210 protein-coding genes, 1 tRNA gene, 3 rRNA genes and 2 pseudogenes (2 of these 216 cut by a window edge) are annotated in these 224,866 nt (G+C 65.6%); 101 read left to right on the top strand and 115 right to left on the bottom strand.

What is annotated here, in order from left to right; genetic code table 11:
• Positions 1–1,541: the 3' portion of an LCP family protein gene (locus tag ACRB8A_RS05765; protein ID WP_056597952.1), read on the top strand. The gene continues 103 nt to the left of window position 1, outside the view; 1,541 of the gene's 1,644 nt are visible here — the last part of the coding sequence; its start codon lies beyond the left edge, outside the window; it ends in the stop codon at positions 1,539–1,541.
• A 40-nt stretch (positions 1,542–1,581) separates the two neighbouring features.
• Positions 1,582–2,841: a mannose-6-phosphate isomerase, class I gene (gene manA / locus ACRB8A_RS05760; protein ID WP_432245808.1), complete on the top strand. Its 1,260-nt coding sequence runs from the start codon at positions 1,582–1,584 to the stop codon at positions 2,839–2,841.
• On the opposite strand, the gene ACRB8A_RS05755 is transcribed toward manA, so the two are convergent.
• Entirely contained in the window at positions 2,838–3,890 is a 1,053-nt protein-coding gene (locus ACRB8A_RS05755) for a lipid II:glycine glycyltransferase FemX (RefSeq protein ID WP_056597948.1), read from the bottom strand. The genes manA and ACRB8A_RS05755 overlap by 4 nt on opposite strands.
• Positions 3,891–3,983: 93 nt before the next feature.
• A complete protein-coding gene (glpX, locus tag ACRB8A_RS05750) occupies positions 3,984–5,006 on the bottom strand; it encodes a class II fructose-bisphosphatase (RefSeq protein WP_197273624.1) in 1,023 nt (340 codons plus the stop codon).
• A 225-nt stretch (positions 5,007–5,231) separates the two neighbouring features.
• Between glpX and ACRB8A_RS05745 the strand changes: the two genes are divergently transcribed.
• The 5 genes from ACRB8A_RS05745 (at position 5,232) to ACRB8A_RS05725 (ending at position 10,520) form a co-directional block, all read left to right on the top strand.
• Positions 5,232–5,912, top strand: coding sequence for a DUF4245 domain-containing protein (locus tag ACRB8A_RS05745; protein ID WP_050687905.1), 681 nt, complete (start codon positions 5,232–5,234; stop codon positions 5,910–5,912).
• A gap of 9 nt (positions 5,913–5,921) precedes the next feature.
• Positions 5,922–6,536, top strand: a complete 615-nt coding sequence (locus tag ACRB8A_RS05740) for a carbonic anhydrase (RefSeq protein ID WP_050687906.1) — start codon at positions 5,922–5,924, stop codon at positions 6,534–6,536.
• A 76-nt stretch (positions 6,537–6,612) separates the two neighbouring features.
• Complete coding sequence (locus ACRB8A_RS05735; protein WP_050687907.1) at positions 6,613–8,034, top strand: class II fumarate hydratase; 1,422 nt, start codon at positions 6,613–6,615, stop codon at positions 8,032–8,034.
• Positions 8,035–8,157: 123 nt separating this feature from the next.
• The gene (locus ACRB8A_RS05730; RefSeq protein ID WP_056597946.1) at positions 8,158–8,826 is read left to right on the top strand and encodes a TetR/AcrR family transcriptional regulator; all 669 of its coding nucleotides are present in this window, start codon (positions 8,158–8,160) and stop codon (positions 8,824–8,826) included.
• Positions 8,823–10,520, top strand: coding sequence for an MDR family MFS transporter (locus ACRB8A_RS05725; protein ID WP_432245807.1), 1,698 nt, complete (start codon positions 8,823–8,825; stop codon positions 10,518–10,520). Before ACRB8A_RS05730 ends, ACRB8A_RS05725 begins: the two co-directional genes overlap by 4 nt.
• A gap of 94 nt (positions 10,521–10,614) precedes the next feature.
• Here ACRB8A_RS05725 and ACRB8A_RS05720 read toward each other — a convergent pair whose 3' ends face one another.
• Together ACRB8A_RS05720 and ACRB8A_RS05715 are read right to left on the bottom strand one after the other, a co-directional pair.
• Positions 10,615–11,085, bottom strand: coding sequence for an NUDIX hydrolase (locus ACRB8A_RS05720; RefSeq protein ID WP_056597944.1), 471 nt, complete (start codon positions 11,083–11,085; stop codon positions 10,615–10,617).
• Positions 11,086–11,116: 31 nt separating this feature from the next.
• A complete protein-coding gene (locus ACRB8A_RS05715; protein WP_050684576.1) occupies positions 11,117–11,656 on the bottom strand; it encodes a prepilin peptidase in 540 nt (179 codons plus the stop codon).
• A 59-nt stretch (positions 11,657–11,715) separates the two neighbouring features.
• Here ACRB8A_RS05715 and ACRB8A_RS05710 point away from each other — a divergent pair, with 59 nt between their 5' ends.
• Positions 11,716–12,528: a hypothetical protein gene (locus tag ACRB8A_RS05710; RefSeq protein ID WP_200933632.1), complete on the top strand. Its 813-nt coding sequence runs from the start codon at positions 11,716–11,718 to the stop codon at positions 12,526–12,528.
• Positions 12,529–12,552: 24 nt separating this feature from the next.
• A complete protein-coding gene (locus ACRB8A_RS05705) occupies positions 12,553–13,200 on the top strand; it encodes a GNAT family N-acetyltransferase (protein WP_432245806.1) in 648 nt (215 codons plus the stop codon).
• 100 nt (positions 13,201–13,300) lie between these two features.
• On the opposite strand, the gene ACRB8A_RS05700 is transcribed toward ACRB8A_RS05705, so the two are convergent.
• Complete coding sequence (locus ACRB8A_RS05700; RefSeq protein ID WP_050684578.1) at positions 13,301–14,719, bottom strand: PhoH family protein; 1,419 nt, start codon at positions 14,717–14,719, stop codon at positions 13,301–13,303.
• 236 nt (positions 14,720–14,955) lie between these two features.
• Positions 14,956–15,717, bottom strand: a complete 762-nt coding sequence (locus ACRB8A_RS05695; RefSeq protein WP_050684579.1) for an isoprenyl transferase — start codon at positions 15,715–15,717, stop codon at positions 14,956–14,958.
• Between the two features lie 255 nt (positions 15,718–15,972).
• On the opposite strand from ACRB8A_RS05695, the gene trhA reads away from it, so the two are divergent.
• Positions 15,973–16,614 carry a PAQR family membrane homeostasis protein TrhA gene (trhA, locus tag ACRB8A_RS05690; protein ID WP_432246018.1) on the top strand — a complete coding sequence of 214 codons (642 nt, stop codon included), beginning with the start codon at positions 15,973–15,975 and terminating at the stop codon, positions 16,612–16,614.
• 40 nt (positions 16,615–16,654) lie between these two features.
• Here the strand turns inward: trhA and ACRB8A_RS05685 are convergent, their stop codons facing one another.
• Entirely contained in the window at positions 16,655–16,987 is a 333-nt protein-coding gene (locus ACRB8A_RS05685) for a hypothetical protein (protein WP_050684580.1), read from the bottom strand.
• Positions 16,988–17,076: 89 nt separating this feature from the next.
• Positions 17,077–17,982 carry a mycothiol conjugate amidase Mca gene (gene mca, locus ACRB8A_RS05680; protein WP_050684581.1) on the bottom strand — a complete coding sequence of 302 codons (906 nt, stop codon included), beginning with the start codon at positions 17,980–17,982 and terminating at the stop codon, positions 17,077–17,079.
• 111 nt (positions 17,983–18,093) lie between these two features.
• Between mca and ACRB8A_RS05675 the strand changes: the two genes are divergently transcribed.
• Positions 18,094–18,546, top strand: coding sequence for a DUF4307 domain-containing protein (locus ACRB8A_RS05675; RefSeq protein ID WP_050684582.1), 453 nt, complete (start codon positions 18,094–18,096; stop codon positions 18,544–18,546).
• Between the two features lie 158 nt (positions 18,547–18,704).
• Complete coding sequence (gene greA, locus ACRB8A_RS05670) at positions 18,705–19,199, top strand: transcription elongation factor GreA (RefSeq protein ID WP_050684583.1); 495 nt, start codon at positions 18,705–18,707, stop codon at positions 19,197–19,199.
• 83 nt (positions 19,200–19,282) lie between these two features.
• Here the strand turns inward: greA and ACRB8A_RS05665 are convergent, their stop codons facing one another.
• From ACRB8A_RS05665 to ACRB8A_RS05650, 4 genes are read right to left on the bottom strand one after another with little or no spacing between them, the layout of a single operon-like run.
• Positions 19,283–19,921: a rhomboid family intramembrane serine protease gene (locus tag ACRB8A_RS05665; RefSeq protein ID WP_056597938.1), complete on the bottom strand. Its 639-nt coding sequence runs from the start codon at positions 19,919–19,921 to the stop codon at positions 19,283–19,285.
• A gap of 9 nt (positions 19,922–19,930) precedes the next feature.
• Positions 19,931–21,169: a threonine ammonia-lyase gene (ilvA, locus tag ACRB8A_RS05660; protein ID WP_050684585.1), complete on the bottom strand. Its 1,239-nt coding sequence runs from the start codon at positions 21,167–21,169 to the stop codon at positions 19,931–19,933.
• A gap of 12 nt (positions 21,170–21,181) precedes the next feature.
• Complete coding sequence (locus tag ACRB8A_RS05655; protein WP_432245805.1) at positions 21,182–22,498, bottom strand: AI-2E family transporter; 1,317 nt, start codon at positions 22,496–22,498, stop codon at positions 21,182–21,184.
• Positions 22,499–22,554: 56 nt separating this feature from the next.
• Positions 22,555–23,499, bottom strand: coding sequence for an aldose 1-epimerase family protein (locus tag ACRB8A_RS05650; RefSeq protein ID WP_432245804.1), 945 nt, complete (start codon positions 23,497–23,499; stop codon positions 22,555–22,557).
• Positions 23,500–23,597: 98 nt separating this feature from the next.
• Between ACRB8A_RS05650 and galT the strand changes: the two genes are divergently transcribed.
• Positions 23,598–24,749 carry a galactose-1-phosphate uridylyltransferase gene (gene galT, locus ACRB8A_RS05645; protein WP_050684588.1) on the top strand — a complete coding sequence of 384 codons (1,152 nt, stop codon included), beginning with the start codon at positions 23,598–23,600 and terminating at the stop codon, positions 24,747–24,749.
• Positions 24,746–25,933 (top strand): galactokinase, encoded by a 1,188-nt coding sequence (gene galK, locus ACRB8A_RS05640; protein WP_050684589.1) that lies wholly within the window; start codon positions 24,746–24,748, stop codon positions 25,931–25,933. The genes galT and galK overlap by 4 nt, the downstream gene beginning before the upstream one ends.
• A gap of 99 nt (positions 25,934–26,032) precedes the next feature.
• On the opposite strand, the gene ACRB8A_RS05635 is transcribed toward galK, so the two are convergent.
• Positions 26,033–26,896 carry a Bax inhibitor-1/YccA family protein gene (locus ACRB8A_RS05635; protein ID WP_050684590.1) on the bottom strand — a complete coding sequence of 288 codons (864 nt, stop codon included), beginning with the start codon at positions 26,894–26,896 and terminating at the stop codon, positions 26,033–26,035.
• 505 nt (positions 26,897–27,401) lie between these two features.
• Between ACRB8A_RS05635 and ACRB8A_RS05630 the strand changes: the two genes are divergently transcribed.
• The 4 genes from ACRB8A_RS05630 to ACRB8A_RS05615 are packed head-to-tail and all read left to right on the top strand — an operon-like array spanning position 27,402 to position 31,473.
• Positions 27,402–28,655 (top strand): branched-chain amino acid ABC transporter permease, encoded by a 1,254-nt coding sequence (locus ACRB8A_RS05630; protein ID WP_432246017.1) that lies wholly within the window; start codon positions 27,402–27,404, stop codon positions 28,653–28,655.
• Positions 28,656–28,667: 12 nt separating this feature from the next.
• Positions 28,668–29,636, top strand: a complete 969-nt coding sequence (locus ACRB8A_RS05625; RefSeq protein WP_050684591.1) for a branched-chain amino acid ABC transporter permease — start codon at positions 28,668–28,670, stop codon at positions 29,634–29,636.
• On the top strand, positions 29,633–30,703 hold the full coding sequence (locus ACRB8A_RS05620) for an ABC transporter ATP-binding protein (protein WP_432245803.1): 1,071 nt from the start codon (positions 29,633–29,635) through the stop codon (positions 30,701–30,703). Before ACRB8A_RS05625 ends, ACRB8A_RS05620 begins: the two co-directional genes overlap by 4 nt.
• Positions 30,700–31,473: an ABC transporter ATP-binding protein gene (locus tag ACRB8A_RS05615; RefSeq protein ID WP_432245802.1), complete on the top strand. Its 774-nt coding sequence runs from the start codon at positions 30,700–30,702 to the stop codon at positions 31,471–31,473. The genes ACRB8A_RS05620 and ACRB8A_RS05615 overlap by 4 nt, the downstream gene beginning before the upstream one ends.
• A 354-nt stretch (positions 31,474–31,827) precedes the next feature.
• Here ACRB8A_RS05615 and ACRB8A_RS05610 read toward each other — a convergent pair whose 3' ends face one another.
• From ACRB8A_RS05610 to ACRB8A_RS05495, 24 genes are all read right to left on the bottom strand, one after another.
• The gene (locus ACRB8A_RS05610; RefSeq protein ID WP_050684594.1) at positions 31,828–33,177 is read right to left on the bottom strand and encodes an ABC transporter substrate-binding protein; all 1,350 of its coding nucleotides are present in this window, start codon (positions 33,175–33,177) and stop codon (positions 31,828–31,830) included.
• Between the two features lie 243 nt (positions 33,178–33,420).
• A tRNA-Leu gene (locus ACRB8A_RS05605) sits at positions 33,421–33,494 on the bottom strand.
• A 20-nt stretch (positions 33,495–33,514) separates the two neighbouring features.
• Positions 33,515–34,459, bottom strand: a complete 945-nt coding sequence (locus ACRB8A_RS05600; protein WP_050684595.1) for an N-acetyltransferase — start codon at positions 34,457–34,459, stop codon at positions 33,515–33,517.
• A 136-nt stretch (positions 34,460–34,595) separates the two neighbouring features.
• Complete coding sequence (locus ACRB8A_RS05595) at positions 34,596–36,077, bottom strand: NAD(P)/FAD-dependent oxidoreductase (protein ID WP_432245801.1); 1,482 nt, start codon at positions 36,075–36,077, stop codon at positions 34,596–34,598.
• A gap of 59 nt (positions 36,078–36,136) precedes the next feature.
• The gene (locus tag ACRB8A_RS05590; RefSeq protein ID WP_432245800.1) at positions 36,137–37,537 is read right to left on the bottom strand and encodes a S8 family serine peptidase; all 1,401 of its coding nucleotides are present in this window, start codon (positions 37,535–37,537) and stop codon (positions 36,137–36,139) included.
• A gap of 2 nt (positions 37,538–37,539) precedes the next feature.
• Positions 37,540–38,487 carry an exopolyphosphatase gene (locus ACRB8A_RS05585; protein ID WP_432245799.1) on the bottom strand — a complete coding sequence of 316 codons (948 nt, stop codon included), beginning with the start codon at positions 38,485–38,487 and terminating at the stop codon, positions 37,540–37,542.
• On the bottom strand, positions 38,484–39,155 hold the full coding sequence (locus ACRB8A_RS05580) for a DUF501 domain-containing protein (RefSeq protein WP_432245798.1): 672 nt from the start codon (positions 39,153–39,155) through the stop codon (positions 38,484–38,486). Before ACRB8A_RS05580 ends, ACRB8A_RS05585 begins: the two co-directional genes overlap by 4 nt.
• Before the next feature lie 26 nt (positions 39,156–39,181).
• On the bottom strand, positions 39,182–39,817 hold the full coding sequence (locus ACRB8A_RS05575) for an FtsB family cell division protein (RefSeq protein WP_432245797.1): 636 nt from the start codon (positions 39,815–39,817) through the stop codon (positions 39,182–39,184).
• A 124-nt stretch (positions 39,818–39,941) separates the two neighbouring features.
• The gene (gene eno / locus ACRB8A_RS05570; RefSeq protein ID WP_285241028.1) at positions 39,942–41,222 is read right to left on the bottom strand and encodes a phosphopyruvate hydratase; all 1,281 of its coding nucleotides are present in this window, start codon (positions 41,220–41,222) and stop codon (positions 39,942–39,944) included.
• Positions 41,223–41,340: 118 nt separating this feature from the next.
• Positions 41,341–41,991: a MazG nucleotide pyrophosphohydrolase domain-containing protein gene (locus tag ACRB8A_RS05565; protein ID WP_285241029.1), complete on the bottom strand. Its 651-nt coding sequence runs from the start codon at positions 41,989–41,991 to the stop codon at positions 41,341–41,343.
• 100 nt (positions 41,992–42,091) lie between these two features.
• Positions 42,092–43,228 (bottom strand): adenosine deaminase, encoded by a 1,137-nt coding sequence (locus tag ACRB8A_RS05560; RefSeq protein WP_050684904.1) that lies wholly within the window; start codon positions 43,226–43,228, stop codon positions 42,092–42,094.
• Positions 43,229–43,267: 39 nt separating this feature from the next.
• Positions 43,268–43,966 (bottom strand): DedA family protein, encoded by a 699-nt coding sequence (locus ACRB8A_RS05555; protein ID WP_432246016.1) that lies wholly within the window; start codon positions 43,964–43,966, stop codon positions 43,268–43,270.
• Positions 43,967–44,186: 220 nt separating this feature from the next.
• Entirely contained in the window at positions 44,187–44,816 is a 630-nt protein-coding gene (locus ACRB8A_RS05550; RefSeq protein WP_432245796.1) for a DedA family protein, read from the bottom strand.
• 6 nt (positions 44,817–44,822) lie between these two features.
• Positions 44,823–46,142: a thymidine phosphorylase gene (locus tag ACRB8A_RS05545; RefSeq protein WP_432245795.1), complete on the bottom strand. Its 1,320-nt coding sequence runs from the start codon at positions 46,140–46,142 to the stop codon at positions 44,823–44,825.
• On the bottom strand, positions 46,139–46,546 hold the full coding sequence (locus tag ACRB8A_RS05540; protein WP_082178228.1) for a cytidine deaminase: 408 nt from the start codon (positions 46,544–46,546) through the stop codon (positions 46,139–46,141). Before ACRB8A_RS05540 ends, ACRB8A_RS05545 begins: the two co-directional genes overlap by 4 nt.
• A gap of 5 nt (positions 46,547–46,551) precedes the next feature.
• Positions 46,552–47,877 carry an ABC transporter permease gene (locus tag ACRB8A_RS05535; RefSeq protein ID WP_050684900.1) on the bottom strand — a complete coding sequence of 442 codons (1,326 nt, stop codon included), beginning with the start codon at positions 47,875–47,877 and terminating at the stop codon, positions 46,552–46,554.
• Positions 47,874–49,229 (bottom strand): ABC transporter permease, encoded by a 1,356-nt coding sequence (locus ACRB8A_RS05530; RefSeq protein ID WP_432245794.1) that lies wholly within the window; start codon positions 49,227–49,229, stop codon positions 47,874–47,876. Before ACRB8A_RS05530 ends, ACRB8A_RS05535 begins: the two co-directional genes overlap by 4 nt.
• Positions 49,222–50,796 carry an ABC transporter ATP-binding protein gene (locus ACRB8A_RS05525; RefSeq protein WP_432245793.1) on the bottom strand — a complete coding sequence of 525 codons (1,575 nt, stop codon included), beginning with the start codon at positions 50,794–50,796 and terminating at the stop codon, positions 49,222–49,224. The genes ACRB8A_RS05530 and ACRB8A_RS05525 overlap by 8 nt, the downstream gene beginning before the upstream one ends.
• Before the next feature lie 178 nt (positions 50,797–50,974).
• Positions 50,975–52,084, bottom strand: a complete 1,110-nt coding sequence (locus ACRB8A_RS05520; protein ID WP_050684897.1) for a BMP family lipoprotein — start codon at positions 52,082–52,084, stop codon at positions 50,975–50,977.
• A 246-nt stretch (positions 52,085–52,330) separates the two neighbouring features.
• Positions 52,331–53,362 carry an NADP-dependent oxidoreductase gene (locus ACRB8A_RS05515; RefSeq protein ID WP_432245792.1) on the bottom strand — a complete coding sequence of 344 codons (1,032 nt, stop codon included), beginning with the start codon at positions 53,360–53,362 and terminating at the stop codon, positions 52,331–52,333.
• Entirely contained in the window at positions 53,359–53,787 is a 429-nt protein-coding gene (locus ACRB8A_RS05510; protein ID WP_432245791.1) for an organic hydroperoxide resistance protein, read from the bottom strand. Before ACRB8A_RS05510 ends, ACRB8A_RS05515 begins: the two co-directional genes overlap by 4 nt.
• A 56-nt stretch (positions 53,788–53,843) precedes the next feature.
• Positions 53,844–54,278 carry a MarR family winged helix-turn-helix transcriptional regulator gene (locus ACRB8A_RS05505; protein ID WP_050684894.1) on the bottom strand — a complete coding sequence of 145 codons (435 nt, stop codon included), beginning with the start codon at positions 54,276–54,278 and terminating at the stop codon, positions 53,844–53,846.
• Positions 54,279–54,355: 77 nt separating this feature from the next.
• A complete protein-coding gene (locus tag ACRB8A_RS05500; RefSeq protein WP_050684893.1) occupies positions 54,356–55,555 on the bottom strand; it encodes an amidohydrolase in 1,200 nt (399 codons plus the stop codon).
• A gap of 138 nt (positions 55,556–55,693) precedes the next feature.
• A complete protein-coding gene (locus ACRB8A_RS05495) occupies positions 55,694–56,827 on the bottom strand; it encodes a mannose-1-phosphate guanylyltransferase (RefSeq protein WP_432245790.1) in 1,134 nt (377 codons plus the stop codon).
• 268 nt (positions 56,828–57,095) lie between these two features.
• Here ACRB8A_RS05495 and sdhC point away from each other — a divergent pair, with 268 nt between their 5' ends.
• The 5 genes from sdhC (at position 57,096) to ACRB8A_RS05470 (ending at position 61,548) form a co-directional block, all read left to right on the top strand.
• On the top strand, positions 57,096–57,476 hold the full coding sequence (gene sdhC / locus ACRB8A_RS05490; protein ID WP_082178227.1) for a succinate dehydrogenase, cytochrome b556 subunit: 381 nt from the start codon (positions 57,096–57,098) through the stop codon (positions 57,474–57,476).
• 3 nt (positions 57,477–57,479) lie between these two features.
• The gene (locus tag ACRB8A_RS05485; protein ID WP_050684890.1) at positions 57,480–57,941 is read left to right on the top strand and encodes a succinate dehydrogenase hydrophobic membrane anchor subunit; all 462 of its coding nucleotides are present in this window, start codon (positions 57,480–57,482) and stop codon (positions 57,939–57,941) included.
• 107 nt (positions 57,942–58,048) lie between these two features.
• On the top strand, positions 58,049–59,848 hold the full coding sequence (gene sdhA, locus ACRB8A_RS05480; protein WP_050684889.1) for a succinate dehydrogenase flavoprotein subunit: 1,800 nt from the start codon (positions 58,049–58,051) through the stop codon (positions 59,846–59,848).
• 1 nt (position 59,849) lies between these two features.
• Complete coding sequence (locus tag ACRB8A_RS05475) at positions 59,850–60,632, top strand: succinate dehydrogenase iron-sulfur subunit (RefSeq protein ID WP_050684888.1); 783 nt, start codon at positions 59,850–59,852, stop codon at positions 60,630–60,632.
• 151 nt (positions 60,633–60,783) lie between these two features.
• The gene (locus ACRB8A_RS05470) at positions 60,784–61,548 is read left to right on the top strand and encodes an alpha/beta hydrolase family protein (protein WP_056597906.1); all 765 of its coding nucleotides are present in this window, start codon (positions 60,784–60,786) and stop codon (positions 61,546–61,548) included.
• Here ACRB8A_RS05470 and ACRB8A_RS05465 read toward each other — a convergent pair.
• The 7 genes from ACRB8A_RS05465 to glyA form a co-directional block, all read right to left on the bottom strand.
• Entirely contained in the window at positions 61,511–62,572 is a 1,062-nt protein-coding gene (locus tag ACRB8A_RS05465) for a YihY/virulence factor BrkB family protein (RefSeq protein WP_082484149.1), read from the bottom strand. The two genes, ACRB8A_RS05470 and ACRB8A_RS05465, sit on opposite strands and share 38 nt — an antisense overlap.
• Before the next feature lie 37 nt (positions 62,573–62,609).
• Positions 62,610–63,302, bottom strand: a complete 693-nt coding sequence (locus ACRB8A_RS05460; protein ID WP_432245789.1) for a 2'-5' RNA ligase family protein — start codon at positions 63,300–63,302, stop codon at positions 62,610–62,612.
• Positions 63,303–63,306: 4 nt separating this feature from the next.
• A complete protein-coding gene (trpS, locus tag ACRB8A_RS05455) occupies positions 63,307–64,350 on the bottom strand; it encodes a tryptophan--tRNA ligase (protein WP_056597905.1) in 1,044 nt (347 codons plus the stop codon).
• Between the two features lie 16 nt (positions 64,351–64,366).
• Positions 64,367–65,200, bottom strand: a complete 834-nt coding sequence (locus tag ACRB8A_RS05450; protein WP_050684885.1) for an exodeoxyribonuclease III — start codon at positions 65,198–65,200, stop codon at positions 64,367–64,369.
• Between the two features lie 10 nt (positions 65,201–65,210).
• Positions 65,211–65,765: a hypothetical protein gene (locus ACRB8A_RS05445; protein ID WP_050684884.1), complete on the bottom strand. Its 555-nt coding sequence runs from the start codon at positions 65,763–65,765 to the stop codon at positions 65,211–65,213.
• 126 nt (positions 65,766–65,891) lie between these two features.
• A complete protein-coding gene (locus ACRB8A_RS05440; RefSeq protein WP_056597901.1) occupies positions 65,892–66,791 on the bottom strand; it encodes a bifunctional methylenetetrahydrofolate dehydrogenase/methenyltetrahydrofolate cyclohydrolase in 900 nt (299 codons plus the stop codon).
• Positions 66,792–66,794: 3 nt separating this feature from the next.
• On the bottom strand, positions 66,795–68,093 hold the full coding sequence (gene glyA, locus ACRB8A_RS05435) for a serine hydroxymethyltransferase (protein WP_050684882.1): 1,299 nt from the start codon (positions 68,091–68,093) through the stop codon (positions 66,795–66,797).
• A 277-nt stretch (positions 68,094–68,370) separates the two neighbouring features.
• Here glyA and purU point away from each other — a divergent pair, with 277 nt between their 5' ends.
• Complete coding sequence (gene purU, locus ACRB8A_RS05430; RefSeq protein ID WP_285241040.1) at positions 68,371–69,231, top strand: formyltetrahydrofolate deformylase; 861 nt, start codon at positions 68,371–68,373, stop codon at positions 69,229–69,231.
• Between the two features lie 125 nt (positions 69,232–69,356).
• A complete protein-coding gene (locus ACRB8A_RS05425; RefSeq protein ID WP_050684880.1) occupies positions 69,357–69,875 on the top strand; it encodes a gamma carbonic anhydrase family protein in 519 nt (172 codons plus the stop codon).
• Positions 69,876–69,893: 18 nt separating this feature from the next.
• Here ACRB8A_RS05425 and ACRB8A_RS05420 read toward each other — a convergent pair whose 3' ends face one another.
• Together ACRB8A_RS05420 and ACRB8A_RS05415 are read right to left on the bottom strand one after the other, a co-directional pair.
• Positions 69,894–71,615, bottom strand: coding sequence for an FAD-dependent oxidoreductase (locus tag ACRB8A_RS05420; RefSeq protein ID WP_432245788.1), 1,722 nt, complete (start codon positions 71,613–71,615; stop codon positions 69,894–69,896).
• 36 nt (positions 71,616–71,651) lie between these two features.
• Positions 71,652–73,163, bottom strand: a complete 1,512-nt coding sequence (locus ACRB8A_RS05415; protein ID WP_432245787.1) for an amino acid permease — start codon at positions 73,161–73,163, stop codon at positions 71,652–71,654.
• Between the two features lie 110 nt (positions 73,164–73,273).
• Between ACRB8A_RS05415 and ACRB8A_RS05410 the strand changes: the two genes are divergently transcribed.
• Positions 73,274–75,052, top strand: a complete 1,779-nt coding sequence (locus ACRB8A_RS05410; protein ID WP_432245786.1) for a PucR family transcriptional regulator ligand-binding domain-containing protein — start codon at positions 73,274–73,276, stop codon at positions 75,050–75,052.
• Here the strand turns inward: ACRB8A_RS05410 and ACRB8A_RS05405 are convergent.
• On the bottom strand, positions 75,046–75,840 hold the full coding sequence (locus ACRB8A_RS05405; RefSeq protein ID WP_285241044.1) for a nitrilase-related carbon-nitrogen hydrolase: 795 nt from the start codon (positions 75,838–75,840) through the stop codon (positions 75,046–75,048). The genes ACRB8A_RS05410 and ACRB8A_RS05405 overlap by 7 nt on opposite strands.
• A gap of 202 nt (positions 75,841–76,042) precedes the next feature.
• Between ACRB8A_RS05405 and ACRB8A_RS05400 the strand changes: the two genes are divergently transcribed.
• From ACRB8A_RS05400 to ACRB8A_RS05360, 9 genes are all read left to right on the top strand, one after another.
• Positions 76,043–77,233: an ROK family transcriptional regulator gene (locus tag ACRB8A_RS05400; RefSeq protein ID WP_050684876.1), complete on the top strand. Its 1,191-nt coding sequence runs from the start codon at positions 76,043–76,045 to the stop codon at positions 77,231–77,233.
• Between the two features lie 132 nt (positions 77,234–77,365).
• The gene (gene mmsA / locus ACRB8A_RS05395; RefSeq protein WP_050684875.1) at positions 77,366–78,922 is read left to right on the top strand and encodes a multiple monosaccharide ABC transporter ATP-binding protein; all 1,557 of its coding nucleotides are present in this window, start codon (positions 77,366–77,368) and stop codon (positions 78,920–78,922) included.
• Between the two features lie 45 nt (positions 78,923–78,967).
• Positions 78,968–80,251 carry a multiple monosaccharide ABC transporter permease gene (gene mmsB / locus ACRB8A_RS05390; protein WP_050684874.1) on the top strand — a complete coding sequence of 428 codons (1,284 nt, stop codon included), beginning with the start codon at positions 78,968–78,970 and terminating at the stop codon, positions 80,249–80,251.
• A gap of 48 nt (positions 80,252–80,299) precedes the next feature.
• On the top strand, positions 80,300–81,400 hold the full coding sequence (locus ACRB8A_RS05385; protein WP_050684873.1) for a substrate-binding domain-containing protein: 1,101 nt from the start codon (positions 80,300–80,302) through the stop codon (positions 81,398–81,400).
• A 179-nt stretch (positions 81,401–81,579) separates the two neighbouring features.
• Entirely contained in the window at positions 81,580–83,031 is a 1,452-nt protein-coding gene (locus tag ACRB8A_RS05380) for an ABC transporter permease (RefSeq protein WP_432245785.1), read from the top strand.
• A gap of 2 nt (positions 83,032–83,033) precedes the next feature.
• On the top strand, positions 83,034–83,738 hold the full coding sequence (locus ACRB8A_RS05375; protein ID WP_432245784.1) for an ABC transporter ATP-binding protein: 705 nt from the start codon (positions 83,034–83,036) through the stop codon (positions 83,736–83,738).
• A 99-nt stretch (positions 83,739–83,837) separates the two neighbouring features.
• On the top strand, positions 83,838–84,908 hold the full coding sequence (locus tag ACRB8A_RS05370) for a Gfo/Idh/MocA family protein (protein WP_432245783.1): 1,071 nt from the start codon (positions 83,838–83,840) through the stop codon (positions 84,906–84,908).
• Positions 84,909–85,014: 106 nt separating this feature from the next.
• The gene (locus ACRB8A_RS05365; protein ID WP_285240901.1) at positions 85,015–86,190 is read left to right on the top strand and encodes a serine/threonine-protein kinase; all 1,176 of its coding nucleotides are present in this window, start codon (positions 85,015–85,017) and stop codon (positions 86,188–86,190) included.
• A complete protein-coding gene (locus tag ACRB8A_RS05360; protein ID WP_432245782.1) occupies positions 86,187–86,774 on the top strand; it encodes a hypothetical protein in 588 nt (195 codons plus the stop codon). Before ACRB8A_RS05365 ends, ACRB8A_RS05360 begins: the two co-directional genes overlap by 4 nt.
• An 86-nt stretch (positions 86,775–86,860) precedes the next feature.
• Here ACRB8A_RS05360 and ACRB8A_RS05355 read toward each other — a convergent pair whose 3' ends face one another.
• Complete coding sequence (locus ACRB8A_RS05355; RefSeq protein ID WP_285240899.1) at positions 86,861–87,784, bottom strand: LysR family transcriptional regulator; 924 nt, start codon at positions 87,782–87,784, stop codon at positions 86,861–86,863.
• 83 nt (positions 87,785–87,867) lie between these two features.
• On the opposite strand from ACRB8A_RS05355, the gene ACRB8A_RS05350 reads away from it, so the two are divergent.
• The gene (locus tag ACRB8A_RS05350; RefSeq protein ID WP_050684866.1) at positions 87,868–88,740 is read left to right on the top strand and encodes an EamA family transporter; all 873 of its coding nucleotides are present in this window, start codon (positions 87,868–87,870) and stop codon (positions 88,738–88,740) included.
• 131 nt (positions 88,741–88,871) lie between these two features.
• Here the strand turns inward: ACRB8A_RS05350 and ACRB8A_RS05345 are convergent, their stop codons facing one another.
• Entirely contained in the window at positions 88,872–91,091 is a 2,220-nt protein-coding gene (locus ACRB8A_RS05345; protein WP_050684865.1) for an NADP-dependent isocitrate dehydrogenase, read from the bottom strand.
• A gap of 323 nt (positions 91,092–91,414) precedes the next feature.
• Between ACRB8A_RS05345 and ACRB8A_RS05340 the strand changes: the two genes are divergently transcribed.
• Complete coding sequence (locus ACRB8A_RS05340; protein WP_285240898.1) at positions 91,415–92,389, top strand: trypsin-like serine peptidase; 975 nt, start codon at positions 91,415–91,417, stop codon at positions 92,387–92,389.
• 40 nt (positions 92,390–92,429) lie between these two features.
• A complete protein-coding gene (locus tag ACRB8A_RS05335; RefSeq protein ID WP_268760268.1) occupies positions 92,430–92,558 on the top strand; it encodes a hypothetical protein in 129 nt (42 codons plus the stop codon).
• A gap of 64 nt (positions 92,559–92,622) precedes the next feature.
• Here the strand turns inward: ACRB8A_RS05335 and purH are convergent, their stop codons facing one another.
• Positions 92,623–94,308, bottom strand: coding sequence for a bifunctional phosphoribosylaminoimidazolecarboxamide formyltransferase/IMP cyclohydrolase (gene purH / locus ACRB8A_RS05330; protein WP_285240897.1), 1,686 nt, complete (start codon positions 94,306–94,308; stop codon positions 92,623–92,625).
• Positions 94,309–94,449: 141 nt separating this feature from the next.
• Here purH and ACRB8A_RS05325 point away from each other — a divergent pair, with 141 nt between their 5' ends.
• A complete protein-coding gene (locus tag ACRB8A_RS05325) occupies positions 94,450–95,802 on the top strand; it encodes an MFS transporter (RefSeq protein ID WP_056597872.1) in 1,353 nt (450 codons plus the stop codon).
• A gap of 209 nt (positions 95,803–96,011) precedes the next feature.
• Entirely contained in the window at positions 96,012–97,472 is a 1,461-nt protein-coding gene (locus ACRB8A_RS05320; protein WP_432245781.1) for an exodeoxyribonuclease VII large subunit, read from the top strand.
• Here ACRB8A_RS05320 and ACRB8A_RS05315 read toward each other — a convergent pair.
• Both ACRB8A_RS05315 and purN read right to left on the bottom strand, forming a co-directional pair.
• Positions 97,469–98,419: an endonuclease domain-containing protein gene (locus tag ACRB8A_RS05315; RefSeq protein WP_432245780.1), complete on the bottom strand. Its 951-nt coding sequence runs from the start codon at positions 98,417–98,419 to the stop codon at positions 97,469–97,471. The genes ACRB8A_RS05320 and ACRB8A_RS05315 overlap by 4 nt on opposite strands.
• A gap of 139 nt (positions 98,420–98,558) precedes the next feature.
• Entirely contained in the window at positions 98,559–99,134 is a 576-nt protein-coding gene (purN, locus tag ACRB8A_RS05310) for a phosphoribosylglycinamide formyltransferase (RefSeq protein ID WP_432245779.1), read from the bottom strand.
• 39 nt (positions 99,135–99,173) lie between these two features.
• On the opposite strand from purN, the gene ACRB8A_RS05305 reads away from it, so the two are divergent.
• A complete protein-coding gene (locus tag ACRB8A_RS05305; protein WP_050684857.1) occupies positions 99,174–99,602 on the top strand; it encodes a hypothetical protein in 429 nt (142 codons plus the stop codon).
• 53 nt (positions 99,603–99,655) lie between these two features.
• Here ACRB8A_RS05305 and ACRB8A_RS05300 read toward each other — a convergent pair whose 3' ends face one another.
• Together ACRB8A_RS05300 and ACRB8A_RS05295 are read right to left on the bottom strand one after the other, a co-directional pair.
• Positions 99,656–100,969, bottom strand: a complete 1,314-nt coding sequence (locus ACRB8A_RS05300) for a cell division protein PerM (RefSeq protein ID WP_432245778.1) — start codon at positions 100,967–100,969, stop codon at positions 99,656–99,658.
• 183 nt (positions 100,970–101,152) lie between these two features.
• A complete protein-coding gene (locus ACRB8A_RS05295; RefSeq protein ID WP_050684855.1) occupies positions 101,153–101,659 on the bottom strand; it encodes a PRC-barrel domain-containing protein in 507 nt (168 codons plus the stop codon).
• Between the two features lie 246 nt (positions 101,660–101,905).
• Between ACRB8A_RS05295 and ACRB8A_RS05290 the strand changes: the two genes are divergently transcribed.
• Positions 101,906–103,081: a glycosyltransferase family 4 protein gene (locus ACRB8A_RS05290; protein ID WP_432245777.1), complete on the top strand. Its 1,176-nt coding sequence runs from the start codon at positions 101,906–101,908 to the stop codon at positions 103,079–103,081.
• A gap of 18 nt (positions 103,082–103,099) precedes the next feature.
• Here the strand turns inward: ACRB8A_RS05290 and ACRB8A_RS05285 are convergent, their stop codons facing one another.
• Positions 103,100–103,966: an HAD hydrolase family protein gene (locus ACRB8A_RS05285; protein WP_432245776.1), complete on the bottom strand. Its 867-nt coding sequence runs from the start codon at positions 103,964–103,966 to the stop codon at positions 103,100–103,102.
• 224 nt (positions 103,967–104,190) lie between these two features.
• Between ACRB8A_RS05285 and ACRB8A_RS05280 the strand changes: the two genes are divergently transcribed.
• A complete protein-coding gene (locus ACRB8A_RS05280; protein WP_050684852.1) occupies positions 104,191–104,460 on the top strand; it encodes a GlsB/YeaQ/YmgE family stress response membrane protein in 270 nt (89 codons plus the stop codon).
• 197 nt (positions 104,461–104,657) lie between these two features.
• Positions 104,658–106,808: an EAL domain-containing protein gene (locus ACRB8A_RS05275; RefSeq protein WP_432245775.1), complete on the top strand. Its 2,151-nt coding sequence runs from the start codon at positions 104,658–104,660 to the stop codon at positions 106,806–106,808.
• A 25-nt stretch (positions 106,809–106,833) separates the two neighbouring features.
• On the opposite strand, the gene ACRB8A_RS05270 is transcribed toward ACRB8A_RS05275, so the two are convergent.
• Positions 106,834–107,316 carry a hypothetical protein gene (locus tag ACRB8A_RS05270; RefSeq protein ID WP_056597859.1) on the bottom strand — a complete coding sequence of 161 codons (483 nt, stop codon included), beginning with the start codon at positions 107,314–107,316 and terminating at the stop codon, positions 106,834–106,836.
• 232 nt (positions 107,317–107,548) lie between these two features.
• Between ACRB8A_RS05270 and ACRB8A_RS05265 the strand changes: the two genes are divergently transcribed.
• The gene (locus ACRB8A_RS05265; protein WP_050684849.1) at positions 107,549–108,097 is read left to right on the top strand and encodes a dihydrofolate reductase family protein; all 549 of its coding nucleotides are present in this window, start codon (positions 107,549–107,551) and stop codon (positions 108,095–108,097) included.
• Here ACRB8A_RS05265 and mmuM read toward each other — a convergent pair.
• From mmuM to ACRB8A_RS05245, 4 genes are all read right to left on the bottom strand, one after another.
• A complete protein-coding gene (gene mmuM / locus ACRB8A_RS05260) occupies positions 108,094–109,032 on the bottom strand; it encodes a homocysteine S-methyltransferase (protein ID WP_432245774.1) in 939 nt (312 codons plus the stop codon). The two genes, ACRB8A_RS05265 and mmuM, sit on opposite strands and share 4 nt — an antisense overlap.
• A 112-nt stretch (positions 109,033–109,144) precedes the next feature.
• Positions 109,145–110,596 (bottom strand): amino acid permease, encoded by a 1,452-nt coding sequence (locus tag ACRB8A_RS05255; RefSeq protein ID WP_432246015.1) that lies wholly within the window; start codon positions 110,594–110,596, stop codon positions 109,145–109,147.
• Positions 110,597–110,858: 262 nt separating this feature from the next.
• Positions 110,859–111,491 (bottom strand): FMN-binding negative transcriptional regulator, encoded by a 633-nt coding sequence (locus tag ACRB8A_RS05250; protein ID WP_432245773.1) that lies wholly within the window; start codon positions 111,489–111,491, stop codon positions 110,859–110,861.
• Positions 111,492–111,518: 27 nt separating this feature from the next.
• On the bottom strand, positions 111,519–112,490 hold the full coding sequence (locus tag ACRB8A_RS05245; protein ID WP_432245772.1) for a DMT family transporter: 972 nt from the start codon (positions 112,488–112,490) through the stop codon (positions 111,519–111,521).
• On the opposite strand from ACRB8A_RS05245, the gene ACRB8A_RS05240 reads away from it, so the two are divergent.
• Positions 112,489–113,901, top strand: a complete 1,413-nt coding sequence (locus tag ACRB8A_RS05240) for a PLP-dependent aminotransferase family protein (RefSeq protein ID WP_050684844.1) — start codon at positions 112,489–112,491, stop codon at positions 113,899–113,901. The two genes, ACRB8A_RS05245 and ACRB8A_RS05240, sit on opposite strands and share 2 nt — an antisense overlap.
• Before the next feature lie 109 nt (positions 113,902–114,010).
• Complete coding sequence (locus ACRB8A_RS05235; RefSeq protein WP_432245771.1) at positions 114,011–114,832, top strand: hypothetical protein; 822 nt, start codon at positions 114,011–114,013, stop codon at positions 114,830–114,832.
• Positions 114,833–114,837: 5 nt separating this feature from the next.
• Here ACRB8A_RS05235 and ACRB8A_RS05230 read toward each other — a convergent pair whose 3' ends face one another.
• The 3 genes from ACRB8A_RS05230 to ACRB8A_RS05220 all read right to left on the bottom strand — a co-directional run bounded on the left by ACRB8A_RS05230 (position 114,838) and on the right by ACRB8A_RS05220 (position 117,837).
• Positions 114,838–115,662: an SDR family NAD(P)-dependent oxidoreductase gene (locus ACRB8A_RS05230; protein ID WP_432245770.1), complete on the bottom strand. Its 825-nt coding sequence runs from the start codon at positions 115,660–115,662 to the stop codon at positions 114,838–114,840.
• 197 nt (positions 115,663–115,859) lie between these two features.
• Entirely contained in the window at positions 115,860–117,263 is a 1,404-nt protein-coding gene (locus tag ACRB8A_RS05225; protein WP_050684842.1) for a GntP family permease, read from the bottom strand.
• 43 nt (positions 117,264–117,306) lie between these two features.
• Positions 117,307–117,837 (bottom strand): gluconokinase, encoded by a 531-nt coding sequence (locus ACRB8A_RS05220; protein WP_432245769.1) that lies wholly within the window; start codon positions 117,835–117,837, stop codon positions 117,307–117,309.
• A 188-nt stretch (positions 117,838–118,025) separates the two neighbouring features.
• On the opposite strand from ACRB8A_RS05220, the gene ACRB8A_RS05215 reads away from it, so the two are divergent.
• Positions 118,026–118,760, top strand: coding sequence for a FadR/GntR family transcriptional regulator (locus tag ACRB8A_RS05215; protein ID WP_082178221.1), 735 nt, complete (start codon positions 118,026–118,028; stop codon positions 118,758–118,760).
• A 95-nt stretch (positions 118,761–118,855) separates the two neighbouring features.
• Here ACRB8A_RS05215 and ACRB8A_RS05210 read toward each other — a convergent pair whose 3' ends face one another.
• Positions 118,856–119,257, bottom strand: coding sequence for a (R)-mandelonitrile lyase (locus ACRB8A_RS05210; protein ID WP_056600630.1), 402 nt, complete (start codon positions 119,255–119,257; stop codon positions 118,856–118,858).
• A gap of 167 nt (positions 119,258–119,424) precedes the next feature.
• The gene (locus ACRB8A_RS05205) at positions 119,425–119,628 is read right to left on the bottom strand and encodes a cold-shock protein (RefSeq protein ID WP_009372930.1); all 204 of its coding nucleotides are present in this window, start codon (positions 119,626–119,628) and stop codon (positions 119,425–119,427) included.
• 316 nt (positions 119,629–119,944) lie between these two features.
• Here ACRB8A_RS05205 and ACRB8A_RS05200 point away from each other — a divergent pair, with 316 nt between their 5' ends.
• Positions 119,945–121,234 (top strand): diguanylate cyclase domain-containing protein, encoded by a 1,290-nt coding sequence (locus ACRB8A_RS05200; RefSeq protein ID WP_432245768.1) that lies wholly within the window; start codon positions 119,945–119,947, stop codon positions 121,232–121,234.
• Here ACRB8A_RS05200 and ACRB8A_RS05195 read toward each other — a convergent pair.
• Complete coding sequence (locus tag ACRB8A_RS05195; protein ID WP_285240882.1) at positions 121,231–121,833, bottom strand: hypothetical protein; 603 nt, start codon at positions 121,831–121,833, stop codon at positions 121,231–121,233. The two genes, ACRB8A_RS05200 and ACRB8A_RS05195, sit on opposite strands and share 4 nt — an antisense overlap.
• A 263-nt stretch (positions 121,834–122,096) precedes the next feature.
• Between ACRB8A_RS05195 and ACRB8A_RS05190 the strand changes: the two genes are divergently transcribed.
• From ACRB8A_RS05190 to ACRB8A_RS05175, 4 genes are all read left to right on the top strand, one after another.
• A complete protein-coding gene (locus ACRB8A_RS05190; protein ID WP_432245767.1) occupies positions 122,097–122,639 on the top strand; it encodes an NUDIX hydrolase in 543 nt (180 codons plus the stop codon).
• Between the two features lie 101 nt (positions 122,640–122,740).
• The gene (locus tag ACRB8A_RS05185; protein WP_432245766.1) at positions 122,741–123,115 is read left to right on the top strand and encodes a TfoX/Sxy family protein; all 375 of its coding nucleotides are present in this window, start codon (positions 122,741–122,743) and stop codon (positions 123,113–123,115) included.
• 2 nt (positions 123,116–123,117) lie between these two features.
• Positions 123,118–124,380 carry a flavin-containing monooxygenase gene (locus tag ACRB8A_RS05180; protein WP_432245765.1) on the top strand — a complete coding sequence of 421 codons (1,263 nt, stop codon included), beginning with the start codon at positions 123,118–123,120 and terminating at the stop codon, positions 124,378–124,380.
• A gap of 94 nt (positions 124,381–124,474) precedes the next feature.
• A complete protein-coding gene (locus ACRB8A_RS05175) occupies positions 124,475–125,245 on the top strand; it encodes an SDR family NAD(P)-dependent oxidoreductase (protein WP_432245764.1) in 771 nt (256 codons plus the stop codon).
• A gap of 42 nt (positions 125,246–125,287) precedes the next feature.
• Here ACRB8A_RS05175 and ACRB8A_RS05170 read toward each other — a convergent pair whose 3' ends face one another.
• From ACRB8A_RS05170 to ACRB8A_RS05110, 13 genes are all read right to left on the bottom strand, one after another.
• Positions 125,288–125,425: an excalibur calcium-binding domain-containing protein gene (locus ACRB8A_RS05170; protein WP_432246014.1), complete on the bottom strand. Its 138-nt coding sequence runs from the start codon at positions 125,423–125,425 to the stop codon at positions 125,288–125,290.
• An 88-nt stretch (positions 125,426–125,513) separates the two neighbouring features.
• Positions 125,514–127,316, bottom strand: a complete 1,803-nt coding sequence (locus ACRB8A_RS05165; RefSeq protein WP_432245763.1) for a gamma-glutamyltransferase family protein — start codon at positions 127,314–127,316, stop codon at positions 125,514–125,516.
• 108 nt (positions 127,317–127,424) lie between these two features.
• Positions 127,425–128,258, bottom strand: coding sequence for a class I SAM-dependent methyltransferase (locus ACRB8A_RS05160; RefSeq protein WP_285240877.1), 834 nt, complete (start codon positions 128,256–128,258; stop codon positions 127,425–127,427).
• 155 nt (positions 128,259–128,413) lie between these two features.
• The gene (locus ACRB8A_RS05155; RefSeq protein ID WP_056600649.1) at positions 128,414–129,217 is read right to left on the bottom strand and encodes an IclR family transcriptional regulator; all 804 of its coding nucleotides are present in this window, start codon (positions 129,215–129,217) and stop codon (positions 128,414–128,416) included.
• Between the two features lie 83 nt (positions 129,218–129,300).
• Complete coding sequence (locus ACRB8A_RS05150) at positions 129,301–130,554, bottom strand: aminopeptidase P family protein (protein WP_432245762.1); 1,254 nt, start codon at positions 130,552–130,554, stop codon at positions 129,301–129,303.
• A gap of 58 nt (positions 130,555–130,612) precedes the next feature.
• Positions 130,613–132,001 carry an MFS transporter gene (locus ACRB8A_RS05145; protein ID WP_432245761.1) on the bottom strand — a complete coding sequence of 463 codons (1,389 nt, stop codon included), beginning with the start codon at positions 131,999–132,001 and terminating at the stop codon, positions 130,613–130,615.
• Positions 132,002–132,419: 418 nt separating this feature from the next.
• Positions 132,420–133,181 carry an HpcH/HpaI aldolase family protein gene (locus ACRB8A_RS05140; RefSeq protein ID WP_285240873.1) on the bottom strand — a complete coding sequence of 254 codons (762 nt, stop codon included), beginning with the start codon at positions 133,179–133,181 and terminating at the stop codon, positions 132,420–132,422.
• 44 nt (positions 133,182–133,225) lie between these two features.
• Positions 133,226–134,203, bottom strand: a complete 978-nt coding sequence (locus ACRB8A_RS05135; RefSeq protein ID WP_432245760.1) for an aldo/keto reductase — start codon at positions 134,201–134,203, stop codon at positions 133,226–133,228.
• A complete protein-coding gene (locus ACRB8A_RS05130) occupies positions 134,203–135,102 on the bottom strand; it encodes an ATP-binding cassette domain-containing protein (protein ID WP_432245759.1) in 900 nt (299 codons plus the stop codon). The genes ACRB8A_RS05135 and ACRB8A_RS05130 overlap by 1 nt, the downstream gene beginning before the upstream one ends.
• Entirely contained in the window at positions 135,099–135,959 is an 861-nt protein-coding gene (locus ACRB8A_RS05125) for an ABC transporter ATP-binding protein (RefSeq protein WP_432245758.1), read from the bottom strand. Before ACRB8A_RS05125 ends, ACRB8A_RS05130 begins: the two co-directional genes overlap by 4 nt.
• Positions 135,956–136,876, bottom strand: a complete 921-nt coding sequence (locus tag ACRB8A_RS05120; RefSeq protein WP_432245757.1) for an ABC transporter permease — start codon at positions 136,874–136,876, stop codon at positions 135,956–135,958. Before ACRB8A_RS05120 ends, ACRB8A_RS05125 begins: the two co-directional genes overlap by 4 nt.
• Positions 136,873–137,808: an ABC transporter permease gene (locus tag ACRB8A_RS05115; RefSeq protein WP_050685394.1), complete on the bottom strand. Its 936-nt coding sequence runs from the start codon at positions 137,806–137,808 to the stop codon at positions 136,873–136,875. The genes ACRB8A_RS05120 and ACRB8A_RS05115 overlap by 4 nt, the downstream gene beginning before the upstream one ends.
• Before the next feature lie 4 nt (positions 137,809–137,812).
• A complete protein-coding gene (locus ACRB8A_RS05110) occupies positions 137,813–139,438 on the bottom strand; it encodes an ABC transporter substrate-binding protein (protein WP_432245756.1) in 1,626 nt (541 codons plus the stop codon).
• 192 nt (positions 139,439–139,630) lie between these two features.
• On the opposite strand from ACRB8A_RS05110, the gene pdxA reads away from it, so the two are divergent.
• Positions 139,631–142,030, top strand: a complete 2,400-nt coding sequence (pdxA, locus tag ACRB8A_RS05105) for a 4-hydroxythreonine-4-phosphate dehydrogenase PdxA (protein ID WP_432245755.1) — start codon at positions 139,631–139,633, stop codon at positions 142,028–142,030.
• 63 nt (positions 142,031–142,093) lie between these two features.
• Positions 142,094–142,861 carry a DeoR/GlpR family DNA-binding transcription regulator gene (locus ACRB8A_RS05100; protein ID WP_432245754.1) on the top strand — a complete coding sequence of 256 codons (768 nt, stop codon included), beginning with the start codon at positions 142,094–142,096 and terminating at the stop codon, positions 142,859–142,861.
• A gap of 56 nt (positions 142,862–142,917) precedes the next feature.
• On the opposite strand, the gene ACRB8A_RS05095 is transcribed toward ACRB8A_RS05100, so the two are convergent.
• Entirely contained in the window at positions 142,918–143,373 is a 456-nt protein-coding gene (locus ACRB8A_RS05095; protein ID WP_432245753.1) for a hypothetical protein, read from the bottom strand.
• A 65-nt stretch (positions 143,374–143,438) separates the two neighbouring features.
• On the bottom strand, positions 143,439–143,918 hold the full coding sequence (locus tag ACRB8A_RS05090) for a nucleoside deaminase (RefSeq protein ID WP_056600592.1): 480 nt from the start codon (positions 143,916–143,918) through the stop codon (positions 143,439–143,441).
• A 206-nt stretch (positions 143,919–144,124) separates the two neighbouring features.
• On the opposite strand from ACRB8A_RS05090, the gene ACRB8A_RS05085 reads away from it, so the two are divergent.
• Both ACRB8A_RS05085 and ACRB8A_RS05080 read left to right on the top strand, forming a co-directional pair.
• Positions 144,125–144,850, top strand: a complete 726-nt coding sequence (locus tag ACRB8A_RS05085) for a hemerythrin domain-containing protein (protein ID WP_432245752.1) — start codon at positions 144,125–144,127, stop codon at positions 144,848–144,850.
• Positions 144,851–144,940: 90 nt separating this feature from the next.
• Entirely contained in the window at positions 144,941–146,527 is a 1,587-nt protein-coding gene (locus ACRB8A_RS05080) for an alkaline phosphatase D family protein (protein WP_432245751.1), read from the top strand.
• Positions 146,528–146,583: 56 nt separating this feature from the next.
• Here the strand turns inward: ACRB8A_RS05080 and ACRB8A_RS05075 are convergent, their stop codons facing one another.
• Positions 146,584–147,621, bottom strand: a complete 1,038-nt coding sequence (locus ACRB8A_RS05075) for a bile acid:sodium symporter family protein (protein ID WP_432245750.1) — start codon at positions 147,619–147,621, stop codon at positions 146,584–146,586.
• Between the two features lie 131 nt (positions 147,622–147,752).
• On the opposite strand from ACRB8A_RS05075, the gene ACRB8A_RS05070 reads away from it, so the two are divergent.
• The 7 genes from ACRB8A_RS05070 to ACRB8A_RS05040 all read left to right on the top strand — a co-directional run bounded on the left by ACRB8A_RS05070 (position 147,753) and on the right by ACRB8A_RS05040 (position 154,052).
• Positions 147,753–148,424 carry a GntR family transcriptional regulator gene (locus tag ACRB8A_RS05070; RefSeq protein WP_432245749.1) on the top strand — a complete coding sequence of 224 codons (672 nt, stop codon included), beginning with the start codon at positions 147,753–147,755 and terminating at the stop codon, positions 148,422–148,424.
• Entirely contained in the window at positions 148,421–149,839 is a 1,419-nt protein-coding gene (locus tag ACRB8A_RS05065) for an amidase (protein WP_432245748.1), read from the top strand. The genes ACRB8A_RS05070 and ACRB8A_RS05065 overlap by 4 nt, the downstream gene beginning before the upstream one ends.
• A gap of 165 nt (positions 149,840–150,004) precedes the next feature.
• A complete protein-coding gene (locus ACRB8A_RS05060) occupies positions 150,005–150,805 on the top strand; it encodes a transporter substrate-binding domain-containing protein (protein WP_432245747.1) in 801 nt (266 codons plus the stop codon).
• A gap of 6 nt (positions 150,806–150,811) precedes the next feature.
• Positions 150,812–151,513 (top strand): amino acid ABC transporter permease, encoded by a 702-nt coding sequence (locus ACRB8A_RS05055; protein ID WP_050685376.1) that lies wholly within the window; start codon positions 150,812–150,814, stop codon positions 151,511–151,513.
• Complete coding sequence (locus tag ACRB8A_RS05050; protein WP_432245746.1) at positions 151,510–152,259, top strand: amino acid ABC transporter ATP-binding protein; 750 nt, start codon at positions 151,510–151,512, stop codon at positions 152,257–152,259. The genes ACRB8A_RS05055 and ACRB8A_RS05050 overlap by 4 nt, the downstream gene beginning before the upstream one ends.
• Positions 152,260–153,051 carry a fumarylacetoacetate hydrolase family protein gene (locus tag ACRB8A_RS05045; RefSeq protein WP_432245745.1) on the top strand — a complete coding sequence of 264 codons (792 nt, stop codon included), beginning with the start codon at positions 152,260–152,262 and terminating at the stop codon, positions 153,049–153,051. It abuts the gene before it with no gap.
• Positions 153,048–154,052 carry a DUF4862 family protein gene (locus tag ACRB8A_RS05040; protein ID WP_432245744.1) on the top strand — a complete coding sequence of 335 codons (1,005 nt, stop codon included), beginning with the start codon at positions 153,048–153,050 and terminating at the stop codon, positions 154,050–154,052. Before ACRB8A_RS05045 ends, ACRB8A_RS05040 begins: the two co-directional genes overlap by 4 nt.
• Here ACRB8A_RS05040 and ACRB8A_RS05035 read toward each other — a convergent pair.
• Complete coding sequence (locus tag ACRB8A_RS05035) at positions 154,021–154,209, bottom strand: BBE domain-containing protein (RefSeq protein WP_432245743.1); 189 nt, start codon at positions 154,207–154,209, stop codon at positions 154,021–154,023. The two genes, ACRB8A_RS05040 and ACRB8A_RS05035, sit on opposite strands and share 32 nt — an antisense overlap.
• 42 nt (positions 154,210–154,251) lie before the next feature.
• Here ACRB8A_RS05035 and ACRB8A_RS05030 point away from each other — a divergent pair.
• The 3 genes and pseudogenes from ACRB8A_RS05030 to ACRB8A_RS05020 form a co-directional block, all read left to right on the top strand.
• A pseudogene (locus tag ACRB8A_RS05030) lies at positions 154,252–154,420 on the top strand (DeoR/GlpR family DNA-binding transcription regulator); the annotation flags it as partial.
• A gap of 318 nt (positions 154,421–154,738) precedes the next feature.
• Entirely contained in the window at positions 154,739–155,926 is a 1,188-nt protein-coding gene (locus ACRB8A_RS05025; protein ID WP_432245742.1) for a DUF262 domain-containing protein, read from the top strand.
• Between the two features lie 3 nt (positions 155,927–155,929).
• Positions 155,930–156,451, top strand: coding sequence for a HEPN domain-containing protein (locus ACRB8A_RS05020; RefSeq protein WP_432245741.1), 522 nt, complete (start codon positions 155,930–155,932; stop codon positions 156,449–156,451).
• A 585-nt stretch (positions 156,452–157,036) separates the two neighbouring features.
• On the opposite strand, the gene ACRB8A_RS05015 is transcribed toward ACRB8A_RS05020, so the two are convergent.
• The 3 genes from ACRB8A_RS05015 to ACRB8A_RS05005 all read right to left on the bottom strand — a co-directional run bounded on the left by ACRB8A_RS05015 (position 157,037) and on the right by ACRB8A_RS05005 (position 160,421).
• Complete coding sequence (locus ACRB8A_RS05015; protein ID WP_432245740.1) at positions 157,037–158,008, bottom strand: hypothetical protein; 972 nt, start codon at positions 158,006–158,008, stop codon at positions 157,037–157,039.
• 11 nt (positions 158,009–158,019) lie between these two features.
• Positions 158,020–159,336, bottom strand: coding sequence for a DNA cytosine methyltransferase (locus ACRB8A_RS05010; protein ID WP_432245739.1), 1,317 nt, complete (start codon positions 159,334–159,336; stop codon positions 158,020–158,022).
• A 167-nt stretch (positions 159,337–159,503) separates the two neighbouring features.
• Entirely contained in the window at positions 159,504–160,421 is a 918-nt protein-coding gene (locus ACRB8A_RS05005) for a NaeI family type II restriction endonuclease (protein ID WP_432245738.1), read from the bottom strand.
• Between the two features lie 1,809 nt (positions 160,422–162,230).
• Between ACRB8A_RS05005 and ACRB8A_RS05000 the strand changes: the two genes are divergently transcribed.
• The 7 genes from ACRB8A_RS05000 to ACRB8A_RS04970 all read left to right on the top strand — a co-directional run bounded on the left by ACRB8A_RS05000 (position 162,231) and on the right by ACRB8A_RS04970 (position 169,452).
• Positions 162,231–162,563 (top strand): hypothetical protein, encoded by a 333-nt coding sequence (locus ACRB8A_RS05000; RefSeq protein WP_432245737.1) that lies wholly within the window; start codon positions 162,231–162,233, stop codon positions 162,561–162,563.
• A 113-nt stretch (positions 162,564–162,676) separates the two neighbouring features.
• Positions 162,677–163,336, top strand: a complete 660-nt coding sequence (locus ACRB8A_RS04995; RefSeq protein ID WP_432245736.1) for a hypothetical protein — start codon at positions 162,677–162,679, stop codon at positions 163,334–163,336.
• A gap of 67 nt (positions 163,337–163,403) precedes the next feature.
• Complete coding sequence (locus ACRB8A_RS04990) at positions 163,404–164,072, top strand: helicase associated domain-containing protein (protein ID WP_432245735.1); 669 nt, start codon at positions 163,404–163,406, stop codon at positions 164,070–164,072.
• 56 nt (positions 164,073–164,128) lie between these two features.
• Positions 164,129–165,079 (top strand): GIY-YIG nuclease family protein, encoded by a 951-nt coding sequence (locus ACRB8A_RS04985; protein ID WP_432245734.1) that lies wholly within the window; start codon positions 164,129–164,131, stop codon positions 165,077–165,079.
• 83 nt (positions 165,080–165,162) lie between these two features.
• Positions 165,163–165,366, top strand: coding sequence for a hypothetical protein (locus ACRB8A_RS04980; protein WP_432245733.1), 204 nt, complete (start codon positions 165,163–165,165; stop codon positions 165,364–165,366).
• A 597-nt stretch (positions 165,367–165,963) separates the two neighbouring features.
• Positions 165,964–166,530, top strand: a complete 567-nt coding sequence (locus ACRB8A_RS04975) for a GNAT family N-acetyltransferase (RefSeq protein WP_432245732.1) — start codon at positions 165,964–165,966, stop codon at positions 166,528–166,530.
• Between the two features lie 1,923 nt (positions 166,531–168,453).
• Positions 168,454–169,452: a hypothetical protein gene (locus tag ACRB8A_RS04970; RefSeq protein WP_432246079.1), complete on the top strand. Its 999-nt coding sequence runs from the start codon at positions 168,454–168,456 to the stop codon at positions 169,450–169,452.
• 165 nt (positions 169,453–169,617) lie between these two features.
• Here the strand turns inward: ACRB8A_RS04970 and ACRB8A_RS04965 are convergent.
• Positions 169,618–169,734, bottom strand: a pseudogene (locus ACRB8A_RS04965) (aminotransferase); the annotation flags it as partial.
• A 265-nt stretch (positions 169,735–169,999) separates the two neighbouring features.
• Here ACRB8A_RS04965 and ACRB8A_RS04960 point away from each other — a divergent pair.
• From ACRB8A_RS04960 to ACRB8A_RS04945, 4 genes are all read left to right on the top strand, one after another.
• Positions 170,000–170,503 carry an Lrp/AsnC family transcriptional regulator gene (locus tag ACRB8A_RS04960; protein WP_432245731.1) on the top strand — a complete coding sequence of 168 codons (504 nt, stop codon included), beginning with the start codon at positions 170,000–170,002 and terminating at the stop codon, positions 170,501–170,503.
• Between the two features lie 119 nt (positions 170,504–170,622).
• On the top strand, positions 170,623–172,281 hold the full coding sequence (locus tag ACRB8A_RS04955) for a thiamine pyrophosphate-binding protein (RefSeq protein ID WP_432245730.1): 1,659 nt from the start codon (positions 170,623–170,625) through the stop codon (positions 172,279–172,281).
• Between the two features lie 55 nt (positions 172,282–172,336).
• Positions 172,337–173,086 (top strand): SDR family oxidoreductase, encoded by a 750-nt coding sequence (locus ACRB8A_RS04950; protein WP_432245729.1) that lies wholly within the window; start codon positions 172,337–172,339, stop codon positions 173,084–173,086.
• 127 nt (positions 173,087–173,213) lie between these two features.
• Positions 173,214–174,134, top strand: coding sequence for an NADP-dependent oxidoreductase (locus tag ACRB8A_RS04945; protein ID WP_432245728.1), 921 nt, complete (start codon positions 173,214–173,216; stop codon positions 174,132–174,134).
• 82 nt (positions 174,135–174,216) lie between these two features.
• Here ACRB8A_RS04945 and ACRB8A_RS04940 read toward each other — a convergent pair whose 3' ends face one another.
• Positions 174,217–174,360, bottom strand: a complete 144-nt coding sequence (locus ACRB8A_RS04940; protein ID WP_164468852.1) for an MFS transporter small subunit — start codon at positions 174,358–174,360, stop codon at positions 174,217–174,219.
• A gap of 1 nt (position 174,361) precedes the next feature.
• The gene (locus tag ACRB8A_RS04935; RefSeq protein WP_432246013.1) at positions 174,362–175,753 is read right to left on the bottom strand and encodes an OFA family MFS transporter; all 1,392 of its coding nucleotides are present in this window, start codon (positions 175,751–175,753) and stop codon (positions 174,362–174,364) included.
• 257 nt (positions 175,754–176,010) lie between these two features.
• Here ACRB8A_RS04935 and ACRB8A_RS04930 point away from each other — a divergent pair, with 257 nt between their 5' ends.
• From ACRB8A_RS04930 to ACRB8A_RS04915, 4 genes are all read left to right on the top strand, one after another.
• Positions 176,011–176,766 (top strand): hypothetical protein, encoded by a 756-nt coding sequence (locus ACRB8A_RS04930; protein ID WP_432245727.1) that lies wholly within the window; start codon positions 176,011–176,013, stop codon positions 176,764–176,766.
• 53 nt (positions 176,767–176,819) lie between these two features.
• Complete coding sequence (locus ACRB8A_RS04925) at positions 176,820–178,364, top strand: HD domain-containing phosphohydrolase (protein WP_432245726.1); 1,545 nt, start codon at positions 176,820–176,822, stop codon at positions 178,362–178,364.
• A gap of 52 nt (positions 178,365–178,416) precedes the next feature.
• Positions 178,417–179,373 carry a lipid kinase gene (locus ACRB8A_RS04920; protein WP_432245725.1) on the top strand — a complete coding sequence of 319 codons (957 nt, stop codon included), beginning with the start codon at positions 178,417–178,419 and terminating at the stop codon, positions 179,371–179,373.
• A gap of 119 nt (positions 179,374–179,492) precedes the next feature.
• Positions 179,493–180,062 (top strand): DM13 domain-containing protein, encoded by a 570-nt coding sequence (locus ACRB8A_RS04915; RefSeq protein ID WP_432245724.1) that lies wholly within the window; start codon positions 179,493–179,495, stop codon positions 180,060–180,062.
• Positions 180,063–180,088: 26 nt separating this feature from the next.
• Here ACRB8A_RS04915 and ACRB8A_RS04910 read toward each other — a convergent pair whose 3' ends face one another.
• The 3 genes from ACRB8A_RS04910 to ACRB8A_RS04900 all read right to left on the bottom strand — a co-directional run bounded on the left by ACRB8A_RS04910 (position 180,089) and on the right by ACRB8A_RS04900 (position 182,834).
• Positions 180,089–180,694: an SOUL family heme-binding protein gene (locus ACRB8A_RS04910; protein ID WP_432245723.1), complete on the bottom strand. Its 606-nt coding sequence runs from the start codon at positions 180,692–180,694 to the stop codon at positions 180,089–180,091.
• Between the two features lie 55 nt (positions 180,695–180,749).
• On the bottom strand, positions 180,750–181,850 hold the full coding sequence (locus tag ACRB8A_RS04905) for a methyltransferase (RefSeq protein ID WP_432245722.1): 1,101 nt from the start codon (positions 181,848–181,850) through the stop codon (positions 180,750–180,752).
• A 207-nt stretch (positions 181,851–182,057) separates the two neighbouring features.
• Complete coding sequence (locus ACRB8A_RS04900) at positions 182,058–182,834, bottom strand: type 1 glutamine amidotransferase domain-containing protein (protein ID WP_285240833.1); 777 nt, start codon at positions 182,832–182,834, stop codon at positions 182,058–182,060.
• A gap of 168 nt (positions 182,835–183,002) precedes the next feature.
• Here ACRB8A_RS04900 and ACRB8A_RS04895 point away from each other — a divergent pair, with 168 nt between their 5' ends.
• Positions 183,003–183,254 (top strand): hypothetical protein, encoded by a 252-nt coding sequence (locus ACRB8A_RS04895; RefSeq protein WP_432245721.1) that lies wholly within the window; start codon positions 183,003–183,005, stop codon positions 183,252–183,254.
• Positions 183,255–183,312: 58 nt separating this feature from the next.
• Here the strand turns inward: ACRB8A_RS04895 and ACRB8A_RS04890 are convergent, their stop codons facing one another.
• Together ACRB8A_RS04890 and ACRB8A_RS04885 are read right to left on the bottom strand one after the other, a co-directional pair.
• A complete protein-coding gene (locus tag ACRB8A_RS04890; protein WP_432245720.1) occupies positions 183,313–185,556 on the bottom strand; it encodes an Ig-like domain-containing protein in 2,244 nt (747 codons plus the stop codon).
• A 247-nt stretch (positions 185,557–185,803) separates the two neighbouring features.
• Positions 185,804–186,202 (bottom strand): hypothetical protein, encoded by a 399-nt coding sequence (locus ACRB8A_RS04885; protein WP_157371076.1) that lies wholly within the window; start codon positions 186,200–186,202, stop codon positions 185,804–185,806.
• Here ACRB8A_RS04885 and ACRB8A_RS04880 point away from each other — a divergent pair.
• Positions 186,164–187,357 (top strand): IS30 family transposase, encoded by a 1,194-nt coding sequence (locus tag ACRB8A_RS04880; RefSeq protein ID WP_235504790.1) that lies wholly within the window; start codon positions 186,164–186,166, stop codon positions 187,355–187,357. The two genes, ACRB8A_RS04885 and ACRB8A_RS04880, sit on opposite strands and share 39 nt — an antisense overlap.
• 83 nt (positions 187,358–187,440) lie before the next feature.
• Here the strand turns inward: ACRB8A_RS04880 and ACRB8A_RS04875 are convergent, their stop codons facing one another.
• Positions 187,441–188,517, bottom strand: coding sequence for a TerC family protein (locus tag ACRB8A_RS04875; protein WP_432245719.1), 1,077 nt, complete (start codon positions 188,515–188,517; stop codon positions 187,441–187,443).
• Between the two features lie 258 nt (positions 188,518–188,775).
• On the opposite strand from ACRB8A_RS04875, the gene ACRB8A_RS04870 reads away from it, so the two are divergent.
• Positions 188,776–188,973 carry a hypothetical protein gene (locus tag ACRB8A_RS04870; RefSeq protein ID WP_432245718.1) on the top strand — a complete coding sequence of 66 codons (198 nt, stop codon included), beginning with the start codon at positions 188,776–188,778 and terminating at the stop codon, positions 188,971–188,973.
• A 62-nt stretch (positions 188,974–189,035) separates the two neighbouring features.
• On the opposite strand, the gene ACRB8A_RS04865 is transcribed toward ACRB8A_RS04870, so the two are convergent.
• The 8 genes from ACRB8A_RS04865 to ACRB8A_RS04830 form a co-directional block, all read right to left on the bottom strand.
• On the bottom strand, positions 189,036–189,539 hold the full coding sequence (locus tag ACRB8A_RS04865; protein WP_432245717.1) for a mycothiol transferase: 504 nt from the start codon (positions 189,537–189,539) through the stop codon (positions 189,036–189,038).
• A 158-nt stretch (positions 189,540–189,697) separates the two neighbouring features.
• A 5S ribosomal RNA gene (gene rrf, locus ACRB8A_RS04860) occupies positions 189,698–189,814 on the bottom strand.
• Between the two features lie 227 nt (positions 189,815–190,041).
• Positions 190,042–193,184, bottom strand: a 23S ribosomal RNA gene (locus tag ACRB8A_RS04855).
• Positions 193,185–193,736: 552 nt separating this feature from the next.
• Positions 193,737–195,262 (bottom strand): 16S ribosomal RNA (locus tag ACRB8A_RS04850).
• Together the 16S, 23S and 5S rRNA genes form the textbook arrangement of a ribosomal RNA operon.
• Before the next feature lie 634 nt (positions 195,263–195,896).
• Positions 195,897–197,999 (bottom strand): beta-galactosidase, encoded by a 2,103-nt coding sequence (locus tag ACRB8A_RS04845; protein ID WP_432245716.1) that lies wholly within the window; start codon positions 197,997–197,999, stop codon positions 195,897–195,899.
• Between the two features lie 46 nt (positions 198,000–198,045).
• On the bottom strand, positions 198,046–199,086 hold the full coding sequence (locus ACRB8A_RS04840) for a LacI family DNA-binding transcriptional regulator (protein ID WP_432245715.1): 1,041 nt from the start codon (positions 199,084–199,086) through the stop codon (positions 198,046–198,048).
• Positions 199,087–199,290: 204 nt separating this feature from the next.
• Entirely contained in the window at positions 199,291–199,695 is a 405-nt protein-coding gene (locus ACRB8A_RS04835) for a hypothetical protein (RefSeq protein ID WP_432245714.1), read from the bottom strand.
• 165 nt (positions 199,696–199,860) lie between these two features.
• Positions 199,861–200,730 carry a DUF1295 domain-containing protein gene (locus ACRB8A_RS04830; RefSeq protein WP_432245713.1) on the bottom strand — a complete coding sequence of 290 codons (870 nt, stop codon included), beginning with the start codon at positions 200,728–200,730 and terminating at the stop codon, positions 199,861–199,863.
• 113 nt (positions 200,731–200,843) lie between these two features.
• Between ACRB8A_RS04830 and ACRB8A_RS04825 the strand changes: the two genes are divergently transcribed.
• The 3 genes from ACRB8A_RS04825 to ACRB8A_RS04815 are packed head-to-tail and all read left to right on the top strand — an operon-like array spanning position 200,844 to position 203,622.
• Positions 200,844–201,326: a MarR family winged helix-turn-helix transcriptional regulator gene (locus tag ACRB8A_RS04825; protein ID WP_432245712.1), complete on the top strand. Its 483-nt coding sequence runs from the start codon at positions 200,844–200,846 to the stop codon at positions 201,324–201,326.
• Complete coding sequence (locus ACRB8A_RS04820; RefSeq protein ID WP_432245711.1) at positions 201,323–203,191, top strand: AMP-dependent synthetase/ligase; 1,869 nt, start codon at positions 201,323–201,325, stop codon at positions 203,189–203,191. The genes ACRB8A_RS04825 and ACRB8A_RS04820 overlap by 4 nt, the downstream gene beginning before the upstream one ends.
• Positions 203,188–203,622, top strand: coding sequence for a DUF2177 family protein (locus ACRB8A_RS04815; protein ID WP_432245710.1), 435 nt, complete (start codon positions 203,188–203,190; stop codon positions 203,620–203,622). Before ACRB8A_RS04820 ends, ACRB8A_RS04815 begins: the two co-directional genes overlap by 4 nt.
• Positions 203,623–203,674: 52 nt before the next feature.
• On the opposite strand, the gene ACRB8A_RS04810 is transcribed toward ACRB8A_RS04815, so the two are convergent.
• From ACRB8A_RS04810 to ACRB8A_RS04800, 3 genes are all read right to left on the bottom strand, one after another.
• Positions 203,675–204,178: a GNAT family N-acetyltransferase gene (locus ACRB8A_RS04810; protein ID WP_050687723.1), complete on the bottom strand. Its 504-nt coding sequence runs from the start codon at positions 204,176–204,178 to the stop codon at positions 203,675–203,677.
• 34 nt (positions 204,179–204,212) lie between these two features.
• A complete protein-coding gene (locus ACRB8A_RS04805) occupies positions 204,213–205,199 on the bottom strand; it encodes an ornithine cyclodeaminase family protein (RefSeq protein WP_432245709.1) in 987 nt (328 codons plus the stop codon).
• 150 nt (positions 205,200–205,349) lie between these two features.
• A complete protein-coding gene (locus ACRB8A_RS04800) occupies positions 205,350–206,054 on the bottom strand; it encodes a GntR family transcriptional regulator (RefSeq protein WP_432245708.1) in 705 nt (234 codons plus the stop codon).
• Between the two features lie 227 nt (positions 206,055–206,281).
• Here ACRB8A_RS04800 and ACRB8A_RS04795 point away from each other — a divergent pair, with 227 nt between their 5' ends.
• The 6 genes from ACRB8A_RS04795 to ACRB8A_RS04770 all read left to right on the top strand — a co-directional run bounded on the left by ACRB8A_RS04795 (position 206,282) and on the right by ACRB8A_RS04770 (position 213,040).
• Positions 206,282–207,199 carry an ABC transporter permease gene (locus ACRB8A_RS04795; protein WP_432245707.1) on the top strand — a complete coding sequence of 306 codons (918 nt, stop codon included), beginning with the start codon at positions 206,282–206,284 and terminating at the stop codon, positions 207,197–207,199.
• Entirely contained in the window at positions 207,196–208,137 is a 942-nt protein-coding gene (locus tag ACRB8A_RS04790; RefSeq protein ID WP_432245706.1) for an ABC transporter permease, read from the top strand. The genes ACRB8A_RS04795 and ACRB8A_RS04790 overlap by 4 nt, the downstream gene beginning before the upstream one ends.
• On the top strand, positions 208,134–209,204 hold the full coding sequence (locus tag ACRB8A_RS04785) for an ABC transporter ATP-binding protein (RefSeq protein ID WP_432245705.1): 1,071 nt from the start codon (positions 208,134–208,136) through the stop codon (positions 209,202–209,204). The genes ACRB8A_RS04790 and ACRB8A_RS04785 overlap by 4 nt, the downstream gene beginning before the upstream one ends.
• A complete protein-coding gene (locus tag ACRB8A_RS04780) occupies positions 209,201–210,211 on the top strand; it encodes an ABC transporter ATP-binding protein (protein ID WP_432245704.1) in 1,011 nt (336 codons plus the stop codon). Before ACRB8A_RS04785 ends, ACRB8A_RS04780 begins: the two co-directional genes overlap by 4 nt.
• 61 nt (positions 210,212–210,272) lie before the next feature.
• Positions 210,273–211,838: an ABC transporter substrate-binding protein gene (locus tag ACRB8A_RS04775; RefSeq protein ID WP_432245703.1), complete on the top strand. Its 1,566-nt coding sequence runs from the start codon at positions 210,273–210,275 to the stop codon at positions 211,836–211,838.
• The gene (locus ACRB8A_RS04770; RefSeq protein WP_432245702.1) at positions 211,835–213,040 is read left to right on the top strand and encodes an amidohydrolase; all 1,206 of its coding nucleotides are present in this window, start codon (positions 211,835–211,837) and stop codon (positions 213,038–213,040) included. The genes ACRB8A_RS04775 and ACRB8A_RS04770 overlap by 4 nt, the downstream gene beginning before the upstream one ends.
• 65 nt (positions 213,041–213,105) lie before the next feature.
• Here the strand turns inward: ACRB8A_RS04770 and ACRB8A_RS04765 are convergent, their stop codons facing one another.
• The 3 genes from ACRB8A_RS04765 to ACRB8A_RS04755 form a co-directional block, all read right to left on the bottom strand.
• Positions 213,106–214,101 (bottom strand): squalene cyclase, encoded by a 996-nt coding sequence (locus ACRB8A_RS04765; protein ID WP_432245701.1) that lies wholly within the window; start codon positions 214,099–214,101, stop codon positions 213,106–213,108.
• Between the two features lie 90 nt (positions 214,102–214,191).
• Entirely contained in the window at positions 214,192–214,983 is a 792-nt protein-coding gene (locus ACRB8A_RS04760; RefSeq protein ID WP_432245700.1) for a TIM barrel protein, read from the bottom strand.
• Complete coding sequence (locus ACRB8A_RS04755) at positions 214,980–216,101, bottom strand: Gfo/Idh/MocA family oxidoreductase (RefSeq protein ID WP_432245699.1); 1,122 nt, start codon at positions 216,099–216,101, stop codon at positions 214,980–214,982. Before ACRB8A_RS04755 ends, ACRB8A_RS04760 begins: the two co-directional genes overlap by 4 nt.
• 103 nt (positions 216,102–216,204) lie before the next feature.
• Here ACRB8A_RS04755 and ACRB8A_RS04750 point away from each other — a divergent pair, with 103 nt between their 5' ends.
• On the top strand, positions 216,205–217,206 hold the full coding sequence (locus tag ACRB8A_RS04750; protein ID WP_050683873.1) for a LacI family DNA-binding transcriptional regulator: 1,002 nt from the start codon (positions 216,205–216,207) through the stop codon (positions 217,204–217,206).
• 12 nt (positions 217,207–217,218) lie between these two features.
• On the opposite strand, the gene ACRB8A_RS04745 is transcribed toward ACRB8A_RS04750, so the two are convergent.
• Positions 217,219–217,485: a hypothetical protein gene (locus ACRB8A_RS04745; protein ID WP_050683975.1), complete on the bottom strand. Its 267-nt coding sequence runs from the start codon at positions 217,483–217,485 to the stop codon at positions 217,219–217,221.
• A gap of 152 nt (positions 217,486–217,637) precedes the next feature.
• Between ACRB8A_RS04745 and ACRB8A_RS04740 the strand changes: the two genes are divergently transcribed.
• From ACRB8A_RS04740 to ACRB8A_RS04730, 3 genes are all read left to right on the top strand, one after another.
• Positions 217,638–218,378, top strand: a complete 741-nt coding sequence (locus ACRB8A_RS04740) for a YoaK family protein (RefSeq protein ID WP_432245698.1) — start codon at positions 217,638–217,640, stop codon at positions 218,376–218,378.
• 77 nt (positions 218,379–218,455) lie between these two features.
• Positions 218,456–218,590, top strand: coding sequence for a hypothetical protein (locus tag ACRB8A_RS04735; protein WP_432245697.1), 135 nt, complete (start codon positions 218,456–218,458; stop codon positions 218,588–218,590).
• 75 nt (positions 218,591–218,665) lie between these two features.
• A complete protein-coding gene (locus ACRB8A_RS04730; RefSeq protein WP_432245696.1) occupies positions 218,666–219,055 on the top strand; it encodes a hypothetical protein in 390 nt (129 codons plus the stop codon).
• Positions 219,056–219,186: 131 nt separating this feature from the next.
• On the opposite strand, the gene ACRB8A_RS04725 is transcribed toward ACRB8A_RS04730, so the two are convergent.
• Positions 219,187–219,564, bottom strand: coding sequence for a hypothetical protein (locus tag ACRB8A_RS04725; RefSeq protein ID WP_050683876.1), 378 nt, complete (start codon positions 219,562–219,564; stop codon positions 219,187–219,189).
• A gap of 30 nt (positions 219,565–219,594) precedes the next feature.
• Positions 219,595–220,278, bottom strand: a complete 684-nt coding sequence (locus tag ACRB8A_RS04720) for a DUF4166 domain-containing protein (protein ID WP_432245695.1) — start codon at positions 220,276–220,278, stop codon at positions 219,595–219,597.
• An 841-nt stretch (positions 220,279–221,119) separates the two neighbouring features.
• Here ACRB8A_RS04720 and ACRB8A_RS04715 point away from each other — a divergent pair.
• Positions 221,120–221,647: a DUF3995 domain-containing protein gene (locus tag ACRB8A_RS04715; protein WP_432245694.1), complete on the top strand. Its 528-nt coding sequence runs from the start codon at positions 221,120–221,122 to the stop codon at positions 221,645–221,647.
• A gap of 40 nt (positions 221,648–221,687) precedes the next feature.
• Here ACRB8A_RS04715 and ACRB8A_RS04710 read toward each other — a convergent pair whose 3' ends face one another.
• Positions 221,688–222,272: a GNAT family N-acetyltransferase gene (locus ACRB8A_RS04710; RefSeq protein ID WP_162242786.1), complete on the bottom strand. Its 585-nt coding sequence runs from the start codon at positions 222,270–222,272 to the stop codon at positions 221,688–221,690.
• A gap of 92 nt (positions 222,273–222,364) precedes the next feature.
• On the opposite strand from ACRB8A_RS04710, the gene ACRB8A_RS04705 reads away from it, so the two are divergent.
• Positions 222,365–222,802, top strand: coding sequence for a polyketide cyclase (locus ACRB8A_RS04705; RefSeq protein ID WP_050683880.1), 438 nt, complete (start codon positions 222,365–222,367; stop codon positions 222,800–222,802).
• Between the two features lie 15 nt (positions 222,803–222,817).
• Here the strand turns inward: ACRB8A_RS04705 and ACRB8A_RS04700 are convergent, their stop codons facing one another.
• Positions 222,818–223,297, bottom strand: coding sequence for a hypothetical protein (locus ACRB8A_RS04700; protein ID WP_050683881.1), 480 nt, complete (start codon positions 223,295–223,297; stop codon positions 222,818–222,820).
• Positions 223,298–223,442: 145 nt separating this feature from the next.
• On the opposite strand from ACRB8A_RS04700, the gene ACRB8A_RS04695 reads away from it, so the two are divergent.
• Positions 223,443–223,970 (top strand): hypothetical protein, encoded by a 528-nt coding sequence (locus ACRB8A_RS04695; RefSeq protein ID WP_197273497.1) that lies wholly within the window; start codon positions 223,443–223,445, stop codon positions 223,968–223,970.
• On the opposite strand, the gene ACRB8A_RS04690 is transcribed toward ACRB8A_RS04695, so the two are convergent.
• Positions 223,922–224,866 carry the 3' portion of a GmrSD restriction endonuclease domain-containing protein gene (locus ACRB8A_RS04690; RefSeq protein ID WP_285241393.1) on the bottom strand. The gene runs 162 nt beyond the window's last position, so only the last 945 of its 1,107 coding nucleotides appear in the window; the start codon falls outside the window, past its right edge; its stop codon occupies positions 223,922–223,924. The two genes, ACRB8A_RS04695 and ACRB8A_RS04690, sit on opposite strands and share 49 nt — an antisense overlap.

Genomic DNA, 224,866 nt, shown 5'->3' with positions numbered 1-224,866 from the left:
TTGTCCTGGTGCTGCTGACCCTCCTGGTTCCGGGCAGTGCGCAATTGGTGGCCGGCGACCGCAAACTGGGCCGCACGGCCCTGCGGGTCACCCTGTGCGCCTGGGGGCTCGTGGCCATTGCCCTGCTCCTTGCCGTGTTCAACAGGAGCCTGCTGATCAACATCCTGGCCAACCAGTTCGGTTCACTGCTGGTGGTCATCCTGCTCGTCGCCCTGGCTGCCGGCTGGGCGGTCCTGTTTGTCAACACCCTGCGCCTGATCCGCCCGGTCCTGCTGGCGCCCAAGGCGCGTCCCGGCGTCGCCATTGCCCTGGTCCTGTCGCTGGTCCTGGGCAGCGGTACCCTCGCCTACAGCGCCTACCTGCTCAACGTGAGCCGCAACGCGATCGGCAGTATCTTCTCTGCCGGCCCCGCCATCGAACCGGTGGACGGCAGGTACAACTTCCTGATGATGGGCGGTGACGCGGGCGATGACCGCACCGGCCGCCGCCCGGACAGCCTTTCCGTCCTGAGCGTGGATGCCAAAACGGGCCAGACGGCCATCATCTCGGTGCCCAGGAACTTCCAGAACGCACAGTTCAGCGAAGGGTCGCCGATGCGGGACATCTACCCGGACGGTTACAACTGCGGCGACGAGTGCCTGATCAACGCGATCAACACCGAGGTCACCAACAAATACGCGGATCTGTACCCCGGCGTCGCTGATCCAGGGGCGCAGGCCACCATGGAAGCCGTTTCCGGCACCCTGGGCCTCACGGTCCAGGCCTATGTCCTGGTGGACATGGAAGGTTTCGCCAAACTCATCGACGCCATGGGTGGAATCAAAATCAAGGCCGGTGGCTGGGTGCCGCTGAGCGGTGAGGTCATCGATGAGGCGAACGGAATCCACGGCATGCCCATGGGCTGGATTCCGGCCGGCGAACACCGCCTGAACGGCGACCTGGCGCTCTGGTACGGCCGGTCCCGCGAATTTGTGGACGACTACGCCAGAATCCAGCGCCAGCAGTGCATCCAGCAGGCCATGCTCAAACAGCTCGACCCGGGCACGCTGCTGGCCAAGTTCGAGGAAATCGCCAATGCCGGAACCCAGGTGGCGGACTCCAACATCTCGTCCAACCAGCTGGGCAGCTTCGTGGACCTCGCCGTAAAAGCAAAGGGACTTGACATCAAGCGGATGACTATCGGTCCGCCGGACTTCGACGCCTCCTTCTCCACGGTGCCGGACTTCGGTGAACTCCACTCCCGCGTGGACCAGCTGCTGGCGTCGGCCGGGCCGCAGGCTGCCGGGACGGCCGACGACGCCATGGCAGTTCCCGCCGCCGGTACCGGCCAGGTGCAGGCCGCCGGAGTTCCTGCCGCCCTTTACGCGGCCGGCGCCCTTCCCCGCCAGCAGTCACCGTCGCCGTCGGACTTCGTCCCGGTGACCACCACGCCGGACGGCGAGCCGATTACCGAGGCCATGCTGAACGAACTCAAGCGCCAGGGCAACGAGCAGGCCATCCGGGACCTCGTGGCCAGTAACGGCAACTGCGCGCCGCTTTAGGCAGCGCAGCCAAACCAGAACCAAGTGATCGGAACGGGCTTTGTACGAAATTGAGAACGTCCTCCGGGATTATGCCTGGGGTTCGACCACCGCCATCGCCGCCCTGCTGGGGCGGCCCGAATCGGGCGGCCCCGAGGCCGAACTCTGGATCGGCGCGCACGCGGACTCCCCGTCGGTGGCCCGGTCTGGCAGGAATGGAACACCGACGCCGCTCAACGAGCTGATCGACGCCGACCCTGCGCACCACCTCGGTGCAGGTTCCGTGGCTCGCTTCGGTCCCCGGCTGCCGTTCCTTGCCAAGATCCTGGCCGCCGCCCAGCCGCTGTCCCTTCAGGTGCATCCGAGCCTCGAGCAGGCGCGGGCAGGTTTTGCCCGGGAGAACGACGCCGGCGTGCCGGCCAACGCAGCCAACCGCAACTACCGCGACGATAACCACAAGCCGGAAATGATCCTGGCGCTGACGCCGTTCGAGGCCCTGTGCGGATTCCGGCCTCCGAAACAGACCCGGCAGCTCCTGCAGCATGTGGCAGGCCGTTTTGACCAGGCCGGGCGCACTGCTCCCGCCTTGCTGGGCACCCTGCTCGCGGACCTGGCCGGACCGGACGAGGGACAGGCCCTCCGGACGGCCTTTGAAAGGCTGATTTCCGGTGGCGGAGAGGTAGCGGAGGCCACGGCAGTGGTGGCAGCTGCCCTCATCTCGGGCGCGCCGCTGGAGCCCTACCGCCCTGAACTGGCCACAGTGGTCAGCCTGAACGAAAAATACCCGGGCGACCCCGGCGTCCTGATCTCCCTGCTGCTGAACCGGATTTCGCTGCAGCCCGGCGAAGCCGTCTACCTTCCGGCAGGCAACGTCCACGCCTACCTGCACGGCCTGGGTGTGGAGGTCATGGCATCATCGGACAACGTCCTCCGTGGGGGGCTGACGCCCAAGTTCGTGGATGTCCCCGAACTGCTGCGGACCATCGATTTCCAGCCCGTCGCGGTGCCCATGCTGGCGGCCACCAGGAACGGCTTGGACCAGGAAATCTTCAGCCCGCCGTTCGCGGAGTTCTCCCTGCAGCGCATCGCTTTGGGTCCGGACGCGGGTCCGGTGCCTATAGCCCAGTCGGGAGCGGCAGTGGTGGTTGTGGTGGCCGGCGACATCTACCTGGACTCCCCGAAGGGCGACCTGCACCTGTCGCGCGGCGGCAGCGCGTTCCTGCCGGCCGCCGAGGCGCCGGTGAATGTCCACCGCGCCGCGGGCAGCACCGAAGAAGTCCTCGCCTTCGCGGTGACCACCGGCCTTCCGGCCGGGGACTAGCGCTTCAGCAGGCGGGCCGCTGCCGGCCGGACCCGGCCAGCAGCGGCCTTCACCGCGCGCCGGGCGCCCTGCAGGCCGCGCCTGGCCAGCGGCATGGCTTTGGCGTAGGCAGGGTACAACGGCGACAAGGGCTTGTCCCAGGTGCCCAGGAGCAGGTTCTCGTGCTTGGCGAACTGCTTCTTGAAATCGGAGATGCCGTCGTTGAGCAGGCCGTTGAAGTCATACCGCGAGCAGCCGTCCGCTCGCATTGCCTGCAGGGCTGCCCACTTCACGCCGTAGTTGACCCGCTGCTTCTGCCCTTCGGCGGACACCCCGCCGTAGAGTTCGAAGGCCGTGGCACCGCTGCGGGCGAGCCAGACAAAGGCCAGGACCCGGCTGCCGTCAAACGCGGCGATGATCGGGGAACCCTCGCCCAGGTTGGCAAAGATGTCCCGGTAGTACTGGTCCTCATGGATGCCGAACCCGGCCCGTTCGGCCGTTTCGTGGTAGATCGCCAGGACCTGTTCCAGCTCGTCCGCGCTGGCGACCTTCCGGAACTCCACCTCGCTGCGCATTGACTTGCGGATGTTGGCGCGGGTGGACTTGGACATGTCCGCCATCAGCTCATCGTCGGTCCGGCCAAGGTCCAGGATGAGGGTCCGCGGGATCAGGACCGTGTTTTCGGTTTTGCGGAACCCGGCGGCAGCCACCGCGCCGGCGAAGTCCGAGTCGGCGTCCCAGTCAGGTTCGATGCTGAGCGCCACTCCCCCGTGACGGGTTGCGGCATGCGCCGCCAGGCTGTCCAGCACTGCGGGGGCATCGGCCGCTGAGCACATGGGCCCGCGGGGAATGTAGACCAGGGCCTTGAAGGGAAAGGGCAGTCTGCGGATCAGCAGCTGCGCGCAGCCAACTGTGGTGCCGCCGGCCACCAGGAGCACCCGGTCAACGGACCAACCGTGCGCGGCCTTGGTCTGCCCCCAACCCCACAGCTGCTGCGGATGCCCCTGGAACCGGTCAACATGCTCATCCCACAGGGTGCGGTCAGTACAGGGCACAACAGCGACAATCATGGCTTAAACCCTATACCAACGCGTTAACGCCGAAGCCCCGGGGCGCGCTGGGCACTCCGGGGCTTCGGGACGGGCCGGCTACGGCCGGCAGGCTCAGCTCTTGCGGGCGTAGCCTTCCCACTTGCTGGCCTGGTGCTCGCCGTCCACAAAGCGGATGGTGCCGGACTTGGACCGCATCACGATTGACTGGGTCAGGACCTTGTCCTTGGAGTAGCGGACACCCTTGAGCAGGTCTCCGTCCGTGATGCCGGTGGCTGCGAAGTAGCAGTTGTCGCTTGAGACGAGGTCGTTGGTGGAGAGGACGCGGTCAAGGTCATGGCCGGCGTCGATCGCCTTCTGCTTCTCGTCGTCGCTGGTTGGCCACAGGCGGCCCTGGATGACGCCGCCCAGGGACTTGATGGCGCAGGCCGCGACGATGCCCTCGGGGGTGCCGCCGATGCCCATCAGGGCGTCCACGCCGGTGCCGGACCGGGCCGCCGCAATGGCGCCGGCAACGTCGCCGTCCATGATGAACTTGGTGCGGGCACCGGCTTCGCGGATCTCTTCGACCAGCGGGCGGTGGCGGTCACGGTCCAGGATCATCACGTTGAGCTGGTTGACCTTAACGCCCTTGGCCTTCGCGATGAGGTGCAGGTTCTGCTTGACGGGCAGGCGGAGGTCCACCATGTCGGCAGCCTCGGGGCCGGTGACCAGCTTCTCCATGTAGAAAACGGCTGAGGGGTCGAACATGGAGCCGCGCTCAGCCACGGCGAGCACGGCCAGGGCGTTGTTGATGCCCAGGGCGGTCAGGCGGGTGCCGTCGATGGGGTCGACGGCAACGTCGCACTCAGGGCCGGTGCCGTCGCCGACGCGTTCGCCGTTGAACAGCATGGGGGCTTCGTCTTTTTCGCCTTCGCCGATGACCACAACGCCGTTGAAGTGGACGGTCTGCAGGAAGGAACGCATGGCGTCAACGGCAGCGCCGTCCGCCGTATTCTTGTCGCCGAAACCTACCCAGTGTCCGCCGGCGATGGCCGCGGCCTCGGTGACGCGGACCAGTTCAAGGGCCAGGTTGCGGTCAGGCTCGTCGTTGCCTACTGCCAGGGACGGTGAGATCGTGGAGTATTTCTGGGTCATGGACGCTGGTGACACGTGAACCTCTTCTTCGAGTGGCGATCATTAAACCCGCAACGCCGGTGCGGCGGTGCGGTGATTCCTCTGCTTCCGATCATAGTCGCGGCATCGGGCACGGGGCATCGGATGACGCGCCCCCGCAATGTGCCGGGATTGGCCGGAGCCGGACCGAGGGGGTCCCGAATAGCAGAGGGTGCCTCTATAGGCGACTATGGAGGGGTGAATGAAATGCAGGAAAAGCCCAGCCCCAGCCCCGAACCCAGCGAAACCCGCGGCCGGGAGTCTGCCGCCGGGCAGGACGGCGGCAGCCAGGTTTTGCCCGTCATTCCGGCCGCGGCGGCCAAGCGGGCCAACGCTTCGGTGATCGGCATGATCATCGCCCTGGTGGTCAGCATTGCGGCGTTCCTGCCGGTAATCCTGATGAACCCGCTGCCCAAGAGTGATGGCTACCGCCCGGACATCGACGTGGCCGCAATAGCCGGCCGGGCCGCGGATGTGGCAGGATTCACACCTGCCGCGCCGGACACCGGCGGTGCGTTCAGGGCCAATTACGCCCGCTGGGAGGCAGGCACGTCCAGCGGGGTCCCCACCTGGGAAGTGGGCTACCTGACGCCCAAGGGCTCCTTCATCGGCATGGTCCAGACCATCAAGGCCAACCCCACCTGGCTGCTCCAGGAAACCCGCAACGCCCCCGTTACCGGCTCCCGCAGCGCAGGCGGCCAGGAATGGGAACTCCGGGACACCGGCAAGGGCGAGAAGTCAATGGTGCTGGAATATGGCGGCACCACCGTCATCCTGACCGGCGCCGCCCAACTGGAAGAATTCGGCACGCTGGCGGGCGCCGTGGTGAAGTCCATTGAGGCCAACCCGGCCGTAACAGTTTCACCGTCCGCCACCGCAGCGCCGTAACGTAGTCGCGTGGCTACCTACCTGACCCCCGCACTCGCCTGGCGCCGCCTGCGCGAAGGAAACGAACGCTTCGTCAACGCCGAAACGTCCCACCCCAACCAGGATGCGTCCCGCCGCTCCTCCCTGGTGGAGAACCAGCACCCGTTTGCGGTGATCTTCGGCTGCTCGGATTCCCGGCTCGCCGCCGAAATCATCTTCGACGTCGGCCTTGGCGACGTTTTTGTGGTCCGCACCGCCGGCCAGGTCATCGACGACGCCGTCCTGGGCTCCCTCGAATACAGCATCGGCGTGCTGGGGGTGCCCCTGATCGTGGTCCTCGGCCACGACAACTGCGGCGCCGTCAGCGCCACCAAGGCCGCCGTCGAGACCGGACAGATGCCTGCCGGTTTCATCCGGGACCTGGTGGAGCGGATCACGCCCTCGGTGCTGACCTCGCTGCGGAACGACCAGACAGAGGTCAACGACATGGTGGTGGAGCACGTCAAGCAGACCGCCCAGCGGCTGGCGGACAGCTCCCGTGTGATTTCCGACGCAATCGAAAGCGGCCGCGCCGCCGTCGTTGGCCTGTCCTACAGCCTGGCGGAAGGCCGGGCGGACGTTGTTTCGGGCATCGGGGACCTCTAGCGGCACCGGGCGGGCCGCTGCGTCGCAGCCCCTTCACGGTTTTCGATGGTGCGCCCGCTCGTCCTAAGCTAGCCCCATGACTTCCACTGAAGAATTCCGCATTGAACACGACACGATGGGCGAAGTCCGCGTCCCCGTGAACGCCCTGTACCGTGCACAGACGCAGCGTGCAGTTGAGAACTTCCCCATCTCCGGAAAAACCCTGGAACGCGCCCACATCGAGGCGCTGGCCCGGGTCAAGAAGGCTGCGGCGCAGGCCAACGCGGAACTTGGGGTGCTCGACGGCGAGCTGGCCAAGGCGATCGCCGACGCTGCCGATGAGGTGGCGGCGGGCAAGTACGACGGCGACTTCCCCATCGACGTTTTCCAGACCGGCTCCGGCACCTCCTCGAACATGAACACCAATGAGGTGCTGGCCGAACTCGCATCACGCGCCCTGAAGGCAGCCGGCAGCGACAAGGTGGTCCACCCCAACGACCACGTCAACGCCTCGCAGTCCTCCAACGACGTCTTTCCCACCTCGGTCCACGTGGCAGCCACCTCGGCCCTGATCAACGACCTCATTCCTGCGCTTGGCTACCTGGCAGAGTCGCTGGAACGCAAGGCCGTGGAGTTCAAGGACGTCGTGAAATCCGGCCGCACCCACCTCATGGACGCCACCCCGGTGACGCTGGGCCAGGAGTTCGGTGGCTACGCAGCGCAGGTCCGCTACGGCATCGAACGCATCAACGCAGCACTCCCCCGCGTCGCTGAGGTTCCGTTGGGCGGCACGGCCGTGGGCACGGGCATCAACACCCCGGCCGGCTTCCCCGAACGTGTCATCGAACTGCTCGCCACGGACACCGGCCTGCCGCTGACCGAAGCCCGCGACCACTTCGAGGCCCAGGCCAACCGCGACGGCCTGATCGAAGCGTCCAGCCAGCTGCGCAACATCGCGATCTCCTTTATGAAGATCAACAACGACCTGCGCTGGATGGGCTCCGGCCCCAACACGGGCCTGGGCGAAATCGCGATCCCCGACCTGCAGCCGGGTTCCTCGATCATGCCGGGCAAGGTCAACCCCGTCATCTGCGAGGCCTCCATCATGGTGTGCGCGCAGGTCATCGGCAACGACACCGCCATCGCCTGGTCCGGCACCAACGGCGCCTTCGAGCTGAACGTCGGCATCCCCGTGATGGCCGCCAACCTGCTTGAGTCCGTGCGCCTGCTGGCCAACACCAGCCGCGTGATGGCGGACAAGATGATCGACGGCATCACCGCGAACGTGGAGCGCGCCCGCTTCCTGGCCGAGGCCTCACCGTCCATCGTCACCCCGCTGAACAAGTACATCGGGTACGAGAACGCGGCGAAGATCGCCAAGAAGGCCGTGGCCGAAGGCCTCACCATCCGTGAAACCGTCATCGCCATGGGCTTCCTGGAGCGCGGCGAGGTCACCGAGGAACAACTGGACACCGCCCTGGACGTTATGTCCATGACGCGCCCGCCGCACAAGGCCTAGTTCCCCCGGCTTTCCTGCAGTACAACGGCGGCCGCCACCTTCCCAGCGAAGGCGGCGGCCGTCGTCGTACGCATTTCCCAGATTAAGTTGCACTAATTCCGACTTAGTGCAAAACTTTACTCTGTGACTCAGAGTGCAACTTTAGAAAATGGCCTCCGTGAGCGGAAACGGGCCGCAACGCGGCAGGCCATCACCAACGCCGCCCGGACCCTGACGGCCGAACGCGGGCTGAACGGCTACACCGTGGAAGAGGTCTGCGAAGCCGCCGGAATCTCGCGCCGCACCTTCTTCAACTACTTCCCGGCCAAGGAAGACGCCATCATCGGCCACGTGGACGACGACGTCCCCGAGGACATCCTTGCCGAGTTCATTGCGGGCGGCGCAGCCTCCCCTGCCGGCGAAATTTCCCCCACCCTTTTCCAGGACCTCATCCGGTTCTCCCTCCGGCTTTCCGAAAAGATGACCGCCTCCGAGGAGGAAACCCGGCAGCTGATCGCCGTGGTCCATAAGGAACCGCAGCTGATCCTGCGCATCATCGGGGTCACTGACCGGCGCGAGAAGCAGTTCGCCAGGGACCTGGCCCGCCGCGAAGGCGTGGGCGAGGACCATCCCGTGGTGCAGATGGCCGTGGTCCTGTTGGGCACCATCGCCCGCAAAAGCAGCATGGCCTACTTCTCGGACGGCAACACCCGCCCCTACCGCGAGCTGCTGATGGAAAACATCAGCGCCGCCAGCAGCCTTTTCTCCCAGCCTTTCGACCCCACCACCGCAGCAGCAGAAGGACACTCATGAGCACCACCACCAAGCCACCGGCAGGGCCCCTGCTGTTGACGCAAAAACGCATCTGGATCATCTTCTCGGCGCTCATCGCCGGCATGCTGCTCTCCAGCCTGGACCAGACAATCGTCTCCACGGCCATGCCCACCATCGTGGGCAAGCTCGGCGGCGTCGAACACCAGGCCTGGATCACCACCGCCTACCTGCTGGCCACCACCATCGTGATGCCCATCTACGGCAAGTTCGGTGACATCCTGGGCCGGCGGAACCTGTTCCTCGTGGCCATCGCGCTGTTCACGCTCGCCTCGGTCGGCTGCGCCCTTGCGACCGATTTCTGGGGCTTTGTCATCTTCCGTGCCATCCAGGGCCTGGGCGGCGGCGGCCTGATGATCCTGTCCCAGGCCATCATCGCCGACATCGTCCCCGCCAAGGACCGCGGCAAGTACATGGGCCCGCTGGGCGCCATCTTCGGACTCTCCGCCGTGGCCGGCCCCCTCCTGGGCGGGTTCTTCGTGGACCACCTCACCTGGGAATGGGCCTTCTACATCAACATTCCCATCGGCATCGCCGCCTTCGCCTTCGCCTGGTTCACCCTGACGCTGCCGAACAAAAAGGCAGAAAAGCGCATTGACATCCTCGGGGTCCTCCTCCTCTCCACCGCCACCACCTGCCTGATCTTCTTCACGGACTTCGGCGGCAAAAAGGACGAAGGCTGGGATTCTCCGCTGACCTGGGCCTTCGGTGCCGGCCTTGTCCTGTCGGCCGCAGCCTTTGTTATGGTGGAGCGCCGCGCCGAGGACCCCATCATTCCGCTGAGCCTGTTCCGCAACCGGATCTTCGTCAACGCCACGGCCATCGGCTTCACGCTGGGCCTGGGCATGTTCTCCGCCATCGCCTTTGTGCCCACTTTCCTGCAGATGTCCTCCGGCACGTCCGCCGCCGAATCCGGCCTGCTGATGCTGCCCATGATGGTGGGCCTGATGGGCACCTCCATCTACTCCGGCATCCGGATCTCCAAAACCGGCAAGTACAAGATGTTCCCCATCCTGGGCGCTGCTTTCACCATGGCTGCCATGCTGTGGATGACCACCCTGGCCGCCACAACACCCATCTGGGTTATCTGCGTGCAGCTGTTTGTGTTCGGTGCAGGCCTGGGCCTGATCATGCAGGTGGTGGTCCTGGTGGTCCAGAACTCCGTACCGGCAGAGCAGATCGGCACCGCCACCAGCACCAACAACTACTTCCGCGAAGTGGGTGCCGCCATGGGCGTCGCAGTGTTTGGTGCCATCTTCACCAACCGGCTCTCCGAATCGCTGACCACCGCCTTCACGGGGGCCGGCGCATCGGCTGACCAGGCCGCGCAGTCCACCAGCACCCTGGACCCGGCAGCGCTCAGCCAGCTCCCGGAGCAGCTGCGGGACGCCATCGTGAACGCTTACGCCGACTCGCTGGCGCCGGTGTTCTGGTACCTGCTGCCCTTCATTGCCGTGGCCCTGCTCCTGGCCATCACGCTCAAGCAGATCCCGTTGTCGGATACGGCCGGCATGGTGGCCCGCGGCGAGGCAGTGGGCGGCGAGGAAGCCACCCGGCTCGAGGCCGAGCAGCGGGCAGCAGCCGCCGGCGAAGCGCCCGCCAGGCAGGACGACCCTGCGAACAACGGCCGGGATGCCGCGGACGACGACGGCGGGCTGGTTTCCCAGCGACGCTGACGCGGGCTGCCACCACGGTCCGTCGGATCACGACAAGCAGGGACGCCGCAATCTTGGGGGTTGCGGCGTCCCTGCCTGGTTCTAAGCCGTCGGCTCAGGCCTCGAAATGCGCTGTCCCCGCCGGCGCGAGGGCACGACGGATGCTGGTGAGGTGGCCGGCCATCAATTCCGGCAGGTCCGTCGGGGCGAACCAGCCCACGGCAAGGGATTCGTCGTCGTTGATCCGGGCGGTCCCGGACACGTACCGGCACTTAAAAACAATGTCCAGGAATTCACAAACATCGCCGTTCGGGTAGGTGAACGGACCCACGGCGCCAACAGAGACCACGTGCTCCACCTCTGCCACCACGGCTGTTTCCTCAAAAATCTCCCGCACCAGGCCGCGGGCGGGCTGCTCCCCCGGCTCCAGGATGCCGCTGACCAGGGCCCACTGCCCGTTATCGGCCCGCCGGGCCAACAGGATCCGGCCTTCCCCGTCCACCACCACACCCCGGACGCCGGGAAGCCACAGCAGGTCGTTGCCGACCTTCTTACGCAGGTTCAGGATGAAGTCAGGTGCAGGCATAAGCCAAGCCTATGCCTGCGGCGCACCGCCCTCAGGCCGGCAGGAGCAGGGCCAGGAAAGCACCGGCCAGCATAAACGGGCCGAACGGGATAGCTGTCTTCAACGTGCCGCGGCGTGCCACCAACAGGATTACGGACCAGGATCCGCCCAGCAGGAACGCCAGGAACGTGCCCGCGAACAGGTGGCCCCAGCCCAGGAAGCCCAGGTACAGGCCCAACACTCCCGCCAGCTTCACATCGCCGAACCCCATGCCCGGCGGGTACAACCGCCGCAGCACGTAGTAGAACAGCCACAGCAGCCCCGCTCCCGCCAGCACCCGGAAAGTCTCCGTGGCGGCAAGCCCGCCGTCGTGGAGGGTACCGGAGCCGGCATCACCCAGCGCCGCGGCGGCCACCAGAAGCAGGCCGACAATGGCGTAGGAAGGGAAAATGATCCGGTTGGGCAGCAGGTGATGCCGGACATCGATGACTGTGAGGCGCACGGCCATGACCACAAAATAGGCGCACGCGGCCAGCACCAGCCAGAAGGCCACAGGGTTGCCGGCCCAAAGGCCGCCGAGTCGTCCCATCACCCCTCGGATGCTACTGGAATCGGGCCGGGCCCAGAACCGCGCCCGCGTAATATGTGGATATGGCCACATGGGACGCCCGGCACCGCCCGGATCCGGAGCACGGCGCCGGCCCGGCGGACACGGCAGCAATGTTCCGGAACCTCTGCCGGTCCTCGCCGTGGAAATGGCAGGCCCTGCAGTTCGAGTACTGGGATGAGCCCTTCACCGATGCCCCTGCCCCGGCGGCGCCGCTGGTGCGGGCGTCGCTGCGCCGGCCCGGCGCGCTCCGGTTGGAAAGCCCCGACGGACTGGTCCTCCACAGCACACCCGGAATCAACGACTCCCGCGACGGGTTTTACGTCACCTCGACACGGAAGTCCTGGCTGCTGCCGCCGCACCTTGTTACCCCGGTCTATGACGGCTCCGGCCTGGTCCGCCGCAGGCCCGAGGCCGCGTACGGGGATCCCGGGTTCGGCAACGGCCGTCTTTCGGCGGCCCTGGACCCGGTGGAACTGGCGGGCAATGCCCCGGTGCCCCTGGAATTCCCTGGCAGCAATGCAGTGCTGGTCCACGGCGTCCGGCGGCTGGACCACGAGGGCCGGCCCGCGCTCGAGGCCGAGGTGTCGCCTACGGCGGCGTACCACGCCGGCGATCCCGCAGCCCCGCTGTGCCTGCCTGGCAGGTCACTGGTCCGGGTGGACCTGCGGACCGGTGTCTGCGTGGCCAGCCGCTCCCTGGAACCGGAGAAGGACCAGTACGGCCACTGGCTGCGGATCCTCGCGGTGGACGGATACATGCCTGATGATCTGTTCCTGGCCAGCCCTGCAGCTCCGGCGGATGTCCGCCGATACATCAGCTGGAACCTCCCGGCCCAGGTGTGGCCCGAACCCTAGGTGCCGCTGGGCTAGGCTGGCCCGATGACTGCGATAACCCACCTGTGGCCCCTCGACGGCCTGGTCCTGAAGACACCGCGCCTGGAACTGCGGACCGTGACGGACCAGGACCTGCCGGCGCTGGTCGATGCTGCGGCGGGCGGCATCCACGAACCCGGCAGAAACCCGTTCAGCACGGCCTGGGCCGAGGCGCCCCGCGCCGAGCTCGGACCCCGGATGGCGCAGTGGCACTGGCGGAACCGGGCGGAGTGCGGACCGGAGTCCTGGACCATCCTGCTGGGCATCTGGCGCGAGGGGGCGCTCGTTGGCTGCCAGGACGTTGGCGCCAAGAAATTCGCGGCCCTCAAGACCGTCAGCACCGGCTCCTGGCTGCAGCGCTCCGCGCACGGCATCGGCCTGGGCAAGGAGATGCGGGCCGCCGTTGTGCTGTGGGCGTTTGACTGGTTGGGTGCCGAAGTCGCCGAGTCCGAGGCCGCCGCGTGGAACGAATCCTCGCTGGGCGTCTCCCGTTCCCTGGGCTACGAACCCAACGGGGTGCACAGGACCCAGTGGGGCACCGAGGTGGAAACGGTCCAACAAGTCCGGCTCACCCCCGAATCGTTCAAACGCCCCGACTGGGAGTTGCAGGTGGCAGGCCATAACGCCGCGGCTGAGTTCCTGGCGATCTCCTGAGCCAAGGAGGATTTGGTGTCCGGGCGCGCCTTCCGGCAGCGTGCGTCAAAGGCGAGGAACGAGCCAGCACGCAGAGGAAGGGGCACCCGGGCACCTCCGCTTACCCTTCGAGCAACTCCGTCACCAGTGCTGCGATGGGTGAGCGTTCGCTGCGGGTGAGCGTGATGTGGCCGAAAAGCGGGTGTCCTTTCAGGGTTTCGACGACCGCGGCGATGCCGTCGTGCCGGCCGACGCGGAGGTTGTCGCGCTGGGCGACGTCGTGGGTGAGCACAATCTTGGAGTTCTGGCCCATGCGGCTCATGACCGTCAGCAGGACGTTTTTCTCCAGGGACTGCGCTTCGTCCACAATCACGAAGGCATCGTGCAGGGACCGGCCACGGATGTGGGTCAGGGGCATCACCTCAAGCATGCCCCGGTCCATGACTTCCTCCACCACTTCCTGGCTGACCAGCGCGCCCAGGGTATCGAAGACTGCCTGGGCCCACGGGTTCATTTTTTCGGACTCGGAGCCCGGCAGGTAGCCCAACTCCTGGCCGCCCACGGCGTACAGCGGGCGGAACACGATGACCTTGCGGTGTTCGCGGCGTTCCAGGACCGCTTCCAGGCCTGCACAGAGCGCCAGTGCGGACTTGCCAGTGCCGGCGCGGCCGCCGATCGAGACGATTCCCACGGCGGGATCCATCAGCATGTCGATGGCCAGCCGCTGCTCAGCGGACCTGCCATGCAGGCCGAAGACATCGCGGTCGCCCTTGACCAGGCGGACCTGTTTGTCGGCGCCCACCCGGCCCAGCGCGGAGCCCCTGTTGGACAGCAGCACCAGGCCGGTGTTGACCGGCAGTTCCGCGGCAGCCGGGATAAAAACGGGTTCGTGGCCGTACAGGGTGGAGATTTCCTGTTCGTTGGCCTCCACCTCGGCCACGCCTGTCCAGCCGGAGTCCTTGACCAGTTCGTTCCGGTACTCGTCGGCAGTGAGGCCCATGGCCGAGGCCTTGACGCGCATGGGCAGGTCCTTGGACACCACCGTGACGTTTTTGCCTTCGTTGGCCAGGTTTTTGGCGACGGCGAGGATGCGGCTGTCGTTGTCGCCGCTCCGGAACCCCAACGGGAGCACCTCCGTGGAAATATGGTTGAGCTCCACAGTCAGGGTGCCGCCGTCGTCTCCGATGGGGATGGGCCGGTTCAGGCCGCCGTGCTGGACCCTGAGGTCGTCCATCAGCCGGAGTGCTTTCCGGGCGAAGTATCCCAGTTCCGGGTCGTGGCGTTTGGCCTCAAGCTCGGTGATGACCACCACCGGGATCACCACCTCGTGTTCGGCGAAGCGCAGCAGTGCCAATGGGTCCGAGAGCAGGACCGAGGTGTCGATCACAAAGGTGTTGATGGCTGGTTCCCTTCCGGAGACGGCAAAACCGGTGTCAGCATCTGGTGCTGCACCGGTTTGAGTGGTGGCTCGCGTGGCGCGAGAGGTAGCTTTCACTTCCTGGTCGGAAACGACCTCGGGCAGTGTTTCAGAAGTAGCCACATCGACTCCAGCCCCGGGCGCCAGCCCGGATTTCTTAATGGTGAGGCGGTTCGGCCACGAGGCCGGATCCGGCCTCCCATACATCCGGTGCGATGTTCCGCTCCATGTACTGGCCTCCCCGATCAGCCGGCGGTTTGCCTGCTGATGGATATAACGTAATTCCGCCGCGGGTAATTTCCGCAACCATTACGCGGCGATTCCTGTTGCCGCTGCGTGAACTTGGAGTTAACGGACCCTCAGGAACCGAAGCGGCGCTGCCTGCCGGCGTAGTCGCGCAGGGCGCGCAGGAAGTCCACCTTGCGGAACGCCGGCCAGAGGGCCTCGCAGAAGTAGAACTCGCTGTAGGCGCTTTGCCACATCAGGAAGCCGGAGAGCCGCTGTTCGCCCGAGGTGCGGATCACCAGGTCCGGGTCGGGCTGGCCCCTGGTGTAAAGGAACCGGGAGATGTCATCCACGCTCAGCGCGTCGGCGAGCCTGCCGATGTCCTCGCCCTTGGCCACGGCGTCGTGCAGGAGTTCCCTGACGGCGTCCACGATTTCCCGCCGGCCGCCGTACCCCACGGCCACGTTGACGTGGATCTTCTCGCGCAGGGTGGTCCGGGCGGTCAGGTTGTTGAGCCGCTCGGCCAGGTAGTCCGGCAGGAGTTCCGGGGCTCCCATGGCGTGCACGGAGATGTTGGCATCCTCATCCAGGCGGTCAAGGGTATTGGCGATGATGCCCATCAGCAGGTCAAGCTCCTCGCTGGACCGGTTCATGTTGTCCGTGGACAGCATGTACAGGGTGACCACCTTGACGCCGAGTTCCTGGCACCAGCCCAGGAACTCGTGGATCTTGTCCGCGCCGGCCTGGTGGCCCTGGCTGGTGGGGGCGTTGAACTGCTTGGCCCAGCGCCGGTTGCCGTCCACCATCACGCCGATGTGCCGGGGAATGCGGTCCCGTGCGAGGCCACGCAGGAGCCTGCGCTCATAGAAGCCGTAGAGGAACCCGGGCAACTCCACGCCTCCACTCACCTGACTTCCTTGCTGGACGTTCCTTGCACATCCTAGGCTACCGTCCGGCTTTGCTTCCGCCGTCCCACGCCGCTCCGCCGTGCCGCCGCCAGGTCCTACTCATGGGTAACTTACCGGATCGTAAGTTATTCTGGGACCATGAACAGCGAGATGCCGGAGGCACCCCGGACCCCGCAACCGGAGGACGGATCCACCACAGCAGGCGCCCCCAAGGGCACCGCCCTGGATGACGCGGCGGTGCGGCTGGCGGAGCTGCTGATGATCAAACCGAAGTGGCGGGGCTGGATCCACACCGTGGCGGCTCCGATGGCCCTGGCCGCCGGCATAGTGCTGGTGGTCCTCGCCCCGACGCCTGACCGGAAAATCACCTCGGCCATCTACGCTTTCACCGGCGTGCTGCTGTTCGGGATCAGCGCCATCTACCACCGCGGCAACTGGTCGCCGGGGGCAAAACGGGTGTTGAAGCGGCTGGACCACACCAACATCATGCTGGTCATCGCCGGCAGCTATACCCCGCTGGCCTGGAGCCTGCTGGAACGGCCGCAGGCGGTCCTGCTGCTGTGGGTGATCTGGTCCGGCGCCATCCTGGGCGTGCTTTTCCGGCTGTTATGGACGGACGCGCCGCGCTGGCTCTACGTCCCCATCTACATTGCGCTGGGCTGCGGGGCGCTATTTTACCTGCCGCAGTTCTTCCAGGCCAACATCGCCTCGGCGGTCCTGATTTGCGTGGGCGGCGCGCTGTACATCACCGGCGCCGTGTTTTACGCCCTGAAGAAGCCCAACTTCAGCTACCACCATTTCGGGTTCCACGAACTTTTCCATGCCCTGACGGTCTTTGCCTTTGCGGCGCACTTCATCGCAATCGCCATGGCAGTGCTGGGCTGAGCAGGTACACGCGGGCCTGGGCCGGCCCCCTGAGCGGGGCTCAGTCGCGGGGCCGGTGGTCCAAGGCGTTGGATCCGGTACCTTCGGGGCCAACGGGGCCGGGAGCTGCCAGGCCGTCGTGCTCGTCTGCGGCGTCGACGTCGGCCGCGGCGGCCGCAGCAAGCCGGTCCTCCTCCACCTGTGCCCGGTAGCGGACCCTGCGGATACGCCGCACCATGTCGATAATCAGCAGCGTGGTGGCCACCACAAAAAATGCCGTCATGATGAATCCCCACAGGCCAGGGGTCACCTGGTCCTCGGAGAGCCCGTCCCGGAGCCCCGGCGTGGGCATCGGCGACGGGGTGGTGGCCAGGCTAAGGAGCAGATGATGCACTGTTAAAACCTTCTGTGGAACGGCGGCAGCAGGCGCCGGCCGGCCTCCCGGCCGGTTCTTCTACGCGGCATAGAAATTGCCTGCTGGTTCTATCTTAGCCCGGCGAAGAGATCCTTTTCGGGGAGCTCCGAGGGAACCCGGGACTTGATCAGGCAGTAGTCCTCCCACGGCCATGCTTTTCGCTGCATCTCCGTGGAGACGGCGAAGAAGAAACCCAGCGGGTCGATCTGGGTCCGGTGGGCGCGCAACGCGTCATCCCGGGCTTCGAAGAAATCGCCGCAGTCCACCTGGGTGGTGGTGGCGTGCACCGTGACCGGCGGGGTGTGGCCCTCGGCGTCGGTTTCCAGCCAGGCTGCAAGCCGCTCGGCATACGGGGACTGCAGGCCTGCCTCCTCCAGGGCGAAGTGCAGGGCCCGGAACCGGTCGGGGCTGAACGCTCGGTCGTAGTACAGCTTGCTGGGCTCCCAAGCCGGTCCGGCCTCCGGGTAGCGGTTGGGGTCCCCGGCAGCCTCGAAGGCTTCAACGGCCACCTTGTGGGCCATGATGTGGTCCGGGTGGGGGTAGCCGCCGTTTTCGTCGTAACTGAGGATGACGTGCGGTTTGAAGGAACGCACCAGTCGGACCAGGGGGGCGGCGGCATGGTGCAGCGGCAGCGTGGCGAAGGATCCGGCAGGAAGCGGTGGCAGCGGGTCCCCTTCCGGCAGCCCGGAGTCCACGAAGCCAAGCCATTGCTGGCGGATGCCCAGGACTGCTGCGGCGTTCGCCATCTCGAGGCGGCGCGCGCCGGCCATGTCGCGCTTGGGGTGCGGTGCGTCGGCCATGGCGGGGTTCTGGATGTCGCCGCGGGAGCCGTCCGTGCAGGTGGCCACCATAACGTCCACGCCGGATGCTGCGTACATGGCCATCGTGGCAGCACCCTTGCTGGATTCGTCGTCCGGGTGGGCGTGGACTGCGAGCAGCCGCAGCGGTGCCGGGGAGTTGCTGGGCGCTGTCATTGAAGGACCGCTCCTCTTTCTTCTGTACTTAGGCTGGATGGAACAAAGCGGGCTGCAGTGGTGCGCTGCCGGCCGGAAAAGCCACCGGCGGAAAGGCACTAAACTGGTCAGGTGACTTCCCCGGACCAGCCGGCCCCCTCCGCGCCCGCAGACACCAGCCTAGCCAATCGCTATGGTGCAAAAAAACAGGGGCTTACCCCTCGCGCCAAACGCATCATTGCCGGTGCCGCGCTGGCTGTGGGCATTGGCTTTATGGCCTGGGTTTCCACGTCCAACGCCTTGGGTGGGGTGACGTTCAAGGACATCGGCTACAGCACTCCCGACGGCACGCTCGCAGAAGTTGATTTCCAGGTCACCCGCGAGCCCGGCACCGAGGTCAAATGCGCCGTCAAGGCGCTGGACTCGAAGTACGCGGTGGTGGGCTGGAAGGTTGTGGATATTCCCGCGGAGGCCACGGAGGACTCGTCCGACGGCGGCAGGACACTCGCGCAGCGGGTCTCCGTCCGGACCGAATCATTGTCAGTCTCCGGTGTGGTGGACAGTTGCTGGGTGCCCAAGGCGTAGCTTCCGTTGCTGTGACCTGCATCGCTCCGGCTTTGGGATAAACCTGCCGGACTGACTACACTGGTCCAATACCTTTACCCCGCTGAGCTGGTTGCCGCTCCACAAGTGGCCACCATGGCGGGGTCTTTTGCATGTAGGACCATATAGAGGAGAAGTCCGTGTCTACCACCAACAGCGCAGCTGCAGCCTGGCTTACCCAGGAAGCTTTTGACCGCCTGAAGGCAGAGCTGGACCACCTTTCCGGCCCCGGCCGGGCGGATATCGTCCAGAAGATCGAGGCCGCCCGGCAGGAAGGTGACCTCAAGGAGAACGGCGGGTACCACGCCGCCAAAGAGGAACAGGGAAAGATCGAGGCGCGTATCCGCCAGTTGACCGCCCTGCTCCGGGACGCCCACGTGGGCGAAGCACCCGCTGATGACGGCATCGTGGAGCCCGGCATGCTGGTGGTGGCCCGGATTGCCGGCGACGAGGAGACGTTCCTGCTCGGTTCCCGCGAAATTGCCGGCGACTCCGACCTGGACGTCTTCAGCGAGAAGTCCCCGCTGGGTGCCGCCATCCTGGGCCACAAGGAAGGCGACTCACTGAGCTACGTGGCGCCCAACGGCAAGGACATCACGGTGGAGATCCTTTCCGCCAAGCCGTACTCCGCCTGACCCTCAGCACAGCAAAGCGCCGCCGGGCCCCGAAGGGACCGGCGGCGCTTTGGTTTTAAGCCCGGTAACCGGGGTTGAACATGTCAGATGCCGGACCGGTTCCCGGGCGCCAGGGTTGCCGTCCGGTTCCGTGGCCGCAGCAGCAGGGCTGCGGCCACACCGCCCGCGGCACCGCCCAGGTGCGCCTGCCAGGAGACGAACCCGGCAACGGTGGGCAGGAGCCCGAAGAGGATGCTGCCGTACAGCATAAAGAGAACCACTGCCAGCAGGATCTGCTTCCAGCTGGAATTGAAGAACCCCCGCACCAGGAGGAACGCGAACAAACCAAAAACCAGCCCGGAGGCACCTACGGTGACCCCGGGGTCACCGATCAGCCAGACCGTCAGCCCCGATCCCAGCCAGCTGAAGCCAAGGGCGGTGAGGAACACCCGGATCCCGGACAGGAACACCAGGAAGCCGAAAATGATCAGCGGCAGGGCGTTGGAGAGCAGGTGGTTGAGGTTTGCGTGCAGCAGCGGGAAGGTCAGGATGTCCAGCAGGCCGTCAGCGCTCCGCGGCCGCAGTCCGAACGTCCTGTTCAGCGAGCGCGTCAGCAGGAAGTTGATCACCTCAATGACAAACAAAACCGCCACAAAGCCACCCAGGACCAGCAGCCCGCCTTTGGCACGCGCGGCGATGCCCTGCCGCTCCCCCGCGGACCTGTCCCCCAACATTTTGGCCATGGTGTGCTCCTAGTGCACCACGATGGGCTGGAAACCCTCGGCGCGCAGTGCGCTGAGGACCTGTTCGCCATGTTCGTGGCCCTTGGTTTCCAGGTTGACCGTGATGGACACGTCCCCCATGCTGATCGCGCCGCCCACCCTGGTGTGGTCCAGGCCGGTGACGTTGGCGTCGTTCTCGGCGATGATCCTGGCGATGGTGGCCAGCGAGCCGGGCCGGTCATCCAGCATCATCCGCACGGTCATGTAGCGTCCCGCAGCCGACAGCCCGCGCTGGATGACCTTGAGCATCAGCATGGGGTCGATGTTGCCACCGGACAAAACCACCGCCGTGGTGCCCGGGTTTTCGATCTTGCCGTCCATCAGGGCGGCGACGCCCACGGCACCGGCAGGTTCCACCACCATCTTGGCCCGTTCCAGCAGGAAAATCAGGGCCCGCGCCAGGGAGTCTTCACTGACGGTGACCACATCATCCACCAGTTCCCGGATGATGCTGAACGGCAGCTGGCCCGGGCGGCCCACTGCGATGCCGTCAGCCATGGTCGAAACCTTGGTCAGCGGCACCAGGGCGTCGGCTGCCAGCGACGGCGGGTACGCGGCAGCGTTTTCCGCCTGCACGCCGATGATCCTGATTTCGCGGCCCAGTTCCCGGGCGCGGGCCTTGATGGCCACTGCCACTCCGGCCAGGAGCCCACCGCCACCAACACCCATCAGGATGGTGTCCACGTGGGGGATCTGTTCCAGGATCTCAAGGCCCAGCGTGCCCTGGCCGGCCACAACGTCCACGTTGTCGAAGGGGTGGACAAATACGGTGCCGGTCTCGTCGCTGTAGCGCTGCGCTTCCGCGAGCGCCTCGTCCACGTTGTGCCCGTGCAGGATGACCTCGGCGCCATGGCTGCGCGTGGCGGCAAGCTTGGGCAGGGCCACTCCCAGCGGCATGTAGATGCGGGCCTTGATGCCCAGGCTCTTGGCGGCGACCGCCACGCCCTGGGCGTGGTTGCCGGCGGATGCCGCGACGACACCGCGCTTCTTCTCCTCCGGGGAGAGCCGGGCCATCCGGACATAGGCGCCGCGGACCTTGAAGGACCCAGCCCGCTGGAGGTTTTCGCATTTGAAGTAGACCTCGCCGCCTACCAGCGCACCGAGCGCGCGCGACGATTCCACCGGTGTGCGCGCAATAATCCCGTCCAGGAGCTTCTGCGCCTCAAGGACATCGTCCAGGGTGACGGGAAGGGTTTCCAGGATATTCACGTACTGCTCTCCTTAGGATTCGTCCCCTGAGCCGTGCTCCGTGGCGGTGCGGGCATCAGGATCTGCTGCTGTGGTGCCGGGGGCGGCCTTCCTGCCGCGGCGAAGCGCAGCCGGACGTTCAACGTCCTTGAACGTGGTGTCCGCTCCGGCGCCTGCCATCAGGAGCGTCGCCGGCACGTCTTCATGTTCCCACGTTCTGGCGGCGATGTAGCGAATGGACGAGTTTGCGACGGCGAGGATGGGCACCGAGAACAGGGCGCCGGGGATCCCGGCCAGGTAGGAGCCCGCGGCGACGGCAAGGATGACGGCCACAGGGTGCAGTGACACGGCTTTGCCCATGACCAGGGGCTGGAGGATGTGGCTTTCGAGCTGCTGGACCGCCAGTACGATGGCCAGCATGATCAGGGCGTTGATGGGGCCGTTGGCCACCAGGGCCAGGAGCACGGCGATGGCGCCGGTCACCAGGGCACCCACCACGGGGATAAAGGAGCCGATGAAGACCAGGACGCTGAGCGGCAGGGCCAGGGGAACGCCGATGATTGAGGCTCCCACGCCGATGCCCACGGCATCCACAAACGCCACAAACAGCTGGATACGTGCGTAGCTGACCATCGATGTCCAGCCCTTGCGGCCGGCGCCGAACGTGGCCGCGCGCGCTTTCCTGGGCAGGAGGCGGACCATAAAGGCCCAGATCCGGCCGCCTTCAAGGAGGAAGAAGATCAGGATGAACAGGGCCAGCACCAGGCCCGCGGCGAAATGCCCCGCCGTGCTGCCGAAGGACAACGCACCACTGACGATGCTGCTGCTGTTGTCCTGAAGCGCGGTGGTTGCTTCCTTGAGGTACTGGTCAATCTGGTCCGCTGTCAGGTGCAGGGGCCCATCGGCCAGCCAGTCCTGGACCTGTTTCACCCCGGTCAGCGCCTCGGACCAAAGTTCGCCGAAGCCGGAGAACAGTTGCCGTCCCACCAGCGCCAAGGCCCCGGCAATAAGCCCGATGAAGCCCAGCACGGTGACGGCCACAGCCAGCCCGCCGGGGGTTCCGTGCCGTTTCAGCCAGGCCACGATTGGGCTCAGCAGCCCGGCCAGCAGTGCCGCCACCATAACGGGGATCAGCAGGAAACTGATGCGGGCCAGCAGCCAGATCAGGGTGCCGCCCACCAGCAGGATGAGCCCCAGCCGCCACGCCCACGACGCAGCGATCCGGATGCCGTAGGGAATGTCCTGGTCCAGCTCCCGGTCCGTGCGGACCCTTAGCGGCGGCACGGCGGCGGATCCGGGCTGCCCGGGGGATGGACTGCTGGAGTTTACGGCGTCCTCGGTTGGCGTCATAGCCTAATAATTCACCAGCCACGGCCGTATGGGAAACTGCGGGCCGGGCCCGGCTGCTAGGCGCCGGCGCTGTAGTCGATGCCCCACTCGATGGTGAAGGACTCCCCCGGCCGGAGCCAGCGGAGGCCCTCACCTGAGTTGAAGGCATTGGCGGGCCCGGTCATGGGTTCCACGGCCACGGCCCGGCTGCGGCCGGGGTACTCGGTGCTGACGAACACGTGCACGTACGCGCAGGACTCGTCCTGCCAAAGGCTCACGTGCCGGCCGTCCGGAGCGGAGAGGGTGTGCCGGGCTTTGCCGGCGGTGTACTTCAGGTCAGTCAGGGCAACATCGACGCTGAGCGCTGCCACCTTCTTGCCGGACCGGAAATCGGTGTCTCCCGCCACGGGCGCCGCGCTGCGGGGTATCAGGCGTTCATCGGCCACAAGCTGGGTCTGTGCGGCGACGGTCAGGACCAGGCCGTCGATGGGCGCATCACCCAGCCGCAGGTACGGGTGGGCCCCCAGGACAAACGGCGCCGGCGAGTCCGACAGGTTGGAGAGCGTCTGGCGGACCACCAGCCCCAGGTTCTCCGCCACTTCGTACTGGACCCGGTGGCGGACCAGGAACGGATACCCATGCTGCGGAAAGATCGTGGCTTCCAGTGATACGGAATATTCGGTTTCGTCCACGAGGGCGTACGAGGCGTTGCGCAGCAGTCCGTGGCTGGCGTTGTTCCGCGAAACTTCCGTGATGTCCAGCTGCTGTTTTTTGCCGTCCAGGAACCAGACCCCGTCCTCGACGCGGTTGGCCCAGGGGGCCAGCGTAATGCCGGTGGCCCCGGGCGGAATCCGGTCGTCCGCGTACGTTTCGGTCAGCAGAACGCCATCGCGGCTGTAGGAGCGCAGTCCTGCGGCGAGTTCGGTAACCACTGCCATGGCGTCACCCCGGCGGAGTTCGTATTGCCGGCCGGTGGCGTACGCGCGGGCCCCGCCATGGGTGGCCTCCAAAGGAAAAGTCATGGGACATACGGTACCCCGTCTGCCGCCGTCGGACGCCCCTGCTTGTTCTGTTTTGTTGTTAACTATTCTTTTTTGATCGAATATGCGAAAATTTGAAGATGACAGCCATCACCAGCACCACCCTCTCCGACGGCCGGGAACTGATCTATTTTGACGACGCCGGCACCACCACGTCCCGCGAAGCGAGCCTGACCACTGACCACCGTGGCCTCCCGCCGCGGGGCGAGCCGGGCGAGGTCCGCTACGACGCGCTGACGGATGAATGGGTGGCTGTGGCGGCACACCGGCAGGCCCGCACCCACCTTCCACCGGCGGACCAGTGCCCCATCTGCCCCACCACCGCCGCCAACCCCTCCGAAATTCCGGCAGCGGACTACGACGTTGTGGTGTTTGAGAACCGTTTCCCCTCCCTGGGCCCTGCGGTGGGCTCCATTCCGGCGCAGCCGGCCTGGGGTACCACCGGCCCTGCCTACGGCCGCTGCGAAGTGGTGTCCTTCACACCCGACCACACCGGGTCCTTCAGCGGACTGGGCAGCACCCGGGCCCGGACCGTCATCGAAGCGTGGGCCCACCGCACCGAAGCCCTGAGCGCACTGCCGGGCATCAAGCAGGTTTTTCCCTTCGAAAACCGGGGAGCGGACATCGGCGTCACGCTGCACCACCCACACGGCCAGATCTACGCCTACCCGTACGTCACACCCCGCGCCGGCACCATTGGCACGGCGGCGCGGAAGCACTTCGACGCGCACGACGGCCGCAGCACCCTGACCGGGTCACTGCTGCGTTCCGAACGGGAGGACGGCAGCCGCATGGTCCTCGAAGGAACCAACTTCAGCGCCTACGTTCCGTTTGCCGCCCGCTGGCCCCTGGAAATCCATCTGGTGCCGCACCGGCAGGTGCCGGACCTGGCCGCGCTCAGTGGTGAGGAGAAGGACGAACTGGCAGTGGTCTACCTTGACCTGCTGCAGCGCCTCGACGCTCTGTACCCCACGCCCACCCCGTACATCGCCGCCTGGCACCAGGCGCCGCTGGACGCCCTTCTCCGGCCTGCAGGGTACCTGCACCTTCAGCTCACCTCGCCCCGCCGGGCCGCGGATAAGCTGAAGTACCTGGCCGGGTCGGAAGCTGCAATGGGCGCATTCATCAACGACACCACGCCGGAGAGTGTGGCCGAACGCCTCCGCGCGGTTGCCGTCCCGCCCGCCACCACCCCCGCCCTGGAACCGACGCCCGAAGGAGCCTCCGCTTGAACGCCGCCCCCGCCCCCAAAACTTCCCCCGGCCCTGCCGGGTCCGCTGACCTGGCCGCCCGCTTCACCCAGGCCTTCGGTGCCGTTCCGGATGGAACCTGGCAGGCGCCGGGCCGGGTCAACCTGATCGGCGAACATACCGACTACAACGAAGGTTTTGTCCTCCCGTTTGCGATCGACCGAACAGCCCGGGTTGCCATCGGCGTCCGCCCGGACACCACCGTCCGCCTGCTGTCCACCTATGGTGACCAGGGTGTGGTCACCACCACGCTGGATGCGCTCGAACCTGGATCGGCCAAGGGCTGGACCAAGTACCCGCTGGGTGTCATGTGGGCGCTGCGCCAGCGCGGAATCGATGTTCCCGGCCTCGACCTGCTGCTGGACTCGGACGTCCCGCTGGGCGCCGGACTGTCCTCCTCGCACGCCATCGAGTGCGCCGTTGTGTCGGCGCTGAATGAACTAACGGGCGCCGGGCTGACCGCCCAGGACATGGTGCTGGCAACCCAGCAGGCCGAAAACGACTTCGTTGGTGCGCCTACGGGCATCATGGACCAGTCCGCGTCACTGCGCGGCTCCAAGGGCCACGCGGTGTTCCTTGATTGCCGGGACCAGAATGCCAGCCTCGTCCCGTTTGAAACCGGGCCTGCGGGCCTGATCATGCTGGTGATCGACACCAAGGTGTCGCACTCGCATGCGGACGGCGGCTACGCCTCACGCCGCGCCTCCTGCGAGCTGGGGGCGGAGGTCCTTGGGGTCAGGGCCCTGCGCGATGTCCAGGTGGCGGACCTGGAGGAGGCCAGCGGCCTGCTGGACGAACTGACGTTCCGCCGGGTGCGGCACGTGGTCACCGAGAACGACAGGGTCCTGCAGACGGTGGAGCTGCTGGCGGCCCAGGGCCCGGCCGCCATCGGCGCACTGCTGGACGCCAGCCACGTTTCCATGCGTGATGATTTCGAAATCTCCTGCCCCGAACTGGACGTCGCGGTGGACACCGCGCGCGCCAACGGCGCCATTGGGGCCCGGATGACCGGCGGCGGCTTCGGCGGCGCGGCGATCGCCCTCACCCCGGTGGGCGACGAACAAAAGGTGCGGGACGCCGTCGTCAAGGCTTTTGCGGACGCCGGGTTTACTGCCCCGGACATCTTCACGGTGTCCCCCGCCGCGGGCGCCATGCGCATCTCATAAGGCGCCACGGGCAACCAGGCTGTAACAACAAAGCAGGCCCCACCATTTGGTGGGGCCTGCTTTGTGCTTGCGTACGACGGCGGTGTGCCGGCTGGGGCGTCAGTCGTCCCCGCGCAGGATGGCCAGAAGGCGGATGATCTCCACGTAGAGCCACACCAGGGTGACGGTCAGGCCGAAGGCAGCCGTCCAGGAGAAGCGCTGCGGGGCGCCGCTGCGGACGCCGGCTTCAATGCTGGTGAAGTCCATGATCAGCGAGAAGGCAGCGAGGCCGATGGCCAGGATGCCGATCACCACACCCATAACGCCGCTGCGCATGCCGAACGGCTCCTGCGTAACGCCGGTCAGCATCATTACCAGGTTCACGATGGAAAACAGTGCGTACCCGGCCATGGCGATCATAAAGAAGCGCATGGCCTTGGGGGTGGCGCGGACCTTGCCGCTCTTGAAGAGCAGCAGTGTGACGGCGAAGACGGACAGCGTGCCCACCACTGCCTGCAGGCCAACGCCCGGGAACTGGGCATCCAGGATCCGGGTCAGGCCGCCGAGGAAGAGGCCTTCCAGGCCGGCGTACGCCAGGATCAGCGCCGGTGAGGGCTGCTTTTTGAAGGTGTTGACCAGCGCCAGGACAAATCCGCCCAGGGCGCCGACGATCATCAGCAGCGAGGCCAGGCCCATGCCAACCGTCAGGGTAATGGCGGCGCCCACAATGACTGCGCCGAGGCAGGCTGCCGTCTTCATGATGACGTCGTCGAACGTCATCCGGCCGGTGTCGGCCGGGCCCGCGGCAGGCTGGTTGTACAGGTCCTGGAGCTGTTCGTTGGACATGCCCGGCTGCTGGGTTTGGGTGTTCCAGCCCTGCTGGCCGTAAGGGGCCTGTCCGTAGGCAGCCTGCGGAACAGGCGGTGCCTGGGTGGCTCCACGGAAGTTCTTTCCGTTGAAGATCGGGTTGCCGCCAAGTGCCATTGCGGTATTCCTCCATGTGCGTGGGTGACTGTGAACCTTAAAGTTCACGCTACCAATTCCCACGCGGCAGCGCGCGGGAAAGTTCCCCGTACCCTGCTGGTGCAACCCAACCGTGACCCTGTGACGGTTGGGCCCGGTGGACCCGGCCAAACCGATTGTTAAGAAATACCGGGACTCAACAAATGTTTCTTTAGCATTCCTACGGTGTTGAAACAATTTGGCTACACAGTTGTTATCCGATCGCGACCATGGCGGCCTGAGCAGCAGCAATATCGGCGCGGTTGGCGCTGTAGCATAAGCCAAGCAGGGTGACGGAACTCACACCCGTGAAGGTGTCAGGCGAGTCTGCACCCCCAGCCCTGCGTCCGTTCGCAACGGTTGCAAAGGCGCAGCCTGGACCGTCCCCAAGTGGAGGTTTTTCAATTTGAGAAGTTCAACCCAAGGCCTCCGGGCCGGAGGTCGCCACAGGTTGCTGAAACTGATCGGAGCCATCAGCGCTTCCATCATGGCGATCCTCCTCGTGGCAGCACCGGCATCCCTGGCTGCTTCCCCGTCACCGACACCATCCCCGTCGACCGCCTCCCCTTTCAGCATCAGCGGCTTCCTCCGTAACGCGGGCGCGCCAATTGCTGACGTCAAGATCAACGTGTCCGGTGGAGGTTTTGAAGGCTCCACCACGTCCGGACAAAACGGTTCCTGGGCTGTTGGTGTCCCCGAAAAGGGCACCTACAAGGTGGAATTGGACGAATCCACCCTTCCCGAAGGAATCAAGCTGGCGGATGGGCAGGAGAACCCCCGTGACGTTGTCTTCGGCGGAACCACCACCCAGGGCACCGTCTTCGCGTTCGGCGAGGGCATCGTGGTCCAGCAGGGCAACTTCGGCCAGGACCTGATCAACCGCCTGGTGGCGGGCCTGAGCTTCGGCCTCCTCCTGGCCCTGGCCTCCGTGGGCCTTTCCCTGATCTTCGGCACCACGGGCCTGACCAACTTCGCGCACGGCGAGATGGTCACGCTGGGCGCGGTCCTCGTCTTCGCCTTCAACGCCATCGGCCTGCCCTTCTGGCTGGCCATTGTCCTGGCACTGTTGGGCGGCGGACTGTCCGGCTACATCCAGGACGCCGGCCTGTGGCGTCCGCTGCGAAAACGCGGGACCGGCCTGGTCCCCATGATGATTGTCAGCATCGGCCTGGCACTGGCGGTCCGCTACATCATCCAGTTCTACTTCGGCGGCGCCACCCAGCAGCTGCCCTACGCACAAAGCGCCGAAATCCAGCTCGGGCCGATCTCCATCTCCCCGAACAACCTGGCATCCCTGGTCATCAGCGCCGTGGTCATTGTGATCGTAGGCCTGGTCCTGATGAAGTCGCGGCTCGGCAAGGCCACCAGGGCCGTGGCTGACAACCCCGCACTGGCAGCAGCGTCAGGAATCGACGTGGACCGGGTCATCCGGATTGTCTGGATCACCGGCGGCATGCTGGCCGCCCTGGGCGGAATCCTCTGGGCGTACTACCGTCCCGGCGTGACCTTCAACATGGGCTCGCAGATCCTGCTGCTCATCTTCGCCGGCGTGACCCTGGGCGGCCTGGGCACAGTGTTCGGCGCCCTGATCGGCTCCATCATCGTAGGCCTCTTCACCGAACTGACCACTGTGTTCGGTGCACCGGCAGACCTCAAATACGTCATTCCCCTCGGGATCATGATCATTGTGCTGCTTATCCGCCCTCAAGGCATCTTGGGCCGGCGCGAGCGAGTGGGATAGGAAAACAACACCATGGACTTTTCAAGCATCCTTTCCAACGCGATGGGCGAGATCATCAGCCCAACAACCGCCGCCTACGCCCTGGCGGCGCTGGGCCTGGCCGTGCACTTCGGCTACTCCGGCCTGCTGAACTTCGGGCAGGCAGGTTTTATGGCAGTGGGCGCCTACGGGTTTGCCATTTCCACGCTGACCTTCGGGGCGCCTTTCTTCGTGGCGATGCTGATCGCCGTGCTGTGCTCAGCTTTGTTCGCGCTGCTGCTGGGCATCCCCACGTTGCGGCTCCGGGCTGACTACCTGGCCATCGTCACCATTGCCTCCGCCGAAATCATCCGCTACCTGGTGACCACCAACGGCTGGACCGCCGTGACCGGCTCGGCCAACGGCCTCGCCGCCTTCGAAGGTGGCTTCTACGCCATGAACCCCTTCCCTGAAGGCTCCTACATGGGGATGAGCAGCAGGGACTTCTTTATCCGCCTGGTGGCCTGGATCCTGGTGGCCGCCTGCGCGGTCCTGGTGTTCCTGCTGATGCGCAGCCCTTGGGGCCGGGTGCTTAAGGGTATCCGCGAGGACGAAAACGCTGTCCGGTCCCTGGGCAAAAACGTTTACGCCTACAAAATGCAGGCCCTCATCATCGGTGGTGTCCTGGGCGGGCTTGCGGGGATGATCTTCACGCTCCCCCGGGGCGCCGTGCAGCCGACCAACTATGGAACGGAACTGACGTTCTTCCTCTGGACCTGCCTGCTGCTGGGCGGAATGGCCACCGTCCTGGGACCCGTGATTGGCGCCATGATGTTCTGGGTGGTGCTGTCCCTGACCCAGGGCATCCTGACAGGGCTCATCGATTCAGGCGTGGTCAGCTGGCTGACCACAACCCAGGCCGGTCAACTCCGGTACATCCTGGTGGGCGTCGCCCTGATGCTGCTGATGATATTCAGGCCCCAGGGCGTGTTTGGAAACAAGAAGGAGCTGGCGTTCGCATGAGCCTGCACAGCGAAGAACCCACAGCCGCCACCGGCGAGCCGGACTACATGACGGACACCCGGCCCATTGCGGCCGGCGAAACGGGGCCCGGCTGCAAAAAACGCGATCCCATCGTGGTGGCCGAGAACGTGACCCGGACCTTCGGCGGCATCAACGCCGTGGACGTCGACTACCTCGAGATCCCCCGCCACAAGATCACAGCGCTGATCGGACCGAACGGCGCCGGGAAAACCACACTGTTTAACCTGCTCACGGGATTTGATACGCCCAACAGCGGCAAATGGCAGTTCGAGGGACATAGCCTGGCCGGCGTTTCGCCCTACAAGGTGGCCAGGATGGGCATGGTGCGCACCTTCCAGCTCACCAAGGTCATGGGCAAGCTGACGGTGATGGAAAACATGCGCCTGGGAGCTGCTAACCAGCCCGGGGAACGGCTGTCAAAGGCCCTCTTCAAGGGCATGTGGGGTGGCCGGGAAAAGCAGATCACCGCCGAAGCGGACGTCCTGCTGGCCAAGTTCAAACTGGATGCCAAAAAGGACGACTACGCTGCGTCCCTGTCCGGTGGCCAGCGCAAGCTCCTGGAGATGGCCCGGTCCCTCATGGTGCGGCCCAAGCTGGTCATGCTGGATGAGCCCATGGCAGGTGTGAACCCGGCACTGACCCAGTCGCTGCTGGACCACATCAAAAACCTGAAGGCCGAAGGCATGACCGTTTTGTTCGTCGAGCATGACATGCACATGGTCCGGCACATCGCGGACTGGGTAGTGGTCATGGCCGAAGGAAAAGTGGTGGCCGAAGGCCCTCCGGGTGAAGTCATGAAGAACCCGGCGGTCATCGACGCCTACCTGGGCGCCCACCACGATGTTGACCTCGGTGATTCCGAGGGCATCAAGGAGCTTGCAGCGGAACTGGTGGCGGACGACGAATCAATCGTTGGCACCGAAAACGCAGGCATCATCTCCCTGGATGTGGTGGCGGCCGAAGACGGGCCCGTGGAACCGGGCAACAGGCGTCCCCGACCCCACGGCAGCAGGGACACCGACCGGACCGATAGGAACAGCCAATGAGCAGCACCAGCGCGGCACCCACCGCCCAGCCCGTCAGCGACGGCGACCCGGTGGTCAAAGTCACCGACCTTGTGGCCGGCTACCTGCCGGGCGTGAACATCCTCAACGGCTGCAGCATCGAGGCCCGCAAAGGCGAACTCATCGGCATTATCGGGCCCAACGGTGCCGGGAAGTCGACGCTCCTGAAGGCCATGTTCGGGTTGGTGAAAGTACACTCCGGCACGGTGGTGGTACGCGGCGAGGACCTGACGGGGCTCAAGGCCAACAAGCTGGTGACGCGGGGCGTGGGCTTTGTGCCGCAGACCAACAACGTCTTTGCTGCCCTGACCATCGAGGAAAACCTGCAGATGGGGATGTTCCAGCGGCCCAAGGACTTTGCCCAGCGGTTCGACTTTGTCACCGGCTTGTTTCCGGAGCTGGGCAAGCGCCGCGCCCAGCGCGCCGGTTCGCTCTCCGGCGGCGAGCGGCAGATGGTGGCGATGGGCCGCGCTTTGATGATGGACCCGGCAGTCCTGCTCCTGGACGAACCCTCGGCAGGCCTCTCCCCCGTCAAACAGGATGAGACCTTCCTCCGGGTCCACGAGATCAACAGGGCCGGGGTGTCCGTGATCATGGTGGAGCAGAACGCCCGCCGCTGCCTGCAGATCTGTGACCGCGGCTACGTTTTGGACCAGGGCCGGGACGCCTACACCGGTACCGGCAGGGAGCTTATGAAGGACCCGAAGGTCATCCAGCTGTACCTTGGCACGTTGGCGGACACTGTCGAATAGGCCTGCCTCTTTAGGAGCAACCACCCCGTGTGGGCTGTCTCCCGGAAAGTGGACCCGGATTCCGGGGTCACTTTCCGGGAGGCAGCCCACACCTGCTTTAACTCTCTGGTCCGCACTGCGGGAACGGTGCCGTAGCCCGGCGGCCGCATCCGGCACCCCGCCGGGGCTGAGGTTGGCGGTGCGTGCCGCCGTCGTGAGCTTCATCGGAGTCGGAGGGACCTCCATAACCCAGGTATGCCAGCACCTTACGACAATTCCCCGACCCGGTTCCGGGCACAAGAGAGGGCCTGAGCCCGGTGCTATACCGTTCTCAGGCCCTCCCGCTGCAGGCTCTTAGGGAGCCGGCGTTACTGCTTAGAGCTTGCCGAATTCTTCCTTGACGAGCTTGTACTTGTTGTCGGCGCTGTATTCGTAGACACCGATGGTTGCCTCGGAGGGGTCACCGCTGTCGGCGAAGGTCACCGGGCCGGACTGGCCGTCGTAGTCGATGTCCTTGCCTTCGCGGATCAGCGTGACGCACTGGCCGAAGCTGTAGCACTTCTCGCCGTCCTTGGACACGGCCTGCAGCTGGGCTGCAATGTCCACACCCTTGGTGCTCTTGGCAGCTTCCGCAGCCAGCGCCACCAGGTTGGTGGCGTCCCAGCTCTCGCCTGCGTAGGAGTAGTCCGTCAGCGCCGGATCGACCGCCAGCAGCTTCTTCTTGAAGTCATCGCCGGCACTGGTGCCCGGAAGGGTGCCGTGGGCGCCCGTCATGGTGCCTGCCGCGAAGTCCTTGCTGTAGTCCTTGAGGTTGCCATCAACCAGGAACAGCTGCTCCGGCTTGATGCCCTTGCCCAGGAGCAGCGGGATGATGCTCTTGCCTTCGTCGAAGGTGATCACGCCGATGGCGTCCGGCTTGGCCGCAACAATGGCATCCACCTGGGTGTTGAACTGGGTGTCGCCGGTATTGAAGAGCTGCTCGGCGACGATCTTGCCGCCTGCGCCCTCAAACGAGGACTTGACGGTCTTGGCCAGGCCGGTGCCGTAGGAGTCGTTGAGGACGATCATGCCCATGGTCTGGGCACCGCAGGAAACGGCGTAGTTGCCCAGCACGGAGCCCTGGAGCAGGTCGGACGGGGCGGTGCGCCAGTAGAGGCCCTTGTCATCCCAGGTGGTGAAGTCGAGGGACGTGTTGGCGGGCGAGAACTGGACCACGCCGGCACCGGTGATCTGGTTGATGACCGTCTTGGAAACGCCTGAGGATGCCGCACCGATGATGGCACTGACGCCCTGGCCCAGGAGGTTGGTGACGGACTGGGTGGCGACGTCGGTGGTGGTGTCACCGGAGTCGAGGTGTGAGACCTCCACAGGCTTGCCCAGGACGCCGCCGGCGTCGTTGATGTCCTTGATCGCCAGGTTGACGCCGGCGATTTCGGGCGGGCCCAGGAAGGCCAGCGAACCGGTGGACGGCAGCAGCGAACCGATCTTAAGCGGCGTCTCGGTAGTGGTGGTCGAGGCGGGCACTGTGCCGGCCGCAGGGATTTCAGGTGCAGGAGCGCCTGCTGCGGGAGCAGGACAGGCTATGGCGCCGGATGCGGCGGCCGTGGTGGTTTCCGTCGAGCTGGGGGTGGAGGTGCCACCGCAAGCCGTAGCCAGAAAGGCAACGCCGACGCCAAGCGCTGTGAGCTTGGCAATTCGGGGCGCCACCGGGGAACGTGGAATCATTGAGAATCTCCTGGATCGAAAGGTGCGAACGGCCTTTGATGCGCATGGTCAGGTGTTCCTGATTAGGCTTCAAGCTAATGCAAATACCGGCCGAAGATAAGTGACTGAGGTCACATCCTTATAACAGTCGTTGCCTATGCGGAATTAAGCGGACATCCGGCGCCCGCCGCGGGCTGTCCCGGGCACAGGAAAAGCCGCCCGCGTCGCGGACGGCTTCCCGATTTTCGGCTGATGCCGGGCCTGTACCCCAGGTGGGACTCGAACCCACAACACGCAGATTTTAAGTCTGCTGCCTCTGCCAATTGGGCTACTGGGGCAACTGCTCAATGGTATCCCGTCAGGCGAGGCTGAATGGCTCCGCGTACCGGAAGGTACCGTGCACTCCCCCGGGCCAGAGCGCCAGGGGCAGCAGCTGGAAATAGTCACCCCAGGCCTCGTCCGGAGCCAGGACCCCGAAGTTGGCCGCGGGCACAAAGCCGAACCGGGGGTAGTACTCGGGGCTACCCAGCAGCGCGATGCCTCGCTCCCCCGCAGCATTGGCCCTGGCGATGCTCTCCTGCACCAGCGCCGACCCCACACCGTGCCGCTGCAGCCGCGGCGTGACGGCCAGGGGGCCCAGGCCCAGGAGTTCGTGGTCCCCCACCCATCCGCGCGTGCTGATGACATGGCCCACCACTTCCCCGGCCAGGACGGCCACGACGCTGAGGTCCGGCAGGTACTCCTCCGCCTCGAACAGCCCCCGCAGCACGGCCACCTCCGCAGGTTCGCCCACCGCAGGAAGGCCAGTGGCCGGCGAGATGGCAAAGGCGTCGGCAACCAGGGCATAGATGGCGTCCCGGTCAGCCTCGGTTTCGCTCCGGAGCTCAAGGGTGGGACGCTCCTGCTGGCGGCTTTCCGCCGACAGTTCTGCCAGGACCTCCAGGGCCCGCGGCGCATCGGGCGCGGGGACCAGCAGGTGGTCGTGGTGCAGTCCCGCCAGGACGTTGCAGCTGATGTGCGCGTCCGCCAGCGCCTTGCCGAAGGCCGCCGTGAGTCCCACCGCGTCCAGCGCCGAATGGACCTCCAGGGTGATCCAAGCGGCCACGAAGCTGTACGCCAGCCCCTCACTGTCCGCTGCTGCCCTGGGCAGCACCACCGTCAGGCCTTCGGCCTCCCGCACGGCCGCTTCGGCTCCGGCCGGCAACGGGCGGCCGTCCGGCCACTGCACAAAAACGTATTCACCCTCCCGGAGTGTGGGCGCCATAGTGGCCAACAGGGTCTGTAGATCTTTTTCGGCACTCATCCGGCCAGTCTAGGAGCCAGGCACCGCCGGTGCGGGAGGAACCGGCGGTGCGTCAGGCAGAGCCGTTAAACGAACGACGGCGGCCATCCCCGTGATGGGAACAGCCGCCGTCGTGCGTTATGGGAAAGCCGTGGCGCTATTTGGCGTTCGCCGTGACAGCTTCCTTGGGGTCAACCTTGGTCTTTTCCGCGGAACCCGGGGCGCCGGCCACGGGGGTGGCGTCAGCGGCGGGTGCGGCCGCAGGCTTGGGTGCCGGGGTGGCTGCTGCCACAAAGGCGCCGCGGGGGTTGTCCAGGTCCAGCAGCTGGGTGGTGTCGCGCCCGGCGAAGAACGCGATGACCCAGTTGAGGACCACGCGGAACTTGCGCTCGAACGTGGGCATCGCCATGCCGTGGTAGCCGCGGTGTGCGAGCCAGGCCAGCGGGCCCTTCAGGCCGATGCGGCCCAGGAGGTTGATGTTGGCAACGCCCTTCCACTCGCCGAAGCCGGCCACAGCACCGAGGTTCTTGTGCTTGTAGTCCTTGAGCTGCTTGTCCCAGCGGGAGGCCCACAGGTTCTTGGCGAGGCGCTTGGCCTGGCGAAGGGCGTGCTGGGCGTTGGGGACGCAGGTGCCGTCGGGCAGGCCCTTGCCGGTGAGGTCCGGTACAGCGGCGATGTCGCCGGCGGCCCAGGCGTTGTCAACAATGCCTTCGTCGCCGCCGATCCGCAGGTCCGGCAGGACGCGGACACGGCCGCGGGGCTCCAGCGGGAAGTCGGTGGAGCGGACCATCGGGTTGGCCTGCACGCCTGCAGTCCACACCAGGGTGTCGGCTTCGAAATCCTGGGCCAGGGACTTGTCCGGCAGGTTGATCAGCTTGAGGCTGCCTTCGGCGTTGTCCAGGGAGGTGTTCAGCAGGACCTCGATGCCGCGGCTGCGGAGGTGCTCCACCACCCATTCGGCCTGGCTGGCCGTGACCTCGGGCATGATGCGGCCCATGGCTTCAACCAGCACAAAGCGGATTTCCTCCTGCTTGACGCGGGGGTTGTTGCGGACCGCGGCGCGGGCCAGGTCCTCCATCTCGGTGATGCACTCGATGCCGGCGAATCCGCCACCCACCACCACGAAGGTGAGGGCGCGGGCGCGTTCGGCCGGGTCCGTCATGGTGGAGGCAACTTCAATGCGCTCCAGGAGCTTGTTGCGCAGGGCAACGGCTTCCTCGATGGTCTTCAGGCCGATGCCCTTGTCCGCGAGGCCCTTGATGGGGAAGGTGCGCGTGATGGCACCTGCCGCGAGGACAACATCGAAGTACGGGACCTCGATGTTGGCTCCGCCGTCGGCCGGAGCCACAACAGCGGTGCGGTTCGCATGGTCGATCGACGTGACGCGGCCCTGGATGAGCTCGGTCTGCTTGAGGTGCTGGCGGTGGGAGACCACTGCGTGGCGCGCCTCGATGTTGCCGCCGGCCACCTCGGGGAGGAAGGGCTGGTAAGTCATGTAGGGCAGTGGATCCACGAGGGTGACGATGCCACCGGCATTCGCGATCTTCTTCTGCAGTTTGAGTGCTACGTACAGGCCGACGTACCCGCCGCCGACGACGAGTACCCTGGGACGGTCCTGGAGCTCTGTGGTGGTTGCCATGATTTAAGGATACAGCAGTTTGTGAAAATCTTCACTAACTACGTTGTCCGCCGGAAATGCTACGTTTTCCGGCCCGTATCAACCCGTTCCATGGTGCCCGTGTCAGGTTCCTCCCGCAGCAGGGCGGGATTCCTGGCCGTCCTGCGCAGTTGGATGACGGCGGCAGCAATGATGAACAATATGAGCAGGGCAAACCCGATCACGACGGCGGCGCCAATGGCGGTGTCCCGCTGCGAGGGCGCCACGGCTGCGGGTACTTTCGCTTCGGGCAGCGTGGGTGCCGCGCTGGGCACCTCCGAGGTGGCCACGGGGGCCGGGGTGGCGGGGATCCCGCGCCGGTGGACCCTGATCCATTCGGCGATGGAGCCCAGCGGGTTGCTGCTGGCTTCCGGAACCGTGTCCTTCAGCGCAGCCTCCGCGTTGAGGATGCCGTAGCCGTACAGCGGGTCCTTGCCGGGCGCGCCTGCATCCTTGGCCGTGGTGATGATGCGGTTGATGACCTGCTTGGCGGTCATGGCGGGCCACTTGGAGCGGATCAGGGCAGCAACGCCGGCCACGATCGGTGTGGAGCCGGACGTGCCGGCCCATTCGGTGTAGCCGCCGCCGGGCAGGCCGCCCAGCAGGTCCTCGGCCGGGGCTGCCACGCCGATGCTGATGCCCTGGGAGGAGGCATCCACGCTGGCCACGCCGTCCCGGTCCAGCCCGGCAACTGTGAGGATGCCGGGGATCGTGGCAGGCGCACCCACCTGGGTGTTGCCGCCCACGCGGTTACCGGCGGCCGCCACGATCACCACGTCCTTTTGTTCGGCGTAGAGGAACGCCGCGTCCCAGCTCTGGGGCCACTGCGGGGTGGTGCTGCCCAGGGAGATGTTGATGACCTTGGCGCCGTTGTCCACCGCCCAGCGGACGGCTTCGGGGATCTGGTCCTGGTCGCTCTTACCCGAGGGGTTGGCGGATCCCAGCCAAGTGGAAACGGACAGGATCTGGGCTTCGGGGGCCACGCCGATGATCCCGTCCGGGGCAGGGTTCGCCGGGGTGGGACTGGGTGACGGGCTGGGGCTGGCGCTGGGGTCCACCGGCGGCTGGTGGCCGCGGCCTGCCAGCATGGTGGCCACCAGGGTGCCATGCTCCGGTTTGGCGCCGACGCTCTTCTGCCCGTTGGCGGCGCCGGACCCGGACGCGTCATACCCGCCCGCCAGCGCACCCTTAAGGTCCGGGTGCTGGCCATCGATGCCGCTGTCGATCACCGCGATCTTGACGCCGGCGCCTTTGGAAACCTCCCAAGCCTTGGTGATGCCCGATTCGGCGAGCCAAAATTGCTTGTCGCGCCAGTCGTCGGCCCGGGCAGGCCCGGCGGTGGCCAGTCCGGCGCAGAGGAAGCAGGCCGCGAGGCCTACGGCGAGGACAGCGGACGTGGCTTTTCGGAGCGGGGCGCCCGCCCGGAGCAAAGATGAATGCATGCTCAGCCGATGCTCAGCGCAATGCCGTCGAGGATATCGTGCTCGCTGGCAGTGGCGGTGGTGATCCGGCCGCCGCTCAGCTCAGCCACGCGTTCCAGGATCCGCGCCCACACCAGTCCCCCGGCGCCGATCACGTCCACGCGGCCCGGGTGCATGTAGGGCAGCGCGGCGCGTTCGGCGCGGGTGAGCTGCAGCAGGTCGCCGGCGGCGCTGCGGACGGTGGCCAGGGGCAGTTCCGCCCCGTGGATGGCGTCCGGCGAGTATTCGTCCAGGCGGAGGGCATGGGCGGTGATGGTGGTCACTGACCCGGCAACGCCCACGACGGCGGTGGCGCGTTCCAGCGGAACGTCCCGGCCCGCGAGGGCGATTGCGTTGTCCACGTCGGCCTGGGCGGCGGCGATCTGGCCGGCGGTGGGCGGGTCGGCGCGCAGGTGGCGTTCGGTGAGGCGGACGCAGCCGATGTCCACAGACTTGGCAGCCGTCACGCCGGCTGCGGTGCCCAGGACGAATTCGGTGCTGCCGCCGCCCAGGTCCACCACCAGGACTTCCTGGCCGTCGAGGACGGGCAGCACGCTGCTGGCCCCGGCGAAGGACAGGGCAGCTTCCTCGTCGCCGGAAATGACTTCGGGTTCGACGCCCAGCAGGTCCCTGATGCCGGCCACAAAGACGTCCCTGTTGCTGGCGTCCCGGCTGGCCGAGGTGGCAACAAACCGGACAGCGGCGGGACCGTGCCCGGCAATCAGCCGGGCATAGTCGGCGGTGGCGGCAAAAGTACGGTCCAGGGCGGCCTGTGACAGTTCGCCGGTGGCATCGACGCCTTCACCGAGCCGGACCACCCGCATCTCGCGCACCACGTCGGTCAGGGTGGTGGTGCCGTTGGTCCGGTCGATGTCGGCGATGAGGAGCCGGATGGAGTTGGTGCCGCAGTCAATGGCAGCAACGCGGCTCATGCGGTCTCCCCCGGCTGCTGCGCTGTCTTCCGGATGGGGGCCGGTCGGCCCACGATGTCCGGCAAACCCTGCGGACCGTGCCGGCTCAGGTCCTTCGAAGGTGCCAGGCCGGAGGTGTCCCAGGCGCCGTCGCAGTAGCACCTCTCAACAGTCCACCATTCGGCGATCTGTTCCAGTGCGGCGTCGCCCAGCGGATTGGTTCCGGGACCGGCGGCCAGCGAGTGACCCACCAGGACGTGGAGGCATTTGACGCGGGTGGGCATGCCGCCGGCAGAGATTCCGTCGATCTCCGGGACGGAGCCGATGCCGGACCGCTGGCCGATGGCGTCACGGGCCGCCAGGTACTGTTCGTGCGCGCCCCGGTAGGCGCTGGCCAGTCCCGGATCTGCGGCGAGGAGTTCGTTCATGTCATTCATCACGCCGTTGGCTTCGAGGCGCGACACGGCGGATGTGATCACCGGGTGGGTGAGGTAAAAGGTGGTGGGGAAAGGGGTCCCGTTGCCCAGCCGCGGTGCCGTGGCGGCCACCAGCGGGTTGCCGCAGACGCAGCGGGCAGGAATTTCCACAACATCGCGGACGGGGCGGCCCAATTGCCTGCTCAGTACGTCAAGGTCGTGGGCTGATGGTTGGCGGGTTTCATCCCGGGCGGCTGCCGTGTGGTATTCCATGCGCGGGCCGTCCTTCCTGTTGCGGTTCAGTCTGTGGCCGCGCGCGTGATGGACCCCCACAGGGAATCCACCCACGGCAGATCGGCGGGGTCTGGTGTTGCTGCACCGGGTTCGCTGCTGCTTTCGCCGGCCGGCTCATCGCCGCCGAACACCCAGTAGCCGGTTTCGCCCGGCATAACCATGTTAATGCGGTCGCGGGCCTGCTGCTTCACGTAGTTGGGGTCCTGCCAGCGTGAGACCTGCTGGCGCAGCGCTTTTCCTTCGGCCTGACGTGCGGCGATGTCGGCGTTCAGGGCATCCAGTTCGGCTTTTTTATCGAAGAAGATCTTCACCGTTGGCGCGAGGAGGATGGTGATGGCCACCATCACCACGGCCAGGGCCAGCATCCTGCCGGAGAACGCTTTGGCCGGGACTGGCTGGTGGTCCGCGTCCCGGTCTGCTGATGTGGCGGCGGCTGCGCGGCTGCTTGCCGGAGCTTTACTGCCCGGCGTCTTACCCGCGGGGCCGGGCCTGCCGGGCTGTATCTTGCTGCTGCCGGCCGGTGCTTTAGTGGCGGCCTGCGCGGGCCGGGTGCCGGACGCGGTGTTGTCTGCGCCGTCGGGGGTTTCCGGGGCTGGGCGGGAGGGGGTGACCTTGGGAACTTTGGGACGGCGGGTGGCCATGACACTCCTGGAACGCGCAGCCTGCCGGGGCCGCCGCTGGCTGGGCTGGGACGGGTGCTGCTGAAACAACAACGGTGGCTATGGTCTTTCAACCATAGCCACCGGTTATTGGTTTACGCGGCTACTAGCCTTTGAAACGCGGGAACGCGCTGCGGCCGGCGTAGCGTGCGGCGTCGTCGAGTTCCTCTTCGATGCGAAGCAGCTGGTTGTACTTGGCAACCCGCTCGGACCGTGCCGGGGCACCGGTCTTGATCTGGCCGGCGTTGGTGGCCACCGCGATGTCGGCGATGGTGGTGTCCTCGGTCTCGCCGGAGCGGTGCGAGGTGATGGTGGTGTAACCGGCGCGCTGGGCCAGGCTGACGGCGTCCAGCGTTTCGGTCAGGGAACCGATCTGGTTGACCTTGACCAGCAGCGAGTTGGCGGTGCCGGTGTCGATGCCGCGCTGCAGGATGGCGGGGTTGGTGACGAACAGGTCATCGCCCACCAGCTGGACCTTGTCGCCGATGGCGTCGGTGAGGGTCTTCCAGCCGTCCCAGTCGTTCTCGTCCAGCGGGTCTTCGATGGATACCAGCGGGTAGTCGGCCACGAGCTCGGCGTAGTAGGCGCTCATCTCGGCGGAGGTCAGGGCCTTGCCTTCGAACTGGTAGGCGCCATCAATGAAGAACTCGGAGGAGGCCACGTCGAGGGCCAGGGCGATGTCCTTGCCCGGAGTGTAGCCGGCGTTCTGGATGGCTTCCTGGATCAGGTCCAGGGCGGCCCGGTTGGACGGCAGGTTCGGCGCGAAGCCGCCCTCGTCGCCCAGGCCGGTGGCCAGGCCCTTTTCCTTCAGGACGGACTTGAGGGCGTGGTAGACCTCAACGCCCCAGCGGAGGCCTTCGGAGAAGGTCTCGGCGCCGAGCGGGACAACCATAAATTCCTGGATGTCGACGTCGGAGTCGGCGTGTGAGCCACCGTTGAGGATGTTCATCAGCGGGACGGGCAGGACGTGGGCGTTGGGGCCGCCCAGGTACTTGTAGAGCGGCAGGTCAGCGGAGGCTGCGGCGGCGTTGGCCACGGCCAGGGAGACGCCCAGGATGGCGTTGGCGCCGAGCTTGCCCTTGTTCGGGGTGCCGTCCAGGTCCAGCATGGCCTGGTCGATGCTGCGCTGGTCGGTGGCGTCGAAGCCGGTCAGGGCCGGGGCGATCTGGTCGATGATGGCGTCGACGGCCTTCTGGACGCCCTTGCCAAGGTAACGGCCCTTGTCGCCGTCACGCAGTTCAACGGCTTCGTGCTCGCCGGTGGAGGCGCCGGAAGGAACTGCTGCGCGGCCGATCTGGCCGTCGGAGAGCAGGACTTCAACTTCTACTGTCGGGTTGCCGCGGGAATCGAGGATTTCGCGGGCGTGGATGGCATCGATAAGCGCCATGAATTTGCTCCTTATGGGCGATTAACGGGGGATGTTGCAGAAAATGTTGACGTCCTCGTCACGGACAAGCGTAGTCCAGAGTGGCCCAGGTTACGGAAACCTATCCAGCCCCCGGACGTCACGGCAGGGGTGTGGCGGCGGGCCGGGGTTCCGGGGCGTCCTGTTGCTGGTAGCGCCTGATGGCACCGCGCAGGGCGCGTTCGGCGTCCAGGCCACCGGCGGCGGCGGAACGGACGACGCCGAACAGCAGGTCCCCGAGCTCGTCCTCCGTCTGCGGGGCAGGCCCCGCCGGCGGCAGCGCGAGTCCGGCGCGGGCCGCGCGGTCCAGGGACTTCTGCGCCCTCGCCAGGGCGGGAAGGGCCTGCGGGATGCCCTCGAACGGGCTGGCCCGGCCGGGCCGTTCGGTGCGTTTTACGGCGTCCCAGGTCTGGACGATTTCCTCGATCGAGGCCGGGAAACTGTCCTGCAGCGAACCGTCGGGACGGAACACGTGCGGGTTGCGGCGGACCATTTTGGCAGCCAGGCCGCGAGCCACGTCGTCGAACGCAAAAGCGCCGCGCTCCTCCGCGAGCCGGGCATGCAGGACCACCTGCAAAAGGACGTCGCCCAGTTCACCGCAGAGTTCGGCGTCGTCAATCCCCGCAGCGTGATCCGCGCCGTCCGCGACCTGGCCCGAAGCTGCCGGGGTACCCGCCTCGATGGTCTCGGCGAGTTCGTACGCCTCCTCGAGGAGGTATTCCACCAGGGAGGCGTGCGTCAGGGCGCCCATCCAGGGGCAGTGCTCCCGAAGCGCGGCGATTATCCCAACTAATTCCTGCCCAGCCAGCAGCTCCCCCGCAGGGGAGCCGCCGGGCGTTGCAGCGTGCTGGTCAGCCAAGGTTGGCGTAGGCGTCGTTGATGTACTCCACCAGCGCTTCCTTCTCTTCGAGGGGCAGGAAGGAGGCCTCGGCCGCGTTGAGCGTCAGTTCCAGCAGGTCATCGAGGTCGTAGTCGAACGTCTCCACCAGGAGGTCGAACTCGTCGGTGAGCGTAACGCCGCTCATAAGCCGGTTGTCGGTGTTGATGGTGACGTTGAAGCCCAGCTGGTACAGCATGTCCAGCGGGTGGCTCTCGATGCCCTCGCCGAAGCCGGAGATGGCGCCGGTCTGCAGGTTGGAGGACGGGCAGATTTCCAGGGCGATGCCGCGGTCGCGGACCCAGCTGGAGAGGTCGCCCAGGGTCACCATTCCGATGGTGTCCCCGGCGTCGTCGTCCTCGTCGAATTCCACGGTGATGTCTTCGGCGATCCGCACGCCGTGGCCCAGCCGGAGGGCCCGGCCGTCCACCAGTGCCGACTGGATGCTCTCCAGGCCGGCGGCTTCGCCGGCGTGCACGGTGGCGGGGAAGTTGTGCTGGGCAAGGTAGGTGAAGGCGTCCTTGAAGCGTGCGGGCAGGAAGCCGTCCTCGGCGCCGGCGATGTCGAAGCCCACGGCGCCCTGGTTGCGGTGCCTGACGGCGAGCTCGGCGATCTCCTGGCCGCGGTCAGCGTGGCGCATCGCGGTGATCAGCTGGCCTACCTGGATCTCCCGGCCCGTTTCGCTGACTGCTTCGACGCCGGCTTCCAGGCCTTCCTGGACGGCTTCCACTGCTTCGTCCAGGGACAGTCCCTGCTGCAGGTGCTGTTCGGGGGCCCAGCGGACTTCGCCGTACACCACACCGTCGTCCGCGAGGTCTTCGACGAATTCCTTGGCGACCCGGAACAGGCCTTCGGCGGTCTGCATCACGGCCACCGTGTGGTCGAACGTTTCCAGGTAGCGGACCAGGGAGCCGGAGTCGGCCGACTCGCGGAACCACTCACCCAGGGCCACAGGATCGGTGGAAGGAAGGGTGTGGCCGGCGGCCTGCGCCAGCTCGATGATGGTGGCCGGACGGAGTCCTCCGTCCAGGTGGTCATGCAGGGAAACCTTGGGCAGGCTCTTCAGGTCAAAATCGAGGGCAGGGGCAGCGTCAAGAATAGGCTCAGTCACGTTCCAACCATAGGGTGGCCGGAGATGCAAAGCCAGCCGCTACTTGGCCGCGCCGTCCCCCGGGGTGGGTGCCAGGATGCCGGCGGATCCGCCGGCGGACTCCGGGGCGCCGGCGCCGCGGCCATCGGTTCCAGCGTCGGCACCGTGGGCGTCGTTGCGGGCCAGGTGCTTGTGCCACCAGCGGAGCACGTGGTCGATCACGATGCCCAGCAGGACGGCGAAGACCACGGCGATGCCAACGCCGAGGAGCGGGTTGTGGTGGACCCACTGGCCCGCGAGCAGCCCGATGCCGATCGAGTAGCCCACCCAGGTGACGCAGGCGAAGGCATCGAGCCAGAAGAAGGTGCGGTGCCGGAAACCTGTCTGTCCCGCCACATAGTTCACTGCCACCCGGCCCCAGGGAATGTAGCGGGCGGTGAAGATCAGCACGGCGCCGCGTTTATCCAGCTCATACTGGGCCCAGCCAAACATCTTTTTCACCTTGGGCCGGCGCATCCATCTCCAGCGGTCCAGGCCGATCTTTTTGCCCAGCATGTACGCCATGTTGTCCCCGGCCATGGCGCCCACGAGGGCCGTGGCCCCAAGGATCCACAGGTTGGGCTGCCCGGTGTGGAGCGACAGCGCCGAAAGGCCAACAATGGCGGTTTCGCTGGGCAGGATGGTGGCGAAGCCGTCAACAAAAAAGAAGACCAGGAGCACAGGATAAATCCACGGCTGCTCGGCTGCTGACTCGAGCATTTGGTTCAGGAAATCCACGCGGACTTGCTCCTCAGGGACAGTCGCCGAAAACGTCGGCAGAAATCGCAATAAGTGTCCCACGGCCGGGACGTCGTTCGCTACGCCCCGGCCCCGGAACACCTGTTCCAACGGTATCCCGGCCTGCCCCGCGGCGGCGTCGTCCCAGCGGGTGATATCCGGGGTCCGAGCTCCTCCACCCAGGGGCTGATCCGCGCGGGGCCTACGCCTCCGGTTCGCGCATCCGTTCCACCATGGGGGCCTTGCGCCGGACCTTGTTGATCACCAGGTCCACCACCACACCCAGGGCCACGGCGCAGACGATTGCGATGGCCGCCCCCAGCAGGTGGTTGTCCTCGAACCACTGGCCAAAAAACAGGCCGATGCCCACGGAGTAGCCGGCCCACAGCGTGGCCGACAGCGCGGTCAGGCCCACGAACCGCCGGTGGTGGTAGTGGGTGGCTCCGGCGGTGAGGTTCACGGCAACCCTGCCGATGGGGACAAACCTGGCCACCAGCACCAGCGAGGCCGGGCGTTTGCGAAGCTCACGGCCGGCCCACCGGAACGCGTTCTGCATGCGGGGTCTGCGCATCCAGGCCCAGCGCTGCACGCCCACCTTCCGCCCCAGCAGGTAGGCGATATTGTCCCCCGCAAACGCCCCGAAGCCCGCCACCAGGACCAGGAGCCAGGGGTTGGGCACGTCCGCGGTGGCAGCCACCGCGGCCAGGCCCACCACCACGGACTCGCTGGGGATGGGCGGGAAGAAGCCATCGATGATGCAGCACGCCAGGACCAGCGCCAGGACCCACGGTTGTCCGGCGGCGGCGAGGATGAAATCGTTGATGGCCTGCATGGGTCCCTACGCGATGCGGTCGATGATCAGCTGCTGCGCGGGCCGGGAGCGCTCCGGGGCGATGACCACCGCGTGTTCCAGTGCTTCCCTGGCCCGGGCAAACCGCTCCGGAGTGTCGGTGAGCAACGTCATCAGCGGCTCCCCCGCACGCACCAGGGCGCCGGGTTTGGCGTGCAGCCGCACCCCGGCTCCGGCCTGGACCACGTCCTCCTTGCGGGCGCGGCCGGCACCGAGGCGCCAGGCAGCGACGCCGACGGACAGGGCATCCAGTTCCACCAGCACACCGTCTGCGGGGGCGTAGATGACATCGGACTCCCTGGCTTCCGGCAGCCTGGCGGCGGGATCGCCGCCCTGGGCCCGGATCATCCGGTTCCACACGTCCATGGCCCGGCCGTCCTTGAGGGCGGCTGCCGGGTCGGCGTTGTGGACGCCGGCGCAGGCCAGCATTTCCTCCGCCAGGCGGACCGTCAGCTCCACCACGTCGGCGGGGCCGCCGCCGGCCAGCACCTCCACGGACTCGGCCACCTCGATGGCGTTGCCGGCGGTCAGCCCCAGCGGGGTGTTCATGTTGGTGAGCAGGGCCACCGTGTTGACTCCGGCGTCCTTGCCCAGCGCCACCATGGTCTCGGCGAGTTCGCGGGCGGTGGCCTCGTCCTTCATAAACGCGCCGCTGCCCACCTTGACGTCCAGGACCAGGGACCCGGTGCCCTCGGCGATTTTTTTGCTCATGATCGAGGAGGCGATCAGCGGAATCGCCTCCACGGTACCCGTCACATCCCGTAGGGCGTAGAGCTTTTTGTCGGCGGGGGCCAGGCCGGCGCCCGCAGCGCAGATCACTGCCCCCACGTCCTGCAGCTGGGCCAGCATCTCCGCGTTGCTCAGGTCCGCCCGCCAACCCGGAATCGCCTCCAGCTTGTCCAGGGTGCCGCCGGTGTGTCCCAGGCCGCGGCCGGAGAGCTGCGGGACAGCCACGCCGAAAACGGCCACCAGTGGTGCCAGCGGAAGGGTGATCTTGTCCCCCACACCGCCGGTGGAGTGCTTGTCGGTGGTGTACTTAAGGCCGCCGTCGGGCCGCCGGAGGCTGGAGAAGTCCATCCGCTCGCCGGAGGCGATCATGGCCGCCGTCCAGCGGGCAATTTCGGTCCGGTCCATGCCGTTGAGCAGGATGGCCATGTTCAAGGCGGCCATCTGCTCATCGGCGATGGCGCCCCGGGTATAGGCGTCGATGGTCCAGTCGATCTGTTCGGGACTCAGGGTCCCTTTGTCCCGTTTGACGCGGATGATGTCAACGGCGTCGAAAGCTTCGGATGTACGGTTCGCTGTCACCGGGTTTCCTCCAGGTGTTCGGGACCGAAGGCGTCTGGCAGCACCTGGTCCATGGTTTTGATGCCGTGGGTGGTCATAAGCTCCATGTCCGGGGCGCGGAACTCGTACAGCAGTTGCCGGCAGCGGCCGCAGGGCATCAGCACATTGCCGGCGCCGTCCACGCAATAGAACGCCCGGAGCCGGCCGCCGCCGCTCATGTGCAGGTTGCCCACCAGCGCGCACTCGGCGCAGAGGGTCAGGCCGTAGCTGGCGTTCTCCACGTTGCAGCCGCTGACAATCCGGCCGTCCGCGGTGAGCGCCGCGGCGCCCACCGGGAACTTCGAATACGGGGCGTAGGCGTTGCCCATGGCCGCCACCGCTGCCTGTTCCAGGGCGGCCCAGTCCACCGCCGTTCCGTTGTCCACGGCCGTCAACCCTTAACGTACGGGATGCCGCTGGCCGCCGGCCCCCTGGATTTGCCCACCAGGCCGGCGACGGCGAGGACGGTGACCAGGTAGGGCAGCATGGCCATGAACTGGCTCGGCACCGGGGTGCCGATGATGGTCACGATGCTTTGCAGGTTGTCGGCGAAGCCGAACAGCAGCGCTGCGAAGAACGCCCCGATGGGGTTCCAGCGGCCGAAGATCAGCGCGGCCAGGGCGATGAAGCCGCGTCCGCCGGAGATTTCCTTGGTGAAGCTGTCGATGGCCACCAGGGTGAAGAACGAGCCGCCGATGCCTGCCACGGCACCGCCGAGGGTGACGTTCCAGAACCGGGTGGCGTTGACGTTGATGCCCAGGGTGTCGGCGGCCTGCGGGTGCTCGCCCACGGCCCGGACGCGCAGGCCCCAGCGGGTCTTGAACAGGCCCACCCACACCACCAGGACGGCGGCATACATCAGGTAGCCCACCAGGGACTGGCGGAACAGGATGGGCCCGATGATCGGGATGCCGGACAGCAGCGGAATTTCGATGATGTCCAGTCCCGGCGGGGAGTTGAACTGTGCCTTGTTGGCCTGCATGACGGTGCTGAACAGGAAGCCGGTGACGCCGGAGACCAGGACGTTCAGCACCACACCCACGATGATCTGGTTGACCACGTACTTGATGCTGAAGACGGCGAGCACCATGGACACCACGGCGCCGGCGGCAGCCGCGGCGATGAGCCCGATGAACGGGTTCTGGGTGATGGTGGCCACGATGGCGGCGGTGAAGGCGCCGCCCAGCAGCTGGCCTTCGATGGCGATGTTAACCACACCCACCCGTTCACACAGCACGCCGGAAAGGGAACCGAAGACCAGGGGCACGGCCAGCGTCACGGAACCGGCGATGAGGCCGGCCAGGGAGATGGCCGGGGTGCGGGCACCGCCCACCACCCAGATCAGGAAGGCTGCGACGAAAAGGACAATAAAGGCCACGTTGAGCCAGCCGGGGGAAGGCCGGTCCTGGGTCTTGAGGTAGACGGCATAGCCGGCCAGGGCCAGCAGCACAATGGACAGCACCAGCCCGCCGGCGAAGGCGTTGATCTCCAATGCCGGCAGCTGGAAGAAGTCGCTGCCCGTGGAGATGCCGAAGCTGGCCGTTTGGTTGGGACCCATGAGCCCGAAAAACACCAGGGCGATCAGGGCGAAGGCGGCGAGGATGACGGGCGTGCGCCAGCCCACGGGTTTGGCGGAGACCGCGGCTGCCCGCTCCCCCGGTCCGGCGTTTACCGGCCGCGGGGTACCCGGGTTGGGTGAGGAAACTGTTGTGCTCATGCGGCACCTCCGGTGGTGGCTGCGCGGCGGGACTTGGCGGCGCGGGCGGGTTTCTTCCGCCGCGGGTTCAGTCCGAAGACGGCGCGGACCAGGGGCGGTGCCGCGATGAAGAGGACGATCAGGGACTGGACCACCAGGACGATGTCAATAGGGGTGCCGGTCTGGATCTGCATCTGGACGGCCCCGGCGCGGAAGGCGCCGAACAGCAGGCCGGCCGCGAAGGTTCCCCACGGCGTCGAGCGCCCCAGCAGCGCCACGGTGATGGCGTCGAACCCGTAGGTGGCGGCGACGCCGTCGGTGAGGACCTTCTCGGTGCCGGCCACCTGGGCCACGCCGGAGAGGCCGGCGAGGCCACCGGCGATGGCCATCACCAGGATGGTGGCGCGGGAGACGTTGATGCCGGCGGTCTGGGCAGCCTTGGGGTTGGCGCCCACGGCCCGGAACTCAAAGCCCACGGTGGAGCGGTTGAGGAGCCACCACACCAGGACGGTGGCGGCGATGGCCAGGACAAAGCCCAGGTGGAGGCGGAACTGGCCGCCCAGGATCTGCGGGTACACGGCGCTGGCTTCGAGGATGGGTGAGATGGGGTTGGTCTCCCCCGGCCGCTGGAACGCGGGGGTGTTCAGCAGGTAGCGCAGGAAGTACAGGGCGATGTAGTTGAACATGATGGTGAGGATCACCTCATGTGCGCCGGTGCGGGCCTTGAGCAGGCCCACCAGTCCGCCCCACACCGCGCCGCCGATGATGCCTGCCACAAGGACCAGCAGCAGGTGCAGGCCCAGCGGCAGGTCCAGGGCGAAACCCACCCAGGCGGCCAGGATGCCGGCCATGATGATCTGGCCCTGCGCGCCGATGTTGAACAGCCCGGCCCGGAAGGCCAGGGCCACGCCCAGGCCCGCCGTGATGAGCGGCGTGGCGATGGTCAGGGTTTCGGTAAACGGCGCGAACTGGGCCGCGGCGGTGTTACCGCGCGGGTTGAACACCGAGCCCTGGAACAGTGCGATGTAGGACCGGGTGGCCGCGTTCCATACCGCAGCCACGAAGTCGGCGGGCCGGGCGAACAGGTACGTCGACGTGGCGGCGACCTGTTTGTCGGTGCTGGCGATCAGCAGGCCGCCAATGACCAGTGCCAGGAGGACGGCCAGGACGGAGACCATCCCGCTGCCGGTGAAGATTTTCCGGAGCACGGTGTCCGGGCCGCCGGGAAGCTGCCCGCTTTGGGCGGTGGCGGGGACTGCAGACGGTTCCATGGCACCGCCGGCGGTGTCCACGGCGGCCGCGGCTGCGGTCTGCTCCGGAGCGGTTTCCGGCGTCTCGCCGGCTCCGTGTTGGGGTTTGGGATTCTCAGGCATGGTCGCCTCCCTCGGTGTCGGCGGTGGCGGCGGGCTGGGTGCCCGTGGACGGGCTGGCGGTGTGTTCGCCGGGGGCGATGCCTGCCATCATGAGGCCAAGGACGTCCCTGCCGGTGCCGGCCGGGACGATGCCCACCAGCTTGCCCTTGTAGAGCACCGCGATGCGGTCGGCGAGTTCCATCACCTCGTCCAGCTCGGTGGAGACGATCATCACCGGGGTGCCCTGGTCCCGTTCGGCCACGATGCGGCGGTGCAGGAATTCGATGGAGCCCACGTCCACGCCGCGGGTGGGCTGGGAGGCGATAAAGAGGCGCAGCGGCCGGGACAGCTCCCGGGCCATCACCACTTTCTGCTGGTTGCCGCCGGAAAGGGTGCCGGCGGCGGCAGCGGCGGAGGGGGTGCGGACGTCGAATTCGCCGATCCGTGCCTTGGCGTTTTCCATGATCTTTGCCGGGCTCATGCTGATGCCCTTGGCGTAGGGGGGCTTGTCGTAAAGGTCGAGGACCAGGTTTTCCGCCACGGAGAAGGTACCGACGAGGCCGTCCACTTTGCGGTCCTCCGGGACAAACCCGACGCCGGCGCCGAGGACGTCCTTCACGGACCGGCCCAGGAGTTCCTTGCCGTCAAGGGTGACGGATCCCGAAACCCTGTCCTGCAGGCCCAGGATTGCCTCGGTCAGTTCGGTCTGGCCGTTGCCCTGGACTCCGGCGACGGCGAGGATCTCGCCGCGGGCGATGTCGAAGCTGAGCTCGTCCACCATGTGCTGGCCGTTGGGGGCGATCACCGTCAGGTCCCGGACCTCGAAGGTGGTTTCCTGCGGTGTGGCCGGCTCCTTGTCCAGGGTCAGGCTCACCGCACGTCCCACCATCATGGAGGCGAGTTCGGTGGTGGAGGCTGCGGGATCCGCTGTGCCCACCACTTTTCCGCGCCGGATCACGGTGATGGTATCGGAGACGGCCTTCACTTCGCGCAGCTTGTGGCTGATGAAGACGATGGAGGTGCCGCCGGCCTTGAGCTGGCGCATGATGTCCAGGAGCTCGTCCGTTTCCTGGGGTGTCAGGACGGCAGTGGGCTCATCGAGGATCAGGACGCTGGCGTTGCGTACCAGGGCCTTGATGATTTCCACCCGCTGCTGGACGCCGACGGGCAGGTCTTCCACCAGGGCGTCCGGGTCCACGTCGAAACCGTACTGGTCCGAGATTTCCCGGATCCTGCGCCGGGTCTCGTCCAGGTTCAGGAAGCCGGCCGCCTTGGTGGGCTCGGCACCCAGGGCCACGTTTTCGGCAACGGTGAAGACGGGCACCAGCATAAAGTGCTGGTGCACCATGCCGATGCCCGCAGCCATGGCATCACCCGGGCCGCGGAAGGAGACGGGTTTGTCGTCGACGAGGATCTCGCCTTCGCTGGGCTCGTAGAGCCCGTACAGGACGTTCATCAGGGTGGATTTGCCGGCACCGTTTTCGCCGAGCAGACAGTGGATCTGACCGGACTCAACCACCACGTCGATGTGGTCGTTGGCAATCAGGGTGCCGAAGCGTTTGGTGATCCCTCTGAGTTCAAGTTTCAAAACTCTGACCAATCTCGAAGCGTCCGGTGATCGACCGGACGGGATATGTGGCTGCAGGACCAGCCTAGTGGGTGCGGTCCTGGGATGGGCGGGGGTGTGCCCGGTGGCGCGGCCAGCAAAAAGCGCCACCGCCCGGCGGGTCAGTGACCAACCGGGCGGTGGCGCTTACAGGCAGTGCTCAGACCTTCGGGCTGGACTCGGACACAACCTTCAGTTTGCCGTCCACGATGTCCTTGCTGATCTGGTCCAGCTCGGCCTTCAGTTCGGCCGGGACCTGGGAATCGAAGTCGTGGAACGGTGCCAGCTTCACACCCTCGTTGGCCAGCGTGCCAACGTACGGGGTGTTGCTGAACTTTCCGTCCTTGTCTTCCTTGACCACCGTCTCCACGGCGTCGCCCATCTCCTTCATCACGGAGGAGAGCATGATGTCCTTGTAATCGGGTGCCGTGAGGTATCCGTCGGAGTCAACCCAGATGAGCTTGACGTCCTTTCCGGCGGCCTTGGCTTCCTTCAGCGCCGCGCCGGCGCCCTTGCCCACGGGGCCGGCCACGGGCATCACAATGTCGGCACCCGAGTCCAGGAAGTTCTGCGTGAGCTGCTTGCCGACGTCCTGCTTTTCGAAGTCGCCGGTGAAGCTGCCGTCTTTCGCTTCCTTGTTCCAGCCAAGGAGCTTGACGTCCTTGCCCTTCTGCTCGTTGTAGTACTTGACGCCGTCCGCGTAGCCGTCCATAAAGATGGTGACGGTGGGGATCTTGATGCCGCCGAACGTGGCGACCGTTCCGGTCTTGGTGGACCCGGCAGCAAGGTAGCCGGCCATAAACGCAGCCTGGGCCGTGTCGTAGATGATGGGCTTGACGTTGCTGATGGGGGTTTCATAGCCGAAGTCAATGATGGCGAAGTGGCTGTCCGGGTTCGCCGTTGCCTGTGCCTTGGTGGCGTCGCCCAGCAGGTAGCCCACCGTGACGGTGAGGTCGCAGCCGGCGCTGACCATGGCCCGCAGGTTGGGGTCGAAGTCGTTGTTGGTTTTGGATTCAACCTGGTTGACCTTGATGCCCAGGTCGGTTTCGGCCTTCTTCAGGCCCTCGTAGGAGGACTGGTTGAAGGACTGGTCGTCAAACCCGCCGGAGTCGGAGACGATGCACCCGGTGTAGTCCGTGGCGCCGGCGCTTGGGCCGCTGCCTGCCTCGGGTGCCGCGCCGCAGGCGCTGAGCAGGAGTGCGGACGCGCTGATGGTGGCCAGCCCTGCCAGTGAACCGCGCTTGAAGGGTGCACGCAGTGATGTCTTCAATTTTCCTCCAGGATGAAGAGAGTGGCGCTACGGCTGGAATTCAATGAGTGTCCGTTTCTACACTGAAATTCTGTTTTCACTGAGGGCCCGCAGCACTGCGCCGGAGCGCACTGATGCCATTACTTTAGTGGCCTGCGCCACTCCCCTGTAGCACAGGGGCACCCGTTCCCGGAGATTGTTTACAAGTTGTTACCAACCAGTAGGCGTGCCGCGCGGTGGCGGCACGCCTACTGGCTGCGGAGGCGTTTAGCCCTGGGGCTGGATCCGCACCAGCATCTTGCCGGTGTTGGCGCCGTCCAGCAGGTCCATAAAGGCCTGCGGGGCGTTTTCGAGTCCGTCCACGATGGTTTCGTCGTAGCTGATGGAGCCGTCTGCAAGCCACGCTGCGGCCTTCTCCATAAACTCGTCCTTCAGGTGCCAGTAGCCACCCACCAGGAATCCGCGCAGGGTGAGCTGCTTGCCGATGGCCAGCATCAGGTTCCGCGGCGCCGGCGTGGGCTCGGTGGAGTTGTACTGGGCGATGGCGCCGCACATGGCAACGCGGCCACCCACGTTCAGTACGGACAGTGCTGCCTCGAGGTGCTCGCCGCCGACGTTGTCGAAGTAGACGTCGATGCCGTTGGGGCCTGCGGCTTTTTCGAGCTGGTCCCGGACAGGTCCGTCGTTGTAGTTGAAGGCGGCGTCGAAGCCGAGCTCCAGCAGGCGGGCCACTTTTTCCGGAGTACCGGCGGAACCGATGACCCGGGAGGCGCCCATGGCCTTGGCGATCTGGCCCACCAGCGAGCCCACGGCCCCTGCTGCGCCGGAGACGAAGACGGCGTCGCCGGCCTTGAATTCGGCCACCTTGAGCAGGCCGGCGTAGGCGGTCAGGCCCGTCATGCCGAGGGCGCCGAGGAAGGCGGACTCCGGGGCAAGCTCGGGGCGCACCACGGCGCTGGTGGCGGCGTCGACAACGGCGTACTCACGCCAGCCCAGCGAGTGCACCACCGTCTCCCCCACGGCCCGGTCAGCTGACCGGGACGCGATGACCTCGCCCACGGCGCCGCCGTCGAGCGCCTGGTCCACGGCGAACGGCGCCGAGTAGGACTTGACGTCGTTCATGCGGCCCCGCATGTAGGGGTCCACCGACATAAAGGTGTTGCGGACCAGGATCTGGCCCTCCTGCAGCTCCGGCAGGCCCGACTCGGCGAGGCGGAAGTTCTCCGGCGCCGGCCGGCCTACGGGGCGGGAGGCGAGCTGGATTTCGCGGGTGCTGGCGGGAAGTGTTGTGACGCTCATGCTGCAAACTCCAATACCTTGATGTCCACCGGGATGTTGCCGCGGGTGGCGTTTGAATAGGGGCAGACCTGGTGGGCTTTGGCGACCAGGTCTTCTGCGGTGCCCAGGTCGAGGGCGGGCAGTGCGATTTCGAGGTCGACGGCGAGGCCGAAGCCGCCGTCGGGAAGCTGACCCAGGTGCACCTTGGCGGCGACGGCGGAGTCCGCGAGGTCGGCGCGTTCCTTGCGGCCCACAAGGCGCAGGGCGGAGTGGAAACAGGCAGCGTAGCCGGCGGCGAAAAGCTGCTCGGGGTTGGTGCCTTCGCCGCTGCCGCCGAGTTCAACGGGGCTGGCCAGGTCAACTTCGAGTTTTCCGTCATTGGTGCGTGCGGTGCCGTCGCGGCCTTCGCCGGAGGCCAGTGCCTCGGCTGTGTAAAGGGTCTTCACAGGAACAGTTCCGTTCTGTAGGTGATTGCTTGAAAAATGGGGGGTCCTGCCGCGGGTCAGACGGCAGAGTGCAGGGCTGCGGTGAGCTTGCCCAGTGTGGTGCGGAGCTGCTCCAGCTCATCGGCTGAGAGGCCGGCAGCATCTGCGAGCCGCTGCGGGATGGCACTGGCCCGGACGCTGAGTTCCCGGCCTGCGGCGGTGAGGTGGACGGCCACCCGGCGTTCGTCCTCTCCCGACCGGCGGCGCTCCACAAAGCCCAGGGCTTCGAGCCGCTTGAGCAGGGGCGACAGAGTGCCGGAGTCCAGGCCAAGTTCCTCGCCCAGTTCCTTGACGCCCCGGGGGTCGTTCTCCCAGAGGACCAGCAGTACCAGGTACTGCGGGTAGGTAAGGCCGAGGTCTTCCAGGACGGGCCGGTAAACGGCGGTGGCTGCCCGGGATGCGGAGTACAGCGCAAAGCACACTTGACGGTCCAGCCTGGGGGTTTCGCTCATGCATCTACCGTAGCCCACAATTGAATTGTGCACAACTTAGATTGGGGCGCACAGCAGCGCTCCCCCACCGGCCGCGTCTACAGGTCGCGGATGGTCCGCAGTGCCGCAGCGGTCAGGACCCGGATGCCCAGTCCCAGGGCGCGTTCGTCCAGGATGTAGTCGCCGCGGTGCAGGTCGTACTCCTCGCCGCCCGGGGTCTTGGTGCCCAGCCGCATCATGGCGCCGGGAAGTTCCGCCAGGAACCAGGCGAAATCCTCCCCGCCCATGGACTGCGGGGTCAGCACCACGGCGCTTTCGCCGATTTCAGCGCGGGCGGACGCTTCGATGATTGCCGTTTCATGCTCGGAGTTGACCACCGGCGGCACGCCGCGGGTGTGTTCCAGCCGGACATCAACGCCGTAGGGGGCGGCCACCTGGTGGACCACCTCGTCCAGCAGTTCGCCGGCAGCGTGCCAGGCGTCACGGTCCAGGCAGCGCATGGTGCCCGCCATGTACCCGGTGCCGGGAATGGCGTTGGGGGCGGACCCCGCTGAAATCTGGCCCCACACCACGGACACGCCGCTGCGGACGTCCACGCGGCGGGAGAGGACTGCGGGGACGTTGACGGCGATCTGCGCCAGCGCAAAAACCAAGTCCTCGGTGAGGTGCGGGCGGGAGGTGTGGCCGCCGCGGCCCGAAAGTTCGATCCGGATGGTGTCCGACGCCGAGGTGATGGCGCCGATGCGGGTGCCGATCTTGCCCACCTCGATCCGCGGATCGCAGTGCAGGGCGAGGATCCGCGGAACACCTTCCAGGACGCCCTGTTCAATGCAGGAGTGCGCGCCGCCGGGCATGGTTTCCTCGGCCGGCTGGAAGATGAGGCGGACGGTGGCGCCCAGCGGGGTGGCCTGGTGCATTTTCTGCAGGACCAGGGCGATGCCCAGCATGGTGGTGGTGTGGACATCATGGCCGCAGGCGTGGGTGACGCCGTGGTTCTTTGAGGCGAACGGCAGGCCGGTTTCCTCAATGATGGGCAGGGCATCGATGTCCCCGCGCAGGGCCGTGGCGATGGGGCCCTCCCCTACGTCCACCGTGAGCCCGGTGCCTTCGAGGCGGCGCGGGCTGAGCCCGGCTGCCTCCAGCCGCTCGGCCAGCTTGTCGGTGGTGCGGAACTCCTTGAAGGACAATTCCGGATGTGCGTGCAGGTCCCTGCGGAAATCGATCAGTTCCGGCAGGAGCGGCTCCAGCCATGGAGCCACCAAAGCGGTGGGTTCGGCTTCAGTAGTGTAATTGCGCACTGGTTCACTCTAGCGAGCGCCGCCGCTTTACGGGCATCACGGCCGCCGCGTTACTTCCCGCGGCCTCCCGCCGTCGTCGGGTTGACGACGGCGGGAGGTTGGCGAGGGCGGGAAGTTGACGACGGCGGGCGGCCGGTTTCAGAGGACGTCGGTGTCGCCGCTGGCCTTCAGGGCGTCCACGGCGGCTTTAACGCGCTGCGAGTTCGCCATGGTGGTCACCAGCAGGGCGTCGGGCGTGTCGACAATGACCACGTCCTGGATCCCGATCAGCGCGATGACGCGCTTGGTGTCAGTGACCACCACGCCGCTGGAGTTTTCGGTGAAGACGCGGGCGCCCTCACCGAGCACCGTGACGTCGTCAACTTCCCTGGCGGAGTTCAGCCGGCCCACCGAGGCGAAGTCGCCCACGTCGTCCCAGCGGAAGGAACCCGGGACCACTGCGACGTCGCCGGCTTCCGCGGCGGGCTCCGCCACGGCGTAGTCAATGGCGATCTTGGGCAGGGTGGGCCAGACCCTGGCCGTAACCTCGTCGCGGTCCGGGGTGTCCCAGGCGCGGGCGATTTCCTGCAGGCCGTTAAAGAGGCCGGGCTGGTTGGCTTCGAGGTGCTTGAGCATCAGGGCCACGGGCGCCACGAACATCCCGGCGTTCCAGGAGTATTCGCCGCTGTCCACATACTGCTGGGCAACTTCCTCGTCCGGCTTCTCGACGAACTCCACAACGTCCAGCGCGCTGGGCGCGCCGTCGATGTTCAACGCCTTACCGGAACGGATGTAGCCGAACCCTGTGGAGGGGTGCGTGGGCTTAATGCCGATGGTGACGATCTTTCCGGCGGCAGCGGCGTGGATCGCTTCGCGGACCGCTTCCTGGAAGAGGTTGTCCGGGCTGATCACCTGGTCTGCTGCGAAGGAACCCATGATGGTGTCCGGGTCCCGTTCGTGCAGGATGGCTGCGGCCAGCCCGATCGCGGCACCGGAATCCTTGGGCTCGGATTCGAGGACCAGGTCCGAATCCTCCAGCTCCGGGAGCTGGCGGCACACAGCCTCGCGGTGGGCCTGGCCGGTGACCACCAGGACCCGGCTGCCGGCCAAAGGCTGCAGCCGGTCAAAGGTGGCGCGCAGCAGTGTGCTGCCCGAACCGGTGAGGTCGTGAAGGAACTTGGGAGCTGCGGCTCGTGACAGGGGCCAGAGGCGGGTCCCCACTCCGCCGGCCGGAATCACCGCAATAAAGCGGTCAAGGGGTGATACCGGGCTTGTCACTGTGTCTGTACTCATCAGGGCCTACTTTAGCCGAACCGGCACCGCTGCCCCGGTAAAGTGCCCCCGGCACGACACATCAGGGCCCGGCCGCGCAACCCACTGTGGCGTTTGTCTCACAAAATCCACCGAACCCGCGCCGCTGCTGGTCACTAAGTGGCTCCTAAATTGAATAAGCTGTAAGCGGAGCCTAGATTTAGGCTCGAGCTACGAGTGCTCTCGCAGCAGGCGTTCCCCCCGCGTGGATCTCATGCCAGCGCCGCTGTGTTGCAGGGAGGTTTATTCAGTGCCGACAAAACCAGCTGGCACCTTGTACCGCGGCCGTGAAGGCATGTGGTCCTGGGTAGGACACCGGATTACCGGTGTAGTGATCTTTTTCTTCTTGTTGGTCCACGTCCTGGACACCTCCTTGGTGCGGGTTTCGCCTGAGGCGTATACCGCCGTCATTGGCGCCTACAAGAATCCCCTTATGGCGCTGGGCGAGACCGGCCTTGTTGCCGCCATCGTGTTCCACGCCTTCAACGGCCTGCGGATCATCGCCGTCGACTTCTGGAAGAAGGGCGCCAAGTACCAGCGCCAGATGCTCTGGGTTGTCCTGGGCCTCTGGGTAGTGACAATGGTTGCCTTCTCCATCCGCCACCTGTCCCTCGCCCTCGGAGGTCACTAAGCCATGACTGCAACAATCGACAGTCCGCGCAGCGGCCGGATCGCACCGCAGTACCGCCGCAACGGCGGCAGCCGCGGCAACTTCGAGATGGTGGCCTGGCTGTTTATGCGCCTCTCCGGCGTGGTGCTGGTGGTGCTGATCTTCGGCCACCTCTTTGTGAACCTCCTGGTGGGCGAAGGCATCCACGCGATCGACTTCGGCTTTGTGGCCGGCAAGTGGGCCGACCCGTTCTGGCAGTTCTGGGACCTGGCCATGCTGTGGCTGGCCATGCTGCACGGCACCAACGGCGTGCGAACCATCATTAACGACTACGCCGAGAAGGACTCAACCCGCCGCTGGTTGAAGACGGTCCTCTACAGCGCAACCGTTGTCATCATCGTCCTGGGCACCCTGGTGATCTTCACCTTCAACCCGTGCCCCGTCGTCGACGGCGTTCCCCTGCCGGGCGGTTTCTGCCCTGCCTAGCAGCAGCACTTTCCAGGGCCCGCGGGCATAACCGCGGGCCCTGTTGTGCGGGGCAGCCAACGCCGCCCCGTTGTTTTACAGGAAATTTGAGAGAAAGAGCGTCTGGTATGCAGGTCCATAAGTACGACGTCGTCATCGTCGGTGCCGGTGGCGCTGGCATGCGCGCCGCGATCGAATCCGGTCAGCGCGCCCGCACAGCAGTACTGACCAAGCTCTACCCCACCCGTTCACACACGGGCGCGGCGCAGGGCGGTATGTGCGCGGCCCTTGCCAACGTCGAAGAGGACAACTGGGAATGGCACACGTTCGACACCGTCAAGGGCGGCGACTACCTGGTTGACCAGGACGCCGCCGAAGTCATGGCGAAAGAAGCCATCGACGCCGTGCTGGACCTGGAAAAGATGGGCCTGCCGTTCAACCGCACGCCCGAGGGCCGCATTGACCAGCGCCGCTTCGGTGGCCACACCCGCGACCACGGCAAGGCTCCCGTCCGCCGGGCCTGCTACGCCGCTGACCGCACGGGCCACATGATCCTGCAGACCCTGTACCAGAACTGCGTCAAGCACAACGTCGAGTTCTACAACGAGTACTACGTCCTGGACCTCCTGACGGTCGAAGAGGACGCGGTCCGCGAGGACGGCACCCCGTACAAGCAGAAGCGTGTTGCCGGCGTCGTCTCCTACGACCTGGCCTCCGGCGAACTGCACGTGTTCCAGGCCAAGTCGGTGGTCTTCGCCTCCGGCGGCGCCGGCAAGGTCTTCAAGACCACCTCCAACGCCCACACCCTCACCGGTGACGGCATGGGCATCGCGTTCCGTAAGGGAATCCCCCTCGAGGACATGGAATTCTTCCAGTTCCACCCGACAGGCCTGGCCGGCCTGGGCATCCTGCTTTCCGAGGCCGCCCGCGGCGAAGGCGCGATCCTGCGCAACTCCGAGGGCGAGCGGTTCATGGAGCGCTACGCCCCCACCATCAAGGACCTGGCGCCCCGCGACATCGTGGCCCGCTCCATGGCCAACGAGGTCCGCGAAGGCCGCGGCTGCGGCCCGAACAAGGACTACGTCCTTTTGGACCTCACCCACCTGGAGCCGGCGCACATTGACGCCAAGCTGCCGGATATCACCGAGTTCGCCCGCACCTACCTTGGTGTGGAGCCCTACACGGAACCCGTCCCGGTGTTCCCCACGGCGCACTACGCCATGGGCGGCATCCCGACGAACATCACCACCGAGGTCCTGCAGGACAACGACACCATCATCCCGGGCCTGTACGCCGCCGGTGAGGTGGCCTGCGTGTCCGTGCACGGCTCCAACCGGCTGGGCACCAACTCGCTGCTGGACATCAACGTGTTCGGCAAGCGCGCCGGTGTGGCCGCGGCCGAGTACGCCAAGACCGCCGACTACGTGGAGCTGCCGGAGAACCCGCTGGCTTACACCACGGAACTGCTGGACATCGCCCGCAACGGCGAAGGCGACGAAAAGGTGGCCCTGATCCGCAAGGAACTCCAGGACACCATGGACGCCAACATGCAGGTGTTCCGCACCGCGGACACGCTGAACCAGGTCCTGGCCGACATCGCCTCCTTCGAGGAGCGGTACACGCGGATCAACGTCCAGGACAAGGGTAAGCGCTTCAACCTGGACCTGCTGGAGGCCGTGGAACTGGGCTTCCTGCTGGAGCTGGCCAAGGTCATGACCGTGGCGGCCCTGCACCGCGAGGAATCCCGCGGCGGACACTTCCGCGAGGACTTCCCGGACCGCAACGACGAGAAATTTATGAAGCACTCCATGGCGTACAAGGATGACCACGCCCCGGCAGACGGATCGGCTGAAGCAATCGCCGGCATCCGCCTGGCCACGAAGCCGGTTGTCTTTACCCGCTACGAGCCGATGGTGAGGAAGTACTAAGATGACCGCTGAACTCGCTGAGCCAGCCTCAAAGATCGAACTGCCCGCAGGTGTGGGCGGCGGCGGGGAAATCCCCACGTTCGACGTCCACCTGCGTGTGCGCCGGTACAACCCGGAAGTCTCGGAAGAGGCCACCTGGGATGACTTCCACCTGACCATGTACGGCACGGACCGTGTCCTGGATGCCCTGCACAAGGTCAAATGGGAGACGGACGGCAGCCTGTCGTTCCGCCGGTCCTGCGCCCACGGCGTCTGCGGTTCCGATGCCATGCGCATCAACGGCCGCAACCGCCTCGCCTGCAAAACGCTCCTGAAGGACCTGGACACGTCCAAGCCCATCACCGTGGAACCCATCAAGGGCCTGCCGGTGGAGAAGGACCTGATCGTGGACATGGAACCGTTCTTCCAGTCCTACCGCGAGGTTATGCCCTTCCTGATCAACAAGGGCCACGAGCCCACCAAGGAACGCCTGCAGTCCGCCGAGGACCGCGAACGCTTTGATGACACCACCAAGTGCATCCTCTGCGCCGCGTGCACCTCGTCCTGCCCGGTGTTCTGGACGGACGGCCAGTACTTCGGTCCCGCCGCAATCGTCAACGCCCACCGCTTCATCTTCGATTCACGCGATGACGCCGGCGACATGCGCCTGGAAATCCTGAACGACAAGGAAGGTGTGTGGCGCTGCCGCACCACCTTCAACTGCTCCGAAGCATGCCCCCGCGGAATCCAGGTCACCCAGGCCATCGCCGAGGTCAAGCAGGCAATCCTCTCGCGCAAGATCTAAGGATCCAACGCTGACGACGGCGTCCCCCACCCCATGTGGTGAGGGGCGCCGTCGAACTTTTAAGATGCCCTATCACCTATGGTCCCCAAAACCCCCTTTTAGGGACCATAGGTGATAGCGCAAGCCGTCCGCACAAACGAAAGGGGACACCGTGTCCCGCTCCGAAAAGGTCTCCTTCACCGGCTCCACCGGCGAGGTGCTCTCCGGCATCATCGATGTCCCCGAGGGCCCGGTGAAGGGCTGGGGCGTGTTTTCGCACGGCTTCACCCTGGGCAAGGATGCGCCGTCCGCGTCCCGGATGTGCAAGGCGCTGGCTGACAGCGGCGTGGGCATGCTCCGCTTCGACAACCTGGGCCTGGGCGGCTCCGCCGGCGAATGGTCCGCCGGGTCCTTCAGCCACAAGGTGGCGGACACGGTCAAGGCGGCAGAGTACATGCGCAGCGTCGGCAGGGAGATCTCCCTGCTGGTGGGCCACTCGTTCGGTGGAGCCGCCGTGCTGGCAGCTGCCAAGGAGATTCCGGAGCTCGACGCCGTTGCCACAGTCGGGGCGCCCTTCTCACCCAAGCATGTGGCGCACGTCTTTGACGCTGCCCTGGACCGGATCCTTTCCGAAGGCAGCGCCGAGGTGGATCTGGGCGGAAAACGCGTGGAGATCCGCCGGCACTTCGTGGAGGACCTGGAGAACGCGGACCTGACCGACTGCATCCGGCAGCTCCACAAGCCGCTGATGGTGCTGCACTCCCCCACAGACAACACCGTCGGGATCGAGAACGCCAGCACCATCTTCCAAACGGCCCGTCATCCGCGGAACTTTGTGTCCCTGGAGGGCAGCGACCACCTGCTCACGGGCAAGGGCCAGGCGGCACGCGCCGCCCGGATCATCGCTGCCTGGGCCGACCAGTACCTCGACGCCTGACGCTGCCCGCGACGGCCCTGCCGGGAACCGGCGTGGTGGCCACCGGGACCTTGCCCGGCTGGACCTGCCGGGCGCCCCAGGCGGCCTTCTCGCCGTTCGCGGCGCCTGCGGCCAGGTCACCTTCGCGGATGGTGGCCCAGGACCCGGAGAGCAGGTAGACCTGGCTGACCAGGTTGAACCAGATCAGCAGGCCGATGATGATGGCGAACGGGGCCAGCAGCGGGTTCCGGCCGGCGCCGGCCAGCAGCTCGGTGCTGAACAGCTGCAGGACCGTGGTGCCCACGGCGGCGATGATGGTGCCTTCCAGGAGGGCCCGGCGGGAGAATTTGAGCCTGGCTGCCAGGCGGAACATGATCACGGCCGTGACCCAGCCCAGCACCAGTGGCACGGCGATTTTGACGATGGTGGTCAGCGGGCCGGCCACGGCGTCGCTGAGGCCCAGGAAGTCGGTGACCCACCCCGCAGCGGTGCCGAACACCAGCGATGCGCCGGAGCTGACCACCAGGGCCACGCCGAGGAGCACCAGCGTGCCGGCGTCGCCCGCTTTGAGCAGCACCGGGCTGATGACCAGCGGCGGCAGCTGGTTGACGCCCCGCAGGCCTTCCCGGACGCCGTTGATCCAGTTCAGCGCCGTGATGATGGTGACGACGGCGGCGATGACCGCGGTCCAGCCCAGCCCGCTGGGGTTCAGCAGGTCCTGCGGGTCCACCAGGCCCTCTCCGCCGTTGACCTTGAGCAGGCCCGGCGCGCTTTGCGCCACGCTGCCCACAACGGTGTCGAGGAGCTGCGGCTGGCCGCGGAGGACCAGCCCGGCAATGGAGAAGCCGGTGGCCAGCAGGCCCGTGATGGAGAAGAACATCACAAAGCCGATCCCGGCGGCCATCAGCGGGCCGTGCTGCCGGTTGTAATGCGCGAAGGCGCGCATGGGCAGCAGCGAGTTCAGCCGGGCCAGGAACAGCATAAGCATGGCCAGCGGGACGGCGAACGGGCCGCCGCCGGAACGGCGCGCCTTGCTCAGCTCCACCCGTTTGTGGCTGACCTCCAGCCGCAGGCCGGCCAGGTCAGTGGGAAGCGGCGGCGTCCCCGGCGTCCCTTGCTGAGTTTTTATGCCGGGTGCCGGCGTTGTTGTCTGTTTCGGTCCCAAAGTCCAGCTCTTCCCGTAGCTGCCAGATGCCATCGGCACCGTGCTCGTAAAGTCCCATGCTAGCCACCGGGAAGCTTGCCCTGTAGCTCTTCAGCACCGTTTCGGCTTCGTCGAGGCTTTCCGGGGCCACATCGTGGGCGATGGTGACGTGCGGGTGGTAGGCGAACGGCAGGTCGCGGTGCAGCGGCCCCTGCTGGAGCTTGCCGTGCAGGTCCACGCACTCGGCGAACCCGTCCTCCACCTTGATGAACACCACCGGGGAGACCGGCCGGAACGTCCCGGTCCCGGAAATCGTGACCCGGAAGGGGCGCTGGCCCCGGGCCACGCTGCGCACGTGCGCCAGGGTGGCGTCCCAGTCCGTGGTGGGGGTGGTGGTGACCAGGGTGATGTGGGCAGGCACCACCTCCGCCAGGGGGTCCCCAAATGAGGCCCGCCAGCTTTGCAGTTCGCTGGCAACCTCAGCCGGGAAGCCCAGGATCACGCCAACGCTGATGTCTTCCTGGCGGGAACCGTCCCCGCCGCCGGCAGGGCCGCCGTGCGGGGTGGGCGCGGCTTCCAGCGAGCCTGGGCCCCGGGTTCCTTCCCGTGCGGTGACGTTGCTGGCAGACATGGCTCTAGCGGACTCCGGCGAGGCTCAGTGACGGCAGGAACCCCATGCGCTCGTACACGTTGCCCAGGGTGACCGAGGCGATCTCCCGTGCCCGTGCAGCCCCTGAGGCCAGCAGCCGGTCCAGTTCGGCCGGGTCCGTCATCAGTTCATTGGTCCGGTCCCGCAGGGGTGTCACAAAATCAACCACCACATCGGCAAGGTCCACCTTGAGGTGGCCGTACATTTTGCCTTCGTATTCGGCTTCGAGACTGGCCACTGTTTTGCCGGTCAGGGCCGAGTAGATGGTGAGCAGGTTGGAGATGCCCGGTTTTTCCCCGGTGTCGAAGCGGATCTCCGTGCCGGCGTCGGTCACTGCAGACTTGATCCGCTTGGCGGCGACCTTGGGGTCCTCCAGCAACTGAATGGCACCGTTGGGCGACTCGCCGGTTTTGGACATCTTGGCGCCGGGGTTCTGCAGGTCGTAGATCTTGGCGCTTTCCTTGACGATAGTGGCCTCGGGGACGGTGAACGTGTCCCCGAACCGGGTATTGAACCGCTGGGCCAGGTTCCGGGTCAGTTCCAGGTGCTGGCGCTGGTCCTCGCCCACCGGAACCAGGTCCGTCTGGTACAGCAGAATATCGGCTGCCATCAGCGTGGGGTAGGCGAAGAGGCCCAGCGTGGCGGAGTCGGCGCCGGACTTCTGCGATTTGTCCTTGAACTGGGTCATCCGGGAAGCCTCACCGAAACCCGTGATGCAGTTCAGGGCCCAGGCCAGCTGGGCGTGCTCAGGCACGTGGGACTGGACAAAGAAGATGCTGCGGTCCGGGTCGATGCCGGCGGCGATGTACTGCGCCGCGACGGTCCGGGTGCGCTTGGCGAGCTCCGCGGGGTCGAAGTCCACGGTGATGGCGTGCAGGTCAGGGATGAAGAAGACAGCGTCGTACTCCTCCTGCATGTCCACCCAGTTGCGCACGGCACCGATGTAGTTGCCCAGGTGCAGCGAATCGGCGGTGGGTTTGGCGCCGGAGAGAATGCGCTTTTTAGCGGCCGGAGAGGTCAGGCTAGTCATGGTGGAACTTTCGGGCTTAGAGCTGGTAGTCCACTACCAGCGGTGCATGGTCAGAGAAGCGGGTGTCCCACGACGGCGCGCGGTCCACTACTGCCGAGAAGGCAGCATCGGCCAGGGCCGGGGTGGCCAAGTGGTAGTCGATCCGCCAACCGGTGTCGTTGTCGAACGCCTTGCCGCGCTGGGACCACCACGTGTACGGGCCGTCCACCGGGCCGGACAGGTTGCGGTGGACGTCCTGCCAGCCGATGTCCCCGCCGAGGTACTTGTCGAAGTAGGCGCGCTCTTCGGGCAGGAAGCCGGCCTTTTTGACATTGGCTTTGGCGTTGCGGATGTCCAGCGGCGTGTGGGCCACGTTGAGGTCCCCCACCACCAGGGCGTGGTCGCTGTGCTTGGCCAGCTCGGGCAGCCGGGTGGACATGATGTCCAGGAAACGGAACTTGTCGTCCTGCTTGGGGGTGCCCACCTCGCCCGAGTGGACGTAGGCGCTGGCCACGGTGAGCTGGACCGGGTTGCCGGCGGCGTCGCGGAGCCGGAAGTCGGCTTCGACCCAGCGTCCCGCCGTCGCGAAGTATTCGTCGCCGATGCCGATGCGGGTGGCCAGTGGTTCCTCGCGGGAGGCGATGGCCACGCCGGCGCGGCCCTTCGCCTCGGCTTCGGCGTGCAGGATGTGCCAGCCCGCACCGAGGAGCTGGTGAACAATCGCATCCGGGGCGCGGACCTCCTGCAGGCAGAGGATGTCCACCTCACGCGGTTCCAGCCAGGCTGCCATACCGTTCCTGTAGGCGGCGCGGAGGCCGTTGACGTTGACGGATGCGATGCGAAGGTGGTCCTTCTTCAATGCCGAGCTCACCCGCTCCACTCTAGTCGATGATGGTTCCGCTGACCGGCTCGCCGGAGCCGCCGGAGGACTTCATCATGTCGCGGGCGTTGGTGGCGGTGATCTCGATGGTTTCCAGGGCGCGGTGGATGGTGTCCTGGTTGGCGGCGGCGCCCTTGGCACGCTCTTCCTCCACCACCCGGACCTGCACCTGGACGATCTTGAAGGAGTGGTCCAGCTTGAGGTCGCGGACCTCATCGGCTTCGCTGCGCTCGTACACCACGCTGGTACCGCCGTGGTTCGCTGCCGTGGGCGAGGGGGCCCGGCCGGCTGCGGTGTTGAAGGCGTTCTGGGCCTCGGTCAGCTTGGCGCCCGCCTTCTTGGCGGCACGCTGGATGCTGACCACCACGAAGGTGGCCAGGACCAGCCAGAAGAGGGCGATGATGGCCACTACCCAGCCCACCACATCGTTCTGGTTGGCGGCGAAGATGACGGCCACCACAAACGCGGTCACCAGGACCATCAGCCCCGGCCCGCTGATGCGGAACATGGAGAAACGGGGTTTGGCTGATGAGTTGGAACTGCCCACTGATTGCATGGAGATATTCTCTCAAATCCCGGCGCCGATCCGGCACGCTTCCACCGGCGGCGAACACAACAACGGCGGCCCCGCACCTTTCCGGGAAGGTGCGGGGCCGCCGTCGCGCGTTTTAACCCACGTGGGCTAGGCGATGCCGGCCTGGCGTTCCGCCGCTTCAACCACATTGGTCATCAGCAGCGCCACGGTCATGGGGCCAACGCCGCCGGGATTGGGCGAAATCCAGCCGGCCACCTGGGCGGCGGCGGGATCGATGTCTCCGTGGACGCGGCTCTTACCTGTTTCCGGATCGGTTTCCCGGGTAACCCCCACGTCAAGCAGGGCAGCGCCCGGCTTCACGTCCGAGGCCTTGACAATGTGCTTGACTCCGGCGGCGCCCACAATGACGTCCGCCTGCTTGAGCAGCTCCGACAGGTTTTTGGTGCCGGTATGCGTCAGCGTGACCGTCGCATTGATGGCCCGCCTGGTGAGCAGCAGGCCGATGGTCCGGCCGATCGTGACGCCACGGCCAACCACCACCACGTGCTTGCCGGCAAGGCTGTACCCATTGCGCTCGAGGAGCTCGATGACGCCGCGGGGTGTACACGGCAGAGGAGTGGTGATCTCCGAGTTGACGTTGAGCACCAACCGGCCGAGATTGGTCGGGTGGAGTCCGTCGGCGTCCTTGGCGGGGTCGATCCGCTCAAGGATGGCGTCGGTATCCAGGTGCTTGGGCAACGGCAGCTGCACGATGTACCCGTGGCAGTCGGGATCCGCATTGAGTTCATCAATGAGGGCCTCGACGTCGGCCTGGGTGGCGTCAGCCGGCAGTTCGCGCTGGATCGAGTTCATCCCGATCTGTTCGGACTGCTTGTGTTTCATGGAGACGTACAGCTGCGAGGCGGGGTCGGCGCCCACCAGCACAGTTGCGATGCCGGGGGTGACGCCCTTCGCACGGAGCGTGGCCACGCGTCCGGTCAGCTCGGCCTTGATGGCAGCGGCGGTGGCCTTGCCGTCAAGGATTTGTGCAGTTGCGGTATCAGTCATTGGTTACCACTGCTCGTGCTGCGGGTACAGCGGGAAATCGGCGGCGAGCTTGTCCACGCGGGACTGGAGCGCCTCGACGTCGGTGGCGGTGCCGGCCTTCAGCGCGCTGGCGATGATCTCTGCGACCTCGGTGAACTCGGCGGCGCCGAAGCCGCGGGTGGCCAGGGCCGGGGTGCCGATGCGCAGGCCGGAGGTGACCATGGGCGGGCGGGGGTCGAACGGAACGGCGTTGCGGTTCACGGTGATGCCCACGGAGTGCAGGAGGTCCTCGGCCTGCTGGCCGTCCAGCTGGGAGTTGCGCAGGTCCACCAGGACCAGGTGCACGTCGGTGCCGCCGGTGAGGACGGAAACGCCGGCCTCGGCAACGTCAGCCTGGTTGAGGCGGTCGGCGATGATTTTGGCGCCTTCGAGGACGCGCTCCTGGCGTTCCTTGAACTCCTGGGTGCCGGCGATCTTGAAGGCCACGGCCTTGGCGGCGATGACGTGCATCAGCGGACCGCCCTGCTGGCCGGGGAACACGTTGGAGTTGAGCTTCTTGGCCCACTCCTGCTTGCCCAGGATCACCCCTGATCGGGGACCGGCGAGGGTCTTGTGCACGGTGGAGGTGACAACGTCGGAGTACGGGACGGGGCTGGGGTGCAGGCCCGCTGCCACCAGTCCGGCGAAGTGCGCCATGTCCGTCCAGAGGAGGGCGCCCACCTCATCGGCGATGGAACGGAACGCAGCGAAGTCGAGGTGGCGCGGATAGGCGGACCAGCCGGCGATGATGACCTGCGGCTTTTCGGCGATGGCCTGCTCGCGGAGCTTGTCCATGTCCACGCGGAAGGAATCTTCCTCCACCTGGTAGGCGGCCACGTTGTAGAGCTTGCCGGAGAAGTTCAGCTTCATGCCGTGGGTGAGGTGTCCGCCGTGCGCCAGGGACAGGCCCAGGATCTTGTCGCCGGGGGTGATCATGGCGGACAGGGCGGCGGCGTTGGCCTGGGCCCCGGAGTGTGGCTGGACGTTGGCGTACTCGGCGCCGAACAGGTCCTTGACCCTGTCGATGGCAAGCTGCTCGGCGATGTCCACGTATTCGCAGCCGCCGTAGTACCGGCGGCCGGGGTAGCCCTCGGCGTACTTGTTGGTCAGGACGGAGCCCTGGGCTTCCATCACGGCGCGGGGCGCGAAGTTTTCGGAGGCAATCATTTCCAGGGTGCCGCGCTGGCGGCCAAGCTCCTGGTTGAGGACTGCAGCGATTTCGGGGTCAAGCTCGGCCAGCGACTGGTTGCTGACGGCTGATGTTGTGGTGGCTGTGGTAGTCACAAAGAACTCCTGGCTCGGGATTCGGGCACTGCTTAGGTCAGGCTACCGGCTGGCACGCCTCACCGCCGTGTTGGTTACTGGCATCAGGCGGGTGGCACGGGACGCGGCTGCGCACAGGCAACTGGTGCCCCGTTTCCGGCAAAACATGACCCTCGGCCCAGGCGTACGATCCGTGGTCTTCGTGATTGCCGCTCCCTGGTGGTTAGCCACCCAACGCCAGTTGCGACCCGACCAGCCTACCAAAAGCACACCCTGGCGCGCGGGTAGGCTTGACTGCGTGAAAGATGAGCAACTCAACGATGCATACGTAGTCACCCTGTCCTGCCCGGACACCCAGGGAATCGTCCACGCTGTGGCTGGCGCCCTGCTGGTGGCGGGGTGCAACATTACGGACTCCCAGCAGTACGGCAGCCCCGCCACGGGAACGTTTTTTATGCGCGTGGAGGTGACCACGACCGCCACGCAGTCAGAGCTCCGCGCGGCCCTGCAGCCCGTGGCTGACGCGTTCGGCATGCAGTGGAGCCTGAACCCCGCGGGCCGGAAGGTCCGGACCCTGGTCCTGGCCAGCACGTCGGCACACTGCCTCAACGACCTGCTGTTCCAGCAGCGCAGCGGCACCCTGCCCATCGACATCCCGGCCATTGTCTCCAACCACAAGGACCTGGCCGGGCTGGCCGAGTTCTACGGCATCCCGTTCCACCACATCCCGGTCACCGCGGACACCAAGGTCCAGGCGGAGGACAGGCTGCGCGCCATCATGGCGGAGCACAACATCGAGCTGACCGTCCTGGCCCGCTACATGCAGATCCTCTCGGATGAGCTGTGCACCGACCTCACGGGCAAGGCCATCAACATCCACCACTCGTTCCTGCCCTCCTTCAAGGGCGCCAAGCCCTACCACCAGGCCCACACCCGCGGCGTGAAGCTGATCGGCGCCACCGCCCACTACGTGACGGCCGCCCTGGACGAGGGTCCGATCATCGAGCAGGAAGTCATCCGCGTGGACCACAGCCGCACGGCGCAGCAGCTGGTCCAGATGGGCCGCGACGTGGAGGGCCGCACGCTGGTCCAGGCGGTGCAGTGGCACGCCGAGCACCGGGTGCTGCTGGACGGGAACCGCACGGTGGTCTTCAACTGACTCGCAGTTGTTGTCGTTTTGAGCCCTCAAAACGACAACAACTGCGAGTCAGTTGGGTGGGGCGCGCAGGCCTGTCACATCCGCACCGGAAACCGGCCACGCGCAGGCGTCGCTAGAGTGAACCCATGGCTCCCTTGTACCCCTTCGCCGGGAACACCCCGGCCGTCCACGAGACAGCATTCGTCGCCCCCACGGCCACGATCATCGGCAATGCCAGCCTGGCGGCGGACGCCAGCGCGTTTTACGGCGCCACGGTCCGGGCCGACACCGCCAAGATCAGCGTCGGCGCCGGCAGCAACCTCCAGGACAACGTGGTGCTGCATGCGGACCCGGGCTTCCCCTGCACGGTGGGTGAGCGGGTCAGCGTGGGGCACGCCGCCGTCGTCCATGGTTCAACTGTGGAGGACGACTGCCTGATCGGCATGGGCGCCACCGTCCTGAACGGCGCGGTGATCGGCGCGGGCTCGCTGGTGGCGGCCGGCGCCGTGGTCCTCGAGGGCACGGTGGTGCCGCCGCGGTCACTGGTGGCAGGCGTCCCGGCCAAAGTCCGGCGGCCCCTTACCGACGAGGAGTTCGACGGCGTCCGGGCCAACGCCGAACGCTACGTCGAGCTCGCCAGGGCGCACCGCGCCCTGCACGGCTGACCCCACTCCCCCAAAGAATCAGTCCAGGCTGACCGGCCCGATCGAGTCGAGCAGCTCGCCGGGACCGGGGTTGCCCGGCGCCGCCGACCCGCCCAGGTGGTTCACCACGCCCCACACCGCGTTCAGGCCGGTGGTCACGGCGCCCTCGGCCCAGCCGGCAGTGAAGGAAACGTCGTCGCCGGCCAGGAAGATGCCGCGCTGGTAGTCGGGCAGCGAGTCCTGCTTGAAGTGCGTAAACAGCCGCTGCTGGTAGCGGTAGTGCCCGGGCAGGTTGGCCTTGAACGCGCCCATGAAGTTGGGGTCCGCTTCCCAGGACACGGTGATGGGCTGGCCCACGATGTGGCTGGCGATGTCCACCGTGGGGTAGATCTGCTCGAGCGAGTGCAGCATCAGCTCCACGCGTTCGTCGGCGTCGAGCGCCAGCCACTTCAGCGCGTCGTCGTTCCAGGTGTAGGAAAGCAGGATGACCGCGGGCTGGTCCGGGCCGTTGTCCAGGAGGTAGGTGGCGCGGTTCAGCCGGTCCGTGAGGGTCATGGACAACACCTCGTGGCCCGTGGCCGGATCAATGTCCTTCCAGAACGGCCGGTCCACCATCACGAAGGTCTTGGACGACTGCATGTAGTGCGAACGCTCGATCGCCGTCCACAGCTCCGCCGGGAAGAGCGCCTCTTCGGTATGGATGCGGGTGGACAGCAGCCAGGACTGGCACGTGGTGACCACTGCCGGGTAGGTGGCTTCGCGGCCCCAGCGTTCGCGGATCCGCAGGTTGCCGTCCGGGTCGCGGCTGATTTTGCCCACGGCGCCGCGCGGGGACCCGGAGTGCAGCGAGGCCAGGGAGGTGCCCTCCGGCCAGTGGGCAAGGCCCGACGGCGCGTGCTGCCAGAGTGCCTCGGGGAGCCGTTGCGCGCCGCCCCGGATCAGCCGGTGCGCGTCGTCAGCGTCGGTGTAGACCACCCGCAGGATCTCGAGGATCGAGTTGGGGAAGTCCGTGTCCCAGCCGCCGGTGCCGAAGCCCACCTGGCCAAACGCCTCCCGGTGCGTGAACCCGGCCTTTTTGAAGGACTCGCTGGCGGCGATGAAGCCGTAAAAGGTCTGCTCGTCCATCAGCGGCAGCAGCTCGTTCCAGAGTTCCTTGATCCTGCCCGTGTCCCGGGTGCGGATGGCCTCCTGCATTTCGGTGAACCTGGCGCCGTCGTTCACGGCAGCCTTCCAGGCGTCGGCCACCTCACGGAAGAACGGCGGCAGGTCCGAGGGCTTTTCGGCATAGTACTTCCTGCCGGCGAGCTCGATCACGGTGCTGGAGGTGGCGTTGGAGAGCGGGTTGGGGAATTCCTGGGTGTCCAGGCCCAGCAGGTCCACGTAGTGGTAAAAGGCCTTGCCTGACACCGGGAACCGCATGCCGCCCAGGTCCGCCACGACGCCGGGTGCCGCCGGGAAGTTGGCGGTGCGGAGTCGGCCGCCGATCTGGTCCGCCTCGTACACCACAGGCCGCAGGCCCAGCTTCATCAGTTCGTAGGCGGTGACCAGGCCGGACAGGCCGGCCCCGATGACTGCCACTTCGGTGCCCAGCAGCTCCGGCGGCACCGAACCGAGACCGTCCGGGTGGGCCAGGTAGTGGTCGTAGCTGAACGGGAAGTCCGGGTTGAGCATGGTGATGGGGGCAGCCGTCCCGGCATCGGCACCACCCTGTGAGGGGGCGCCTGCGGGGCCGGAGGCCGGAAGTTCTGTGGCGATGGTCATTGAAGTCTGCCTTTGGAAGGTTTGGGACGGTCCGGATCAGGAATGCTGCGGTGCGGGGCGGGCGGCGGACACCTCAAGGTAGTCCGCGGAGCTCATCGCCGCCACCTTGGAATGGCGCCGGCCGTAGGAGAAGTAAGCGGCAATACCCACCAGCATCCACAGCGCGAACACCACCCAGGTGTCGGCGCCGAGGTTGGCCATGAGGTAGGCGCACATGATGGCGCCGAGGATGGGGGTGATGGGGAAAAGCGGCACCCGGAAGGTCCGTTCGAGGTCCGGCCGGCTGCGCCGCAGGTAGATGACGGCCACGTTCACCAGGCCGAAGGCGAACAGGGTGCCGATGCTGGTTGCGTCCGCCAGGGCGCCGAGCGGGATCAGCCCGGCAGTGAGCGCGACGGCGGTCCCCACCAGGAGCGTGCCAACCACGGGGGTGCCGGTCCGGCGGGACACCCGGCCGAAGACGGCGGGAATCAGGCCGTCCCGGGCCATGGACAGCAGGATGCGGGTCTGGCCGTAGAGGACGGTCAGGACGATGCTGGCGATGGCCAGCACGGCGCCGACAGCAAACACGAGCCCGATCCAGGGCTGGCCGGTGGTCTCCTCAAGAATTTTCACCAGGGCGGCCTCGGTGCCGTCGAACCAGCCCCACGGCCGGGCGCCAATGGCGGCAACTGCCACCAGGACATAAATGGTGGTGACAATCAGCATGGACAGCATGATGGCACGGGGCAGGTCCTTTTTGGGGTTGCGGGCCTCCTCACCGGCTGTGGAGGCGGCATCAAAGCCAATGTAGGAGAAGAAGACCCGTGAGGCTGCGGCGGAGACGCCGGCGGCCCCCATGGGCAGCAGCGGCTCGAAGTTGCCTGCGGTGAAGGCGGTGAAGGCCACTGCGCAGAAGAAGAGCAGGATGCCCACCTTGACCACCACGATGGACGTGTTGATCCAGGCACTTTCCTTGGCGCCGCGGACCAGGAGCGCGGTGGCGAGCAACACGATGACCATGGCGGGGACGTTGACCATGCCGCCGTCGCCCGGCGGCTGGGACAGCGCGTCCGGGAGAGCGGTTCCAAAGACGGCCAGGGCCTCGTTGACATACTGGCCGGCGCCGACCGCGACGGCGGCCACGGAGACCGCGTATTCCAGGACCAGGCACCAGCCGCAGATCCAGGCCATGCCCTCGCCCATGGTGGCGTAGGTATAGGAGTAGCTGGAGCCGGAGACGGGCACCATGCCTGCCATCTCGGCGTAGGAGACGGCGGACAGCAGCGCGGCCAGGCCGGCGATGGCGAAGGAGATCCAGATGGCCGGCCCCGCCAGCGGCACCGATTCGCCGAGGATCACCAGGATGCCGGTGCCAAGGGTGGCGCCAACGGAAATCATTGTCAGCTGGAGCACGCCGAAGCTGCGGACCAGACGGGGTCCGTCCTGTGCGTCGCCGGCTTCGGTGACCATCTGCGCGATCGGCTTGCGGCGCAGGAGTTGCGCGCCGAGTGAAGGCCGGCCGGCTGCCCGGGCCGGCCCCCTGCCGGAAAGTGTTGGCACAGTCATCGTTGACGTCCGTTCCTGTTGGTGATTGGTTGAACTGGTTTTCCCTTTCCCCAGATTAGGGGTGTGAGCAGCATCTCAATGGTGTGCAAAACAACCTGTAGGCTTCCAGCATGAGACACAATGCACCAGAGAACGATGGTAGCCCGGAGCAGCTGGACGCAGTAACCCTGGGCCGCTTCCTGGCCGCTCTGCCTGCCGGGGTGACAGTGGTGCACCATGCCGGCAACGGTGCCGCGCCGCTGCGCTGGGTGGAGCCCAGCGAACTCGGTGACCCCACGCCGTACCTGCTGGACGGCGAATTTGTGCTGACTGCGGGCCTGCCGTTCCTGGCCGGGGTCCACGCCGGCGATCACCCCGGTACCGGCGGCAGCGGTCGCAGCGGCGGGCTGCGGAGCGGGCCGGCAGCAGGCCCGGACGACGGCGGCACGCACCGCGGCGGCTCCCCCGCCCCGGGTGCCGCTGCGGGCGGCGCGGCGGAGGACGGCGGCACGGCGGCGCAGGCGAACGCGTACGTCCGGCGCCTGGTGGCAGCCGGGGTCGCTGCCCTGGGATTCGGCCTGCAGCCTTACTTCGACGCGGTTCCCGACGCCTTGGTGGAAGCCTGCCGGCGTCACGGCCTGACGCTGGTGGAAGTTCCGGCCAGCATCCCGTTCGCCGCGCTGGGCCTGGAATTCTCCAAACTCCTGGAATCCGGAAACGCCCAGGTGTTCCGGCACCTGGCGGAGACCAACAGGCACCTGATGCGGGCCGTCCTGTCCGCCCGGCCGGAACACGAGCTGCTGGCGGCGCTCACCGAACGCGTGCCGGTGTGGGCTGTCCTGGTGGGGGCTGACGGCAGGGCGCGGGCCCGGGCTGCCGCCCAGGCGGGCCCCGGCACCAACCCCAGGGCCGCCGTCGAGCATTCCCTCCTCCAGCCGCTGGTGGCCAGGCTCCTGGCCGGCAGCGGGCCCCGCATCGAAACCGGCTCAGTGGACACCCCGGATCCCACCCTGCTGTTTGGGCATCCGCTGCGCAGCACCCGGGACGCGACGCTGGGCGCCCTGGTGCTGGGGGCCGGCAAACCCCTGACGCCGGCCCAGAACAATGTGGTGTCCGCCGTGGTGGGACTGCTGGAGCTGCTGGTCCGGCAGCGGACCAGCGGCTCCCTGGCACCCAGCCAGCTGGCCACCGCCCTGCTGCTGCACCCGGACAGCCTGGCCGGTAACAGCTCCCGCCGGCTCAACGGCCTGAAGGACCTGCTGGCCCAGAGCGTGGGCGGGACCCGGTCGGCCCCGGTCCGCGTGGTGCTGGGGCTCCGGTCCGGCACGCCGGCCGCGGCCCCTGCCGCCACGGAAGGCGCCGTCCGCGACCTGCTGCACTGGCGGCGGATTTTCGACACCAAGCTGGTGGAACTGACCGATGACGGCTTCGCCGCCGTGACCCGCCTCAAGGTGGACGGGCCGCTGCTGGCGGAGGTGGAGCAGCTGGGGTGGCGGCTGGTGGTGGGCGCCCCCACGGAACTTCCGGGCCTGGCGGCCGCCTACCAGCGCGCCACCGCGCTTCGCCCGCGGGTCCTGGCCACCGCATCGACGGTGCGGGAGGAAGACCTCACCTGGTCCGTCGCCGGTTTGCTGGGCGCCGACGCCGGCGCGTTGCTCGCCGCCCGGCTGCTGGCCCCTGTCCTTGAACAGGAACCGGCGCGCCGGGACGCGCAGTTGCTGGTGCTTCGCTCGTGGCTGGCCGCCAACGGCAGCTGGGATGCCGCGGCCAAGGACCTGGGCCTGCACCGCAACAGCGTGCGCCGGCAGATCACCGCGCTGGCGGAACTCCTGGACCTGGACCTGGCGCAGGCGGCAGCGCGGGCCGAACTATGGTTTGCGCTGCAGTTTGTGGACTCTGCCGGTCAGTAGCCCCAGTCCCGGTACAGGTCCGGGCGACGCTCGGCCAGGTACGGCACCTCGGCCCGCTCCCGCCCCGCCGCTGCGGGATCAACCTCGGCAAAGAGGACAGTGGCTCCGGCTCCGGCAGCGGCCAGCAGTTTGCCGTCCGGCCCGGCCACCACGCTGCCGCCCAGGAACCGAAGGCCGTCCTCGACGCCGGAATGGTTCGCGTAGGCGATGCTGACCTGGCTTTCCAGCGCCCTGGCGCGGAGCAGCACCTGGGGTACGTCGTCAAAGCCGTGGGCCAGCGCCGTGGGGACCAGGAGCAGTTCGGCTCCGCGCGAGGCCGCGGCCCGGACGGTTTCGGGGAATTCGACGTCGAAGCAGATCACCATCGAGGTGGGGATTCCGTGGAAGTCGACGACGGCGGGCGGCTGGGTGGCGGGGCTGAAGGCCGCCCGCTCGTCCGGTCCGAAAAGGTGCACTTTGCCGTACTCCAGCAAGCTGGCGCCTTGCGCGTCGAGGAGGGTGGCGCTGATTTGCCACTCCCCCTGGGCGGTGAGGCGGGGCAGGCTGTACACCAGCGCAATCCCGTGCCGCCTGGCAATGTCAGCCAGCCGCTGGCGCAGCGCCGGGAGAATGTCCGGGTCCAGGCCGGACCGGATGCGCCGCGGCGCGTAGCCCACCAGGAACAGTTCCGGGGTGACCAGGACGGCTGCGCCCCGCGCGGCGGCGGTGGCTGCCGCGGCTTCAAGGGAATCGAGGTTGGCATCAGGGTCAAGGACTGCGGCGTTTGCCTGCAGGAGTGCCAGCAGCACCGCTACCACCTTCCATCGCGGGACGGCCGGGGGATAACGGCCTGGCTCCAGCCTAACCAGCGCGCGCCGGGATGCGTCCGGGCCATTTGCACCCGCAGCATGCCATCGGGGCCGAATCGTCCTATGCCCAAAAAGTTACCGCTAACCGACGCATGCGTTAACTTCTTGACTACAAGCCGGGAAATAGGGCACTGTACATAGCATGTCCGGAACCCCGCGCTCAACGAGGAGCAAGCCAAAGAATCCCGGCTCACAGTCCGCACTGCGGCAGCTGAACCAGCAACGCATCATCGAAAGCCTGCGCGGCGGGCCTTCAACCCAGGCTGAACTCGCCCGGCAGACAGGCCTCTCCACAGCGACGGTCTCCAACATCGTCAAGGTCATGCTGGACTCCGGCCTCGCGTCCACGGAACCGATTACCAGTTCCGGCCGCCGCGCCCTCAACGTGAGGCTCAACAGCAACGGCGCCGTGGCTGTTGGCATCGACTTCGGCCGGCGGCACCTCCGCGTGGTCCTGGCCTCCCTGAGCTACCGCGTGATAGCCGAGGAATCCGTGATGCTGCCACTGGGCCACCAGGCGGAGGACGGCATCCAGGCGGCAGTGACCCTGCTGGACAAGCTGTTGCGGGAAAGCAACATAGAGCGGACCGCCGTGGTGGGTGCCGGCGTCGGAATTCCCGGCCCGATTGACCGGCGCACGGGAACCGTTGCGCAGGGCGCGATCCTGCCTGAGTGGGTGGGCATCAACATCCTGCAGCACCTGGAAGAGACGCTGCAATTTCCCGTCTTCATTGACAACGACGCCAATCTCGGGGCCTGGTCCGAGGTCACGTGGGGCCGGCACAGCGGCGTCAGCAACCTGATGTTCCTGAAGATCGGATCAGGCATCGGCGCGGGCCTGATCCTCAACGGCGCGCCGTACTACGGCAACGTGGGGATCACCGGCGAGATCGGCCACGCCACCATCCACGAACAGGGCCTGGTGTGCCGGTGCGGCAACCGCGGCTGCCTGGAAACCATTGCCTCCACCACCACCATGATCGAGCTGCTCAGCCGTGGCGAGGACCGTCCGCTGACGCCCGCTGACATCGTCCGGAAGGCCCTGGCCCGGGACCCCGCCACCCTGCGCGTGGTTGACGACGCCGGCCTGTCCGTGGGCCGCGCTTTGGGCAACGTCGCCAACCTGATCAACCCCGAAGTCATTGTGGTGGGCGGGCCGCTGGCCGGGCTCGGAGACCTGCTGCTGGACCCGATCCGCCGGGGCCTGACACGGCACGCAGTCCCCGTCATCGGGGAGACCACCACCCTCACCATGTCCTCCCTCGGGGACCGTGCCGAAGCCCTCGGAGCGGCCGCCCTGGTGTTCCAGAATGCTGGCATCCGGAAAAACTAGACCATTTCGTTATCCGGTAATTGCGTTCAAGACTTGACGACAATAGCTGTGATCCAGTTTACTTTTGCATCAGACGGCCCTGCGCTTTGCCGGCCGGACAACGGAGTCATTTTTTAATGGAGGTTAGGGCCCATGACGTCCCAGACCACGCACACGGACCCTGTCATCCTCGAGATGCGGTCCATCACCAAAGAGTTTCCCGGCGTTAAAGCCTTGTCGGAGGTCAGCCTGCGGGTAAAGGCCGGCGAAGTCCACGCCATCTGCGGCGAGAACGGCGCCGGCAAGTCGACGCTGATGAAAGTCCTCTCCGGGGTCTACCCGTTCGGCAGCTACGACGGCGACATCGTCTACCAGGGCCAGACCCAGCAGTTCCGGGACATCAGGGCCAGCGAGCAGGCCGGCATCGTGATCATCCACCAGGAGCTGGCGCTGATCCCGGAGCTCTCCATCATGGAGAACATCTTCCTGGGCAACGAACCCACCAAACGTGGTGTCATCGACTGGGCCGAGGCCCGCATCCGCTCCACCGAACTCCTGGCCCGGGTGGGCCTGCGCGAAAACCCGGACACCCCCATCAAGGAAATCGGCGTCGGCAAGCAGCAGCTGGTTGAAATCGCCAAGGCCCTGAACAAGTCCGTGAAAATCCTGATCCTGGACGAGCCCACCGCAGCGCTGAACGAATCCGACTCCCAGCACCTGCTGGACCTCATCCTGGGCCTGAAAGGCCGCGGCATCACCTCGATCATCATTTCGCACAAGCTCAACGAGATCGAGCAGATCGCCGATTCCATCACCATCATCCGCGACGGAAAATCGATCGAAACGCTCAACGTCAAGGCGGACGGCGTTGATGAGGACCGGATCATCAAGGGCATGGTGGGCCGCACCCTCGAGTCCCGGTTCCCGGACCACACCCCCAAGATCGGCGAAGTCTTCTTCGAAGTGAAGGACTGGACGGTGGCCCACCCGCAGATCCAGGACCGGCTGGTCTGCAAGGGCTCCAACTTCTTTGTCCGACGCGGCGAGATTGTGGGCTTCGCCGGGCTGATGGGGGCCGGCCGGACCGAACTGGCCCGGTCAGTGTTCGGCAGGTCGTACGGCCACTTCGTTTCGGGCCAGGTATACATCCACGGCAAGGAGACGGCGCTCAAAAACGTTCCCCAGGCCATCGACGCCGGGCTGGGCTACGTCACCGAGGACCGGAAGTCGCTGGGCCTGAACCTCCTGGACGACATCAAAACCACCACCGTTTCGGCCAACCTCCAGAAAATCAGCAAGCGGAGCGTTGTGGACACCGACAAGGAGTTTGCGGTGGCCGAGCAGTACCGGAAGTCCCTGCGGACCAAGGCCCCTTCGGTCCAGGAAGGTGTGGCGAAACTTTCCGGCGGCAACCAGCAGAAGGTGGTCCTGGCCAAGTGGATGTTCACCGACCCGGAGCTGCTGATCCTCGATGAACCCACCCGGGGCATCGACGTCGGCGCCAAATACGAGATTTACGGCATCATCCAGCAGCTCGCCAACCAGGGTAAAGGCGTGATCGTCATTTCCTCGGAACTGCCGGAGCTCCTGGGACTCTCCGACCGCATCTACACCATCTTCGAAGGCGCCATCACCGGCGTCCTCGACAAGGCGGAAGCGAGCCAGGAAAGCCTGATGAAGCTCATGACCTCCGCCCGAAAAGCCGCCTAATCCTCTGGAGCTTTCCAGAACCTTCCAGATACGAGGACCGAAACAATGAACGCGCTCAAGAAACTCTTTGGCGGCGACACCCGCCAGTTCGGCATGATCTTTGCCCTGGTGGCACTGATCCTGCTGTTCCAGTGGCTCACAGGCGGCATCACCCTCACCCCGGGCAACGTCATCAACCTCTTCAACGGCAACTCCTACATCCTGATCCTCGCCATCGGCATGGTGCTGGTCATCATCGCCGGCCATATCGACCTGTCCGTGGGCTCCGTGGCAGCCTTCGTGGGCATGGTGGTGGCGATCGCCATGCGCGACTGGAACCTGCCCTGGTTCCTCGCCATCCTGCTGGGCCTTGGCCTGGGCGCCCTGATCGGTGCCTGGCACGGCTGGTGGACGGCCTATGTGGGCATCCCGGCGTTCATCGTGACCCTGGCCGGCATGCTGATTTTCCGCGGTGCGCAGCAGTTTGTGGGACAGTCCAACTCCATCCCCGTCCCGCGGGAATTCCAGTTCATCGGCGCCGGCTACCTGCCGGAAATCGGCCCGAACACCGGCTTCAACAACCTCACCCTGCTCCTGGGCCTGGCGGCAGCCGCCTTCGTGGTGATTGGTGAAGTCCGCCGCCGCCGCTCCGCCAAGGCGCTGGGCGCGGAGGTTCCGGAAACCTGGGTCATGGTCCTCAAACTGGTCCTGATCTGCGGCGCCATCCTCTACGCCACCTACCTGTTCGCCACCGGGCGGCCAGGCACCTCGTTCCCCATCCCCGGCCTGATCCTCGCCGTCCTGGTCCTGGTCTACGGCTTCATCTCCTCCAAGACCGTTGTGGGCCGCCACGTCTACGCCGTGGGTGGCAACCGCCACGCAGCCGAACTGTCCGGCGTGAAGTCCAAAAAGATCAACTTCCTGGTGATGATGAACATGTCGATCATCGCCGGCCTGGCCGGCATGATCTTCGTGGCCCGCTCAACCTCTGCAGGTCCGTCCGACGGCACCGGCTGGGAGCTGGACGCGATCGCCGCTGTCTTCATCGGCGGCGCTGCGGTGACCGGCGGCGTGGGCACCGTAATCGGCTCGATCGTTGGTGGCCTGGTGATGGCCGTCCTTAACAACGGCCTGCAGCTGCTCAGCGTCGGCGCTGACTGGCAGTCCATGATCAAGGGCCTTGTGCTCCTGGTGGCAGTTGCCATCGACGTCTACAACAAGTCCCAGGGCCGGGCCTCGATCATCGGCCTGATGATGAAGAACTTCAACCGGTCCTCAAACGGCCCCGGCACGCCGCTTCAGCCCGATGAAGTCACCTCCACCAAAGCAACCATTTCCCGGGAAGCCTGAGTACTCAGCTTCCCGTCCCACCACCCCATAAAAGAAAGTAGCGAAAACATGCGAATGTTTGGAAAAGCAGGGAAGGCGGCAGCAGTTGCTGCCATTGCAGCACTGGCGCTGACCGGCTGCGGACGCGCCGAAACACCCTCGACGGGCGGCTCCAGCGAAGGAACCGGAGGATTCGCGCAGGACTCAGCCATCGGCGTCGCACTTCCCAAGAAGACCAGCGAGAACTGGGTCCTGGCGGAGAAGCTGTTCAACGACGGCCTCACCAGCGCCGGATTCAAGCCGACGGTCCAGTTCGCCAACAACGGTGTGGCCGAACAGCAGAACCAGATCAGCGCCATGATTTCCAAGGGCGCCAAGGTCATCATCGTGGGTGCCCTGGACGGGTCCCAGCTGGGCACGCAGCTCCAGCAGGCCAAGGACGCCGGCGCCACCATCATCGCCTACGACCGCCTCCTGCTGAACACCGAGAACGTGGACTACTACGTGGCGTACGACAACTTCAAGGTTGGCGAGCTCCAGGGCCAGGCCCTGCTCGACGGCATGAAGGCCAAGAAGCCGGCCGGACCGTACAACATCGAACTGCTCGCAGGCTCGCCTGATGACGCCAACGCGAAGGTCTTCTTCGACGGCGCCATGAAGGTCCTCAAGCCCAAGATCGACGACGGCACGCTGAAGGTCCTCTCCGGCCAGACAACCTTCGAGAAGGCAGTCACCCAGGACTGGAAGGCTGAAAACGCCCAGCGGCGCATGGACACCCTCCTCACCGGTTCCTACGGCACCGAATCCCTGGACGGCGTCCTCTCCCCGAATGACACCCTGGCGCGTGCTGTCATCACGTCCGTCAAGGCGGCCGGCAAGCCGCTCCCCGTCATCACCGGCCAGGACTCCGAAGAAGAGTCCGTCAAGTCGATCCTTGCGGGCGAGCAGTACTCCACCATCAACAAGGACACCCGCAAGCTCGTTGAGCACGCAATTGTGATGGTCAAGGACCTCCAGGCCGGCAAGACGCCTGAGATCAACGACGACAAGTCCTACGACAACGGCGTCAAGACGGTTCCCGCCTTCCTGCTGCCCCCGGTGATCGTCACCGCGGAAAACGTCAAGACGGCCTACACCGACGATCCGGTACTCGGCCCGCTGACCAAGTAACACCACGCACCGGACAGCCCGGCTCCCTTCCAAGGGGGCCGGGCTTTTCCGTGCCCGGATCCGGTGCCCGCAGCCTTCACAGCCCAGGCACAGGTCCGGCCGGTTTGTTGCACAGGATGGCCCGCGAGTGTGGATCCGACGCCGGCCTTCCGTGCCGGCACCTGATCCATAGGAGTAACGTGAGCGTCCTTGCCCGCAGTGTAGGCAACGCCTTCAGAAACAAGGTCCGCACGGCCGCCGTTGTGGCAGTGCTGGCCGTTGCCATCGGACTCGCCCTGGCCATGCTGGTGGCCAACCAGGCCGTTGGCGCCAAAGTCCAGGAACTCAACGCGTCCGTGGGGACGGTCCTCACCGTAAACCCTGCCGGTGGCCAGGGCTTCGAAGGCGGCGGCGAGCCACTCACCGCCAACCAGGCAGCCACCGCGGCGGCCGTGCCCAACGTCAGTGCCGTCGTCGGAACCTCATCCCTGCGCCTGCGTAACGCCACCGAAGCTGCGGCCCAGACCGCTGCCGGCGGCCAGGGCGGGCCGGGCGGCCAGGGCGGGCCCGGCGGCCAGGCCGCGGCAACACTGACCACCAGCCTCACCGCGGCCGTTGACGCCGGCACGTTGGGGAACCGCAACCAGGCAAGCGGCACCACGGGCACCACCCAGCCGGTCCGGTCGCTGCCCATCACCGCCACCGGTGTCGGCGCCGAAGTGGACACAGCCGGCAAGGCCCTGAACATCACAGCAGGCACCGGGCTGGGCGACTACTCCGCGGAATCCACCAACGCGCTGCTGGGGACCACGCTGGCCGCGAAGAACAACCTCGCCATCGGGTCCACGTTCACCATCAACGACCAGACGTACACCGTGGCGGGCCTGTTCGACGCCGGCACCACGTTCGGCAACAACGCCGCCTACCTGACGCTCCCCACCGCCCAGGCCCTGGCCGGGGTGCCCGGCGAGCTGTCCAGCATGATTGTCACCGTGGACTCGCTGGAGAACGTCGACACGGCGAAGACCGCGCTGCAGGCCGCCCTCGGCACCGACGCGGCGGACGTCACCCAGGGCCAGAACCTTGAGACCGCCGTCAGCTCGCTGGGCAGCGTCAAGAACATTTCCTTCATCGCTTTCATCGCCGCCCTCGGCACGGCCGGACTGATCATCCTGCTGATCATGGTGGTGCTGGTCCGCGAGCGCCACCGGGAAATCGGTGTGCTCAAGGCCATCGGCGCGCCCAACCGCACCATCGGCCTGCAGTTTGTCCTCGAAGCCCTGGTCCTCGCGGCCCTGGGCAGCGCGGCTGGCGCCATTATCGCCTCCTTCGCCAGCGGCGGCATCGCCTCGGCACTGATCAGCACCAACACCACCAGCACGACGGCGGCAGCCACCACCGGGCGCGGCGCGGCCATGGCCGGGGCTGCCGGCGGCGCGGGGATGCCCGGCGGCGGCGCAGGATTCCCCGGCGGGCAGGGCGGTCCGTTCGGCGGCGCTTCCCAACTGCTGACGTCCGTCACGGCGAGCGCCTCGCCCGGCGTGATTGCCGGCGGAATCGCCGCAGTCTTCGGTGTGGCGATCATCGGCGCACTGGTGCCGGCCCTGCTGACAGCACGCATCCGTCCCATCGAAGTCCTGCGAGGAGAATAGCCATGATTGAAGTCAAGAACCTGGTCCGTACCTTCAACTCCGGTGACCGCACCATCAAACCCGTCAACGATGTCAGCTTCGAACTCGCCCAGGGCACCCTGGCCTCCATTGTGGGCAAGAGCGGCAGCGGCAAGAGCACCCTGCTGTCCCTGCTCGGGGCCCTGGACAAACCCACCAGCGGCGACGTTGTGGTCAACGGCGTGAGCCTGGCCAAAATGCCGGACCGGAAACTGACGGAATACCGGCGCCGGGACATCGGATTCGTTTTCCAGCAGTTCAACCTGATCCCCAACCTGTCCGCCGTCGATAACGTGATGCTGCCGATGGAATTCGCCGGCCTCCGCAGGGCTGCCCGCCTGCAGCGGGCCAGGGAGCTGCTGGAGCAGGTGCAGCTGGATCCGGAGAAACACGGGCGGCGGGTCAACAGGCTCTCCGGTGGCGAGCAGCGCGTGGCCATTGCCCGCGCACTGGCCAACGAACCCAAGCTGATCCTCGCGGATGAGCCCACCGGCAACCTGGACGAGCAGACCGGTGACCACATCATCGAACTGCTCAGCAGCCTCCGCCGGGAGCACAACACCACCATCCTGGTGGTCACCCACGACAGGGCATTGGCCAACAAGACCGACAGGCGCTTCCGCCTGCAGCAGGGCAAGCTGACCGAAGAGCCGGTCCGCGCCAAAGCCGTGGCTGGTGCGCCGGCCTAGTTCCGGGCGCCGGGTGCAGCGGGGCGGGGCCCGCAAGGCCCCGCCGCTCAGGCATGTCCGACGCCGGCGGGCCCCTGCCTGAATGAGAGGATGGTCACCATGACTACGCCCATCGCCACGCCGTGGCTGACCAGCCAGTCCGATTCCGATCCCCGCTCCGCCACCGGCAAACCGCTGCGCTGGGGCATCATCGCCACGGGTGGGATTGCCAGGTCCGTGACCGGGGACCTGGCGATGCTGGCGGATGCGGAGCTGCATGCCGTCAGCTCGCGGAGCCAGTCGTCCGCGGACGCCTTCGCGGCGGAGTACGGGGTGGCGCACGCCTACGGTGACGACGGCGGTGTACCCGGCTATCAGCGGCTTCTCGCCGATGATGCGGTGGACGTGGTTTACGTGGCCACCCCGCATGCGCAGCACCACAAAATCGTCCTGGCGGCGCTGCAGGCCGGAAAGCACGTCCTCTGCGAAAAGGCCCTGACCATCAATGCGCGTGAGGCCGCCGAGCTGATCGGGATGGCGAGGAGCGGGAACCTGTTCCTGATGGAAGCGGTATGGAGCAGGTTCCTGCCCTCCATGCAGCGGGCGTTTGAGATTGCGGCGTCCGGCGAACTGGGAGACATCCACTGGGTCACTGCCGACCTGGGCTTCCCGGCCCCCTACTCCCCCACGGCCCGGCTTTGGGCCCGGCAGGACGGCGGCGGAGCGCTGCTGGACCTGTCCGTGTATCCGCTGCTGTGGGCTTTGGGAACCCTGGGGTTTCCGCAGACCGTCAGTGCCACAGGTGTGGTCAATGACGACGGCGTTGACGCCCAGAATGCCATGACGCTCGGCTACAACGGCGGCGCCCAGGCTCAGCTCACCTCGTCCCTCCTGGCGCACGGGCCACGGACCGCTACCGTCGCCGGAAGCCTGGGCTTCCTCCAGACCGTAGGATCCATCAATAATCCGCGTGAAATCATGATCGCCAGCGGCTGGGATGACCGCCGGACCGAAACGTTCGAGACAGTTGGCCGCGGGTACACCTACGAGCTGCGGGAGGTAACCCGCTGCATCCAGCAGGGCCTGACCGAAAGCCCGGTCATGCCGCTGGACGACTCTTTGAACACCATGCGCCTCTTCGACGGGGTGCGCGGGCAGCTCGGCGTCAGCTACCCCAACGACCGGCACTGACGGCGGCACCGGACCGTTCCCTAAGCCCCACCGGCCAGCTATCCACGCGGGCCGTGGACGTATACTTTGCGTACAGGATTCCCGCAGCTACCAGGAGGAATACGTCATGGTGGCGGAAGTGCCCAGTTCCATCACACAGGAGATGGTCGGCGGCCGGTACAAGTTGGGTGAGGTGATTGGTCGCGGCGGGATGTCCGCCGTGTACTGCGCCCGGGACGAAAATCTGGGCCGCGACGTGGCCCTCAAACTCTTCGCACCGCAGGCTCCGGACGCCGATGACCTGAAGCGGCAGGAAGCGGAAATCCAGCTTCTGGCGACGCTGAACCATCCCGGGCTGGTCACCCTGTTCGACGCCGGAACCGACGAAAGGGTTCCTGACGAACCACGGCCGTTCCTCACCATGGAACTCGTGGCGGGCCAGGACCTGCGCAGCCGCATCAGGCACAGCCTGGTGCCCTTGGACGAGCTCTCTGTCATCGGCGCCGGCATTGCCGACGCGTTGGCGTACGTCCACGGCCTCGGCATCATCCACCGCGACATCAAACCCGGGAACATCCTGCTGGTGCAGAACCGGCCGGGAGAGCCCGTACGGCCCAAACTGACGGACTTTGGCATTGCCAGGATCGTTGATGCCACCCGGCTGACCTCTACGGGAACCATGGTGGGAACGGCAGCCTACCTCAGCCCCGAGCAGGCCCAGGGCGAACCGCTGACCGGCGCAACGGATATCTACTCGCTGGGCCTTGTCCTCCTGGAATGCATCAAGGGTGTGGTGGAGTACCCCGGCAGCGCGATCGAATCCGCAGTGGCGCGGCTGCACCGTGCCCCGGAGATCCCGGACGACCTGCCCGGCGAATGGGCCGACCTGCTCCGCTCCATGACCTCGATCGAACCCTTGGAGCGGCCCGCAGCCGCCGACATCGAAGCTTCGCTGCGGCAGGCCCTCGTCTCACCGGAGTCCACACCCGGCGGGCTCGTTTCGGACACCACCAGGGTACTCCCGGCCATGCCCTTCCACCCGCCATCCGTCACGGTCGAGGAGACCACGGAAAGCACTGGATCCCAGACGCTGCCGCCCGCGTCGGACACCCCCAGTGAACCACGCCCAAAGTGGAGGTCCCGGCTCGGGCTGATCCTCGCCCTTCTGGCGGCATTCGCGGTGGTAGTCACCGTTGTCCTTCTGAACCTGCTTCCCGATGCGTCCGGCGTTGTGCCCTATCCCGAAGTAACCGGCACCCTGGGCGACCAGCTTGAGAACCTGCAAAGGAGCGTGGAGCCATGAGAACGTCCCTCCCTCCGAAGCGGTGGCGACGGATCCCGGTGATCTGGTCCGCCGCCCTCCTTGCGCTGGGCCTGCTGGCCGGCTGCTCCGGCGGCGAAACAGGGCTGCAGCGCGACACTGCCCGGCAACTCCAGGAACGCGTCCTGGAAGTGACCCAGGCGTCGGCGAAAAATGACCCGGCCGCGGCACTCAAGGCCCTGGACAGCCTGGACGCGGAGTTGGATGCTGCCCTGGCGAAGGGCCAGATCTCCACGGAGCGGCATAAGAGCGTCACCACGATCGCCGACGGTGTCCGCGCCGACCTGCAGGCGGACCTGGCGGCGGCCCAGAAAGCTGCCGAGGACGCCAGGATTGCGGCGGAGAAGGCGGCGGCTGAGAAGGCAGCGGCGGAAAAGGCCGCCACGGAACCACCCGCGTCGCCGGAGACCGTTGTGCCGGCTCCGGCTGCCACGGAGGCGCCTGCCCCGGACCCAGGCAGCGGCAACAGCGACTCCAACTCCGGCGATAACGGCAACGACAGCGGCTCCAATAACGGGAACGGCAACGACGGCGGGGACAAAGGCAAAGGCAAGGACAAAAACTAGAGCCGCGTTTGGTCGCCGCCCCACCCATCCGCTGACGACGGCGGCCGCCCGGCGTGCGGGGGACGTCCGGCTGGTCAGTTGTTCCGTCAGTCCGTACCGGCCGGGGTGCCCAGGTCCGGCAGGGTTGCAGCCCGGCCGGTGACGAGTCCCAGGACAGCAGCCAGTGCCGGCCAGGAACTGTTGCCGGGCCTGGTCCGGGCGTAAGCACGCATCCGGACTACGGGGTCCGCCAACGGGAGCAGGGTGACGCCCGGGGCGGGCCTCCGGTTGGCCGGCAAAAGCCCCACACCCATTCCTGCGACAATCAGGTCCTCCACAAGATCTAGACTGTCTGCCTGATGCCTGACGTGGGGCTCGAAACCCGCCATGGAAGAAATCAGCCGCAGGACCTCCTCATCAGCCCGGTTCCGGGAATTGCCGATCCAGTCCCGTTCCCGCAGGGACCAAAAAATCTCCTGTGCAGTCCCGCTGACAGCGGCCGCGGAGTCCGGCACGCCCAGGCTCCACAGCGTGCTCCACAACGCGATGGAATCAAACTCCCTCCCGGCCCTGTCCGGCGCCAGCGTGTAATCGTAGGTCAGCGCCAGGTCCACCTCGTCGGCAGCCAGCAGGGCCAGCGCCTCGGCCGGTTCGTGCTCCCGGACCTCGATCTTCACATCCGGGTGGCTGCCGGCCAGGTCACCCACGATCGGCATGATGATGCTGCGGACTGCGGTGACGAAGCCGGCCACGCGCACGGTACCGGCAGGCTCCGCTGCAGGGTCCAGTTCGGCAGTGGCAGCGTTGACGGCCGCGACGATGAGGCCGGCATGATGGGCCAGCCGGCGGCCTGCCGGGGTGAGCCGCACTCCCCTGCCCACCGGTTCCAGCAGCGGGGTTCCGGCTTCGCGCGCCAAAGCCGCGATCTGCTGGGAGACGGTGGAGGTGGTGGTGCCCAGGATATCCGCCACGTGGCGCATCGACCCCTGGCGAGAGAGTTCGAGCAGTACTTCGAGGCGCCGCGTTTCCATAAACCCAATTGTGCATGATTTGTGGACGGTTTATGCATCTTTGTCACGTGGACGCCAACAGACAGTTCCGGTCTACTGGACGGATGCCCAGCACACACAAAGAACACACCAGCGCCCGGACCGGAACAGCAATGGCTGGCGCAGCCATGTGTTGCGTCCAGCTCGGACTGGCAGCCTCCATCGGACTGAGCGACAGGCTGGGCGCGGACGGCGTCGCGTGGTTGCGGCTGGCCTGGGCCGCCGTGATCCTCGTGGCATTCACCCGACCGTGGCGCTCCCGGTTCACCCGGTCGGGCCTGCTCACCTGCGTGGCGCTGGGAGTCGTCACCGCCGGCATGACACTTTTGTTTATGGCGGCGGCCGTGCGGATTCCGCTGGGCACCGCCAGCGCCCTGGAATTCCTGGGGCCGCTGTCCGTTGCCGTCATCAGGGGCAGGACAGCAGGTCGCTGGTGGGCCGTGGTTGCTGCCGTGGGCGTGCTGGCCCTGACCGAACCATGGCATGGCGGCACCGATCTGGCCGGAGTGCTGATGGCGCTGGGCGCCGCGGCCTGCTGGGCCGGCTACATCCTCCTCACCCAAAAGGCCGGCGACGAGGTCAGCGGCCTCCAGGCGCTGGCCGTCTCGATGCCCGTCGCCGCTGTGGCTGCCACCGTGGTGGTGGGGCCGGCCGTCTTCGCCCACCTTGACTGGCAGTTGTTGCTGGTGGGCGCGGGCCTGGCCCTGCTGATGCCGGTGATCCCGTTCAGCCTGGAACTGCTGGCCCTCCGCCGCCTGAAAGCCTCCGTGTTCGGCACCCTGATGAGCCTGGAACCTGCCATCGCCGCCGCCGTCGGCTTTGTGGTGCTGGGCCAGGCTCCGGGGCTGATTGCACTGCTGGGCGTGGCACTGGTGGTGGCGGCCGGCGTCGGCGTGACCCTCCAGCCGGGCCGGACGCGCCAGCCGGTCGCCGCCTGACGGCAGACGGCAGACGCCTAACGGAAGCCGCCAGCGCCAAATCAAGCCAGGCCAATCCATCCCACCAACAAAAAAACAAAAAGTGGCGCCGCCCCGGTCCGGGACGGCGCCACTTCAGCAGGGCGTGAAGGTTAGTTCAGCGTGGAAATGACCTTGTTGAGCGTGGCGGACGGCCGCATCACGGCGGATGCCTTGGCGCTGTCCGGGTGGTAGTACCCGCCCACGTCAACTGCGGAACCCTGTACTGCGGCGAGCTCGCCCACAATGGTTTCCTCCTTGGCGGAGAGCTCCCCGGCGATGGCGCTGAACGAGGCGGCCAGGTCGGCGTCGGCCGTCTGCTTGGCCAGTTCCTCAGCCCAATAGCGGGCCAGGAAGTAGTGGCTGCCACGGTTGTCCAACTCGCCGGCGCGGCGGCTGGGCGACTTGTTTTCCAGCAGGAAGGTTCCGGTGGCGCGGTCCAGCGTGTCGGCCAGGACCTGCGCGCGGGCGTTGCCCGTGGTGGTGGCGAGGTGCTCGAAGCTGACGGCCAGGGCCAGGAACTCGCCCAGGCTGTCCCACCGCAGGTGGTTTTCCTTGATGAGCTGCTGGACGTGCTTCGGGGCCGATCCGCCGGCGCCGGTTTCGAAGAGTCCGCCACCGTTCATCAGCGGCACCACGGAGAGCATCTTGGCGCTGGTTCCCAGTTCCAGGATGGGGAACAGGTCCGTGAGGTAGTCGCGGAGGACGTTGCCGGAGACGGAGATGGTGTCCTCGCCCTTGCGGATGCGCTCCAGGGTGAAGGCGGTGGCCTTGACCGGCGAGAGGATCTGCAGGTCCAGGCCGTCAGTGTCGTGGTCCTTGAGGTACTCGTTGACCTTGGCAATCAGGTTGGCATCGTGCGCGCGGGTTTCGTCCAACCAGAACACCGCGGGCGTCTGGGAAGCGCGGGCGCGGGTGACGGCCAGCTTGACCCAGTCGCGGATCGGGGCGTCCTTGGTCTGGCAGGCGCGCCAGATGTCACCTTCGGAAACGGTGTGTTCGATCAGGACGGTGCCGGCGCCGTCGACGATCTGGACGGTTCCCGCTTCCTGGAGCTCGAAGGTCTTGTCGTGGCTGCCGTATTCCTCGGCGGCCTGCGCCATGAGGCCCACGTTCGGGACCGTGCCCATGGTGGTGGGATCGTAGGCGCCGTGGGCGCGGCAGTCGTCCAGGACAACCTGGTAGATGCCGGCGTAGGAGCTGTCCGGGAGGACTGCCAGCGTGTCGGCTTCCTGGCCGTCCGGGCCCCACATGTGGCCGGAGCTGCGGATCATGGCGGGCATGGATGCGTCCACGATGATGTCAGAGGGGACGTTCAGGCTGGTGATGCCCTTGTCCGAGTCCACCATGGCCAGCGCCGGGCCGTCTTCGAGGCCCTTGGTGATCAGGTTCTGGACGCCTTCGCGGACGTCCGCGGGCAGGTCGTCCAGGCCGCTGAGGATGGCGGCGAGGCCGTTGTTGGGGCTCACGCCGGCAGCTGCAAGCTGCTTGCCGTAGGTCTCGAAGAGTTCCGAGAAGTAAGCCTTCACCACGTGGCCGAAGATGATGGGGTCGGAGACCTTCATCATGGTGGCCTTCAGGTGCGCGGAGAAGAGGACGCCTTCTTCCTTGGCGCGGGCCACCTGGGCCTTGAGGAATTCGTCCAGGGCGGCGGCGCGCATCACGGTGCCATCGATGACCTCGCCGGCCAGGACGGGGAAAGCCTTCTTCAGGACCTTGACCGAACCGTCTTCACGGACCAGCTGGATGGCGATGGTGCCGTCCTCGCCGATCACCACGGACTTCTCGTTGGAGCGGAAGTCGTTTTCGTCCATGGTGGCAACGTTGGTCTTGGAGTCGGGGCTCCAGGCGCCCATGGAGTGCGGGTTCTGGCGGGCGTAGTTCTTGACGGACAGGGGCGCGCGGCGGTCCGAGTTACCCTCGCGCAGCACCGGGTTCACAGCGGAGCCCTTGATCTTGTCGTACCGCGAGCGCACGGCGGTTTCCTCGTCCGAGGAGGGGTTGTCCGGGTAATCCGGCAGCGCGTAGCCCTGACCCTGCAGCTCTGCAATGGCGGCCTTCAGCTGCGGAATGGAGGCGCTGATGTTGGGCAGCTTGATGATGTTGGCTTCCGGCGCCTTCGCCAGTTCGCCAAGTTCGGCGAGGGCGTCGCCGCTTTGCTGCTCCGGCGTCAGGTAGTCACCGAACACGGCGATGATGCGGCCGGCGAGCGAAATGTCGCGGGTCTCCACCTCCACACCTGCAGTCGAAGCAAACGCCTCGATGATGGGCAGGAACGAATAGGTAGCCAGCATCGGCGCTTCGTCGGTGTGGGTGTAGATGATCTTGGACATGCGCGGGCGTCTCCCTGAAGGTCGGCTTGGTTGTGAAATTTTTGTCTATTTCACCAAGTACAACTTACCCGAGGACGCGGGTTTGAACCCTACCGGGACCTATGCGTTACCGCGGCGGTGAGCCGGACTGCAGCGATGGAGAACGCACGACGGCGGCACGCACCCGGGTGCCCGGCCGCCGTCGTGCGCTGGCCGGCATAGCCCACCCACGAGCAATACATGAGATGTCACTACTATTTACAAACTTGTCATATCCGGATATGTTCCCTAAGTCACACCGGCCCAACCCCACGGGCCGGCCCAAACGTTCAGACAGGACAACTATGACTCGCACCAAGTCTCTGGCCACCAGCCTCCTGAGCCTTTCAGCAGCAGCCATTCTGGCACTCAGCGCCGCAGGATCAGCCACCGCTGCCCCGGCTCCCGCCGAGGACAAGTCAGCCCCTTCCGTCACCGGCACCGCCGTCGAGTCCGCAGGCGCAGCCGATTACTGGACCGCCGACCGGATGCTGACCGCCGTCCCTGCGGACCAGCGGGCCAACCGCGCAGTGCAGCGCTCCCTTGGCCTGGACCGTGCGCTGGTGGCAAAGGGCGCTCCCACCTCCGTCGAACCCCTTGCCGCCAAGACCCCGGTCCTGAAGGCCGCCAGCGAATCCCCCGTGGCCCACATCGGCAAGATCTTTTTCACCCAGGGCGGCCAGAACTACGTGTGCTCCGGCAACTCCGTGGCAGCCACCAACAAGAGCACCGTGTCCACCGCCGGCCACTGCCTCAACGAGGGCCCCGGCGCGTTTGTCACCAATTTCGTTTTTGTTCCCGCTTACAACAACGGCGCCGCACCGTACGGCAAGTGGGCGGCCAAGGCCCTCTACGCCCCCGCGCAGTGGACCGGCCAGGGCAACATCCAGTACGACACCGGCTTCGCCGTGGTCTCCCCGCTCAACGGCCGCACCCTCGCCGACACCGTGGGCGCCTCCGGGGTCCAGTTCAACGCCGCCCGCGGGCTGACCTACAAGGCCTTCGGTTACCCGGCCGCCTCCCCGTTCAACGGCCAGACCCTCAAGAGCTGCGCTGGAACCGCCACGAACGACACCGTCAACCCCGGCGGCACCACCCAGGGCATCCCCTGCGACATGACCGGCGGTTCCTCAGGCGGCCCCTGGTTTGTGGGCAGCAGCTCCACCGGCAAGCAGAACTCCGTCAACAGCTACGGCTACGGCCAGAACTCCACCAAAATGTACGGCCCGTACTGGGGCACCGTGATCCAGCAGACGTATGCCACCGCGGCAGCATCCTGACCGGACCCCGGCCCACCCGGAAACCGTCAGCCACAGCGACGTGAGCCAGTCAGCCGGGGAGATCCTCGCGTACTGGACGGAGCAGCGGATGGCGGAGGCAACTCCCCCGGACCTGCGGCGGCCGGCCCCGGATGATGCTGATCCGGACGCCGCGCACCCCGGCTCCTGAGGCGGACTGATTAAGCAGCGACGGCGCCCGTCCCCTGAGAAGGGGGCGGGCGCCGTCGTTCATGTCAGTGGAAGAAGTGCCGCGCACCCGTGAAGTACATCGTGATGCCGGCGGCGTTGGCCGCTGCCACCACTTCCTCGTCACGGACGGAGCCGCCGGGCTGGACCACGGCGCGGACGCCGGCGTCGATCAGGATCTGCAGGCCGTCGGCGAACGGGAAGAACGCGTCCGACGCTGCCACCGCACCGCGGGCTCGCTGCGGGGCGCCGGTGGAATCGGCGTTTGAGGCTCCGCCGGCGCCGTCGACATCCGAGTCAACGGTGACGCCCAGCGTGTTGGCCCGCTCCACGGCGAGGCGGCAGGAGTCCAGGCGGTTGACCTGGCCCATGCCGATGCCGACGGCCGCGCCGTCGTTCGCCAGCAGGATCGCGTTGGACTTGGCTGCACGGCAGGCGGTCCAGGCGAAGGCGAGGTCGGCGAGTGTCTTCTCGTCTGCTGCCGCACCTGCTGCGAGGGTCCAGTTGGCGGGGTTATCGCCGTCGGCGTCCACCTTGTCGGCCATCTGCACCAGCACGCCGCCGGATACCTGGCGGATTTCTGACGGGTAGCGGCCGTAGCCTTCCGGCAGGGCCAGCAAGCGGATGTTCTTCTTCTTGGAGAGGATCTCCACGGCTTCGGGCTCGAAGGACGGGGCAATGACCACCTCGGTGAAGATGCCGGCCACTGTCCGGGCCATGCCGGCGGTGACGGTGCTGTTCGCGGCAATCACGCCGCCGAAAGCCGACACGGGGTCGCAGGCGTGGGCCTTGGCGTGGGCGTCGGCGATGGGATCTTCGGCGTCCGCCCCGCCCACTGCGACACCGCACGGGTTGGCGTGCTTAATGACGGCCACTGCCGGTTCGGTGAAGTCGAACGCTGCGCGGAGGGCGGCATCGGCGTCCACGAAGTTGTTGTAGCTCATTGCCTTGCCGTGGATCTGCTCGGCCTGGGCGATGCCGGCCGGGGCGGCCTTGTCCACGTACAGGGCTGCCTGCTGGTGCGGGTTTTCGCCGTAGCGAAGTACCTCGGAGCGTTCCAGCGAGAGGCCGGCGTAGGCGGGCCAGTCGATGATGCCGTCGCCGTCCTCGTCCAGGAACTGGCTGGCCGTCCAGCTGGCCACGGCGGTGTCGTACGACGCGGTGTGCGCGAACGCCTTGGCGGCCAGCCGGCGTCGTGTCTTCAGGTCGAAGCCGCCTTCAGCCGCGGCGGTGACCACGGCGCCGTAAAAGGTGGGGTCAACAACAATGGCGACGGCGGCGTGGTTCTTCGCTGCCGAGCGCACCATGGCTGGTCCGCCAATGTCGATCTGCTCCACCACGTCGTCCTGCGCGGCGCCGGACTTGACGGTCTCCACGAACGGGTAGAGGTTCACCACCACCAGGTCGAAGGCCTCGATTTCCATGCCTGCGAGGGTTTCCATGTGGGCCGGGACGCGGCGGTCGGCGAGGATGCCGCCGTGCACGCGCGGGTGCAGGGTCTTGACGCGGCCATCAAGCATCTCCGGCGAACCGGTGACTTCCTCGACCTCCTGGACGGGGATGCCGGCGGCGGCGATCTTCTTGGCGGTGGAACCGGTGGACACCAGCTTCACGCCGGCTGCGTGCAGGCCGGCGGCGAGCTCCTCCAGGCCGGTCTTGTCGTAGACCGAGATCAGGGCCCGGCGGATGGGGACTCGGTCGATGGACACGCGCTCATGCTGCGTAAAGCTCACAGATGTCTCCGTCTTTTCTCGCGGAACAGTGCCGCGGTTGGTGGGGATACCGCCAGTTTATCGCGAAGCGGCGATTGCTCCGCGTGGCGCCGGCAGTGTGAACGTCAGCGGGCGGCGCTATGGTTTTCCCAGGAGGCTGCAATGAATACTTACACCACTGTGCCCAGCGGCGAACAGGTGGTCCAGGAACTGCCCTGGCGCTGGAAAGTCCAGGGCAGGATCTTCGTGATCGGTGGCCTCGGCTTTATGTTCGACGCCTGGGATGTGACCCTCAACGGGATCCTGATCCCGCTGCTCTCAACACACTGGGCCCTGTCCGCCGGCGAGGTGGCGTGGGTGGGCACGTCCAACCTCATCGGAATGGCCGTCGGCGCCTTCGTTTGGGGAACCATCGCGGACACCATCGGGCGTAAAAAGGCGTTCACCGCCACGCTGCTGATCTTCTCCATCTTCACGGTGCTGGGCGCGTTCTCCCCCGACTTCATCTGGTTCTGCATCTTCAGGTTCATGGCCGGGTTTGGCCTGGGCGGCTGCATTCCGGTGGATTACGCGCTGGTGGGAGAGTTCACCCCACGCAAGCAACGCGGCAAGGTGCTCACCGCGATGGACGGCTGGTGGCCGGTGGGTGCCGCCCTGGCCGGCTTTGTCTCGGCCGGACTGGTGGCCCTTTATGGCGACTGGCGATTGACCATGCTGGTGATGGTGCTCCCGGCCCTGCTGGTGTTCTGGGTCCGGCGCAGTGTCCCCGAGTCCCCGCTGTTCCTCATCCGGAAGGGTCGCCGCGACGAAGCTGCCAAGGTGATTGACGGGCTGGTGGCGGCCACCGGGGCGGAGCCGCGGGCTTACAGCCTGCCCGAGGCCCAGGATGTGCCGCGGCTTTCCGCCGGCAGCGCCTGGCACCAGCTCCGGGCGGTGTGGCAGTTCAATTGGAAGATCACAGCGACTGCTTGGTCCCTGTTCTTCAGCATCCTGCTGGTCTACTACCTGTCCCTGACGTGGATGCCCCGGATCCTGATCCAGGCCGGGTTCGCCGAGTACAAGGCCTTTGTGACCACGGCGTCCATGGCCGCCGTCGGACTTCTTGGCGTTATTGTGGCGGCGTTGCTGGTGGAGCGCGTGGGCCGCAAGTGGATCCTGGCCATCACCGGCCCGCTGTCAGCCCTGACCCTGGTGATTGTCGCGTTTGTGGTGGACATTCCCACGGCCGCGGTGTTCTGGCTGCTGGTGTTCGGGTTTGTGGTGCAGGTGGCTATTCCGGTCCTTTACGCGTACGTGTCCGAGCTGTATCCTACGGAGCTGCGGGGAACGGGCTTCGGCTGGGCGTCAACGTTCTCGCGGCTCGGCGCCGGTTTCGGCCCGCTCATTTTCGCGAACTACTTCTGGCCGGAGCTGGGCCTCGCGACCTCCTTCGCCCTGGCCGGCGGACTGATTGTGCTCGCAGTGGTGTGGATGGCGTTCTCGTCGCCGGAGACCAAGCAGCGCCGGCTGGACTGACCCCTCCCTCCTCCTCCCCCCCCAACCCCTCCCCCTCCTCCCCTCTTCCCAACTGACTCGCAGTTGTTGTCGTTTTGAGCCCCCAAAACGACAACAACTGCTAGTCAGTTGGGTCTGGCGGGATCGATGTGACAACACATTGTCAGCGGGTCCGGATACTTTCATTTCGAAGCGCCGGTGACTGACCGGCGACTGAGATTGGGGGGCGAATGAATCAGCATGTACCGTCGTCTTTGTCGCGGCCTGTCCCCGACCCGGTCAGCCGGGTCAGGGAGCGTATCAGCGGCCGTGTCCAGGAACGCAGTATCGCCATGTCTGGCGAATGTGTAAATCCCCGACAAACCGGAGCCAGGTGGAACTTCGACCTGGTTTCGGTGACACCCGAAGGCATCGAGTACCTCGCCTGCACCATTTGGGAGCAGGCGTCACAGAATATCGATGCGAGGCTACGGCACAGCGGAGGTTCGCTGGAGCGGGCCATGTCCGCAGGCATGGTGCTTGAAGTGAGGGGTAATGCCTGGCTCAGCAAAGAGGGCCAAGTATGCGTTTCTGTAACCGCCGTCGAACCGGGATTCATCCGGCACGGAAGTCTGCATATGGAAGACAAAAGGGCTACAGCTGCACTCAAATCCGCGGGGGTACCCCGTGAACGGTTCAGCCCCGGTTTCACCCACGACAACTCAAAATACGCGTTTCACGATATCGACTGCAATCCTCAAAACATCATGGTGTTGGGGCCTGAAGGAGCGCGGGGGCTCGGGGATTTCCAGCGTCACCTGCGTCATAACACCCGTCGCTCTGCCCCACAGGTCACCTACAAGGCATTTTCCTGCACCCGGACTTCGAGCATCAGGGCCTTCGAGTCGCTGTTGGCCGAAGCTCAACGCCTGCAGATGGACGCGGTCCTACTGGTCCAAGGTGGTGGACACTGGAGCTGGTTGCGTGGCTACGCCCGCGCGGAGCTGGCCTTGGCCATTCACAATTCCCGCGTGCCAGTGGTAACAGCCTTGGGACACGATGCGGACGTCCTGCTGGCCGACAGAGCCGCAACGTTGTCCTTCATCACCCCCACCGCAGCGGCGGAAGCAATTGGCGCTGCCCTCAAGTCAAGCCACTTCCAAAAAGTGAACGAGGAACGCAAGGATTCAGAGGCGAAGCGGCGGGCTGCCGCCCTTGCCGCCAGAAGTTACGAAAAGACCCAACATGAATATCAGATCGCGAACTTAACGCGGCAAGTGGCTGCTGCCACTACGACAGCTAACGAAGCCTGGCGGTTGCAGCGTGAAGCCGCAGCTTCCGCCGGCTCGTCGCACTTTGCGCATGCGAAAGATCTCATCGAAACGGCTGAACGTCGGGTTCGGCTGTTTTCCAGACTTTTCACTGCCGCCACCATCGCAGCCGGCGTTGCCCTCATCCTTTTCGCCGAGGACGTTCTAGCGATAACTTCTAAAGGTGCTGGCCCGAGCCAATATTGGATCTACGTCGCAGCTGTCATCATGTGCGGAGCATCCTCCGTGTATGCCCAGAGACTCAGCCGGACGATGATGTTGCTCCCCGCGGAAAAGCCTATGAAGCGCCCGCCCGAAAGTTGGGCAGCATGGCGGCACGCAATGATGGATGTCCGAACCATCAGTGGTCTCCGAAAGCTACGGCGCCACAGGCCCGACTAGCGCCCGGGCCAGCCCCTATCCAGCATCGCGGCGCGGACCTTGCGGACGGCGGCGCCCGCCTCGTGGCGCATGTGGCGTTTGGAGATGCGCATCAGCAGCCATCCGGCCCTGCTGAAATCTTCTTCGCGGGCGATGTCCCGGACTATCTGCGCGGCGTCGGAATGCCCCTCGCCCTCATATTCCGCCGCCACCTTGTACTCGGGATAGGACAGATCGGGCTGGCGGACGACGCCGAAGCCCAAGTCCGTGGGCGCGTTCAACTCCGGCTCGGGCAGTCCTGCGTCCTCCAATGCCAGCCGCAGCCGCGTTTCCTGCGCGGAATCCGATCCCACCCTCGACCGCTCCAGCGCCAGCCGAGCCTTCTGGATTCCGGGAGTTCCTTTGTGCCGGTCGAGCATGTCAGCCAGGTCACCCGGCGTGGCATACGGTTCCGTGCGTCCTTCGAACTCCGGCCGCGGGTGACGCACCAGATGATCGGCCACAACAGTGATCTCCTCAACGCTCATCCGCCGTGAACAGTCCAGCCATGTCCGAAGCCGCGTGGTGATCAAGAGCCCGTTCAGGTTGGTGATTTCGTCGTCGAAAAACTGGCCAACATGGCCAACCACGCCCCGCCTTCGAACGATCGCCATGGTGTCCGGCCGCGAAATGTGGATGAGACCGGTCTTGGACCCCGGCAGGAACCCTGGAAACCCCCAGAGTACAAAGGCGGTGGCGTGTGATGCGGCGGAGAAGCTGGTCACCTGCGAAAAAGGACGCACATCTTCCAGTGTGTTCCCGCAGGCCGGACCCGTGCGCGGGCCACCACTGGGCACCCGGATACCCCTGCTGGGCGAGTGCAGCGATACGTGCCGCAACCGCCTGAAGCTGACGCCGGCGTCGACCGCTTCCTGGAAGGTGAACGCGGCCAGATCAAGCTGCACCGGCAACGGACGGGGAGTCTTCACCCCTCCATAATGGCAAACCGGGTGGGAGAGTTTCGGAGTTATCCACAGGCATGCAGTCCCCCACCCAACTGACTCGCAGTTGTTGTCGTTTTGAGGGCTCAAAACGACAACAACTGCGAGTCAGTTGGGAGAGAGGGGGCTATTCAGTCCGGGAGGGCGCAGCGAGGGCTGCCAGCGTGGACACCAGCAACCGGCGCTCCACCACCTTGATCCGCTCGTGCAGGGTTTCCTCGGTGTCGGCTTCCTCGATGGCCACGGCTTCCTGCGCGATGATGGGGCCGGTGTCCACACCGGCGTCGGCCCAGTGGACGGTGCAGCCGGTGACCTTGACCCCGTAGGCCATGGCATCCCGGACGCCGTGCGCACCGGGGAAGGCCGGCAGCAGGGCGGGATGCGTGTTCAGGTATTTGCCTTCAAACGCGTCGATGAAGGACGGGCTGACGATCCGCATAAAGCCGGACGACACCACGATGTCCGGGTTGAACGCGGCCACCGCTTCGGTCAGGGCAGCGTTCCATTCCGCGCGGTCCGGGTGCGCTTTGAAATCCACCACAAACGTGGGGATCCCGGCGGCTGCGGAGCGTTCCACGCCGTAGGTGCCCGGCCGGTCGGCTCCCACCGCCGCAATGTCGACGTCGAGCTCCCCCGCTTCAACCGCGTCTATGACTGACTGGAGATTGGACCCGGTTCCGGAAACGAGGACAACGATACGCATGGGACTAGCTTATGGGCACGCTCGCGTAGGCTGGAAAACATGAACAGCACACCGGATCCAGGCGGGCCCCAGCAAACGAAGGCCCCGCTCAGTGAGGCAGCCAAGGCCTCCCTGGCCAGGACCCGGTCCCTGTTCCGGATGTTTATTGTCTCCGTGCTGGGGGCCTACTTCGTGTACCAGCTTGATGTGGGCTACCTCTGGCTGACCGCCATCCTCACGGCGGCAAGCATTGCTCTGGGCATCGTCCTGCTGGTCCGGGAGGCGAAGTACCGGCAATCCAGGCTGGTGATGTTTGGTGCCATCTCGGGGCTGGTGGTTTCAGCGGTGATGGCGCTGGTGATCATGGTCACTGCGTTGTTCTACGGCGACGTCAGCGACTACCAGGCCTGCGAGAGACGGGCGCTGACGGACCAGGCGCATTCGTCCTGCATGGTGCAGCTTCAGGATGCGTTTCCCGGCGCACCCTGATCCGTAAGACGGCAGACGGCAGCCGGCACCCGACAGCCGCCACCAGCACCGGCTTAACGCACCAGCTGCGCGTTGTGCTCCGGCACCGTCTGCCCGCGTTCCAGCCAGGGTCCGGCCGCGTAACCGATCACGACGCCGATCCCCACCTCGGCGGCCACCCAGACTCCCGTCCACAGCGGGTCAGGCCCAATGTCGGTCAGCCGTCCCAGTCCGGCTGAGCCCCGCGCCAGGAATGCGGCCCCCATGGCCAGCAGTCCCGCGGCCAGCCCGGCGAGCAGGCCCAGCACCAGCGTGGATGCCGACGCCGTGAACCAGCGGGCACGGATTTTGATGGACAGCCATTCGTCGAAGTGGTTTTCGCCTTCGCGGAGGAACCACCAGCCCGCCAGGACACCGGCCAGCACGGGAACCATCAGCGCCACGAAGCCAAACTCCAGCCCGCCCGCCGGAATCGCGGCCAGCACCGGAACCGAGGGCAGCGGCCCCACGGCCGTGGCCAGCGGGCCCACCTGGGACCCCGCGCCCATGGCGAAACCAGCCCCCGAGGTCCAGGACAAGGCAAACACCACCAGGTTGGGGAGATAGCCAAGCTGCGCGATTGTGAGTGCCGCGCCGCCCACCACCCCGGCGTCGAGCGCCTCGTAGACGGTCACCACCAGGTTCCAATGGATAAAGAGGTCCACGGCCAGCAGCACCGCCGACAGCGACAGCGCCACCAGGACGCCCACCACGCCTGCCTTGGCGGCGGACGCAAGGTACGAGCCCGCCCAGCGCGAATGCTGGCTGGTCCGGGAAATCCAGTCCACCGCGTCCACACCGATGAGCCGGCTCCACGATCCCGCCTCGCGCCGGGCCCCGATGATCATGCCCAGGGCAAAAGGGATCAGCGGGAACAGCATGGCGTGCCAGAGATTAATAACGACGTCGGGCGTGCGGCACACAAAGGCAGTCGCGGCTCCGAAGACGGAATAGACAGCCCACGAGCCCAGGAGCGCCTGCCACAGTTGGTCAGTGTAGGAGGCGCGCGCCAGCCGCCGGCCGGCGCGCCAGGCCAGGAGGAAGGGAATAAGGGTCAGGCCCAACGGCACCAGGCTGAGGATCCCGCTGGCCCCGGTGGCCGCTGCATCCTGCCCCACGCCCACCAGTTTCAGCGGCACACCGTGGACCAGGAGCCAGGACTGTCCGGCCAGGCGGGCCAGAACATCAGGCTGCCCGTTCTGGAAACCCGCAGTGGCCCAGACGGCGATGATGGGGGCCAGCACCGCGAGCGCGGAGATGACGGCGGCCTGCACCGATTCCAGCACACCCTGCAGCCATAAGGGCATGGGTAGGCCACGGTCTCCGGTCTGATCAGCGCGCAGTTTCATCGTGTTCCATGGTGTCACGCCGGGCAGCCCGCGCCGGTGAACGACAGGCGCGCCACGGCAGACCCGGCCCGGGCATAACAAACGCCGGGGCACCACACGGGTGCTCCCGGCGTCGTTATTCCAGCTGACCAGCCAGGCCGACGCCCCCAATAGCAGGAACCCCGCCGGCCTGGATGGAACCGGTCAGGCGCGGCCGTCGCCGTCGCGGCGGTCCGGTGCCCTGTACCTGCGCAGCCGTGCCGCGCGGGAGGGTGCAACTGCCGCGGGCGGCTCTGCGCCGATACCGGCGGTGGGGGTGCCGGCGTTCAAGTCGGCATCGCCTTGGAGGTCCACGGCTTCCACGGTGGTGTCCTGCACATCCGAGTAGGTGCGGACTTCCCTGTCGTAGTGGGTGTACAGCCGGTCCTCCTCCTCCGGCGTGAGGTGGCCGTCCGCCTCGACGCGCGGCGCGTCCTTCACGTGGTCCTTGGAGAAGGGGACCACCAGGTTGCCGTCCTCGCTGCGCGCACCCTCGACCGGAACAAATGACTGCGAGGTGCCGAAAAGGCCGGTCTTGACGGTGACCCAGGTGGGTTCGCCGGTGTCATCGTCGGCATAAAGCTGGCCGATGGAACCGATGGTGGTCCCATCGGCACTTACAACATGGCCGCCCCGGCTGAGCAGTCCTTCAATGTCTTCCCTCGCGAGCATGGGTCTCCTTGCCTGCGCCCGGCAGATGCCCGGCAGTGGTTGTCCCCGGCGCCGGAGTCCAGCGCCGGGGTCCGACCCCGGCTGCTTGAGGCCTCATTGCTTGCCCTCTACAGTAAGCATGCTTAGTAGAAAAAGGGAACCCCACCCGCCGGCAGGCCCGGGGGAATCCGGGTTGTTCACCCAAGCTTTCCCTGCGGGCTACGCCGTCTCCCCCGGCAGGCCAGAGCCAGCCACCACCGTGGAGGGGTGAGGATCGCAATTGTTGCCGAATCATTCCTGCCGCTGATGAACGGAGTCACGCACTCCATCCTGCGGGTGCTGGACCATCTCCAGGACCGGGGCGACGACGTCCTGGTCATCGCCCCGTCCACCCCGGACGCCCAGGCGCCTGCGCAGGTCCAGGGCGCTGCGGTCCAACGGCTGCCGGCGGTCCCGCTGGCGGGGTACGCGAACGTCCGGGTGGCCATGGGCGGTGTATACCGGGTCAAGAGAATCCTTGCCGAGTATGCCCCGGACGTGGTCCACCTCGCGTCGCCGTTTGTACTGGGCTGGCGGGCAGCGCAGGCGGCCCACCAGCTGGGCATCCCCACGGTGGCGGTGTACCAGACGGAGGTGCCCAGTTATGCGGGCCGGTACGGCGTTCCGTTCCTGGAGAACTGGGCCTGGAACCGGGTGGAGAACATCCATCTGCTGGCCACCCGCACCCTGGTGCCGTCCACTTTTGCGCTGAACCAGCTGCGCGGCCGGGGCATTCCCCGGGTGCAGATGTGGCGCCGCGGCGTTGACACGGCCCGGTTTTCGCCGGAGAAGCGCGACGCCGGGTGGCGGGCTTCGGTGGCCCCCGGCGGGCAGCGGATCATCGGCTATGTGGGCAGGCTCGCCGTGGAGAAGCAGGTGGAGGACCTGGCCGCACTGGCCGGAATTCCCAACACCCGCCTGGTGGTTGTGGGCGACGGGCCCCAGCGGGCCGCGCTCGAGGAGGCTCTGCCCGCAGCGGTCTTCACAGGATTCCTGGGCGGGGACGACCTGGCCCGGGCGGTGGCGTCCTTCGACCTCTTTGTCCATCCCGGCGAATTCGAAACGTTCTGCCAGACCATCCAGGAGGCCATGGCCTCCGGTGTGCCGGTGGTGGCGACGGGCCGGGGCGGGCCGTTGGACCTGGTGGAAAATTCCCGGACCGGGTGGCTGTATGAACCCGGCGACCTGGCCGGCATGCGCGCCCGCGTCCAGGACCTGATGGGCGACGACGCCAAGCGCCGCGCCTTCGCGGCCGCGGCCCACGACTCGGTCCAGGCGCGGACGTGGCCCGTCCTGTGCGCCGAACTGGTTCGCCATTACGACGACGTCCAGGCAGGGACTGCCTCGCCTGCGGTCAGCGCCGGGGCGCCGAAGCCGTGGGGCAGCAGGCGGTTGCCCGCCTGAGCGGGCCGGGCCTCCGCGTCAGTCCAACAGGCCCAGCTCGGCGAAGGCCAGCGCTACGCCGTTGCTGTCGGGGCCGGGCGTAAACCTGTCGGCGACCGCGAGGACGTCCGGGTGGCCGCCTTCCACGGCGATGCCCACTCCGGCGTAGGCCAGCATTTCGATGTCGTTGGCACTGTCGCCGATGGCCACAATGTCGTCCCGGTCCAGGCCAAGATGGGCTTCCACCACCTGAATGCCCACTGCCTTGTGCACGCCGGTCATAAAGATTTCGCCTGCGCCCTCGCCCAGCGCGGACAGGGAGCTGGGGATGAGTCCCACCTCCTGGCCGAAGTCTGCCAGGAGGGTGCGCAGGGGCACGGGTGAGTCGAAGCAGGAGATTTTGGCGAAGGACTCGGACCGCAGGTCATCGCCGTACTGCATGGGGCCGAGGATGTCTTCCAGGGGGTCCTCGGCGGAATCCTGGCCGGAGCCGGAGTTGTGCCGTTCGGCGAAAACCGGACCAAGAACGTTCCGCAGCCGCTGGTCCACGCCTGTGCGGCCATGGAGGGATTCCGGGGCTTCGAGGATGTACGCAACGTCATTGGCGTCGAGGATTTCCACGAGCCGCCGGGCCAGGTCCGGGTTGAAGCGGGTGTCCCGGAGGACCACGCCGTTCACTTCCACGCGGGCGCCGGCACCCGTCACGGTCCCGTCGAAGCCGGCGTCGAGGATCCGTGCCGGGACCATCGAGAGCGGCCGGCCCGTGCAGACAAACACCAGGTGGCCCAGGCGCCGGGCTGCGCGGACGGCGTCCACATGGGCCTCGGGAGCCAGTCCGTGCTCAGCGTAAGTGCCGTCAATATCAAGGAAAACGGCACGGGTACGGACGGTTGGCTGGCTGGACATGCCGGAGCTCCTCAATAGGTGGCGGGGACCCTCCATCCTATCCACGGCCGGATGACGCGCCGGGGGCGCCGCCGCTCCCGTCGGCAGCTCCCCGGGCAGTTTCCGACCGCAAACTGACAGCCATCCTGTGATATTCAGGGTCTTGCAGGAAAGTAAGCACGCTGATTGAATGAGGGAACCGGTAGTGGGGACCCGGCACAACTTACTGATTAAGGAGTGACAACATGGGTATTCTCGGATTTCTCATTTTGGGCTTGATCGCCGGCGCCATCGCAAAGGCAATCCTGCCCGGGCGCCAAGGCGGAGGCTGGGTGGTCACCCTGGTCCTCGGCGTTGTGGGCGCCCTCCTGGGCGGCTGGATCGGATCGCTGATCTTTGGCGGCGGCTTGGCAGAATTCTTCGACATCCGCACCTGGCTGCTCGCCATCCTGGGCTCGATCGTAGTGCTCCTGGTCTACGGCGCTGTGGCCAACCGCGGACGCAGCCGGGCTTAGCAGCCCGGGTCCCACCACAAAACACAAAGATGCCGTCCCCCTTTCGGAGGGCGGCATTTTTGTGTCCTGTACTGGCTTCCGTTCCTGCCATTGCAGCGGTTCATGGCCGCGGCGGGGTGTAACAACCGGGAAACCGATTCCGCACATCGCCGCACATTTGTGGAAATTGGTTTTATGATGTGCGAGGGGGTGGTGTCATGGCCGGATCAGGTCACGCCAATGATGTGGCAGTGCGGATGTTCGGCGCGATGCTTGACGCCAGTCCGGATGCCTTGCTGGCGCTTACTGGCGGGGGAACCGTGACCCTGGCCAACGCCGCCGCCTCGCGGCTGTTCGGGTACAGCCCGGAGGAATTGAGCGGACTCCCTGTCGGGGCGCTGCTCGGCGCCGGCTTTCAGCAGGAACTGGCCCAGATCCTGGGCCGGTCCGGGGCCGGCTCCCCCAACCACCCGCCGTTGCTGGAGGCGCAGGCCATCCGCCGCGATGGCACTGCCTTCCACGCAGAGGTGGCCGGGTCTCCGGTTCCGGCGGACACGGGTGCCGCCGGTGGCCACCCGGACGGGCCCCTGCTGTTGGTCTCGGTGCGGGATACAACCCACCGGCACGCCACCAACGCCGATCTGCGCGAGGCCATGTCCCTGCTCACGGCGACGCTGGAATCCACCGCTGACGGGATCCTGGTGATGAGCAGGGAGGGCCGGGTGGCGGGCTACAACGACAATTTCCTGACCATGTGGGGCATACCGCCCGAGCTCCTCCAGGGCGACAGCGAGGAACCCATCATGCGGATCATCGTGGGGCAACTCGCTGACCCCGTAGCCTTTATGGGTCGCCTGAACGAATTGGACGACAATCCGGAAGAAGAAAGCCACGATGTGGTGGATTTCCGTGACGGCCGGACCTTCGAACGGTATTCGAGGCCGCAGCGGGTGGGCCAGGGCATCGTGGGACGGGTGTGGAGCTTCCGGGATGTGACTCCGCGCCGGAAGGCACAGGAGCAGGCGCAGCAGGCAATGCTCGACCTGGCAGCGCAAACGGAAAAACTCCGGGCCATGGCTTTCCAGGATCCGTTGACCGGGCTGGCCAACCGGGCAGTTTTTAATGATGCCCTAGCCGTGGCCCTGGCTGAGCCCCGGTTGAAATCCGTGGACGTCCTCCTCCTGGACCTGGACGACTTCAAGGAAGTCAACGACATCCTGGGGCACCAGGCCGGTGACGACATGCTCGTTGAGGTGGCACGCCGGCTCCGGGGCTGCGTACCCACCGCCGAGGTGGTGGCCCGGCTGGGCGGCGACGAATTTGTGGTGCTGCTGACCGCCAGCCCCGACGCGGATGAGATCGCCGAATGCATTGTCCGCTGCCTGCACGTCCCGGTGACAATCCACGGCACGCTGCTGCGGCCCAGCCTCAGCCTGGGCCTGGCCTCCAAGAGCCAGGACACGCTGGGCCCCTCCGAGCTGCTGCGCCAGGCGGACATTGCCATGTACGCGGCCAAGGCTGCAGGCAAGAACCGGTTCCTGCGTTTCCACCCGGACATGATGACGGCGCTGGTGCAGCGGACCGACATGGAAGGCGGCCTGCGGCTCGCGGTTCCCCGCGGCGAGATCAGCGTCGATTTCCAGCCGATTGTCTCGCACCGCATGGGGCAGGTGGTTCAAGTCGAAGCCCTGGCCCGGTGGACCCGCGCCGGGGAGCGGGTGCCGCCGTCGGTCTTTATCCCCCTCGCCGAACGCACGGGCCTGATCAGTGAGATCGGCATCGAGGTGATGGCCCTGAGCATGGTGCAGCTGGCGGGCTGGCTCAGCGAGGACCCCGCCAGGTCGCTGGCCGTGAACGTTTCGGCTGTGCAACTGCAGGAGTCCGATTTCGCAGAAAAGGTACTGAGCCTGGCGGAGGCCAGCGGCGTGTCAGCCTACCAATTGGTGGTGGAGGTTACCGAGAGCGTGTTTTTCGACGACGACTGCGCCCTCATCAGGCAACTGGGCACCCTCCGGAACGCCGGCGCCCGGGTGGCGCTGGACGATTTCGGCACCGGTTATTCCTCCCTGGGCAGGCTGCAGGACCTTCCCGTGGACACCGTAAAGATCGACAAGTCCTTCGTCTCCATGGTGCGGACCGGCCTGGAACGCCTGCCCATCCTCAGCTCCATGATCAACATGGCCCACAGCCTGGGCCTGACAGTCACTGCGGAGGGCGTCGAAACGGCAGCCCAGGCCGACTACCTCACGGCCCTGGACTGCGACACGCTGCAGGGCTATCTGTTTTCCCTGCCGGAGCCGGGATCCCGGCTGGTGCAGGCGGTCCGGCATGCCGAGGCGGCGCTCACCGCGCTGAAGCAGCGGGAGTAGCCGGGCTGGTTGTTATCCGGTCCGCCTAAGCGGCCTGTTTGCGTCCGGGCTGGTGGGGGTGTTTGTCGGCGTCACCGGCGGCGGGTGCCGGGCGCTTGGCGGCGCCCTGCGTGGGCTGCCGCGGCGGCGCAGGCCGGGTGTGCTGCTGCGGCGGCGTTGCCTGCGCGTTCCTGGCGGCGGTTGCGGGCTTCGAAGTGGCGGCCTTGGCGGGAGCTTCGGTCCGGTCGGATGACGCCGGGGCTGACGCGCGTTCCAGCGCCTGGAACGCGGCGCGGTTGCGGCGCCAGCGGCGGATCAGGCTCGCGGCGGCCAGTAGTCCGGCCAACGGCGACAGCACCGCTGCGAAGTACACAAAAAGGAGCCACGTCAGCGTTGCCAGCGGCGGCTGGTTGTTGTGCAGGAGGGAGAGTCCGCCCAGCAGCCCTACAGCCCAGAAGGCCAGCACGGCAGTGAGCACCGCGGCGGCCGGAAAATACTGGTTGGTCACGATCTTCTTGAGGGTTTCCATGCATTTTCCTCCTGCCTGGCCGGGGCTCGGCGAACGCCGTTCATTTCAAGTATGGGGCCGCGGGTGACGAATACAGCGCAAGACGCCGTGGCGAGTGATGAACATAACCGGATACTTTTCTCGCCCGGTTCCTGCCCTGCCCGCCGACCCCGGATCCTTCCCTCCGGACGGCCCGCGGAATACGGTAGGACCAGGGCCGGATCAGGGTCCCTTGACGCCTTTGGAGGCACCGATGCGCAAAGTCACAGCAGGCCTGTTCCATTCCGTGGACGGCGTGGTTTCCGATCCTTTCAAGTTCCAGTTCGACAGTTTTGACGCGGAGCTTGGCCAGGGCCTGAGCCGGATGATGGAAACCGTGGACACGGTGGTCCTGGGCCGGGTGAGCTACGAGGAATGGGCGGGCTACTGGCCCACGGCATCGGCGGACGAGGACTTTGCCGGCTTCATCAATCCTGTGGAAAAGTTCGTCGCTTCAAAAACCCTGGCCGACCCCCTTGAGTGGCAAAACTCCACCGTGATGGACGCTCCCCTGGAAGACTTCGTCGCGGGCCTGAAAGCCCGTGAAGGCGGCGAGATCGCGGTGTGCGGCAGTATCTCCATCACCCGCCAACTGCTTTTTGCCGGCCTCCTCGATGAGCTCACCCTGATGACCCATCCCGTGGTGGCCGGGACGGGCCGCAGGCTGTTCGAGGACGGCGACCCGCTTACGCGCCTGGTGTTGGCGGATCAGTCCCGCACCAGCAAGGGCAATGTCCTGAGCACCTACAAACGGCTGGACTAGGCCCGCGCCAGGGCGGCGATGTCTGCAGGGGTGGTCCGGCAGCAGCCGCCAAGGATGCGGGCACCGAGCCCGCGCCATGCTCCTGCGCCCTGGGCCAGGCCCGGCACACCAGCAGCGGCGGCATCCGTTCCGGCCGTCCAGGTCTTGGCCACGGGGTCAAAGGTCTCGCCGGAGTTGGGATAGGCCATCAGGGGTGTCGCTGTGGCGCGGCCCAGCGCTTCGAGGGCAGGTGAGACCAGCCGCAGCGGCACGCAGTTCACCCCCACCGCGGCCACCAGCGGCTCGGCATCAAGGAGGGCGGCCACGGCTTCCAGCGGGGTGCCGTCCGCCAGGTGCCCGCCGTCCTGCAGCGAGAACGTGAACCAGGCTTCGACGCCGTACTCCCGGACCAGGGCCACCAGGGCTTCCGCTTCGGCAAACGACGGAAGTGTTTCGCAGGCGAGGACGTCAGCGCCGGCATCCACCAGCGCGGCGATCCTGGACCGGTGGAAATCCTCGAAGGCAGCCGGCGACAGCACGTAGTCGCCCCGGTACTCGGAGCCGTCTGAAAGGTAGGCGCCGTAGGGGCCCACCGAACCTGCCACCAGGAGCGGGCCGGCGTCAGGGTGCGCTGCCAGGTGCCCGCGCCGGGCCTCGTCCGCCAGGCTGACGGACAGCGCCACCAGCTCCAGCGCGGCCGCTGCGGACAGGCCCCGGCGGGCGAACCCCAGGGGTGTGGCCTGATAACTGGCGGTGGTGGCAATGCCGGCCCCGGCCGCGAAGTAGTCGCTGTGGACGTCCCGGATCAGGTGCGGCTGCTCCACCAGCACCTTGGCTGACCAGAGCGGATCGTCCAGGTTGCAGCCGCGTGCCTCCAGTTCGGTAGCCAGGGCACCATCGGAAATAAGGTTTGCGCGGGCTTCCAGGAGACGGGAGAGGGACGTGGCGCTGGGCATGGGACGAACTCCAAAACGTGGTGATTTCAGCATGGGCAACGTGCCATGCCGTTGGCGGGGAAGGCGCAGGACGGGAAGGCGCCGTGGGCTGGTTGCGGCCGGCGGCTGCGTCCTACCCGTCACCGGTGCGGTCAGCACCGGGCCGGGCTGCCGCCGTCGTCCGTGTCCTGCCGTGCCGGAAGTGGAACCAGGCGTAGCACCCGGCCACAAACGGGACGCCGAAGTACAGCGCCGCCACTTGGTTGGGATCCAGGGCGATCCCGATCAGGGAGACCACGCAGAGGGTGAACGCGAGGATCGGGACCAGCGGGTAGAGCGGAGCCCGATAGGTGAGGGACGCAACGTCGCCGCCGCGGCGGACGAACGCGCGGCGGTGGAAGAAGTGCGAGGCGGTGATGGACATCCAGACGGCCACCACGGCGAAGCCGGCCACCGACACCAGCACCAGGTACACGGTTTCGGGTGCCACCACGCTGCTGATGAGTGACGCTACGCCGCCCACCATGCTCACGGAGAGGGCAATCAGCGGGATGCCGCGGCGGGTGAGGCGGCGGAACGCGGCGGGCGCGTGGCCCTCGTCGGCCAGGGAGTAGAGCATCCGGGCGCAGGAAAAGAGGCCGCTGTTGCCGGCGGAGAGGAGCGCGGTGATGATCACGAAGTTCATGATGTCGGCCGCGAAGGGGATGCCGACGGCGGAGAACACCGTGACGAACGGGCTCTCGTCCAGGCCCACCTCGGTGTACGGGATGGTGGCGGCGATGACGGCGATGGCGCCCACAAAAAAGATCAGCAGCCGGATCACGGTGGTGCGCATGGCTTTCGGGATGCTGGTGGCCGGGTCCTTGGTTTCGCCGGCGGCCACGCCGATCAGCTCGGAGCCGGAAAACGCGTAGAACACGGCGAGCACGGTGATAAAAACGCCGGTGAACCCGTTGGGGAAAAGCCCGCCTTCGGTGGCGAAGTTTTCGAACAGGAGCGGGTGGTTGCCGCCTCCGCCGAGGGGCTGGAACCCCAACAGCGCCGCGCCGCCCAGCACAATCAGCCCGATGATGGCGGCCACCTTGATGATGGCGAACCAGAACTCGGACTCGCCGAAGAACCTGGCGGACACGGCGTTCAAGCCGAACAGCACGGCCGCGAAGACCAGGCACCAGACCCACACGGCGACGTCCGGGAACCAGCGCTGCATCAGCAGGCCGGAGGCGGTGAACTCGGACCCGATGGCCACGGCCCAGCAGAGCCAGTACAGCCAGGCGGTGGTGAACCCGGTGGCGGGGCCGATGGACCGCGCGGCGTAGATGTGGAACGCGCCGGACACCGGGTACGCGATGGCCAGTTCCCCCAGGCACGCCATCACCAGGTACACCACAAACGCGCCCACCAGGTAAGCAAGCACCGCGCCCAGCGGTCCGGCCTGGGAGATGGTGTAGCCGGAGCTGAGGAACAGGCCGGAGCCGATCACGCCGCCCATGGCGATCATCACCAGGTGCCGCGGACCCATGGAGCGCCGGAGTCCGGGCGGGTGAGCCGCGTCGCGGTTTGGTGCGGCGGGCTGGACGGCCAGCGTCGGGTGTGCAGGGGTTTCCACGGGTCTCCAGGGGATTCAGGGGGTGCTTACGGGCCGAAGAAGTGCCCGTCGCCAGAGCCGAAAGTAGCACAATCCCCGAATTTGGCGCGTTAAAAACAAAAATACTTGTTCATATTGATCATTTTCTGCTTCGGGGCCTGGTGCTCAGGCGCGTTTCCTGGAACGCACGACGGCGGCGAGGGCCTCGCGCCGCCGTCGCGCGTTCCGCGTGTGGTTGGGAAGGCCGGTGCTGGGCGGGTCAGGGCAGCGGGCAGCCGCGGACCCGTTCCACGGCTGCGGCGCTGGGCTCCTGACCTGCGGTGCGGAGGCCGGCCACCACGCCTGCGGCATCTTCAGCGGACCGGTTCTGGCTGAGCTTCTCCTTGGCCTCGACCCGGGTGATCACCAGCTCCAGGCCCACGATGGCGCGAAGCTGCCCGGCGATGAACTTTTCCGGGGCCTCGTCCACGGACCAGGGCTTGGCCCGGCCGGACTCGTTCAGGTCGGAGAGCCGGCGGACGTGGCGGGCCAGCCAGTCCGGATTGTCGTGGATGACCAGGCGGCCGTAAATGTGCGCGGTGGAGTAGTTCCAGGTGGGCACCACGCGGCCGTGCTCTGCCTTGGACGGATACCAGCCGGGCGAGATGTAAGCGTCCGGTCCCTGGATGATGGCGAGCGCCTCGCCCGTGGCCGGGGTGGACCACTGCGGGTTGTTTCGGGCAACGTGGGACTGCAGCGCGCCCAACTCCCCCGCTTCCGGATCAAAAACAAAGGGCAGGAGCGTGGCCAGCAGACCCTGGTCCGTCATGGTCACCAGGTTTGCGGCGGATGGGACTGTGAGGAGTTCCTGGATTGCTGCCGGCTGGGCGGCGAAGTGGGCTGGGGTGTACATGGTTTTTCCTTTCGGGGAGCTGGTGGTTCAGCGGGTCGGGGTGGGACTGCTTTTTGGGCTGGGACTGCTGTTTGGGCTGGGGCTGCCGAGGCGGACCCGGACGGCGGCGCCGGCGCAGGCGACAACTGCCAGGCCGCCAACCCAGGTGGTCCAGGGCAACGCCTCCCCCAGCAGCAAAGCGGCCCAGCAGATGCTCAGGACGGGCTGGATAAGCTGGATCTGGCTGACCCGGGCGATGGGACCGATGGCCAGCCCGCGGTACCAGGCCAGGAAACCGAGGAACATGCTGACCACCGCCAGGTACCCGAACGCCGCCCACTGGACAGGCGTGGCCACAGGAGGCTGGGCAGCCACGGCAAGCCCGGCGAGCAGCAGCATCAGGGGCAGGGCCAGGATGAGGGCCCAGGCGATGGTTTGCCAGGAGCCAATCTCGCGGGCCAGCAGGCCACCTTCCGCATACCCGATGGCGGCGGAGACCACGGCGCCCAGCAGGAGCAGGTCCGCCCATCGCCACTGGCCGGCCCCGCCGGACTGCAGGAACGCGAATCCCACGGCGGCGAGCGAGCCCAGCGCAATGACCAGCCAGAATGTGGTGGGCGGACGCTCACCGGTGCGCAGGATGGCCGCGGTGGCGGTGGCGGCGGGCAGGAGCGCGATCACCACGGCGCCGTGGCTGGCGGGCACGTCGGTAAGCGCAAAGGAGGTCAGGAACGGAAAGCCGATCACCACACCGCCCGCGACGAGTGCCAGCCGGGCCAGGATAGCGGCGGACGGCAAACGCTGCCTGGTGAGGACGAGGGCAGCGCCGGCCAGGATCCCGGCGATGACGGCGCGGCCGGAGCCGATGAACAGCGGCGACAGGCTGGCCACGGCCACACGTGTGAAGGGAACCGTGAAGGAAAATGCCACCACTCCGAGGAGGCCCCACCAAATACCGTTACCTTGATGCGGCAGTACCGGTGGCCGCTTTTCGATAGTAGCGCTACTATGTTCTCTCATGAACAACGATAGCAGTTCGCGGATCGTCTGGGCCCTCAAGCAGTGGATTTCGCAGGCTGCGCCCGGTGCCCAGCTGCCGTCCACGCGCTCCCTCGTAGCCGAATACCAGGCCAGTCCGGTGACGGTGCAGAAGGCCCTGCAGGTGTTGACTGGGGAGGGACTGATCGAAAGCCGGCCCGGCGTCGGAACGTTTGTCCGGGCGGTCCGCGCCGTGCGGCCCGCGGACTACGGCTGGCAGACGGCGGCTTTGGGATCCCCGCAAACGGTGCTGCCGCCGTCGTCCGGCACTATGCGGAACGTGCCCAACGACGCCATCACGTTCCACTCCGGCTACCCGGACCGGGAGCTGTTGCCGGAGCGCCTGGTGCGCACCGCCCTGACGCGGGCGGCACGCGGCGACGCGGCGCTGTTCCGGCCGCCGGCCGCCGGCCTGCCGGAGCTGCAGACCTGGTTTGCGCACGAGCTGGGCTCCGCTGCCCCGGCCGGGATCACGGCGCCCATGCCCAGCGACGTGATTGTCCTGCCAGGAAGCCAGAGCGGGCTCAGCTCCATCTTCCGGGCGCTGGTGGGTGCGGGGCAGCCGCTGCTGATCGAATCGCCCAGCTACTGGGGCGCCATCCTGGCGGCAACCCAGACGGGAGTACGGCTGGTGCCGGTGCGCAGCGGACCGGACGGCCCGGACCCGGTGGAACTGGACCGGGCGTTCACGGAATCCGGGGCCAGGGTGTTCTACGCGCAGCCCAACTACTCAAACCCGTCCGGCGCGCAGTGGGCACCGGGTCACGGCGAGGAGATCCTTACGGTGGTCCGGCGGCATGGCGCGTTTATGGTGGAGGACGACTGGGCGCACGATTTTGGTATCACCTCACAGGCCGTGCCCGTGGCGGCCCGGGATGATGCCGGGCACGTGGTCTACCTCCGCTCCTTGACCAAAAGCGTGTCCACGGCCATCCGGATCGCGGCCGTGGTGGCCCGCGGTCCGGCCCGGGAACGGATCCTGGCGCACCGGGCGGCCGAGTCGATGTACGTCAGCGGGCTGCTGCAGGCTGCCGCCCTGGACGTGGTGACCCAGCCCGGCTGGCAGTCGCATCTGCGGAGCCTGCGCCAGCAGCTGCAGTCGCGCCGGGACCTGCTGGTCACCAGCATGCGCGAGCACGCCCCGGGCGCTCATCTGGAGCTGCTGCCCAAGGGCGGGTTGAACCTGTGGTTCCGCCTGCCGGATGGCACGGACCTGGGCCGCCTGGCCCGGGACTGCGAGGACGCCGGGGTGTTCATCGCTGCGGGCACAGAGTGGTTCCCTGCCGAGCCCGCCGGCCCGTTCATCCGGCTCAACTACGCCGGACCAAACCCGGGCGCCTACCCGGCCGGGGCCAAGGTGATCGGCGAGGCACTGGCCCGGAACGGGCGCTGACGGCCGCTCCCCAAGGAATGGCTCAAGATTTGCGCCTGACCCGCTTTCCAGCTGTGGACGACGGCTACGCTGGCCGTAAAATCGCATCCGGCAGGACCTGGGGGACAAAGTGACTGCGCATTCAAACCGGGCTTGGGCGGGCCCTGCCCGGCACCTCAACGCCGCCGTGCCGGCCGGACTAACGGGGCGGGAACCCGCCCAAACGGCGTTCATCACGGTGGCCATGATTGCGACGGCGGTGCTCCTCGCCGGCTGCGGCGGGTCCACCGCCTCGCTCAGTACTGCGGGCGGCACGGCGGAAACCAGCACGGCAACACCGTCTGCCACCGCCCTGCCGATCGCCAACACTGCGTGCGCCCCCGTGGATGGCCAGCGGGCGTCGGACGGAGACACTTATGTGTGCACCAGGGATGAGACGGGGACGCTGGTGTGGCTGGAGGAATCGGCGGCCCGGAGCCTGACCACAAAGCTGGTGGCTGCCGCCGCCAGCAAGGCAGCAGCAGAGAAGGCCGCCGCGGACAAAGCGGCGGCTGACAAAGCGGGCGCCGAGAAGGCAGCGGCAGAGCGGGCAGCGGCAGAGCGGGCAGCGGCAGAAAAGGGAGCGGCCGACAAAGCGGCTGCCGAGCAAGCCGCCTCGGAGCAGGCAGCGGCAGAAAAGGCAGCGGCCCAGGCCCAGGCCGCCCGGGACGCAGCGGCCGCCCAGGCAGCAGCCGCAGCCGCTGTGCCGCCGCAGGGGGCAGCTCCGGCAGCACCTGCGGCGGCGTCTGGCTGCGATCCCAACTATTCAGGCTGCGTCCCGATCGCCTCGGACGTTGACTGTGCCGGCGGAAGCGGAAACGGACCCGCTTACGTCCAGGGCCCTGTCAGCGTCATTGGCAGCGACATCTATGGGCTGGACAGGGATGGCGACGGCTTCGGCTGTGAAGGCTAGGTCCCTCAGACCGAGGCTTTGACCAGCTCTTCACTCTTGTCCCAGAGGGCGCGGGCCAGTTCGGCGTCGTACGCCTGCTTGTTGGCCTTCGCGAGTGCACGCTTGGCGTAGTACAGCCCGGAAATCCAGTCGGTGCCGGCCGTGCCATTGATGAGCCACAACAGGGTGTCCGCGCCCTGGTCCGGGGTGAGCATAAAACGGTTAAGGATCGTTTTGTACGCGTGCCGCATGGGGCTGGTGGACTCGGCCGCGAAGTTGGTGCGGACCACGCCCGGGTGGAAGGCCGCCGTCGAAATTCCCTGGTCGCTGAAGCGGCGGTGCAGTTCGGTGGTGAAGAGAATGTTGGCGAGTTTGCCGGTGCCGTACGCACGGTTGGTGGAATAGCCCTGCTCGGAGGTGAGATCGAACAGGTCCAGTTTGCCGAAGCCGTTGGCAGCGCTGGAGGTGTTGATGACCTTGGCGTTGCTGGCGATCAGGGTGTCCATCAGCAGCGAGGTCAGCAGGAACGGGGCCAGGTGGTTGATCTGGAAGGTGGCTTCGTTGCCGTCCACGGTGAGGGTGCGCTTGCCCATGATGCCGCCGGCGTTGTTGGCCAGGACGTCGATCCGCGGGTACTTTTCCGACAGCTCAGCAGCGAGCCGGCGGACCTGGGCGAGGTCGGCGAAGTCGGCCAGGAAGTAATCAGTGCCGATTTCACGGGCCAGGCTGCTGGTCTTTTCCGCGGAACGGCCCACCACAACCACAGTGTCCCCCGCTTTGGCCAGCGTCCGGGCGGCGGCTGCGCCGATGCCGTCGCTGGCGCCGGTGATCACAATGGTGCGAGGAGTCAAGGTGTGTCCTTTGGTTGGGGCGAAGACGCGCTTGGGGGAAAGCACGTTGCCCTTGGGACAACGAAGGCGGGGCAACAGGTGTTCCCACCTGTCGCCCCGCCGCTGCGCTCCCCCACCCAACTAGGTCGCAGTTGTTGTCGTTTTGAGGGCCCAAAACGACAACAACTGCGAGTCAGTTGGGCGGGAGGTACGGAAGGTTAGCCGCCCACACCCGCCACCAGGAAGATGGCCGCCGCGATGCCGAAGCCCATCACGCCGATCAGGGTTTCCATCACGGTCCAGGTTTTCAGGGTGGTTTTGACGTCCATGCCGAAGAAGCGGCCCACCAGCCAGAAGCCGGAGTCATTGACGTGCGAGACCACAACCGAGCCGGCAGCCACGGCAATGACCAGCGCAGCCACCTGCATGCCGTTCAGCCCGGCCAGGGCCACGGCCGGAGCGATCAGCCCTGCCGTGGTCGTCAGCGCCACCGTGGCGGAACCCTGGGCGATGCGCAGGATCGCGGAGATGAGGAAGCCGGCCAGGATCAGCGGGATACCGAGGTTGCCCAGCACGTCTGCCAGCGCCTGGCCGATGCCGGAGGTGCGCAGGACACCGCCGAACATGCCGCCGGCGCCGGTGATCAGGATGACGGAGCAAACCGGGCCGAGGGAGGATTCGAGCAGCTTCTCGAGGTCGCCGCTGTCCCTGCCGCGGCGGGCGCCCAGGACGAACAGGGCCACGAGGACCGCGATCAGCAGTGCCACCGGGGTTTCGCCCAGGGTCCGCAGGATCTGGAACCACTGTTCCTTCTTGACGTCCTCGGACAGCACGCCGGAGGAAGCGAGGGTATTCAGGCCCGTGTTGAGGAAGATCAGGATCAGCGGGAGCAGCAGCAGGCCAACGATAGTGCGGAATTTCGGCGGGTTCTGCTCGGCTTCTACGGATGCGTGGCCCAGGAGTTCCGGGACGGGCAGGACCAGCTTCTTGCCGGTGTAGAGGCCGTAGAGGTAGGCGGTGACGTACCAGGTGGGGATGGCGGTGATGAGGCCGGCGATCATCACCAGGCCAACGTTGGCCTCAAAGAACGCGGCTGCAGAGACCGGTCCCGGGTGCGGCGGCAGGAAGATGTGCATCACGGAGAACGCACCGGCGGCGGGAAGCCCGTACCGGAGCACACCGCCGCCCAGGCGGTTTGCCACGGCGAAGACCACCGGCAGCATAACCACCAGGCCGGCGTCGAAGAAGATGGGGAAGCCGAAGATCAGCGAGGCCAGGCCCAGCGCGAACGGGGCGCGCTTTTCACCGAAAACACCGATGAGGTAGTCGGCGAGCACTTTTGCGCCGCCGGAAGTTTCCACAATGCGGCCCAGCATGGCGCCGAGGCCCACCAGGAGCGCCACGGTGCCCAGGGTGGTGCCGAATCCGTTGATCAGGACGGGAACCACCTGGTTGGCGGGGATGCCGGTGGCGAACGCGGTACCCAGGCTGACCATGATCAGCGCTATCAGGGCGTGGATGCGCAGCTTGATGATCAGGAACAGCAGCACAACGATCGCTGCCGCTGCGATGAGCAGCAGGGGGCCTGCGCCCAGGGTTTGAGTCCATCCTTCGATGGTCATGATTCTCCTTTGAAACAGTGGGATAAAGGGGTGATGCGGAAGGTCAGTGGGTGACGGGGAGCTTGAGCGCGGCCACAACGGCGGCAACCAGCTCCTCCGGTGACTGCGAGATATCGAGGCGGAGGCTGCCGGCGTCGAGCTCCTCCTGGCTGAGCGGCTCCAGGGTGGCGAGCTGGCTGGGCAGGAGGGTGGGCGGCATAAAGTGGCCTTCACGTCCCTGCATCCGCTCACTCAGGAGGTCGGCGCCACCGTCAAGGTGCAGGAAAATGACGCGTCCCTGCGCCTCGGCCAGCAGCCGGCGATAGCTTTGCTTGAGCGCGGAGCAGGTCAGGACGGTGCTGTGGCCTGCTGCGGCCTGCGAACTCATCCATTCCTGGATCTTTGCCAGCCAGGGCCATCGGTCCTCGTCCTGGAGCGCGATTCCCTGGGTCATCTTGGCGATGTTTGTTTCGGGGTGGAATTCGTCCGCTTCGGCGCAGGCCCAGCCCAGTTGGTGCGACAGGGCAGCGGCCAGGGTCGATTTTCCGGATCCGGCTACGCCCATGACCACCAGATGCGTGGGGGGATACTGCATGTCATACCTCCGAGGAAAGACGTCTTTGGCTGTCGAAGCAAGCTTAGTAACGGCCCCTTTAGCAGTGGGCTGAGTCATAAGGTATCACCTTTTAGACTCATAGATACTATCTTTTCGTGTCACAAGTCATACCTTTTCGAATTTTCGGTATTCTAGGAGGGCGCTGCGGCGCGGAGAGAGGCGGGCAGATGTCGACGGCGACAGTTGGGGATGCGGATAACGCGGACGACGGCGGGGCCTCCCCCGCCATGCAGGGCAGGGTTTTGGAGGCGGTTGGCGTGGCCATCGCGTCAGGGAGCCTTCCGCCGGGGAGCCGATTGACGCTGGAGGGCCTGCAGCAGGAGTACGGGATCTCGCGGACCGTTGCGCGGGACACCATGAAGGTGCTGGAGTCGATGAACCTGGTGTACTCCCGGCGGCGGGTGGGCATCGTGGTGCAGGAACGCAGCCTGTGGAATGTGTTTGACCCCAAGCTGGTGCGGTGGCGGTTGGCCTCGGACCGCCGCGAGCTGCAGTACGCCAGCCTTACAGAGCTGCGGATCGCCGTGGAACCCATTGCCGCGGCCGGCGCCGCCCGCCGCGCGTCTGCGGCGGAGCGCGCGCAGCTTGTTTCCCTGGCTGGAGACCTGCGCCGGCTGGGAGAGGCGGGCGACCTTCAGGCCTTCCTCGCCGTGGACATCGAGTACCACCAGCTCTTGCTCCGGTCCTGCGGCAATGAAATGTTCCGGGCTTTGGAGGGAATGGTGGCCGAGGTCCTCACCAGCCGGACCAAGCAGGGACTGATGCCCTTCAAGCCGCGGAACGAGGCCTTGCAGGCCCACGAGGATGTAGCTGCCGCCGTTGCCGGCGGTGACACTGTGGCAGCCGAGCAGGCGATGCTCCACATCCTGTTTGAGGTCCGCGAGGCGATGGGCCTCCTCTAGCCGGCTTCACGAACGGCCAGGGCGCTGCGACGGCTAATCCCGCGGAACCGGCGCCGCCCAGCCTCCGCTTGCGCGGGGCCGGGCAGCGGGGCGGCTCAGCGGCCGTTGTACTGGTCGTCGGTGACGTGCTCTTTCCAGTCCGTGGTGTTGGCCGGATCGTCGGCGTTTTCCAGCATGGCGATGTGTTCCATGAAGGTGCCGGGCGCGGAGGCGTGCCAGTGGTCCTGGCCGGGCGGGGTGTAGAGCGTCTGGCCGGCGTGGACCTCGATGATGTTTCCTTCGCGGTCGCCGAAGCGGGCGACGCCCCGGGTAACGCGCAGGTACTGGCCGCGGGCATGGGAGTGCCAGGCGGTGCGGGCTCCCGGCGCGAACTTCACGGTGGCAACCACCATGCGCTGGTCCGCCTCATGCGGTGCAGCGATCACGTCCAGCCAGACGTCACCGGCAAACTGTGCGGGCGGGTTCTTTACGGTGGGGGTACTCGGTTCGATATTCACCGTTCCACCACACCACACCGGGCCCGGCGGTGGGAGTCCCTGCCGTAACAAGTACTGGCATTACCCCTTAGGCGCCCTGATGCAGCACGCCCGGGTTAACAAAAACAGGGTCTGCCCGGAGGCAGACCCTGCTTCAAGAAACCTAACGGTCCCGGAACTCTAAGGAATTAGAGAGCCTGGATGTTGGTGGCCTGGGGACCCTTGGGGCCCTGCTCGGTGTCGAAGGAAACCTTCTGGTTCTCTTCGAGTGAACGGAAGCCGTTCGAGTTGATTGCGGAGTAGTGTGCGAAGACGTCCTGTGAGGAGTCATCGGGGGAAATGAAGCCGAAGCCCTTTTCAGCGTTAAACCATTTGACGGTACCAGTAGCCATTATTTTTGTCCTTCGTGAAGGTGGAGGGAAAGTCCCGACTTTCGGGCCCTCCGGTGTGGGGTGTTCAAAACCGCTACTTCAGAAGAACGCGGACTTTCGACCGCGCGTACTGCCTGAACTACCAACTGCATAAACACAACAACAGGATCAACACTACAGGATTTTCCGGGAACAGCGAGCCACGTGCGTCACACAGCCGCCTCAGGGGCCTCTCAGCAGGCCTTGCTCCCCCGCGCCACAGCCAGGGCGCAGCTGTCGGATGCGCCGGCGGGCACCCTGTAACTTAGGCATAACATCCACCGGTCCAAGGACACCCATGAATAACGCCCGCCGCAAGCCACGCAGGTGGAGCCTCCAGCGGGAATGGTCCCGCGTGTTCACGATGATGCTCGTGGCACTGATGGCGGGCGCCGCTATCACCATTGTTGGCGTGAGGTTCGTGGTGAACGGGATGGAGGACGCAGCCATGCGCCTTCAGGTTGAGTACGCCAGTGTTGCGGGCCTCAGCGAGGCACTGGAAGCGCACGAAAGGTCCGGTTACCGATTGCTGGCGGCTGCCAGTCCGGAGCGCGGGTCTTTCAGCCAGGGACAGGCAGAGGTCGGTCGCCTTTTCGAGGCGGCCGCTGCGGCAGGACCTGACGACGCCGGCCGGTTGGCCGCCCTGGAGCGCGCCCGGCAACGATGGCAAACCGGCATGGAACAGGCAGGCCTTTGGAATGGTGCCGGGTCAAGTCCCGCCGGTAGCCAGGGACCAGCGCTGCTGGCCGAAACCGGCGCGGACGTACGGTCCCAGTTGGCGGCGGTACAACAGTCTTCCCTGCAGGCCCTCGATTCCGGGCTTGTGGACACACGGGCCATGGAACGCCTCATCTCGGCGGGCCGGCTGGGACTGTTTGTTGTTGCCATCGGCGCCACCTTGTATTTCCGGCGGCGGATGACAGTGCACCTGACCCGCCCCCTCAACGCGCTCCGCCACGGGGTAATGAAACTGCAGTCCGGCGACTACACGCACAGGCTGCCGGTGGCCCGCAGCGATGAACTGGGTGAGGTCACGGCGGCGTTCAACAAGATGGCGTCCGCACTCCAGGAAAGCCACACAGCCCTGACCTACCGGGCCACCCATGACGAGCTCACCGGACTTGGCAACCGCGCGGCACTGGCTGAACGCCTGGCCGCCCCCGTCGATCCGGACACCAGCACGCGGGAGGGCCTGCTGTTCATCGATATTGACGATTTCAAGGAAGTCAACGATTCACTGGGCCACGAAGGAGGCGACGCCCTCCTGGTCCAGCTGGGGCACCGCCTGCGGGACTGCGTGGGAGCGGACAACCTGGTGGTGAGGCTGGGAGGCGATGAGTTCGCCGTCGTTGTTGCGGACGACGGCGGCACCACCGCGGGGACGGAAAGGATCGCCGGGCGGATCAACACCGCCCTCAACGAGCCTTTTGTCGTCAGCGGGCGCACGCTGTGGATCTCCTTGAGCATGGGCGTCGCCCAACGCACGGCGGAAACCGCTGACGTCACTGAGCTGCTGCGGCAAGCGGACTCTGCGATGTACCGGGCAAAACTTGGCGGCAAGGCCCGGTACGAGGTCCACGGCACTTAGTCCGGCAGCCGCCGTCGTGCGGATTCTGCCCGCTCGCGGCCTTCCCTGGCCACAAAAGCCAGGGCGAGCCGGCGTTTCCCGTCCAGTACAGCCACGCTGGAAGCGTCGGCGTGTGCGTCCGGCTGGATCGCAGCCAGCCGCTCCGCCAGGGTTTCCGGGGCCACAAGTTCCAGCTCCACCAGGGCCCGGACAAGCTCCAGGTCGTTGGGCCGGTGCACCATCAGTTTGGCGGCGCACAGATCATGCGGATCGAGGCACAGGCCGGTGGCTTCCCCTGCGGACCGGAAAGGAACCAGCCGGTTTTCCCAACCCCGCGGCAGGATCGCAGTCCGCGGGCGTGCACCCTCTAGGTAAAAGCCGTTGGCCGCGTGGAATTCGGACGATTCGCCGGCTTCGTAACTGAGCTGGTCCGCAAGGGCGTCGTCGTTGCCCGTCCCAAAGGGGGCGATGGCCACGCGCCCGGCCATCGTGACGGAGACCGGCAACTGGTCCTCGGGGAAGGAACCCAGAAGCGACTGGCTGCCCATGACCAGGACGCGGGGGTGCTGGATAATCGCCGCGGCCGCAGCGATGGCAGGGCCAAGATCAGACCGCAGCACAATGCCCGGCCGTCATCTTCGCAACCTGTAGCCGGGGCGCCGCGTCACACATAGGTGCATGATACCTGCGCAACCTGCGGATCACCCGGCAGGCTGATGCGCGGAGCAGCGAAGCAAGGAAACTCCTTGGCGGACAGCCCGGCTTGTGTGTCTAGACTCTTGAGCTTGATGGTTAACTGACCGCCGGTCACTCAGAAAGGAGCACTGTGTCTGTTCCCGCTACGTGGCGAAAGGTCCGAACGAGGACGGCATACAAGGGCTTCGTGACGATCAACCGTGATACCTACGAAGAGCCGGATGGGGCCGTGACCGACTGGGACGTCATTGCCGGCCGTGATTCTGCCGCAACCCTTGCGTTCACACCTGCAGCAAGCCACGTTGTCCTTTTCGAACAGTTCCGCGTTGGACCCGGGAAGGCATTACTTGAACTCCCGGGGGGATACCTCAACAGCAACGAGCAACCCGCAGATGCAGCCCTTCGGGAATTACGGGAAGAAACCGGCTATCACTCAGAATCAGCCTTCTACGCCGGCTCGGAGTGGTGGGCTGCGAACTCGCCGAGACGTAAGCATCTCCTCATCGTTGCCAACGCGGCGGAGGCATCTGAGACGGCCTGGGATGATTCTGAATCAGGCCACGTTCGCCTTCTTCCCGTTGGGGAACTTATGGATTTTCTTGTCAGCGGGGAACTCACGGACGCCGGACTTGCCTGCCGCGGTATGGCGGCCTTCGCGCGCAGCACTCCCGAAACCCAGGTTCTCGCAGATCTCCGTGACTGCGTCCGCAAACTTCTGATCGCCCCGTAGGACTTGCGACCCCAAAGACGGTGGCTGCCGGCGCCCCTCGACCGGGCCCGCCAACAGGCATATCCTGCATCCAGCAGGGATCTGCAACCGGGAGAAGCACCATGGAAATGCCCAAAGCCTCCGACGCCGACAAGGACCGTTTCCGCGCCATCGTCCCGGACCATCCGGACGTGGTGATCAAGCCGATGTTCGGCAACCTGGGGGCCTTCGTGAACGGCAACATGTTTGCCGGGCTGTTCGGCGCCACCATCGGCGTGAAGCTCTCCGAGAGGGACCGGGCTGCCCTCGAAGCCGCCGAACGCACCGTCCCGTTCGGCCCACCGGAGCGTCCCATGGGCGGTTACACCGGACTCCCGGAAGCGTGGAATGAGCAGCCCGCCAAGGCCAGATCCTGGGCGGACAAGGCCTACGAACACATCGCAGCGCTGCCGCCCAAGCAGCCCAAGTCCGCCGGCACCAAGTCCGCCAGGAGGTAGCGATGGCCCCCGCCGGCCCTGCCACAAACATCAACACACTGGTGATCGGCGCCGGCCAGGCAGGCCTCGCCACCAGCTACTGGCTCACCCAAAATGGCGTGGACCATCTGCTGCTGGACCGGCGCGACGCCCTGGGCGGCGCGTGGCAGGACAGGTGGGACTCGTTTTACCTGAACACGCCCAACTTCGCGTTGGCCCTCCCAGGAATGGCGTACGACGGCGACCCTGACGGTTTCCTGCCCCGGGACACCGTCATCGGGTTCTTCCGGGAGTACGGCGAGCGCATCCAAGCGCCGCTGCAGTTGGGCACTTCCGTCACCCGGGTTTCGCAGGACGGTACCGGATTCAACGTGGAAACGACCCGGGGCCACTGGCACGCCAACAACGTGGTCCTGGCCAACGGCGCCTTCCAGCACCCACGGATTCCCTCCGCCGCAGCCGGCATCCCCGGCAACATCACGCAGCTGCACAGCCACGACTACCGCAACCCGTCCGCGTTGCCCCAGGGCGCAGTCCTGGTGGTGGGCACCGGACAGTCGGGCGGCCAGATCACCGAGGACCTGCTCGACGCCGGACGTGAGGTCCACCTTTCGGCCTCTTCCTGCCCTGAGGCGCCGCGCCGTTACCGGGGCAAGGACCTCTTCGACTGGATCTGGCAGGTCAACCTCCACGGACCGGCGGCAGGCATCACCGGTCTCCAGGCGGACCAGCTGCCCTCCCCCGCGGCCCGGCTGTTCTGCAACCCGCAGATCTCCGGGAACAACGGGGGCCACAGCATCCACCTCCGTGACCTGGGCCGACGCGGCGTGCACCTGCACGGCAGGTTCGAGGGAGTGGACGACGGCGGGGCGCTCACCTTCACGGACGATCTGCCGGAACGCCTTGTGCAGGTCGAGGGAGGATTCGGGCACCGGCTGCGGCTCATCGACGCCTATATCGAAGCAGCGGGCCTCGACGCGCCGGAAATTGAGGAGCCCGCGGTGGACACGTGGCTGCCGGCCACGGACGGCGCCCGGCTGGACCTCGAGGCCGCAGGTGTCACCTCAATCGTCTGGTCCACCGGCTACAGCCTGGACTTCGGCTTCCTGGACGTCCCGGTACTGGACGAATGGAACTACCCCCTGCATACCCGCGGCGTCACCAAGGTGCCTGGACTCTACGTCGTCGGCCTGCCGTGGCTTACCCGCCACGCTTCCGCAACCCTGCCGGGCGTTGGGCCGGACGCTGGGTACGTGGCGGAGCACCTCGCGGCGCGGCCAGGCTGAGCCCTACCGCCCCGCGTCCACAAGGTCAGCGACAAAACGGGTATTGTCGTGCGCTGATCGCCAGCTCCGCTGACCAGAACCTGAGGATCTCCCTATGGCCCGCATCTTTATTACCGGTTCCGCCCAAGGTCTTGGCCGGGCTGCCGCTGAGACCCTCCTAGGCGAGGGCCACCGGCTGGTGGTCCATGCCCGCGACAGCGGCCGCGCGGCCACGCTGGCGGATCTGGTGCGCCGGGGTGCCGATGTTGTCATCGGCGACCTTGCCGACCCCCAGCAGGCCCGCAGCGTCGCGGAGCAGGTCAACGAGCTGGGTCGGATGGACGCCGTCATCCATAACGCCGGCGTCTACGGCGAAGGACATCGCAACCCCACCAAGGCCGGACATCCCCGAACCTTGGCCGTTAACACCCTGGCGCCGTACCTGCTGACTGTCCTGATCCGGAATCCGGGGCGGCTGATCTACCTCACCAGCGACATGCACCTTGGCGGCAGCGGCCAACTCGACGACATGGACTGGGACGCCAGGAAATGGGACGGCACCCAGGCGTACTGCGACAGCAAGCTGTTTGTCACTGCCCTTGCACTCGCTGTAGGCCGCCTCCGGCCAGGAACCCTGACCCACGCAGTCGATCCCGGCTGGGTGCCCACCCGCATGGGTGGAGCCTCCGCGCCGGATGATCTGGTTGAAGGCCACCTGACGCAGTCATGGCTTGCCGTCAGCGACAGTCCGGAGGCGGGCAGCAGCGGTTCGGTGTGGCACCACCGCCGTCCTGCCCCGATCGCCGCAGCAGCCCGCGACGTCGGCTTCCAGGACCAGCTCCTGGAAGTTCTGGCCCGGATGACAGGGGTCCGCCTGCTCACCTGAGAGCCAGGTTTACCCCCTGTCTGCGGCCGGCAGGGTATGGGGCTACTTGTCGCAGCCCCAGCCGTCACCGTCCTTGTCCAGGTGCTTGCCGTAGCCGGGCTGGCTGCTGTGAATTGGAGCGGCTCCTGCCGCGCGCACCGCATCACAGTTCTTGTAGTTAGCCGCAGCAGGCGGCGCCACAACAACTGGCGGCGCAACAACGGCCGGCGGGGCCACAACTACGGGAGGCGCGGCGGGTGGGGCAACAACAACCAGTGCGCAACAGCCCCTACCGGCCCGCCGCGTAACCCTGCGCGCCGCGCGGGTTGGCGGCAGCACCCAGTACGCCGGAAGAGGGGTCCCGCGTCACCGCGGAAAGCCGGCCCAGCGCCCAGTCCCCCGCCCGGGTAATCACATGGCCCCGGGCAATAAGATCCGCAATCACGGACTCCCCCAGCCGGTCCTCCACCACGGCGCCGCCCGGTGTCCAGGTGCGCGGCCAGAAGGAGCCGGGGATCGACGTCGTATGGAACACCGGCGCGTCGATGGCCTGCTGCGGCGAGTACCCGCCCACAATGGTGCGCAGCAGATACAGCAGCTGCCACTGGTCCTGCTGGTCCCCGCCCGGCGAGCCGAGCGCCGTCGTCGGCTGCCCGTCCTGCAGGACAAGCGTGGGCGTCAGCGTGGTGCGCGGGCGTTTGCCCGGCGTGAGCGTGGACGGCGAACCGTCCTCCAGCCAGGTCATCTGCAACCGCGTTCCCAGGCAGAAGCCCAGCTCAGGAATGGTCGGCGAGGACTGCAGCCACCCGCCCGACGGCGTCGCCGACACCATGTTCCCCCACCGGTCCACCACATCGAGGTGGCAGGTGTCCCCGCGCGTCTCGCCGGTGGGCGCCACCGTCGGTTCACCCACGCCGGCGAACCCGGTGGAAGCGGCCGACGGCGGGAGGTACTCCGTGCGCAGCGGGGGCAGGAACGGTTCGTGGCCGGGGACGCTCCCGGGACGGAAATCGTGCGAGGCGCGTTCGCCGATCAGGGCCCGGCGTTCCGCCGTGTAGGCCGGGCTGAGCAGGTGGTCGAGGGGGACGCCGGTGTCCCCGTAATAGGCCTCACGGTCGGCGATGGCCAGCTTCTGCGTTTCCAGGATGGTGTGCACCCCGAGTGCCGTGGAGGGGTCCAGGTGCGCGTCGTCGAACCCATCAAGGATGGCCAGGGTCTGCAGCAGTGCCGGCCCCTGCCCCCACGGTCCGGTCTTGGCGATGGTGAGCCCGCGGAATTCGAACGTGGCGGCCGGTTCGTACCCCGCAGCACACGAGGCGAAGTCCGCCTCTGTGATGACGCCGGCGTGGTCCGTGCCGGAGGAATGCCGGTGCGGCGTGGCAAGGAAAGCCACCGCGGCCTGCGCCACAAACCCTTCGCGCCACTCATGCCGGGCGGCGTCGATCCGTTCCGCGCGGCTGCTTCCGCCCCCTGCGGCAATCAGCCGGTCCAGGACCGCCGCGTACGGCAGGTTCCGGACAATGTCCCCGCCCCGCGGAATCCGGCCGTCCGGCATCCACTGGGCTGCCGACGTCGGCCAGTGTTCGGCGAAAAGGTCCGCCACGGCGGCGATGGTGCTGCCCACGCGTTCCAGGACGGGGTGGCCGTCCCGGGCGTACCCGATGGCGAAGGCCAGCACGTCTGCCAATTCCCAGGTGCCGTGGTCGCGCAGCAGCAAGAGCCAGGCGTCGACGGCGATCGGCACCGCGGCGGCGAGCGCACCCGCGCCGGGCACCAGTTCAAGGCCCTCGGCCAGGTAATGCTCCCGCGTGGCAGCGGCCGGGGCAGGACCCTGGCCCATCAGCACCACGGGTTCGGAGGGGTTGGCGGCGGTGACAAACACGCCGGTCATGTCCCCGCCGGGCCCGTTCAGGTGCGGTTCCACAATGTGCAGGACAAAAGCGCCCGCCACGACGGCGTCAAAGGCGTTCCCACCGCGCTCCAGCACGGCCTGCGCCGACGCGGTGGCCAGCCAGTGCGTGGAGGCCGTCATCCCGAAGGTGCCCTGCAGGGTGGGCCGGGTGGTGAAACTGCTCGCGGGGGTAAAGGTCACGGAATCGCTTTCGGCAGGCGGCGGGTGTGCCTCGATCATAGGCAGCCCGCCGTGTTCCACCCGCCCTTGGCAGTCGCCAGATGACAAGCCACGCAGGCCACAGCCCTCCTAGGCCTTCTGCAGGGTGAAGATCCCGTACCGCATCGCACCGCAGCGGTAAGCCAGGATCATGCGGGGAATGCCGAGGACGGCTCCGCGGTTGCCTGCGCTCAAGGCGAGGCGGCGGGCTTCGCGGTCAACGAGGAGGGCTTTCACCAACCGGAGGGCGCAGATTGTCCAGGTGCGGGCAACGCGGCGGCTGACATCCTCGTAGCCGGTGACCGTGAAGCCCGCCGCCGTCGCCATGGCCTCGTAGTCCCCGCGGGTGCCCATCGAGGGCAGCCGGCCTTCGCGGCAGATGGGCTCCAGCAGGTGGCGGACCTTCAACCCGCCGGCGTTCGTTTCGGCCAGCCAGGCGCAGATGACGAAGCGGCCACCGGGCGACAGCACGCGGTGGGCCTCGGCGAAGAACCTGGGCTTATCGACCATGTGTTCGCTCGACTCGATAGCCCATGCGGCGTCGGCGGTGGCTCCGGCCAGCCCGTTGTCGAGCCAGTCCCGGACCCGGATTTCCACGTCGGGCACGGGCTGGCCGGCAGCGTAGCGCGCCTGCTCCTCTGACAGCGTGAAACCGGTGACACGGACCCCGTGCAGCACCGCGAGCCGCCTCGCCGTGGCGCCGTAGCCGCACCCGATGTCGACGCACGCCTGGCCGGGCGTGAGGCCCAGCCTGTCGCCAACCGTGTCCACCAGCGCCTCAACGGCCGCGCCGGCCGTCTCGCGGCCCGTCGCCCACAATCCGTGGTGGACATGCTCACCCCACACGCGGCGGTAGATGGGATCGAGCTCGTCGTAGTGCTCCGCCACAGCCTCGGCGCTCTGGGAAATATCGGGGACGATCACGCCCTGACCCTACAACGGCGCTCCGGCACGAAGGAAGGGTTTGGCCGACGCCGGCACCCGCCTCCCGCCGTCGTCCTGCGTGCCGTCCACCCGGCAAAACCGCAAGGTGGACCAGGAGGTTTGTCGCAACCATCGCCTAGAGGTCCAACAACGCCTCAGCGGGACCGGGCGCGTCCGCCCAGACGTGCCGTGACTTTCTGCGCAGCCGCGGCGCAGGATTCCCCGAGGGCGTGAAGGCGGTCCGTGGAAACCCGGAATCTTGGGGCAGGGATCAGGACGGCGGCCACAACGTCGCCGCGGTGATCGTAGACGGGCGCGGCCACGCCCACCTCGTCGATGGAAGTTTCTCCATAGTTAAGTGCCCAGCCGCGGCTGATGCCGTCCCTCAGCCGGACCATATAGGCATCCAGGCTGACGTCGTCGAGGCCGGGGTAAGAAATGGCGCCGCTGCGCAGGAGAGTTCGTACCCGGGCTTCGGGTTCGTTGGCAAGGAAGACCTGCACTGATGAACTCAGGGCGTCGCTGTAGCGTACGCCCAGCGGGGCGGTGTGTTTGATCTGCTGATGGCTGGCGATCTGCTCAACACAAATCGATTCGTCGCCGCTCCACATCATGAGGGCACTGGTTTCGCCGGTCTGCTCGGTGAGTTCGCGGAGCACGGGATAGGCGACGCGGCGCTCTTCCAATTCGGCCAGCAGGGGGCCGGCCACGGCAATGAGTCCGAGCCCCAGCCGGAAGCGGCGGGTTTCCTCGTCGCGCTCCACGAGGTGTTCCTGTTCGAACGTGGCCAGGATCCTGGAGACGGTGCTTTTGTGCAGGCCCACCCGGTTGGCGATTTCGGTGACGCCCAGGAGCGGCTCGTCTGCGGTGAAGGTGCGGAGGACGGCGATCGCGTTGACGATGACGGAAGCACCCTTGCTGTCGCCGTTGGCTGTGGTCTCGGATTCAGTTGCACTCATGGTGTTTCCCATCATTCCCTACAGTCGCCGGGAGCGGCGCCAGGGGCCTGGCGCCGCTTCCTCGTGTGCCGCTAAGGAAATGATCAGCCGCCGATGATGTTGTATTCGGGGCCAAACGGGAACTTGGTGATGTTCTCGGCACCGTCTTCCCCTACTACCAGGATGTCGTGTTCCCGGTAGCCGCCGGCGCCCGGCTGGCCGTCCAGGACGGTGATCATCGGTTCCATGGAAACCACCATGCCCGGTTCCAGGACGGTGTCGATGTCCTCGCGGAGCTCCAGTCCGGCTTCCCGGCCGTAGTAGTGGCTGAGGACGCCGAAGGAATGTCCATAGCCAAAGGTGCGGTTGGCCAGCAGGCCGTGTCCCACGTAGATCTCATTAAGCTCGGCGGCGATGTCCTTGCAGACAGCCCCTGGTTTGATAAGTTCCAGGCCGCGCTTGTGGACCTCGACGTTGATGTTCCACAGTTCCAGCGAGCGGGCATCTGGCTCACCGTAGAAGAGCGTCCGTTCCAGCGCGGTGTAGTAGCCGGAGGTCATGGGGAAGCAGTTCAGGGACAGGATGTCGTGTTGCTGGATCTTCCGCGTAGTGGCCCAGTTGTGGGCGCCGTCGGTGTTGATGCCCGACTGGAACCACACCCAGGTGTCGCGGATTTCGGAGTCGGGAAAGGTCCGGGCAATCTCGTGGACCATGGCTTCGGTGCCGATCAGGGCCACCTCGTATTCGGTGATTCCGGCCGTGATGGCGTTGCGGATGGCTTCGCCGCCAAGGTCGCCGATGCGGGCGCCGTGCTTGATGACCTCAATCTCTTCGGCAGACTTGATCATGCGCTGGCGCATGGCGGCCTGGGCCACATCCACCAGGGCTGCCCCGTCAAAGGCCGCCTGAATCTTGTTGCGGTTATCCAGCGGCAGCGAGTCATCCTCCACACCGAGGCGGCGCGGGCTGATCCCCCGGGTACGCAGGACCTCCTGGATGGCGAAGATGTAATTGTCGCGGCGCCAGTCGGTGTAGACCAGGTTGTCCCCGTAGCTGCGGCGCCAGGGCATACCGGCGTCGATGTTGGCGGTGACGGTGACGTTGTCGGCCTGGGTGACCACCATGGCGTACGACCGGCCGAAGGTGGTGAAGAGGAAGTCGGAGTAGTACTTGATGGAGTGGTAGCTGGTCAGGACGACGGCGTCCAGATCCTTCGCTGCCATGATCCGGCGCAGGCCGGCCAGGCGGCGTTCAAACTCGGCGTCGGAGAACGTCAGGCTGACCTTTTTGCCGTTCCGAAGGATCTTGGTGCGCTCCAGTTCAGCGACGGTGGTTGCGTTATCGGTGCTAACGGTCATGGTGATGCCTTTCTGCGGTGCTGTTCTTGGTGAGGAAAAGGGTGTGGAGCCGGGGCGGCTACTCGTGGCGCAGCGGTTCCCTGCACGTTTCGCGGGAGAGCGCGACGGCGACCAGGGAGATAATGGCCGCTGCGACCAGATACCAGGCGGGAGCGAGGTCGTTGCCCGTCGACGCGATCAGGAGCGTTGCCATGAACGGAGCGGTGCCGCCGAACAGGGCGTTGGACAGGTTGAAGCTGACCGCAAAGCCGCTGTAGCGGACGCGGGTGGGGAACATTTCGGCCAGGAAGCTGGGCAGCGTGCCGTCGTTAAGGGTGAGCATGGCGCCCAACAGGATCTGGACCAGGACGATGATGAGGAAGTTCCCTGTTCCCAGCAGCGCGAACGCGGGCACGGTCAGCAGGATGAACGTGATGGACGCGCTGATCAGCACTTTTTTGCGTCCGTAGCGATCTGACAGCATCCCGGTCAGGAAGATGAAGCCGATATAGGTAACGAGCGCAATGGTGGTGGCGAGGAATGATTCGGTGGCACCGAGGCCCAGCTCAGAGGACAGGTAGGTTGGCATGTAACTGAGGATCACGTAGAACCCGACGGCGTTGAGCAGCACGGCGCCGACGGCCTTGAGTAGCAGCCGCCAGTGGTTCCGGAACAACCCCGCCACCGGCGCTTTGATGGTTTCGTCCTCCGCTGCCAACTCACGGAAGACCGGGGTGTCTTCGAGCTTGGTCCGGATGTAGCGGCCAATCAGTCCCATCGGGGCGGCCAGCAGGAACGGCAGGCGCCAGCCCCAGCCGTGCATCGCCTCGGTGCTGAGCATGGTGGTCAGCAGACCCGCAATCAGGGAGCCGAAGAGAAGTCCGGCCGCGGTGCTCGCGGGAACCACTGCGGCGTACAGGCCGCGCTTGTTCGCGGGAGCGTACTCCACCAGGAAGGCCGAGGCCCCGGCGTATTCCCCGGAAGCGGAGAAGCCCTGAACAACGCGGATCATCAACAGAAGGACCGGCGCCCAGATGCCGATGGTGTCGTAACCCGGGATCAGGGCGATGCAGAAGGTTGCAGCGGACATGATCAGGATTGAAAGGGAGAGTGCGGTGCGTCGGCCCACTTTGTCCCCGATGTGGCCCCAGACGAAGCCGCCAAGCGGACGCACCAGGAACGAGATGGCAAAAAGGGCGAACGTCAGCAGGAGTCCCGTCTGGGGGTCCGACTCAGGGAAGAACACGGTGGCGATCGTGACGGCCAGGTATCCGTAGACGGCGTAGTCGAACCATTCAACAAAGTTGCCGATGAAGCTTGCCGCGACGACCCGGCGGCGCGTTTCCCTGCTGACGACGTTGTCAGCAAGGTGCAGCTGCTGGCCGCTCAGTGTGCTGCCTCCATGGGCGCGGTTATGCTCCGCACTCGCGATTCCTTGGAGAGGGGAGGATGAAGTCTCGTTACTCATTTGTCCACCAAGTTGTTTGGGGTTGCAATAAGCGCAACGCTGTTGCAATAGACTATGCGTGATGCGCGACACAGTCAATGCTTTTTCGAGTGCTTCCCACCGCGATTCCGCTCTATTTCACTGCCTCATTATGACGCATTGGCCAGGCTGCCGCCGTCGTCCCAGCTTTCACGAGGAACCAACGGCGAGCGCCGCGGTTGGTTCATTGGTTGCATTCAGCACAACAAAGTTGCTAAGAGGGCCCAATGCGAGTCCGACGCCGGGCGCCCGCGTCTCCACGAAGGATTCCCATGCGAGCCAGGACGGGAGGCCGCCGGAAACAGAACGCAAAAATCCCCGGCCGGGTTCTCCCGGCCGGGGATTTGCTGCGGTGCGTTCGGCGGAGGCGGATGTAAAGGTCCGCCCAGTGATTCCCCGCTTACTCCCCGCGGGCCGTGGCCAGATGACCTGCCGCGGCGATTTCCAGGTGCGTCAGGTCCGACGCCACGGTCACGAATGTGAAGCCCTCCGAGATCCGCTGGGCCGCCACCTCACCGCTGGGCGTGTGGATCGCCGCGATGACGTCGGCAGCTTCGGCCGCCTCCCGGATGGTCACCAGGGCGGCGTTGAAGACCTCCGCCACGTCCGGATCGTTCGGGAACTTCCCGCCCACGGCAAGGCATAGATCGGACGGGCCGATGTACACCCCGTCGATCCCGGGCACGGCGCAGATCTCCTTCACGTTCTCCAAGCCTTCGGGCGTCTCGATCATGGCCAGGCACAGCACGGTGGCATCGGCTTCAGCAGGCTTGGGACCGATCCGCAGCGCCGAGCGCATGGGACCGTAGGACCGCATGCCGTGCGGCGGGTACCGGACTGCCCTGACGGCGGCAGCGGCTTCAGCCGCGTTGTTGATCAGCGGCACGATCACCCCGGCGGCCCCGGCGTCGAGCGCCTGGCCAATGAACGCTGCGTTGTTCGAGGGCACCCTGACGATCCCCGCGGCCCCGGCTGCGTCGATCGCCATCAGGCCGTGCAGCCAGCCGGAGTAACCCATCAGGCCGTGCTGGGCGTCCAGGGCCACGTAGTCGTACCCCAGCCGCGCCACCCGCTCGGTGGATACCGGCGAGTCCAGCACCACCCAATATCCGACGACGGCCTGCTTGGCCCGGGCTTTTTCGGCAAATGCTGCGGCGCTCATGGCGGATTCCTCTTCAGTTTGGCGATTCAATGGTCAGCAGAAGGCTAGCGGTTGTACTTGGGCATGGGCCCGCGGATTTCAGCGGCCACCGCGTCGCACGCGGCCACCACATCGGCCGGCAGCGGACCCTTCGCGGCAGCCGCGATGTTGGCCTGCAGCTGCTCCACCTTGGACCCGCCCAACAAGACGGACCCTACCCCCGGCTTGCTGAGCAGCCACCGCAGGGACAGCTCCGGCAACGGCAGGCCCGCACCGTCGGCAATCCCGGCCAGCTGCCGCACCGCCTCAAAAAGCCGCGGGTCCCAGTACCGCTGGCGGTACATTTCGGCCAGCCGCGAGTTACCGAACCGGCCTTCAGCGGGCTCCTCCGAAAAGGTGTGCCTGCCCGTCAGCAACCCGCCGCCCAGCGGGTTGTAGACCATCGTCAGCAGTCCGGTGTGGTCCGCAAACTCCAGGTATTCTTCCTCCAGCCGGGTGGCCAGCAGGTTGTATAGCTGCTGCGCCACCACCGGGCGGACGACGCCGGCGGCATCGGCAACGGCGTTCAGCTCGCCGATCTGCCACGCGGCGAAGTTGGACACACCCCACGCGCCCACCTTGCCTTCGGTGATCAGGCGGCCGACGGCGGCAACCGTCTCAACGGGCGGCGCGGCACGGTCGGGCATGTGCAGGTAGAACAGGTCCAGCCTTTCGGTGGCGAGCCTCCGGAGGCTGCCCTCCGCCGAGAGGCGCAGGCCTTCCGCGGAGAGCGGTGAATGCTCCCCGGCGTCCGGGTGCGGCATGCCGGCCTTGGAGGCGAGGATGACGGCGTCGCGGTGGGCGGGAAGGAGCTTGGCCAGGATTTCCTCGGTGGTTCCCCCGGCGTACCCGTTGGCCGTATCAATCACGGTGATGCCGGCGTCGAGCGCTGTTTCCAGCATCCCCGCCGCGACCTCTTCGGACGCGGTGTCCCCGAACGTCATGGTGCCCAGCGCCAGCTGCGAGATGGGCAGCTCCAGTCCCGCCACGGTGGTTCCCTGCATCAGCTTGCTTCCTCCATCAGTACGGGTTCGCCCTGGGGCGCTACTTTGTTCAGGCGGGACACTACGTCCCGCGGTTTGCGGCCGGTCATGGTCAGCGGGTCCAGCGCGGCGGCCCGCAGCGCACGGGTATAGGGGTCGCGGGGCGTGGTGAGGACCTGTTCCGTTGGTCCCTGCTCCACAATCCTGCCCTTGGACATCACCAGGACGTGGCTGCTGCTTTCGCGCACCACACCCAGGTTGTGGCTGATCATCAGGTACGTCAGGCCGGTGGCTTGCTGGATGTCCGCCAGCAAATCAAGGACCTGCGCCTGGACGGAGACATCCAGGGCGCTGGTGGCTTCGTCGCACACCAGCAGCTCCGGTTTGGAGGCCAGCGCCCGGGCAATGCCGATGCGCTGCCGCTGCCCGCCGGAAAACTCTGCCGGCCGCCGGCCCAACGCCGAGGACGGCAGGCCCACCTGGTCGATCAGCTTGGCTGCCTCGGCCCGTCGTTCCTTCGCGGAGCGGATGCCCCGGAGGGTCAGCGGTTCGGCCACGATGTCCTCGGCCGTCAGGTGCGGGTCCAGGGATCCGTAGGGGTCCTGGAACACCATCTGTACCTTGGCGCGGAGGGGCCGCAGCTGGCGTGCCGGCATCCGGGCGATGTCCTGGCCGCTGAGCAGGATCTGGCCGGAGGTGGGAGTGAGCAGCCGGACGATTGCCTTGGCGATGGTGGACTTGCCGCAGCCCGACTCGCCCACAATCGCCACGGTGCTGCCCCGGGGCACGTCGAAGCTGACGTCGTCCACGGCCCGGAAGGTGCTGCGGTGCACGGCGTAGTCCACGGTGAGGTTCTTGACGGACAGCACCGGGTCCTTCGCGGGCAGCGTTCCGGCCGGGGTCTGCAGGGTGGCGCTCACGGGTGTGCTCCGTTCAAAGAGTTGGACGTGGCCGGGTTGAAGACCGGGGTATTGTGCTGCGGTTCCCCGTCCCAGTGCCCCAGCTTGGGCACCGCGGCCAGGAGCTTCTGCGTGTAGTCGGTCTGCGGGTGCTCCACAATCTGCTCCACTTCACCGCTTTCGACAAACTTTCCGTCCTTCATCACGTGGATCCGGTCCGAGACCAGCCGGGCCACGCCCAGGTCGTGGGTGATCATCAGGATGGCCACGGAGGTGCGCTCCTGCAGTTCCATCAACAGGTCCAGGATCCCGGCCTGCACGGTGACATCCAGGGCGCTGGTGGGTTCATCAGCCACCAGCAGCACCGGATCCACGGCGAGCGCCATGGCGATCAGGACGCGCTGGAGCATGCCGCCGGAGAGCTGGTGCGGGTACTTCTTCAGCTGCGCGTCCGGGCTGGGGATGCGGACCTGCTCCAGCAGCTCCAGGCAGCGCCGGTTCAGGTCGGCTTTGGACATGGCCCCTTTGCGGAGCACGGCCTCGCCCAACTGCCGGCCGATGGTGTGCACCGGGGACAGGGCCGTCATGGCGTCCTGCGGGATCAACGCCACGGACCGGCCGCGGAGTTTCGCGAATTTCTTCGGTTCGGTGACCACGTCCACGCCGTCCAGCATGGCGTGGCCGGAGATGACCGCGAGATCGTCCGGCAGGAGCCTCAGGAGGCCCATCGCCGTCGTACTCTTTCCCGATCCTGACTCACCGATGATGGTGACGGTCTGGCCGGCGTCGATGCTGAAGGAGACGCCGTCCACGGCGCGGATTACCCCGCCGGTGGTCATCAGTTCGATGGAAAGGTCGCGGACCTCGAGGACGCTCATGCTGTGGTTTCCTTCCGGCGGCGGACGCGGTCCCGGAGGCCATCCGCGAGCAGGTTGACCCCCACCACCAGGATGGCGATCACGGCGCCGGGCAGGGTGACGATCCACCAGGAGGTGGTGAGGAAGTCCTGGCCGTCGGAGATGATGCGGCCCCAGGTGGCGAACGGGCGCTGCGGCCCGGCGCCCAGGAAGCTCAGGGCGCTTTCCATCAGGACGGCGGTGGCCAGCAGCAGCAGGACCACCACGATCACCTGGTTGATGACGTTGGGGATGATGTGCTTCACCAGTGTGGTGAGCTGGGGCAGGCCCAGCACCTTGGCGGCCTGCACGTAGGGTTTTTCGCGTTCCACCAGGACCAGGGACCGGGTGAGGCGGGCGGGTTCGGGCCATTGGGCGATCGCGATCACAAACGTGATGACCGGGATGGACGGGCCAAAGAGGGCCACCACCAGCAGGAGCATCATGAGCAGTGGCAGCGAGAGCTGGGCTTCGATCAGGCGGGACACCACGGCGTCCACCCAGCCGCCGAAGAACCCTGCGAGGGCGCCGAGGACAACGCCCACGACGCCGGAAATCACCACGGCGAGTACGCCGATGGTCAGTGACACCTGGCCGCCGTGCAGGACGCGGGAGAGGATGTCCCGGCCCAGCTGGTCGGTGCCGAACAGGTGGCCGCCGCTGAGCGGGGGCAGGAAGCGGGACGTGATGTTCTGGGCATCGACGTCGGGCAACGGCAGGACCTGCGCCAGGACGATCGGCAGGACCACGATGGCGGTGAGGAACGCCCCCAGGACCATCTTCACCTTCGCCGAGCGTTCCCGGCGGGCCGCGGAGGAGCGCTTGAGCAGCTGCTTGGTGACCGCCGTCGGGCGTTTCATGGCCTGGGCGGCGAGCGGGATTTCGTTGATGGTGCTCATGCCACGGACACCTTTCCGAGCCGGACGCGGGGGTCCAGCAGCGGGTAGCAGAGATCGATCAGCAGCTGGACGCCGACGGCCAGGACGGACGTCACCAGCACTGTTGCCTGGATGAGGGGGTAGTCGCGGGTTTCGAGTGCCCGGACCACCAGGGAGCCGAGGCCCGGCCAGTTGAACACCACTTCCACCACCACCACGCCGTTGAGCATGCCGGCAAACCGGGTGCCCAGGGTGGTGAGGATAGGGATGGAGGAGTTGCGCATGGCGTAGGCCCAGGTGAGTTTCTGCTCGCCGGTGCCGCGGGCGCGGGCCACCGTCAGGTAGGGGGCGGCCAGGTTGGACCCCACCTCGCGGCGGACCATCCGGGACACCAGGGCGATCTGCAGGATGGCGATGGTGGCAACGGGCAGCACCACCCCGGACCAGCTGGTGAAGCCGGAGGACGGGAAGATGGGGAACACCACCGCGAACAGGGTCAGGAGCATGATGCCGATCCAGAAATCGGGCATCGACTGTCCGGCGATGGTGAGGACGTTGACGCCCAGCTCACGCTTGGTGTCGGCGCGCTTGGCCATCCAGACGCCCAGCGGGATGGCCACCACGATGGCCAGGAGGATGGCGAGGACCGCCAGGAAGATGGTGTTGGGCAGCCGGCCCAGCACCACGTCCAGGGCGGGTGCCTGGAAGGAGTATGACTTGCCGATGTTTCCGGCGGCCAGTTCCTTGAGGAAGATGCCGTATTGGGTGAAGAGGGGTTCATTGAGCCCCATGGAGGTCCGGATTTTTTCCAGGTCCCCGGTGGAGGCCAGCGGCCCGGCCAGGGCGTAGGCCGGGTCGCCGGGAGCCATGCGGATGAGCACAAAGACTGTGGACACGGTCAGGAAGATCGTGAGCAGGCTTTGGCTCAACCGTTTGGCGACGTATGTGAGCATGGGGCTAGCCGTTCACCTTGACTGTGGAGAGCTGGTACGAGTTGATGGGGCGGAGCTTGACGCCTTCCACCCGGGCGCGGCGGGCCAGGACGGCGTTGGGGATGAAGGCCCACATGCACGGCCACTTGGCCCAGATGTCCTTCTGGACCTGGGTGAGCAGTGCGGTGCTCTTGGCCTGGTCCGTCTCTGACGTGGCGGTGATGATTTTGCTGCTGATCTCGGGGAACACGAAGCCGTGGTACGTGTCACGGGTGGCTTCCTTCTCCGCCGTGCCGGCGTACATGCCCTGCAGGTTGGTCAGGGCCAGGCCGGTCTGGTTTCCATAGCCGTTGCCCAGGATGTCCCAGTCGCCGGCCTTGCCCTGCCGCCAGGAGGAGATGTCGCCGCCCGGCTCGAACTGCTGCAGCTCGGCCGTCACGCCGATTTCCTTCATCATTTCCACCAGGGCTTCCATGATGGAAACGTCGGCGGCGAATTCACCGGTTTCCCAGATCACCTTGACGGACAGGTTAGACACGCCCAGCCCGGCCAGCAGGGACTTGGCCTTGCCGGGATCGTAGGCGTATTCGCCGGTTTCCACGGCGCCGGCCAGGGTCTGCGGGACCACACCCTTGGCGGAGGTGACGGTGCCACCCAGGATGCCTTCCACTACGGACTTGCTGTCGAACCCGTAGGACAGGGCCTCGCGGACCTTGGGGTCCGACATGGGGCTGTCCGCCGGCTTGCGGAAGTTGTAGAACAGCTGGTTGTAGCGGGTTCCGGTGACCGATTCGATCTCGATGCCGTCCACGGATTTCAGCTGGGCCACCGAGTCCGGGGTGATGGAGTCGATCACGTCAACCTCGCCGGAACGCAGGGCCACCACGCGGCTGGACTCCTCGGACATAAACCGGACGTTGACTTCGCTGACGCTGGGCTTCTCGCCCCAGTAGTTCTCGTTGACCACCAGCTTGTAGGTGCCGGTGCCGCGGTCCGCGGAGGCCACCTTGTACGGGCCGGTGCCCACGCCGTCCTGCAGCTCTTCGGGCTTGTTGGCGGCGGCCGGGGTGATCAGGATGTTGGACATCAGCGTACTGAGCACCGGCAGCGGTGCCTTGGTGTCCAAAGTGAAGGTCAGCTCGTCCTTTTTCGTGACGGTGGGCCATTCCGGGAACTGCGGGGCCAGGAAGGAGCCGTTGACCTGGCTGTACATCTCCAGGGCCTTGGCCACATCCTCCACGGCCACGCTGGAGCCGTCCGAATACTTGATGTCGTTGCGGAGCTTGACCGTCCACTGTGTGGGGCTGGTCAGTTCAAAGGACTCGGCCAGGACGTTGCGGGGCTTGAGGTCATCGCCGATTTCCGTCAGGGCCTGGCGGACGGCCCGCTGGACGGTGACGGCGGCGTCGAACTGGTTGAGTTTGTTGTCCAGGCTGACCAGGGAGCGGTTCAGGCCCAGGGTCAGGGTGGTGGTACCGGTGGCTCCACCGCCCGGGGCGCTCGGCGCCACGCAGGCTGTGACGGCGGGAGCCAGCACTGCGCCTGCTCCGGCCAGGGCGCCCCACCGCAGGAGGGAACGCCGGGAGAGGGAACGCTGTGCCACTTCGCCGAGGAATCCGCTGCCGCCGGCAACGTTGTCGGATCGAGTCATCTTTGACCTCCAAGTAAGGGGCCGGCACCTGCCGGCCGAGGCGCTGCATCCTGGTGATACCTGCCCCGCTGGTGTTACTGCCATCACCATGCCACGATTGCGCAAAGCGCGCAATAGGGTTAGCGTGTTTTGTGCAGACCAGATAGTTTTCGGTATGCAGGATCCATAACGCCGATGCCAAAGGAGGCAGCAATGCTACGCATACTTGCCATTGCTGACGACCTTTCCGGCGCGGCCGAGACCGCTGCGGCGCTGCTGGGCGACTCTTCCCACTTGAGCGAATCCCGTGCGCAGAGTGCGCATTCCTTGCCCTTGAAGCAGGGAACGGACGACGGCGGCCCCCAGGTCCGCCTGCTCCCGCACGGTCCGGAAGACCTTGCCGCAGCCGTGGCCCGCCTGCCGTGGGCGGCCGCCACTTTGGTTCTGGACACGGACAACCGGGCGTTCCCGGCGGACGTCGCCGCTGACAGGCTCCGCTTGATCCTGGGGGCGCTGCCCTCCGGGGATGCCGCTCCCTTGGTCTTCCTGAAGCTCGATTCCCTGCTCCGCGGACCGGTGGCGCGGCAATTGGAAGTCCTGGCGGGGGGCGGCCCTGTCCTCCTGGCCCCCGCGCTGCCCGCAATGGGCCGCAGCACTGTCAACGGGATGGTGCACCATGGGGGTGTCCCGCTGCACCGGACCCCGCTCTGGGATGCCGAACCGACGGCGGCGCCCGAGTCTGTCGCCGCAGCCCTGGCTCCTCTGGACACCACCCTGATCAGCCTGCTGGCCGTCCGCTCCGGAACCCCGGCCCTGACCGCCCTGCTGATGGCGGCGACCGCCGGCCACCCCGCAGCCGTCATCGTCTGCGACGCGGAAACCACGGCGGACCTGGACCATATCGCCCGGGCCGCCCGCGGCACCCCGGGCCTGCGGCTTGCCGGCGCATCCGCGCTGGGCGCCGCCCTGGCCCGGACTGCAGGGCACGCACCCCGCCCGAGGGCCGCCGTCGTCCGCTCACCCAAAACCCGGCAAGACGCGAAGGCGCCGTTGCTGGTGGTGGGCTCGGCGTCAGGACCGGCGCGGGAGCAGCTCCACGTCCTGGCAGCGGGCGGCGTCCCCGTCATCACGTTTGCCCCGCAGGATCTCCTGGCCGGAAACCCGTCAACCGCCGCGCTGGAAACTGCCCTCCGGGCGGGTCCGGCAGCGGTCACGGTGGCGGCGGCCGACGTGGATCCGGTGGCGTCGGCCCGGATCGCCGGCGCGCTGGCCCGGACAGTTGCACCGTTCGCCAAAGACCGGCCGCTGATGCTGACCGGCGGCGAGACCGCGCGGCACGTGCTGGCTGCACTCGACGTCCAGCAACTCTTGGTGGTGGGCGAGATCGAACACGGCGCCGTCCTGTCCCGTACCCCGTGCGGGATGCCCGTGGTCACCCGGCCCGGAAGTTTCGGCAGCCGGGACAGCCTCCGCACAATCCTGGCCGCACTCGCCGGCTCCCCTGAACCTTCCGCGGCGGAGGATCCCTCCCCCGCCGCACTCCCCCTGCCGACGGCACCCCAGCCGTCCCTGCCCCCTGAAGGACACTTGATGAACAACACTGATTCTGCGGAACTGCCCTACGTGGCCGTCACCATGGGCGATGGCGCCGGGGTGGGACCCGAGGTGGTGGTGGCCGCCGTGCTGGATCCGCAGAGCAACGCCGAGTGCCGGCCCGTGGTGGTCGGGGACTCGCTGCGGCTGCGCCAGGCCGCCGAGGTGCTGGGCATTGAGGCGGACATCCAGGTGATCACGGACGTGGAGGACGCGGTGTTCAGCCCGGGCCGGGTGAACGTGATCGACCTGGCCCTGCTGCCGGAAGACCTGCCGTGGGGGCAGCTCTCCCCGGTGGCCGGGCATGCGGCGTACGAGTACATCCGGGTGGCCAGCGAGCTGGCGATGGCCGGGAAGGTGCAGGCCATCTGCACCGCGCCGCTGAATAAGGAGGCGCTGCACGCGGCCGGCCACATCTTCCCCGGGCACACCGAGCTGTTGGCGCAGCTGACGGGCACGGAGGAGGTGTCCATGATGCTCTCCACGCCCAAGATCAAGGTGATCCACGTGACCACGCACATCGGGCTGATGGATGCGGTCCGGAAGATCAACCCGGACCTGGTGGAGCGCACCATCCGGCGCGGGAACGAGGCACTGATCCGGGCCGGGATCCCCCACCCGAAGATCGGCGTGTGCGCCATCAATCCGCACGCCGGCGAGAACGGCTTGTTCGGGCAGGGCGAGGAAGCCGAGAAAATCGAGCCCGGTGTGAAGGCTGCGCAGGCATCCGGCATCAACGCCGTGGGCCCGCTGCCGGCGGATACCCTGTTCTTCCTGGCCGGCCGGGGCGATTACGACCTGGTGGTGGCCATGTACCACGACCAGGGTCACGGGCCGGTGAAGGTGCTGGGCATCGAGGCGGGCGTGAACATCACGGTGGGCCTGCCGGTGATCCGCACGTCTGTGGACCACGGCACCGCGTTCGACATCGCCGGCAAGGCCATCGCGGATCCGCGGTCCATGGTGGAGGCGCTGCACCAGGCGGCCGAGATGGCAACCCGGCCCGCCGTGGCCGTGTAGCAACCATGTTTTCGGGACGCCGGAACTAGCATGGGTACTTATCCCACGGGAAGGAGGCCGGGAATGATGTCAGCGGATGCGCGGCGTGAGGAGATCTACCACCTCGCCGTGACCACCGGCCTGGCCTCCGTGGAGGAGCTCTCCGCGCGCTTCGAGGTGACGGCGTCCACCATCCGCCGCGACCTGGCACTGCTCAACGGGCAGGGCCGGCTGGCCCGCACCTACGGCGGTGCGATGGCGTTGGGCGCGCACCCGGAGGCGTCGCTGCGGCAACGCACGGGCGAGGCGTTTGAGCAGAAGCATGCGATTGCCCGCTGGGCGGCGGCCGTGATCCAGCCCGGGGAGAACATCCTGCTCGACGCCGGCTCCACCGTGGGTGCCCTGGCGCATGAACTGCGCGGCTTCGACCGGTTGTCCGTGACGACGCCGGGCATCAACACCATGCAGGAACTCGCCGAGTCCGACGGCATCGAGGTGGACTGCCTCGGCGGCCGGCTCCGCAGCCTGTCACAGAGTTTTGTGGGGCCGCTGGCCGAGGCGGCGCTGGAGCGCATGAGCTTTGACCGGGTGTTCCTGGGCGCGGACGCCGTCACCGCCGAGGACGGCATCTGCGAGGCCGACCACGCCCAGACCCGGCTCAAGGAGCTCATGGCCCGGCGCGGACGTTCGGTTTACGTTTTGGCTGACTCCTCCAAGCTTGGGCTACGGCCCTTCCACGCCTGGGCGCGCCTTGCTCTTCCGTGGACTTTGGTGACGGACGACGGCGCCGACCCCGGGCAGGTGCAGAAGTTCCGGGATGCTGGGGTACAGGTTGAGGTGGCTGCGGTCTAGCGGTTGGTGATCCTGTCGGTTCTTCCCAGCGCGGCCGTGGGGCCGTCAGGGTCTGTTCACCATCGGCTCTTCTTGATGGGTTGTGATTGCATGTAGGACTCGGGAAGCTTGGTCTTGGCCCCCGTGATGCGGAGCGGATCAGGCGATCCGCGGCGGATGCGCACTTGTCGGGCGCGGTAGACAACCACCGATTCCCAGATAAGGTACGCCGCGCCGAGAGCCATCAGCATGGCACCGAACAGGGTTGCCCATTGCGCCGCCGCCGTCCCTACTGGATTAGTGATGACAAGGTACATGCAGAGGCCAAACATGGGAATCAGGAACACCAGTCCGGGCAGGTTCTGCCACCACCGGGTGCTTCCGTTCGGCGGCCCTCCCAATTCCGTTTTGGTGTAGCTGTGAAGCATCCCCTCCGCGGTCAAATACAAAACCCGCTTTTCACCGCGGGCAATAGCGGCTTCATGCTCGGCATGCACCGCATCATCGTGTTCCTGGTGACTGCTGACCGACATGATTCCCCCAACTGTCATATGGCCTCTTCAACGCCCCAGTTTAGGGGTCGCGGCAGGACTCGCAGCTACTCGGCGATGTCCTCCGCCCACAGGTCCGGTTTGTCGGCCTGGAAGGAGCGCATCATGTCCACGCAGCGCGGGTCATCCAGGACCACGACGTCAACGCCGCGCGAGCGCAGCAGGTCCAGCTCGCCGTCGAACGTGCGGGCCTCCCCCACCACCACGCGGGGGATCTTGAACTGGATGATGGTCCCCGTGCACATGGCACACGGAGCCAGGGTGGTGTAGAGCGTGGTGTCCCGGTAGCTCTTCTGCCGGCCGGCGGCGCGGAGCGCCGACATCTCCCCGTGCGCGATCGGGTCAGCGTTCTGGACCCGTTCGTTGTGCCCGCTGGCGAAGACCACGCCGCCGCGGGCGATGGCGGCACCGATGGGAATGCCGCCTTCGGCCAGGCTCTTCCGGGCGGCCTGGTACGCGGCTTCAAACGCGGGGAGGTCGGTGCTGTCCAGTTCCGGCGCGGCGGTTTCATGCTGTTGGTGGGTCATGGCGTCATTGTTGCACGGGCAGATCCCCAGCCTTCGGCAGCGAGATGACCCCCTACCGCGCACCCCGAACGCGTGCCAGCCACTCATGAGGATGGAAACTGGGCAAACCTTGACTCCAACGCGCAACCGTTGTGAACCATGGGGCCCAGCGATACGATTTTGGCGGGGAGAGGCCGCGTCTCGATGAAGAGCGTTAGGGGCCTGACATGACTGACTTTTTCACGATGCATCCCGGCGAAACCGCGGCTCCGCTGCCGCCGGGTCCGGTGCTCTGCTCAGGGACCGCGGGCATGCGCCGGATCCACCGTTTCTTCCTGTGGGCGTATGGCGAGGCGCCGGGGCTGGTGCGGTCCGCGGCCGCTGGCGATATTTCCCGCGCCGCTTACGTGGGCGAGGCCCTAGGCAACTTCGACATGGTGCTCCACACGCATCACGAGGGCGAGGACCTGCTGATGTACCCACAGTTGTCCGAACGGGCACCGGGCTGCGCGCTGCACATCGGGCAGATGCTCGCCCAACACCGCCAGGTGACGGAACGGCTGGAGAGCATCGACCCCCTCCGCCTGCGCTGGACGGCGACCGCTGACATGGAATCCCGCGAAGAACTCGCGGAACTCTACGCCGACCTGTCCGCTGTCCTCAACGTGCACCTGCGCCGTGAAGTCACGGAAGTGATGCCGGTGGTGGACAGATTGATGACCGAAAAGGAACTGAAGGCGGCCGCAGAGCACGGCATCCAGCAGTTCGACAAGAAGTTCCTGGTGGGATACCTCGGAATGGTGCTTGCGACGAACCCGCCTGCGGACCGCGTGGAGATGTTCAAGGATATCCCCGCACCGATCCGTCTGGCTTACCGGCTGGTGGGACGCAGGATGTACCGGCGGCAGTACTCTGCACTGTTCCCGGGCCGCGAGGTTCCGGCGACGTTGTAAGCGCCCGAGTTAACAACTTTTGTCATGCAGTTAACCAGTGATTCATACGCTCCTGGGGACTTGGCCAACCGGCCTCCGTAGATTCGGGGCATGGACAAAATTTCGCGCAGATCCCTCCTCACTGCCGGCCTGGGCGCGGGCCTCATCGCCGCCGCGCCCAGTGCAGCCGTCGCGGTTTCAACGGCGGACGACGCCGGCCTCCGCACCTACCCCTTCGCCCTGGGCATTGCCTCTGGCGAGCCGTGGCCGGACGGCTTTGTGCTGTGGACGCGCCTTGCGGTGAACCCCGTGGCTGAGGACGGCCTCGGCGGCATGCCTTCACGCAACGTCGCCGTGCAGTGGGAAGTGGCAGAGGACGCCGGGATGCAGAAGGTGGTGGCCCGCGGCGTCGAACGAGCGCGGATCGAGACAGCGCACTCGGTGCATGTGGAGCTCCGGGGCCTTCGCCCGGGCCGCGAGTACTTCTACCGATTCCGCGCCGGCAAACACGTCAGCCCGGTGGGGCGGACCCTGACCAGCCCGGCGCCGCACGAGACTCCCGCCGCGCTGGCCATGGCGTTCGCCAGCTGTGCGCAGTACGAACACGGCTACTTCACGGCGTACAAGCGGCTGGCCGAGGACCACCCGGACCTGGTGCTGCACCTCGGTGACTACCTCTACGAATACAAGAAGGGCAGCTATGTGATCGGCGGCGGCAATCCGCGGGATCACGCGGGCCCGGAGACGGTCACGCTGGAGACCTACCGCCAGCGGCACGCCCAGTACAAGTCCGACGCCGACCTGCAGGAAGCGCACGCGATCGCACCGTGGGCAGTGGTGTGGGATGACCACGAGGTGGACAACAACTGGGCGGACGATGTCCCCGAGAACAGCGACGCCGGCCAGCTGAACGATACCCTCGCTCACTTCCGGCAGCGCCGCAGCGCCGCGTTCCAGGCTTACTACGAGAACATGCCGTTGCGCCCGTCCTCCCTTCCGGCTGGACCGGACATGAAGATTTACCGCAGGCTCCAGTGGGGCCAGCTTGCCAATTTCCACATGATGGACACGCGCCAGTACCGCGACGACCAGCTCGCCGGCGACGGCTGGCAGAAGAATGTGGCCGAACGTCTGGCCGAGGACCGCACCATCACCGGCGCGGAGCAGGAACAGTGGCTGCTGAACGGTTTTAAGGGCTCCACGCAGCGTTGGGACATCCTGGGCCAGCAGGTCTTCTTCGCCGAGCGGGACCGCGCTGCAGCCCTGGACGTTGACGATGTCTCCATGGACGGCTGGGACGGGTACGCCGCGTCCCGCCGTCGCATCACCCAGGGCTGGGTGGACGCGAACGTTCGCAACGCCGTGGTGCTCACCGGCGACGTGCACCGCAACTGGGCCAATGAGGTCAGGGTGGACTACAAGGACCCGGCCTCCCCTGTGGTGGGCACCGAGCTGGTGTGCACCTCCATCACCTCCACCGGCAACGGCACCGGCTCCACCGCCGATCCGACGATGGCCTGGAACCCGCACCTGAAGTTCTACAACGACAACCGCGGCTACGTGAACACCAAGATCACCAGGGACGCCATAACCGCGGACTTCCGTACCCTGGACCAAGTCACGACGCCGGGCGCCCCGGTATCCACGAAGGCCTCCTTCGTCATCCAGGACGGGATGCCCGGGCTCGTCGCACAGTAGGCCCAACGGAAGAGCGGGCACTGCCTATCGGCAGTGCCCGCCCAGCCAAGTAACGCCTAGCGGGCACCTGCCAGGACGGCCGGACCAGCGTCCGTGTAATGCTGGCGTGCTGCGCGGCGCGCAACCCGTCGGGCAATCGCGGCGCAGACGATCAGCTGCATCGCGTGATACATAATCACTGGCAGGATCACTACTCCGCCCAGCGGACCGGTAAAGAGGATCGCGGACAAGGGCAGGCCGGTGGCCAGGCTCTTCTCCGAACCGCAGAACATGATGGCGGTGGCATCCGCAGGCACGAACCCCAGTTTTTTGGCCACCAGGGACGTGATCCAGAGGCTCAGTGCCAGCATCGCCGCGCAGATACCGGCTGTTACGGCCAGCTGCGCCGCGGGGATGCGGTGCCAAACACCGTCGGCCACAGCGGCGCCGAACGCGACGTACACCACCAGCAGGATGGCTGCCCGGTCCACAACCTTGAACGCCGGGGCCCAGCGCTGCGTCCATTTGAGGGTCAGTTTGTGGAGCAACTGGCCCAGCACAAAGGGGGCAACAATCTGCAGGGCAATCTTGGTGATCGATGACAGGTTCATTCCGCTGTAGGACCCCAGGGCGAGCGCCACGAGCAACGGCGTGGCCAGCACGCCGAGGAGGTTCGAAATGGAGGCAGCGCAGACAGCGGCAGCGGTGTTGCCCCGGGCAATGCCGGTGAACGTGGTGGCCGTCTGAACCGCCGTGGGAAGCATGGTCAGGAACAACAGCCCCGCCACCAGCTCATGGTTCAGGTACCAGGACGAGCCTGCCGCCACACCGAATCCGAGAATGGGGAACATAACAAAGGAGAACCCCACGATGACCAGGTGGAGCCGCCAGGCCTTGAGGCCCTTCAGGGCTGCGGATGAGGGCAGGCGCAGGCCACTGATGAAGAACTGAACAGCCACCGCCACGCCACCGGCGCTGGACAGCGCAGGGACCAGCTCCTTGTCCGGCGGGAGGAGGGCCGCCCCGGCCAGGGTTGCCAGGAGCAGCAGCACAAAAGGATCCAGCCAGCCGCGCCAGCTCCGGACCTTGCGGGTGGCTGTCGATGTCGTTCCCATTTCCCACCATTCTTCGTTGGATACGACAAAGAATACTGTAGACAATCTACAGAAAAGACCTCCCATGTAAACCCTGCGTAAACTCGTGCAGGCTATGGCTCTGCGGCGACTGTAGACAGTAGTCTGAGGGCATGATCGTCCAGGAAAGCCTCGTTTCACTCGCCACCACCGAGATCCGGAAGTTGATAGTGAGCGGTGAACTGGCGCCCGGGGACAAGCTCAACGAGCCTCCGCTGGCGGAACGCCTGGGAATTTCCCGCCCCCCGCTGCGGGAAGCCCTCCGGACGCTGGAAAGCGAAGGCCTTCTGGAACAATCACCCCGGCGCGGCTACCGCGTGGTCTCCATGACGGAGACGGATATCAACGAGATCTACTCCCTGCGGCGCGCATTGGAAATGTTCGCCCTGGACTACCTGCTGGCGAGAAAAGACCCCGCCACCTACGCACCCCTGGATCCGATCATGAAGGCCATGCGCGCCGCCGCAAAACGCGGTGACCGGTCCGCCGTGGTCCAGGCCAACATTGACTTCCATACGGCGCTGGTTGATGCCGCCGGCCACCGCAAGCTCAGCGACACCTACCGTTCGCTGATGCTGCAGATGCAGCTCTGCATGGCAGCCAACGTGCTGAACGAGGCCCGGACCAAAGGCGACCTCACCAAGGGCGTGGACCGGCATACCGAGCTGCTGGCCTGCCTGCGTTCGGGAGACCCGGACCGGATCCGTCGCGAATTCGAGGAACACGGTGAGCGGGACTACCTTGAAGGCGAGAGCGCCCTGGAACAGCAGGCGGCTGGGGCATGAGCCACTCACTGCTGGCCGGCCTGAACGCCGGATACCAGGACGCCACCGCCATCGCGGACGCTGTAAGGACGGGCGCGATGACCGCCGGCGAGGTTGTGGCCGCAGCCCACCGGCGCGCATCCGACCCCGAAGGCCAGGCGCTCAATGTCTTCGTGACGGCGGACTGGGAGGGCGCGGCGCAGGCTGCGGCCATCCTCGACGCCCGCCGAGCCGCCGGCGAAACACTCGGCCCGCTGGCCGGGGTGCCCTTCAGCGTGAAGGACGTGATCGCCGTCGCCGGCCTGCCGGTCACGGCGGCCAGCCGGGCGTTTGCCCACACCGTGGCCACAACCACAGCACCGGCCGTGCAGCGGCTCCTGGACGCAGACGCCATCCTGGTGGGCAAAACCAACTGCCCCGAATTCGCGTTTGGCATGACCTGCGACAGCCCGCTGCTGGGCAGGACCCTGAACCCGCGCTACCCAGCAGCCACCCCGGGAGGCTCCAGCGGCGGCGAAGCAGCTTCGGTGGCCGCGGGGATCTCTGCCCTGGGGGTCGGCACGGATTTCGGCGGATCCTTGCGCTGGCCCGCCCAGTGCGTGGGCATCGCTGCGCTGCGGCCCGGACTGGGGACAGTGCCCGGGGAGGGGCAGGTCCCGGGACTTGACGGGAACTTCGGTTCCGACGGCGTGGTCCCCGCCGTGAGCCCGGGTATGCAGGGCTCATTCCAGACCGTCGGCCCGCTCGCACGGTCGGTGCGTGATTTGCGGGCGGCGTACCTGGTGATGTCCGGGGCGGAAGCGGACGCCGGGTCCCTTACGGACACTCCCCTCCGGATTGCCTGGAGCGACGGCAGCACGTTTGGTCCCGTCCGCCGCGAGGTCACCGCACTCGTGGAGAAGCTCGCAGCAGCAGTTGCCGCGGCGGGCCACGCGGTGGCCCACCAGCCGGATCTGTTCGCGGAGTGCCTGCCCGCCTACAACTGCCTGCGCGCGGTGGACCCCATGCTGGATCACGTAGCCGCCATCGCCGGCAAGGAGGCCGGGATCTCAGCGGCCAACCTGAAAACCATCCGGGATTCGCTAGCGGCGTCCCCCGGCGAGCTGGACCTGGCCCGCACGGCAGCCGACGCTGCGCGGTCCAGCGCCCTGGACCAGATCGGTGCGGTGGATTTTGCCCTGCTTCCCGTCGCCGGCGGTCCGGCCGCTGATCCGGAAGGCGCCCTGGACGTGGGCGGCACCAGCCTGCAGGGTTGGGAGGTCATGGGTCCCTGCCGGGCTGTGACGTTGACCGGCTGCCCGGTGGTGTCCTTGCCGGTGGGACTGTCCGCGGACGGACTCCCCCTGTCCGTCCAGGTGGTGGCAGGTCCCGGCGGGGAGCTGAAGGCACTCGCGTTTGCTGAGGTCCTTGAAGGGCTGGCCGCAAGCCTCACCTGAGGGGCCGCGCTGCTGGGCGTCCCCGACCTGAGATAAAAGTGTCTACAGAATTCATAATTAACATTTCCGAAACGAAGCAGGTAAGTCCCGGACACACGCAGCCCATAGCGTCAGTGCTGTCAGCAAACATCACTGGCACGGATCACTGAAAGTGGGAAGCACCGCATGTTTTCACGCACACGCAAAGCCGCCGTCGTAACCGCCCTGGCCGCCTTCACCCTCGCCGCCAGCGGCTGCGCAGCCAGCAGCAATGCTTCCTCGGATACTCCGGCGAAGGAAAAGTTCACCATCGCCACCAGCGGCACGTTCCGGCCCATCACCTTCTCGGAGGCCGGCAAGCTCACCGGTTTCGACATCGAGGTGGGCACGCTGATCGCGGAGAAGCTGGGCATGGAACCGGAGTTCGTTGAAGGCCAACTGACCGGCCTGCTGCCGGGCCTCAACAGTGGAAAGTTCGACGCCGTGATGTCAGGGCTCACCATGACCGAACCCCGCAAGCAGTCCATCACCTTTTCCACCCCCTACCTGGCAGACGGCGCAGTTGCGGTGGTGAAGAAGGACAACACCTCCGTGGAGCAGCTCAGCAAGCTGGATGGCCTGGTGGTGGGTGCCATCGGTGGCTCCGGCACGGAAACGGACGTCAAGGGCATCGGCGGGTTCACCGAACTCAAGGCCTACCCCGGCGCTCCGGAAGGGTTTGCCGATGTTGCAGCGGGCAGGATCGCGGTGTTCGCCACGGGCCGGATCGCCGCGGAGAACTTCATGAAGAACTCGCCGCTGGCCTCGGACCTGAAGATCGTGGGAGATGTGTACGGCACCAAGCCCGCCGGCGTCGGCCTCCCCAAGGACGATACCGAGATGAAGCCCAAGGTGGACAAGATCATCGAAGAGCTCAAGGCTGACGGCACCCTGGAGAAACTGAACCAGAAGTGGTTCGGCTTCACGGTCGAGATCCCCGCCGCCTGATTCCCTATGGACACCTACGAGCCCGGCTCTGTTGCAGCCGAATATTTCCCGATCTTCCTGGCCGGCGCCATGACCACCCTGGGAATTGTGGCCGCAGCCATCGTCTGTGCCACCGTCCTGGGCTACATCATCGCCACGCTGCGGCTCTCCAGGATCCGCGCCCTGCGGATCTTCGCCGCCGCGTATGTCTGGTTCTTCCGCGGCCTGCCGCTCATGCTGTCCCTGTTCTTCTTCTATTACACGAAGCCGTTCGGGCTGACCATGGACGCATTTACCGCAGGGCTGATCGCGATGAGCCTCAACTCGGCGTCGTTCTTTTCCGAAATCATCAGGGCCGGGCTCAAATCGGTGAATGCAGGGCACCTCGAAGCGGCGGACTCGGTGGGTATGAATCCGGTGCAGAAGTTTGTGCGGGTGACGGCGCCGGAGGGCATCCGCCTCATGACTCCCCCGTATATCAACAACTGCATCATCATGCTCAAGGAGTCGGCGCAGATCTCGGTGATCACCGTCCCGGACCTGATGCTGCAGGGGCAGAAGGCCTACAACTCCACGTACAACGTGATGGAAACCCTGGGGGTGGTGGCGGCCATGTACCTGGTCATGACCAGCCTGCTCATGGTGGTCCAGATCATTATCGAAAAGAAGATGGGCCGCAAAATGGGCACCACCAAACAACTCCGCGAAGCTGTTGGGAGCATGGCATGATCGGCATCACCGGACTCACCAAGAGCTACAACTCCCGCGAAGTACTCAAGGATGTGGACCTGCGCATCCTTCCGGGCGAGGTGGTGACCATCATCGGCCCCAGCGGTGCCGGGAAGAGCACACTGCTGCGCTGCATCAACATGCTGGAGGTGCCGGACTCCGGGCGGATCCACGTGGACGGCCGGCAGGTTTTCTACACTCCCAACGCCCGGGGCAAGCTCGGCGTGGTGGACCAGTTCCGGCTGACCTGGCTGCGCCGGGAGATCGCCATGGTGTTCCAGCAGTTCAACCTCTGGCCGCACCGGACCGTACTGGACAACCTGCTGGAAGGCCCGGTGATCGCCAAACGGCAAAGACGCGCCGACGCCGTTCCGCGGGCGCTCGAAAAGCTCCGCTCGGTGGGCCTGGAGGACAAAGCGGACGCCTACCCGGCAGACCTGTCCGGCGGCCAGCAGCAGCGGGTGGCCATCTGCCGGGCGCTGATGATGGATCCCAAGGCCATCCTGTTTGACGAGCCCACGTCCGCCCTGGATCCGGAACTGGTGAACGAGGTCCTGGACATCATGGCCAAGCTGGCGAAGACCGGCATGACCATGGTGATCGTGACCCACGAGATGAAGTTTGCTCGCGAGGTGGCGGACCGGGTGATCTTTATGGAGCACGGCGGCATTGTGGCGGAGGGCCCGCCGGATGAAGTGTTCCAGCACCCGCGGCTGCGCGTGTACGCATCCCACCTGAGCCACTGAATGCCGCGGTTTCCTTTCACTCGCTCCGGCGCCGGTGCGGACGAACGCCCGTCCCTGTCCTGCGCGCTGCTGCCGGGAGTCCGCATCCCCGGACAGCTGATCGGCATCGGCGAAAACTACTGGCCTGACCATGGTGCCGGTCAGCCGGCGCTCCCGGTGCCCGCCGGAGGCACAGCCCCGGACCGGCGGGCAGCCGGACGCATTCCCCTGGTGTTCGGCAAATTCGCCGGCAGCCTGGCTGCTGACGGCGAGCCGATCATCCTCAACCCGGCACGTGCCGGAACGGTGGTGTGCGAAGGCGAGCTCGCCGTCGTGATGGGACGGGTCCTCAAGGACGCCGCCACGCCGGAAGAGGCACTCGCGGCCGTTGCAGGGGTGACGGTAGCCAACGACGTGTCGGCGCGGGACCTGCAGGCGGCGGACGTCCAGTCCACACGTGGCAAAAGCCTGGACACGTTCTGCCCGCTGGGGCCGGAGCTGGTGACCCTTGATGAGGTCCCGGACCTGCAGGCCCTCCGCATCGTCACCACAATCAACGGCTCCGTGGTCCAGGATTCCGCCACGTCCCGCATGGTGTTCACCGTGGCGGAACTGCTGATGTTTTGCTCCCGGTTCATGACCCTCTACCCCGGCGACGTGATTCTCACGGGCACACCCTGGGCCGCTGCCGAATCCGGCCTCGAACTACGCCCGGGAGATACCGTCTCGGTGGACATTGAAGGGGTGGGGACCCTGACCAACCCGGTGGCTGCGGTGGACTCCCCCGCCGGGCACGTGATAGCGCCGGCTTGATCGTCAGCAGTTACGCGGCGGCGCCGGCTTTGGACGGCTGGGATCCGGAGCAGGAGGCGGCGTTCCTGGCCGCGGCGGCATCGCTGCCGCACGTCTCCGGGCTGGAGATTCCGCTGTATGCCACGGGAAAGCTGCACAAGTACGACGGCGGCTGGTTCCTGAAGCAGTTACGGCACCTTCCCGACCATCTCACCTACGTGGTGACCACCATTCCGGACACCATGGACCGGGCGGCCAGTTCCCCTGGCTTCGGACTCGCCTCCACAACAGAGGCGGGACGGCGGTCGGCCGTGGAAAGGGCGGCGGTCGCTGCGGAAGCGGTCCGCACCTTGAACGATGCGCTGGGCCGCCGCGCGGTCCGCGCCGTGCACCTGTTCAGCGCTCCGCGCCTGGGAGCTGGTTTGCCGGGCGCATCCTCAGCCGTCAATGAACTGACCGAATCATTGCGACGGGCTGCGGGGTTCCGTTGGGATGGTGCCCGGATTGTTTTGGAACACTGTGATGCGGCCAACAGGTCCCACGCGCCGGTGAAGGGTTTCCTGCGCTTTGAGCAGGAGGTTGAGGCGGTCCTTGCCGCGGGCACCGGTGCGGGGATTGCTGTGAACTGGGCACGCTCAGTGCTTGAGGACCGAGATCCGGACGCACCTGTCCGGCACGTGGAACTTGCCTCAACAGAAGGCATCCTCGGTGGCGTTGTCCTGTCCGGGTGTTCCTCTCAGGCGACTGATTTTGGTGCGGCGTGGGATGACTCGCACCTGCCGCCTGCGCCGGTGGAGCCGGCGTCCCTGCTGACGCCCCAGCGCATCCACACCTTGGCCGCGGCGGTTGACGCCGGCCTGGACGTCACGGGGCTGGAACCATACCGGGGGCTGAAGGTCTCTGCGCCGCCGGGGTCCTCCGTGCCGCAGCGTGTGGCGCTCCTGGCAAGATCGATCGACGAAGTCCGGAGGGCTGGTTTCTGTCGCTGCCTCAGCCGGCAGCGGGCGGGATGTTGTGGTTGATACGGAACAGGTGGTCCGGGTCGAAGCGGTTTTTCAGCGCCACCAGCCGGTCATAGGTTTCAGGGCCGTAGGCCTGCCGCGCGGCGTCCACAGCGTTTTGTCCGGTTTCCACGCCCAGGAAGTTGACGTACTGGCCGTGCCCGCCGAACGGCTGCATCAGACCATGGGCCTTCCGGGCGAAAGCACTCAAGCGCTCGTCGTCTACGTGTTGGCAGATTCGTCCAAGCTGGGGCTGCGGCCCTTCCACGCGTGGGCGAGGCTTGCGCTCCCGTGGAATTTGGTGACGGACGACGGCGCCGACCCCCGCCCAGGTTCAGAAGTTCCGGGACGCCGGGGTTCAAGTTGAGGTTGCTGCACTTCGGGATTGAGCGCCCTCAGGTACGCGAGCAGCAGGCCTGAAGAGCTAACACCTGTGGCTAGCAGAAAGCCCCTCTTCAGGATTGTCTCCTCAGCAAAGTGCACTGTCGTACCGGTAAGCTCGCAGCTACTGCAGGCTAAGGCATCCCGTGACGCCAGCCCCTATCAACGTTCTCATCGATCTCCGATTTGGTGACAGCGAGAGATGCTTCAAATCGGAAGTTACGCACGGCTGAGTTACGGCGTCGGCGACAGAAGCGGACGTCTTCGCGCCAACTCGATATTCTAACTGTACGACGAGCAACCCGGCATTATGAGCGGAGAGAACTATGACCAGCACTTTTCAAATGGTAGAAGACCCAGCAGAGCCCGCCACTGCTGATGAGTCTTGGTTGGATGAAGCCTCACTTGAATTAGACGAGGTCGAGGTGCAAGACTACGATCTCGTCTCGTCGCCTAACGACTGGAACTTTTCCACTATCGTTAGCTTCATCGCGTCAGGCGCGATGATAATCCCTAGTTTTCAACGAAACTATATTTGGGATCGTAAACGGGCCTCAAAGCTGATCGAGTCATTGCTTATCGGATTACCCGTCCCGCAGGTATTTCTATATGAGGAAGAGCGAAATAAGTTTCTTGTGATTGATGGGCAACAGCGTCTTCTCACTCTTTATTTCTTCTCTAAAGGTCGTTTTCCGAAATCTAAAATACGCGGCGAGCTCCGCGTGCGCCTTCAACAGGGCTTCATTGATGAAGATTTTCTACAAGACGATGAGTTTTTTGAGCCCTTCAAGCTGTCATTACCAAAGTCCCCGACAGGGAAACCTAATAGGTTTCATGGTCTAACCTATAAGGGACTAAAAGAAGACAAAACGTCTCTTGACCTGCGCACAATCCGGAATATTGTAGTAAAACAAACAAGCCCCGAAGGAAATTCTGCAGTCTTCGAGCTCTTCAACAGGCTGAACACGGGTGGCGTCAACCTAACGCAACAAGAAATTCGCGCCAGTCTTTACCACTCGGATTTCTTCATCGAGGTGATCAACCTAAACTCTGATCCCGCTTGGCGCCACATTGTCGGAACTGAGAAACCTGATGCTCGAATGCGCGATACCGAGTTCCTTCTCCGCGCTCTCGCCCTTGCCGGCTCTTCAGAAGGATTCAGTGGCTCCATGGCAAACTTCATCAACAACTACTGTCTAAAGGCAAGGAAGTTCTCCGAGCAAGATGCTCGAAACGCCCACGACGGACTCACGGGTTTTTTTGCTTTGTTTCGTGAGTCACCTTCACCTTTTCTGCGATCAGGAAAGTTTAGTGGAGTTTTGTTTGAAAGCGCATACGCTGCCTGGCAGCAATGCGGACGGCCCTCCGCCGAAAATCGTGGAATTGCAGATGCAGTAAACGCCGCAAAGCTGACGGAAGATTTTGCTGATACTCTCCAGGAGGGGTCGACTAAGCCAATCAATATACGTAAACGCATTGGGCTGCTCCGAGAGTTCATCGAGGGTGCAGCGTAGTAAATGCAAGAAATTAATGATGCCGTTGGCTCGCTATATCAGGACTATTTGGACCTGATATCCGATCTAAGCATGAGCCCTTCCGGCCTGTCTTCGCTAAATCGAAGTTACCATAAGCACCTTTTGGTTGCTGCCGCGAGCAGCTTGGAGGATAAAGTCAAGGCCCTAGTTCCGGAAATATTTAGTCGGCATGGAACAGATAGGTTGGGAGAGTTCGTGGCAAAGCAAGTTATGGCTCGCGGTTATCACACCCTTTTCGAGTGGAAGTCTGGAACTGCTCAGGGATTTTTCACTAGTTTTGGAGATGTGTGTGGTCGAGCATTTAGGGCTGCATTGAAGGATAATGACCAACTCAAGACCCAACACGCCGCATTTATGCAGCTCGGGCAACTTCGTAATCAGGTTGTCCACAATGACTATGCAAGTGCCCTCGTAGAGCTAACGCCGAAAGAGATCATTGGCAGATATCACCTTGCTCTCGAGTTCGTGGATCAGATCGAACGATTCGTTTTGGCTGAGGCATAGACGCCGAATTGTCTCCTTGGCTGCCAAATTTGGTCAAGGGCAGGTGCGGGCGCGCAAGAGGCAAGGTCAAGGCCTACCTCATGCTCCTGACGGAGGCGACAACCGCAGCCAAGACTTCAGCCATGTGTCCGGACCACACAATAGAACAGCAACCCGCGGCCCTGTTTGCAGGTGGCAAACTGGCTCTATTTTCGGTTGGCGTTAGCACCTGGCCAGCCGGAGCCTGCCCCAGGGCGTGAGAATCGCGTTAGGATGGGACACTGAAGACCTCCCTGTGAACTGGACTCTTAGACAAGCCCAAGTCCACTGGGAGGACTTCTTTTTGTCACCTAACCATGGCAACGTTCCCAAGGTCGCAGTCAGTACACCTTACTAATCAATGTGATTAGCATTTCTCTAGTTAGTCCTCAGGATTACACCGATACCACGCGCATTCGATTACGATTCGAGGCGAATTATGCAAGCTGCGAGAAGACCTACGCCGTCCGCTCAACTCACACCGATGGACTTCTCCGTTTTGCCAAGGCGTTAGAGGCTTACGTGGTTAGGACGGTCAGCTATTTAGGATTGCGTAGGCCGCCCATCTCAGGTGTCGATCTCGTACTCGTCCCAGTCGGCTCCGCCATCCTCCTGCTCAGGGTCGATGACCTGATCAGGCGTATTCATCAGAACCTTGATGTCGGCAAACATGTCCTTAAGGTCGAACAGCCGGTCATTCATGCGCGCCCATCGGCGGTAAGCCGTCGCATTGGCATGGTCACCGGTGAGAGTGGAGGCAAGGATACCAGTCCCCGGCGGGATATCGGCGAATGGCGTATACAGCTCCAGCAGCATCCGCTTGTTAACGTGATACACCCGGTCCACTAGGGGATCGGTGCTCAGATGCCACAGGATGTTCGGCTGGAATTCGTTGACCCCGAAGGCAATCTGCAGGTCGGGGCGGCGCCGTCTGTAGAAGTACGACTCATGCAGGTACGTGCCAATCCTCTCCTTTCGGAGCGTCCATTTGGTGGATATCAGGAGTCTGAAGTCGCGAGGCCCAAAGAGTACGAGATCGGGGCGAGAGTGGTATCCCTCCGGAGCTAGCTCGAAGCCCTGTAGAGTGCGCAGACGCGGCGTTCGAGACGGGGTGACACCGCAAAGCTTTCCAATCAGCACCTGAAGCACCGTTTCGAAGGCGGCACCGGTGACATTCGGGTCTCGCTTCTTCTTAGGAGCTACGAAGCCCTGGTTCGCCCTCTCTTCGATATAGGCCTTGCCGATCTGGTCCACGACGGCAAAAGGGTCGCGGGTCTCTCCTGGCACAAGGTGCGTCTCCAGATAATCAGCCGCCCGCCCAGCGAGCCCCTGCCCCGACTTCGACTTGAGCTTGTCGGACTCGATGATATGGAGGTACTCGGTCCCCCCGACATTCTCAGACCACAGCGTGGTGGCGTAGACGTACGCCCAGGCGTTGTCCACCGTCAGCTGTCCGAGCAGCGGCGGCAGGATGTTTTCAACGAGATCAGTAATCGTCGAGAAGTACCAGCCCGTAGGCAGTTTGAAGTTCTTCGCCATGGACTAGGCGGTCAGCTGATCTTCGAGCGAAGACGCTCGGTGGCAAACGCAGCGTGGCGCACGTGATCCTTCTGCCCCCGAAATGCGCGCCACTGGCCCAATCGGAATGTTACTGTCATTCCGCGCCGTCGCTCCTCGACCTCGAAGTCCCGGCGAATGAAAACAATCCGGCGCTCGATCTCGCTCTCGGTGAAAGCGCCTCCAAGGGTCTTACGCAGTCCTGCGAGAGAGATGAATCCGGTCTGGTCGCGAAGCGCCTTATATACCTCGTCGCGGTATTGATTGCCCGCTCCATGGTTCCCAAGTGGCTGACCCTCCTTCCGGAGTGCGGATGCGATTGCGCGCCCAAGCGCGCGCGCTACCGGCGGCGGAAATGCATTGCCGATCTGCCTGTAGGTAGATGTCTTCCGTCCCTTGCCGTCGCCGAAGTCCCATTCGAACCCGGGTCCAGACCAGCCCTGGATACGTGCGACCATCTCGTTCGTCAGCTTTGGTATGAAATCGACGGGCACATCAGGGCCGGGCGCAGCATCTGCTATGCCCAAGCCGTCGACGCCCAGAGAACGCCATTCGCGCTTCGCACGCGTCGGGCCCAGATCGGGTCCGCCGTGCTTCTTTGAGCCACCGACGACGGTCGGGGCCACGCGGTTCGCGTTTCGCGCCCAGGCCTCGGCACCAGGCCACCCGTTGGCTGCCATTAGGTCATAAACCGCAGAGCCGACCGTCTGAATGGCGGGGGTCGGCTCGGGCCACGAGAAGTACGGGGCAAACTCATCGCGCAGGGCCACAAGTATGAATCGCGGGCGAAGCTGAGGGACACCGAAGTCCTTGGCTTCTAGCAGCCGCCAGTCGGCGCTGTACCCGAGCTCGGTGAAGCGATCCAGCACTGCCTGACGGTAGCCCGCGAAGCGCGGCATCGACAGGCCGCGCACGTTCTCGAGCAGGACAGCGTCTGGCTGCATGCGGCCAGCGGCCTCAACAGCCCATGCGAAGAGATCGCGCTCGTCTGATGACCCCAGCTGCTTGCCGGCGGTGGAAAACGGCGGGCAAGGAACGCCACCTGCGAGCAGCGAAACGCCCCGGTGGTCTTCGGGTTTCCATACCGACTCATCTGCAACGTCACCGATAGCGATGACCGGCTGAGGTTGGCCGTCCGCGGACGCAACCCTGGACAGATTGCGCTCGAGAGTAGCGGCTGCGTCGCGGTCGATTTCGATGGCCAACGTGTGCCGAAAGCCTGCGAGGTGCAGTCCGAGACTCTGGCCGCCGGCTCCGGCGCAGATCTCCACTGCGGTTAACTCAGAAACACTCGTTCTCGCTTTATTCACCCCTACATTCTGACAGGAACCACCGACGATTTTGGGACGCACTGCCATATCAACTCCGGTCAATGCCCAGAGACGGCCCGGCCTGGAACTTCGTCGCGCCAGGCAACGGGGCGCCGCGCCGACGGTCAAGAGTTCGCCGCTACCAGGCGTGGCCAGGTCAGTTTCACTCACCTGGGTAGTACCGGGGCGGGCATGTCGATTCGCTCGTGCGGCATTGCAAGGCGCCACCATGCGCCGTCGATCCCGATACCTTCCTCCGGGGCCGCTGGAGTGACGCGTACACTAACAAGTTCCCCGGGCTCGGGAACAACGGCGCCGAGTACAGCCGCCAAGTCGCGCTGGATGAAGTAATCGCCCCCCAGAATCAGATATCCCTCCGGTCGAAGGGCACTGCGGGCACCGCCGTTGTAACGCACCCGCTTCATGTAGTCGTCTTGCTGGGCGACTGTGGCGATGATGTTGCGAGACAGACGTGTATTCGTAGCCCACCGGAATAACTCGTTCACTCGAGCCTGCCCACTGCGCCCGGCCATAATCTTCGACACCGCCGATGGCGGGAGCTGGAGTAAGGCGTTCGGCTGCATTTGCGCGTCCTTGAACACCCACACGATTTGGGAGCGGCCCAGCGCGTTCAGGCCAGTTTTCTTGTCACGATTTTCGCTGGTGCGCCGATTAGCCTCAGCTGCCCGCACGACCCCCACGCTCCACACGGACTTCCGGTCATCGGCCTGCGCGACCACAATGATTTGGTCGAAGCTCTCGATCGGGAGCATCCATGCCCCGGTGTGGGAATACTTGCAGTCAACCTCAGACCCGGCGATTGTGAAGTCCAACACGGACCCATCTGCGATATTGAATTCGCGCTGCAAATTTATCTCGATGAGCGTTCCGAAATGCGTCTTCTCTGTCTTGAAAAGTTGTTCTACGCTGTAGCGGCCGGTGTGCTGACCGTCATAAAGCTGGTCAAAGGTAGACCGAAACACCTTCGCCATTCTTGATCCGTCTGGGTCAAATCGACGAAGCTCAGCCGCCACCGCGGCAACAGCAGGATCAGCAACTGCCGACGGCAGGTTGATTAGGCTCATTCGCTCCACCATACGCGTTGTAGAGCCAACAAAATCTTGGCTGCCGAGGCGTTCTCCAATACGGTCGGTAGCATCTAGGCAGCACCACCTTATGGGCTATAGCGGTCCAAACCTCAGAAATCACCCTAACCGCCGGAACCTGCTACTCGGTCCGCGGCGCCACTGGCTAGCTATGGGGGTCGGGGTTACCCTCCACGCCCTTTACCGAGTGGGCACTCTACTCCCAGGCCGGAGCAACCGACAAAGGACACTCCTTCGGCGGCCGCGCAAGTCGCCCGTGACCTTGGAATATCCCGTGCAACGTTCTACAGACGCTCACGGGAGCTCACCGATGGTGCAGGCGTTCTTGGGCTTCAACTTCCCTTGTGAGAGGGGTTTTGACGCCAACGGATCGCACACTCACAGTAGACCCATGGATCATTTCGTTGCTTCCTACAGGGACGCGCTCTGCGGCTTGATGGGTTTTGGGGGATGTTCGTCAGCTACGACATCGCTGTCAGGCCGCCCGCGCGCTGGAGAAACTCGGTGGAGGCAGAACGCTGCTGATCCTGGTCAACATTGAGGGCGTCACTGGCGTGGCAGTCGAAGCGAGGGCGGGCATGAATGCCTACCGAGGTTTTTCCATGATTGCACTTCTCGGGGACTACCCAATGGGGACTGTTCTTTCAGCCTTCGCCCGGCAATCACTCACTCCTTCGGCTTACTTCAACAACGAAAAAGCAGCCCTTCAATGGTTGGCCAGGCAGGCCGGGCACGATCAGCCGAATGAGGCAAGGGACTACTCACGTGCCGATGGTTAAGCGTTCAGTCCTCATCATTGTGAGTCTTATCGAATTGGGTGCGTGCAGCGGGGGCTGGCCCTTTTGGGCGCCGCCAGTCCGGAGGTGTCTTCCAACATGACCCCTGGTAGCAGCACCATTCAACTGTCCGGCGGGAGGCCTCCTTGTGTAACCGGTCAGATATTTTCTCCCGGCTAGTATCCAACCATGGTTAAACAGATGAGGGACCCGGCTTTCAGAGCAGAGCAGTTTGCCGGTGTGCACCTTCCGCACGTCACCGCTGTGAACCGGCTGGTTGAGTCCCTCCGCGCGCCTGAATCTTTGGCCGGCCGCGGCTGGGTGCCGTACGTCGCGCCTATACACGGCGGCTCCGCTGCCAGGGTTCTGAGCATCCTGCGAGATTCCGGTCCGATGACCCACGAGACCAGGGGATCCGGGATGCTGTGCGTGGAGAATGATGATGATTCCGCAGCCCTTCAGTGCGAACTGCTCGCCTCGGTCAAGCTGACTCCTGCAGACCTGACTCCGTGGAACGCATACCCGTGGTACCGCCACGACCAGTCGAGCGGTCTGAGGAGTCCGCAAACTACGGAGGGACTCGACCCTTTGGCTCGGCTGATACGTGTGATGCCCAACCTGAAAGTCGTGCTTGTTCAAGGCGGAAAAGCACGACTCTGCGGAGGCGATTCACCCGCCGACATCCCGAAATCAGCGCCCGATAGGCAGCCGTCGAAACCTACCACCCCGGCAGGACGGCCCTTCGGGATCCTGATCCGGCCGTCCCCGAAGCCAGGGCTAATCGACGGTTCGAGGGGTTCCATGAGATCCGTCAGATTCTGGACAGGTCTACTAGATCACCTAGGACGTCAAGAGCGGGCATCCCTAACGTTAAATCCCGGCTGAGGTGCATGTTATAAGAGCAGTGGACAAATGGCCATGGTGACGTGATCCGCGTTAGGACTTGCCCGATACTTAGGTACAAGTATACTTGTTAACAAGTAACCGAGTATCAAAGTACGGAGGAGTATTCATGCTGCAGATCAAATTGGGCAACAAGCAAGATGTCCAGAACGACCCCCTTGGACGGACCTGGGTGGGTGCGGAAGCGAACATGAGTGAAAGCGCGGCCTGGGAAGCCGGTCGCGGCTGTTGGGTCATGAAAGCCAGCAGAGCGATCGATGAGGACGAGGTCCGCATCGTCGACCCTGCCGGAACCATCCTTGCCATAGCAACCATGAGGGGGCTAATTAAGCACGGTAATCGCCTTGAAGTCGTAGGCGATCTCCTGGAAGGTGACCCGCGGGTCGGCGACCGGGTCGAGCTGAGCAAGTCTCAGAACCCTATTTCGTACCACCAGAGTTGACAGAAGCAACCGCGGCGGCAGAGTCGGGCAATCAGCTCTGCCCTGTCCATAAGCGGCACACCCTCGGCCAAGAGACCCGCCGGATGTCCGGGGGTGCCAGCTATGATCCGGACATGACTGAATTGAATCTCCTGCTCAAGGCGTCCACCAGGGATCTTGGCGATCCCTCCAGCTGGAGCGCTCCCGTGGAGTTTCGCCACTCGCTTGCGCTTTGCGCGCTGAACTCGGCATATTCCCTGCGTGGAAGCACGGCCGCAGCGAAAAATGTCCTTGCAAAGTACCGCGCATTTCGCCCCACGGCAGACACCGACAGCGGCGCAGACCTGGTAGCAGCGATGGATAGCTCAGGCGGGCCTGGCAACTTCGCACGAGACGTCCTTCGCAATGAAAGCAAGCTTCCAGGTACAAAGCGCGTACGGCCTGAGGGAATCTATGAAGGCCTCACCCGGCTCGCTGCCCTGGACACACCCGTAACGAGTGCAGAGGACCTCCGCACAGCCGCGGCCAACGGAGACACCTCAGCGAAAACAGCGTGGCTTTCAGTCAAAGGTTTTGGCCCGCTGGCCTGGTCATATCTGCTCATGAATGCAGGAGTCGGCACCGAAACAAAGCCGGATGTGATGGTGCAGCGCTACCTCACTCGGGTTCTCGGTGAGGACAAGCTTTCTCCCACCAAAACACGGCAGCTCCTCCAAGGCGCGGCCGCGGCACTCGGCGTTGAACCGCGGGACCTGGACCGGGCAATCTGGCTGCACCAAAGTCCGTCAAAGTAGCCGGCGGAGCACGGCAGAACCGCATCGGCATCAGGGTGTAGTCAGCGACCATGAGAGAGGCATAGGAATGGCGGAGCGACGGCGGTCAGCGCCGAACCCGGAATGGGTCCAAATGTACCGGCAAGGCATACCCGCCAGGAAGATCGCCGCCCTGGCCGGAGTCGCCGGGTCGTCAGTCCGCTACCACCTCGCCCTCGCTAAACGGCAGGACCCCGGCCTTGCTGAGGCGCACCAGGAGCTACTCCCCCACGCCCCACACACTACCGCCGCCGGCCACGCCAACGTCGAAGTCATCCTCACGTTCTTCCGCACCACGGGTCGGCTCCCCTCCGTCGGCGGCAGCACGGTCCGGGAACGCAGCCTCGCCGCGTGGCTCCACCACCGTCGGCTGGATGCGAAGAACAACACGCTCTCCCCTGCCTACGCGGAACAGCTCAACACCATCCCGGGCTGGGCTGACATCCCATCGAAGAAGGACCGGGACGAAGCCCGCTGGGCGGCCCGCTTTGCTGAGCTCGTCACGTACCGGGCCGAAGGTAACGACTGGCCACGGCACAACAAAACCAGCGACCCACGCGAACGCCGACTCGGGCTCTGGCTCCACGGCCAACGAATCACCGCCCACGCCTCAAAGCTCGATCCCCGGAAAGCAACAATGCTCGACACCACCCTCCCGGGCTGGCGGGTGGGGAGAAAGCACAGCGGCGGAAAGCGGAACGCACCGGGGGCTCTGTGAGATACGTTCACAGTTAAGGAACGTTGCGGAAATATTCCGCAGATTGGGGGAACCGGATGCAGGAAAATATCGTCGAGGCAATCGAGGGCGACGAGACGGCAGTGTCCACGACATCTGCCAGTGGCCCGGCCCTCACCCTCGGCCACGTGCTGCGCGGCATGGGGGCAGACCATGAACCAGTTGCCCGGCTGGAGGACATCCACGTCATCCGGCACACGTTCAAACCCGGGGACCCAGAAGCGCTGCGCGGCCCTGAAGATCTGACTGAAGAACGTGTCCTCGCTTACACCAGGGAACAGGACGTTTCGCCCCGGCGATTCCCCTTGGATCCGCCACGCTACTGGGTGATCTTCGTTGCCGACGGCAAGAACAGGTCCCGCTTGTGGGGTACTTTCGAGAACCACGGCGAGATCATAGAACTCCGAACAGAATCGAATCGGTTCTTCGACCTCCGCCCGACAGGACTTCTCGCACCTCTAACTAACCGACTCGTTGTCGAATGGGACAACCCCCGCAGCTGGCACCGAAGCGCAGCCTCGCCCAGTGCTCAACGCATGTCCGTGGTGGAAATCGCTGATCGTGACAAAGTCGATTTCCCGGGGTTCGACGGCGTCCTTCTCACCTATCACCAGCTCTGCGAGATGGTCGATGACCCTAGGTACGCTGCCTGGCAAGCCGCCCTGTCCGAGGTCCAAGGGATCTACCTCATTACCGATTCCAGCAACGGAAAACAGTACGTCGGCAAAGCCGACGGTGCCGAACGCATCCTCGGCCGCTGGACAACCTACGCCCGCGACGGCCACGGCGGGAACATCGCCCTCCGCGAACTCGCCCTCATCAGCGCACCAGGAGAAACCACCCGAACAAAAACCGACCACGCACGACACTTCATCTTCAGCCTCCTACGCGTCTTCGGCCCCAGCGCACCCTCCTTCGAAGTCAACACAGCAGAATCCCACTACAAAGCAGCACTGATGACACGCAAATTCGGCTTCAACGGAAACTGATCAACCAAGAACTTTCGTCACGCGCCCGCTTTCGCGACGCTTAGTTTTCCGATTGACTCGGCCTGATCCCGTATCTTGCGATTATGGACATCGCACTTTGGACAGCGCTCATCTCGGGCACTGTAGCCATCACAGCCGGCTATCTGGGCGCTCTCTGGGGCGGCCGAAATGAACAACGACAATGGAGGAGGAATGAGAGGCAGAAGGCATATGCAGCCTTCCCTGAGGATACGGGCATCGCCAATTACGGTTCGGTCCTGGATGGAACGCTGATTTCTCCTGAATAAATCGCGCGTCAGCGAGCAGCTATCCACAGACTCCAACTTTTTGCGCCGGATGCCATTTGTCAATCTGCAATCGCAGCCGTCGCCAGTGCCACGCTTTTTTCTCGGGCACTCCGTGATGGCGTTTCCACTGACGGGCTTGACATGGCCTATGCGGCGCGTATGACGGAGCTGTCGTACGCGATGCGGGTAGATCTCCACAACGGAAGACAGGGCGTTGCAAAAACAGAACATCCTCTAATTCGTCGATTGGAAAAGAACGGCCAGTGAGATGCATCGCATCCCAAAGGTTTCGAGGCGGCATGCCAGTGGTGCCTGCAGCATTCAGGCCTGACTGCCTGCTCAGTGATACGTTCCCTAGCACAAGGGATAAGGGACAACCTGGTGCGTTGGGTTTCGGGCAACGTTACCTGGCAGTTTTGCGGGCAGGTCAAACGGAAACCCGCGGGCTGCCAAATGACGGTTATCCTGACGCGTTGCGTAAGGGTTAATTGATGACCGTCGAGGGACCGGCTTACGGGTGCAGTTGAGCGGTGACCAGGCTGCCACTCGCTGAAACGGGTCCCGGCGGGGCCATTCATCATTGATAATGTTCGGCGTATGTTCAACCCCGATTCTCCTTACTCCGAACCAGGGTTCGGCGCCTGGAAACAAGTACTGGAAGCATTGCCACTCTCGGAGGTCTTGATCCGTGAGGCAGAGCCGACGGCACAGGACGGTCGCTGGATGCGATGGATGCAGGCAGACTGCGAGTCAACCAACATTCATTCTGTCGAAGACAACGTGTCTAAGATTGGGCAGCAGCTCGTCTTGCTGGCAGAGATCGTTGACTATCCTGTCGGCTTTTGTTGTGTACTCGCAGGCCGAACCGATTCGGACCCGCTGTTCATTCAGCTGGTTGCGGTAGTTCCCTCCGCACGACGACGAGGGGTAGGACTCGCGCTCCTTAGCTCGGCCGCCGACTGGCAGCCGGAACGCAATATCGCGATGGCCACTCTCGACGACAACGTCGACGCACGCAGGTTGAATGAGCGCTTCGCGCAATCAATTGGTAAGAACATTCGGCGTGTTCCCGTCCGCCGGTTCCGGCCGTCCGATTTAGGACTCGCTCGAGGCGAGCGTCACCATCCCTGGCTGATTGACCGCCGGCAACAGGACGCGGACTGAAAGCCGAGCTCCGGCGAGCATTTATGGTTGGGATATTCGAAGCCCTGGCGCGCCTGCAAGACTCCGCGGGCGTGGAAATCGAGCCCGAACGCCAGTCTGGGTAACACCCCAACCAGTCAGACACTAACGCTCCCCGTGCGCCTTTGACCACCATTGGTACCCGACTCAAGTTTTGACCGGCCTGAGCGGTCTACTCCCCCAAGGCATCGGTAAGCTTTCCCGTGCAGGTCAGTATGTGTCGTTTCTGATGGTCCTGACGACAAGCGACTCGGTTGGTGCCTGCCAGAGGTTGGAACGCGTGCCGGTCGCGATGAATCCTTTCATGCCCGTAGTCGAGGATTTGCTAGACGCTTGGCAGGCGATGCAATGCCCAAAGTTTGTTTCCTTGCCTAGACTCCAATCACTTGGTAACCACAACGGAAAACCTTGTGAGTAGTGCAGAGCGGGTTCACTCCGCGCAACAGTGCGAGATCGCTACCGGGGCCTCTAAGGGAAGGAAAGAAGCTAGTGCCGATTCCAGGATTTGACACGCAACAAACCGAAATTATTGGACGTAATTGGCTGATAAACGAGCTAATGCTAGCGGGCTACGAGGTTAGCATCCCGTTGCGGGATAACGGGGTGGATCTCATCGTGGGTCTACCAGACTTCCCATGGATGCTGCCACTTCAACTGAAGACGAGTACCAACAGGAGCATAAATATCGATAAAAAATACCTCGGTCGGAACATTGGTATTGCGTTCGTTCTGCTTGGGGAGAAGGCAGGGGCCCTACCGGCAGTTTCGACAGACGTCTATGGCCCCATTCCTCGTACGAATGATTACTCGGCTCGGCTCCTACTCCTATCCCCACGAACGGCAAATCATCTGCCGCTTCAGATTGGTAGAAAGTACAAAACGGAGACCAAATCTTATTACCTAAATTGGACCACCAAAACTCTCAAGCCCTGGCTGGAACAACACATATATGAGAGCCGAAAAGGGGTTCGCGAAGGAATACATAAGTTGTTCCTCAGCGTGGCGGCGGAAACCCTCTCCCCGGCGCACCCTAGGCACCACACTCTGCCGACTAGGTAGGACCACAAAGAGTTGAGAGGCAGACTGCCGAACGATGCAGTAAAGGGGATTTTGTGCAGGCTGCTGCCCATAGGAGGAGAGCCCTCTACAGCCGCAAATGGCAGAGGCCAAGAGTGAAGCTCCAAACGCGGGATGGGAAACAGGGCGATTTCGACCGCGCACCGGTAACCGGCCTTGCATGCCGTCACCTCGCTGTAGAGGCGCACGCCGGAAACGATCTCTGTTGACCCGTCTTCAACGAACCGAGCCGGATGAGAACGTATGCTCTGCTCATGATGTCGGCACTTGTCGAAAAGTGAGGCATTTCTTTGACTACGAAATGGCTCAGTTTTCGACCGTCCCCGACACGTGACCGCCCCGTCCCAACGAAATCAACCCTGCTTCATTTCCCCGACGCTCCTGTTAGGGCTGGAACGATAGGTTCCAAGTCGAACTTTTCCGTGTCATCCACGCTCTGACGGCGCTGGATGTGGACAGATGTCAACCCCGTGTATGCCCCGGTTAGGTTGATCAACGAGTGTGCATCTCGCATGTTTGATGACTGAATCAGGGCAGGTCCTACTACCTCCGTCCAGTCAAAATGCGCATCGATTCGTGTTGGGACGAGTCGATGCCCGGCGGGCGGGTGGGGCGTCTGGAGCAGCCCCGGGGAGCCGCCGGTCAGCGGGGAGCGCCCGCCAGTCTCGATTCGGGGCTGCGGCGGATGCCTAGTGTGTACACAACGAGCCGGACGGCCGGGACGTCGGCAGTGCTCCCTCGTTGGAATCAGTCACTGCGTCAGGGTGTTAGGTATCCACAAGGAATACGTACAACGTCTGCATCTGGGGGGGCATTTAAGCTTGTCCTATGACGATTTCAGTGCAGGAGCTGCTCGGTTTATGCAATCCCACGGCCATCGGCACGGTGAAGTGGAGACAGTCCGTACCACTTGACGTCCCTGGAATCTACATAGTCTCGACCACAGCTGACTGGACGGACGGCATCGGTCCGTATCCGGAATACGAAGTTGATTTCACGGCAATCGCTAGTCTGCGAAAGATGTGCCCTGACATTCGAGTCGATGGACGTCTAGCGAACAACAGCCAAGTTAGCGCCCGGCTTGGGGACTTATGGGTGCCCAACGCCTCGGTGCTCTATGTCGGGCGAGCCAGCACGTCGCTGCAGGTCCGGGTTGGCGCGTACTACACAACCAAACTCGGCAAGACGTCTCCGCATGCAGGAGGATGGTGGCTCAAAACTTTCCGACACTTGGATGATTGCCATGTGCACTTCGCAGCCTGTGCCGATGTCGAAAAGAAAGAACTTTCCATGATTAATGCATTTTCTAAGAGTCTGTCTCTCAGCCAAAAGGCTCGGCTCTTCGATCCCGAACATATTGCACCATTCGCAAACGTTGAAGTCCGCCGCCGCATATACAAAAAACATGGTTTATCCAATTATAAACTTCCTACAGCTGGCTCAAGGAGCAAAATAATCAATATCAGCCGCCGGAAGGATCTTCCTGCCTCTTCTGAATACTTGAGCAGCCGCCTTTACGACTCAAGAAACGACCCTTTGTCGCCAATCCTGCCAGCAAAACAAACTATCCTATTCTCACTAGTTATGAGTGAGAAGGACCGCAATCGGAGTTATCTGCGAATTCCTGCTGCATCAAAGTTTGGCTTCCCTACGACGGCCACCCAAGTACTTTTGACCTGCCAAGGCCGTACGCAGTGGGTCGGCTGGAATCCAAACGGGAGCCGATCCGGGCGCCTCAGCATAGACGTCCGAATCATGCGGCAAATTGTCGTCGTTGGGGAACGTGTGCCGATCACAGCCAGCCACAACGGCTACAGCATCCTCTGAGAAAAATCTACGTCCCTCGCCCGCCAACTTTGGAACGGCTTCGCCGTCTATTGGCGTACAGCCAACCCAACGCGTCGGCGTCACGTAGGCATCGTCGCTCACTACGAGGATCACCTCACCTCCGGCGTCGCACAGTCCGGTGATGATCTGCTGGAGCACGCCCACACTGCCGGGCCCCACCACCTCCCCCGCGGTGACGCCCAGGTGCAGGGCGAGCCGTTCGCGGAGTTCGACGGCGGCCATGTCCGGGTAACGGTTCATCCTACCGGCCGCCTCGGCCACCGCAGTGACGGCTGAGGGCAGGGGCTCGTAGTGGCTTTCGTTGCTGGCGAGGGCGGCGATGTCCGCGCCGGCGCTTCGTCGGCCCGGGACTTAGGACGGAAGGCCCGGTTACCGCACCGCGCAGGGTGGGCAACGCAGATTCGGGAACGGCCACAAGCTGATCACCGGTCAGGAGGTCCGATCATGGAAGTGACCCGGACCATAATGCAAGGTAGGCTCCGGTGCTTGGGACTTCTGCTTGACTTCTAGTACCTCTGGTGAAGATATGACCATCACAAATGCCCGCACCCTCGATTCCCTCGACGGCCGGATCATCCTCGCCCTGGACAAGGACCCCGAGGCCAGCGCACTGGCGCTCTCCCGGACCCTCGGCGTCGCCCGCAACACGGTCCACGCCCGGCTGGCGCGGCTGGAGCGCAGCGGCGCCCTCCGCTCCTTCAGCCGCAGGCTGGACCCCGCCGCCATGGGCTACGAACTCATGGCCTTCCTGTCACTCTCCATCAGCCAGACCCGCACCGGATCGGTGGAACACGGGCTCGAGGCCATCCCCGAGGTCATCGAGGTGCACGCCACCACCGGCGACGCGGACCTCATGGCCAAGGTGGTGGCCCGGTCCACTGCCGACCTCTACCGCATCACCAACGAGATCCTTGAGATCGACGGGATAGAACGGACCAGCACGGCCATCTCCATCCTGGAACTCATGCCGCCGCGCTACAACGGCCTCATCAGCCGGCTGTCGGAGCAGGAATCCCGCCCTTCGGAGTAACCACACGTGGCGGGCGCCGCAGGTGGGCAAATTGTCACTACTGGCTTCTTCTGCTGCCAAAAGTACCAGCGGCATCCAGCGGTATTGCAAAGGCGAGACGCAGGCCACACGATGCCTGCATGACTACTCTCACTGTCTCCGGCCGCGTGGCACAGGTTCTCAGCAGCCATGTCAGCGACGTCTTCGGCGTTATGGGCAACGGCAACGTCTACTTCCTGGACGCCGCGGAGCAGCAGGGCCTGCGCTTCACCCCCGTCCGGCATGAGGGCGCCGCCATCGCCGCGGCCGACGCCTACTACCGCGCATCGGGACGGCTCGCCGTGGGCACCACCACCTACGGCCCCGGCTACACCAATGCGCTCACCGCCCTCGCAGAGGCCGTCCAGGCACAGATCCCCGTGGTGCTGGTCACCGGGGACGCGCCGAGCAGCGGCGCCCGGCCCCAGGACGTGGACCAGGTGGCCATCGCCGCCGGCCTCGGCGCGGCCACCTTCACCGTCACCCGCGACGCCGCGGGCGCCATAACCCGGCAGGCAGTGGAGTTCGCACTCACCCGGCGCACCGCCGTCGTGCTGGCCGTCCCCTACGACCTCGCGGCACTCGAGACCGGAGACGAGGACCTTCCGGAGCCGTCCGCTTTGACGGTGACGGACGACGGCGGCACGGAACTTGGGCAGGTGGCCCGCCTGCTCGCCTGGGCCAGGCGCCCGCTGATCCTTGCCGGCCGCGGCGCGCACCTCGCCGGTGCCGGTCCGGAACTCCGCGAACTCGCCGACCGGCTCGGCGCACTTGCCGCCGGAACCGCTCTGGCGCTCAACCTCCTCAAAGGCGAGGGGTACTTGGGCGTCGCGGGCGGTTTCGGTACGGACACCGCGGCCGGGCTCATGGGTGAGGCCGATGTGGTCCTGGTGGCAGGTGCCAGCCTGAGCCCGTTCACGCTGCGGTTCGGCCATCTGCTTGGCCCGGACAGCACCGTCATCCAGATCGACACCGCCCTGCAGCCGACCAACCCGCGGGTGGACCTATTCGTTCAGGCGGATGTGAAGGCCGCCGCTTCACGCCTCCTGACGTTGCTGGACCGCGAGGCTGCTGTGGCTGGCTGGCGGGCGGAAGCTTCCCAGCGGCTGGCTGCAGGGCCGGGGCATGACGTCGGCTTAGAGGTGACGGAAGACGGCCGGCTGGACCCGCGTGCCCTCGCCACCGCGCTGGATGCCGTGCTGCCGGAGCGCCGGACCGTGGTCCAGGACGGCGGGCACTTCATCGGCTGGGCGCCCATGTACTGGAACATCCCGCGGCCGCAGGACCTGGTGATGGTGGGGACAGCCTTCCAGTCGATCGGGCTGGGACTGGCGAGCGCCGTCGGGGCAGCGCGCGCAGTAGAGGACGGCCGCACCCTGGTGCTGGCCTCCGGCGACGGCGGTTTCCTGATGGGCCTGGCCGACCTCGAATCGCTGATCGGTGCGGCCCGCAGCGCGATCGTCGTGATCTACAACGACGCCGCCTACGGGGCGGAAATCCACCAGTACGGCTCGCAGGGCCTGACCGAGAAGCCGATGTTGATCCCCGAGGTGGACTTCAGTGGTGTTGCGCGGGCGCTGGGTGCCGAGTCGGCGATCATCCGTTCGCTGTCGGACCTGGCCGCGCTCACAAACTGGATCGACGCCGGCGCCAAGGGGACGTTCGTGGCCGACTGCCGGATCACCTCCAGCGTCCGCGCCCCCTGGCTGAGCGAGTGGATGCAGGCATCCACGGCCGCGAAGGCGGCAGTCGCGGGCTGACGCTCATCGGAACCGAAAGCCCGCTTTGTCAGCGAACCGGCTTAGGATTTCTTCCATGAGGATTGCCGTTGCCGGGGGAACCGGGACAGTAGGCCGCCACGTTGCAGCCATCGCTACGGAGCGCGGGCACCAGGTGGTCACCATGAGCCGCGCCGCGGGAGTGGACCTGGTCACCGGGCGCGGCCTCGATCAGGCACTCAAGGATGTCGATACCGTCATCGACGTCTCCGGCATCCAGAGCCTGTCCACCAAGAAAGCTGTGGACTTCTTTACCGCTGCCACCCAAAACCTGCTGGCGGCGGAGAAAGTGGCGGGCGTCAAGCACCACGTGGCGCTGTCCATCGTGGGCATCGATCAAGCCAACTCCGGCCTGTACGCCGGGAAGCTGGTGCAGGAGGACGAGGTCAGGCACGGCGTCGTTCCCTGGACACTCCTCCGGTCCACCCAGTTCCACGAGTTCGTGCCGATGTCCATCAAGGCCGCCTCGGTGGGCCCACTGGTCTTTGTGCCCACAATGCGCACCCAGCCAATCGCCGCCAGGGAGGTGGCCGCAGCCCTGGTGGATGCGGCCGAAGCCGGTCCCAAGGGACGCCTCCCGGACCTCGGCGGCCCGCAGGCCGAACAGCTGAAACGCCTGGTCGCGGCGTACCTGGCCACAACGCATCAGAAGAAACGGATCGTTCCACTGCGCCTTCCCGGCCCCATGGGCAAGGCAATGCGCAACGGCGGGCTCATCCCGGCGCCGGGTTCCGCCGTCGGACGCCAGACGTTCAGTGAGTGGCTCGAAACCATCACCGCCGCGTAGCAGTAGCCACGGATGGGGACCGGAGCCCCGGCGTCCAGCACGACGGCGGCCCACGCCGAGGTGTCGGGATGACCACTTTCCGGCGGGCTCCGGAATACGGGCGAGCGGCCCCGCCGTTGTCGTAACCATGAAAGCAATCACGTACAGCACCTACGGCAACCCCGACGTCCTCGAATACGGCGAACAGCCGTTGCCCAAAGTGGGCCCCGGCATGGTCCTGGTGAAGGTCAAGGCAGCATCGGTGAACCCGGTGGACTGGAAGATCATGTCCGGCGGCCTGGACGCCGTCATAGACCTGCAGTTCCCCGCCATCCCCGGCTGGGACGTTGCCGGTGTGGTGGAGTCGGTGGGGATCGATGCCAGGCAGTTCACGCCCGGCGATGAGGTCATCGCCTACGGCCGCAAGGACTACGTCCACGGCGGCAGCTTTGCTGAGTACATCGCGCTGCCGGAGCGCGTCCTGGCCAGCAAGCCCGAGACCCTCAACTGGAACGAGTCGGCTGGCCTGCCGCTGGCCGGCTTGACCGCCTACCAGGTCCTCAACCGGCTGGGCCTCAAGGCCGGCGAAACAGTCCTGATCCACGGCGGCTCCGGGGGCGTCGGCTCACTGGGCATCCAGATCGCCGCAGCACTGGGCGCCAAAGTCATCGCAACGGCGTCAGAGAAGAACCACGATTTCCTCCGCTCCCTGGGCGCTGAGCCTGTTGCCTACGGCGACGGGCTGGCAGAGCGCGTCCGCGCACTGCGCCCGGACGGCGTGGACGTTGTGGCCGACTTTGTGGGCGGCAACCTCGAAGCCACCCTCGCGGTGCTGGTTGACGGCGGCCGACACGCGTCCATTGCGGACAGCGACGTTGAGCAGCATGGCGGGGAATGGATGTGGGTCAACCCGGTGGGCGCCGACCTGCAAGAGCTGGCCGACCTGGTGGACAGCGAGAAAATCCAGGTGGAGGTTGCCGAAGTGTTCCCGCTGGAGAAAGCCGCGGATGCGTTCCGTTCCAACATGGAAGGCCACACCCGCGGCAAGATCATTCTGGCCATGGACTAATACAGGCCGGCACCGGGGCGATGTTCGACCGCCCCGGTGCCGCCGGTCGACCCATCATGTGCGTGCTGTCAGCCCACCGGGTTCACCCGAACAGCGCCGACACGCGGGTGAGGGTTTCGTAGACCCCGTAAGCCAACGGCACTCCCACCAGGGCCCAGGCCACGGCGAGCCTGCCGGTGGAAGCTTTCACCGGGGTGTGCGCGGCGGGGGTGCTTTCGGTGCTCATTTCAGGCCTCCAGGGCAGGTTCGTTCCGGCCGCGGCCGGAGCTGGATTCGTGGAACCGTGCGTCCACCGGTTTGACCATCAGGTTGGCCACAAAACCAACCACCAGCAGCCCCACCATGGTCAGCAGCGCCGGCTGATAGGACGCGGCGTTCAGCTGCCCGGGTTTGCCCTGGGCGTCCAGGAAGGCGTTGACGATCAGCGGCCCGGCCACCCCGGCGGCGGACCAGGCGGTCAGCAGCCGGCCGTGGATGGCGCCCACCTGGAAGGTCCCGAAGAGGTCCCGCAGGTAGGCCGGTACGGTGGCGAAGCCGCCGCCGTAGAAGGAAATGATGACGAACGCCAGTGCCACATAGAGGATGGTGGTGGTTGAACCGGCCAGCGCCAGCACCACATACAGCACAGCGCCGATGCCGAGATACACCATGTAGATACGTTTGCGCCCGGTGATATCGGACGTGGCGGACCAGGCGAAGCGGCCCGCCATGTTGCCGATGGACAGCAGCCCCACGAACCCTGCGGCGACGCCGGCACTGACCAGGGACACGCCGTCGGCCTGGCGGAAGAAGTCCTGGATCATCGGTGCGGCCTGCTCCAGGATGCCGATCCCGGCGGTGACGTTGCAGAACAGCGCCACCCACACCAGCCAGAACTGCCGGGTTTTGATGGCGTTCCTGGCACTGACGTTCTCCGAGGTGACCAGCTTTGCGGCCTTGACCTTGGCGGGGTCGAACCCGGCCGGCCGCCATCCGTCGGCGGGGACCCGGATGGTGAACGCGCCGAACAGCATGTACGCGAGGTAGACGACGGCGAGGGTCAGGAAGAGCTTTCCGACGGCGTCGCCGCTGGCCACCCAGCCCTGCGCGCCGGAGTTGGGATCGTACAGCCTGAGGAGCGCGGTGGAGACGGGGCTGGCGATCAGCGCTCCGCCGCCGAAGCCCATGATGGCCATTCCGGTGGCCAGGCCCGGCCGGTCCGGGAACCACTTGATCAGGGTGGACACGGGCGAGATGTAGCCGATGCCCAGGCCGATGCCGCCCACAAAGCCGTAGCCCAGGTAGACCAGCCAGAGCTGGTTGGTGAAGATGCCAACCGAGCCGATCACAAAGCCGCTGGCCCAGAAAACTGCCGAAGTGAACATCGCCTTGCGCGGGCCATTGGTATCCACCCAGGTGCCCATGATGGCCGCTGAGAGGCCCAGCATCACGATGGCGATGGAGAAGATCACGCCGATCTCGGTCAGGCTGGCATCGAAATGCTTGACCAGTGCCGTCTTGTACACGCTGGTGGCGTACGCCTGGCCGATGCAAAGATGCACGGCGAGCGCTGCGGGCGGTACCAGCCAGCGGTTGAATCCCGGTGGGGCGATGGTGTGGTTACGGTCCAGCCAGCCCATAAGTGTGCTCCTTGTGGTTGTCGACGTCATTGTCCGATCGAGGCTGAGGCGCAAGACCCCCACCACGCCCCGTTGCCTGTAGCAATCATGTTCCTGATCATCAGCAAACGTACTAATGGCGCGCCGAGCGGTGGGTAATGGACGGGGAGCGGTAGGCGGCGGAAGGATCCAGTCCCGTGAAACAAGATGGGGCGCTTGCCCCATGCCCTGGCTGCGGCCCGGTCCTAGGCTCACGGTATGGAGAAAAGGAGGCGGCCATGAGCACCTACCAGCCGCAGTCATCAGCAGGGGCAACACCGACGCTTGCCGACCTGCCGGAGGACGCCGCGGAGCACTTCGCCGGCTACGCAGTTCTGGGCTTGCCGTTTACCAGCGGCCATTATCTGGCCTTCCGGGATTTCCCGGTGAGTTCCGTTGGCCCCGGCTACCGCTCCGTCTGGCACCGCACGCCCGGCGGCGAGTGGACCATCTACGCCAACGCCGCACCGGAGTTCAGCTGCGCACGCTACTTCGGCGCGGCCGTGCACCATACGGTGGAGACCGACGTCGACATCCGGTGGAGTGGGCCGTTCACCGCCCGGATCACGGTCCCCGGCGTTGTTGACTGGCACCTGCAATTGGGTACGTCCGCGGCCACCTCCGTCCTGACCGCCATGGCCGTCCGGATGCCCGAGACGGTATGGCGCAACGATCTTGTACTCCGCGCCATGGGAGCATTCGCCGGACCCCTGCTCAACGCCGGCAAGATGAGGGTCTCCGGGGTGGTGCCCAATGGCCAGACCTTCCAGGCCCAGCCCCGGCAGCTGTGGCTGGTCACGGACTCCCAAGCAACCATCCTGGGCGAGGACGCGGGCACACCGGGGGCACTGGAAGTGCAGGACCAGATGGCAGACTTCTGGCTGCCGCAACGTGGCCTGTTTGGAGCCAGGCTGGGCGTCAGGTTCCCGTCCACGGCACGTCCCACCGGCCAGAAAGCCACCAGGGCACGCACCGGAAACAGCCAGTCATCATAAAGATGGCGGCCGGTTTCCGTCGCCCCGCGGCTGTGGCTCCCTAGAATGGCCGTGTGAAGCAGTCACCGGCTGGACCCCGCCGCAGTGAAATCCTGGCCGCACTCTCGCTCGCCATTGACCTGGGGCTGGGGCAACCGATGGAGCACATGCTGCGTTCCTGCCTGCTGGCATTACGGATCGCCGAGGCCGCGGGAGTTGACGCCGCCGGCCAGGGCAGGCTGTACTACGCCAACCAGGTGGCATGGATCGGTTGCCACGCGGATTCCTTTGAACTGGCAGCGCTGTTCACGGACGATATCGCTTTCCGCGCCGACTACTACAACCGCGACCAGCACGGCCTGCCCATGTACGCCGGCATGTTCAGCCATGCCGGGGCGGGCCTCCCGCCGCTGGCCCGCGTCGCCTACTGGACGCGTTTTGCGGTGACGGGCAGCGCCGCGGTGCGCACCATGATTGCCTCGCACTGCACCTCCGCCGGGGCGTTGGCCAGCAACGTAGGGCTCGACGGCGGCGTGGCAGGACTGCTTGCCCACACCTTTGAGCGCTGGGACGGCAAGGGACTGCCGGAGGGCATCGCGGGTCCGGCCATCCCGCTGGAGATGCGGATCATGCATCTCGCGGATACGGCAGAGGTTTTCCTGCGCCAGGAGGGCGTGGCCGGGGCGGTGGCCATGGTGCGGGCACGCCGCGGCAGCCAGTTCGATCCAGCCCTGGCCAACCTGTTCATCGATCACGCCGAGGTGCTCACCGAAGGACTCCTCGAGGTCGACTGCTGGCAGGCAGCCCTGGACCTGGCGCCCGCCGACGCTCCCCTGTCCGGCCCCCAGCTGGACGCGGTGCTCCGCGCGGTGGGTGACTTCGCCGACCTCAAATCCCCACATACCGCCGGCCACTCCCGCGCCGTGGCTGCCCTCGCCGCCGCCGCCGGCGAGGTGCACGGGCTGCCGGCCGACGACGTCACTGAGCTCCGCCGCGCAGGATGGGTCCACGACCTAGGCCGGCTCGGAGTGTCCAACCAGGTGTGGGACAAGAAGGGACCCCTCTCCCGGGCGGACCTGGAACGTATCCACATGCATCCGTACCTGGGGGAACGGATCCTCAGCCGCGTGCCCGGCCTGAAGGGTGAGGCGGCCCTGACCGGCCTGCACCACGAGCGGATGGACGGGTCCGGTTACCCCCGCGGGATCGGCGGAACGGAGTTGGGGATCAAGCAGCGGATCCTGGCGGCCGCGGACTCCTACGGCGCATCCCTGGAGCCGCGTCCGCACCGAACCGCACTTCCGCCCGCCGATGCAGCTGCCCGGCTGCGGCAGGAAGTGTCAGCCGGCCGGATCAGCCCCGAGGCTGCAGACGCCGTGCTCGCAGCCGCGGGCCAGCAGCCCCACCGCCGACCCGCCCCTCCGGCCGGGCTCACCCCCAGGGAACTCGAAATCCTCGGCATGCTGTGCCGGGGAATGGCTCCGGCCGAGATAGCCGCCAGCCTGCTCCTCTCCACCAAGACCGTCCGCAACCACGTGGAGCACATCTACACCAAAATCGGTGCAACCAACCGGGTGGGTGCCACCTTGTTCGCGGTACGGAATGGCCTGACTCATTAACCGGCGCCGTCGCCTTAGGAAACCCACAGGTCCGCGCTCTACGATGGCCTCCATGAGATCCCCCCGCGATGCCCGCTCCGCCGCCGTGGTGATCAACGCCGGGTCACGCCGTGGGGCGGCCCACCAATTGGCCGTTGACGCCATGCGCAAAGCGGGAGTGCCCGTGACCGCCGTCCACCATGTGCTTACCGGCGCGGACCTGGCCGGCACGCTGGACCAGGTCCTTGCTGCCGGGCACGACTTGGTGGTTGTCGGTGGCGGCGATGGGACCGTGGCCTCCGCCGCCGGCCGGATTGCCGGCACCGACGTGGTGCTCGGCGTCCTGCCGCTGGGCACCGCCAACGACTTCGCCAGGACGCTTGAGATCCCCGCAGATCTCGCCCAGGCCGGCGCCACCCTCGCCGAGGGCAAAGTGGTGGACATCGATCTTGGCCGGGCCAACAGCCACCCGTTCCTCAACGTCGCCTCCCTTGGCCTGTCCGTAGGCATCACCGCAGCGCTTAGCCCCCGGCTGAAGCGGTACCTCGGCCCGCTGGCCTACGCCGTCGCCACCGTCCGCGCGTACACCCGGCACCAGCCCTTCCGCGCCCGGCTCGAATTCCCCGACGGCGACCATCCCGCTATGGAACTCGACAACCTGCTGCAGGTGGCAGTGGGCAACGGCCGGCACTACGGCGGAGGCAACACCGTCTCCCCCACGGCCGGCATCGACGACCACACCCTGGACATCTACGCGATCCTGGCCGGACCCGTCCGGGAGCACGTCAGCATCGCCCGGCTGCTCAAGGACGGCAGTTTCATTAAGCACGACAAAGTCCACCACTTCACCAGCCGCAGGGTCCGGGTAGTCACGGACCAGCCCATGCCGGTGAATCTCGACGGCGAAATCGCTACCACCACGCCTACCGATTTCACCGTCCAGCGCAACGCCGTCCACGTGATCGTGCCTCAAAGCAGCACCGGCGCCCTGTACGACGGGCCCGGCAGCGGTGACCTCCCGCCGTCGTAATTCACGACGGCGGCGTGCTGCTCCTGCGTTACCAGCCGTCACGGGGAGGTTCTGTCGGTCGGGTCGCCTTGGACGACTACGCTGCGGAACATCGCCGTCAATCCGGGCGTTGAGGGTGTATGACCAAGCGTGTGATGGTGCCCGCTATGCTGCTCGTGGCCGCGATCGTGGTGGGTGTGGGGTTGTACCTGTTCCAGCCGTGGCGGATCTTCACCAGCTCGACGGTGACCGAGGCCTTCCCAACGGCTGTCCCGGCTTCCGCACCACCCGCCGTTCCGTCTCCGGCCGCTTCTCCTGGGGCCACGACGACGACGGCCGCACCCACCGCCGTCGCCGGCCCACGTGAACTGGCAACGGGCCAGCTCATCAGCCACGAACACGCCAGCTCGGGATCGGTCCGGATCCTTGAGCTGCCGGACGGGAGCCGGATCCTCCGGTTCGAGGGCCTGGATACCTCCGACGGTCCCGACCTCCGGGTGTGGCTCACCGACGCGCCGGTGATCGAAGGTCCGCCAGGTTGGCAGGTCTTCGACGACGGCGCTTACCTGGACCTGGGCGCGCTCAAGGCCAACAAGGGCGATCAGAACTACGAGATCCCGGCCGCGGCGGTGCTGGGCGACTACAGCTCCGTCACCATCTGGTGCGCGAGGTTCACGGTGTCCTTCGCTGCCGCCGAGCTGAAAGTGTAGTCCGGCCCCGGACCCAGCGCCCGCGCTCAGCCGCCGGACACCTCTTCCCCCGCCACGGTTTCCGCCACGTCCTGGACAACTTCGTTGTGGCGGAGGAACCAGGGCTTGAACGGCGGATCGAACCGGGCAAACCGTGGCTCCCCCACAGCCGTCAGCCCGGCCAGGGCCAGCGCCGCCAGCAGTCCTTCCGTGCGCTTGGCAAACGCCGCTTCCGATCCGTTGCCGGAAAAACGCACGGCCGCCGCCAAGGACCCCGGGACATCCCGGATCTGCACCTTGGGGTCCGTGGGGACCGGCGCCGAGGCTGCGCTCAGGCCCGCCGGCAGCACAAAGGCCACCGCGAACTCATCGGTTGCGCCGTTTCCGGTGACGGGACCGCGCTGGAGTACCGGGGCGGTCATCGCCAGTTGTGTGGACGTCCCGCTGCCCTGGATCACTGGCGCCGTCATGGCCAGCTTCCGGCCGGCCACATTGCTGCCGCTGATGTAGTTGAACAGGCTGCGGAACGCTGCGTTGCCGGCCCGGTCGAATTCCGCCCGGACCTGCACCTCCGCCACCACGTAGGCGGGGTAGCGGCGCAGTTCGAAATGCGGATACGGGCGGACAACGGTGTACGGCTGCTGTTCTGTCATGGTCCTCAGACCCTACGCCCATCCCAGGACGGCAGCGAGAGCCGGGGCCCGACGCCTAGCGCGGGACCAGCCGCCACAGCGACGTGACCTCGGCCGCGCGCGCCTCGAACAAAGGATCGTCCCGGTCCGCGGCCTTACCGTGCGTCGGCTTGGTGTCCAGCCGGTCCACCACGCGGAGCCCGGCCGTCTCGATGGCTGCCAGCAAATCCTCGCGCGACCGCAGGCCAAGGTGCTCGGCCAGGTCGGACAGGACCAGCCAGCCTTCCCCGCCAGGCGACAGGTGGTCAGTCAGTTCATTCAGGAACCGGAACAGCATGCGGCTGCCGGGGTCGTACACGGCGCTGTCCAGGCTGGAGTGCGGCGTGGCCGGAATCCAGGGCGGGTTGCACACCACCAGCGGCGCCCGTCCGGGCGGGAACATGTCAGTCAGGACCGCCTCCGCCCGCTCCTCGACCCCGAGGTTGCGGAAATTCTCGCCGGCGCACGCGATGGCCCGAGGTTCGTTGTCCGTCGCCACCACATGCTGTACGCCGCGGCGGGCCAGGATGGCAGCGAGGACCCCGGTGCCGGTGCCAATGTCGAAAGCCAGTGTCTCTGAGGGAAGCGGTGCCTCAGCCACAAGGTCCACGTACTCGCTCCGGGTGGGGAAAAACGTCCCGTAATGCGGGTGGATGCGGGCCTGCAGGGCATCGACGTGGACGCCCTTCAGCCGCCACTCGTGGGCGCCGATCGCCCCGACCAGCTCGTGCAGGGACACCACGGACGGTTCGCTGATCGAGCCATATGCTTCAGCGGCGGCCGCCCGGAGATCCGGAGCGCGGCGCAGCGGCACCACCGGACCCGGATCCAGGGGTACCAGCAGCAGGCCCAGAATGCGTGCCCGGTGCGAGCGGGACTGCCGGTGCCGGTAAAACCTGTCGGCAGGTGTACCCGCCACTTTCTTGCCGGCGCCCACCCTCCGGTCCAGGGCGTTGAGGATCTGGCGGGCGTTTTGGAAATCGCCGTGCCAGAGCATCGCGATCCCCTGCGACGCCATCCGGTTCGCGTCATCGGCCGTGAGCGAGTCGGTGACCACTTCGACGCGCTTCGGCGCCGGCCGGCCGTTCGCCGAACGCCACGTGGCGCTCCTGCTCTCCCCGGCTTCGTCCCACGTCACAAGGACGCGCTCTTGAGCGGAGGGCGGGAGGGCCGGCGTCGGGATTCCCGCGGGGCCCGGTGTGTCAGTACTGATAAGGATCCATTCCAAGGGCCCGTGGGCGGGCAACAATTGCGGGAGTGCCGGAAGCCTGAACCGGCCTTGTCAGGATACAGCCGACGGCCGCCCCAACATCGGGGCGGCCGTCAGTCAAGCGTGCTGAAGGAGTTAGTGCTCCGCGTCCTCGGCAGCCTTTTTGGCTTCCTTTTCCGCGTCCTTCTCAGCGCGGAGGGCTTCCGCGTCGTGCTGTTCCTCGGCCTTTTCCTGGTGGATGACCTCGGCGAAAAGCTTCTCCATCTCCTTGGCCACACCGGCAGCGGAGGCGGGGTTCTGGCCGGTGACCAGGCGCTCGTCCACCGCCACCTGCTCCTCCCAGACGCCGGCGGAGACGTGCTTGGCGCCCTGTTCCGTCAGGCGGTCGGCCAGGAAGAACGGGATGACCTTGTCCTTGCCCGCTGCCACTTCCTCGTCATTGGTGAATGCGGCAACCTTGCGGCCTTCCACCAGGCGCAGCCCGTTGGCCAGCTCCACGTTCAGCAGGCCGGCGGGGCCGTGGCATACGGCGCCCACCAGGCCGCCGGCGTTGTAGACGCTGGCCACCAGCTTCTGCAGGCCTTCGCTCTCCGGGAAGTCCCACATGGTGCCGTGCCCGCCCACCAGGTAGACGGCGTCGTACTGGTCCGGGTCCACCACGTCCACGCGGGCGGTGTTGTAGAGCCCGGCGCGGGTGGTTTCGTCCTCGGTGAAGGCCACCTGGATGGGGTCGTCGGTGTCCACCTCGTCGCGCGGCGGCTGGCCGCCCTCGATGGAGGCGAAATCCACGAAGTGCCCGGAGTCCCGGAACACCTTCCAGGGGTGGGCAGCTTCGGCCACGTTGTAGCCGGTCTTCTCTCCGGTGTCGCCGATCTCGGAAACGCTGGTCAGTACCATGAGGATTTTCTTCATGAAATGCTCCTTTCGTCCATTCACTAGCCTACTCGTCAGTAGGCTTATGTTTCACCCATGGGGACTTGGACCCATTGGCGCTGGTCCCGTTGTGCCATAGCGTCGAAGGCAGGAGCAGGTTGCTCCGCTGCGGCAGTGCTGCAGCTGTTCCATCGATTGGGGTCAACGATGAAGAAGATTAAGAGTGTTTTTGCTACCGCTGCCGTGGGTGTTTCGCTGAGCGCCGGCGCCCTCATGCTGGCCGCTCCCGCCCACGCGGACTACAACACCTACCAGGTTTACCGGTCCTCCATGTCCGAATGTTCCGCCGAGCTGCGGGCCGCCATCCAGTCCTACGGCGCCCCGGTAATCAACGTGACGCCCTGCCACTGGAACACGTACATGGACCAGTACATCGGCAGCTTCGGTTACAACTACTAGAGGCGTCGCCGGACGCACTTACGGAAGGGCCCGACGTCGGGCCCTTCCGTTTTAGCGGTCAGGGCCCTGTGGTGAAGCTCCACGTTATTGGACCGATCAGGGGATTGTCAGCCAAGTCGCGAATACTGACGCCAATCGGGTTGCTGATAGTGACAGTAAACCTGGTGTTGGCCGGCATGACCACGCGAGGATACATGGTGGCCGTTCGCGTTGCGGCGTCGTAGTCAAAGCGGGCTGTGGGGATCATTGCTCCCGTTGTTGAGTTCCGAAGCATGATGGTGTTCCCGACGCCGGTTGCGATGACCGGCTCACTGAACGTCACCGTGACAGGTGCACTTCGGCCCACTCCCGTAGCGTTGCTGGCAGGCGTCTTCGCAATGATTCTCGGGTTGGGACCCGTGGTGAAGGTCCAAATCCTGGTGAGGCCTGGTTGATTTACGTGCGTATAGTCGGTGAGCGGATTACCTGCCCCGTCCCGGATGGCCTGGCCAAAAAGCGTCGCTGTGTACACGGTGTCGGCCCTAAGGCTGCTGGTCGGATTCAGGGTTGCCACCCGGGTGGTGGCGTTGTACGTCACGGCTGCTGGGATGAGCGTCCCGGCGGGATTTTTCAGGGTGAACGTTGTTGCGTTCACGCCCGTGACGGGTTCGCTCATTGTGGCGGTGACGTTCTGTGTCAGTCCCATTCCGGTTTCCAGCAGGGCAGGGCTGGTTGTCGTGACGGTGGGGGCGGGACCTGTGGTGAAGGTCCATTTGGTTGTTGCCAGGACATTGCCTGATGTGTCCCGGATACCGGATGCGGAACCGGTCAGTTCAACGGTGTATTTGGCGTCCGGGGCAAGATCTGCTCCGGGATTAAGCGTCGCTACGCGTGTGGTCTCGTTGTAGCTCACAGCTGCCGGCACGCGGGTCCCGGCCGGGTTGCGAAGCGTGAACGTTGCACCATTGACGCCCCTCACTGCCTCATTGAAACCCACTGTCACGTCAGCAGCCTGGTCCACGCTCGGGGCAATCGGCGCGGGCGTCCGGGTCTCAGCGACCGGCGCGACCTTGTCAGGGGGCCCCGGCACAAAACTCTGCACTCCACAATTCGTGGGCACAATGATGCGGTGCTGCGCAATGGCAAGGTTGCCGCCCATTGCGGGCGCGCACCCAACAGCTGTACCACTTCTGACCAGGCCTGTGACCTCGTCCAATGCTATAAGTTGACCCTCCGTGAACGTGTCCGACCCAGCCAGGATCCACACCAGACCATTCGCGATGACGGGCGCGGATGAAAGTACGTCGTAACCATAGTTCAGGTCCTGCATGCCGAGCCGGTGAGTCCACTGGACGGTTCCGGTTTCCAGATCCACCGCGCTCACCGCCGCGGGCTTATCTTGCTCTGATGAGGTGAAGATTCCGGTGCGCCCGTCAAACGCAATGGAAATTTCGCTGTTAGGGAGCGTCCGCACAAACTTCCCCGTTGCAACATCGAGGACCAAAGTCTTAGTTTCGGAGCGAACGCTGGGGACATAAAGTCGGCCGTTATGGACCGAAATCGGTGACATTCCTTCCCCTGGAGTAAAAGGAGCCAAAGATTTCGCATAACGCCAGAGAAGTTTGCCCGTTGTCACGGAAAAGGCTGACACGGCTTCATGGGCGTTGTGGAGAATCTTTCCACCGTCGATGAGGAGCGAACTGTTGGTCGAAGCGCCCTGATCAAAGACCAGCTTCAGTGACCCCGTTGTCGCGTCCAGGCCGTACAGGCTGCTCATGGCTAGGCCGGAGCCCACAACTACTTGGTCTTTCCCTCCCGATTCGGAACTCCACAGCAGCTTTCCCGTACTAATGTCGTATGCGTCAAGCGTCTCTGGCGATGACGTTTGCATGTTGTCGTGGGCAAAATAGACCTTCGAGCCGACGATTTTCGCCTGCGCCGAGAAATGGAAGGCATGCCGCCACAGCAGCTTCCCACTGACTGTTTCGTATGCGGAAAGCCACGAACATTGGTGCTGTGTGTCCACCACTACTGTTCTGTTTCCGGACACGCTGATGGAGATGGAAGCACTACCTCCCGACGACGGACAGAAGGGTGGTATTGCCTTCCAAGACTTCGTGATTTGGGCCGGAACAGTTTCTGCAAGCTGGGCGTTCCGGTTGCCGGAGTCCGTCCCCTGTCCCATCACTGACGTTCCGCCTGCCGGGTATGGCAGATGCCCGGGCGTGATCGGAGGAACTACCGCCGACGCCGGGCCTGCAGCAAGACCGCCCGACAGCACGACGGCAACAATGGCGCCGATTCCCCAACGTCGCAGTTTCATGCTGACAGCTCCCATCAATTCGCAAAATCTGGCGAAAGGCCAAATCACAGGTTGAGTAGCGTCAGTAAATCACCAGCATCGAAGCATTTTGGCGGTAAATGCTCTAACTGTGGCGAATGGTGAAGACGTGCGGAAATCCACACGACGGTATTGCGCAGAAACGGACGACGACGGCGGGAGCCTCCTTGGGTTCTAGCGGTCGTTGCAACACCCCTAGATTTTGGGAGTTGCAACGACCGTGCCGTCTTTAATCAGGAAAGCGTCGGGGAAGAGAAAGTACACGCAGGAACAGAAGGACCGCTTCTTTGCTGTTTTCGACCGGGTTGGCTCGGTGGCAGTTGCTGCGGAGGAGCTCGGGTTCAATCAGATGACGTGCTATCAGTGGACCCACAAGGCAGGGATTGGGGCTGGGCGAGAAAAGCACACGCAGGAAAAGAAGGACCTGTTTTTTACTGTTCTGCAACGGGCCGGCAGTGTCACCGCTGCTGCCAGTGAACTCGGGTTGAACCGGAACACTTGCTATCGGTGGATGCAGAAAGCCGGGAGAGCCCGCAAACGCTCTGACCGACCGCAGCGCGAAGACTTCCGCCGCCTCCGGGATGCCGGTATGTCCCGGCGCGAGGCCGCAGCAGCTCTGGGAATCCACCAGACCACAGCTGAGGAGTGGGACGTTGGGATCCGCAAAACCAGGAATGGACGCATCTATCCTGGCGGGCGGTCCGTGGACTACACACGTGAAGTGAGCACAACCACCACCCCGGGCGTCCGGGGCATATCCCTTCCAGGGCTCGACGCTCTGGACAAGACCCTCGACGGGCGGTTCCTGTCGCTGCAGGACCGGGAAAGGATCCGGGACCTCCGCTCCTCCGGGGCATCACTTCGTGCCATCGCGGCCGCACTCGGCCGCTCGCCATCAACGGTCAGCAGGGAGTTCGCCCGCAATAGCCAGCCTGTGATCGGGTACCAACCCTACGCAGCCCACCGCAAAGCTGCCTCCCGCCGGCCAAGACCAAAAGAACGCAAGATCCTGGTCCTGCCCCGGCTGCGTGACCATATCGAAGCGAAACTGCTCCTGCGATTGTCGCCGGAACAAATCAGCAAGACTTTGATCAGGGACTTTCCCGATGATCAGGAGATGCGCGTGACCCACGAGACGATCTACCAGGCGCTTTACCTTCAGGGCCGGGGCGGGCTGCGTAGAGAACTCGCGACCGCCCTGCGGACCGGCCGGGCGCGCCGGAAGCCTCACAGAAACGGCGACGAGCGACGGCCTCGGTTCGTCGATCCCATGGTGATGATCTCCGAACGGCCTCCCGAAATCGAGGACCGGGCAGTGCCCGGACATTGGGAAGGGGACTTAATCACCGGGGCGCTGAACCAGTCAGCGATCGGAACCCTGGTCGAACGCTCCACCCGCTACGTCATGCTGGTCCACCTGCCAACCGATCACACCGCGGAATCCGTCAGGGACGGACTCATCGCCACGATGTCCACCCTGCCGGCCCACCTCCGCGGATCCCTGACCTGGGACCAGGGCGTGGAAATGGCAGCCCACAAATCCTTCACTCTCGCCACAGACATACAGGTCTACTTCTGCGATCCAGCAAGCCCCTGGCAACGCGGCTCCAACGAGAACACCAACGGGCTGCTCCGGCAATACTTCCCCAAAGGCACCGATCTCTCTGTCTACGGACCCGAAGACCTCGAGCACGTCGCCCAGGAACTCAACGCCCGCCCACGCAAAACGCTCGGCTGGGATACCCCTGCCGAGCGCCTGCGTGATCTACTAACAACCACCTAGCCACCAACGGTGTTGCAACGACCCCTAGAAACCGCCCTCCCGCCGTCGTCGTCCGCTATGTGCCTGTCAGGCCGCCGGGGCGGCTACCGCTTTGCGGAACCGCTTGTGGTCTCCTCGACCTGCTGATCCGCATCCACGCCGTCCGTGTCCGCCGAGGCGACCGGACCGCCGTCGAACGTGTCCCGGTCCTTCTTGGTGCCGTCGCCGCGGGTCTTGAGCAGGCTCGCGACGGTGGCCACGGTGATGGTGGCGCCGATGAACAGCAGCGAGAACCAGATGGGGATCTCCGGGACCCACAGGAACGGCTGGCCGTTGTTGATGAAGGTCAGCTCGTTGACGTGCAGGGCGTGGAAGACCAGCTTCACGCCGATGAACGCGAGGATGACGGCCAGGCCCTGGGCCAGGTACACCAGGCGTTCCAGCAGCCCGCCGATCAGGAAGAACAGCTGGCGCAGGCCCATCAGGGCGAAGGCGTTGGCGGTGAAGACAATGTAGGCCTCGTCGGTCAGGCCGTAAATTGCGGGGATGGAGTCCACGGCGAAGATGAGGTCCACAAAGCCGATGGCGATGATGGTCAGCAGCATCGGGGTGACGAAACGCTTGCCGTCGTTCTTCACGGTGAGCTTGTCCTCGTGGTACTCGTCCGTGACGGGCAGGACCCGGCGGACCAGCTGCATGAACTTGCCGTCGGCCGGGTTGGAGTCGTGGCCGCCGAACGCCTGCTTGTAGGCCAGGAAGAGCAGCAGCGCGCCGAAGATGTAGAAGATCCAGGAGAAATTCTCGATCAGCCCGGCGCCGATGGCGATGAACCCGCCGCGCAGCACCAGGGCGATGATGATGCCCACCATCAGGACCTTCTGCTGGTACATCTTGGGGACTGCGAAGCCGGTCATCACGATCAGGAAGACGAACAGGTTGTCGATCGACAGTGCCTTCTCCGTGAGGTAGCCGGCGAAGTACTCACCGCCGTACGTCCAACCGGACAATTGGCCGATCCCAACGCCGAACACCAGCGCCAAGCCGATGTAGAACGCCGACCAGCGGGCCGATTCGGCGATGCTGGGTTCGTGGGGTTTGCGCACGTGCGCGAAGAACTCGTAAACGAAGAACAGGACGGTCACCGCGAGGGTGATGATCCAGATCAGTGGTGTTACCTGCATGGGGTACTCCAAGGGTAGGCGTTGACATGACGCCAAGGTCTCCTCCGCCCGGACTGGAGCCGGAACCGATGGGCCCGGGATGCTTCGCTGCATCCGTATTGACGGGCCGATCACAGACGGGAGTACTCCCCTTGATGGTTAAACCCTAACCCATGCTTAGTGGTGGTGCTGCACTGTGGCCCTGCAGGTGGCGCGATTGACTTGACTTCGCGTGCCATCGTGCTTGGCTGGAAGGGACCGCACTGGGAGGTAAGCCTGATGATCGCCAAACGACCGTACCGCATAGGGCTTCTTGTCCTTTGTGTCCTGGGCATCGCCCTGACACCCCTGGCCGCGCTGGGCCACGTGCCGCCGGAGCTGGGCCTTCTGATGCTGGCAGCCGTTGCGGGTTGGATCGTTTACGGACAGCTCACCCCTCGCCGGGACAAGCGGCAGGCAGCCGGCCAAGCTGATTGACGTGGTGCCTGGCACTTAGCCTCGTGGGCTCAGGATGAAGCGGACGACGGCGGCCTTCCGCCTTAGTTAGTCGGCAGGCCTTTGGCGTAGGCGGCCTGGCCCACGTGCTGGACGCAGTCCACGATGGTGCTCACCAGCCGGGCGCCCAGGGTGACCGGTGGATCCCACTGACGGTCGACGATCCGGTCCAGGTCCTCATCGGTGAGGCTGCGAATGTAGGCCCCCGTCTGCTGGTGCACAGCCGTGTAGTAGGCCAGCAGCTGCTCGGCTGAGGCGTTGACGGCGTCCACCTCCTCGCTGGAGTGCTTGTAGCCCGTATCTGCCACGGGCAGCTCCAAGCCGAAGGACCCGGCGAAGTCCTGGGCCGTCCAGACCTGTTCCAGGCCGGCAACGGTCGCCACCTGGGCGTCCTCCACCCGCGCAAGGTGCCACAGCAGCCAGGCGATCGAGTTTCCTGTACCGCCCGGCCGGTAAGTCAGCTTGTCGGTGTCGAGGCCCTTCAGGGTGGCTTCCACAGCTTCCGGGATCCGGCCAAAGCTCTCGAGGAGGAGTTCGCTGGTGTTCATGGGGTCCGAGTCTACCGGCCCCCCCTCGTTGTGCTATCGGTTGTGGTTGTTATTCGGGGTGTTTGGGGACCGTATCTGATAGGTCAACGGGGGTGTTTGTTTGTTAAATGTGGGAGGCCCCAACCATGTGCTGGTTGGGGCCTCGACCGTTAATGATGTTCCGGCGGCGTCCTACTCTCCCACACCCTCCCGGGTGCAGTACCATCGGCGCTGTGGGTCTTAGCTTCCGGGTTCGGGATGGGACCGGGCGTTTCCCCCACGCTATGACCGCCGTAACCCTTCTACCCGTCCCCTGGGGTGTTGCCCGGGGGTGGGAAATCTGTGGTTACAACATTGTTCGTCCTGCCCGTGGTGGGGCAGGTGTGGTGTTGTTATGTAGTTGTTGATTCCCGACAACAGGTTTTGTTGTTTGGGAACCACATAGTGGACGCAAGCAGTCTTGTTTCTTTTTACCACCCCACGGGTGCAACCCCTTTTGAAGGGAAGGTTGCGGGGGTGGTGTGTGGTGTAAGTTATCGGCCTATTAGTACCGGTCAGCTTCACGAGTCGTTAGTCCTCGCTTCCACATCCGGCCTATCAACCCAGTGGTCTGGCTGGGGGCCTCTCACACACAAGGTGTATGGAAATCTCATCTCGAAGCGAGCTTCCCGCTTAGATGCTTTCAGCGGTTATCCCATCCGAACGTAGCTAATCAGCGGTGCACTTGGCAGTACAACTGACACACCAGAGGTTCGTCCGTCCCGGTCCTCTCGTACTAAGGACAGCCCTTCTCAAATTTCCTGCGCGCGCAGCGGATAGGGACCGAACTGTCTCACGACGTTCTAAACCCAGCTCGCGTACCGCTTTAATGGGCGAACAGCCCAACCCTTGGGACCTACTCCAGCCCCAGGATGCGACGAGCCGACATCGAGGTGCCAAACCATGCCGTCGATATGGACTCTTGGGCAAGATCAGCCTGTTATCCCCGAGGTACCTTTTATCCGTTGAGCGACGGCCATTCCACAATGTACCGCCGGATCACTAGTCCCGACTTTCGTCCCTGCTCGAGATGTCTCTCTCACAGTCAAGCTCCCTTGTGCACTTACACTCGACACCTGATTGCCAACCAGGCTGAGGGAACCTTTGGGCGCCTCCGTTACTTTTTAGGAGGCAACCGCCCCAGTTAAACTACCCATCAGGCACTGTCCCTGACCCGGATTACGGGCCGAAGTTAGATGTCCAAAGTGACCAGAGTGGTATTTCAACGATGACTCCACCCGAACTGGCGTCCGGGTTTCAACGTCTCCCACCTATCCTACACAAGCCACTCCGAACACCAATACCAAACTATAGTAAAGGTCTCGGGGTCTTTCCGTCCTGCTGCGCGTAACGAGCATCTTTACTCGTACTGCAATTTCGCCGAGTTTATGGTTGAGACAGCGGGGAAGTCGTTACTCCATTCGTGCAGGTCGGAACTTACCCGACAAGGAATTTCGCTACCTTAGGATGGTTATAGTTACCACCGCCGTTTACTGGGGCTTAAATTCTCAGCTTCGCCTTGCGGCTAACCGGTCCTCTTAACCTTCCAGCACCGGGCAGGAGTCAGTCCGTATACATCGTCTTGCGACTTCGCACGGACCTGTGTTTTTAGTAAACAGTCGCTTCCCCCTGGTCTCTGCGGCCCCGATCCCCTCCCACCAGCGTGTGGTGTTCAAGGTTGGGGCCCCCCTTCTCCCGAAGTTACGGGGGCATTTTGCCGAGTTCCTTAACCATAATTCTCTCGATCGCCTTAGTATTCTCTACCTGATCACCTGTGTCGGTTTGGGGTACGGGCGGCTAAAACCTCGCGTCGATGCTTTTCTCGGCAGCATAGGATCACCAAATCCCCCCACTAAAGGGGGTCCCATCAGATCTCAGGCATCATGAACAGCGGATTTGCCTACCATTCGCCCTACATCCTTAGACCGGGACAACCATCGCCCGGCTTGGCTACCTTCCTGCGTCACACCTGTTAATACGCTTGCCTCCCAGGATCAGGTCCCGCGCTCCACCAAAAACCACGTCACCACAAGGGCGGGCGGTCAGGTCTCGGGCGGTTAGTATCCCCTGTTCAACATGGACGGTTTTTCGCCGGTACGGGAATATCAACCCGTTGTCCATCGACTACGCCTGTCGGCCTCGCCTTAGGTCCCGACTTACCCAGGGCAGATTAGCTTGACCCTGGAACCCTTGATCATTCGGCGGACGGGTTTCTCACCCGTCTTTCGCTACTCATGCCTGCATTCTCACTCGTGTAGGCTCCACCGCTGGTTTACACCGCGACTTCACTGCCCACACGACGCTCCCCTACCCATCCAAACGCCTGAACCACAAGGGCTTAGCTAATATTTGAATGCCACAACTTCGGCGGTGTACTTGAGCCCCGCTACATTGTCGGCGCGGAATCACTTGACCAGTGAGCTATTACGCACTCTTTTAAGGATGGCTGCTTCTAAGCCAACCTCCTGGTTGTCTTCGCAACTCCACATCCTTTCCCACTTAGCACACGCTTAGGGGCCTTAGTTGGTGGTCTGGGCTGTTTCCCTCTCGACTATGAAGCTTATCCCCCACAGTCTCACTGCTGCGCTCTCACTTACCGGCATTCGGAGTTTGGCTGACGTCAGTAACCTTGTAGGGCCCATTAGCCATCCAGTAGCTCTACCTCCAGCAAGAAACACGCAACGCTGCACCTAAATGCATTTCGGGGAGAACCAGCTATCACGAAGTTTGATTGGCCTTTCACCCCTACCCACAGCTCATCCCCTCCATTTTCAACTGAAGTGGGTTCGGTCCTCCACGACGTCTTACCGTCGCTTCAACCTGGCCATGGGTAGATCACTTCGCTTCGGGTCTAGATCACGCCACTGCAACGCCCTATTCAGACTCGCTTTCGCTACGGCTTCCCCACACGGGTTAACCTCGCGACGTAACACTAACTCGCAGGCTCATTCTTCAAAAGGCACGCCGTCACAACTACTATGCACACAAGGTGCGGTTGCTCCGACGGATTGTAAGCACACGGTTTCAGGTACTGTTTCACTCCCCTCCCGGGGTACTTTTCACCTTTCCCTCACGGTACTGGTCCGCTATCGGTCATTAGGGAGTATTTAGGCTTATCAGGTGGTCCTGACAGATTCACACGGGATTTCTCGGGCCCCGTGCTACTTGGGATACTCTCACAGGCGGCACAAAACATTACGGTTACGGGGCTCACACCCTCTCTGGCCGGCCTTTCAAGACCGTTCACCTATGCCTGTACATCACACCCCACCGGTCCGGCAGAACCAGTATGGAAAGTCCCACAACCCCGCCCATGCAACGCCCGCCGGCTATCACACATGGAACGGTTTAGCCTGATCCGCGTTCGCTCGCCACTACTAACGGAATCACTATTGTTTTCTCTTCCTGCGGGTACTGAGATGTTTCACTTCCCCGCGTTCCCCCCACACACCCTATGTGTTCAGATGCGGGTCACCAGGTCACTCGCGCGCCTGGCGGGGTTTCCCCATTCGGACACCCTGGGATCACAGTCCGGTTATCGACTCCCCCAGGCTTATCGCAGATTCCTACGTCCTTCTTCGGCTCCTAATGCCAAGGCATCCACCGTGTGCTCTTAAAAACTTGACCACAAAAGATCAAAAACGCTAATTTTCGAGAGAACCACAGAAACCAACCACACGATCAACACCACCCCGAAAGGTGACACCATCACGCGCAGCCAGATCCAGGTTCATATTCTTGGAAATTGCTTCTTATAAAAGATGCTCGCGTCCACTATGTAGTTCTCAAACAACAACCCCAAACCACACACCCCACACAACCCTCCCAAAAGGAAAAGCAACCGTGTGTTCGGTGCAGCCAGGAAACCAGAAACAAACAAACCCGAACCAGCCCCGCACCAGCCAAAAAGACCAGCCACGGAACCACCCCGGTCCTGTTGCCTCAGGACCCAACAGTGTGCCATACACTACCCAGCAACCACAGACCATCATCGTTCCTGAACCACCCCCGAAGGAGTAACCCGTACTAAACCATGGTTCGTGCCACCAGGCACCTATTTGTTGATATTCCACCCTTGAGCACCCGCCGCAGAACAATCGTCTGCGCAACGGGCCTTTACTCCTGACAACCCCCACCCACCACATACATGAGGAATGAAGGACTGTAGGTGCTCCTTAGAAAGGAGGTGATCCAGCCGCACCTTCCGGTACGGCTACCTTGTTACGACTTAGTCCCAATCGCCAGTCCCACCTTCGACAGCTCCCTCCCACAAGGGGTTAGGCCACCGGCTTCGGGTGTTACCAACTTTCGTGACTTGACGGGCGGTGTGTACAAGGCCCGGGAACGTATTCACCGCAGCGTTGCTGATCTGCGATTACTAGCGACTCCGACTTCATGGGGTCGAGTTGCAGACCCCAATCCGAACTGAGACCGGCTTTTTGGGATTAGCTCCACCTCACAGTATCGCAACCCTTTGTACCGGCCATTGTAGCATGCGTGAAGCCCAAGACATAAGGGGCATGATGATTTGACGTCGTCCCCACCTTCCTCCGAGTTGACCCCGGCAGTCTCCTATGAGTCCCCACCATCACGTGCTGGCAACATAGAACGAGGGTTGCGCTCGTTGCGGGACTTAACCCAACATCTCACGACACGAGCTGACGACAACCATGCACCACCTGTGAACCAACCCCAAAGGGGAAGAACTGTCTCCAGTCCGGTCTGGTCCATGTCAAGCCTTGGTAAGGTTCTTCGCGTTGCATCGAATTAATCCGCATGCTCCGCCGCTTGTGCGGGCCCCCGTCAATTCCTTTGAGTTTTAGCCTTGCGGCCGTACTCCCCAGGCGGGGCACTTAATGCGTTAGCTACGGCGCGGAAAACGTGGAATGTCCCCCACACCTAGTGCCCAACGTTTACGGCATGGACTACCAGGGTATCTAATCCTGTTCGCTCCCCATGCTTTCGCTCCTCAGCGTCAGTTAATGCCCAGAGACCTGCCTTCGCCATCGGTGTTCCTCCTGATATCTGCGCATTTCACCGCTACACCAGGAATTCCAGTCTCCCCTACATCACTCTAGTCTGCCCGTACCCACCGCAGATCCGGAGTTGAGCCCCGGACTTTCACGGCAGACGCGACAAACCGCCTACGAGCTCTTTACGCCCAATAATTCCGGATAACGCTTGCGCCCTACGTATTACCGCGGCTGCTGGCACGTAGTTAGCCGGCGCTTCTTCTGCAGGTACCGTCACTTTCGCTTCTTCCCTACTGAAAGAGGTTTACAACCCGAAGGCCGTCATCCCTCACGCGGCGTCGCTGCATCAGGCTTGCGCCCATTGTGCAATATTCCCCACTGCTGCCTCCCGTAGGAGTCTGGGCCGTGTCTCAGTCCCAGTGTGGCCGGTCACCCTCTCAGGCCGGCTACCCGTCGTCGCCTTGGTAAGCCATTACCTCACCAACAAGCTGATAGGCCGCGAGTCCATCCAAAACCACAAAAAGCTTTCCACCCCCCACCATGCGATGAGGAGTCATATCCGGTATTAGACCCAGTTTCCCAGGCTTATCCCAGAGTCAAGGGCAGGTTACTCACGTGTTACTCACCCGTTCGCCACTAATCACCCCAGCAAGCTGGAGGTCATCGTTCGACTTGCATGTGTTAAGCACGCCGCCAGCGTTCATCCTGAGCCAGGATCAAACTCTCCGTTGAAGTAAAAACAAAAACAGACACAACCACCAACCCCGGAAACACGGGACAAAATGGCTGCACAAAATTCGAAACCAGCTGTAAAAACCAGACAACACCACAGGGGCGGCATCATCCAGCCAATTCAACCAATTCAATACAAAAAATTGGTATCAACAAACATGGCACACTATTGAGTTCTCAAACAACAGACACACCCGACACCACCACAACCACAGGTCGCAGATCGCTCCGGAGCAACTTTTCAAACTTACCCGATCACCGGAAGCTTTGCAAACCCGCATCTCTGACGCAGAATCACGCTTCAACAGCAACCACCCCACCCAAAAAACCGGCACGCAAACAAGCGAACCATATTCCAGGCCGTTCAAAATGGGGGTTGGTCACCCGCGGTACCCAGCTTCTCGCTGTCTCCCTCGCGGCGACTTAGAAAACAATACACGCACAACCGCACCACAGCAAACCAGCCCCCACAACGGGTGATGGCCCCCGAAAACCCCGCCAACACAAGGAAAACAAGGACCACCACCCCACCCAACACCCACACAAGGCCAAAACCAGCCACAATGCAGTGAGTCACACACCAAAACAGCCGGAAACGGAGGCCCAGCCGTGCCGCCGTCGGGCGTTAAATGCCCTATTTTGTCTCCACCAGAACCCGCACGTCCCACGCGCCCAGTTCAAGCTCGTCGCCGTATCCGAACGACTCCCCCGAGACCACGTCCCGGACTGCGCCAGGCAACTTGAAGCTGCTCGGTGTCCAGGACCAGTTGTGGACGAACCGCAGCTGCTCGCCGGAACGGGAGGTTGCACCCGTGACGGTCTGCGAGTCGGCGTTCGGACGCCAGTCACTCCCCTGCCGGGCAGCCCATGCCGCGATGTCGCGGGCAAGCGCCTCGTTGGGAACGGTCCCCACATAGGTGACCCGGCCGGAACCGTGCTCGGAAGTGGTCACGGCCGGCCACCGGCCGAAGTGGACGTGGTCATAGGACGCCAGCACCTCGGCGCCCTGGACCTGCACCCCATCGATCCACCGTGCGCCGGCGGCACCCGGGCTGAGCGTAAAGCCGGCCCCGGACGTGGAAGCGGCAACCACATCCACGGGCCCGGCCAGCGTGCTGAACTCGTCGTAGAAGAATCCCGCGGCTTCGGCAAGGTGCGCGGGCTTGCGCTCCAGCCGCGCCCGGGCCTCCTGGTCCTGGTACCCGGTCCGGATCCCCAGGATCAGGTGGCCTCCGGCGGCAGCGTAGGAACGCAGCCACAGCAGTTCTGCATCGGAAGCGATGGCCAGCCCGGCAGCGACCAGCACCGGCTGGGCCGCCGCGTACTCCGCCGGGTCCAGGTCCGTCATCTGGCCCGCGTGCAGGAGCCGAGACTGCAGCCCAGCCTCAAACGCGCCGCGGTAGAACGCATCGAAGATGGCCTGGTAGGAACGCGGGTCCGGCTGGCAGTCGGGCCCGGGCAGCGGCAGCTGCGGGTTCTCCTGCAGCGCCCACTTGGTGTCATTCGAGTACACCAGGACAATGTCAGCGTCCGGAGTCAGGCCGGTGACCAGGTCTCCCGCCGCTGCGAAGTCCGCACCCAGCTCCTTGATGTGCTGGTACACGCGGCCCGGTTCCAGGCTGTGCGGCAGCACCCCGCCCCAGAACGTTTCGGCCCCGAAATGCAGCGTGTGCCAGTGCCAGTACTCGATCATCGAGGCCCCTCGGGACACCAAAGCCCACGCGGCCTGCCGCCACTGCCCATCGAAGGCCGGCTCGTTCTGGTGCGCGTGCCCAATCGCCTGCGCATTGGTCTCGGTGACCAGGAACGGCGCCTGCTTGGAGGAGAACATCCGGTCCGCCGTCGCATACAGGGACCAGGTGCCCTCGGTGGTCCACGATTGCCGAGTCGGCGCAACGGCCGGCAGCGCCAAGTGGTCCTGCATCCGGTAGTACGGGTTCCCGGCGGTCACGTCCAGCCGGGACGTCAAGGCATCATCCTGGGCTGTGGGCCGTTCGTAGGAGATGCAGGTGGTGACGAACTGGTCCTCCCGGACGTACTCGCGCACCACCTCGGCCTGCCAGTGGATGTAGGAGGTGGTCAGCTCCGCCTGGAACCGGCGCCACGCCAGCGCGTACTGCGGCTGCGCGTTGGAATCCGGGGTCCACAGATCGGCCCAATCCGAGAGCCTGTGCGACCAGTACGTCAGGCCCCATTCCCGGTTGAGCTCCTCTACGGTGCCGTACTGCTTGCGCAGGTGCCCGATGAACTTCTGAAAAACCCCGGGGTTGTGGAAGATCTCGTTGCCGGGCTCGTTGTCCACCTGGAAACCGATCACTGCCGGGTGGTCCACGTACCGGGCGATGATCTTACGGATGATCCGCTCCGCGTGGAACAGGAACGCCGGGTGGGTGTAGTCGATTTCCTGCCGGGCGCCCCAGCCCATGGGCCGGCCGGTGGACCGGTGCACGTTGATCTCCGGGTACAGCCGTGCCAGCCACGGCGGCGCCGCGTACGTGGGGGTGCCCAGGATGACCCGGATGCCGCGGGCGTGCGCCGCATCCAGGACCGGCTGGAGCCAGTCGAGGTCAAACACCCCGTTGTCCGGCTCCCACGTGGACCAGACGGATTCGCCCACCCGGATGACGGTGAAGTGCGCCTCCTTCATCAGGTCCATGTCGGCGTCGAGCCTTTCGGTGGGCTGGTACTCGTGATAGTACGCAGCGCCGAAGAGGATGCTGTCGGTGGGGATGGGCATGGTGGTGCCTTTCGGGCTCGCGGGATGGCAGAGGGAGCGGAGTTGGCTAGCCGGCGTTGCGTGGTGGAGCGGTGGACTCACGGATCACCAGGTGGACCGGGAGCGTGAACTGCCTGGGTGCCTCGTCCCGGCCGTTAATGGACTCAATGAGGCGGAGGACTCCTTGGTGCGCCGTGTCCTGGAAGTCCGCCCTGATGGTGGTCAGGGGTATGTGGAGGAACGCGGATTCGTCAGCATCGTCGAATCCCACCACGCTGACGTCGCCCGGGATGCTCCGGCCGGACCGCTCCAGGGCGTGGATGGCGCCGATGGCCATCTGGTCGTTGGCAACGAAGACGGCGGTGGGGCTGCCGGCGTCGAGCATTTTTTGCATCTGCGCATACCCCGAGGCCGCCGTCCAGTCGCCGAAAACGGGTTCGGGGACGGATGCGCCGGCCGCTTCCAGCGTTTCGCGCCAGCCGCGGGTGCGCTGGCGGGCCGCGGCCCACGCCGGGTCACCGCCCAGGTGCCACACCGTGCGGTGCCCCAGGGACAAAAGATGGTTGACGGCCTGCCGCGCTCCGTCCACTTCATCGGTCCCGACAACTATTTCCCCGGCGCTGTGCCGCGCGTCGGGGTAGTCGATACTCAGCAGGGGAACGCCGGCGGGGCCTTGGATTCCCGGATTATCCGGTCCCACGGGTTGGGAAAGGATCAGCCCGTCGATGCCCTGGCTGATGAGCTGGGCGATGGCGTGCTGGATTTCGTAGCCTTCGTCCGGTTGCGTCCGGACTAGCGCCAGCGAGTAGCCCTGCTGGCGGACGGCCTTTTCGACGCCGTCCAGGATGGCGGACGGGCCGGAGAAGGAGGTGCTGGCGGCAATCATGCCGATCCGCTTGGTCCGCTTGGACGCCAGCGCCCGGGCAGCACCGTTGGGTTGGTAACCCAGCTCTTCGATGGCCCGCTGCACGGTTTCGCGGACGGCGCCACTGACATGCTGCTCCGCGTTGACCACCCGGGAAACGGTCTTCAGTGACACGCCGGCATGGCGGGCCACGTCAGTCATGGAGACGGCGGCCGGGCGGGCTGCGCGGCTAACGGACTCCATGGTGCTCCTTTGGATTGACAGCGCTGTCAGTGATGGCGCTTCCCAACGGTAACGCTCCCCTGACAGCGCTGTCAACCATCTGATGGCCGTGGTTTCGACGCGCACATTCCGCACCGACTCGCACCTTCCATCGCGCCACCCATATACCTGGCGCGGCAGGGAATGAGCGGGTCGAAAATGAACTTGCGTGTCGAGTTCGTCAGCTCAGCGCCGAAGCAAGATGTTGCCCTGGACCGCCTCATAGCCCTGCGCCACGAGGTCCCCGGCGTCGGCATCATCAGCCACCACAGCGGCGTCGCTGCCGTAGCCCAGCAGGTTCGCCGTCAAAACGGGCCCGCCGTCGGATTTGCAGGCCGATCCCCAGCGGTCTTCATCCCCGTCGGCCACCTGGATCAGGCAGATCCCGGCGTCCCGGGCTGGGCGGGCAAGGTAAAATCGGAAGCCCCCGTCCTCGGCAGCCAGCCGCACACTGTCAGCAGCCATGTCGGAAAGGTCAACGAACGCCGGGACGGCATCGTCATTCATGGCTGGCCGGTCAAGAATCGCCAGCGCAGGTTGTTGAGGCACCGTGGTGCAGGAAGCCAGCGTGAGTGCGGCAAGGCCTGCCACCGCTGTCCTCCGAACGGCGTTTCGTACCGGCATAAGTCCCCCACATCAAAAGATTTCAATCGTCCAACGTAACTGACGGGCCGCTTCCCTAGCCAGCGCTTAACGGCCGACGGCGGCACCCACCCGGGTGCCGCCGTCGTCCGTCAGCGCCTGCGCGCCGGAGTCCTACTTCAGTTTGGGGATCAGGACCGGGGTGTTTTTCTTGTAGTCCTCGTAGTCGGCCTGGCCGCCCCACTTTTTGTCGGCCTTGGCTTCCAGGAGCGGTACGCCGCTGCCCTTGGTAAGCAGCAAGGCCACAAAGACCGGGGAGATCAGCGCGGCCCACTGCCAGCCCTGGAGCACGGGCAGGGTGATGATGGCAACGCCCACCCAGAGCGTGATTTCGCCGAAGTAGTTGGGGTGGCGGGACTTGGACCAGAGACCGGTGGAGATGTACCGGCCCTCGTTGGCGGGGTCAGCCTTGAAGGCGGATTTCTGGATGTCGGCGGCGATTTCGATGGCGATGCCCACGGCCCACACAAGGACGCCCACCACGGTGAACCAGTCCAGGCCCACTTTTTTGTCCGAGGTGATGGCCACCCAGGCGAGCGCGGCGGTGAGCACTACCCACAGGCCCTGGACGGTCCAGGTGTTCAGGAAGCGGGGGAAGTCGGGCTTGATCTCGTCGAACCGGTCGTCCTTGCCATGCTTCATCACCCGCAGGAACAGGAAGCTGCCCAGCCGGATGGCCCAGAACACCACCATGGCAGCCAGGATCAGGCCGCGGGCATCCACTCCCGGCGAAGCCAGCACCAGGAAGATGGTGATGGCGATATAGGTCAGGGCGCCGGTGAAGTCGTAGAACTTTTCCGTCTGCGCGGCGAAGGACGGGATGAAGACCAGCCACTGGATCACAAACGCGGCGGCCACCCCAATCGCGAAGACGGAGATGCCACCGATGGTGGATCCTCCCTGGCTGCCGGCCAGCGCGATCAGGGCACCCACCACCACCACGATGGGGATGCTGATGAGGGCATTTCGGCTCTTGGTGGTCATGGGTGGTCCTTTCATACGGCCCGGCGAGCGCTGCAGCACGACGGTTCCCCCTGGCAAGCATCCTGACATTCAACAGTCTTTGATGTTCAAACCAATTTGATTACTATAGAGACATGCTATCTCACGAAGGGCCGCCGGACACTCCCCCACTTCATCCATCGGCCTTTATGCTCCAGGCGCTGCTCACCATGGCGAATGAGACGGAGCGCGAGGTGGCCCGGCACCTGGGGCTGAACCTGACCGACTACCGTGCGCTTGGAGCCGTGTCCCAGGCCGGGCCCATGACAGTGGGCGTATTGGCCGCCCAGCTCGGCGCCACCGCAGCCACCACCACCGCGATCGTCAGCCGGCTGGAACTGCACGGTTTTGTGGAGCGGCTCCGCAGCTCGGAGGACCGGCGCCAGGTCCACGTCACCTGCACCCCGGCAGCCGCAGCGGCCATCAGCGCGCTGATGCGCCCGCTGGTCACTGCCACCAGCGACCACCTGGCCTCGCTCCCCCAGGACCAGCAGGCAGAGATCGGCACCTTCCTCAACACCGTCCTGCACCTGATGCAGCACCACCTGCTCACCCTTTCCGAGAAAGACACCCCGTGAGAGAGTTCACCTCCCCGCCCCTGGTCCACACCGCCGGCCACCGCAACGCCACCGATCTCCTGCTGGAACGGCTCGGCACCAGCCCCGGCCACGTGGCCTTCGAGGTCCGGACGTCCGGCGCCGCCATCACCGACCCCTGGCGGCAGGTGACCACGCAGCAGTTTGCCAACGAGGTCCACGCCCTGGCCAAGGGCTTCATCGCCGCGGGCGTGCAGCCCGGCGATTCACTGGCCATCATGTCGCCCACCCGGTACGAGTGGGCCCTGGCGGACATGGCGGCCTGGTTTGCCGGCGCCGTGGTGGTCCCGGTCTACGAAACCTCCGCGCTCCCCCAGGTGATCGCCATCCTGGCTGACGCCGAGGTGCGGCTGGCTGTGGCCGGCACGGAAACGCACGCGGACCTGCTGTCGCGCGGCTTCGACGAGGCCGGGCTGGACCACCTGGGCATCTGGACCATGGACTCCCGCCCGGGCGCAGACCTGGCGGACCTCGTGGAGCGGGGTGCCGGCGTCGGGGATGCCGAGGTGGAGGAACGCCGGCTGCTGGCCGGCCCCGATTCGGTGGCCACCATCGTGTACACGTCCGGCACCACCGCCGCCCCGAAGGGCGCCCTGATCACCCACGGCAACTTTGTGGGGCAGGTCCTGAACGTGGCGGCCGCGTATTCGGCGGTGGTCCGCGAGGGCGGCAACACCATCATCTTCCTGCCCATGGCCCACGTGCTGGCCCGCGGCCTGCAGCTGATCTGCCTGGCCAACGGCATGCGGATCGCGCACCTGGCCGATCCCCGCGAGGTGGTGCCCGCCCTCGGTGCCCTGCGGCCCACGTTCCTGGTGGTGGTCCCCCGCGTGCTGCAGAAAATCCAGGCCTCGGCGGCCGGGGCTGCGGCGAAAAAGCGGCTGGGACGGGTCTGGGCTGCGGCGCAGCGCACCGCCGTCGAGTGGGGCCGTTTTGCGGAAGCACACGACGCCGACCCAACAGTCAGTGCCCCGCTGGGCCTGCGTGCCCGGCACGCCGTGTTCGACAGGCTTTTCTACGCCCGCCTCCGCGCGCTGGTGGGCGGCCGGCTGGACTACCTGCTCTCCGGGGCCGCTGCCCTGGACGCCGAGCTATCCCTGTTTTTCCGCGGCCTGGGCCTTCCCGTGATCGAAGGCTACGGCCTGACCGAAACCACCGCGCCGCTGACCGGAAACCTGCCCGGGGCCATCAAGGCCGGGACCGTGGGGGTGCCCATGCCGGGAACCACCGTCCGGCTCACGGAGGAGGGCGAGGTGCTGGCCCGCGGCGTGGGTGTTTTCGCCGGGTACCGGCGTGCTGCGGACAACGCCGCCGCCTTCACCGACGGCTTCTTCCACACCGGCGACCTGGGCGAACTCGACGCGCAGGGCAGGCTCACCATCAAGGGCCGGCTCAAGGACGTCATTGTCACCGCCGGCGGCAAAACCGTCTCGCCCTCCATCTGGGAAGGCTACGTGGAGGGCGATCCGCTGGTGGCGCACGCCGTGATGGTGGGCGAAGGCAAACCGTACCTGGGCGGGCTGGTGCTGCTGGACCCAGAGTCCGTCACCGCCTGGGCCGAACGCGAAGGCTTCGCCGAACTCGCTGCCCTGAAGATCCCGGCGGACGGCGGGGCCATCCAGATCGAGGACGCCCGGCTCCTCACCGCTATTGGCCAGGCCGTCAGCTCCGCGAACGCCAAAATTGCCCGCTCGGAGCAGGTCCGCCGTTTTGTGCTGCTCCTGGCGGACCTCAGCGAGGCCAACGGCAACGTCACCCCCACCATGAAACTCAAACGCAGCGCCTTCACCGACAGGGCCCGCCACCTCGTGGAAGGCCTCTACACCGACCCCAGGAGCCAGGCATGAAACCGCACCTCAAACGATGGCTGCAAAGCTACGCCGTCGCAGCCGTGATCTTCGCCGCCCTGGACGTGGTCTGGATCCTCGGCGTGGCCAACCCGCAGTACAAGGCCCAAATCGGCGACCTGATCGCCGCGGACACGAACTACGTAGCTGCCGTTGCTTTTTACCTCATCTACGTGGCCGGCATGGTGCACTACGGCATCCGGCCCAACGACCGGCGGGCCACGCTGCGCCAGCGCATCACCGGTGCCGCGCTCTTTGGCTTCTTCACGTACGCCACGTGGGCGCTGACCGGGCTGGCCGTGCTGCAGGGATTCCCCACCCTCGTGGCGCTGACGGACATCGCCTGGGGCACCGTGGCCTGCGCCGTGGTCACCTGGCTGACGGTCCTGGTGCTGGGCAAGGCCCTCCGGAAGGAGCCCGCGGCGCGCTGAGCCGCGGTTCCGGTGGCCGGGCTTTGCGGCCGGGTTGATGGCGGTCGCGTTGTCAGCGGCCGACGGCGGGGCGCGTCATCCGCAGTTCCGGCACCTTTTCCCACTCGGGCGGCAGCAGCCCCGTCTTCCCGTCCGGCCGGAAGCCGTGCTTGGCATAAAAGGCGAACGCCCGCGGGTTCTCCGCCAGCACCCACAGATAAGCGGCTGAACCGCCGATCGCCGCTTCCAGCAGGGCCGCACCAAGCCCTGTCCCGTGGGTGTGGTCCAGGGTGTAGATCGAGTACAGCTCCAGGTCCTCTGGACCATCGTCGTCACGCGGCGGGCCGGCGTCGGCCAGGCCCACCAGCCTGTTGTCCGCGTCCAGGGCGATGATGCGCGGCTCGTCCACGGCCAGATAGGGCCGCCGCCGCTCCACCCGCTCGGGGATGCTGGCCCGACGGCTCCGGAAGAAGTCCGCGGACATCAGATGTGCGTAGGCCTGTTCGTGGGCCAGGGTGTGCAGGTGCACCACGGCCTCGGCATCGTCGGGGGTGGCCTGTCGGAGCTGGTAGTCCATGGCTGCCAGCCTAGCCACCGGCAGCCGGGAAGTCTCAGCCGGCCATGTTGACGTCCAGTCCCAGCCCCTGGCTGACCGCCGCATCGTAGAGCAGGCGCCCGATGGCGACGTCCTGCATTCCCACCCCCACCGAATCAAACAGTGTGATGGCTGCATCGTGTGTCCGGCCGGGGACCTGCCCTGCTACTACCTGCCCCAGCTCACCGCGGATGTCCATCAGGGTCACCGAGCCTTCCTCGATGGCCATGAGCAGGTCGCCGGACTTTTCCCGGGCCGTCGCGATGCTGTCCACAAAGAGCTCCGACCGGGCGATTCCGGCGGCATCGATTTCCCGGTGGGTGGGGCGAGGGCGCGCCCCCACGGCATTGACGTGCAAACCGGGCAGGAACCATTCGCCGCGGACCAACGGCTCCACAGACGGCGTCAGCGTGCAGAGGACGTCGGCGGCTTCCACGGTGTCGCGGATGGTGCCGGCAGCCACCACCTTGACCGGTAGGTGACTGATGCGCGCCTTGAATGCTTCAACGGTGGCGGCGCTCCGGGACCACACCACCACGGTGTCAATGGGCAGGACACAGAGCATCGCCTCCACGTGGGCCACGGCGAGCGCACCGGCACCGATAAGTCCCAGCGTGGAGCTGTTGGGTCGGGCCAGGTGTTTGCTGGCCACCGCGCTGGCGGCAGCGGTCCGCACCCTGGTGGGTACCCGGCCATCCAGCAGGGCCAGCGTCTCACCGGTCTGCTGGTCCGCCAGCAGGATGCTGGAGCGCTGGCTGGGCAGCCCCGCGTCAGGGTTTGCCGGAAGGTCGGAGAGCAGCTTCACCCCCGCCAGGCCCTGGGCGTCCGCCAGGCCGGACATCAGGATGTACCGCCCGTCCGAGGAGGGCAGCTGCATGGACGTGGGGGCGGGCTGGCAGGCCGTGCCGGTGGCGATGTCGGCGAAGGCCTGCTCCACGGCGGCGATGGTGGCCGGCAGGTGCGCCAGGGTTTCGAGAACGGAAGCGGTGAGCACAAGCGTCATGGGTACCTCGAGGGGATTCGGCGGCGCGCTGGGCGTCGGAGCTGGACGTGGGTGGAGCGAAACAAACGGGTGAAGTGACACGAAGGCAGCAGGTGGGGAACAGAGCGGGTGGCACTCCTGCAGGCGGGTGCAAAAACAGGGCTGGTGGAATCAGTCCTGGCTGCGGGGACGCCGGCCTTTGCGGGCCGGGGCCTCGGCGGGCAGCCGTCCGGCCAGGTGGGGCAGGGAGGCGTGCCGGCCGCGTTCCACGTGGGCGCTGGCCAAGGCCTCAGCGAGGGCGGGCTGGCCGTCGGCGATGGCGTGGACCAGTTCCGCGTGTTCCTCCCACATGCCCGGTGTATCCCGTTCCGGGGTGAGCCGGAACAGCCAGCGCACCCTGCCGTTGAGCAGGTTGGAGAGCCGGCGGAGCAGGTCGTGGCTGGCCAGGTGGACAATTTCCTCGTGCAGGTCCGAGTTGCGGCCGGACGCCTGGTGCCCGGACTCGCCGGTGCGGGCATATTCCAGCGCGGCCAGCAGGTTGGCCGGGTCTGCCCCGGCCGCCACGCGGCGGGCAGCGGACGCGGCTGCGAACGGTTCCAGCTGGAGCCGGAGGTCAAACACCTCCACAGCGTCCCGCAGCGTAAACGTGTGCACTACGCTGCCGCGGCGGGCTTCGGAGTGGATGAACCCCTCCGCCTCCAGCAAGGGCAACGCCTCACGCAGGGGGATGCGGGAGACCTGTAGCCGGGCAGAGAGCTCGCGTTCGTTGAGTTTGCTGCCGCCGGGGATCCGGCCCGAGATGATGTCCTCCCGGAGCGCGGCAGCCACCCGCTCCGACAGGCCCGGACCGAGGTCCGCGGCTTCTGCTTGTTCCATGTCTGCACTCCTGTACGCCGGGGTCAAAACCCGTTTTGGTATGCCAATCGTGCACTTTCATCCCCAATAAAGCGAATATGGCGCTATTTGGTATTCAAAAGTTTCCGGCATGTTTAACCTCCATGACGATCCGGTCAACTCGGCGGAATGCCCAAAAACTGCCCTTACGCTGTGATCGGAGTCCCTGCCCCAGGGGTTCCCACCACCGACTTTTGAGAGGGGGCACCATGCCCCGCTACCTGCTCCACCGGATAGCCCAGGCGGCATTCACGCTTTTCTGCGTCCTCACCTTCGCGTTTGTCCTGGGCCGTGCCACGGGCAAACCGGCAGGCCTGCTGCTGCCGGACAACGCCACCGCCGACGAGGTGGACGCGCTCAACGGGGCCCTCGGCTTCAACGAACCCCTGCACGTGCAGTTCGGCACCTTCCTGGCCAACGTCCTGGCCGGCGACTTCGGCCAGTCCTACCGGCAGCGTGAGCCGGCCCTGGACCTGGTCATCGAACGGCTTCCGGCCACCTTTGAACTGGCCTTCTGGTCCTTCCTGCTGGGCCTGGTCCTGGCGTTGGCGGCTGCCCTGGCCATCCAGCTCACCGGCAGCCGGACCTTGCGCTCGCTGTTTATCTGGGGCGGATCGCTCCGCCAGTCCGTCCCGGATTTCTTTTTCGCGCTGCTGGCAGTGCTGGTGTTTTCCGTGGCACTGGGCCTGCTCCCGTCCCTGGGCCGGATGAGCCCGGCCAGCCTGGTGCTGCCGGTCCTCACCATCGCCACCGGCCAGTTTGTGCTCTATGTCCGGTTGATGGACGCCGCGCTCAGCGACCAGGCCAGCCAGGACTACGTCCGGACCGCCTTCGCCAAGGGCCAAAGCCGGGCCCGGGTGCTGGTGTCCCACATGCTGCCCAACGCCCTGCTCCCGGTCCTCACCATGGCGGGGCTGAACCTGGGTTCCCTGCTGGGCGGCACCGTGGTGGTGGAAGCCGTCTTCGCCTGGCCCGGCCTGGGCCAGGTCCTGACCGACGCCGTCAGCCAGCGCGACTTCCCCATTGTCCAGGCCGGACTGCTGGTGGTGGCCCTGATCTTCGTCACCGTGAACCTCGCCGTGGACCTCCTGTCCGCCAAGGTCGATCCGAGAGTGAGCCTGGCATGACCCAACAACTCCTTCCCGCCGGAACCCAGGTTCCCGCCACCCCGTCCACGGACCCGGGCATCCAGGGAACTCCCGCAACCCCCACGCCCGCCAAGCGCAAGGGCCGCGGCACCTCCCCGGCCTTCGTCATCGGGTCCGCCATGCTGGGCATGGTCCTGCTGCTGGCCGCGGTGGTTCCGCTGCTCCCGGGCTTCGACCCCTTCGGCCAGGACCTCTCGGCAGCGATGCGCGCACCCTTCACGGACCCGGATCATCTCCTGGGGACCGACTCGCTGGGCCGGGACCTGCTCAGCCGGCTGTCCCTGGCCAGTGCGGTGACGCTGGGAATCGCGTTCGCCGTCGTGATCCTCAATGCGGTGATCGGCACCACGCTGGGCATGGCTGCCGGCTACTTCGGCGGCCGCCTCGATTCGGCGGTGACCACTCTGGCGGACGTCAACCTGGCCATGCCCGTGGTGCTGCTGCTGATCGCCGTGGCCGCCGTCACCGGCCCCAGCGCCACCGTGACCATCGTGACGCTGGGCCTGACCTACTGGGTGGGCTACGCCAGGGTGAGCCGGAACCTGGCCCGGTCGCTGCGGCACCGTGACTTTGTCCTGGCGCCGCTGACGCAGGGTGGCGGGCACGGCTGGGTGATCCGCCGGCACATCCTGCCCAACGTCTTCTCCCAGACCCTGATCATCGGCGCAACGGACATCGCCACGATTGTGCTGATCGAGTCCTCACTGGAATACCTGGGCCTGGGGGTGCAGCCGCCGGTCCCCAGCTGGGGCTCCATGATCTTCGAAGGCCAGAAATACCTGGGCAGCAACCCCTGGTTGGCCATCCTGCCCGGCCTGGCCATGTTCCTCACCGTGGCCGGCGCCCAGTTTGTCAGCCAGCGCTTCACCGCCGAGGGCACCACCGGCGCCCTCCTCCGGAAGGGACGGACAGCATGAGCCCCGCAGCAGAATCCCGCATCCCGCTCCTGCAGGTGCAGGACCTCGCCATTGAGGCAACGGGCGACGCCGGCCCGGTCCGGTTGGTGGACGGCGTCTCCTTCGAGGTACACCAGGATGAGGTGTTCGCCCTGGTGGGCGAGTCCGGTTCCGGCAAGAGCCTGACCGTCCTGGCCATCATGGACCTCCTGCCGCCGGGCGTTCGCGTCTCAGCCGGCAGGATCCTGTTCCGGGGCCGGGACCTGACCAAACTTCCCGAACGGGACCTGCGCCGGATCCGGGGCAAGGACCTGGCAATGGTCTTCCAGGATCCGATGTCCGCCCTGAACCCGTTGCAGCGTGTGGGCCGGCAACTGGCGGAGGCCGTGAAACTGCACGCCACCGGGCTGAACCGGAAGCAGACCGCAGAAAAGGTCCACAGCCTGCTCGCCGCCGTCGGGGTCCCCGACCCGGCCGGCCGTGCGGCCTCCTACCCGCACCAGTGGTCCGGCGGGATGCGCCAGCGGGCCATGATCGCCATGGCCATGGCACACGACCCCGCCCTGCTGATCGCCGACGAGCCCACCACGGCCCTGGACGTCACCGTCCAGGCGCAGGTGATGGACGTCCTGGCTGCAGCCCGCAGCCGGGCCGGCTCGGCGATGATCCTCATCACCCATGACCTGGGCCTGGTGGCAGAGGCAGCCGACCGGGTGGCCGTGATGTACAGCGGCAAGGTAGTGGAAACGGCCGGCGTCCGGGACCTCTTCCACCGCCCGGCACACCCCTACACCGTGGGCCTGCTGGCCAGTGTCCTGGGCGAGGGCACTGCCGGCGGCCGGGCGTTCACCATTCCGGGTTCGCCCCCGGCAGCCGCCGACAGGCCAGCAGGCTGCGCCTTCGCACCGCGCTGCCACGCCAGCCTGGACCAGGGGACCTGCACCACCACCGCGCCCCTCCTGGAACTGCTGCCCACTCCCCCTGCCGGGGCCCACGGTCCCGGCCATCCCGCCGGGCCCCGCGCGGCGGCCTGCCATTTCGCCGGGGACAATGCCGGACAGCTTCTCCTGAAAGGACAGCAGGCATGAGGACAGATACTCCCGCAGCGCCGTTTTTGGACGTGCTGACGGTCCAGGACCTGGCCGTTGAATTCCCGGTCCGCGGACCGCTGTTTTCCCGCACCACCCTCAAAGCCGTCAACGGGGTGTCCCTGCACGTGGCGCCCGGCGAGACGCTGGGGCTGGTGGGCGAGTCGGGCTGCGGCAAGTCCACCCTGGTCCGTGCCATCCTGGGCCTGAACAAACCCAGCTCCGGTGCGGTGGCCGTGGGCGGCCGCAACCTGGCCGGGCTGCTTAATGGCCGCCGCCGGCAGGAACGGGCGCGGATGCAGATGGTGTTCCAGGACCCGTACTCCTCCCTCGATCCGCGCCTGACGGTGCACGAGATCATTGCGGAACCGCTCCGGATCAACGGCCAGTACACGGCAGCAGCAGTGACCGCCCTGCTGGAACAGGTGGGGCTCACCGCAGCCATGGGCCAGCGGAAACCCGGCGAGTTCTCCGGCGGGCAGCGGCAGCGGGTGGGGATTGCCCGGGCCCTGGCGCTCAAACCGGAGCTGCTCATCCTGGACGAACCCGTCTCCGCGCTGGACGTCTCCGTGCAGGCCCAGGTCATCAACCTCCTGCAGGACCTGCAGGCCGAACTGGGCCTGGCCTACCTGTTTATTGCCCACGACCTTTCGGTGGTCCGGCAGATCAGCCACCGCGTGGCCGTGATGTACATGGGCAGGATCGTGGAAACGGGCCCGGCCGCGGACGTTTTCACCAACCCGCAGCACCCCTATACCAAGGCCTTGATGTCCGCGGCCCCGGTGGCCGATCCGGACAAGGCTGCCAGCCGGCAGCGGGTCGTCCTGACCGGCGACCTGCCGGACGCCGCAAACCTGCCCTCCGGCTGCGCCTTCCGTACCCGCTGTCCGCAGGCAGAAGCGTCCTGCGCCGCCGTCGTGCCTTCCCTCCTGCCGCCGGTTCCCACTCAGGTGGATTTCCCGGTGGTCTCCGCCCACCAGTCGGCGTGCCTGCTGGTCCATCCCTGACCGTTCCCGTTCCCAATTTTCCGCCGGCCGTGCGCGGCCACCCATCCTTCGAGGAGAACGCATGTCTGCTTCCGCACCCCGCTCCCCCTTCCGCTCCGTGCTGCCGGTCCTCTCCGTGGGCCTCGCCGCCGCGCTGGCACTGTCCAGCTGCGCCGGCGGGTTCGAATCCAGCTCCGACGCGTCATCGTCCACAACCGGCGGGACCGGCGGCAGGATCGTGGCCGCCCTTCCCACCGACCCCACGTCCATGGACCCGGTCAAAACCGGCAGCCTGGTGGTGCTGTCCGTTTTCTTCAACACCTTTGACCAGCTCACCAAGATCACCGCGGACGGATCCCTGGAACCGAAGCTCGCCACCGAATGGACGCCCAGCGCGGACATGACCAGCTGGGACTTCACCCTCCGCGAAGGCGTCACCTTCACCAACGGCGAACCGCTGACGGCGGATGACGTGGTGTTTTCCTTCAGCAGCATCCTGGCGGACCCCACGTCGGAGAACTTCGGCTACCTCAGCTCCCTGAAGTCCGTGGCGAAGGTTGACGACACCAAGGTCCGGTTCGAGATGAAGGCGCCGTTCTCCGCCTTCCCGCGGAACACCTCGCTGATCAGCATCGTCCCGGACCAGGCCTACGCCGCCATGGGTTCGGCGGCGTTCGCGGCCGCCCCGGTGGGTTCCGGGCCGTTCAAGTTCGAGAAGATCCAGCGCGGGGTGTCCTATGACCTGGTGCGCAACGATTCCTACTGGGGTGAGCCCGCAAAGCTGGACGCCATCAGCCTGGTGCCGGTGGCCTCCGACGAATCCCGCGTCAACGGCGTGCTCTCCGGGTCCCTGGACGTGGCCCAAATCAGCCCGGCGCAGGCGGAGTCGGTGAAGGGCTCCGGCGGCGTCAACGTCCAGTCGGAGCTCTCCAACGGCGTGGTGTTCCTGGGCGTCAACTCCACCGCCGGTGTCCTGAAGGAGGAGAAGGTGCGGCGCGCCATCGGCCTGGCCATCGACAAGGAAGCGATCGTCAAAACCGTCCTGTCCGGCCTCGGCGAGCCCGCCACCCAGATGCTGGCACCCAGTGTTGAGGGGTTTGCGGACGGCCTGTCCGACGGCGGCTACAACCCGGACCAGGCCAAAAAACTGCTGGCCGAGGCCGGCTACAACGGCGAGTCCATCGATTTCGAGTACGCACTGGACGGCCGGATCCCCTTGAGCGGGGAGGTGGCGCAGGCCATCCAGGGGTACCTCAGCGCGGCCGGGGTCAACGTCAATCTGGTGGGCGCCGACCAGGCCAGCCATACTTTGAAGGTCCGCAACCGCCAGCTGAAAGGCATCTACTTGAATACCTGGGCACCATCAACCCTGGACGGGGACCTGCCCCTCACCGACTTCTACGAGCAGGCCGGCAACAACAACTACGCCCAGGATCCCAAAACGGCCGGGCTCGCGGTCACCCAGCGGGGTGTGGACGGCGCGGCCCGGCTGGACGTCTTCAAGGAGCTGCTCACCTACAGCAATGACAAGGCCTACTTCATCCCGCTCTACGTCCCGGCCAACAACTTCGCCGTGGACAAGTCGCTGGCCTGGACCCAGCGGGCCGACGGCCTGTACGACTTCTCCGCCACCGGGCTGACCAAATGAGCCTGGTGCTGCGCAACGTCCGGCCCTGGGGCGCCCAAGCAACGGATGTGATGCTCGACGGCGGCGCTATCGCCGGCATGGGTGCAGCGCTCTCGGCCCCGCCCGGCGCCACCGAGGTTGCGGGACGCGGCCGGATCCTGCTGCCGTCCTTCTCGGATGTGCACGTCCACCTGGACTCCACCCGGCTGGGCCTGCCGTTCCGGCCGCACACCGGTTCGCCGGGCGTGTGGAACATGATGCTCAACGACCGGCAGAACTGGCGCAACGCCGAATCTACCATCGCCGAACGGGCCACCCTGACACTCGGCGCCATGATTGAGCGCGGCACCACCAGGGTCCGCAGCTACGCCCAGGTAGATGTGGACGCCGGACTGGAGCGCCTGGAAGCCGTCCTGGCCGCGAAACAGGAGCACCGGGACCGGGCCGACGTCGACATCATCGCCTTTCCGCAGGCCGGGTTGCTCCGCGAAGCGGGAAGCCCGGAAATCCTCGAGGAGGCTCTGAAGCTGGGCGCCGATGTGGTGGGCGGCATCGACCCGTGCGCTTTGGACCGGGACCCGGTCCGGCACCTGGACATCGTCTTCGGCCTGGCCGAAAAGTACGGTGTTCCCATCGACATCCACCTGCACGAACCGGGCCAGCTGGGCCTCTTCAGCGCCGAGCTGATCCTGGAACGCACCAAGGCGCTGGGCATGCAGGGACTGGTCACCATCTCCCACGGCTACGGCCTGGCCGAGCTGCCCGCCGGCCAACTGCAGGACCTGGTGGACCGGATGGGGGCGCTGGACGTTTCCATGGCCACCGTTGCACCGGCCGGCGCGCCCCTGCCGCTGCAACAGCTGGTTGCCGCGGGCGTCCGGGTGGGGCTGGGCCAGGACGGGCAGCGGGACTACTGGTCGCCGTATGGCAACGCGGACATGCTGGACCGGACCTGGCAGCTGGCCTTCACGTCCAAGTTCCGGGCCGATGAGCTGATCGAGCACTGCGTCGCGGTGGCCACCGTCGGCGGGGCGGCAGTGCTGGACCCGCAGGCACCGCGCCTGGGATCGGTGGCGGACCGGCCCGGACTGGCTGTTGGGGACCCCGCCCACCTGGTCCTGGTGTCCGGCGATTCCGTCACGGCCGCGGTCATGGACCGCCTGCCGGACCGGACGGTCATCCACCGCGGCACGGTAGTGGCGGACAACCTGGCGCTGGTGTAATCACGCAGTGCGGCCGACGGCGGCGGGCGCGTCCCGCCGTCGTTATCCCTGTCCGGCGCCCGGCACTACTCCTGCTGGTGTTTTGTTGCGGCGTGCGCGGCGTCCCACCAGTCCAGCACCCGCAGGGCGTGGAACGTGAGCCATTTGGACGGCTGGCCGGCGTCAACGTCCACTTCGAACCAGACCCGGCCCGGGTGGCGCCGTTCCTGCAGCCAGGTGCCGTCCGGCTGGCGGGCTGACCTGATGACCGCTACGGCGTCGGCCAGCCGCGGATCCGGCGCAACGCCGTCGTGCAGGGCGGCCGCGCGGAAATAGTCCGCGGCGTTCAGCGCGCTGTAGAACCAGCGGAATGGGTAGACGAAGCGCGGTGCCCACGGCGCCACCACCTCGCCCGTCGATTCCCGGTACAGCAGCTTGCGGGTCAGGAGATACTCCTCGCCCCGGCTCCGGAGCGTCTGCAACCCGTCCAGTCCGGTGGCAGCCTGGTGGTAAAGCAGCCCCTTGAGGACGTTGAGGGTGGAGTGGAACGAGGACCGGGTGGAGCCGTCCACCCACTCGCAGTTCCAGCCGCCATCGGCAAGTTGATGCTCCCGGAACCACTCGGCGATCCCGGCGACGTCGGCACCCAGCCACACACCATTGGCCAGCGTGAACGCGTTGATGCAGCAATCCACCTCGCCATCCCAATAGGGCAGGTCCTCATACTCCCAGCGGCTGTTTGCCGCCAGCAGCTCTGCCGTCCCGGCGAGCGGGGCGGGGTCGAGGCCCCATTCGCGGAGCATGTTCAGCGCCCAGGTGGTGGCGGTATACGGCTGGCCCGCATCGTTGGCGGCTTCCGGCCCTTCGAAATCGAAGTCTTTGGGAAAGTACGCGCCGCCGGCCCACTGCCCGTCCGGGTCCTGCAGGGCCAGGAGCTGCGCGCCGAAACCTTCGGTGGCAATCCGGGCCCGGGTGGCTTCCCAAACACCCGGCGGGGCGCCGGTGATGTCACGTTCCACCTGCCAGCGGAGCGCGGGATCGGAGTCCAGAAGCCAACCGTGCAGGGGCAGATCCAAGGCCATAGCGGGGAGAATACCACGGCGCCCGCCGCCCGGCGAGGGGCGCCGGGAGGGTGGGGAAGCCCGGTCCCTGGTGCCTGGACAGCGGGTTCGTTACACCTCGAAGGCCCGCCGGAAGGCTGTGAGGGCAGCATCCCCGGCGTCGATGCCGTGCCCTCCCGATGCCCCGGCTTCCATGCCGATCACCCCGTTATAGCCGGCTTCCGCCAGGGCCTTCGCCACACCCTGGTAGTTGATCTCGCCGGTTCCGGGCTCGCACCGGCCGGGAACATCGGCCACCTGGATCTCGCCGATCCACGGCATCGCGGCCCGGACCAGCTCGATCAGGTTCCCCTCTCCGATCTGCGCGTGATAGAGGTCCAGCATCAGCTTCACGTTCGGGTGGTCCACCGCGGAGACCAGGGCCAGGGTGTCCTTGGCCCGGGCCAGCGGGATGCCGGCGTGGTCCAGGATGGTGTTGAGATTTTCCAGCGCAAACGTCACGCCGTGTTTCTCCCCCAGCACCGCCAGCCGCTCCAGGGTCCGGAGCCCGGTCAGCCACATGTCCCCGGTGGCGCGCTGCAGCGGACGCACAGCATGGCCGCCTTCTCCCAGCTCCGCCGGGTGCACCACCATACGTTCAATTCCCAGTTCATGGGCGGCGGGAATCAGGGCTTCGGCCGAAGAGAGGACGCTGTCGGCACCATCGGGGTCGATCAGGCTGCCACCGAAGTACCCGCTCATGGAGGAAAACCGTGCGCCCGTGGCGGCCAGGGCTTTGATGTCCTGGCCCCGTGTGTCCCACACCTCCACCTCGAAACCCTGTTCGTGGATCCGGCGGGCCCGCTCGATGAGCGGGAGCCCGCCGTAAACCATTTCAGCGCAGACGGCCAGCCGGAAGCTCATGCCCGGTGGCCCGCCGGCTGGATGTCACGTTCTGCCGGCTGCAGATCAGCCACGGCTGAGACCTCCACGGGAAGGCCGGACCGGGCGGACCTGGCAGCGGCCAGGGCCACGGCAAGGGCGTTGCGTGCATCGGTGCCGCCCGGTGCCTGCCTTGATGTGGTGGGGCTGCCTGCACGCCGCGCCCGGACCGAGTCCACAAAGTCGGCCAGTTCCGCGGTGTAGGCGTCGTGGAACAGGTCCACGTTCAGGCGCACTGTGGCCGCGCCGATGCCGGCCGCGGTATAGCTGGTGGCGCTGGATGCCTGCGGGCCGCCCGCGGTCACCATGCCGGCGGAGCCAAACACTTCGCCCCGGACGTCGTAGCCGTAGAGCGCATTGAAGTTCGCCTCGGCCACGGCGATGGCCCCGTTGCTGTAGGTGACGGTGACGACGGCGGTATCCAGCAGTCCGCCGGCCTTCGCCCCGGGTGCCACCAAGGCATCGGCCACGGCGTGGACACGGACGGGAACCGCGCCGGGGTTGAGCCAGTTCAGGGTGTCGAAGTCGTGGATCAGGGTCTCCAGGAAGATGGTGTCCGGCGCGACGCGTTCCGGCGCCGACAGCCCGGCGTCCGTGCCGGGATCGCGGGTCAGGGACCGGAGCAGCTGCGGGGTTCCCACAGCGCCGCTGTCGATCAGGTTGCGTGCAGCGGCGAAATCCTTGGCATACCGCCGGTTGAAGCCGAACTGGACAATAACGCCCGCAGCGTCAGCCTCAGCGAGTGCGGCGTCGAGCTCCTCCAGGTTCCTGCCGCCGGGCTTCTCGCAGAAGACGTCCTTCCCGGCCCGAGCCGCTTCGGCGATGAGGCTGGAGTGGAAACGCAGGGGCGCCGCGATCAGTACTGCGTCGATGTCCGGATCGTTCAGCACATCGGCTGCGTCTGCACTCGTCTTTTCAACACCAAGGCGGGACGCCACGTCCGCGACATTGGCTTCAACGGGATCGGCGATTGCTTCCAACCGGGCGTGCGGGACTCGGAGGGCGATGGATTCGGCATGGAAGTGTCCAATCCAGCCGGCTCCGATGAGCCCAACCCGGACGGGGCGGTCGACGGTGACCGGACGCTGCGTGTAAGCCATTGCTGTTCTCCTGAAGTTTGTATAGATCGTTCTAGTAGACATATCGTGGCACGGCTTCCGGCACTTGTCTAGATCGTTCTATAGACTGCTGGAAGGAGGATTTATGACTGATTCGAAACGACCCACCCTGATGGACGTGGCGCAGGCGGCCGGTGTTTCGAGGGCCCTGGTGTCCATTGTGATGCGGGACGCCGCGGGGGCCTCGGCCGCCACCAGGGAACGGGTGCTCGAGGCCGCGGCGAAGCTGGGTTACCGGCCGGACAGCCGGGCCCGCATGCTGCGCAGCGGCCGGACCCGCCTGCTGGGGGTGAGTTTTTCCACCTCGCATGCATTCCATGCCGAAATCGTTGATGCGGCGTACGCCGCGGCCGGCCTGCGGGGTTACGAACTGGCCTTGAGCGCGGTGGCCAGCGGCAGGTCGGAGGAGCGCGCCGCGGAAGCCCTGCTCGACTGGGGCTGTGAAGCCCTCATCCTGATTTCGTCCACCCTGGGCAACGAAACGCTGGCGGCCTACGCGCGTCGGGTGCCCGTGGTGAGCCTGCTGCGGGAGGACGTCGGGGAAACCGTGGACTCCGTCAGCAGCGATGACCGCGCAGGGATCCGGATCGCCGTCGAACATCTCGCCGGACTGGGCCACCGCCGGATCGTGCACGTGGACGGCGGCACCGCGGTATCAGCGGACCGGCGCCGCACGGCCTTCCGGGAGGAAATGACGCGGCTGGGACTCGAGCCCGTGGTTGTTCCCGGCGGGGCCACGGAGGAAGAGGGAATCCTCGCCGGAGGGCTTCTTGGGGCAAGCACGCCCACGGCAGTGATCGCCTTTAATGACCGCGTGGCCCTGGGAATTCTCGAAAGCCTGCGGAACGGTGGGAAAAGTGTTCCGTCGGACATGTCCGTCCTCGGGTACGACAACAGCCATTTCGCCCGGCTGAGCTACGTCCAGTTATCGTCCGTCAGCCAGGACGGTCCGGTCCTCGCCGCCGAGGCCGTCAACCGGGCCATCGACCGGGCCGAGGGGAATGCTGCGCCCTCCAGGGTGGTGGGAACCCCCCACTTGGTGGGCAGGCGGACCACGGCCGCCCCTGGGGCTGCCGTGGCTACCTGAACGACGGGAGGGTTACTTGCCCAGGCCCGGGTGGACCGGCACGAAATCGATCCTGTTGCCTGAGTTTGACCGTCCGGACGTGGTCCGGGAGTAGCCCCGGGCGTCCAGGTTGTTTTTGGCGCGGTAATCCGCGAGCGCGGCGTCGTAGGCGGCGTTAAGGGCCTCGCCGGAGAATTCGCCGGTGCTGCCGTCGGTGAAGGCGATGGCGATGCGGACGGCGGCCGGGTAGTGGCGGCTCATGCGGACGAAGCCTTCGGCGTCTTGGTGAAGCGTGATCACAGTGTGCTGCTTTCGGTTGATGGGACTGGCTTCCAGTTTGGCGTACTTTCCGTAACATGGGCGCCACACCGGCGGCGTCCGGCGCATACTGGACAGGTTGTTTTGAGCAACCGATAGCGTTTATCGCCGCCGGACCACCGAAAGGCACCCGCATGCCCGCCCGACTCTCCCCCGCCAACCCGGCCAGGCTGCACCTGGTGCTGATGCTGGTCCTGACGTTTTCCACCGGGGTGATCGACGCCGTCGGCTATCTGGGCCTGGACCGTGTGTTCACCGGAAACATGACCGGCAACGTGGTGATCCTGGGGATGGCGCTGATGGGCGGCGACGACCTGCCCATCCTGGGCCCCATCGTGGCGCTGGTTGGATTTATGCTGGGCGCCCTGCTGGCCGGGCGGACGCTGCGGCCCAGCACAACGGGCTGGAACCACCGGACCACCGGGCTGCTGCTCGCCGTCGGCGTGGTGATGCTCGCCGTGGCGGTGGTGTTCCTGGCCGGCGGGACACCCCGGCACGGTGAACCGCTGATCGTGGCCATCACGGGAATCCTTGCGGTGGCCATGGGCGTCCAGGCCGCCACGGCCCGGCACCTCAATGTCAAGGATGTGCCCACCGTGGTGGTTACCTCCACCATCACCGGCCTTGCGGCCGACTCCCGCTTCGGCGCCGGCACCCACCCGTTCTGGGGCCGCCGGCTCATGGCGGTGGTGCTGATCCTGGCCGGTGCCGCCGCCGGAGCCGGGCTGCTGCAGCTCCACATCGGCCTTGGAGTTTTGGCGACGTCGGTGCTCACGGTGGGGGTCGCCGTCGTGGGCGGAATCCTGGGCCGTGGGCCGCGCCCGGCGCCGAAAGCCGAGGTGCCCGCCGGCGAGGCAGCCGGGGCGGTGCGCTGAGCGACACTTATTGGGTCCCTTTCCACTGCGCCAACTTGCAGGTGACGTAGGGTCTGCAGGGCCCATTCCGGGACGACATGCAGGCCATGTTCCGCTGGTTCGCCGAGACTCCGGGCTATGCCGCCGACCTTGAGCAGGTCCGCAGCATCGCGCCAGGCACCTGGACGTTCGAACAGTGGCTTGGGACCGTGGGCCTCGCTCCCGCTTCTTAAGTACAGAGCAGAACCACTAACGTCCCTGTTGACAGCAATTTTGACGCCATTGGCTAGAACACTCACAGTTGTCCCATGGACCATTTCGTTGCTTCCTACACAAACGGGCTTTTGCGGCTCAACTGGGTTCAGGGGACCTTCGTCACCTACGAAATCGCCGTCCAGGCGGCCCGTACGCTCGAGAAACTCGCTGGCGGCAAAACAGCGCCAATCCTGGTCGACGTTGAAGGCGTCACAGGAGTCGCAGCAGAAGCGAGGGCAGGTATGAACGCCTACCGGGGATTCTCCACGATTGCCATCAAGGGTGACTACCCCGTGGGGACTGTCCTCTCAGCCTTTGCCCGGCAATCACTCACTCCCACCGCGTACTTCACCAGCGAGAACGCTGCCCTCCGTTGGTTGGCCCAGCAGACCGGGCACGAACAGCGGAACGAGGCAACGGACTACTCCGATGCTGAGGGGTGAGCACTCATGCCTCTGAGCGATTATCCGGTTCGACGTCTGAGCGCTACAGCTCGTTTCCGCGGGCGGGCTTTTGAGCACCGCGTCGGGATCATCGACGTGGAAGGACCAATCCATAGTCAAACATCCGTTCACTAGGAGATGGGGGAGGAATACCGCAGGTAGATCTTGAGCTCCCCGCGGTCACTGGAAATCCCGGTGCAGGTCTCCCTCAGCGTCCACAGGTTGAGGGGCTCGCAGCTTTCCGACGTCAGCCCCATTTCGGCTGCAAGCGACTGTGCCGTCTGCCGCGGTTCAACGTCCACCACCATTTCCCGCCAGCAGCCGCCTGATCCGCATTGCGTGGAAATTTCCTCTACTGCGCTGGGCGGCGGAATCGCATGGAACGCCGAGTCGGAGGGAACGGCCCCCTCATCGATGGCAGACCAGAGTAGGGAGCCAACCCAGGCGATCAAGACCAAGCCGAGGGCAAGTAATGAACCGCTGATGGCTACACGCTGTTGGGAGGTCATCCGTGGATCCTTGTGGCAGCTCCTTGCTTGCTACTCACGGATTTCCTCCCGGACGGGTTTGAGGTGGTCCGGAAATGGCTCGTCCGTGAGGGCTGGAAAAGTGCAGGTGAACTCGCCGCGGTACCCGAAGAGGAACCCCAGCAGCGGATTCCGGACCTGCATCTGGATGGTGTAAACACCCCGCTCGTCGTCAAAGTTTTCATGGAGATCAGCGGTGCCGGTCAGGCCGGAGGGAAAAGTGAAGCCCAGGAAGCCTTCATAGAAGCGCTGGGCTGTTGTCTGAAGGTGCAGCGATCCGTCCGCCAGGACGTTCAGTTTGAGGTCCGTTGCCAAGTGCTGGTGTGTGCCGAGGTAGTCAACGATGCAACCGCGCCCGGGACTGTAGACCATGGTGGCGTCGAAACGGTGCTTCCGCGAGTTGGGAAGCGCCAGGGTTCTGACGAAGGTAACCGTGGGCCTGCCGAACCCGTCAAGGTAGGGATAGTTCTCAATCGTGAACGGGATATCCGTTCCCTGGTCAGGAAAAAGGATGTTCCGATGGGCGCCGAGGAGAAGGAACGGGAGCGTCCACCAGCCACCGCTGCGTACTTCCGAGAAGACCCCTTCACCGATGCACGCATAGGCGCTCCCGACGTCGACGCCAAAGCGTTTCTGCAGCATCGGGTGCAGCTTCGCGAAGTCGGGCCCAAGGGCGAGTTCGAAAATTGAAGCCATGGTTTTTTTGCTCCTTCTTCAGCTGTCGGCAGCCGATGGGGACGGCAAATCGCTGAGGGCCGAGGGGGCCCTACCGGAATGGTGGTCCGGCGCCTGTCGGAGGCAGCGCGAAGCCCTGGGTACCGTCCAATGTGGCGGGACCAAAAACGCAGCGAGCACGGCGGCACCGGAAATCAACGCCCAACTTCCTCGTCTGCGTCCTACGGCCCTGCGGAACATTTCCAGGCCGCCGGCCACGGCACAAGTTCGTGCCGCGGCGTCCATGATCCACCGGTTGCGTGCCCGTTCGGGCTCGATGCCTGATTCCGCCCACAGCCGCAGCCGGTCAAAGCTGAGGGCTGTGGCCCAGCCCAGCGCCGGCCGGATGAGGTGTGCATCGAAGATTGTTCCGATCCTCCCCATCCCCGGGCTGTAGTTGTACCCGGTGATAAACCGCACGCCCCGGTCCGTGGGGATATACCGCCAGTACCCTGATCCTTCGCCGATCGGAGACAGCACGTCGGCGGTAGTGAACCTGAGCACGGATGTGGCCTGACCATCCGCCCGGTGCCGGCTGCCGAGGGAGATGCCGGTTCCGCGGATCGTGTGCAACGGCAGCCGGAACTCATACCGGAACCGTAGGCGCCCGTCGGGGTCGGCTGCCTCAGGGACTATCCCGGAAAAGCGGAGGTCCCAGCGCGGGTGCAGATCCGGGTCCTGGCTCAACTCCCAGATGCGTTCCATATCGGCCCGGATGCAGGTTTCAACGTAAATCGGTTTGCGCGCTGCGGATCTCCTCCGCACTGGACTTTCCCCCATCTGAGAATCATAAGCGTCCGCACACCCGGACTATCCTCGGCGTATGACCTCCACGGGTTCAACCAACACAGGCCGCCGCACGTCGGAACACAGCGCAAGGATCGCGCGCATCGCCGTTGTGATGGCGTGCTGTGCCGGAGTGCTGCATGCTGCTTCGAGCTTTTACTGGGCCTTCGGGGGCCGCTGGCTGCTGGGGACGGTGGGCGCATGGGCAGTCAAGGCCGTGGAAGACGCTCCTGCCGTGACCGGCCTGGTGCTGGGCGCCGTCGGTCTGGTGAAACTGCTGGCAGCGGTCATTCCCTTGGCGGTAGAAGCAGGCCGGGCGCCGTGGCCACGGGTCTGGCGGGGCGTCTGCTGGGCCGGCGCCCCTGTGTTGGTGGTCTACGGCGGCCTGAATATCGCTGTCAGTGGCGCGGTCCTGCTGGGAGCCACCCCCGTTGACGGCGGTTTTGACCGTGCAGCGATGGCGGGCCATGTTTTTCTTTGGGACCCGCTTTTCCTCATTTGGGGTGTTGCCCTGATGGTGTGGTTGCTCTGCAGCCGGGCCCCCGAAAGCCCGTCGCTAGGATGAGTCCCGTGCGAGTAAGCAGGACTTTCCGATTGCCATTCGTTTAATTGCGCGCGATGAGCCATTCAAGCTGGGACTCCGTGAGTACCCGGTCTGCATAGATCTCCCAGCGCGCCAACTCAGTGCCGATGCCCGTGGTGGGCCCTTCCCAGCGGCGAGCGAGTCCAGCCCGTTGCGCTACGACAGAGGAAGCGCGGTTATTGGAGAGTATTCGGGCCGTCACCGGCACCAAGGGGAGTGCCGCACCTGCAGCTGTCACTGCGGCCTCAGCCAGTTCGGTGGCGAGACCCCGCCCCCAGCTCCGTGGAGTCAGACGATACCCGAGGTTCCACACACCACCCTCCGTCATGGACACCCCTCCGGCTCCGATGAACGTTCCGGCGGGCAGGTCCTCATCGGCACCGGCCCCGCTGATCCTGACAGCCCACGGACCGAGACCTGCTCGTTCCCAACTCTGCCGGTGGCGCCGTGCCAGTGCTTCCGATTGCTCGCGTGCAGTATGCCGCCCGGACGGAAGATGCTCCCAGGTTGCCGGATCGCCGTACACAACAAACACATCGTCGATATCGTCGGTCGAGAGCGGGGACAAAACGAGTCGAGCGGTACTGCTCGGGATGGTCGACGTCACGGTCCATCCTCTCAGCGCCAGCCGCCTTTCCTGACATCGGCAGGCCCGGAAAGCTCAACCACGGGAACCGGTGACTGGTAGATTCAGGGTCCATGACCTGGCCGGTAGTTCACATCTCCCAATCAATCGACGCAGGATTTGAGGCGGTCATCGCCTTCGCCGCCGAGCCGCGGAACCTTCCGCTGTGGGCAGCCGGGTTGAGTACCGGCATCCGGAACGACGGCGGCCGTTGGGTTACCGATTCCCCGATGGGATCCGTCGAGGTGAAGTTCGTTGGCCCTACTGAGTGGGGCATCCTCGATCACGACGTGACGCTGCCGGACGGAACAGTGGTACATAATCCGCTGCGTGTACTCCGCAACAATAAAGGCGCCGAGGTTGTGTTCTCCATCTTCCGGCGGCCAGGCATGACTGACGCCGAATTCGAGGAGGACGCTCGCCTGGTTCGACTTGACCTGGCCCGGTTGAAGACCCTCCTCGAGCACCAAGCCGGCCCCACCGAATCGCCGGAAAAGCTGCCGCACCGCTAGCGCGCCCGTACTTAGCTAGTGATACCAGCCAACGGCGCGGTCGAACCGGAACGTGAGGGCGCCTGTTCCCGGCCCGCCTTTCCCACCTGAAGGAAAGTAAATGGCCCCGAAGTCGGCCCCTTCGGCGTCAAGCCGGGACATGGCCCACGCTTTCGCCTCATTCAGATCAGACCGCGGAATGCTTTCCCTGGTGGGTTCGACACCGCCGTGATGAATGTCGAGTTGATACGCACCTTCGCGGGAAACGTCGTGGCCGTGGCCGGTAGAGCGTTCATCGCGCCTGCTGATCAGCACCTGGGCGGACGCGTGAAGAATGGCGGGATCCCGCCGTCGCCCACCGTTGGCATACTGCTCCATCCGCAATCTGGAAACCACGCTCTCCACAGTGTCGGTGTCGCTGACCACGTAATTTGGTCCTGTGACGTCGGCTTCCGAGCCGCCCACGCTTTCCAAATACCGCATGAACTGGGACGAGCTGGACTGGATGGAGCTCATGCACCCTCCTTGAGGGTTTAACCCGGCAAGTACCGGTCCGCCTAACCATAGACCTATTCGTGTGATCGGCACCCGCCCCCCCCAAAGAAACCGGTTTTATTCCCGAACCGTCACATGACGGTGAAAAGAAGCGCATAGTGGAGCAATGACGACCATCGCCGCTTCGCGAGCCTTTTACACCCGCGGCGACTCGTTCAGCAGCAAGGCCTCCCGGGAGCACATCGAACAGGCACTCCACGCCTATGGTGCAACGGCCATCCGGTTCAGCAGCGAGGGTGCTGTTATGGCGTTGGCTTTCGCGGCTGGCGACCGCCAGTTCCGTATTGTTTTGGCGGTTCCGGAACCCGCGCTGGGCCCGCATGGCCGCACGGGCAGCGGGGCGGCCGCCGGCCCTGATCTGGCGACAAAACGCCAGGAACGCTCGGCCCGCAAGTTCTGGCACGCATTTTCCCTGGCGGTGGACGCCAAGCTCGCCGCTGTTGCGGAGGGGGTTGCCACCCTGGAATCCGAGTTCCTCGCCCACGTGCTGCTTCCGGGGAACCGGACCGTTCTCGAGGAGCTGACACCGCTCATCGACAACGCTTATCGGTCCACCACCCGGGATTCAGGCACCGCTGGTCGGGGCTATTCGCAGGCAACTCCGTCGTTGTCCCCGTCCAAGCCCGCACGGTAGCCGGCCTGGCCTGAGTACAACGGCGCAGCACCGGCAGCCTTGGCTGCCGCACAGCTCGAGAAGTAGGTGGCATCCGGGGCAGGTGCCGGAGCTACAGGCTCAGGCACAACGGGCGCAGGTGCCTGCTGGTTTGTCGGCGCCAACTGGCCTGAGCAGTCGGCCAGGATGGTGGCCATCGCATTATGCTCCGGCTGCGTGACCCACAGCGAGTAGGTCGCCTTTACGGAGATTTGGCGGGCCACATACTCACAGCGGAATCCCTTGTCCGGTGGCAGCCAGGTGGCGGCGTCGCCGTCGCTCTTTTGCTGGTTGGTGGGACCGTCAGTTGCCTGCAGGTTCAGCGGATCATTGGCCAACGACGTGCGCTGCTCCGTGCTCAGCTGCTGCGCCCCCTTTTGCCAGGCATCGCTGAGCGCCACCACGTGGTCGATCTGGACGGCGGTGCTGGTGGCTGGGCCGCGGAGGAAGCTGATGCTTCGGCCGGTGTAGGGGTCCGCCAAGGTTCCGGACTGGACCTTGCAGGGCACACTGTTGGTAAACACGATCCCGGTCAGGTCCCGTTGGAGGATGTCGTTGCGGGTGTCGCAGCCGTTGCGGTCCACGTCCGCCCACGCCTGCCCGAAGAGCGCGCGGTCGTACCCGGTCCTGGGCGCGCGGCCCTTGATGGGCAGCGTGGCCAGCAGGTCAGCGGCCTTGGTGCCGTAAGCGGGCTGGGCGTTTGGCGCCGCCGCGCTTAAGCCCGGCGTCAGGGCGGGGGGCGATTCCGGGTCCAGGGGTGCACCGGTTACCTGAACCGTCGGATCGGCCGACGGCGCCGGGCCGGCTGACGCCGTCACACTTGCTGCCGCGCTGGCTGGCGTAGCCGTGGCTTCGACGGCGGCCGCTTCCTGGTCGGC

Source organism: Arthrobacter sp. G.S.26, from assembly GCF_050847375.1.
Classification (GTDB): domain Bacteria; phylum Actinomycetota; class Actinomycetes; order Actinomycetales; family Micrococcaceae; genus Arthrobacter.
Note: the sequence above shows the minus strand (reverse complement) of the source record. Positions and strands in the feature narration are given on the sequence as shown.

What these genes read in the sequence shown, in the direction of transcription:
- ACRB8A_RS05755 (WP_056597948.1), bottom strand. Translation starts at nt 3,890, where the DNA reads ATGATTGTCGCTGTTGTGCCCTGTACTGACCGCACCCTGTGGGATGAG.
- glpX (WP_197273624.1), bottom strand. Translation starts at nt 5,006, where the DNA reads ATGACCCAGAAATACTCCACGATCTCACCGTCCCTGGCAGTAGGCAAC.
- ACRB8A_RS05745 (WP_050687905.1), top strand. Translation starts at nt 5,232, where the DNA reads ATGCAGGAAAAGCCCAGCCCCAGCCCCGAACCCAGCGAAACCCGCGGC.
- ACRB8A_RS05735 (WP_050687907.1), top strand. Translation starts at nt 6,613, where the DNA reads ATGACTTCCACTGAAGAATTCCGCATTGAACACGACACGATGGGCGAA.
- ACRB8A_RS05725 (WP_432245807.1), top strand. Translation starts at nt 8,823, where the DNA reads ATGAGCACCACCACCAAGCCACCGGCAGGGCCCCTGCTGTTGACGCAA.
- ACRB8A_RS05720 (WP_056597944.1), bottom strand. Translation starts at nt 11,085, where the DNA reads ATGCCTGCACCTGACTTCATCCTGAACCTGCGTAAGAAGGTCGGCAAC.
- ACRB8A_RS05710 (WP_200933632.1), top strand. Translation starts at nt 11,716, where the DNA reads ATGGCCACATGGGACGCCCGGCACCGCCCGGATCCGGAGCACGGCGCC.
- ACRB8A_RS05705 (WP_432245806.1), top strand. Translation starts at nt 12,553, where the DNA reads ATGACTGCGATAACCCACCTGTGGCCCCTCGACGGCCTGGTCCTGAAG.
- mca (WP_050684581.1), bottom strand. Translation starts at nt 17,982, where the DNA reads ATGACAGCGCCCAGCAACTCCCCGGCACCGCTGCGGCTGCTCGCAGTC.
- ACRB8A_RS05665 (WP_056597938.1), bottom strand. Translation starts at nt 19,921, where the DNA reads ATGGCCAAAATGTTGGGGGACAGGTCCGCGGGGGAGCGGCAGGGCATC.
- ACRB8A_RS05655 (WP_432245805.1), bottom strand. Translation starts at nt 22,498, where the DNA reads ATGACGCCAACCGAGGACGCCGTAAACTCCAGCAGTCCATCCCCCGGG.
- ACRB8A_RS05650 (WP_432245804.1), bottom strand. Translation starts at nt 23,499, where the DNA reads ATGACTTTTCCTTTGGAGGCCACCCATGGCGGGGCCCGCGCGTACGCC.
- galT (WP_050684588.1), top strand. Translation starts at nt 23,598, where the DNA reads ATGACAGCCATCACCAGCACCACCCTCTCCGACGGCCGGGAACTGATC.
- ACRB8A_RS05635 (WP_050684590.1), bottom strand. Translation starts at nt 26,896, where the DNA reads ATGGCACTTGGCGGCAACCCGATCTTCAACGGAAAGAACTTCCGTGGA.
- ACRB8A_RS05630 (WP_432246017.1), top strand. Translation starts at nt 27,402, where the DNA reads ATGGCGATCCTCCTCGTGGCAGCACCGGCATCCCTGGCTGCTTCCCCG.
- ACRB8A_RS05625 (WP_050684591.1), top strand. Translation starts at nt 28,668, where the DNA reads ATGGACTTTTCAAGCATCCTTTCCAACGCGATGGGCGAGATCATCAGC.
- ACRB8A_RS05620 (WP_432245803.1), top strand. Translation starts at nt 29,633, where the DNA reads ATGAGCCTGCACAGCGAAGAACCCACAGCCGCCACCGGCGAGCCGGAC.
- ACRB8A_RS05615 (WP_432245802.1), top strand. Translation starts at nt 30,700, where the DNA reads ATGAGCAGCACCAGCGCGGCACCCACCGCCCAGCCCGTCAGCGACGGC.
- ACRB8A_RS05610 (WP_050684594.1), bottom strand. Translation starts at nt 33,177, where the DNA reads ATGATTCCACGTTCCCCGGTGGCGCCCCGAATTGCCAAGCTCACAGCG.
- ACRB8A_RS05600 (WP_050684595.1), bottom strand. Translation starts at nt 34,459, where the DNA reads ATGAGTGCCGAAAAAGATCTACAGACCCTGTTGGCCACTATGGCGCCC.
- ACRB8A_RS05595 (WP_432245801.1), bottom strand. Translation starts at nt 36,077, where the DNA reads ATGGCAACCACCACAGAGCTCCAGGACCGTCCCAGGGTACTCGTCGTC.
- ACRB8A_RS05590 (WP_432245800.1), bottom strand. Translation starts at nt 37,537, where the DNA reads ATGCATTCATCTTTGCTCCGGGCGGGCGCCCCGCTCCGAAAAGCCACG.
- ACRB8A_RS05585 (WP_432245799.1), bottom strand. Translation starts at nt 38,487, where the DNA reads ATGAGCCGCGTTGCTGCCATTGACTGCGGCACCAACTCCATCCGGCTC.
- ACRB8A_RS05580 (WP_432245798.1), bottom strand. Translation starts at nt 39,155, where the DNA reads ATGGAATACCACACGGCAGCCGCCCGGGATGAAACCCGCCAACCATCA.
- ACRB8A_RS05575 (WP_432245797.1), bottom strand. Translation starts at nt 39,817, where the DNA reads ATGGCCACCCGCCGTCCCAAAGTTCCCAAGGTCACCCCCTCCCGCCCA.
- eno (WP_285241028.1), bottom strand. Translation starts at nt 41,222, where the DNA reads ATGGCGCTTATCGATGCCATCCACGCCCGCGAAATCCTCGATTCCCGC.
- ACRB8A_RS05565 (WP_285241029.1), bottom strand. Translation starts at nt 41,991, where the DNA reads ATGGGCGCCCTGACGCACGCCTCCCTGGTGGAATACCTCCTCGAGGAG.
- ACRB8A_RS05555 (WP_432246016.1), bottom strand. Translation starts at nt 43,966, where the DNA reads ATGCTCGAGTCAGCAGCCGAGCAGCCGTGGATTTATCCTGTGCTCCTG.
- ACRB8A_RS05550 (WP_432245796.1), bottom strand. Translation starts at nt 44,816, where the DNA reads ATGCAGGCCATCAACGATTTCATCCTCGCCGCCGCCGGACAACCGTGG.
- ACRB8A_RS05535 (WP_050684900.1), bottom strand. Translation starts at nt 47,877, where the DNA reads ATGAGCACAACAGTTTCCTCACCCAACCCGGGTACCCCGCGGCCGGTA.
- ACRB8A_RS05530 (WP_432245794.1), bottom strand. Translation starts at nt 49,229, where the DNA reads ATGCCTGAGAATCCCAAACCCCAACACGGAGCCGGCGAGACGCCGGAA.
- ACRB8A_RS05515 (WP_432245792.1), bottom strand. Translation starts at nt 53,362, where the DNA reads ATGAGCGTCACAACACTTCCCGCCAGCACCCGCGAAATCCAGCTCGCC.
- ACRB8A_RS05505 (WP_050684894.1), bottom strand. Translation starts at nt 54,278, where the DNA reads ATGAGCGAAACCCCCAGGCTGGACCGTCAAGTGTGCTTTGCGCTGTAC.
- ACRB8A_RS05495 (WP_432245790.1), bottom strand. Translation starts at nt 56,827, where the DNA reads ATGAGTACAGACACAGTGACAAGCCCGGTATCACCCCTTGACCGCTTT.
- ACRB8A_RS05485 (WP_050684890.1), top strand. Translation starts at nt 57,480, where the DNA reads ATGACTGCAACAATCGACAGTCCGCGCAGCGGCCGGATCGCACCGCAG.
- sdhA (WP_050684889.1), top strand. Translation starts at nt 58,049, where the DNA reads ATGCAGGTCCATAAGTACGACGTCGTCATCGTCGGTGCCGGTGGCGCT.
- ACRB8A_RS05475 (WP_050684888.1), top strand. Translation starts at nt 59,850, where the DNA reads ATGACCGCTGAACTCGCTGAGCCAGCCTCAAAGATCGAACTGCCCGCA.
- ACRB8A_RS05460 (WP_432245789.1), bottom strand. Translation starts at nt 63,302, where the DNA reads ATGTCTGCCAGCAACGTCACCGCACGGGAAGGAACCCGGGGCCCAGGC.
- trpS (WP_056597905.1), bottom strand. Translation starts at nt 64,350, where the DNA reads ATGACTAGCCTGACCTCTCCGGCCGCTAAAAAGCGCATTCTCTCCGGC.
- ACRB8A_RS05445 (WP_050684884.1), bottom strand. Translation starts at nt 65,765, where the DNA reads ATGCAATCAGTGGGCAGTTCCAACTCATCAGCCAAACCCCGTTTCTCC.
- ACRB8A_RS05440 (WP_056597901.1), bottom strand. Translation starts at nt 66,791, where the DNA reads ATGACTGATACCGCAACTGCACAAATCCTTGACGGCAAGGCCACCGCC.
- ACRB8A_RS05425 (WP_050684880.1), top strand. Translation starts at nt 69,357, where the DNA reads ATGGCTCCCTTGTACCCCTTCGCCGGGAACACCCCGGCCGTCCACGAG.
- ACRB8A_RS05420 (WP_432245788.1), bottom strand. Translation starts at nt 71,615, where the DNA reads ATGACCATCGCCACAGAACTTCCGGCCTCCGGCCCCGCAGGCGCCCCC.
- ACRB8A_RS05415 (WP_432245787.1), bottom strand. Translation starts at nt 73,163, where the DNA reads ATGACTGTGCCAACACTTTCCGGCAGGGGGCCGGCCCGGGCAGCCGGC.
- ACRB8A_RS05410 (WP_432245786.1), top strand. Translation starts at nt 73,274, where the DNA reads ATGAGACACAATGCACCAGAGAACGATGGTAGCCCGGAGCAGCTGGAC.
- ACRB8A_RS05400 (WP_050684876.1), top strand. Translation starts at nt 76,043, where the DNA reads ATGTCCGGAACCCCGCGCTCAACGAGGAGCAAGCCAAAGAATCCCGGC.
- mmsA (WP_050684875.1), top strand. Translation starts at nt 77,366, where the DNA reads ATGACGTCCCAGACCACGCACACGGACCCTGTCATCCTCGAGATGCGG.
- mmsB (WP_050684874.1), top strand. Translation starts at nt 78,968, where the DNA reads ATGAACGCGCTCAAGAAACTCTTTGGCGGCGACACCCGCCAGTTCGGC.
- ACRB8A_RS05385 (WP_050684873.1), top strand. Translation starts at nt 80,300, where the DNA reads ATGCGAATGTTTGGAAAAGCAGGGAAGGCGGCAGCAGTTGCTGCCATT.
- ACRB8A_RS05375 (WP_432245784.1), top strand. Translation starts at nt 83,034, where the DNA reads ATGATTGAAGTCAAGAACCTGGTCCGTACCTTCAACTCCGGTGACCGC.
- ACRB8A_RS05370 (WP_432245783.1), top strand. Translation starts at nt 83,838, where the DNA reads ATGACTACGCCCATCGCCACGCCGTGGCTGACCAGCCAGTCCGATTCC.
- ACRB8A_RS05365 (WP_285240901.1), top strand. Translation starts at nt 85,015, where the DNA reads ATGGTGGCGGAAGTGCCCAGTTCCATCACACAGGAGATGGTCGGCGGC.
- ACRB8A_RS05360 (WP_432245782.1), top strand. Translation starts at nt 86,187, where the DNA reads ATGAGAACGTCCCTCCCTCCGAAGCGGTGGCGACGGATCCCGGTGATC.
- ACRB8A_RS05355 (WP_285240899.1), bottom strand. Translation starts at nt 87,784, where the DNA reads ATGGAAACGCGGCGCCTCGAAGTACTGCTCGAACTCTCTCGCCAGGGG.
- ACRB8A_RS05350 (WP_050684866.1), top strand. Translation starts at nt 87,868, where the DNA reads ATGCCCAGCACACACAAAGAACACACCAGCGCCCGGACCGGAACAGCA.
- ACRB8A_RS05345 (WP_050684865.1), bottom strand. Translation starts at nt 91,091, where the DNA reads ATGTCCAAGATCATCTACACCCACACCGACGAAGCGCCGATGCTGGCT.
- ACRB8A_RS05340 (WP_285240898.1), top strand. Translation starts at nt 91,415, where the DNA reads ATGACTCGCACCAAGTCTCTGGCCACCAGCCTCCTGAGCCTTTCAGCA.
- ACRB8A_RS05325 (WP_056597872.1), top strand. Translation starts at nt 94,450, where the DNA reads ATGAATACTTACACCACTGTGCCCAGCGGCGAACAGGTGGTCCAGGAA.
- ACRB8A_RS05320 (WP_432245781.1), top strand. Translation starts at nt 96,012, where the DNA reads ATGAATCAGCATGTACCGTCGTCTTTGTCGCGGCCTGTCCCCGACCCG.
- purN (WP_432245779.1), bottom strand. Translation starts at nt 99,134, where the DNA reads ATGCGTATCGTTGTCCTCGTTTCCGGAACCGGGTCCAATCTCCAGTCA.
- ACRB8A_RS05305 (WP_050684857.1), top strand. Translation starts at nt 99,174, where the DNA reads ATGAACAGCACACCGGATCCAGGCGGGCCCCAGCAAACGAAGGCCCCG.
- ACRB8A_RS05300 (WP_432245778.1), bottom strand. Translation starts at nt 100,969, where the DNA reads ATGAAACTGCGCGCTGATCAGACCGGAGACCGTGGCCTACCCATGCCC.
- ACRB8A_RS05295 (WP_050684855.1), bottom strand. Translation starts at nt 101,659, where the DNA reads ATGCTCGCGAGGGAAGACATTGAAGGACTGCTCAGCCGGGGCGGCCAT.
- ACRB8A_RS05285 (WP_432245776.1), bottom strand. Translation starts at nt 103,966, where the DNA reads ATGTCCAGCCAGCCAACCGTCCGTACCCGTGCCGTTTTCCTTGATATT.
- ACRB8A_RS05280 (WP_050684852.1), top strand. Translation starts at nt 104,191, where the DNA reads ATGGGTATTCTCGGATTTCTCATTTTGGGCTTGATCGCCGGCGCCATC.
- ACRB8A_RS05275 (WP_432245775.1), top strand. Translation starts at nt 104,658, where the DNA reads ATGGCCGGATCAGGTCACGCCAATGATGTGGCAGTGCGGATGTTCGGC.
- ACRB8A_RS05270 (WP_056597859.1), bottom strand. Translation starts at nt 107,316, where the DNA reads ATGGAAACCCTCAAGAAGATCGTGACCAACCAGTATTTTCCGGCCGCC.
- ACRB8A_RS05265 (WP_050684849.1), top strand. Translation starts at nt 107,549, where the DNA reads ATGCGCAAAGTCACAGCAGGCCTGTTCCATTCCGTGGACGGCGTGGTT.
- mmuM (WP_432245774.1), bottom strand. Translation starts at nt 109,032, where the DNA reads ATGCCCAGCGCCACGTCCCTCTCCCGTCTCCTGGAAGCCCGCGCAAAC.
- ACRB8A_RS05250 (WP_432245773.1), bottom strand. Translation starts at nt 111,491, where the DNA reads ATGTACACCCCAGCCCACTTCGCCGCCCAGCCGGCAGCAATCCAGGAA.
- ACRB8A_RS05240 (WP_050684844.1), top strand. Translation starts at nt 112,489, where the DNA reads ATGAACAACGATAGCAGTTCGCGGATCGTCTGGGCCCTCAAGCAGTGG.
- ACRB8A_RS05245 (WP_432245772.1), bottom strand. Translation starts at nt 112,490, where the DNA reads ATGAGAGAACATAGTAGCGCTACTATCGAAAAGCGGCCACCGGTACTG.
- ACRB8A_RS05225 (WP_050684842.1), bottom strand. Translation starts at nt 117,263, where the DNA reads ATGACCATCGAAGGATGGACTCAAACCCTGGGCGCAGGCCCCCTGCTG.
- ACRB8A_RS05220 (WP_432245769.1), bottom strand. Translation starts at nt 117,837, where the DNA reads ATGCAGTATCCCCCCACGCATCTGGTGGTCATGGGCGTAGCCGGATCC.
- ACRB8A_RS05215 (WP_082178221.1), top strand. Translation starts at nt 118,026, where the DNA reads ATGTCGACGGCGACAGTTGGGGATGCGGATAACGCGGACGACGGCGGG.
- ACRB8A_RS05205 (WP_009372930.1), bottom strand. Translation starts at nt 119,628, where the DNA reads ATGGCTACTGGTACCGTCAAATGGTTTAACGCTGAAAAGGGCTTCGGC.
- ACRB8A_RS05200 (WP_432245768.1), top strand. Translation starts at nt 119,945, where the DNA reads ATGAATAACGCCCGCCGCAAGCCACGCAGGTGGAGCCTCCAGCGGGAA.
- ACRB8A_RS05185 (WP_432245766.1), top strand. Translation starts at nt 122,741, where the DNA reads ATGGAAATGCCCAAAGCCTCCGACGCCGACAAGGACCGTTTCCGCGCC.
- ACRB8A_RS05180 (WP_432245765.1), top strand. Translation starts at nt 123,118, where the DNA reads ATGGCCCCCGCCGGCCCTGCCACAAACATCAACACACTGGTGATCGGC.
- ACRB8A_RS05175 (WP_432245764.1), top strand. Translation starts at nt 124,475, where the DNA reads ATGGCCCGCATCTTTATTACCGGTTCCGCCCAAGGTCTTGGCCGGGCT.
- ACRB8A_RS05155 (WP_056600649.1), bottom strand. Translation starts at nt 129,217, where the DNA reads ATGAGTGCAACTGAATCCGAGACCACAGCCAACGGCGACAGCAAGGGT.
- ACRB8A_RS05150 (WP_432245762.1), bottom strand. Translation starts at nt 130,554, where the DNA reads ATGACCGTTAGCACCGATAACGCAACCACCGTCGCTGAACTGGAGCGC.
- ACRB8A_RS05145 (WP_432245761.1), bottom strand. Translation starts at nt 132,001, where the DNA reads ATGAGTAACGAGACTTCATCCTCCCCTCTCCAAGGAATCGCGAGTGCG.
- ACRB8A_RS05140 (WP_285240873.1), bottom strand. Translation starts at nt 133,181, where the DNA reads ATGAGCGCCGCAGCATTTGCCGAAAAAGCCCGGGCCAAGCAGGCCGTC.
- ACRB8A_RS05135 (WP_432245760.1), bottom strand. Translation starts at nt 134,203, where the DNA reads ATGCAGGGAACCACCGTGGCGGGACTGGAGCTGCCCATCTCGCAGCTG.
- ACRB8A_RS05125 (WP_432245758.1), bottom strand. Translation starts at nt 135,959, where the DNA reads ATGAGCGTCCTCGAGGTCCGCGACCTTTCCATCGAACTGATGACCACC.
- ACRB8A_RS05120 (WP_432245757.1), bottom strand. Translation starts at nt 136,876, where the DNA reads ATGAGCACCATCAACGAAATCCCGCTCGCCGCCCAGGCCATGAAACGC.
- ACRB8A_RS05115 (WP_050685394.1), bottom strand. Translation starts at nt 137,808, where the DNA reads ATGCTCACATACGTCGCCAAACGGTTGAGCCAAAGCCTGCTCACGATC.
- ACRB8A_RS05110 (WP_432245756.1), bottom strand. Translation starts at nt 139,438, where the DNA reads ATGACTCGATCCGACAACGTTGCCGGCGGCAGCGGATTCCTCGGCGAA.
- pdxA (WP_432245755.1), top strand. Translation starts at nt 139,631, where the DNA reads ATGCTACGCATACTTGCCATTGCTGACGACCTTTCCGGCGCGGCCGAG.
- ACRB8A_RS05100 (WP_432245754.1), top strand. Translation starts at nt 142,094, where the DNA reads ATGATGTCAGCGGATGCGCGGCGTGAGGAGATCTACCACCTCGCCGTG.
- ACRB8A_RS05095 (WP_432245753.1), bottom strand. Translation starts at nt 143,373, where the DNA reads ATGTCGGTCAGCAGTCACCAGGAACACGATGATGCGGTGCATGCCGAG.
- ACRB8A_RS05090 (WP_056600592.1), bottom strand. Translation starts at nt 143,918, where the DNA reads ATGACCCACCAACAGCATGAAACCGCCGCGCCGGAACTGGACAGCACC.
- ACRB8A_RS05085 (WP_432245752.1), top strand. Translation starts at nt 144,125, where the DNA reads ATGACTGACTTTTTCACGATGCATCCCGGCGAAACCGCGGCTCCGCTG.
- ACRB8A_RS05080 (WP_432245751.1), top strand. Translation starts at nt 144,941, where the DNA reads ATGGACAAAATTTCGCGCAGATCCCTCCTCACTGCCGGCCTGGGCGCG.
- ACRB8A_RS05075 (WP_432245750.1), bottom strand. Translation starts at nt 147,621, where the DNA reads ATGGGAACGACATCGACAGCCACCCGCAAGGTCCGGAGCTGGCGCGGC.
- ACRB8A_RS05070 (WP_432245749.1), top strand. Translation starts at nt 147,753, where the DNA reads ATGATCGTCCAGGAAAGCCTCGTTTCACTCGCCACCACCGAGATCCGG.
- ACRB8A_RS05065 (WP_432245748.1), top strand. Translation starts at nt 148,421, where the DNA reads ATGAGCCACTCACTGCTGGCCGGCCTGAACGCCGGATACCAGGACGCC.
- ACRB8A_RS05060 (WP_432245747.1), top strand. Translation starts at nt 150,005, where the DNA reads ATGTTTTCACGCACACGCAAAGCCGCCGTCGTAACCGCCCTGGCCGCC.
- ACRB8A_RS05055 (WP_050685376.1), top strand. Translation starts at nt 150,812, where the DNA reads ATGGACACCTACGAGCCCGGCTCTGTTGCAGCCGAATATTTCCCGATC.
- ACRB8A_RS05050 (WP_432245746.1), top strand. Translation starts at nt 151,510, where the DNA reads ATGATCGGCATCACCGGACTCACCAAGAGCTACAACTCCCGCGAAGTA.
- ACRB8A_RS05045 (WP_432245745.1), top strand. Translation starts at nt 152,260, where the DNA reads ATGCCGCGGTTTCCTTTCACTCGCTCCGGCGCCGGTGCGGACGAACGC.
- ACRB8A_RS05035 (WP_432245743.1), bottom strand. Translation starts at nt 154,209, where the DNA reads ATGCAGCCGTTCGGCGGGCACGGCCAGTACGTCAACTTCCTGGGCGTG.
- ACRB8A_RS05025 (WP_432245742.1), top strand. Translation starts at nt 154,739, where the DNA reads ATGACCAGCACTTTTCAAATGGTAGAAGACCCAGCAGAGCCCGCCACT.
- ACRB8A_RS05020 (WP_432245741.1), top strand. Translation starts at nt 155,930, where the DNA reads ATGCAAGAAATTAATGATGCCGTTGGCTCGCTATATCAGGACTATTTG.
- ACRB8A_RS05015 (WP_432245740.1), bottom strand. Translation starts at nt 158,008, where the DNA reads ATGGCGAAGAACTTCAAACTGCCTACGGGCTGGTACTTCTCGACGATT.
- ACRB8A_RS05005 (WP_432245738.1), bottom strand. Translation starts at nt 160,421, where the DNA reads ATGAGCCTAATCAACCTGCCGTCGGCAGTTGCTGATCCTGCTGTTGCC.
- ACRB8A_RS05000 (WP_432245737.1), top strand. Translation starts at nt 162,231, where the DNA reads ATGCTGCAGATCAAATTGGGCAACAAGCAAGATGTCCAGAACGACCCC.
- ACRB8A_RS04995 (WP_432245736.1), top strand. Translation starts at nt 162,677, where the DNA reads ATGACTGAATTGAATCTCCTGCTCAAGGCGTCCACCAGGGATCTTGGC.
- ACRB8A_RS04990 (WP_432245735.1), top strand. Translation starts at nt 163,404, where the DNA reads ATGGCGGAGCGACGGCGGTCAGCGCCGAACCCGGAATGGGTCCAAATG.
- ACRB8A_RS04985 (WP_432245734.1), top strand. Translation starts at nt 164,129, where the DNA reads ATGCAGGAAAATATCGTCGAGGCAATCGAGGGCGACGAGACGGCAGTG.
- ACRB8A_RS04980 (WP_432245733.1), top strand. Translation starts at nt 165,163, where the DNA reads ATGGACATCGCACTTTGGACAGCGCTCATCTCGGGCACTGTAGCCATC.
- ACRB8A_RS04975 (WP_432245732.1), top strand. Translation starts at nt 165,964, where the DNA reads ATGTTCAACCCCGATTCTCCTTACTCCGAACCAGGGTTCGGCGCCTGG.
- ACRB8A_RS04970 (WP_432246079.1), top strand. Translation starts at nt 168,454, where the DNA reads ATGACGATTTCAGTGCAGGAGCTGCTCGGTTTATGCAATCCCACGGCC.
- ACRB8A_RS04960 (WP_432245731.1), top strand. Translation starts at nt 170,000, where the DNA reads ATGACCATCACAAATGCCCGCACCCTCGATTCCCTCGACGGCCGGATC.
- ACRB8A_RS04955 (WP_432245730.1), top strand. Translation starts at nt 170,623, where the DNA reads ATGACTACTCTCACTGTCTCCGGCCGCGTGGCACAGGTTCTCAGCAGC.
- ACRB8A_RS04950 (WP_432245729.1), top strand. Translation starts at nt 172,337, where the DNA reads ATGAGGATTGCCGTTGCCGGGGGAACCGGGACAGTAGGCCGCCACGTT.
- ACRB8A_RS04945 (WP_432245728.1), top strand. Translation starts at nt 173,214, where the DNA reads ATGAAAGCAATCACGTACAGCACCTACGGCAACCCCGACGTCCTCGAA.
- ACRB8A_RS04940 (WP_164468852.1), bottom strand. Translation starts at nt 174,360, where the DNA reads ATGAGCACCGAAAGCACCCCCGCCGCGCACACCCCGGTGAAAGCTTCC.
- ACRB8A_RS04935 (WP_432246013.1), bottom strand. Translation starts at nt 175,753, where the DNA reads ATGGGCTGGCTGGACCGTAACCACACCATCGCCCCACCGGGATTCAAC.
- ACRB8A_RS04930 (WP_432245727.1), top strand. Translation starts at nt 176,011, where the DNA reads ATGAGCACCTACCAGCCGCAGTCATCAGCAGGGGCAACACCGACGCTT.
- ACRB8A_RS04920 (WP_432245725.1), top strand. Translation starts at nt 178,417, where the DNA reads ATGAGATCCCCCCGCGATGCCCGCTCCGCCGCCGTGGTGATCAACGCC.
- ACRB8A_RS04915 (WP_432245724.1), top strand. Translation starts at nt 179,493, where the DNA reads ATGACCAAGCGTGTGATGGTGCCCGCTATGCTGCTCGTGGCCGCGATC.
- ACRB8A_RS04910 (WP_432245723.1), bottom strand. Translation starts at nt 180,694, where the DNA reads ATGACAGAACAGCAGCCGTACACCGTTGTCCGCCCGTATCCGCATTTC.
- ACRB8A_RS04900 (WP_285240833.1), bottom strand. Translation starts at nt 182,834, where the DNA reads ATGAAGAAAATCCTCATGGTACTGACCAGCGTTTCCGAGATCGGCGAC.
- ACRB8A_RS04895 (WP_432245721.1), top strand. Translation starts at nt 183,003, where the DNA reads ATGAAGAAGATTAAGAGTGTTTTTGCTACCGCTGCCGTGGGTGTTTCG.
- ACRB8A_RS04890 (WP_432245720.1), bottom strand. Translation starts at nt 185,556, where the DNA reads ATGAAACTGCGACGTTGGGGAATCGGCGCCATTGTTGCCGTCGTGCTG.
- ACRB8A_RS04880 (WP_235504790.1), top strand. Translation starts at nt 186,164, where the DNA reads ATGTCCCGGCGCGAGGCCGCAGCAGCTCTGGGAATCCACCAGACCACA.
- ACRB8A_RS04875 (WP_432245719.1), bottom strand. Translation starts at nt 188,517, where the DNA reads ATGCAGGTAACACCACTGATCTGGATCATCACCCTCGCGGTGACCGTC.
- ACRB8A_RS04870 (WP_432245718.1), top strand. Translation starts at nt 188,776, where the DNA reads ATGATCGCCAAACGACCGTACCGCATAGGGCTTCTTGTCCTTTGTGTC.
- ACRB8A_RS04865 (WP_432245717.1), bottom strand. Translation starts at nt 189,539, where the DNA reads ATGAACACCAGCGAACTCCTCCTCGAGAGCTTTGGCCGGATCCCGGAA.
- ACRB8A_RS04845 (WP_432245716.1), bottom strand. Translation starts at nt 197,999, where the DNA reads ATGCCCATCCCCACCGACAGCATCCTCTTCGGCGCTGCGTACTATCAC.
- ACRB8A_RS04840 (WP_432245715.1), bottom strand. Translation starts at nt 199,086, where the DNA reads ATGGAGTCCGTTAGCCGCGCAGCCCGCCCGGCCGCCGTCTCCATGACT.
- ACRB8A_RS04830 (WP_432245713.1), bottom strand. Translation starts at nt 200,730, where the DNA reads ATGACCACCAAGAGCCGAAATGCCCTCATCAGCATCCCCATCGTGGTG.
- ACRB8A_RS04825 (WP_432245712.1), top strand. Translation starts at nt 200,844, where the DNA reads ATGCTATCTCACGAAGGGCCGCCGGACACTCCCCCACTTCATCCATCG.
- ACRB8A_RS04815 (WP_432245710.1), top strand. Translation starts at nt 203,188, where the DNA reads ATGAAACCGCACCTCAAACGATGGCTGCAAAGCTACGCCGTCGCAGCC.
- ACRB8A_RS04810 (WP_050687723.1), bottom strand. Translation starts at nt 204,178, where the DNA reads ATGGACTACCAGCTCCGACAGGCCACCCCCGACGATGCCGAGGCCGTG.
- ACRB8A_RS04805 (WP_432245709.1), bottom strand. Translation starts at nt 205,199, where the DNA reads ATGACGCTTGTGCTCACCGCTTCCGTTCTCGAAACCCTGGCGCACCTG.
- ACRB8A_RS04800 (WP_432245708.1), bottom strand. Translation starts at nt 206,054, where the DNA reads ATGGAACAAGCAGAAGCCGCGGACCTCGGTCCGGGCCTGTCGGAGCGG.
- ACRB8A_RS04795 (WP_432245707.1), top strand. Translation starts at nt 206,282, where the DNA reads ATGCCCCGCTACCTGCTCCACCGGATAGCCCAGGCGGCATTCACGCTT.
- ACRB8A_RS04790 (WP_432245706.1), top strand. Translation starts at nt 207,196, where the DNA reads ATGACCCAACAACTCCTTCCCGCCGGAACCCAGGTTCCCGCCACCCCG.
- ACRB8A_RS04785 (WP_432245705.1), top strand. Translation starts at nt 208,134, where the DNA reads ATGAGCCCCGCAGCAGAATCCCGCATCCCGCTCCTGCAGGTGCAGGAC.
- ACRB8A_RS04780 (WP_432245704.1), top strand. Translation starts at nt 209,201, where the DNA reads ATGAGGACAGATACTCCCGCAGCGCCGTTTTTGGACGTGCTGACGGTC.
- ACRB8A_RS04775 (WP_432245703.1), top strand. Translation starts at nt 210,273, where the DNA reads ATGTCTGCTTCCGCACCCCGCTCCCCCTTCCGCTCCGTGCTGCCGGTC.
- ACRB8A_RS04770 (WP_432245702.1), top strand. Translation starts at nt 211,835, where the DNA reads ATGAGCCTGGTGCTGCGCAACGTCCGGCCCTGGGGCGCCCAAGCAACG.
- ACRB8A_RS04765 (WP_432245701.1), bottom strand. Translation starts at nt 214,101, where the DNA reads ATGGCCTTGGATCTGCCCCTGCACGGTTGGCTTCTGGACTCCGATCCC.
- ACRB8A_RS04760 (WP_432245700.1), bottom strand. Translation starts at nt 214,983, where the DNA reads ATGAGCTTCCGGCTGGCCGTCTGCGCTGAAATGGTTTACGGCGGGCTC.
- ACRB8A_RS04755 (WP_432245699.1), bottom strand. Translation starts at nt 216,101, where the DNA reads ATGGCTTACACGCAGCGTCCGGTCACCGTCGACCGCCCCGTCCGGGTT.
- ACRB8A_RS04750 (WP_050683873.1), top strand. Translation starts at nt 216,205, where the DNA reads ATGACTGATTCGAAACGACCCACCCTGATGGACGTGGCGCAGGCGGCC.
- ACRB8A_RS04740 (WP_432245698.1), top strand. Translation starts at nt 217,638, where the DNA reads ATGCCCGCCCGACTCTCCCCCGCCAACCCGGCCAGGCTGCACCTGGTG.
- ACRB8A_RS04735 (WP_432245697.1), top strand. Translation starts at nt 218,456, where the DNA reads ATGCAGGCCATGTTCCGCTGGTTCGCCGAGACTCCGGGCTATGCCGCC.
- ACRB8A_RS04730 (WP_432245696.1), top strand. Translation starts at nt 218,666, where the DNA reads ATGGACCATTTCGTTGCTTCCTACACAAACGGGCTTTTGCGGCTCAAC.
- ACRB8A_RS04725 (WP_050683876.1), bottom strand. Translation starts at nt 219,564, where the DNA reads ATGACCTCCCAACAGCGTGTAGCCATCAGCGGTTCATTACTTGCCCTC.
- ACRB8A_RS04720 (WP_432245695.1), bottom strand. Translation starts at nt 220,278, where the DNA reads ATGGCTTCAATTTTCGAACTCGCCCTTGGGCCCGACTTCGCGAAGCTG.
- ACRB8A_RS04715 (WP_432245694.1), top strand. Translation starts at nt 221,120, where the DNA reads ATGACCTCCACGGGTTCAACCAACACAGGCCGCCGCACGTCGGAACAC.
- ACRB8A_RS04705 (WP_050683880.1), top strand. Translation starts at nt 222,365, where the DNA reads ATGACCTGGCCGGTAGTTCACATCTCCCAATCAATCGACGCAGGATTT.
- ACRB8A_RS04700 (WP_050683881.1), bottom strand. Translation starts at nt 223,297, where the DNA reads ATGAGCTCCATCCAGTCCAGCTCGTCCCAGTTCATGCGGTATTTGGAA.
- ACRB8A_RS04695 (WP_197273497.1), top strand. Translation starts at nt 223,443, where the DNA reads ATGACGACCATCGCCGCTTCGCGAGCCTTTTACACCCGCGGCGACTCG.